161 protein-coding genes, 5 tRNA genes, 3 rRNA genes and 1 riboswitch are annotated in these 178,156 nt (G+C 39.5%); of the genes, 83 read left to right on the top strand and 86 right to left on the bottom strand.

The genetic code is table 11. From position 1 onward, the window contains the following. The first annotated feature begins 81 nt into the window (after positions 1-81). The 10 genes from ACJJVZ_RS19900 to ACJJVZ_RS19855 all read left to right on the top strand — a co-directional run bounded on the left by ACJJVZ_RS19900 (position 82) and on the right by ACJJVZ_RS19855 (position 11,228). Positions 82-1,617 (top strand): 16S ribosomal RNA (locus tag ACJJVZ_RS19900). 299 nt (positions 1,618-1,916) lie between these two features. Further along, positions 1,917-4,806, top strand: a 23S ribosomal RNA gene (locus ACJJVZ_RS19895). The 16S and 23S rRNA genes sit together here, the layout of an rRNA operon. A gap of 398 nt (positions 4,807-5,204) precedes the next feature. Further along, entirely contained in the window at positions 5,205-6,137 is a 933-nt protein-coding gene (locus ACJJVZ_RS19890; protein ID WP_193155045.1) for a CHAD domain-containing protein, read from the top strand. A 26-nt stretch (positions 6,138-6,163) separates the two neighbouring features. Further along, positions 6,164-7,063 (top strand): DUF350 domain-containing protein, encoded by a 900-nt coding sequence (locus ACJJVZ_RS19885; protein ID WP_024589503.1) that lies wholly within the window; start codon positions 6,164-6,166, stop codon positions 7,061-7,063. 3 nt (positions 7,064-7,066) lie between these two features. Further along, a complete protein-coding gene (locus ACJJVZ_RS19880; RefSeq protein WP_405602999.1) occupies positions 7,067-8,788 on the top strand; it encodes a polyamine aminopropyltransferase in 1,722 nt (573 codons plus the stop codon). A gap of 78 nt (positions 8,789-8,866) precedes the next feature. Then, entirely contained in the window at positions 8,867-9,280 is a 414-nt protein-coding gene (locus tag ACJJVZ_RS19875) for a YjfI family protein (protein WP_004335098.1), read from the top strand. Positions 9,281-9,304: 24 nt separating this feature from the next. Then, positions 9,305-9,997 (top strand): PspA/IM30 family protein, encoded by a 693-nt coding sequence (locus ACJJVZ_RS19870; RefSeq protein WP_138586300.1) that lies wholly within the window; start codon positions 9,305-9,307, stop codon positions 9,995-9,997. Between the two features lie 74 nt (positions 9,998-10,071). Next, positions 10,072-10,710, top strand: a complete 639-nt coding sequence (locus tag ACJJVZ_RS19865; RefSeq protein WP_182703211.1) for a DUF4178 domain-containing protein — start codon at positions 10,072-10,074, stop codon at positions 10,708-10,710. After that, the gene (locus tag ACJJVZ_RS19860; protein ID WP_077536557.1) at positions 10,707-11,027 is read left to right on the top strand and encodes a hypothetical protein; all 321 of its coding nucleotides are present in this window, start codon (positions 10,707-10,709) and stop codon (positions 11,025-11,027) included. Before ACJJVZ_RS19865 ends, ACJJVZ_RS19860 begins: the two co-directional genes overlap by 4 nt. Positions 11,028-11,042: 15 nt before the next feature. Continuing rightward, positions 11,043-11,228 (top strand): hypothetical protein, encoded by a 186-nt coding sequence (locus tag ACJJVZ_RS19855; RefSeq protein WP_077536558.1) that lies wholly within the window; start codon positions 11,043-11,045, stop codon positions 11,226-11,228. 27 nt (positions 11,229-11,255) lie between these two features. Here the strand turns inward: ACJJVZ_RS19855 and ACJJVZ_RS19850 are convergent, their stop codons facing one another. The 5 genes from ACJJVZ_RS19850 to ACJJVZ_RS19830 form a co-directional block, all read right to left on the bottom strand. Next, positions 11,256-11,657 (bottom strand): hypothetical protein, encoded by a 402-nt coding sequence (locus ACJJVZ_RS19850; protein ID WP_138586302.1) that lies wholly within the window; start codon positions 11,655-11,657, stop codon positions 11,256-11,258. A 10-nt stretch (positions 11,658-11,667) separates the two neighbouring features. Continuing rightward, on the bottom strand, positions 11,668-12,180 hold the full coding sequence (locus tag ACJJVZ_RS19845; RefSeq protein ID WP_138586303.1) for a hypothetical protein: 513 nt from the start codon (positions 12,178-12,180) through the stop codon (positions 11,668-11,670). A 112-nt stretch (positions 12,181-12,292) separates the two neighbouring features. Beyond that, a complete protein-coding gene (locus tag ACJJVZ_RS19840; protein ID WP_138586304.1) occupies positions 12,293-13,669 on the bottom strand; it encodes a lyase family protein in 1,377 nt (458 codons plus the stop codon). Between the two features lie 11 nt (positions 13,670-13,680). Further along, positions 13,681-14,046, bottom strand: coding sequence for a hypothetical protein (locus ACJJVZ_RS19835; RefSeq protein ID WP_405602992.1), 366 nt, complete (start codon positions 14,044-14,046; stop codon positions 13,681-13,683). 100 nt (positions 14,047-14,146) lie between these two features. Continuing rightward, positions 14,147-14,332, bottom strand: a complete 186-nt coding sequence (locus ACJJVZ_RS19830; protein WP_077536563.1) for a hypothetical protein — start codon at positions 14,330-14,332, stop codon at positions 14,147-14,149. A gap of 395 nt (positions 14,333-14,727) precedes the next feature. Between ACJJVZ_RS19830 and ACJJVZ_RS19825 the strand changes: the two genes are divergently transcribed. Next, positions 14,728-15,318 carry a DUF938 domain-containing protein gene (locus ACJJVZ_RS19825; protein WP_138586677.1) on the top strand — a complete coding sequence of 197 codons (591 nt, stop codon included), beginning with the start codon at positions 14,728-14,730 and terminating at the stop codon, positions 15,316-15,318. Here ACJJVZ_RS19825 and ACJJVZ_RS19820 read toward each other — a convergent pair. The 4 genes from ACJJVZ_RS19820 to ACJJVZ_RS19805 form a co-directional block, all read right to left on the bottom strand. Beyond that, positions 15,295-16,434, bottom strand: coding sequence for a GNAT family N-acetyltransferase (locus ACJJVZ_RS19820; RefSeq protein WP_405602989.1), 1,140 nt, complete (start codon positions 16,432-16,434; stop codon positions 15,295-15,297). The genes ACJJVZ_RS19825 and ACJJVZ_RS19820 overlap by 24 nt on opposite strands. Before the next feature lie 6 nt (positions 16,435-16,440). Continuing rightward, positions 16,441-17,817, bottom strand: coding sequence for an alpha/beta hydrolase (locus ACJJVZ_RS19815; protein WP_405602986.1), 1,377 nt, complete (start codon positions 17,815-17,817; stop codon positions 16,441-16,443). After that, positions 17,807-20,530, bottom strand: coding sequence for an ATP-binding protein (locus ACJJVZ_RS19810; RefSeq protein WP_138586680.1), 2,724 nt, complete (start codon positions 20,528-20,530; stop codon positions 17,807-17,809). The genes ACJJVZ_RS19815 and ACJJVZ_RS19810 overlap by 11 nt, the downstream gene beginning before the upstream one ends. Positions 20,531-20,601: 71 nt before the next feature. Beyond that, positions 20,602-21,057, bottom strand: coding sequence for an Lrp/AsnC family transcriptional regulator (locus ACJJVZ_RS19805; RefSeq protein ID WP_077536568.1), 456 nt, complete (start codon positions 21,055-21,057; stop codon positions 20,602-20,604). A 131-nt stretch (positions 21,058-21,188) separates the two neighbouring features. Here ACJJVZ_RS19805 and ACJJVZ_RS19800 point away from each other — a divergent pair, with 131 nt between their 5' ends. Then, positions 21,189-22,358 carry a monodechloroaminopyrrolnitrin synthase PrnB family protein gene (locus ACJJVZ_RS19800; RefSeq protein WP_138586681.1) on the top strand — a complete coding sequence of 390 codons (1,170 nt, stop codon included), beginning with the start codon at positions 21,189-21,191 and terminating at the stop codon, positions 22,356-22,358. Position 22,359: 1 nt separating this feature from the next. After that, positions 22,360-23,484: an aminotransferase class V-fold PLP-dependent enzyme gene (locus ACJJVZ_RS19795; RefSeq protein WP_405602981.1), complete on the top strand. Its 1,125-nt coding sequence runs from the start codon at positions 22,360-22,362 to the stop codon at positions 23,482-23,484. Here ACJJVZ_RS19795 and ACJJVZ_RS19790 read toward each other — a convergent pair. From ACJJVZ_RS19790 to ACJJVZ_RS19770, 5 genes are all read right to left on the bottom strand, one after another. Then, positions 23,468-23,956 (bottom strand): RNA-binding protein, encoded by a 489-nt coding sequence (locus ACJJVZ_RS19790; RefSeq protein WP_138586683.1) that lies wholly within the window; start codon positions 23,954-23,956, stop codon positions 23,468-23,470. The two genes, ACJJVZ_RS19795 and ACJJVZ_RS19790, sit on opposite strands and share 17 nt — an antisense overlap. Positions 23,957-24,161: 205 nt before the next feature. After that, a tRNA-Ser gene (locus ACJJVZ_RS19785) sits at positions 24,162-24,254 on the bottom strand. A gap of 51 nt (positions 24,255-24,305) precedes the next feature. After that, positions 24,306-24,396, bottom strand: a tRNA-Ser gene (locus ACJJVZ_RS19780). Between the two features lie 221 nt (positions 24,397-24,617). Continuing rightward, a complete protein-coding gene (locus ACJJVZ_RS19775; protein ID WP_167368311.1) occupies positions 24,618-24,758 on the bottom strand; it encodes a hypothetical protein in 141 nt (46 codons plus the stop codon). A gap of 957 nt (positions 24,759-25,715) precedes the next feature. Continuing rightward, the gene (locus tag ACJJVZ_RS19770) at positions 25,716-26,645 is read right to left on the bottom strand and encodes a DMT family transporter (RefSeq protein WP_405602977.1); all 930 of its coding nucleotides are present in this window, start codon (positions 26,643-26,645) and stop codon (positions 25,716-25,718) included. Positions 26,646-26,747: 102 nt separating this feature from the next. Here ACJJVZ_RS19770 and ACJJVZ_RS19765 point away from each other — a divergent pair, with 102 nt between their 5' ends. Further along, positions 26,748-28,190 (top strand): PLP-dependent aminotransferase family protein, encoded by a 1,443-nt coding sequence (locus ACJJVZ_RS19765; RefSeq protein ID WP_405602975.1) that lies wholly within the window; start codon positions 26,748-26,750, stop codon positions 28,188-28,190. 76 nt (positions 28,191-28,266) lie between these two features. Here ACJJVZ_RS19765 and ACJJVZ_RS19760 read toward each other — a convergent pair whose 3' ends face one another. Next, a complete protein-coding gene (locus ACJJVZ_RS19760) occupies positions 28,267-29,058 on the bottom strand; it encodes a YggN family protein (protein ID WP_138584349.1) in 792 nt (263 codons plus the stop codon). A 387-nt stretch (positions 29,059-29,445) separates the two neighbouring features. Between ACJJVZ_RS19760 and ACJJVZ_RS19755 the strand changes: the two genes are divergently transcribed. Next, positions 29,446-29,631 (top strand): PA3496 family putative envelope integrity protein, encoded by a 186-nt coding sequence (locus ACJJVZ_RS19755; protein WP_007579801.1) that lies wholly within the window; start codon positions 29,446-29,448, stop codon positions 29,629-29,631. A gap of 117 nt (positions 29,632-29,748) precedes the next feature. Here the strand turns inward: ACJJVZ_RS19755 and ACJJVZ_RS19750 are convergent, their stop codons facing one another. The 3 genes from ACJJVZ_RS19750 to ACJJVZ_RS19740 form a co-directional block, all read right to left on the bottom strand. After that, entirely contained in the window at positions 29,749-30,246 is a 498-nt protein-coding gene (locus ACJJVZ_RS19750) for a glutathione peroxidase (protein WP_405602971.1), read from the bottom strand. 73 nt (positions 30,247-30,319) lie between these two features. Then, complete coding sequence (locus ACJJVZ_RS19745) at positions 30,320-30,619, bottom strand: AzlD domain-containing protein (RefSeq protein ID WP_405602968.1); 300 nt, start codon at positions 30,617-30,619, stop codon at positions 30,320-30,322. Continuing rightward, positions 30,616-31,320, bottom strand: coding sequence for an AzlC family ABC transporter permease (locus ACJJVZ_RS19740; RefSeq protein ID WP_273049717.1), 705 nt, complete (start codon positions 31,318-31,320; stop codon positions 30,616-30,618). The genes ACJJVZ_RS19745 and ACJJVZ_RS19740 overlap by 4 nt, the downstream gene beginning before the upstream one ends. A gap of 107 nt (positions 31,321-31,427) precedes the next feature. On the opposite strand from ACJJVZ_RS19740, the gene ACJJVZ_RS19735 reads away from it, so the two are divergent. Continuing rightward, positions 31,428-32,084 (top strand): cytochrome b/b6 domain-containing protein, encoded by a 657-nt coding sequence (locus ACJJVZ_RS19735; RefSeq protein WP_405602964.1) that lies wholly within the window; start codon positions 31,428-31,430, stop codon positions 32,082-32,084. Positions 32,085-32,435: 351 nt separating this feature from the next. Here ACJJVZ_RS19735 and ACJJVZ_RS19730 read toward each other — a convergent pair whose 3' ends face one another. Further along, entirely contained in the window at positions 32,436-32,888 is a 453-nt protein-coding gene (locus ACJJVZ_RS19730) for a c-type cytochrome (RefSeq protein WP_405602962.1), read from the bottom strand. A gap of 313 nt (positions 32,889-33,201) precedes the next feature. Continuing rightward, a complete protein-coding gene (locus ACJJVZ_RS19725) occupies positions 33,202-33,672 on the bottom strand; it encodes a DUF2721 domain-containing protein (protein ID WP_077536580.1) in 471 nt (156 codons plus the stop codon). A gap of 225 nt (positions 33,673-33,897) precedes the next feature. Here ACJJVZ_RS19725 and ACJJVZ_RS19720 point away from each other — a divergent pair, with 225 nt between their 5' ends. After that, on the top strand, positions 33,898-37,362 hold the full coding sequence (locus ACJJVZ_RS19720) for a S8 family serine peptidase (protein WP_405602959.1): 3,465 nt from the start codon (positions 33,898-33,900) through the stop codon (positions 37,360-37,362). Positions 37,363-37,499: 137 nt separating this feature from the next. Continuing rightward, positions 37,500-39,674, top strand: a complete 2,175-nt coding sequence (locus ACJJVZ_RS19715; RefSeq protein WP_405602957.1) for a S9 family peptidase — start codon at positions 37,500-37,502, stop codon at positions 39,672-39,674. Between the two features lie 43 nt (positions 39,675-39,717). Here the strand turns inward: ACJJVZ_RS19715 and ACJJVZ_RS19710 are convergent, their stop codons facing one another. From ACJJVZ_RS19710 to ACJJVZ_RS19695, 4 genes are all read right to left on the bottom strand, one after another. Continuing rightward, positions 39,718-41,205: a cell wall metabolism sensor histidine kinase WalK gene (locus ACJJVZ_RS19710; RefSeq protein ID WP_193155065.1), complete on the bottom strand. Its 1,488-nt coding sequence runs from the start codon at positions 41,203-41,205 to the stop codon at positions 39,718-39,720. Positions 41,206-41,215: 10 nt separating this feature from the next. After that, complete coding sequence (locus ACJJVZ_RS19705) at positions 41,216-41,941, bottom strand: response regulator transcription factor (protein ID WP_138584876.1); 726 nt, start codon at positions 41,939-41,941, stop codon at positions 41,216-41,218. A gap of 90 nt (positions 41,942-42,031) precedes the next feature. After that, the gene (locus ACJJVZ_RS19700) at positions 42,032-42,757 is read right to left on the bottom strand and encodes a spondin domain-containing protein (protein ID WP_405602955.1); all 726 of its coding nucleotides are present in this window, start codon (positions 42,755-42,757) and stop codon (positions 42,032-42,034) included. A gap of 10 nt (positions 42,758-42,767) precedes the next feature. Next, positions 42,768-43,469: a spondin domain-containing protein gene (locus ACJJVZ_RS19695; RefSeq protein ID WP_405602953.1), complete on the bottom strand. Its 702-nt coding sequence runs from the start codon at positions 43,467-43,469 to the stop codon at positions 42,768-42,770. 185 nt (positions 43,470-43,654) lie between these two features. Here ACJJVZ_RS19695 and ACJJVZ_RS19690 point away from each other — a divergent pair, with 185 nt between their 5' ends. Next, a complete protein-coding gene (locus ACJJVZ_RS19690; protein WP_182702295.1) occupies positions 43,655-44,020 on the top strand; it encodes a DUF4870 domain-containing protein in 366 nt (121 codons plus the stop codon). A 228-nt stretch (positions 44,021-44,248) separates the two neighbouring features. After that, complete coding sequence (locus ACJJVZ_RS19685; RefSeq protein WP_193155067.1) at positions 44,249-44,683, top strand: YqaA family protein; 435 nt, start codon at positions 44,249-44,251, stop codon at positions 44,681-44,683. 9 nt (positions 44,684-44,692) lie between these two features. Here ACJJVZ_RS19685 and folX read toward each other — a convergent pair whose 3' ends face one another. The 7 genes from folX to ycaO all read right to left on the bottom strand — a co-directional run bounded on the left by folX (position 44,693) and on the right by ycaO (position 53,292). Continuing rightward, complete coding sequence (gene folX / locus ACJJVZ_RS19680) at positions 44,693-45,049, bottom strand: dihydroneopterin triphosphate 2'-epimerase (protein WP_077536589.1); 357 nt, start codon at positions 45,047-45,049, stop codon at positions 44,693-44,695. Positions 45,050-45,052: 3 nt separating this feature from the next. After that, positions 45,053-45,607 (bottom strand): GTP cyclohydrolase I FolE, encoded by a 555-nt coding sequence (folE, locus tag ACJJVZ_RS19675; RefSeq protein ID WP_007377310.1) that lies wholly within the window; start codon positions 45,605-45,607, stop codon positions 45,053-45,055. 25 nt (positions 45,608-45,632) lie between these two features. Beyond that, complete coding sequence (gene folM, locus ACJJVZ_RS19670) at positions 45,633-46,352, bottom strand: dihydromonapterin reductase (RefSeq protein ID WP_405602950.1); 720 nt, start codon at positions 46,350-46,352, stop codon at positions 45,633-45,635. Positions 46,353-46,493: 141 nt separating this feature from the next. After that, the gene (gene nadE / locus ACJJVZ_RS19665; protein ID WP_405602948.1) at positions 46,494-47,324 is read right to left on the bottom strand and encodes an ammonia-dependent NAD(+) synthetase; all 831 of its coding nucleotides are present in this window, start codon (positions 47,322-47,324) and stop codon (positions 46,494-46,496) included. Between the two features lie 67 nt (positions 47,325-47,391). Then, positions 47,392-48,021, bottom strand: a complete 630-nt coding sequence (locus ACJJVZ_RS19660; protein ID WP_077536593.1) for a YceH family protein — start codon at positions 48,019-48,021, stop codon at positions 47,392-47,394. Between the two features lie 43 nt (positions 48,022-48,064). Continuing rightward, positions 48,065-51,424 (bottom strand): ATP-binding protein, encoded by a 3,360-nt coding sequence (locus tag ACJJVZ_RS19655; RefSeq protein ID WP_405602947.1) that lies wholly within the window; start codon positions 51,422-51,424, stop codon positions 48,065-48,067. Between the two features lie 107 nt (positions 51,425-51,531). Beyond that, on the bottom strand, positions 51,532-53,292 hold the full coding sequence (ycaO, locus tag ACJJVZ_RS19650) for a 30S ribosomal protein S12 methylthiotransferase accessory factor YcaO (RefSeq protein WP_182702290.1): 1,761 nt from the start codon (positions 53,290-53,292) through the stop codon (positions 51,532-51,534). A gap of 156 nt (positions 53,293-53,448) precedes the next feature. On the opposite strand from ycaO, the gene ACJJVZ_RS19645 reads away from it, so the two are divergent. The 7 genes from ACJJVZ_RS19645 to ACJJVZ_RS19615 all read left to right on the top strand — a co-directional run bounded on the left by ACJJVZ_RS19645 (position 53,449) and on the right by ACJJVZ_RS19615 (position 62,425). Beyond that, complete coding sequence (locus ACJJVZ_RS19645) at positions 53,449-55,734, top strand: penicillin acylase family protein (protein WP_405602944.1); 2,286 nt, start codon at positions 53,449-53,451, stop codon at positions 55,732-55,734. A gap of 57 nt (positions 55,735-55,791) precedes the next feature. Further along, a complete protein-coding gene (locus tag ACJJVZ_RS19640; protein WP_405602942.1) occupies positions 55,792-56,640 on the top strand; it encodes an MBL fold metallo-hydrolase in 849 nt (282 codons plus the stop codon). A 99-nt stretch (positions 56,641-56,739) separates the two neighbouring features. Then, positions 56,740-58,272: a GNAT family N-acetyltransferase gene (locus ACJJVZ_RS19635; protein ID WP_405602940.1), complete on the top strand. Its 1,533-nt coding sequence runs from the start codon at positions 56,740-56,742 to the stop codon at positions 58,270-58,272. Further along, entirely contained in the window at positions 58,272-58,589 is a 318-nt protein-coding gene (locus ACJJVZ_RS19630; RefSeq protein WP_138584204.1) for a multidrug efflux SMR transporter, read from the top strand. Before ACJJVZ_RS19635 ends, ACJJVZ_RS19630 begins: the two co-directional genes overlap by 1 nt. Positions 58,590-59,225: 636 nt before the next feature. Then, positions 59,226-60,275, top strand: a complete 1,050-nt coding sequence (locus tag ACJJVZ_RS19625; protein WP_405602938.1) for a hypothetical protein — start codon at positions 59,226-59,228, stop codon at positions 60,273-60,275. 93 nt (positions 60,276-60,368) lie between these two features. Next, positions 60,369-61,082, top strand: coding sequence for a winged helix-turn-helix domain-containing protein (locus ACJJVZ_RS19620; RefSeq protein ID WP_405602936.1), 714 nt, complete (start codon positions 60,369-60,371; stop codon positions 61,080-61,082). Between the two features lie 77 nt (positions 61,083-61,159). Continuing rightward, complete coding sequence (locus ACJJVZ_RS19615) at positions 61,160-62,425, top strand: ATP-binding protein (protein ID WP_405602934.1); 1,266 nt, start codon at positions 61,160-61,162, stop codon at positions 62,423-62,425. A gap of 78 nt (positions 62,426-62,503) precedes the next feature. On the opposite strand, the gene ACJJVZ_RS19610 is transcribed toward ACJJVZ_RS19615, so the two are convergent. Together ACJJVZ_RS19610 and ACJJVZ_RS19605 are read right to left on the bottom strand one after the other, a co-directional pair. Further along, positions 62,504-62,668 carry a hypothetical protein gene (locus ACJJVZ_RS19610; RefSeq protein WP_405621706.1) on the bottom strand — a complete coding sequence of 55 codons (165 nt, stop codon included), beginning with the start codon at positions 62,666-62,668 and terminating at the stop codon, positions 62,504-62,506. A 299-nt stretch (positions 62,669-62,967) separates the two neighbouring features. Then, the gene (locus tag ACJJVZ_RS19605) at positions 62,968-63,837 is read right to left on the bottom strand and encodes an EamA family transporter (RefSeq protein ID WP_405602932.1); all 870 of its coding nucleotides are present in this window, start codon (positions 63,835-63,837) and stop codon (positions 62,968-62,970) included. A gap of 238 nt (positions 63,838-64,075) precedes the next feature. On the opposite strand from ACJJVZ_RS19605, the gene ACJJVZ_RS19600 reads away from it, so the two are divergent. Then, positions 64,076-64,459 (top strand): MAPEG family protein, encoded by a 384-nt coding sequence (locus ACJJVZ_RS19600; protein WP_405602930.1) that lies wholly within the window; start codon positions 64,076-64,078, stop codon positions 64,457-64,459. 74 nt (positions 64,460-64,533) lie between these two features. Here ACJJVZ_RS19600 and ACJJVZ_RS19595 read toward each other — a convergent pair whose 3' ends face one another. From ACJJVZ_RS19595 to ACJJVZ_RS19585, 3 genes are all read right to left on the bottom strand, one after another. Further along, positions 64,534-65,742: a TonB family protein gene (locus ACJJVZ_RS19595; protein WP_405602928.1), complete on the bottom strand. Its 1,209-nt coding sequence runs from the start codon at positions 65,740-65,742 to the stop codon at positions 64,534-64,536. Positions 65,743-65,751: 9 nt separating this feature from the next. Beyond that, positions 65,752-66,126, bottom strand: a complete 375-nt coding sequence (locus tag ACJJVZ_RS19590) for a BlaI/MecI/CopY family transcriptional regulator (protein WP_405602926.1) — start codon at positions 66,124-66,126, stop codon at positions 65,752-65,754. Positions 66,127-66,222: 96 nt separating this feature from the next. Beyond that, positions 66,223-66,921, bottom strand: a complete 699-nt coding sequence (locus tag ACJJVZ_RS19585) for a pseudouridine synthase (protein ID WP_405602924.1) — start codon at positions 66,919-66,921, stop codon at positions 66,223-66,225. Positions 66,922-67,011: 90 nt separating this feature from the next. Here ACJJVZ_RS19585 and ACJJVZ_RS19580 point away from each other — a divergent pair, with 90 nt between their 5' ends. Both ACJJVZ_RS19580 and ACJJVZ_RS19575 read left to right on the top strand, forming a co-directional pair. Further along, on the top strand, positions 67,012-67,317 hold the full coding sequence (locus ACJJVZ_RS19580; RefSeq protein WP_024607733.1) for a DUF6482 family protein: 306 nt from the start codon (positions 67,012-67,014) through the stop codon (positions 67,315-67,317). 40 nt (positions 67,318-67,357) lie between these two features. Further along, the gene (locus ACJJVZ_RS19575; protein WP_405602921.1) at positions 67,358-67,765 is read left to right on the top strand and encodes a GNAT family N-acetyltransferase; all 408 of its coding nucleotides are present in this window, start codon (positions 67,358-67,360) and stop codon (positions 67,763-67,765) included. Between the two features lie 11 nt (positions 67,766-67,776). Here the strand turns inward: ACJJVZ_RS19575 and ACJJVZ_RS19570 are convergent, their stop codons facing one another. The 8 genes from ACJJVZ_RS19570 to ACJJVZ_RS19535 all read right to left on the bottom strand — a co-directional run bounded on the left by ACJJVZ_RS19570 (position 67,777) and on the right by ACJJVZ_RS19535 (position 73,873). Next, positions 67,777-68,133 carry a HopJ type III effector protein gene (locus ACJJVZ_RS19570; RefSeq protein WP_405602920.1) on the bottom strand — a complete coding sequence of 119 codons (357 nt, stop codon included), beginning with the start codon at positions 68,131-68,133 and terminating at the stop codon, positions 67,777-67,779. 22 nt (positions 68,134-68,155) lie between these two features. Beyond that, entirely contained in the window at positions 68,156-69,250 is a 1,095-nt protein-coding gene (locus ACJJVZ_RS19565; protein WP_405602917.1) for a retroviral-like aspartic protease family protein, read from the bottom strand. Positions 69,251-69,259: 9 nt separating this feature from the next. Next, entirely contained in the window at positions 69,260-69,970 is a 711-nt protein-coding gene (locus ACJJVZ_RS19560; protein WP_405602915.1) for an HAD-IA family hydrolase, read from the bottom strand. A 10-nt stretch (positions 69,971-69,980) separates the two neighbouring features. Continuing rightward, entirely contained in the window at positions 69,981-70,925 is a 945-nt protein-coding gene (locus tag ACJJVZ_RS19555; protein WP_405602913.1) for a tyrosine recombinase XerC, read from the bottom strand. After that, positions 70,922-71,533 carry a DUF484 family protein gene (locus ACJJVZ_RS19550; protein ID WP_405602911.1) on the bottom strand — a complete coding sequence of 204 codons (612 nt, stop codon included), beginning with the start codon at positions 71,531-71,533 and terminating at the stop codon, positions 70,922-70,924. The genes ACJJVZ_RS19555 and ACJJVZ_RS19550 overlap by 4 nt, the downstream gene beginning before the upstream one ends. Beyond that, positions 71,530-72,360: a diaminopimelate epimerase gene (gene dapF / locus ACJJVZ_RS19545; protein WP_193155082.1), complete on the bottom strand. Its 831-nt coding sequence runs from the start codon at positions 72,358-72,360 to the stop codon at positions 71,530-71,532. Before dapF ends, ACJJVZ_RS19550 begins: the two co-directional genes overlap by 4 nt. 64 nt (positions 72,361-72,424) lie before the next feature. Next, entirely contained in the window at positions 72,425-73,678 is a 1,254-nt protein-coding gene (lysA, locus tag ACJJVZ_RS19540; RefSeq protein ID WP_405602909.1) for a diaminopimelate decarboxylase, read from the bottom strand. After that, the gene (locus tag ACJJVZ_RS19535; RefSeq protein ID WP_405602906.1) at positions 73,679-73,873 is read right to left on the bottom strand and encodes a lipoprotein; all 195 of its coding nucleotides are present in this window, start codon (positions 73,871-73,873) and stop codon (positions 73,679-73,681) included. Positions 73,874-74,041: 168 nt separating this feature from the next. On the opposite strand from ACJJVZ_RS19535, the gene cyaY reads away from it, so the two are divergent. The 7 genes from cyaY (at position 74,042) to add (ending at position 81,266) form a co-directional block, all read left to right on the top strand. Continuing rightward, positions 74,042-74,365 (top strand): iron donor protein CyaY, encoded by a 324-nt coding sequence (gene cyaY / locus ACJJVZ_RS19530; RefSeq protein ID WP_002960979.1) that lies wholly within the window; start codon positions 74,042-74,044, stop codon positions 74,363-74,365. Then, positions 74,362-75,018, top strand: a complete 657-nt coding sequence (locus ACJJVZ_RS19525) for an alpha/beta hydrolase (RefSeq protein ID WP_182702310.1) — start codon at positions 74,362-74,364, stop codon at positions 75,016-75,018. Before cyaY ends, ACJJVZ_RS19525 begins: the two co-directional genes overlap by 4 nt. 22 nt (positions 75,019-75,040) lie before the next feature. Next, positions 75,041-76,015, top strand: coding sequence for a DUF2914 domain-containing protein (locus ACJJVZ_RS19520; RefSeq protein ID WP_405602903.1), 975 nt, complete (start codon positions 75,041-75,043; stop codon positions 76,013-76,015). A 35-nt stretch (positions 76,016-76,050) separates the two neighbouring features. Beyond that, entirely contained in the window at positions 76,051-76,989 is a 939-nt protein-coding gene (gene hemC / locus ACJJVZ_RS19515; protein ID WP_405602901.1) for a hydroxymethylbilane synthase, read from the top strand. Continuing rightward, on the top strand, positions 76,989-78,830 hold the full coding sequence (locus ACJJVZ_RS19510) for a uroporphyrinogen-III C-methyltransferase (RefSeq protein WP_405602899.1): 1,842 nt from the start codon (positions 76,989-76,991) through the stop codon (positions 78,828-78,830). The genes hemC and ACJJVZ_RS19510 overlap by 1 nt, the downstream gene beginning before the upstream one ends. Next, the gene (locus tag ACJJVZ_RS19505) at positions 78,827-79,936 is read left to right on the top strand and encodes a heme biosynthesis HemY N-terminal domain-containing protein (protein WP_405602896.1); all 1,110 of its coding nucleotides are present in this window, start codon (positions 78,827-78,829) and stop codon (positions 79,934-79,936) included. The genes ACJJVZ_RS19510 and ACJJVZ_RS19505 overlap by 4 nt, the downstream gene beginning before the upstream one ends. A gap of 328 nt (positions 79,937-80,264) precedes the next feature. Next, positions 80,265-81,266: an adenosine deaminase gene (gene add / locus ACJJVZ_RS19500; protein ID WP_193155088.1), complete on the top strand. Its 1,002-nt coding sequence runs from the start codon at positions 80,265-80,267 to the stop codon at positions 81,264-81,266. Positions 81,267-81,325: 59 nt separating this feature from the next. Here the strand turns inward: add and ACJJVZ_RS19495 are convergent, their stop codons facing one another. The 5 genes from ACJJVZ_RS19495 to ACJJVZ_RS19475 all read right to left on the bottom strand — a co-directional run bounded on the left by ACJJVZ_RS19495 (position 81,326) and on the right by ACJJVZ_RS19475 (position 86,644). Next, a complete protein-coding gene (locus ACJJVZ_RS19495; protein ID WP_273046439.1) occupies positions 81,326-81,736 on the bottom strand; it encodes a CBS domain-containing protein in 411 nt (136 codons plus the stop codon). A 167-nt stretch (positions 81,737-81,903) separates the two neighbouring features. Continuing rightward, positions 81,904-82,617, bottom strand: coding sequence for an NAD(P)H-flavin reductase (gene fre / locus ACJJVZ_RS19490; protein ID WP_405602892.1), 714 nt, complete (start codon positions 82,615-82,617; stop codon positions 81,904-81,906). A gap of 109 nt (positions 82,618-82,726) precedes the next feature. Beyond that, positions 82,727-84,193, bottom strand: coding sequence for a 4-hydroxy-3-polyprenylbenzoate decarboxylase (gene ubiD / locus ACJJVZ_RS19485; RefSeq protein ID WP_193155092.1), 1,467 nt, complete (start codon positions 84,191-84,193; stop codon positions 82,727-82,729). A gap of 71 nt (positions 84,194-84,264) precedes the next feature. Then, positions 84,265-86,295, bottom strand: a complete 2,031-nt coding sequence (locus ACJJVZ_RS19480) for a methyl-accepting chemotaxis protein (protein ID WP_182703153.1) — start codon at positions 86,293-86,295, stop codon at positions 84,265-84,267. 67 nt (positions 86,296-86,362) lie between these two features. Beyond that, a complete protein-coding gene (locus ACJJVZ_RS19475) occupies positions 86,363-86,644 on the bottom strand; it encodes an MliC family protein (protein ID WP_405602888.1) in 282 nt (93 codons plus the stop codon). Positions 86,645-86,791: 147 nt separating this feature from the next. On the opposite strand from ACJJVZ_RS19475, the gene ACJJVZ_RS19470 reads away from it, so the two are divergent. Continuing rightward, positions 86,792-87,697 carry a DUF808 domain-containing protein gene (locus tag ACJJVZ_RS19470; RefSeq protein WP_193155095.1) on the top strand — a complete coding sequence of 302 codons (906 nt, stop codon included), beginning with the start codon at positions 86,792-86,794 and terminating at the stop codon, positions 87,695-87,697. A 44-nt stretch (positions 87,698-87,741) separates the two neighbouring features. Here ACJJVZ_RS19470 and ACJJVZ_RS19465 read toward each other — a convergent pair whose 3' ends face one another. The 3 genes from ACJJVZ_RS19465 to ACJJVZ_RS19455 form a co-directional block, all read right to left on the bottom strand. After that, positions 87,742-88,683: a tetratricopeptide repeat protein gene (locus ACJJVZ_RS19465; RefSeq protein ID WP_405602886.1), complete on the bottom strand. Its 942-nt coding sequence runs from the start codon at positions 88,681-88,683 to the stop codon at positions 87,742-87,744. 106 nt (positions 88,684-88,789) lie between these two features. After that, positions 88,790-90,190 carry a M20/M25/M40 family metallo-hydrolase gene (locus ACJJVZ_RS19460; protein ID WP_405602883.1) on the bottom strand — a complete coding sequence of 467 codons (1,401 nt, stop codon included), beginning with the start codon at positions 90,188-90,190 and terminating at the stop codon, positions 88,790-88,792. Positions 90,191-90,357: 167 nt separating this feature from the next. Next, positions 90,358-92,424 (bottom strand): TonB-dependent siderophore receptor, encoded by a 2,067-nt coding sequence (locus tag ACJJVZ_RS19455; protein WP_405602880.1) that lies wholly within the window; start codon positions 92,422-92,424, stop codon positions 90,358-90,360. Between the two features lie 192 nt (positions 92,425-92,616). On the opposite strand from ACJJVZ_RS19455, the gene dbpA reads away from it, so the two are divergent. Further along, positions 92,617-94,005 (top strand): ATP-dependent RNA helicase DbpA, encoded by a 1,389-nt coding sequence (dbpA, locus tag ACJJVZ_RS19450; RefSeq protein ID WP_165743273.1) that lies wholly within the window; start codon positions 92,617-92,619, stop codon positions 94,003-94,005. A gap of 19 nt (positions 94,006-94,024) precedes the next feature. Here the strand turns inward: dbpA and ACJJVZ_RS19445 are convergent, their stop codons facing one another. Beyond that, the gene (locus tag ACJJVZ_RS19445) at positions 94,025-94,597 is read right to left on the bottom strand and encodes a DNA-J related domain-containing protein (protein WP_405602876.1); all 573 of its coding nucleotides are present in this window, start codon (positions 94,595-94,597) and stop codon (positions 94,025-94,027) included. Between the two features lie 76 nt (positions 94,598-94,673). Here ACJJVZ_RS19445 and ACJJVZ_RS19440 point away from each other — a divergent pair, with 76 nt between their 5' ends. Continuing rightward, positions 94,674-97,484, top strand: coding sequence for an ATP-binding protein (locus tag ACJJVZ_RS19440; RefSeq protein ID WP_405602873.1), 2,811 nt, complete (start codon positions 94,674-94,676; stop codon positions 97,482-97,484). Between the two features lie 254 nt (positions 97,485-97,738). Here ACJJVZ_RS19440 and rho read toward each other — a convergent pair whose 3' ends face one another. After that, positions 97,739-98,998, bottom strand: coding sequence for a transcription termination factor Rho (gene rho / locus ACJJVZ_RS19435; protein ID WP_011326839.1), 1,260 nt, complete (start codon positions 98,996-98,998; stop codon positions 97,739-97,741). A gap of 187 nt (positions 98,999-99,185) precedes the next feature. Beyond that, positions 99,186-99,512 carry a thioredoxin TrxA gene (gene trxA / locus ACJJVZ_RS19430; protein ID WP_002960942.1) on the bottom strand — a complete coding sequence of 109 codons (327 nt, stop codon included), beginning with the start codon at positions 99,510-99,512 and terminating at the stop codon, positions 99,186-99,188. A 91-nt stretch (positions 99,513-99,603) separates the two neighbouring features. Here trxA and rhlB point away from each other — a divergent pair, with 91 nt between their 5' ends. The 3 genes from rhlB (at position 99,604) to rrf (ending at position 102,982) form a co-directional block, all read left to right on the top strand. Then, complete coding sequence (rhlB, locus tag ACJJVZ_RS19425) at positions 99,604-100,881, top strand: ATP-dependent RNA helicase RhlB (RefSeq protein WP_077536631.1); 1,278 nt, start codon at positions 99,604-99,606, stop codon at positions 100,879-100,881. Positions 100,882-100,924: 43 nt separating this feature from the next. Further along, positions 100,925-102,418 (top strand): guanosine-5'-triphosphate,3'-diphosphate diphosphatase, encoded by a 1,494-nt coding sequence (gene gppA / locus ACJJVZ_RS19420; RefSeq protein ID WP_138584235.1) that lies wholly within the window; start codon positions 100,925-100,927, stop codon positions 102,416-102,418. A 449-nt stretch (positions 102,419-102,867) separates the two neighbouring features. Continuing rightward, positions 102,868-102,982: ribosomal RNA gene (gene rrf / locus ACJJVZ_RS19415) — 5S ribosomal RNA — on the top strand. A gap of 357 nt (positions 102,983-103,339) precedes the next feature. On the opposite strand, the gene ACJJVZ_RS19410 is transcribed toward rrf, so the two are convergent. From ACJJVZ_RS19410 to uvrD, 3 genes are all read right to left on the bottom strand, one after another. After that, complete coding sequence (locus ACJJVZ_RS19410; protein ID WP_193155036.1) at positions 103,340-104,188, bottom strand: chemotaxis protein; 849 nt, start codon at positions 104,186-104,188, stop codon at positions 103,340-103,342. A gap of 100 nt (positions 104,189-104,288) precedes the next feature. Further along, a complete protein-coding gene (locus ACJJVZ_RS19405; protein WP_405602867.1) occupies positions 104,289-106,361 on the bottom strand; it encodes a GNAT family N-acetyltransferase in 2,073 nt (690 codons plus the stop codon). Next, positions 106,339-108,504 carry a DNA helicase II gene (gene uvrD / locus ACJJVZ_RS19400; RefSeq protein WP_405602865.1) on the bottom strand — a complete coding sequence of 722 codons (2,166 nt, stop codon included), beginning with the start codon at positions 108,502-108,504 and terminating at the stop codon, positions 106,339-106,341. The genes ACJJVZ_RS19405 and uvrD overlap by 23 nt, the downstream gene beginning before the upstream one ends. Positions 108,505-108,807: 303 nt before the next feature. Between uvrD and ACJJVZ_RS19395 the strand changes: the two genes are divergently transcribed. The 3 genes from ACJJVZ_RS19395 (at position 108,808) to ACJJVZ_RS19385 (ending at position 110,243) form a co-directional block, all read left to right on the top strand. Further along, positions 108,808-109,032 (top strand): hypothetical protein, encoded by a 225-nt coding sequence (locus tag ACJJVZ_RS19395; protein ID WP_077536662.1) that lies wholly within the window; start codon positions 108,808-108,810, stop codon positions 109,030-109,032. A 116-nt stretch (positions 109,033-109,148) separates the two neighbouring features. Continuing rightward, positions 109,149-109,517, top strand: a complete 369-nt coding sequence (locus tag ACJJVZ_RS19390) for a YacL family protein (protein ID WP_024592461.1) — start codon at positions 109,149-109,151, stop codon at positions 109,515-109,517. Between the two features lie 102 nt (positions 109,518-109,619). Then, positions 109,620-110,243: a dUTP diphosphatase gene (locus tag ACJJVZ_RS19385; protein ID WP_077536663.1), complete on the top strand. Its 624-nt coding sequence runs from the start codon at positions 109,620-109,622 to the stop codon at positions 110,241-110,243. 15 nt (positions 110,244-110,258) lie between these two features. Here ACJJVZ_RS19385 and yrfG read toward each other — a convergent pair whose 3' ends face one another. Further along, complete coding sequence (gene yrfG / locus ACJJVZ_RS19380; RefSeq protein ID WP_138586430.1) at positions 110,259-110,906, bottom strand: GMP/IMP nucleotidase; 648 nt, start codon at positions 110,904-110,906, stop codon at positions 110,259-110,261. Positions 110,907-110,967: 61 nt separating this feature from the next. On the opposite strand from yrfG, the gene nudE reads away from it, so the two are divergent. From nudE to ACJJVZ_RS19345, 7 genes are all read left to right on the top strand, one after another. Continuing rightward, complete coding sequence (gene nudE, locus ACJJVZ_RS19375; protein WP_405602859.1) at positions 110,968-111,540, top strand: ADP compounds hydrolase NudE; 573 nt, start codon at positions 110,968-110,970, stop codon at positions 111,538-111,540. Next, on the top strand, positions 111,533-112,336 hold the full coding sequence (cysQ, locus tag ACJJVZ_RS19370) for a 3'(2'),5'-bisphosphate nucleotidase CysQ (protein WP_138586428.1): 804 nt from the start codon (positions 111,533-111,535) through the stop codon (positions 112,334-112,336). Before nudE ends, cysQ begins: the two co-directional genes overlap by 8 nt. 136 nt (positions 112,337-112,472) lie before the next feature. After that, a tRNA-Met gene (locus ACJJVZ_RS19365) sits at positions 112,473-112,549 on the top strand. Positions 112,550-112,626: 77 nt separating this feature from the next. Beyond that, a tRNA-Met gene (locus ACJJVZ_RS19360) sits at positions 112,627-112,703 on the top strand. A 140-nt stretch (positions 112,704-112,843) separates the two neighbouring features. Continuing rightward, positions 112,844-112,920: transfer RNA gene (locus ACJJVZ_RS19355), tRNA-Met, on the top strand. Positions 112,921-113,851: 931 nt separating this feature from the next. After that, positions 113,852-114,466, top strand: a complete 615-nt coding sequence (locus ACJJVZ_RS19350) for a trimeric intracellular cation channel family protein (RefSeq protein ID WP_405602856.1) — start codon at positions 113,852-113,854, stop codon at positions 114,464-114,466. A 34-nt stretch (positions 114,467-114,500) separates the two neighbouring features. Then, positions 114,501-116,012: a YifB family Mg chelatase-like AAA ATPase gene (locus ACJJVZ_RS19345; protein ID WP_405602853.1), complete on the top strand. Its 1,512-nt coding sequence runs from the start codon at positions 114,501-114,503 to the stop codon at positions 116,010-116,012. Here the strand turns inward: ACJJVZ_RS19345 and ACJJVZ_RS19340 are convergent. Both ACJJVZ_RS19340 and ACJJVZ_RS19335 read right to left on the bottom strand, forming a co-directional pair. Next, positions 116,009-116,713, bottom strand: a complete 705-nt coding sequence (locus ACJJVZ_RS19340; RefSeq protein ID WP_077536669.1) for a response regulator transcription factor — start codon at positions 116,711-116,713, stop codon at positions 116,009-116,011. The genes ACJJVZ_RS19345 and ACJJVZ_RS19340 overlap by 4 nt on opposite strands. Positions 116,714-117,192: 479 nt before the next feature. After that, positions 117,193-119,688, bottom strand: coding sequence for a prolyl oligopeptidase family serine peptidase (locus ACJJVZ_RS19335; RefSeq protein WP_405602851.1), 2,496 nt, complete (start codon positions 119,686-119,688; stop codon positions 117,193-117,195). 81 nt (positions 119,689-119,769) lie between these two features. Here ACJJVZ_RS19335 and ACJJVZ_RS19330 point away from each other — a divergent pair, with 81 nt between their 5' ends. Continuing rightward, positions 119,770-120,846: a hemolysin family protein gene (locus ACJJVZ_RS19330; RefSeq protein WP_405602849.1), complete on the top strand. Its 1,077-nt coding sequence runs from the start codon at positions 119,770-119,772 to the stop codon at positions 120,844-120,846. Between the two features lie 70 nt (positions 120,847-120,916). Here ACJJVZ_RS19330 and ACJJVZ_RS19325 read toward each other — a convergent pair whose 3' ends face one another. Next, positions 120,917-122,134 (bottom strand): EAL domain-containing protein, encoded by a 1,218-nt coding sequence (locus tag ACJJVZ_RS19325; protein ID WP_405602847.1) that lies wholly within the window; start codon positions 122,132-122,134, stop codon positions 120,917-120,919. Positions 122,135-122,298: 164 nt separating this feature from the next. Between ACJJVZ_RS19325 and ACJJVZ_RS19320 the strand changes: the two genes are divergently transcribed. Then, positions 122,299-123,315, top strand: coding sequence for a metalloprotease (locus ACJJVZ_RS19320; RefSeq protein ID WP_405602844.1), 1,017 nt, complete (start codon positions 122,299-122,301; stop codon positions 123,313-123,315). A gap of 162 nt (positions 123,316-123,477) precedes the next feature. After that, a complete protein-coding gene (locus ACJJVZ_RS19315) occupies positions 123,478-123,990 on the top strand; it encodes a hypothetical protein (RefSeq protein ID WP_405602843.1) in 513 nt (170 codons plus the stop codon). A 442-nt stretch (positions 123,991-124,432) separates the two neighbouring features. Here the strand turns inward: ACJJVZ_RS19315 and ACJJVZ_RS19310 are convergent, their stop codons facing one another. Then, positions 124,433-125,386 (bottom strand): chemotaxis protein CheV, encoded by a 954-nt coding sequence (locus tag ACJJVZ_RS19310; protein WP_193155024.1) that lies wholly within the window; start codon positions 125,384-125,386, stop codon positions 124,433-124,435. A 174-nt stretch (positions 125,387-125,560) separates the two neighbouring features. Between ACJJVZ_RS19310 and ACJJVZ_RS19305 the strand changes: the two genes are divergently transcribed. Beyond that, entirely contained in the window at positions 125,561-126,631 is a 1,071-nt protein-coding gene (locus tag ACJJVZ_RS19305; protein WP_405602839.1) for a potassium channel family protein, read from the top strand. Further along, a complete protein-coding gene (locus ACJJVZ_RS19300) occupies positions 126,628-126,825 on the top strand; it encodes a PLDc N-terminal domain-containing protein (protein ID WP_182702895.1) in 198 nt (65 codons plus the stop codon). Before ACJJVZ_RS19305 ends, ACJJVZ_RS19300 begins: the two co-directional genes overlap by 4 nt. Before the next feature lie 108 nt (positions 126,826-126,933). Here the strand turns inward: ACJJVZ_RS19300 and ACJJVZ_RS19295 are convergent, their stop codons facing one another. Beyond that, on the bottom strand, positions 126,934-127,392 hold the full coding sequence (locus ACJJVZ_RS19295; protein ID WP_182702896.1) for an EVE domain-containing protein: 459 nt from the start codon (positions 127,390-127,392) through the stop codon (positions 126,934-126,936). Between the two features lie 77 nt (positions 127,393-127,469). Between ACJJVZ_RS19295 and tesB the strand changes: the two genes are divergently transcribed. Further along, positions 127,470-128,327, top strand: a complete 858-nt coding sequence (tesB, locus tag ACJJVZ_RS19290) for an acyl-CoA thioesterase II (RefSeq protein WP_077536676.1) — start codon at positions 127,470-127,472, stop codon at positions 128,325-128,327. Between the two features lie 340 nt (positions 128,328-128,667). On the opposite strand, the gene plsB is transcribed toward tesB, so the two are convergent. Continuing rightward, positions 128,668-131,106 carry a glycerol-3-phosphate 1-O-acyltransferase PlsB gene (gene plsB / locus ACJJVZ_RS19285; RefSeq protein ID WP_193155023.1) on the bottom strand — a complete coding sequence of 813 codons (2,439 nt, stop codon included), beginning with the start codon at positions 131,104-131,106 and terminating at the stop codon, positions 128,668-128,670. Between the two features lie 402 nt (positions 131,107-131,508). On the opposite strand from plsB, the gene rpsJ reads away from it, so the two are divergent. The 11 genes from rpsJ to rpsQ are packed head-to-tail and all read left to right on the top strand — an operon-like array spanning position 131,509 to position 136,472. Continuing rightward, the gene (gene rpsJ / locus ACJJVZ_RS19280) at positions 131,509-131,820 is read left to right on the top strand and encodes a 30S ribosomal protein S10 (RefSeq protein WP_002957900.1); all 312 of its coding nucleotides are present in this window, start codon (positions 131,509-131,511) and stop codon (positions 131,818-131,820) included. A 27-nt stretch (positions 131,821-131,847) separates the two neighbouring features. Beyond that, positions 131,848-132,483 (top strand): 50S ribosomal protein L3, encoded by a 636-nt coding sequence (rplC, locus tag ACJJVZ_RS19275; protein WP_002957898.1) that lies wholly within the window; start codon positions 131,848-131,850, stop codon positions 132,481-132,483. Positions 132,484-132,500: 17 nt separating this feature from the next. Beyond that, positions 132,501-133,106, top strand: coding sequence for a 50S ribosomal protein L4 (gene rplD / locus ACJJVZ_RS19270; protein ID WP_077536677.1), 606 nt, complete (start codon positions 132,501-132,503; stop codon positions 133,104-133,106). After that, positions 133,103-133,405 carry a 50S ribosomal protein L23 gene (rplW, locus tag ACJJVZ_RS19265; RefSeq protein ID WP_077536678.1) on the top strand — a complete coding sequence of 101 codons (303 nt, stop codon included), beginning with the start codon at positions 133,103-133,105 and terminating at the stop codon, positions 133,403-133,405. The genes rplD and rplW overlap by 4 nt, the downstream gene beginning before the upstream one ends. A gap of 15 nt (positions 133,406-133,420) precedes the next feature. Continuing rightward, entirely contained in the window at positions 133,421-134,245 is an 825-nt protein-coding gene (gene rplB / locus ACJJVZ_RS19260; protein WP_007376192.1) for a 50S ribosomal protein L2, read from the top strand. Between the two features lie 15 nt (positions 134,246-134,260). Continuing rightward, positions 134,261-134,539, top strand: a complete 279-nt coding sequence (gene rpsS / locus ACJJVZ_RS19255) for a 30S ribosomal protein S19 (protein ID WP_004588689.1) — start codon at positions 134,261-134,263, stop codon at positions 134,537-134,539. A gap of 13 nt (positions 134,540-134,552) precedes the next feature. After that, the gene (rplV, locus tag ACJJVZ_RS19250) at positions 134,553-134,885 is read left to right on the top strand and encodes a 50S ribosomal protein L22 (RefSeq protein WP_002957892.1); all 333 of its coding nucleotides are present in this window, start codon (positions 134,553-134,555) and stop codon (positions 134,883-134,885) included. An 11-nt stretch (positions 134,886-134,896) separates the two neighbouring features. Further along, positions 134,897-135,598, top strand: coding sequence for a 30S ribosomal protein S3 (gene rpsC / locus ACJJVZ_RS19245; RefSeq protein WP_006791356.1), 702 nt, complete (start codon positions 134,897-134,899; stop codon positions 135,596-135,598). Positions 135,599-135,610: 12 nt separating this feature from the next. Further along, a complete protein-coding gene (gene rplP / locus ACJJVZ_RS19240; protein ID WP_002957890.1) occupies positions 135,611-136,024 on the top strand; it encodes a 50S ribosomal protein L16 in 414 nt (137 codons plus the stop codon). Then, a complete protein-coding gene (rpmC, locus tag ACJJVZ_RS19235) occupies positions 136,024-136,215 on the top strand; it encodes a 50S ribosomal protein L29 (protein ID WP_002957889.1) in 192 nt (63 codons plus the stop codon). Before rplP ends, rpmC begins: the two co-directional genes overlap by 1 nt. Then, the gene (gene rpsQ, locus ACJJVZ_RS19230; protein WP_002957888.1) at positions 136,215-136,472 is read left to right on the top strand and encodes a 30S ribosomal protein S17; all 258 of its coding nucleotides are present in this window, start codon (positions 136,215-136,217) and stop codon (positions 136,470-136,472) included. Before rpmC ends, rpsQ begins: the two co-directional genes overlap by 1 nt. A 568-nt stretch (positions 136,473-137,040) precedes the next feature. Here rpsQ and ACJJVZ_RS19225 read toward each other — a convergent pair. Further along, positions 137,041-137,577 carry a helix-turn-helix domain-containing protein gene (locus tag ACJJVZ_RS19225; RefSeq protein ID WP_405602829.1) on the bottom strand — a complete coding sequence of 179 codons (537 nt, stop codon included), beginning with the start codon at positions 137,575-137,577 and terminating at the stop codon, positions 137,041-137,043. A 184-nt stretch (positions 137,578-137,761) separates the two neighbouring features. Here ACJJVZ_RS19225 and ACJJVZ_RS19220 point away from each other — a divergent pair, with 184 nt between their 5' ends. Beyond that, complete coding sequence (locus tag ACJJVZ_RS19220) at positions 137,762-138,226, top strand: hypothetical protein (protein ID WP_273049991.1); 465 nt, start codon at positions 137,762-137,764, stop codon at positions 138,224-138,226. 35 nt (positions 138,227-138,261) lie between these two features. Here ACJJVZ_RS19220 and ACJJVZ_RS19215 read toward each other — a convergent pair whose 3' ends face one another. Then, the gene (locus tag ACJJVZ_RS19215) at positions 138,262-139,878 is read right to left on the bottom strand and encodes an endonuclease (protein WP_405602826.1); all 1,617 of its coding nucleotides are present in this window, start codon (positions 139,876-139,878) and stop codon (positions 138,262-138,264) included. Positions 139,879-140,182: 304 nt separating this feature from the next. Between ACJJVZ_RS19215 and ACJJVZ_RS19210 the strand changes: the two genes are divergently transcribed. The 4 genes from ACJJVZ_RS19210 (at position 140,183) to ACJJVZ_RS19195 (ending at position 145,235) form a co-directional block, all read left to right on the top strand. Beyond that, complete coding sequence (locus tag ACJJVZ_RS19210) at positions 140,183-141,997, top strand: assimilatory sulfite reductase (NADPH) flavoprotein subunit (RefSeq protein ID WP_405602823.1); 1,815 nt, start codon at positions 140,183-140,185, stop codon at positions 141,995-141,997. A gap of 61 nt (positions 141,998-142,058) precedes the next feature. After that, entirely contained in the window at positions 142,059-143,756 is a 1,698-nt protein-coding gene (gene cysI, locus ACJJVZ_RS19205; RefSeq protein WP_405602820.1) for an assimilatory sulfite reductase (NADPH) hemoprotein subunit, read from the top strand. A 43-nt stretch (positions 143,757-143,799) separates the two neighbouring features. Further along, complete coding sequence (locus ACJJVZ_RS19200) at positions 143,800-144,540, top strand: phosphoadenylyl-sulfate reductase (protein ID WP_077536684.1); 741 nt, start codon at positions 143,800-143,802, stop codon at positions 144,538-144,540. Positions 144,541-144,686: 146 nt separating this feature from the next. Next, positions 144,687-145,235, top strand: coding sequence for a DUF4124 domain-containing protein (locus ACJJVZ_RS19195; protein WP_138585690.1), 549 nt, complete (start codon positions 144,687-144,689; stop codon positions 145,233-145,235). Here ACJJVZ_RS19195 and ACJJVZ_RS19190 read toward each other — a convergent pair whose 3' ends face one another. The 4 genes from ACJJVZ_RS19190 to ACJJVZ_RS19175 all read right to left on the bottom strand — a co-directional run bounded on the left by ACJJVZ_RS19190 (position 145,236) and on the right by ACJJVZ_RS19175 (position 149,494). Further along, positions 145,236-145,490 carry a hypothetical protein gene (locus tag ACJJVZ_RS19190; protein ID WP_138585689.1) on the bottom strand — a complete coding sequence of 85 codons (255 nt, stop codon included), beginning with the start codon at positions 145,488-145,490 and terminating at the stop codon, positions 145,236-145,238. Between the two features lie 137 nt (positions 145,491-145,627). Further along, positions 145,628-148,372 (bottom strand): aconitate hydratase AcnA, encoded by a 2,745-nt coding sequence (acnA, locus tag ACJJVZ_RS19185; RefSeq protein WP_405602815.1) that lies wholly within the window; start codon positions 148,370-148,372, stop codon positions 145,628-145,630. Between the two features lie 205 nt (positions 148,373-148,577). Beyond that, a complete protein-coding gene (locus tag ACJJVZ_RS19180; RefSeq protein ID WP_405602813.1) occupies positions 148,578-149,012 on the bottom strand; it encodes a hypothetical protein in 435 nt (144 codons plus the stop codon). Positions 149,013-149,110: 98 nt separating this feature from the next. Then, positions 149,111-149,494, bottom strand: a complete 384-nt coding sequence (locus tag ACJJVZ_RS19175; protein WP_193155015.1) for an RNA-binding S4 domain-containing protein — start codon at positions 149,492-149,494, stop codon at positions 149,111-149,113. A gap of 245 nt (positions 149,495-149,739) precedes the next feature. On the opposite strand from ACJJVZ_RS19175, the gene ACJJVZ_RS19170 reads away from it, so the two are divergent. Next, positions 149,740-150,027: a hypothetical protein gene (locus tag ACJJVZ_RS19170; protein WP_077536690.1), complete on the top strand. Its 288-nt coding sequence runs from the start codon at positions 149,740-149,742 to the stop codon at positions 150,025-150,027. Positions 150,028-150,082: 55 nt separating this feature from the next. After that, the gene (locus tag ACJJVZ_RS19165) at positions 150,083-150,748 is read left to right on the top strand and encodes a hypothetical protein (RefSeq protein ID WP_405602810.1); all 666 of its coding nucleotides are present in this window, start codon (positions 150,083-150,085) and stop codon (positions 150,746-150,748) included. Here ACJJVZ_RS19165 and ACJJVZ_RS19160 read toward each other — a convergent pair. From ACJJVZ_RS19160 to glnA, 5 genes are all read right to left on the bottom strand, one after another. Continuing rightward, positions 150,745-151,203, bottom strand: coding sequence for a cyclic nucleotide-binding domain-containing protein (locus ACJJVZ_RS19160; RefSeq protein ID WP_077536692.1), 459 nt, complete (start codon positions 151,201-151,203; stop codon positions 150,745-150,747). The two genes, ACJJVZ_RS19165 and ACJJVZ_RS19160, sit on opposite strands and share 4 nt — an antisense overlap. A 23-nt stretch (positions 151,204-151,226) precedes the next feature. Continuing rightward, positions 151,227-152,612, bottom strand: a complete 1,386-nt coding sequence (glnG, locus tag ACJJVZ_RS19155) for a nitrogen regulation protein NR(I) (protein WP_138585681.1) — start codon at positions 152,610-152,612, stop codon at positions 151,227-151,229. A 14-nt stretch (positions 152,613-152,626) separates the two neighbouring features. After that, positions 152,627-153,697, bottom strand: coding sequence for a nitrogen regulation protein NR(II) (gene glnL, locus ACJJVZ_RS19150; protein ID WP_405602807.1), 1,071 nt, complete (start codon positions 153,695-153,697; stop codon positions 152,627-152,629). 84 nt (positions 153,698-153,781) lie between these two features. After that, a complete protein-coding gene (locus tag ACJJVZ_RS19145; protein ID WP_182703191.1) occupies positions 153,782-154,303 on the bottom strand; it encodes a DUF4124 domain-containing protein in 522 nt (173 codons plus the stop codon). 111 nt (positions 154,304-154,414) lie between these two features. Continuing rightward, positions 154,415-155,821: a glutamate--ammonia ligase gene (glnA, locus tag ACJJVZ_RS19140; protein WP_405602805.1), complete on the bottom strand. Its 1,407-nt coding sequence runs from the start codon at positions 155,819-155,821 to the stop codon at positions 154,415-154,417. Between the two features lie 507 nt (positions 155,822-156,328). Between glnA and typA the strand changes: the two genes are divergently transcribed. The 3 genes from typA to ACJJVZ_RS19125 all read left to right on the top strand — a co-directional run bounded on the left by typA (position 156,329) and on the right by ACJJVZ_RS19125 (position 163,483). Beyond that, on the top strand, positions 156,329-158,152 hold the full coding sequence (gene typA, locus ACJJVZ_RS19135) for a translational GTPase TypA (RefSeq protein ID WP_138585678.1): 1,824 nt from the start codon (positions 156,329-156,331) through the stop codon (positions 158,150-158,152). 403 nt (positions 158,153-158,555) lie between these two features. Further along, positions 158,556-160,709 carry a winged helix-turn-helix domain-containing protein gene (locus ACJJVZ_RS19130; RefSeq protein WP_405602802.1) on the top strand — a complete coding sequence of 718 codons (2,154 nt, stop codon included), beginning with the start codon at positions 158,556-158,558 and terminating at the stop codon, positions 160,707-160,709. A 560-nt stretch (positions 160,710-161,269) separates the two neighbouring features. After that, positions 161,270-163,483: a fibronectin type III domain-containing protein gene (locus ACJJVZ_RS19125; RefSeq protein ID WP_405602800.1), complete on the top strand. Its 2,214-nt coding sequence runs from the start codon at positions 161,270-161,272 to the stop codon at positions 163,481-163,483. 459 nt (positions 163,484-163,942) lie between these two features. Here ACJJVZ_RS19125 and ACJJVZ_RS19120 read toward each other — a convergent pair whose 3' ends face one another. The 3 genes from ACJJVZ_RS19120 to ACJJVZ_RS19110 form a co-directional block, all read right to left on the bottom strand. Next, positions 163,943-164,368: a methylated-DNA--[protein]-cysteine S-methyltransferase gene (locus ACJJVZ_RS19120; protein WP_405602869.1), complete on the bottom strand. Its 426-nt coding sequence runs from the start codon at positions 164,366-164,368 to the stop codon at positions 163,943-163,945. 63 nt (positions 164,369-164,431) lie between these two features. Beyond that, the gene (locus ACJJVZ_RS19115) at positions 164,432-165,523 is read right to left on the bottom strand and encodes an MBL fold metallo-hydrolase (protein WP_405602799.1); all 1,092 of its coding nucleotides are present in this window, start codon (positions 165,521-165,523) and stop codon (positions 164,432-164,434) included. A 139-nt stretch (positions 165,524-165,662) separates the two neighbouring features. Then, the gene (locus ACJJVZ_RS19110; RefSeq protein ID WP_405602796.1) at positions 165,663-166,319 is read right to left on the bottom strand and encodes a DUF2959 domain-containing protein; all 657 of its coding nucleotides are present in this window, start codon (positions 166,317-166,319) and stop codon (positions 165,663-165,665) included. A gap of 87 nt (positions 166,320-166,406) precedes the next feature. Here ACJJVZ_RS19110 and ACJJVZ_RS19105 point away from each other — a divergent pair, with 87 nt between their 5' ends. Continuing rightward, positions 166,407-167,312, top strand: a complete 906-nt coding sequence (locus ACJJVZ_RS19105) for a virulence factor BrkB family protein (protein ID WP_193155007.1) — start codon at positions 166,407-166,409, stop codon at positions 167,310-167,312. Continuing rightward, a complete protein-coding gene (dtd, locus tag ACJJVZ_RS19100; protein ID WP_193155006.1) occupies positions 167,313-167,750 on the top strand; it encodes a D-aminoacyl-tRNA deacylase in 438 nt (145 codons plus the stop codon). Here dtd and ACJJVZ_RS19095 read toward each other — a convergent pair. Beyond that, a complete protein-coding gene (locus ACJJVZ_RS19095; RefSeq protein ID WP_405602793.1) occupies positions 167,747-168,457 on the bottom strand; it encodes a spermidine synthase in 711 nt (236 codons plus the stop codon). The two genes, dtd and ACJJVZ_RS19095, sit on opposite strands and share 4 nt — an antisense overlap. Positions 168,458-168,620: 163 nt before the next feature. Between ACJJVZ_RS19095 and ACJJVZ_RS19090 the strand changes: the two genes are divergently transcribed. Next, positions 168,621-169,514 carry a bifunctional GNAT family N-acetyltransferase/hotdog fold thioesterase gene (locus ACJJVZ_RS19090; protein WP_077536706.1) on the top strand — a complete coding sequence of 298 codons (894 nt, stop codon included), beginning with the start codon at positions 168,621-168,623 and terminating at the stop codon, positions 169,512-169,514. 221 nt (positions 169,515-169,735) lie between these two features. Here ACJJVZ_RS19090 and ACJJVZ_RS19085 read toward each other — a convergent pair whose 3' ends face one another. The 6 genes from ACJJVZ_RS19085 to dapA all read right to left on the bottom strand — a co-directional run bounded on the left by ACJJVZ_RS19085 (position 169,736) and on the right by dapA (position 177,647). Next, positions 169,736-171,982, bottom strand: coding sequence for a hypothetical protein (locus tag ACJJVZ_RS19085; RefSeq protein WP_405602778.1), 2,247 nt, complete (start codon positions 171,980-171,982; stop codon positions 169,736-169,738). Between the two features lie 280 nt (positions 171,983-172,262). Beyond that, positions 172,263-173,297, bottom strand: coding sequence for a phospholipase A (locus tag ACJJVZ_RS19080; RefSeq protein ID WP_405602775.1), 1,035 nt, complete (start codon positions 173,295-173,297; stop codon positions 172,263-172,265). A 377-nt stretch (positions 173,298-173,674) separates the two neighbouring features. Further along, positions 173,675-174,796 carry a succinylglutamate desuccinylase/aspartoacylase family protein gene (locus ACJJVZ_RS19075; RefSeq protein WP_405602772.1) on the bottom strand — a complete coding sequence of 374 codons (1,122 nt, stop codon included), beginning with the start codon at positions 174,794-174,796 and terminating at the stop codon, positions 173,675-173,677. A gap of 5 nt (positions 174,797-174,801) precedes the next feature. Continuing rightward, positions 174,802-176,007 (bottom strand): PLP-dependent decarboxylase, encoded by a 1,206-nt coding sequence (locus tag ACJJVZ_RS19070; protein ID WP_405602770.1) that lies wholly within the window; start codon positions 176,005-176,007, stop codon positions 174,802-174,804. After that, positions 176,007-176,747 carry a 2,3,4,5-tetrahydropyridine-2,6-dicarboxylate N-succinyltransferase gene (locus tag ACJJVZ_RS19065; protein WP_193155001.1) on the bottom strand — a complete coding sequence of 247 codons (741 nt, stop codon included), beginning with the start codon at positions 176,745-176,747 and terminating at the stop codon, positions 176,007-176,009. Before ACJJVZ_RS19065 ends, ACJJVZ_RS19070 begins: the two co-directional genes overlap by 1 nt. A gap of 15 nt (positions 176,748-176,762) precedes the next feature. Further along, positions 176,763-177,647 (bottom strand): 4-hydroxy-tetrahydrodipicolinate synthase, encoded by an 885-nt coding sequence (gene dapA / locus ACJJVZ_RS19060; RefSeq protein WP_405602768.1) that lies wholly within the window; start codon positions 177,645-177,647, stop codon positions 176,763-176,765. Positions 177,648-177,776: 129 nt separating this feature from the next. Next, a riboswitch (Lysine riboswitch) is annotated at positions 177,777-177,977 on the bottom strand. Positions 177,978-178,156: the final 179 nt, after the last annotated feature.

Below are 178,156 nucleotides of genomic sequence, written 5' to 3'. Positions count from 1 at the left end.
CTTCGGCACAGTCAATTCAATATCGAAAGATATTAAAATAAATTCAGAATTCATTGAGCTGTCGAAAGACATAAAACTTTTTAATTGAAGAGTTTGATCATGGCTCAGATTGAACGCTGGCGGCAGGCCTAACACATGCAAGTCGAGCGGTAACAGAGAGTAGCTTGCTACTTTGCTGACGAGCGGCGGACGGGTGAGTAATGCTTGGGAACATGCCTTGAGGTGGGGGACAACAGTTGGAAACGACTGCTAATACCGCATAATGTCTACGGACCAAAGGGGGCTTCGGCTCTCGCCTTTAGATTGGCCCAAGTGGGATTAGCTAGTTGGTGAGGTAATGGCTCACCAAGGCGACGATCCCTAGCTGGTTTGAGAGGATGATCAGCCACACTGGGACTGAGACACGGCCCAGACTCCTACGGGAGGCAGCAGTGGGGAATATTGCACAATGGGCGCAAGCCTGATGCAGCCATGCCGCGTGTGTGAAGAAGGCCTTCGGGTTGTAAAGCACTTTCAGTCAGGAGGAAAGGTTAGTAGTTAATACCTGCTAGCTGTGACGTTACTGACAGAAGAAGCACCGGCTAACTCCGTGCCAGCAGCCGCGGTAATACGGAGGGTGCGAGCGTTAATCGGAATTACTGGGCGTAAAGCGTACGCAGGCGGTTTGTTAAGCGAGATGTGAAAGCCCTGGGCTCAACCTGGGAACTGCATTTCGAACTGGCAAACTAGAGTGTGATAGAGGGTGGTAGAATTTCAGGTGTAGCGGTGAAATGCGTAGAGATCTGAAGGAATACCGATGGCGAAGGCAGCCACCTGGGTCAACACTGACGCTCATGTACGAAAGCGTGGGGAGCAAACGGGATTAGATACCCCGGTAGTCCACGCCGTAAACGATGTCTACTAGAAGCTCGGGTCCTCGGACTTGTTTTTCAAAGCTAACGCATTAAGTAGACCGCCTGGGGAGTACGGCCGCAAGGTTAAAACTCAAATGAATTGACGGGGGCCCGCACAAGCGGTGGAGCATGTGGTTTAATTCGATGCAACGCGAAGAACCTTACCTACACTTGACATACAGAGAACTTACCAGAGATGGTTTGGTGCCTTCGGGAGCTCTGATACAGGTGCTGCATGGCTGTCGTCAGCTCGTGTTGTGAGATGTTGGGTTAAGTCCCGCAACGAGCGCAACCCCTATCCTTAGTTGCTAGCAGGTAATGCTGAGAACTCTAAGGAGACTGCCGGTGATAAACCGGAGGAAGGTGGGGACGACGTCAAGTCATCATGGCCCTTACGTGTAGGGCTACACACGTGCTACAATGGCGCATACAGAGTGCTGCGAACCTGCGAAGGTAAGCGAATCACTTAAAGTGCGTCGTAGTCCGGATTGGAGTCTGCAACTCGACTCCATGAAGTCGGAATCGCTAGTAATCGCGTATCAGAATGACGCGGTGAATACGTTCCCGGGCCTTGTACACACCGCCCGTCACACCATGGGAGTGGGTTGCTCCAGAAGTAGATAGTCTAACCCTCGGGAGGACGTTTACCACGGAGTGATTCATGACTGGGGTGAAGTCGTAACAAGGTAGCCCTAGGGGAACCTGGGGCTGGATCACCTCCTTATACGATTTAGAACTTATTTGTTCGTAGTGTCCACACAGATGATTGTTAATTAGTGCGTGTCCCTTTGGGATAACTAATTAATATGCTCTTTAAAAATTTGGAAAAGCTGATAATAAAATTCTGATGAATACATTGTATTTATCAAGAGTTTTCAAAAGTAAAAAAAGAATGGTAGCAGTACCATTCAGTGCCATTTAGTTAACTCTTATGAGTTGATTGATTGGTATCTACTTTAGTATTCAATATTGACTTCTGGCGAAGTTAAACTGTCACACAACAAAGACCCGTTTGGGTTGTATGGTTAAGTGACTAAGCGTACACGGTGGATGCCTTGGCAGTTGGAGGCGATGAAGGACGTATTAACTTGCGATAAGCCTAGTCAAGCTAGTAAAAAGCACTTGAGACTAGGATTTCCGAATGGGGAAACCCACCTGCTTGCAGGTATCGTTAACTGAATACATAGGTTAACGAGGCGAACGCGGAGAACTGAAACATCTAAGTACCCGTAGGAAAAGAAATCAACCGAGATTCCGAAAGTAGCGGCGAGCGAAATCGGAACAGCCCTTAAGCTTATTATGTGTTAATGGAAGGCTCTGGAAAGTGCCACGATACAGGGTGATAGTCCCGTACATGAAAAGACATTTTAAGTGAAATCGAGTAGGTCGGAGCACGTGAAACTTTGACTGAATATAGGTGGACCATCATCTAAGGCTAAATACTCCCAACTGACCGATAGTGAACCAGTACCGTGAGGGAAAGGCGAAAAGAACCCCTGTGAGGGGAGTGAAATAGAACCTGAAACCGTGTACGTACAAGCAGTAGGAGCCCACTTGTTGGGTGACTGCGTACCTTTTGTATAATGGGTCAGCGACTTATATTTTGTAGCGAGGTTAACCGAATAGGGTAGCCGTAGGGAAACCGAGTCTTAACTGGGCGACTAGTTGCAAGGTATAGACCCGAAACCCGGTGATCTAGCCATGGGCAGGTTGAAGGTTGAGTAACATCAACTGGAGGACCGAACCCACTAACGTTGAAAAGTTAGGGGATGACCTGTGGCTAGGAGTGAAAGGCTAATCAAACCGGGAGATAGCTGGTTCTCCCCGAAATCTATTTAGGTAGAGCCTCGGACGAATACTTACGGGGGTAGAGCACTGTTAAGGCTAGGGGGTCATCCCGACTTACCAACCCTTTGCAAACTCCGAATACCGTAAAGTACTATCCGGGAGACACACGGCGGGTGCTAACGTCCGTCGTGAAGAGGGAAACAACCCAGACCGCCAGCTAAGGTCCCAAAGTCATAGTTAAGTGGGAAACGATGTGGAAAGGCCCAGACAGCCAGGAGGTTGGCTTAGAAGCAGCCATCCTTTAAAGAAAGCGTAATAGCTCACTGGTCGAGTCGGTCTGCGCGGAAGATGTAACGGGGCTAAACTATGCACCGAAGCTGCGGATTCAGAATTTATTCTGAGTGGTAGGGGAGCGTTCTGTAAGCGGTTGAAGGTGTACCGGGAGGTATGCTGGACGTATCAGAAGTGCGAATGCTGACATGAGTAACGATAATGGGAGTGAAAAACTCCCACGCCGGAAGACCAAGGGTTCCTATCCCATGTTAATCAGGGTAGGGTAAGTCGACCCCTAAGGCGAGGCCGAAAGGCGTAGTCGATGGGAAACAGATTAATATTTCTGTACTCGATATAATTGCGATGGGGGGACGGAGCAGGCTAAGCAAGCATAGCGTTGGTAGTCTATGTGAAAGTGAGTAGGGCGTTTGTTTAGGTAAATCCGGACGAACACTAAACCTGAGACACGAGACGAGTCACTACGGTGATGAAGTTGCTGATGCCATACTTCCAGGAAAAGCCTCTAAGCTTCAGATTATATGGAATCGTACCCCAAACCGACACAGGTGGTCAGGTAGAGAATACTAAGGCGCTTGAGAGAACTCGGGTGAAGGAACTAGGCAAAATCGTACCGTAACTTCGGGAGAAGGTACGCTCCTATCTGTGATGAGACTTGCTCTCTAAGCGGACGGGAGCCGCAGTGACCAGGTGGCTGGGACTGTTTATTAAAAACACAGCACTGTGCAAAATCGCAAGATGACGTATACGGTGTGACACCTGCCCGGTGCCGGAAGGTTAATTGATGGGGTTATCCTTAGGGAGAAGCTCTTGATCGAAGCCCCGGTAAACGGCGGCCGTAACTATAACGGTCCTAAGGTAGCGAAATTCCTTGTCGGGTAAGTTCCGACCTGCACGAATGGTGTAACCATGGCCACGCTGTCTCCACCCGAGACTCAGTGAAATTGAAATCGCAGTGAAGATGCTGTGTACCCGCGGCTAGACGGAAAGACCCCGTGAACCTTTACTACAGCTTGGCACTGAACATTGAACCTACATGTGTAGGATAGGTGGGAGACTTAGAAGCAGCGACGCTAGTTGTTGTGGAGTCAACCTTGAAATACCACCCTTGTAGTTTTGATGTTCTAACGTTGGCCCCTGAATCGGGGTTACGGACAGTGCCTGGTGGGTAGTTTGACTGGGGCGGTCTCCTCCTAAAGAGTAACGGAGGAGCACGAAGGTTGGCTAAGTACGGTCGGACATCGTACGGTTAGTGTAATGGTAGAAGCCAGCTTAACTGCGAGACAGACACGTCGAGCAGGTACGAAAGTAGGTCATAGTGATCCGGTGGTTCTGAATGGAAGGGCCATCGCTCAACGGATAAAAGGTACTCCGGGGATAACAGGCTGATACCGCCCAAGAGTTCATATCGACGGCGGTGTTTGGCACCTCGATGTCGGCTCATCACATCCTGGGGCTGAAGTCGGTCCCAAGGGTATGGCTGTTCGCCATTTAAAGTGGTACGCGAGCTGGGTTTAGAACGTCGTGAGACAGTTCGGTCCCTATCTGCCGTGGGCGTTTGAGAATTGAGAGGGGTTGCTCCTAGTACGAGAGGACCGGAGTGAACGAACCGCTGGTGTTCGGGTTGTCATGCCAATGGCATTGCCCGGTAGCTACGTTCGGAACTGATAAGCGCTGAAAGCATCTAAGCGCGAAGCAGGCCTCGAGATGAGTTCTCACTAGACTTTTAAAGTCTCTGAAGGGCCGTTGAAGACTACAACGTTGATAGGCAAGATGTGGAAGTGGTGTGAGCCATTAAGCTAACTTGTACTAATTACCCGTGAGGCTTAACCATACAACGCCAAACGCGTTTTCAAAGATAGTACCCCATTTGCACTGTGGCTCTCCACCGCTGTGGGCACTACGACATTACACAGGCTTCAAATTGTAGAAAGCCCGAATCTGACGATTCGGGTTTTTTTACGTCTGCAGAAAAGTGAAATGCGTGCAATTAACATACACTCACTCAGCGCCGAACACGTAAGTTGAGCGAGGATATTAAAAGCACTCCACGTACCTCTATAAAGCTTTTACTTCGATTCGAACCTCACGATATAGCTCAATATTTTTACTAAATTACACTTTGATTTCATAACCATTCGTTTCTTCTCATTTTGTTGCAATTTCATTGTTGGTTTAATAAGTGACCTGTGTAAAACTACCTGAGTTAATTTAGTAAATCAGGTGACATGAATGTCGAATATTAAAGCTTGGAAACTTATGAGCCTGTTTTGTTTGTTCGCAGTGCTTATGGGTTGTCAATCCAAAGAAGAGCAGCTGCAACAAACAATTCAAGAGTCTATTAAAAAGGTAGATACGGAGCTGTCTCAGCTTGGTACTGCCCTCGATAATGGAAGTGTACGCAATGCTGTGTTACTTAAAGAGTATGGCGAGCTTCTTAAAAAACAACAGCCAGAGCTTACAAAAGTTGTTGATGTAATTACCCTTGATGCAACCCGCCAAGGTGCACTTTATAGTGGCTTAACGCAGCGACTTAAAGATATTAAAGGAACTTACTTAATTCCTCCTTACGAAGATACGTTACATAGCATTGATTTGTTGCGTGATGCATCTAAACCTACGCTATTTTCTGATGCGTTAACCGATCCTATTAATATGCTCGCTGATATGTCGAAAGGCACCTTAGCGCGTGTAGGCGCAATTAGTAAGCAAGCTGAAGGTGAGGGTGTTGGTAACCAAATGGTAGGTAACCCTAACTATGGTAACTGGCAATCAAATAGCAATGGTATTAGCTTTTGGCAATGGTACGGAATGTACCGTATTTTAGGTGATGTATTTGACCGTGTTGAATATGGAAGCTGGAGTAAGCGCCGAAAGTATAGCTATTACAATGACTATGGCCGTTCGCGTTATTCAAGCCCTAAACAAATTAAAACCCAAAGCGCACTAGAAACACGCACGCGCCAAACATACCAACGCCAAGGTAAGCAGTTTACAAGCCCTTATGCGAGTAAAAAAACAGGTGCATCAGGTTTAAGCCGTAGTAGTTATACGCCAGCAAAAAGCCGCAGTAGTTATTCTCGTTCGAGCAGTTATAGCAATAGCTCAGGATCGGTGCGTGATAGCGGTAGCAGAACCTCTCGTGGCGTGAGCCGTGGTAAGTAAAAGAATAAAGTTGGAGTTAGAATAATATGTATGAATTTAATGGAATAACTATGTGGTCGCTACAAGCGCTGGCGATTGATTTTGCAATTATTGTTTTATTGTTTGTAAGCCTTAAATATATAAAAGGCTGGGTTTCAAACTTACATGCAAATGATGAAATAACAGAACGTGATAACTTTGCTTTTGGTATTAGCTTTGCCGCTGGCTTAGTGGCACTGGCGATTGTATTAACAGGTGTAAGTAGTGGTGCTTTTGCTGCAACACTGCAACAAGAAGCACTGCAAATGTTAGCTTACGGCGCATTAGCAATTGTACTTATTAAGTTAGGTCACTTTTTTCAAGATAAAGTAGCACTTCGTAAAGTAAGCCTGCACGACGAAATCGTTAAAGGTAACGTTACAGCTTCAATAATTGATTTTGGTCATGTTGTTAGCGTTGCTATCGTTATTCGCTCAGCTCTTTTATGGGTGGCTACTGACGGCTGGCATGGTCTTCCAATTGTAATTGCCGCCTTTATTATAGGTAGCGTTGTATTACTACTTGTTAGCCAGTATCGAGTACAGTTATTTAAGCGTACAAATAAAAGCGGCGATTGCCTACAACAAGCAATTGTAGATGGTAACTTAGCTGTAGGTATTCGTTACGCTGGATTTTTAGTCGGTAGTGCATTAGCTATTACTGCTGCAACAGGTGTTGCGCCATACGCTGCGGATAACATTAATGCGAGTTTACTATACTGGGCTATTAGCGCTGTTGTGAGCCTTGTCGCATTTATTATTTTGCACTTAGTGACAATTAAAATAATTTTATCTGGTTGCGATATTTCAGATGAAGTTAATCGTCAAAAAAATGTAGGTGTAGCTACTATTTCTGCGGCAGTATCATTTGCTGTAGGTATCACTATGGCAACCTTACTAGGCGCATAATCAGTGTCATCAACCACAACTAGCCCAAGTAAGTCTCGCTTACTTGGGCACGATATATTACTTATTACTGTTATGGCCGTGCTTGCTGGGTGCGGCCTTATTTATGAATACTTACTGTCTCATTATGCTGGCCGTGTACTTGGCTCAGTAGAGAGCGCTATTTACGCCATGATTGGTACTATGATTGTAGCAATGGGCTTAGGCGCTTTTTTAGCGCGTTGGTTTAAAGACGCATTTACTGCTTTTGCTTGGCTAGAAAGCATTATAGCTCTGATTGGCATGGGCTGCATTTTAGCGATAGCGAGTGTAATAGCAGTTAGTTATTCTCTTCCTCATTTGTTTTCGAGTATTTTTAATTTACCCCCTGATGTTGTACTTAATGGTTACGTATTTCAAAAACTTCAAGAGTGGTCGCGCTTTCTACCTTATGTTTTTGGTTTAATACTGGGCTTATTTATTGGTATGGAAATACCGCTTATAGCGCGTATTCGTCAGCATGTTTATGGTCGGTTTTTAGAAAACAACGCGGGGACTATTTATGGTGCCGATTATATTGGCGCTGGTATTGGTGCCGCCATTTGGGTAAGCATCATGCTCTCAATGCCTATAATGCAGGCTGCAGCGTGGACGGCGTTATTTAACATCATAGCAGGGCTCGCATTTTTATGGCGTTACCACACCCATGTACGCTTTGCTAAGGCGCTCTTAGTTTGCCATATAGCATTGTTGGCACTCTTTGGTTTTATTTTGGTATTTGGCAGTGGTTGGATGAACAGTCTAAGCAATGTTTTATATAAAGATAAAGTAATTTACTCACAGGCAACTAAGTATCAGCACGTTGTTTTAACTGAGAGATTAAGTAAAAACCAGCCGCAACCGATCACCGATTTATATTTAAATGGGCGTTTGCAGTTCTCAAGTATTGATGAGCAAATATATCATTCAATGCTGGTTTATCCTGCAATGCTAGCCTCTAACAGACATGACCGTGTATTAATAATTGGTGGTGGCGATGGGCTTGCGCTTAGGGATGTTTTAAAATGGCCAGTGAGTGAAGTAACGCTAATAGATTTAGACGCGCAGCTTCTCAATTTATTTGGTCATAAGGATGGTGACTTTACACCGCCAGAGCACATTAATAAGCGATTGCTACAGCTAAACAATAAATCGATGCATGACTCGCGAGCCAACATAATTGTGGGTGATGCATTTTTAGAAGTTGAAAAGTTACTTGATCAATCTCAGCAATTTGACACTATCTTAATTGATTTACCCGATCCTAATCATCCTGATCTAAATAAAATGTACAGTGACTATTTTTATAATCATGTACGGCAGTTATTGGCACCAGATGGTGCAATGGCGGTTCAATCGACTTCACCTTACCATGCCAAAAAAGCATTTTTAAGTATAGGTAAAACGGTCAAAGCCGCAGGGTTTGGCTATGTTGAACAATACCAGCAAAACATCCCTTCGTTTGGCCAATGGGGCTGGACTATAGCCACTAAAATGGGTCAGTCGGCTAGTGGTCGAATTAATGATGTAGCTGTTATGCCAGTGCCATCAAGGTGGATCAGTAAAGAGTATTTATTAGCAAGTTTTGTATTTCCCAATCATTACTTTGAACAAGTTAAAAGTGTTGAGGTCAATAGGTTAGGCTCTGGTCAATTATATGATTATTACCGAACTGCATGGCAAATAGAAAGCGAATTGTATAAAAATTAAAAAACAGGGTTGACATAATATGTCGGCCGTGAGAATCTTAACTCAGACATAATATGTCAAACGACAAAAGGCAGAGACATGGAATTAAATGAACTTTCAATAAAATTAGCTTCTTTTGAAACTGAAGGTGCTAACTTTGAGTCTTTCTTGATTGCCAACCCTGGCGAGCAAGATGTTTTACAAGTCATTGTTGATGGAAATGATGAACTTCCAATTTTTGTTACACAAACACAAGAGCAGCTTTTATGTATTAGCTACTTGTTTGACGAAGATGAAGTTAAAAGTGAATTACGCAACGAGTTAAACGAAACATTACTACGTTTAAACGTGCCAATTCCACTGAGTGCATTTGCTAAAATCGATAACAAATACGCGATTTTTGGTGCACTGTCGGTAAATTCATCATTAGATGACGTTACCCACGAACTAGTGACATTAGCCGATAACGCTATCGATGCACTAGAAGCCGTGACCTTGTATTTAAACGATTAATAGCTAGTTAGTGGAGTTAAGATTATGAGTATTTTAAAAAAATTATTTACAGCAGTACGTGGCGGCGCTCGTGAAGCAGGCGAAGCAATTGTCGATGCAAATGGCATTCGTATTTTTGAGCAAGAAATTGCAGACGCGCAAAATGCGCTTCACCGTGCTAAAAAAAGCCTTACTGAAGTAATGGCTAAAGAAATGCAAACTAAGCGTAAAATTAGCGCTGTAGATGCATCGATCGCTGAACATGAAGCGTATGCAGGCCAAGCACTTGAAAAGGGCAACGAAGCGTTAGCATTAGAAATTGCAGAAAAAATTGGTGACTTTGAAGCTGAAAAAGCTGAAAACGAGCAAGTGTTATCTGGCTTTAGCAACCATATCGTTGCGCTTAAGCAGCAAGTTAAAGATGCTGAAAAATCGATTAAAGAGAATCAGCGTCAGCTTACAATGGTTAAAACCACTGAAAGCGTACAGCAAGCAACAATGGCTGTTAACAGCACGCTTAATACAAACAGCTCGTCTATGACATCGGCTCGTCAATCGCTTGAACGCATTAAGCAGCGCCAACAAGATCGAAATGACCAGCTTGGTGCTGCAAAGCAACTTGAGTCAGACGTAAATGGCGATGACTTAAAAGCAAAAATGGCTGAAGCAGGCATTGGCGACACAAGTCCAAAAAGTGCTGATATTTTAGCTCGCATCAAAGCTAAGCAAAATAGCTAACCATTACGTTTATATTTTAAAAAGGTAACCGAGTTTTGCTCAGTTACCTTTTTTGCTTAGAGGGCAGCCTTCCTATGTTTAATTTTTTCAAATCTAAAAAAGAGCCAGAACGTCAGCTTAATCATCCGAGCGATCTTAAAAAAGGCGACATGTTTAGCGTTATCGATTCATTTGCTTATCCTGCATGGTTAAAAGGTGAAACGCTACGTGTTACTGGTATTCAGACTTACCAATATCAGCACAGTAGCGATACTGAATTTGTACTTGAGACAAACAGTGGACAAGTAGTATTTTTACAAATTGAGCAAGATGATGGTGAAGAGTGGGCTAACTTTTCTATTAAAATTCAGCGAAACGAAGTTGAAGAAATATTTAGTCTTGATGAGTTTGCGCGTATTTTTGATGAAGAGTCGTTAACCCACATTACAGTGCAAAATACACCAGAGCGCTTTATGCAGTTTTTAGCTAAAAGCTATCAACAAAGCGAGTCGCCTTATGTGTGTTATTTCCATAATAAAGATTACCGCAACCAAGCATTACCTCGCTATGAGCAAGAAGGTGGTGAGCCATGTGAAATGATTTGCTTAGCGTCAGATAACGAAGGTTTTGGTTTAAATATCGAGATTTGGGATGGCGGCGAAACCGAAGTATCGCTAACGCTAACGCGTCCAATGTCAGACATTGTAGACTTGTTTCCCGGAGATGCTAAGTGAGTGATGCTAAAGACAAGTGGTTACGTCAGGAACAAGCTGTGCGTGCCACGCAAATGGCATTTGATCTAAGCAGCGAAGTTCAAAAGCTGATAAAAAAGCAGGCAATTGATCAAGAACTCACGCCGTCAGATATGATCCGTAAAATACTTGGCCTAGATGTAAAGTCTAAAAAAACGCGCCAACGTTTATCGTTTAATCTAAATGATGATGAAATAGCGCAACTGGCGAGCCGCTTTGAAGTACAAAGTGATGATAAGCGAGCCGTAAAGCAACAAGTAGCTGACTTACTAATTGCTCACACTAAAAAAACTAAGTAGCTGCACTAGATTATTATGAATATTATTTTAATTGCCTACTTAATTATTTTTGCGCTGTTTGGTACTGCGGCGAGTTATTTTGTGCGTTACATTTATGCGTACTGGGTGCTAAAAACAATGCCTATGAAGTACATTATAAAAGCGGGTATTTGTGTGGTTATGGTGATTGTAATCTCAGCGTTAATTCCGTATTTAAGTTAACGCTGAGATTAAAATATATGTAGTTTATTATTTTATATCAAACGATTGGCATTGCTGATTAATACACAGCGATTGCACTTCAAGTAAAGGTAAGCAATCAGTTAAACCCTTTTCTTTGTTTTGTGTTTCTTCTTGCTGTGTTATTTGAGCCGCAATATTTTCAGCTTTTTCTTGTAAAGTATTAAGTGTTGAGTAAACAACATATTTACTTGGCCCGCCGCATGCTCTAGCACCCACTTCAAGCACTTTACACTGAAAACTAGCCGTACAACTGTTGTTTATAATACTGTTTAGTTCGCTATTTAAGCCCGCTAGATCTTGCTTTTGAACACTGCTTGATGGTGTAGTACTAACGCAGCCGCTCAGCAATAGCATGCTACTAGCAATACTCAAAATTGATAGATTAGCTGGCGATGGCAAACAACTCATAATGATATCCTTAAAATACACTTACCGCTGAGCCTTCAAGCTTAACACATTTATTTTCAACACACTGCGTACTAGGTGTGGTTAAATGTTGGCAAATGCTCATCATACCTTTTTGTGCATTATAGCTACTCTCAAGCTTAGTAATCTTTTCGCTAAGTGCTGTTACTTGTTTTTCAGATGCCGTTTTTACTGAGTAGACAGCAAAGCTACTAGGTCCACCGCATGCACGACTACCGACTGGGCTGACTCTACACTCCATGCTTGTATCACACTGCTTATCTGTAATTAGTGTATTTAACTCGGCTTTAGCCATTTTTATATCATCGATTGATATGTCTTTTAAATCAGCTGTGGGCAGTTTTTCAGCAACATTACTTTTTGTATTTTCTTGTAATTTTTGCACAGCAGGCATTGATGATTCAGTTTCTGGAGTCACTTTTGTTTGTTCTGTATCAGTAGGGGCTTTATCTAAGCACGCTGTTAAACAAATTGGTAAAAGTATAGCTAACAATGAAGTACGCATTACAAACCTTGATAGTGATGAATTATTCATCACTATCATACACACTGCATTTTTGACGGCAATAAAAACTATATAATCAGATAATTAAAGCCGTATTTTAGATCCAAAAAAACTACAATCCGCCTTGTGTAAGTTTGGTAGGGTTAAGCAGTTTTTCGAGTTCCTCGCGTGGTAAATCGGTTTCTTGTTCGGCTACATCAATAATAGGGCGGGCTTCTTTGTAAGCTTGCTTTGCTATTTTTGCCGCTTTTTCATAACCGATCACCGGATTAAGTGCTGTTACTAAAATTGGATTTTTTGCTAGGGCTTTGTCTATATTTGGCTGATTCACCTTAAAGCTGGCAATGGCTTTATCGCCCAATGCTTGCGCGCTATTGGCAAGTAATTCTATGCTTTGCAAAATATTATACGCAATGACTGGCAGCATTACGTTTAATTCAAAATTACCCGCTTGCCCTGCGACAGTTATAGTGGCGTCGTTACCTATTACTTGTGCGCTTACCATTGCGGCAGCTTCTGGTATCACAGGATTAACTTTACCTGGCATAATAGATGAGCCCGGTTGGAGTGCTTCAAGCTCTATTTCACCTAAACCTGCAAGTGGACCTGAGTTCATCCAACGAAGGTCGTTCGCTATTTTCATTTGTGCTACAGCGAGTACTTTTAATTGCCCCGAAAGCGCTACAATGGCGTCTTGTGAGCCAATATTATAAAAAAAGTTACTGCTAGGCGTAAATCTAATACCTACATTGGCACTCAGATTTTCTGTAAATTTTGCTGCAAATTTAGGGTCCGCGTTTATACCGGTTCCCACTGCTGTGCCGCCTTGTGCTAACTCGCAAACACGCTCTAAACTATGTCGTATTCCTGCCGCAGCATGATTAATTTGTGATTGCCATGCACTTAGTGTTTGATCAAACGTAACAGGCATTGCATCCATTAAATGCGTACGGCCCGTTTTAACTATATGGCCTACTTCAGCTTTTTTCTTTTCTAGGCTTTGCGATAAGTTTTCAAGCGAAGGAAGTAACTCATACACTACATTTATCGCACTACTGAGTGCGATAGCAGTAGGGACTACGTCGTTAGAGCTTTGCCCCATATTTACATCATCGTTAGGGTGAACGCTCTCATTACCTAATCGGCTAGCAAGCGTTGCAATAACTTCGTTGGCGTTCATATTTGAACTTGTACCTGAGCCTGTTTGAAAAATATCAACTGGGAAGTGCTCAACATGATCGCCATCAATAATACTTTGGCATGCTTGCTCAATCGCATGTGCTTTGGCTTTATTTAGGTGTCCAAGTTCGCAGTTACTTTGTGCGGCTGCTTGTTTTATATAAGCCAGTGCGGTTATAAATTGCTTAGGCATAGAAAGGCCACTAATCGCAAAGTTATTAACGGCTCGTTGTGTTTGTGCCTGGTAGAGGGCATTAATAGGTACTTGTAATTCGCCCATGCTGTCTGCTTCTACTCTAAAATTACTCATAAATGCGCTCCTTAAAAAGGGTTAAATTCGAGACTAAGAATACGAGCTTCACGCTCAAGTATTAAAAATTTTGCCGTGTTGTTATGAACTTTATAAAACCGCTTTAATGCCAACAGTGGTTTGTATAACTGATTCAAGCATTGTTTTCGAATAGCATTGTGTATAAGAGGGTCGCACATTTTGTTCATAATTTCATGATGTGTTCGCCTAAGATAAAGCTCTTGGAGCAAAGGGTTATGCTGTCGTTCAAAATTTTTGGCTACGTTAAGGGCGGTTTCTATATAATCGGCAACGAGCATAGGTGCATGTAGGCCAGGTCTCAAGCAATGACAAGAGAGTTCTTGATGGTAACGATATTGCGTATGTTTTAAAGACATAAAAAAACCGACTCAACTTAACGATAATAGTTATCATTACATTTCATCGGTTTCTGTGTAAATAGTTATTCTAAAATTATTTATGGTACTAAGCGGAGCCTTAATTGTAGCCAAGAATAAATATTTGGTCTGTTTCATGTTTTGTCATCGTCTTTTGATTATGTTTGGGGTGCGAAAGCAAATCGATTACGGTAGCTCTCATATCAGCGGATTCACGATGTTCGTTGATGTTTTTTTCTGCTATAGCAACAGCTGCGTCTACAGCTGTATAAGGTGGAGTGTGCATAATAATTATCCTCTTGATTAAACTCTTAATTAACCCTATTTAGTCTGAACTTTGGATAATAAATCTATCTCAAGCAGCTATTTTCAGCGCTAACTACGTTGAATTTACTTGCAATAGGCCAGCTATTGACGCATAAGTTCGCCTTGTTTTAACTGAAAATCTCTGGCTAGAGAAAAATAAATATCATTATGATTCAATGTATTAGTAAATATCTTAACCAGAGTTCAGGTTATTTAGGATTGATATAACTAAAGCATAATGCATACCACCGCCTTTAATTTATTATAGTTCTATGAATTCAATAGCTTTTATAGATATTCTATAAAACTTTAATTACCCAATATTATCAATTTGCGATATTGTTGTGCAATATGCTTCTCATTTGGTGCAAAGTAATGACAAAACCTTTCTCGCAAGCTTGCGAAAATAATAAAACTCCTATTTTGGACGTGCTTACCAAGGTACTTAACAAAACTAAACGATTACTTGAGATAGGTTCCGGTACGGGTCAGCATAGTGTGTTTTTTGCAGAGCAACTCCCCCATTTACACTGGCAAGCTAGTGATAGAGAAGTTAACCACGAAGGTATAAATTTGTGGCATAGCGAGGTTAGCTTAGTTAATTTGCATGCGCCGTTGCCTCTTGATTTAAACTATGACTGGCCGGTTGATAAAGTGGATGCAGTGTATACTGCTAATACCTTTCACATTGTTAGTTGGGAATTAGTTGAACTGTTTTTTAAAGGTGTGGAGCGCCATTTAGAAAGCCAAGGCATGGTATGTATTTATGGTCCATTTAAATACCAAGGTCAGTTTACTAGTTCGAGTAATGAAGAATTTAATCGCTTTTTACTTGAGCGTGATCCATTGAGTGGTATTCGTGATTTCGAAGCGGTCGAAAAATTAGCAAAGCAAGCAGGGCTCGAGCTTATTAGCGATACGGCCATGCCTGCAAATAATCAGTTACTTGTTTTTAAACGGCAGTAATGAGCTACATTGCTCTTTATATATATCAATATGGCGGCGTTCACGTTTTAAATAGTCGCTTATTGCATTACTAAAGTCGCCATCAACAATATGGTGAGCCGAGTAGGTGAGTACGGGTTCAAAGCCGCGTGCTATTTTGTGCTCACCTTGTGCACCTGAATGAAAACAGCTCAGTTTATTTTTTATGGCGAACTCAATACCTTGGTAGTAACATAGCTCAAAGTGCAGCGAATCTACCTCCTCGCTTGCTCCCCAATAGCGTCCGTAAAGCGTATTTTCACCTACTAAACTAAGCGTTGCAGCAATCACGTTATCGTCTTTTTTGGCTAGCATAACAACGAGATTATTAGCCATTAATGCATGTAAAAGCGTAAAAAATTCCATGTTTAAATAGCCCAAATGACCAGAGCGCTTTAAATAGGTACGTTGATAAAACTCACAAAACAGTTGCATTATCTCGGGCGTAATTTGTGTGCCTTGCAGCCATTCAATAGCAATATTCTGTTGCGCTATTTTGGCTCGCTCTTTTTTAAGTGATTTACGTTTTCGTGAGCTAAGAATTTGTAAAAAGTCGTCGAAGGTTTCAAAGTTTTTATTAAACCACTGAAACTGCACACCCACTCTTAGCAGGGCGTGTTGCTCAGTTAATGATGTAGCCTGATCTTGGTCGCAAAAGTTAACATGCCAGCCAGACCAACCTTGTTGAGCACTGTGTATGTTCAGTTGCTCAGTTATATATTGATACACAATACTTGGATTCGCATGCTCGATAGCAATACGCTTTCCTTCAATAGGGCTAAATGGAATACCGCAGAGCCACTTAGGGTAGTATCGTAGACCATGTTGCTCATAGGCTTCTGCCCACGCCCAATCAAACACATACTCGCCATATGAATGGCTTTTTAAGTACCCGGGTGCGAGCGCAATTAGTGTGTCACCTTCAAAAATAGCCAAGTGATGGGGTTGCCAGCCGCTTTGTTGTGTTACGCATTGGCTTTGCTCTAGGGCATATAAAAATGCATGTTGAGTAAATGGCTCATCGCCAAATAAACGTTGCCATTGCGCCTGATCAATCTCATTAATACTGCTAAACCATTGATGCGAAAACGTTCCCATGACTACTTACCTTGTAGTTGTTTTGAGCTGTTCTACGTTTTTAATAAACGTATTAATTTGCATTTTAAGCTCGGTAAAATGAGGATTATAAGTTAAGCGTTGTAAAGCCGGATAGCGTTTTAAGTTAGCGCTAGTACGTTCTCCTAATTGCGGGCTTTTAGTCGTTTTACATGTTTTATACAGCGACTCATCGTTAATAAAACTGCCGCAATTACGATAAGTTGCGTCAATTCCGTAATGTGGATTTTGTGGCGAGTTAACAACAGCAATATGCGACATACCATGAATATTTTTACATTGCGGTGTTGTACATTGTGGATTTTTTACAGTGTAGTCACTAGCAAAGTTGACTGGTAAAATATCGGTATTGCCATAAAGCACTAAAGTATCGAGTGGCTTATATTTTTTTGAATTACCTTTGTGTAGTGCGCTCAGGAGTTTTAGCGTGGCACGCGTATCTATTGTTGTATCAATATCGCTAAGTACACTAAAAATAGGTAATTTAAGTGCAGGGCGCTTGTTTAAGCTACTAACACTTACAAGTGACATTGCATCATATGAGGCCGCTGCTGCATTTAAAGGAAATGACTCATACTTAGCAAAATCTACATCAGCGTCTTTGTCTATCCAATTGACAAAAGGGATTGCATCAATCCATTTTGCAAGCCAACCACGCTTGTTATGCGGCTCAGTTGCCGGAGAATAAAACATAAGTGCTTTGATTTTAGGTGATAAGGATTGCTTGGTTGCGAAATCAATAAGTAAAGCCGCGCCCGTAGAGTAACCAGCGAGTATCACCTCATCAAAGTCTTGTATTGAGCGTTTAATACCGTATTTTATCGCTTGTTGCCATTGGTTAACCTCTATATTTAGTAAAGCGCTTGCGGCACTACCATGTCCGGGTAATAAAATAGTGCGCACAGTATAGCCTTGCTGATAATACACCTGGGCTAAATCGTGGTACGTAAATGGAGAGTCAGTAAGGCCATGAATTAATAATGCAACTTTATTGCTGTGTGGGTGAGTAAGCTCAAAAGGAGCAATGAGGTCTGCAATAGCAGGGCGCGGTTTGCGTTTACCTTGTGTAACTAATTGTTGATAAGTAGCTGTAATAACCGAGCATGGCATAGATGCGCGAGGGTTGGCTTTATTGATATGTTGATGCGCGTAACCCAAGTAATCTTTGAATGGTAAAAGGGCTTTATAGTTAAAGTGCTGGCGGTTGTGCTCATTTTCAAAACGTAATAAACCTTGTTGCTTACTTTTTGTTATAAAATTAAAGTCGCTCGCCTGTGATGTACAGTTCTGAGCGACAACAATATGCGAAAAAACACCTAAGACAAAACTAAATAATACCTTTAAAATTAAAATACTATTGTTCATTTACGACTGCATATTGGGTAAGACACTCACTAAGCTTACTGAGTTCAAGTGGTTTTGCAAGATGTTGATTAAACCCAACTGCTTGTGCATGTGCTTTGTCCTCTGGCATAACATCAGCGGTTAAGGCAATGATAGGGAGTTCTTTATCTGTTTTAAATTGTCTGATCAGCGCAGTGGCTCTATACCCATCCATGACAGGCATTTGGCAATCCATTAGGACTAAATCAAAGTTTTGCTGTTTAATTATATCAACAGCCATTTCTCCATTTTCAACAAGGTGTGGAACTATTCCTAACGAACTGAGCATGGCTTTAATGACCATTTGATTAACAGGGTTGTCTTCAGCAACAAGAATTTTTAAAGAGGCAATATTAATATTGGTGTTTTCAACCACTGGGGGGGCTTGTGGTGCGGTGGTAGCCAGCTCTATAGAGAGCGTAAATGTAGAGCCTTTATTTAACTCGCTTTGTAGTGTTATTTCGGCGTTCATAAGTTGGCTTAGCTCTTTTGCTATTGCTAATCCGAGGCCTGTACCGCCAAACTGTCTTGAAGTAGAGCTATCGGCTTGAGTAAATGCATTAAAGAGGTTTTTATGTTGGCTTTCTTTTATTCCAATGCCGGTATCGATAACCGAAATAGTGAGTTGAGTTTTATTGGATGCACTAAGTTTAGCTTCTATATTGACAGTAACACTCCCCTTACTTGTAAACTTAATCGCATTACTACATAAGTTAAGTAGTATTTGCTCTATTCGCATGGAATCGCCTATAAACCATACGTTCCCTTGCAAGCTAGAGTTAATTTTCCAGTCAATCCCTTTGTTGCTCGCGCTTTGTTCAAACATATTATTTATACGCTGTATCAGTGCATTAAAATCAAATGGTATATATTCAATAACTAAGCGTTGCGACTCTATTTTTGATATATCGAGGATATCGTTAATCAAACCCAATAAGCTTTTGGATGATGAGTTTATTTTATCTAAATAACCAATAAGGGTCGTCGCGCTATCGTCTTTGCGAGCAAGCGAAGAAAAGCCAATCACTGCATTTAATGGAGTACGAATTTCGTGACTCATATTAGCTAAAAACTGACTTTTAGCTTGATTAGCTAAATCGGATTGTTTTTTTGCTTGCGCAAGTGAATGAGTGCGCTCTGTCACTTGGCGAGTAAGTTCAATTTGCTGTTGATTGAATAAAAACAGCACCATTAAAATGAGTGAGCATACTGCCACTTGGAGAACAAGCAACAGTAAAGTAAATTGGTTATTATGCTGTGCTAAAAAACTTTCTTTAAGCGCTAGTTTTACAATCCATTGTTGCCCACCAAAATTAATGTTGAAGGACATGATCCTACTACCTTTAGCTTGGTCTAAGTTTTCAGCATAGTTATTATAAAAAGGAGGCTTGTTTATATCTTCATAGATATCAATTGAAAACATTTCAGACTGTTGTTTGGAAATAGCCTGTTCAATAATACTGTGTATCAAAAATACACCAGTGGCATAGCCTTTGACTGTTTCTCTATTTTCATTTTGAGAATAAACAGGTGCGAATAATAAATAGGTAGGACCTGATACTTTGCTTTGCGTTAGCAGTTGAATTATTTTAGTGCCTACAGGTAAGTGACCTGTGTTTGACTTAAGTAATGGCCCCTTTAAATCTGAATTTGAAAGAATGTTGAAGCCAATAACTTTTTGATTACCACTAAAAGGAGCTATGTATTTTACAATAATAAGGGGATCATCTTTTTCAAGAGGCTCACCAACAATCTCAATACTGGAATGGTAAATACTGGATATTTCTTTGATAAAATCTTGATGCTTATTCTGTGGTATTTTTTCATTCCAAGATAATGTTTTTATAAATGAGTGCTGCTCAAGGAGTTGATCTGCGTATGAATAGAAGTCTTGTTGGCTCAATGTAGAAGATGATTGAACTTGGCTTGCTAAGCTCTGCACTGCAATAATACTTCGGTTTGTGTATCTATAAAGGCTGTTTTCTATGACGTGTACTTCACGCTCGGCAATTTTGATCGTGTTTTTACGATTTTCTTGCTCGTATAATTGCGTTGTTACTGCCACCGATATAAACAACACTGAACACACTGCGATTGTTGGAAGGGCTGAAATACTATGTTGATTTGATTTTAGTGGTAATAGCGAGAGTAAGAAAGGGGTTGCTATCAATACCCCTAAAGTATCTCCAAGCCACCAATAAATAACATTTTGCCAGTGATTATCAACGCTATAAGCCGAATTAAACTGGCTCAATGCGAATACGCCTAAATTGGCTGAAATTAAGCTAACTAAGATGGCGACAACTACAATAAAGTAGACAATATTTTTACGTTTTTTAAAGTGCAGTGGATGCCCAAGCCAGCACTTTAACAATGCTGCACCTACCATCGCCTGTATTACAACACCAAAGGCAATATACATAGCCTCATTAAATGAGCTTCCTATAAGCACCATTTCGTGAAGTGAGCTATCAAAAATATTCAAATTAAACGCCATTGCAGCTATAAATAAAGGTGGAATGAAGCGCCACCACCATATATAACAACCTACTAAAGCAATGCCTGCAGGTAACCAAATAGGAATTGTTTGCGAGTTAAATGCGAGTTTAGTGAGTGTAATGCCTACAAAAAAGTAAGCTAAAACAAAAAGTGTGTAGAAAATGATAGAGTGGTATTTAGAGTTAAAGTTTTTCACATAAGTCCCAAACAATTTTTATTTTTATTTTATAGGTCAGTATAGCTAACAGTAAGTTATTTGGGGAGTTTTTATAAAGGCAGTTGCTTTTTACTAAATGACTGCTTGAGCACCACTGTTGATTCTATATTCGCAATGTAACTTAAACCGCCTAATTGGTGTTTTACAAACTGTTCATAGCTTTCTAGATCGTGTGCAATGATTTTTAATAGATAATCGTAACTACCTGATATTACACAGCACTCTAATACGTGGGGGAGCTTTTCTACGTGTTGTTCAAATTGCTCTGCTGCACTGACTGAGTTTTGGCTTAAGCGTACAAACGCATACACCAATACATTTAGATTAAGGGCCTTTGGGTCAAGAGCTGCATGATAACCAATAATGACTTTTTCTTGTTCAAGCTTTTTTATACGCCTCAGACACGGAGTATCAGAAAGGCTAATCCGACTCGCCAAATCTGAAATTGATATCCGAGCTTGTGATTGCAAGGCGACAAGTAATTGTTGATCTTTTTTATCTAACACAGGTGGATTCTTATTAATTATTTTTATATCAGTAGTGATTATTGCTAAGTTTACTTGGTTTTACTAATTTTTTTGGTGCTTTACCCTAATTGAACTCTGTTAGCATTTAATAAAAATAGCAGAGAATAATAATGAATACACATACAGCTATATTCGATCAATGGATAAGAACAAGTTTTGCAGCTATAAATAGCGAGCTAGAGCAGCTTTATTGGCAACAGAGCGACAAAGCCAATGTGGAAGGTATTGGGGATGCTTTAAAGCAACAATTAAAAAATGAAGGCAATGCATTAATTAGTAACTTACTAGCTGAAGGAAATACCGACCAAGGCTTTGATAGCGCTTTTGACTTACTTGGTAATGTAGGGTTGTTTATGGCAGCGTGTCGGCGTCATGAAATTACTGAACCAAGCAGAGAAATAACGTCACCCTTAATAGAGGCCTCTGCGCTGGCAATGCATATAGGTGCCTCTATTGGTGTAACCCCTCGTTTTGCGACTGCTCATTTAACGACTCATAACAAAGCGCTTAATGGCGTTTATAAACGCTTTACCAATTTACCCGATGAAAAGTTATTTCTTGATTATAATACTCAAGGTATTTTGGCCTATAAGCGAGCAAGCGATGCATTATTGAAAATATTGCCATTAGGGATCTCACACCCCTTGTGTGGTGAATTATTAAAAGTGGCAAAGCATGCACTTAACGCTGTCATTGAATCAAATAATGCACTGTATAATCAGCTCGATACCGAGCGGTTTTTTAATTGTGTACGTCCTTATTATAAGCCATATCGTGTCGGAAAAGAGGTATACAGGGGAGCAAATGCCGGAGATTTTGCCGGAATTAACGTGATTGATATGCTGCTTGGGCTTTGCAGTGCAAATGAACCTAGTTACTCGCAAATGCTGGTGGATAAGTTTTTATATATGATGCCGGAAGATCAGCAAATATTGCGAGAGGCCATGCGCATGCAAAGCTTTATGGATGATTTTTTACAAGCTGAGCAGCATAAAAATTCAGACTGGTTTAAAACGCATGCAAAATTATTTATACAAGTATGCAAATTGCATGGCGACACAGCCATTGGTCATCACAATCAGCTAGTCGAAAAATTTATTGCTCAGCCCTCAAAAAATATGCAACAGCAGCATATGAGCAAGGTAACAGCAAGTGGTCCGCCGCTTCATGTATTACTTGATTCGCTCGAAAAATTAAGAGATAGGCGATCCAGCGCAAAACGTGATGATATAAAAACACGCTTTGATGATCTCAACACACTTAAACAGTGGATTAAATAACATGCTCAAAAATGACTTTTGTATGGCTAATGGCTGCTACTTATTAAGCCATTCTGTAGGGCGTCCGCTTAAAAATACACAACAATATTTAGCACAGCATTATTTTTTACCATGGGAGAGTTCAAATAAAGAGCCTTGGCAGCAATGGTTGCCAGCGGTTGAGCAATTTACTACCGCACTTAGTCAATTATTTAATACGCCTAGCTCACTGTTTTGTCCTCAGGTGAATTTATCTAGCGGCTTAACAAAGTTGCTTATGTCACATTCTCGACTGCAACAAAAAAATTGCAAAGTACTGATGGCGCAAAGTGATTTTCCTAGCATGGGTTTTGTTATGCAAAATGCACTGCCAGCATGCGCGCAAATTATATTTATACCTGAGCATGAAGATTTAAGTGATATTAATGTTTGGTCGCGATATTTAACTGCCGACATCGTTTTAGTTTTTATAAGTTATGTATATTCAAATACTGGTGTGCAAGCGCCTGTGCACGAAGTTGTGGCACAAAGTAAATTAGTGAATAGCTTATCTATTATTGATGTTGCTCAATCTGCAGGTGTTATACCGCTTGATTTAAGTGCACTTGATGCTGACTTTATGATTGGCTCAAGCGTTAAATGGTTATGTGGAGGTCCAGGGGCTGCCTATTTATGGGTTAACAAAAACCAACTCGAGTGTTGCAAGCCTAAAGATGTGGGGTGGTTTTCGCATCAAAATCCATTTGAGTTTGATATACACCATTTTGAGTATAACAGCAGTGCACTCAAATTTTGGGGAGGAACCCCTTCGGTTGCCCCTTATATTATTGCTGCTAATAGCATTAACTACTTTGCAAAATTGGGCGTTGAAAAAATAAGAGCGCATAATTTTGCAATGGTCACACTTATTCACGAACAACTCGGTGAGTTTGTCTTTTCGCCAATATCGATTGAAAAGTGCAGTGGTACTGTGATTTTAGACTTTAAGGGAGATCAAGACATTGTGTTTCAGGCACTAGTTAACAAAGGTATAAGTGTTGATGTGCGTAAATATGGAATTCGGGTGTCACCACACATATATAATACAATAGATGACATGCTCTTATTTATCCTAACTGTAAAACAAGCTATTAAGGGCGTTGATTAAGTTGTAATTTTTGCTGCGTTAGAAACTTAATTTGTTGTTGCGCCTGTTGAATTACAGGCTCGTAAGATTGCTTTAAGGATGTTATTTTAGTGGCAATTGCATCCGCAATAGATGAAGCGCCCAAGCGGTTTGCTTTATCTTGTGTCATATAGTTTATTTGTTGTTTTTTATCATTATATTCTTTTTCATATTGTTTAATAGAGAGTTTAAGATTTGCTATTTTACGATCAATTTTCTGAATTTTTAAATAATCATCTACAGATACACCCACTGTTTTATTATCTGACACTTTCGTGCTATTTGTTTGCGTTATATTAGGCGCTTTAAGTGTAATTGCTTTTGCATTTTTAGCACACGGAGTTTGACTAAATGTAGGTATGCCTTTAATAACACACTTATAAACAATAATGTCTTCAGCAAGGCAGCTAAATGTGATGGTTAAGCAAAGTGATAACAGTATGGCTTTAATCATAGTTAAACCTAAATTGGCTTAAAGTTAGACCAATGATGCACTACGCAATTGATTTTCACAATTTGTTTGAGTAAATGTGAGGGCGAAGGGGTAGAAATCTCAGAGAAGAGGTTTTTGGTTATACACTTTATGGTTAGCCTTCTGAGGGATTTTTATGACAAATTTAGGCATAAAAAAACCACAATTAAGTGGTTTAAATTAAGTATGGTGGAGAGGGAGGGATTCGAACCCTCGATAGAGCTACAAACTCTATACTCCCTTAGCAGGGGAGCTCCTTCGGCCACTCGGACACCTCTCCAACGCATAACCGTTTGTATTGATGGAGATAAAAAAGCCACCAATTAAAATATGGTGGAGAGATAGGGATTTGAACCCTAGATGGGCTATAAACCCATGCCGGTTTTCAAGACCGGTGCATTCGACCACTCTGCCATCTCTCCGTGACGCAGAATAATACTTAGGTGACACCCTCGTGTAAATAGCAAAAACGACTGTTTGCTTAAAATTCGTACTTAAATGGGTTTTTTTTTTTAAATAAGGTGAAATTGAGGTTATTTTTAAAGAAATAAATAGGTTGCAGCAAACGGAGGGAACTAAAGAAGATGTTTCATTTAGTGGTTGGGTGTTTGCTGCACCGTATAAATAATCATGGTTGAGGTGATTATTTATATTGAACTGCACCGCCAAGTGCTAGTTTTTTACCAAAACGGTTAAGTCTAGCTAACATTTTTGCTTTACGGTTAGTTGGTTTAACTGCAATGTGAGTTGCCACTGTTTGGTTTAATGTATTAATTGGGTTCATTATCTTGCTCCGGGTTGTGTCTGTTGAAAACGAGTGCATTTTGCGCGTTTTCTGATTAAAAATACAACGACAAAAATTAGGGTTGAAGCATTAGTTATACTAATGCGATTTTTATTTTGTTGTTATTATTTTTATTTCTATTTTTATTTAAATGAATAAGAATCTATCTTGATAATTGTTTTAATTTATATTTTTCAGTTGTTTAAGTATTTTTGTTTCTCTTTTATGCATTTAAGTAATGGTTTTTTGAATTTTTATTCAGATTAAAATATTTTGCATGAAGTTTGTTTTTGGTACTTTTTTATTATGTGGTTAAATAAAAAATATTTATAGTTATTAATTTAAGTGTAAAAAATATAAAAATAATTAGATTTTATTAGGGTTTACTTATCTTTTGAGGTTGCATTTACAGCAGTGTATTTGGTTTTAGGCAGGCTAGCGTCTATGGGGTGTAATTATACCAGTTTTATTAAAAACATGATCATTCTAGCGTATTAATTCACTAACTAAGATTGAAATTATTAAAATAAAACAAATGCTTACCATTATTTGGCTTTGTAATTGAGCTGTGTTCTTAACGTTATAATAGATCACTAATTTAATACAATTGGTATTATTCTCTATAGAACAGGTGCAAGGGAGAGGTGCTAAATAACCTGAACTCTGGATAATAAATCTACCTCGAGCAGCTATTTTCAGCGCTAACTACGTTGAATTTACTTGCAATAGGCCCGCTATTGACGCGTAAGTTCGCCTTGTTTTCACTGAAAATCTCTGGCTAGAGAAAAATAAATTTAAATATCATTATGATTCAATATATTAGTAAATATCTTAACCAGAGTTCAGGTTAAATACGTTTTAGCTAAATTGATGATTCGAAATACCCACTTTATCAGTTAATAAAAAAGCGCCTACTATAAAGTAGGCGCTTTTGCGTTAGTTGCGTTAATTACGCGTCTAACTGGGGACGGAACCTGCTTTAGCAATGGATCTATTTGCTAAAAAGGTATTAATTCGTTTTGTAGGGGTAAGTACAATGGCATTGCCCAGTAGTACTAAGCTAAATCCTGCAAATGCATTTGCATGCCATTCAAAGCCCTCAAAAAAGCTACTAAGTGTGACAGCAACCAATGGAAATAAAACAATAACGTAGCTGGCTTTTTCAGGACCTATATTTCTTAGTAGGGCAAAGTAACAGCCAAAAGCGATTACGGTGCCAAATACCGATAAATAAAGTAATGACAACCAGTAACTAGTCGGTGCGTTTAAACTAAATTGCACGTCATTTATTAATACATATAAAGCTAATCCAATAGCGCTATATAACATGCCCCATGCATTGCCTTGCAATACACCAATTTGTTTTTGAGAATTGCGCACGCTTACCATATTTCCTAATGAAGCCACAAAGGTGCCACCAAGAGCAAGTAGTAACCCGACCAACGCACCGTTACTCAAGTCGAACTGCTGTAGTTGTGGCCAAAATAAGCATGTAATGCCTAAAACAGCCAATACAGCACCAGTATAAATTCGTTTTGAAATTGGTTTACCAAAAAATAATCGAGTGTTAACTATGTTCATAACGAGTAGCATTGAAAAAGCGATAGAGGTCATTGCTGATGAGAGGTAATTTTGTGCCCAGTACAGTAGTAAGTAATTTAAGCCAAAGTTGCAAATAGCTAATAAAGCGAAAAAACCATGATCCACTAATGAAAAACGCATAATGGGTTTTTTGTACGCGACATATAACCACATTAAAAGTGCTGCAATAGCAAAGCGATAAAATAACGACAACTCTACCGCAATATCACCTAACTGAAACTCAATGGCTAACCAAGTAGAACCCCAAATTAGAACGGTAGTAATGTATAGCGCTGCACTTTTCATGGTTGATCTCCAAAGCTCAATTGAATGGCTATTTTAAGACCTATCTGTATACTTACCATAAACAGAAAAGTATAAATGCAACCTATACAGATTTGGTGCGTGATGATAAGACAAAAAAATAGCCAAGGGCACGAGTTTTTATATCAGCAAGTTATTCAGTTGATTAGAGATATGAGTGCTCAGCAAGTTTTACTCCCAGGCGAAAAACTTCCATCGCTACGTAAAATGGCAGACAACTTAAATATAAGTATCCCTACAGTAAAGCAGGCGTACCAAGTACTTGAAGATCAGGGGCTAATAGCGGCGCGTGAAAAGTCTGGATACTTTTTGAAAGCAGTCACTATGGCGCACAACCTACCTAAACGGGTTAAATTAAGTCGCGAGCCAGTCGTTGTAAATAAACAAGCATTAATAGAACAGGTCTACAGTGCGATTCATCAGGCCAACGTAGTCCCTTTTGGCATTGCTAATCCAATTGCAGCTGCGCCCACTGATAAAGCACTTGCCAGAAATATGCGCAGAGTAATGACTCTTGCTGGAAGTAAGGCCATAAACTATGGGCCAACAGATGGCTTTGTACCGCTGAAAAAACAGCTGGTGTATCGCTATTTAGATTTTGGTATTGGCGTTAATATGGACGAGCTAGTGATCACCAATGGCGCGCAAGAAGCCATGGCTATCGCGCTAAAGTGCGTGACACAGCCAGGTGATATAGTGGCCATAGAAACGCCCTGTTATCATGGGATCATAGAGCTAATCGAAAGCTTAGGCCTTAAAGCGCTCGAAATACCACTGTGCCCAGATAATGGCATTTGGTTAAGCGATTTGGAACGCGCTTTAAATGAGCATAATATTAAAGCGTGTTTATTCTCGACAGCAATTAGTAACCCTGTAGGCAGCTTTATGCCAGATACAAACAGGCAGCAGTTGGTGGAGTTACTAGAAAGCCAAAACGTAGTGCTGATAGAAGATGATGTATATGGTGATTTATATTTCACGGCAAAGCGAGGCACACCTGCATTAGCTTACTCCAAAAAAGGATTAGTGATCAGTTGCTCATCTTTTTCTAAAACGGCAGCGCCAAGCTATCGTGTTGGTTGGCTAATTGCTGGTAAATTTGCAACACAAGCACGGCGATATAAAAGAGCATTAAGCTGCTCTGCTTCATTAATAAATCAATGGACCCTATCAGAATTTGTTACCAGCGGGGAGTACGACCGAAACTTAAAAGTACTTAGGCAACGCCTGCGCGACAACAAAGAGCGTATGCGGTGGTGTTTACAACAAGTCATGCCGCAAAATACGCGTATAAGCAATCCACAGGGAGGCTGCGTTATTTGGCTCGATTTAGGGGGCGAGTACGATAGTCAAAAATTATTTTTACTTGCGTTAGAAGTGGGTATTAGTATTACACCAGGGCTTATTTTTTCGGCCTCGAATAAATATAAAAGCTGCATCAGATTAAGCTATGGTGTGCAATGGGGTGAGCAAATTGAACAAGCGATAGTTACGCTGGGCAAGCTTACCTTACTAGCTAAAAAGTAATATTGTAGAACACAAAAAAGCAGCATTTAAGTAAACTTAAGTGCTGCCAAAGGGATATTAAATAACGTAGGTTGTATTAGTTTTTAAAGCTAAATAACTGGTAACCTTTAAGTTCTGGCACTTGCATTACTAATTTCTCTTCTTGTTTTGCAATATCGGCAAAGTTATCACATAAAGAATTAGCGCGTTTTTCAAGTGCGTTTGCATGTAACTCTACTTTTTCTTCTATTTGTGCGCCCATATTTTCCATGCGTTGCTCAAAAGCATCCATATCGCCGCCCGAACCAAGTAACTCAGAGCCTAAAGCGACTAAAATACTACCCATAGATTGCATTACAGCCGATTCGACTACCGTCTCCATTTGTTCTTCAAACTGTTGCTCAAAATTTTCACCAAATTGGTTAAAGCTTTGTTGCCCCATCACAAATGTACCTTGCTGGTAAAAAGTGTTTTCTACTTCGATTTTAATGTCGTCCATAAGTGCAGACATATTATCAAGGCCGTCAATATTAAATGCATTACCTACTTCTTCTAGCGCAACGCCGGCAATTTTAACGCCTTCAAGCGCGATGTTAGCTACTTCAGGCAACTGGGTGCGTAAACTATCAGAATATTTAGTGAGTGCTTCACGTTGCGAGTCATTAAGTGCCACAAATTGGCCATTTACAGTTAAGTCACCATTGGAGTTAAATTGCATGGTTTTATTGTTGGCGGTAAAAATTTCTAATTCATTTGGTTTAATACGCACGTCGTTTTTAAATTCTACATCGCATTGATCACTGCTAAACGAAATAGTTGAATCGTTGTCGTTATGAGCCATAGCTGCTGGCGTACAAATTAATGCGCTAACTAATAGTAATTTTTTCATGTGCATTCTCTACTTTATTGTTGATGACTATTAACTTATAACAAGTTTGGTGCCACTATTTTTTTATTTTAATAAACAGATAGTTAATGTTTATTTGGGTTTTAAGTTGCTTTACTTTGATTATAAAAAAACTATTTTTTAGTCAAATTCACTAAGTTATATAAAGCTATAAACAATATTTATCGATACGATAAAAAACTCTCACTTTCCACAATCGAAATTTAACGCTATTTATTCACATTACTGACATGAAGAATATTTACGATAGTCACATGGCTTTATTTTGACGCTAATTTGCACCGCGATTTAGTGTTAAACATTTTAATTTTATCAACTATTGCGATAATAAAATCTTTAGTTGGTCTCAAACACTTTATGGAGTGGGTTGTGGGTAAGACATTTAGTTACGATGCGCTAGATGACGATTTTGTTGAAGACGAGTATGAAATGCTCGGACGTAATCAACATGATAAGAACAAGCAAAAGGTTAAGAAAAAGTTGGAAGACTACCTTGAGCAAAAGCGCTTGCGTAAAAATCTAGGCGAAGACGATTTAAGCGATTATACCGACTAAATCACGCTAGTATAAATAAATACCAATTAACATTGGGCGCTTAAATGTTCAGTTATTCGTATGTTCAAGTGCCAATCGTATTGGCAATAAAGAGGCTTAGCGCCTCTTTATTACTTTTTAAAGTGTACTTTTAGCTTGTATTAATGCTCTTTGAATAGTGAGTTCTAGTTTTTCTGGTTTAGTAAAAGGTGCGTAGCGCTTAATAGGTGTACCATCTGCGGCAATTAAGAATTTAGTAAAATTCCATTTAATTTTTCGTGTTAAAAAACTTGGCAAAGCCGACTTTAAATAGCGAAATACAGGGTGTGCGTGCTCACCATTAACATCCGCCTTGGCTGCCATTAAAAAACTGACCCCATAATTAATCAAACATCCTTGCTCTATTTGAGTAGCATCTCCGGGTTCTTGTTGACCAAATTGATTACACGGAAATCCTAAAATAATTAAACCTTGGTCGGCATATTTAGTATGTAAAGCTTGCAATGACTCATACTGGTAGGTAAATCCACATTCACTTGCGGTATTAACGATAAGTACAACTTTACCTAAAAAATCATTAAAATTAATAGTGTTACCTTGTAAGCTTGTTGCGCTTAATTGATGAAATTGGTGCATATTCACATCTTTATTATTGTTGTTGGCAGCATTTTAACCCTAGTGCGGTACTTCATAAAGTATAAAGATCGCACTAACTTAAAATTAGAAATAACCCCATACCGGCAAGTGTTGTGTAATAAATATTATGTGTTTTATAGGCAACAATAATAGTGACAATAGCAGCGCTAAGATAAGGATTTTGCCAGTTCAAGTTTATGCCATCTTCATTTAAAAACACGATCGGCACCCAAATTGCTGTAAGCACAGCAGGTACGCTAAAACTTAAAAATTGCTGCATTTTAGGGCCTACCTTAAATGGTAAAGCGCGATGCAAAAACAAATAACGGGTAAAAAATGTAATGCATGCCATTAGTAAAATAGTCGTCATCATGCGTTAACTTCCTTTTTAGCAATTAATCTTGCTGTGCTGTAACCTGCGGTCATTGCTAATAGTGCAGAGCAAACAAGCCATAACTCAAATCCCGTACTTTTTAAAAGCGTCGCGCTAATACCCGCCACAATGACTGTTACTAATGAGGGGAGGTTTTTAATGCCAGGAATAACTAAAGCAATAAATGTCGCAGCTATCGCAAAGTCGAGCCCTAAATTAGTTAAGTCGGGTAGCATTGTGCCCGCAATAATGCCAATTAATGTCCAGATGTTCCATGCTATATAAAAGCTAAAACCTGCGCTCAGTGCGTATATTAAACGTGTTTTTGTTCTATACGCTTTTCGGTGGTGAGAAAATGCAAAGAGCTCATCGGTTAAAACAAAGCTCACGGGTAAGCGCCATCGCATAGGTTGGTCAATCACTTTATGGCGCACAGCTAAACCGTATAAAAAATGCCGAGAGCTAATGATAAATGTTGTAAATAAAATTGTGAGTAACGGGGTATTCCCTGCCATTAATTCAATGGCAACAAGTTGAGCTGAGCCTGCAAAAACTAACAGTGACATAGCTTGTGTTTCGAGTGCTGTGAAACCATTTTGTATTGCTAGCGAGCCACATAGGATACCCCAAGGGATCACCGCTAAACACAGTGGCAGCATATCTAAAAAACCTTTTAAAATAGCTTTTTTAACTGGTTGCATGGCATTTACTCTCGTGGCTTGTAGAATGGCTCATAAGGGTACCTTAATATTATGATGTTAAAGTAGTTAACGAATTAGATAATACTGTTTTTATGAGGGTAGGCACAATGGCGACGTTAAAAATATGGGATGGATTTATTAGATGCTTTCATTGGTTTTTGGTTGTAAGCATTGCAGTGCTTTATTTTAGTATTGAAGAGGGCATGATTGAACTTCACTTTATAGCTGGTTTTTTTACATTAGCACTAATTGCAACACGTTTAATATGGGGGATTATTGGTAGTAAAACAGCTAAACTAAGTGCTCTTATACATTCTCCAAGAGCTGTTTTTAATAGCTTTAAAAGCTCTAAAAATACAATAGGGCATTCTGCGCCAGGCAGTTATATGGTGCTTGTGTTTCTTGCGCTGATAATAACACAGCTTGTTACTGGATTAATGAGCAGCGATGGTATTTTAACGGATGGGCCACTTGTAGAATACGTGTCGAGTGATACGGTTGATTTTGCAAACTGGCTGCATCACCTTAATTTTGACATATTACTTTATGCAATTGGTTTACACGTTTTAGCGATTATTTTTTATCGAATAAAAGGTAAGCCGTTAGTAAAAGCGATGATCACAGGTTCAAAAAATTTAAAAGAAGATGAACCACACACTATTGTGACTAAATCACCTTGGTTAGCATGGGGTATATTTTTTATATTGCTGTTTATCTTAATGATGACATGGGGAAAGGAGCCTATTAATTATTTATTTAGCTAGGGCCTGTTTATCTTTCGAGGTTGAATTTGCAGCAGTCTGTTTGGTATTTAGGCAAGGCAGCGCCTATGTAGTGTGGTTATTTCCCATAAATAGGCGATAACGCAGCATAAATGCCAAACATACGCTGCCCTTTGGGTTCTTTCTAGGGGTAATTTACTCTTTGTTGCTCGGTTTTTACTTAGCCCACTAGGTTACAAACCTCGCGCCGCGATTAAATCGCCCCTAGATTGAACAAATTTCAATCCACAAAGGCCAACACGCCCTAGGTTGCGTTTATTAATTTGGACCTAAATTTCAATGCGCCTTTGTAAAAACGGCACAAAGTTAGTGCCGTTTTAGTAAGCAAAGTAATTAGTCTTTATATTGTTTGTGGCAATCTTTACAGCCTTTTGCCCATGCGCCAAATGCTTTACCAATAATGGCTTTATCGCCAGATTGTGCTGCTACAGCTAGCTCATCGGCATACTGTTGAAACGCAGTTGCTTTTTTCATAAATGTATCGTTTTCAGACCAAACTGCACCTAGTGCAGATGTTTCGCCTTTATCGGTACCTTTGTAAAAAGCTTCCCATGGCATTTTTGATAATGCAGCTGCATTATTTGCACGCTTTTTAAATTGCTCTGCATCAAAAAGAATCTTTCCTTTTAACATTGCACCCATGTCGCTAATTTGAACCGAAATCATAGAAAACGCGGCTTGGCGGTATTCAATGGCATCGCTTGGTTCTTTGAATGCTGTATTTGCTGATACACTAAATGCACACATTGTGAGTGCGACAGTTGTTAATATTTTTTTAAATTTCATGTTTGCCCCTGTTGAAAATCATAATTAGTGCAATATCTTGTATGTAACGTTATTTTTATTCAAGTAAATGCGACAGCTTAATGAGAAACTAATTTTTTAATCGACTTTATTCAATGTTTAAATGATCATTACATATTGAAAAATAGTGCTATTTACTATCCAATTTCCGGATTAAGTACCAAGCATAACTAATGTTTTACTAAAAGATGAGTAATACATTTTATTCAAAGTGCTATACCTAATACTTACCTGTATTACTCAATAAATTAAACGATATTGCCCAATAACAAAAATTTACTATAGTTGTTTTGTTTTAGTCGTTTATATCGATATCAGCGAATATCATACCTCTGCGCATACTACGTGTTGCTAGAAAAACTTCACCAAGTAACGATATAAAAGCACATATAAGCAATGCCATAGCGGCTACAAAACAGCAAGCAATTGTAACGCCTAAGTTTATAGATTGGATATGGGATAAAAATAATAGCATCACCACAGCGCATACAAGTAAGGCGCTTAATACACTTAAACTAAAAGCGATATGTATAAAACGAGAGCGCTTTAGCAATGCGCGTAGCTCGGTGGCTAGCGATATATTAAACTCTTCATCTGTGCTGACTTTTAACTTTCGCTCCAACTGTCGAGCTCTATCTGTAATGCGTGCTAAACGATTAGACAAAACCCCTAAAGTTGCCGCTATCCCTGTTATTAAAAAGACAGGCGCCACGGCTGTTTGAATAACTTTAGCCATAGTTAAAATGTTTATTACTTCATTATTCATATAATACTCAAAAAAAGTTAGTTTCGTTTACAATGATTCACAAAGTTTGTTTTTTATTAACTTATTTGAAATCAGCTTGTTATGTTTTTTTTGTTGCTATCGCTCGCTCTTTGTAATTTTTTTGTAATGACGGTGTTGATTTGTTTGCAGTTAAAGATTTATATTCGACATACAATTTAATGTATTATTAAACACAATAATACATAACGTATCTGAGGGAAAATAATGTCTAAGAATATAATAAAAAGAACGGCTATAGCGACTGCTGTATCAAGTGCTTTTATGGTAACACTTGCAAGTGCTGCAACATTGCCAAATGCAACAATTGCATCTCAGCCAGCTGAACAAATAAAAGATTTGGCTTCAGCCAAAAAAGAGCCTTCTGCATACATGATAGTACTTCGTGCAACTACGGCTGTAGATGCGCAAGTAGCAGGAACTTACCAACAGTCAAGTCATCGTGAAATTACAGCAAATATTGAACAGCTTCAAGATACGATGACTATAGAGTTAAATAGTTTAGACTTTGATGCAAAAGTAATTGGTAAAACAAAAATATTAGCGCCGACACTTATTGTTCAAGCAACGCCAGAAGCCTTAGCTAAAATAGCGAAAGATTCTCGAGTAGCTAAAGTGCTACCAATGTTTGATTACGATTTACATGTGGCTGCTACTTCAGAATATATTAATGCAAAGCCGCTTATAGTCGATGGCGTTGCAAGTGGTAAAGGCCAACGTGTAGCAGTACTTGATACTGGTATTGATTACACCCACAAAGCATTTGGTGGTCCAGGCACAGTTGAGGCCTATAACGAAGCTCAAGCAGATCCAGCAACTGTTACTTGGCCACAAGGTATAGTACAAGGCGGTTATGACTTTATTCGTAACGATGCTGATCCAATCGAGCATGATCCTGCTGTTGTTATTCCTGATGTAGATGAGCCAACTAGTCACGGCACGTCATCATCAAACTCAGTAAATGGTATAGCACCAGATGTTGAGCTTTATGTTTATTCAGTATGTGGCGGCGGCTGTCCTAGTGCAGCACAAGCAGCAGCATTAGAAGCTGCTATGGATCCTAATGGCGATGGCAATATTTCTGATCGTGTAGATGTTATGAACATGTCACTAGGTGGCGAGTTTGGTGATACATACACAGGTGGTGGCACGCAGTACCTAATTCAACGAGCTGTTGATTTAGGTGTAAATATGGTTATCTCTGCAGGTAATGATGGTGACAACCCATTTCGTATTGGTGGTCCAAGTACAACACCCAATGCACTATCTGTAGGCGCGATGACACACCCTACAGTTCAAGTTAGTATAGCTACTGGTACTGTCGCAGGTGTTGAAGGTAATATCCAAGGCTCAGGATTTGGTTTGCAGGCTGACTACGCTATTTCAGGCGCTGACATTGACCTAGTTTACCCAGATACGAATCAAGATGGTTGTATTGATTTTGCAGCTGATGTTGATTTTACAGGTAAAGCAGTATTAATTGACCGAGGTAGCTGTAATTTCACTAAAAAAGTACTAAACGCACAAAAACGTGGTGCAGAATTCGTAATGATTGCAAACAACGTTGATGATAATACTCCAGCGTCTATGGGTGGCGGTGATGCAGCTGTTACTATCAAAAATGTAGGTATTACTTTTGCTGCAGGTGCTGCTTTAAAAGCGCAATTAACTGCCGGTAATAAAGCAACATTTGACATTGATGTAAAAGTTAAAACGACTTCGGGAGCCGTAGCAACATTCTCTTCTCGTGGTCCTTCGATGGATGGTTTGTTAAAACCAGAAATTACTGCTCCAGGTACAAGTATCAGTGTGGCTGCAACAGGTACGCAAACAGAAAACAATCCTGTATCAGGTACTTCTTTCTCGGGTCCAATCACCGCAGGTGCTGTGGCAATGATTCGTGAAGCACACCCTGAGCGTAATGCATTTGAAATTAAAGCTACAATAATGAATGCGGCTAACCTTGATGTGACAAACAAGCCACTAGCGACTAACCCTGATTCAGAACTTGCACCTATTAGTATGATTGGTGCTGGCTTAGTTGATGTAACTAAAGCGGTGAACTTGCCTGTTGCGGCATGGGTTAACAATACTGAATTTAATACTAAACAAGCCGCTCTTTCGTTTGGTCTTATGAGTATGACTGAAACAAAATCGTTTACAAAAAATGTAACGGTTAAAAACTTTTCATCAGATTCTAAAACGTATGCTCTTCGCACCGAAGCGCGTTACCAAAATGATGAAGACACAGCAGCAATTAGTTGGGACTTCCCTGCATCTGTAACAATCCCTGCTGGCCAAACAACTAGTTTTGATGTTGTGCTGACGGTAGATCCAACCAAGCTTCCGGCATGGGAACTAGAAAATCCTTTCAGTGCTGAAGATATTGCAGCTAGAAGTGCAGCGCTTACTTCAATTGAGTTTGATGGCGCGCTAGTATTTAATGATGCAAGCACAGATACAGATCATGATTTACACATTGTGTACCATGCAATGCCAAAAGCAGCAACGGCATTGAATGTGTCATCTCAAATTGTTAAAAATGAAATGTCGCTTGTAGTAGAGAACAGTGGACAAACAGAAATAAAGCCATTTGCTGAAAACATTGCAGTTATGGGTGTTGAAAAAACGTTTGAAGAAGCGGAATTTAATATTCTAGCAACTACTTTCTCTGTGTTTGCAGATAGCTCTTGTGATTCAGGTCTTTTTGCTACATCGTCAATTCAATTACGTGATCCGTTAACACATGTGTTCCAAGCCGGTTACAGACTTGAAATTGATACTGATAACGACGGTGTATACGACCAAGTAATGCAAAACTATAATGACCGTGGTCGCAGTACAGCATTCCCAGGACGTAGTCGTACAGTCATTGGAACTACAGATGGTGCTGGAACTGACTCTCTAGCATGGGTTACTCCTATGTATCACTCAGCGGGTGAAAATACGGTTACATTTTCTGCATGTACAAACCTATTTAATGCTGACTCGTCGTTAGTTGGTAAGCAAATGAACTTGAAGGTTTCAGTTGGTTACGCTGCTTACCAAACTGGTGTTTTCTCTGAGACAGATAGTGCTGAAGGTTCAACTATTTTTGGTGCGACTCCTAGCGTAGCTTTAAAATCTTTAGCAACAGGCGAGGCGGTTACATCAATCAAGCCAGGTGAAAAAGCGATTGTTGAAGCGAGCAGCCCATTTGTATTATCTCAAACATCAGGTTTAGGAATTGTTAAACTAATGGCTAGCTCTGATTTAGAGCTACCAGCAGTTGTAGCACCAGCCTTAGTTGGTGGTGAATTTACGGTTGTTGAAGATGCAGCTAACGGAACGGTTGTAGGTGCGTTAACAGTTACAGAGTCTGATCTTGATTTAGAAATTTCAGAGTATTATGTACAGTCTAATACGCATCAAGGACTTGGTGTAAATGCTGAAGGGCAAATCGTTGTAACAAATTCGGATTTATTATCAGGTGATTCATCAGCTGAAATTCAAGTGGTTGCAATTGATGTTCGAGGCAATACCTCAGAACCTGCTATGGCTACTGTGAGTATTACTAAGGTAGTGCCTCCAGTGGTAGTAGAGCCTACGAAAAAGAAAAGTTCAGGCTCTTTAGCTTGGTTAACACTATTAGTTGCACCTTTTGCATTTACGCGTCGTCGTAAGCAAAAGTAATTTTATAATCTGATAGTTATATAAAGGGAGCTTCGGCTCCCTTTTTACATTGCTTCACAAACTTAGTAACTACAAAGTCTAATTTTAGGTATATTTAATTACTTAATAAAAAATAAATATAACAAGGACTTTAACTGATGAAGCGCACTCCTTTTGCACTTGCTGCACTATCGCTTGCTATTTTAAGTGGTTGTAATCAAGCCCCTGAAGATACTCAAAAAAATAATACACACGTTAAAGCAACCCAGGTAGCTCAAGTTGTTGCGCCTATTGCTAAAAAAGTACCACATGAAATGACAATTCATGGTGATACGCGTATAGATGATTATTACTGGCTGCGAGATGACGAACGTAAAGCGCCAGATGTCATTAACTATTTAGAGGCTGAGAATACGTATACAGAGGCGATGCTTGCACATACCAAGACGTTACAAGCGACACTATTTGAAGAGCTAAAAGGTCGAATCCAAAAAGATGACGACTCAGTACCAGTTAAAACCGGTGATTATTTTTACTCATCGCAAACCCGTGGTGATAACGAGTATGCGACTTACTTGCGTAGTAGTGATTTTGCCGGCACTGATCAACAGGTGATTTTAGATGTAAACGAATTGGCTAAAGATCACGACTATTATGCTGTGAGTGGGCTAGATGTAAGCCCTAATGGCAATTTAATGGCGTATGGGGAAGACACTGTTAGTCGCCGTGTTTATAGTGTAAAAATAAAAGATTTAACAACCGGTAAATTACTTGAAGACACTCTTGAGGGCACCAATGGTGGCGTTGTGTGGGCAAACGATAATAAAACGATTTACTATATTAAAAAAGACTTACAAACTTTGCTAGGCTACCAAGTCTATCGTCATACGTTAGGCACACCGCAAGCGGATGACGAGCTAATCTACGAAGAGACAGATACCAGTTACTACATGGGTATTAGCAAAAGTAAAGATGGCTCAGAGATTTATATTTGGCACAGCAGTACTGACGCATCTGGTGTATCGGTATTGAGTGCGAATGATACAAAAGCAATGCCTAAGCATTTAATTGAGCGCGAAGCGGGCCTGGAATATGAAATATCGAAATTAGGAAACGCTTATTATATTGTCACTAATTTAAATGCCGTTAACTTTCAGTTGATGAAAGTCGATATTAATAAAGCAGGCGACAAAGCTAACTGGCAAAGTGTGATCCCAGCGCGCGATGATATCAAACTCGAAGGCATTGATTTATTTAATGACTACTTAGTTTACCAAGAGCGTGAAATGGGTCAGTCAAAATTGATTGCGCGTAATTTAAAAACAGGCAAAGAGCTCCCATTAAGCTTTAATGACAGTGCTTATACTATTGGCGCTTATGGTAATAACGATTTAGATAGCGATACGTTACGTGTTTACTACACAAGCATGACGACGCCAGCTTCATCGTACGATGTGAACTTAGCTACAGGCGATAAAACATTACTTAAACAACAAGCTGTATTGGGTGACTTTAATGCTGATAACTATGCCTCAGAGCGTATTTTTGTAACAGCACGCGATGGCATTAAAGTACCAGTAAGTTTAGTTTATCGTAACGACGCGTTTAAAAAAGATGGCACAAACCCATTGTTGCAATATGGTTATGGTTCATATGGCGCAACAATGGATCCAACGTTTTCTAGTTCACGCTTGAGCTTATTAGACCGTGGCTTTGTATTTGCTATTGCTCATGTTCGCGGCTCACAAATGTTAGGCCGTCCTTGGTACGAAGATGGTAAGTTACTAACTAAAAAGAATACGTTTAACGACTTTGTTGACATAACTAAAGCATTAGTTTCTCAAAAGTATGGCGCAAAAGATGAAATATTTGCGTTAGGTGGTAGTGCCGGTGGCTTATTAATGGGCGCAGTAGCAAACCAAGCACCTGAGCTTTATAAGGGCATGGTTGCGGCTGTGCCGTTTGTAGATGTAGTAACAACTATGCTTGATGCGAGCATTCCGCTTACTACTAATGAATATGGAGAATGGGGTAATCCGAACGAAAAAGCATATTACGATTACATGCTGTCTTACTCGCCATATGACCAAGTATCGAAACAAGCGTATCCTAATATGCTGGTAACGACAGGCTTGCACGATTCACAAGTGCAATACTTTGAGCCTGCAAAATGGGTTGCTAAGCTGCGTGACTATAAAACGGATGATAATAAGTTACTGTTTAAAATAGATATGGAAGCAGGGCACGGTGGTGCATCGGGTCGCTTCAAACGCTTAGAAGATACCGCGCTAAATTATGCATTTATGCTTGATTTAGCGGGTATTAAAAAGTAGTTAATCTTTATATTTAAATAGATTTAACTTAATAAGGTGCTTTTTAAGGAAGCACCTTTTTTTGTGGCAGGTTAAAGCTAAACATAGTGCCTTTACCTATTTCACTTTGTACGTTAATTTCGCTATCCATTAATTTTAATAATCCTCTACAAATAGCCAATCCTAAACCACCTTGCTGACGCCCCTCTTTATTTGAGTTACTTGCCTGATAGTGCGGGTCAAAAATAGCATTCAGCTCATCTTCTTTTATGCCTACGCCTGTGTCTGATACATGCACAAATAGCTGATTATCGTCACTGCGTTTTACATGTACTGCAATGCTGCCGCCACGAGGTGTATGCCTAATAGCGTTATCGATTAAATTACTTAATACACGCTCTAGTTTTGCTATGTCTGCTATAACCGGGAAATCACAAATTGCGGGCTCTACCGATAAACTAATACCTTTTTTATCAACGGCTAAACTAAATTTTGCAATACAATCATAAATGAGTTCGCCTAAATTAAAGGTTTCTTTGTTGATATTTATTTCACCATTTTCTAAGTGAGAAAGTTCAAATATTTGCTCTATTAATAGCTTTAATTGTCCACAATTATTAAGCGAGACGTGTAAGTACTCTTGTTGCTCCTTTTGGCTTAATTGGTCGCCTGATTGGTTTAATACTTCTAAAAATCCTTGCAGTGATGCAAGTGGTGTACGTAAGTCGTGTGATAAATGAGTTAATAGCTCTTTGCGTTGTTTATCGCCCTGTTCTAGTGCTTTAAACTGCTCATTAATACGGGTAAGCATGGCTTGGATACTGCGACCTAAGCTGTGTACTTCATTACTTTTCTGCGTTGAGAAGTGACTGAGCTTTGTATCGGTAAGGCTGTAGTTAGCTGCTTCAATATTACTCACATCACGGGCTAAGCGCTGAATTGGATTGGTAAAAAAGCGCAATAAGATTAGCATAGCAATGAGTAAAAATATTAATGCAGATCCAAGCCATAATGCGGCGAGCCATAGTTTGTCATTGTTTTTTATAGTGCTTAAGGAGGTATCGTAAGCTTCGCCACCAATAATTACATATAAGTAACCTTGTAATTTATCGTTATTAAAAACAGGCGCGGCGGAAAATATTTTTTGTTGTTCTTTATTACGTGGATTATCACCATATATTGGCGCTGCTTTAGGGTCTTGGATTAATTTTTTTAGTGGAGCCAAATTTATATGAGTACGCTTAACTTTGCCAGGCTTTGCCGAGTAAGTAAGAATCTTTCCGGTCTCGTCTACAAAATAAAATTCAAACGCAGGGCCTAATAACATTAAAGTATGAAAGAGGTTTTCTAGCGCCTTATAATCGTACACGCCTTCTTTTATTAGTGGATTATCTTGCACTAAATGTTCAGCTAACGCTAAATGCAGGTTTTGTTCAGCGTGATGTTTAGAGGTAAGTTCTAACTGTTTGCTCCAGCTGTAAACGAGTGCGCAAATAAAGCAAAAAATCACCACTAACGAGACCGCTAATTTTTGATACAAAGATAGTTTCATAATAAAGATCTTAATTAAGTTGGCTTGGGTTTAGCTTGTAACCAACACCCCAAACAGTTTCTATAATCGGCGCTTGTTGATGCGCTTCTAATTTGGCGCGTAAGCGGTTTATGTGGGAATTTACAGTGTGCTCGTAACCACTGTGCTGATAACCCCATACTTTATCGAGTAATTGCTGACGACTAAAAACATGATTTGGGTGGTGCGCAAAATAAACCAGTAAATCAAATTCCGTGGCGGTGAGATTAAGTGCTTGTTCGGCTAAATACACTTGGTGTGAGCTAAATTCAATATGCAGAGAACCCACAGTTAGTGTTTGCTCACTATCGACGGGGAAGTTATCATTATTTTGACTAGCGAGTAGTTGCGCTCTGTGGCGTAGCTGAGTTTTAACTCTGGCTTGTAATTCACGGGCAAAAAAGGGTTTGCAAATATAGTCGTCGGCGCCCATTTCAAGGCCAATAACTCTATCCATATCACTGCTAAGCGCGGTAAGTAAAATTACGGAGGTAGTTGGGTAATGTTCTTTTATTTTTCGGCACAAGCTTAAGCCATCCATTTGCGGTAAGTTTATGTCGAGTAAAATAAGTCCGTAGGGATGCTTGGCTATTTTTTTTAAAGCAAGCTCTGCACTAACAACATGATCAACATGTAGGTTCAATGACGTTAGCTGGGTGGTAATTAGTTTTCCTATTTCTCTATCGTCTTCCACAATAAGTAGTTTTTCATGGCGCATAGTTAATCCTCGTAAAAAGGGGGGCATCCATGCTCCCTTACTTCCCCATTACAAGCTGGTAAATTAACGCTTAAATGCCGTTAATATGGATTACTGAGTTCGGGTAATGACAACTTTTGCCAATGGATTATCAAACTTGTGTTCAGGGCTTAGTACTGAACTTGATAGACCGTCTTCATTGGTAACTACACCAGGGTGCCTTGCTACAAAATCAACATCATTGCGCGCTTCGTTAAAGCCTTCGCCATTATCTACAGGACCCGGTAATGTACCAGCTGCTTCTGTATTTGCTTCTGTACCTGCATCATAAGCAACCGTGGTGCGCATAATTGAATCACCAACAGCTAATGCAGATACATCTATAGCACTAAGACCGGTAAACCCATCATTTGTATTCACCATCATTGTGGCAAGCGATAATTTGAGTACTTCTACTGTGTCGGTAGTGATTGTGACTGTCGTGTTTGCGCCAGGCCCAACAGGGCCTTCGCTTGATGCATTGGCAATACCTTTTTCAAATGCTAGAAGTTGGCTGTTATCACCACCTTCAGCCATTGTTTCTAGTGCAACTGATGCAGGACTACCAATTTGCCATAGTGTACCGTCATGATGTGCAACTACAGCAATGGGCGAGAAAGGCTGACCAGCAGTTAAGTTACTTACGGTAACACTAAATGTATAGCTAACAGGAGTCGGGGTTGGTGTTGGTGTAACGATTTGTTCAGGCGTATTGTTATCGTTATCACCACACGCTGAAAGAGTTGATACAAACGCGAGTACTACAGCGCTTTTTTTGATATTTCGAAAAGATGACATAATAGCGCTCCTACTTAACCGTAACGGTTAGTTTTGCTACAGGGTTTAACCATCTATGCACGGTGTTACTTAAATCACTCTTGCCAGCAGCTAGATCGTCATCTCCCAAATTACCAGGGTGAATATGAATGTTAATATTGCTATCAGTACTTGTTAAACCCGCGCCACCAGTGCCTGCATTGCCACCTGGTGCTGCCGGGATACCAGGCGTGCCAGGTGCGCCAGAGCCAACTACTACAAGTTCATTATTTTGTTCTGTGCCTGCGTCATATGCGTTTAGATAAACAGTATATGTGCCAGCTTCAGTTGGTATTTTCCAGCTATCTAGGCCAACGAAGCCATCATTAGTTGGCAGCATCATTGCAGCTAAAGATAAATACTCATTACCATCAGCTGTAGTAAGTGTTGTCATTGCTGACGCGGTTGGGGCAAGTAGGCCTTCAGCTGGATTTGCTGCCATATCGCTTCCCGCAGCTGTTGCTTGTGCAACTAATTGAGCTATGTTTCCGCCTTCTGCCATAGTTTGCAATGCGGTAGAGGCCTCTGTTGCAACTTCAAAAAGCTTATCTTCACTATCGTGAGCGGTTATAAGTACGGGTGTAAAGTGTATACCTTGGGTTAAGTTCGTGACTTTTAAGTCTAACTCTGCGGCCATAGTCGATTGGCTAGCTGCCGCTAAAAGGGTTGCAATTGTTAATGTTGAAGCTTTCATTATTATTTCCTGTAAGTGATGATTCGAGCTAAGTATTGAATAACCGTCTCAAGAAACTCTCACAAACTTATCACTTTTTTATCACAAGATTTCACGCTGTGATTTTTAAAGGTAAATACGTTGGTTGATTAGTAGACATTTGTTTAGTTAAGAGGCAACATACATAAAACAAAAAGGAGCGTGTTGTGGAAGAAAATCAAGAGGTTAAACCAGTTAATAAAGATGACCGTACATGGGCTATGCTATGTCATTTAAGTGCATTAGCAGGGTTTATTGTGCCGTTTGGCTCAATAATTGGGCCATTAATTGTTTGGTTAATTAAAAAAGATGAAATGCCCATTGTTGACGTACATGGCAAAAAAGCACTTAACTTTCAGATAACTATGGCAATTGCCTACCTTGTTTGTTTTGTACTAATATTTGCGGTGATAGGTTTAATATTACTACCTTTAGTGGCAATTTTTGGGTTTGTAATGGTTGTAATGGCAAGTATTAAAGCCAACGAAGGTAAAGAGTTTAACTATCCGTTTAGTTTAAATTTGATAAAATAAACATACAGTTTATTTTTATACCAATTGCATTAAATTAGTGATCTATTATAGCGATAAGAAAATAGCGCAATAACAAGGCTAAAATTATGATACATAGTTGTTCTCTATAAATAATTTTTAACGTAGTTAGTGAGTTATTTAATACGCTAGAATGATCATGTTTTTAATAAAATTGGTATTATAAACCCAGCTATAGGCTGGGTTTTTACGTTTAGCCAGAAGGGCATTATGTTGTATCTCACGTTATTTATTAGCGCATTTATATCTGCCACACTGCTGCCCAGCTCTTCTGAGGTGATCATGGTGGGGATGGTTACTCAAGGTGAAGTTAATTTATGGCTTATGTGGTGCGTAGCAACATTTGGCAATGTACTCGGGAGTTGCGTTAATTATTGGTTGGGTACGCAGGTACTGCGATTTAAAGATAAAAAGTGGTTTCCGGTGTCTGAAAGTGGCCTTGAAAGCGCACAAAAGCAATTTAATAAATACGGTGTCTATAGTTTATTATTTGCTTGGTTACCGATTGTAGGAGACCCGCTAACGGTGATCGGAGGCATATTTAAAGTACGATTTAGTCTTTTTTTATTATTAGTAACACTAGGCAAAGGCGCGCGCTATTTAGCGGTTATCGCCCTTGCCGTTGGATTCGAAAAACTCATTTAGATACAAAAGTTACTTCGCCCAATCAAGCGTAAGCGATACTGAATCAGCAAAACGCAATGCATGTGGTTTATCAACACGGGCTTTTGCGTAGTGAACACTTGGGTGGGTATGGCAAACAGCAAGAATTTCGGCAACTAATTTTTCCAGCAATAAAAAGTGTCCTTGCTCTACTAAACTAATTACTTCTTTTGTGATCACTTTATAATTAAGTGCTTGCTCTACTTCATCGTTTTTACAGGCATCATCTGCAGGGTAGTGGATCTCTAAGTTTATCACTACGTCTTGCTTTTTTTCACGTTCTTCTTGATTAAAGCCGATAAAAGTACGTAGGCGTAAATTAGTAACGTTAATAATTGCATTAGCCATAGGTTAACCCTTTATAAGCTGCAAAAATTCGTTACGCGTTTTAGGATCACTTCTAAAGTTACCTAACATTACTGACGTTCGCATACTTGAATTTTGTTTTTCTACACCACGCATCATCATACACATGTGCTTTGCTTCAACAATTACACCGACACCTTTAGCGCCAGTAACTTCTTCAACTGCTTTAGCGATTTGATGCGTTAGTTGTTCTTGAATTTGAAAACGGCGTGAAAACATATCAACAATACGGGCAAATTTAGATAAACCTAACACTTTACCGTTTGGGATGTAAGCAATATGGCAACGGCCAATAAAAGGCAGCAAATGATGCTCACACATAGAGTACAGCTCTATATCTTGCACTAAAACCATATCGTCAGCATCAGACGTAAACACCGCTTTATTGGTTATCTCATCAAGCGTTTGGCGATATCCTTGGGTTAAATACTCCATTGCTTTTGCTGCGCGCTTTGGCGTATCAAGTAAACCTTCGCGGTTAGCGTCTTCGCCTACTGCGGTGATTATTTTTTGGTAACTTTCTTTTAATTCATTATGCATAAATATCTCATTTTATTTAGCTTATTTACTTTAAGTGACGACCACCATCAATAGGCAAAGAGCGCCCGGTGATGTAATGGCTTTGCAGCAGTAAATCAATGCTATTGATAATTTCTTGGCATCCTGGTTCAATGCCCATTAATGATTTTTTTAGGGTTTTTACACGGTATTGCTCATCGTCATGCTCATTAAAAATAATGAGTGAGGGAGCCACCGAGTTTACTTTTATATTTGGCGCATATTTAGCGCTGAACGATTTAGTTAGGTTTTCAAGGGCTGCTTTACTTGCCGCGTAAGCTAAATGCTTAGGGCTGCCTGTTTCAACTACGTAGTCAGTAAGGTGAATGATATCGGCCGGAGTCCCCGTTACCTTTTGGTGCGTTAAAAGAAGCTCTGTGCACATCATATTAATTAAATACGGTGTTTTAGCGTGTATACGCATCATGTTGTCAAACAGTGCGGCGTAGTCAGGATTATTCGCCTCACAATCCCAGCTTGATGCATTATGCACAATTGCGCGTAATGACCGCGTGCATGTATTAAGCGTCTCTATAAATGTATTAATTCCTGCATCGGTACTAAAGTCAGCATAAATACACACCACACCTTGCTGCTCGAGTTTATCAACCGCATCATGGCGAGTACGGTATGTAATTATAACGTCTTGTCCTTGGGCTATATAATGCTGAGCTAGCGCTAAACCAATACGTTGGCCTGCGCCGGTAATTAAAATGGGCGATGTCATATAATGCAGTGTTCTCTTTGGCGGGTAATTAATAAATATTAGCGTGTTAATTTAATAAAATATACGCAGTCTCTTGATCTGTCGATCAAAAAAGCAATTAATCTCACCGAGCGCTAATTGCTTTATTTTATTAGTTGAACATTAATCGTAAATTGTCGGAATCGGTTGACGTTTATGTTGCGTTCGCTGATAGATGCTAACAAGCTTTTCTTCAACATCTTCAGATATTGATTTACCTTCTAAAAAGTCATCAATTTGCTCATAACTTAAACCAAGAGCCTCTTCATCTGTAAGTCCAGGGCGATCACTTTCTAAATCAGCAGTTGGGGCTTTATTAACCAACAAATCAGGTGCATCCAACGCTGTTGCAAGTGCACGCACCTGACGTTTAGATAAACCAAAAAGCGGCGCTAAATCGCATGCACCGTCACCAAATTTTGTATAAAAACCAGTAATATTTTCAGCACTGTGATCAGTACCTACGACTAAGCCTTGGCAAAAACCTGCAATTTCGTACTGAGCAACCATACGTTGGCGTGCTTTAACATTGCCTTTAATAAAGTCGATTTGCGCTTGATCGGGGAGTGTTTCACCACAGCCAATTACAGCCGCTATAGCTTGCTCATGAAGTGCATCGGCTGCTGGCTGAACATTTACCGTCATACGTTTGCTTGGTTGAATAAAATCAACCGCCATTTGCGCTTCGTCTTCATCGGCTTGTACGCCATAAGGTAGGCGTACTGCTATAAATTGGTACTTGTTAGTGTTTTGTTCTTTATTCAGTTCGTTTACGGCTAATTGGCATAAACGGCCACAGGTTGATGAGTCAACACCGCCGCTAATCCCAAGTACTAACGATCGTGAGTAAGCTGCTACTAAACGTGTTTTAATAAAACCAACTCGACGAGTTATTTCAGCATTTACATCAATCGTTGGCTGAACCTTCATTTCAGCCATAATTTCGGCGCGCATTGCCAGCTCCTTATTGTTAAATCAGTTTATACGCAATAAATTTATTATGTGATTTAGCGTATTTTAGTTAAAGCCCTAAATGATCTTTTATTTGACGAAGCTCTGCTTTTAATTCGTCTATTTCTGCAAGTAGCTCGTCTAATTCATTATTTTTAAGCGTATCAACTTTTCGTATTGTCTCATTAGTTGTTAAGTTCGATGCTTGATCACCAAATAAATGTACGTAACGACTATCACGTTTACCAGGCTCACGGTCTAGTTTATTTACGTAATCATTTTTTATAAGTTCATTTAACGCGTTTTCTACTTCGTTTACGTTACTAAAATCGGCGAGCCTATTACTGCGGGTTCTTAATTCCCCAGGGGTCTGTGCACCACGTAAAAGTAATAAACAAATTATCGCACGCTGCTGCATAGAAAATTGCAGATTACTAAACTCGGTATTACAAAAGCGGTGATCGTATTTATTTACGCGACCAGAAAGCCCTTCATCTATTGTAACCAAACGCATTTCTATTAGTTCATCAAGTGCATTTTGTACATCATTTTCTGTAAGATTTAAAACAGGATCGCGATTAGATTTTTGATTACACGCATTCGTTAGCCCATTTAAAGACAGTGGATAATGCTCTGGTGTTGTACTTTGTTTTTCTAATAAACAACCAATAATACGTTGTTGATTTGCTGATAACTGCATAAATAATCTTAAATGAGTGGGCACATTTTATTAGCTTACACTTTTATTGAGTACCAAGCCATTGCTGAAGTTTGGGTTTCAGAACGGCTAAATCTAGCGGTTTACTTAAATAGTCATCCATTCCCGCAGTTAAGCATTTTTCTTTATCACCCTGCATCGCATTTGCGGTTAAGGCTATTATCGTAATCTTTTTATTATGATTGCCAGCATCGCCTTTTCTAATTGCGTGTGTTGCTTGATAGCCATCCATTTCTGGCATTTGGCAATCCATTAAAATGAGCTTATAAGGTTCGCCTTGCTTTGTCGTCAGTTTTTTTATTGCCTCAACCCCATTTTCGGCAATATCAAAAATTACTCCCATCTGCTTTAATAAAGCAGAGGTAACGACTTGGTTTATTTTATTATCCTCCACTAATAATAGTTGTGGTGCTGATGAATCAGGCATTAGCGCTTTCGTTAATTTGTTCTCTAATTGTGCTTGATGCTGTTGCTGCTCAATATATTTATCGTTGGTGAGTGAATCAAACAAGTCAGAAGGGGTAAGCGGTTTGAAAATCATGCAATCAAAATCCATTTCTAACTTTGAATCTTCTTGGGAATAGCTCATTGGCGCCATAATAATTAGTTTACAACTTTGCATCGTTATAAATTTTTTAAGCGAGGCTATATGTGATTGAGGCGCTTTTTCAAAAAAGTAATAATCAATTAAAATTGCTTCAGGACCATTTATTACCGTGTGTAAATAATCAAAAACTTGCTGGTAATTATTTATGCATTCAACGTTTGCTCCCCAGATAATGAGCTGTTTATTTGCTGTATTAGCATTTAAGTAGCACTCATCAATAATTAAAATATGTTTGTTTTTAATTAAATGACTTGGTAAGTCTTGCTCTTTACTTAATCTAGGTTGTATCTCTATTGTGAAAGAAAATGTACTGCCTTGGCCTTTAACGCTAGTTACACTCACTTCGCCACCCATAAGTTCACAAAGCTGTTTAACTATCGCAAGGCCTAACCCTGTGCCACCAAACTGACGCGTAGTCGATGCGTCTGCTTGTGTAAATGATTCAAATAATGAACTTTGTTTTTTAGAGTCAATGCCAATGCCGGTATCGATTACTGAGCATTGTAAGAATGAACCATTTGTTGCTTCCTCAACTCTTGCGGTTATTATTACTTCGCCATTTAAAGTGAACTTTACCGCATTACCAATCAAGTTATTTAGAATTTGGCGTAATCTGTTTGGATCACTAATTACTTCACTGACTGTAATTTGCGTCGCATCTAAAATAAGTTTGGTATTATTTTGTTCAACTTTTAAAGCAAATGATTCAACGACTTCTCCTAACAATCTCGGGAGATTAAATTGCATATTTTCAATGTTTAGTTTACCGGCTTCAATTTTTGAAAAATCTAAAATATCATTAATTATATTCAGTAATGATTGAGCAGATGATTGCGCAAGCTCAATATGGTGCTCTTGTTGTTGGTCTAATTGAGTTTGTTTTATGATATTGAGCATGCCTAAAACGCCATTCATTGGAGTGCGAATTTCGTGACTCATGCTGGCTAAAAATTCACTTTTTGCGGCAACAGCTTGCTCTGCAGCCTCTTTGGCTGTTACTAGTTTTTGCTCTGTCTCTATTCGTTGTTGGCTTGAATGTAAGCTGCCAATTAAGGCAGCAACAGCAATTAAAAAGCTTTCTTCGTTTTTAGACCAGTAGCGTCTTAATTGGCATTGCTCTGCACAAACCACCCCGATTGCCCCACTGCCTGCGGGAATAATCACACACAACATTGATTTAATTTCTAATGGTATTAAATAGTGATTTTTGATTGGTGCAAGTGTTGGGTGCTCCAAGACGTTAGGGGCATTAAATACCGCAAGGTGATCTATTGCGTTAAAAAAATCGGGAATGTTTTTTCTGAGCCAAATAGGGTCAATGTTATCACTCGGTGCATGTGTACTGTGTATGGCAAAAGGACTTAGTTGAGTTTTATCGTCATTAAAAAACCAAATACTCGCGCGTTTAATATCGAATGCTTGGCAGATTGATTGGGTAATAATGTCTTTTGATTGGCTTAGTTGCCCATTTAAGATTAATTTATTAACGGTAAGAGAGGCTAAAATTTCATTGTGCAGCGCGGTTTTGCTATTTTCTAATTCAATTTTTTTACGGATGTCGATATTTTGTAATGAGCCAAAAATACGCGTACTACGGCCATTTTTTCGCTCAGCTTCGCCATTTACAAGCACCCAAACAGATTCGCCTTCAGCGGTTATGACTTCTAGCTCAACTTCGTAGCTTTCACCATGCTTTATGGCACGTTCAATTAAATGTTTGATTGTTTCTCTGCTTAGGCCTTTTTTAAAGTAACTTAAATCTTTAGGCCATTCAGGTTGGGTTTGCAGAGGATATTTGAATAATTTTTTGGTCATATCGGACCAATACACTTGTTTAGTCTCTAAGTTAAATGACCATGCACCTATTTGAGCTAAGTCGCTCATTGTTTCGAGCATTTTTTCATTTTGTTGTTGGCGATTAAGCATTTTTAAAAAGAACATAAATGCTAAAATTAATAACCCACAAATAATCATCACGGCCAAGCGTAAAGGCCATATAGCTGAGCTTGGAGGGCTCCAACCGGCTTTTGGTGCAACATATAAATGCCAACTCCCGCCTTGAAAGTTTAAAGCAAATTCAAGGGGGGTTTGTTCAACAATGCGTGGATCGCCATAAAAAAACTCCCCTTTTTTACCTAAGCCATTGCGTCCTTGTATTGCAACTAAGTACTCTTTTTCAAGTTCATAAATCCCTGAGTTGCCATAAACCTTGCTAATATCGAGTACCACTGATAACAAGCCCCAAAACTCATGATTAGGTGGCGTATACACAGGTACTCTGGCTATTAATGCTTCGCCGCCTTGTACTAATGTTAATGGCCCCGCCATAATGATCGTGTTCGTATCGCGTGCTCTAATCGCATCTGCACGTTGATTTTTATTAGCTAAAAAATTAAGGCCGATTGCTTTTTCGTTTCCTTTTAAAGGGTAAGTCATCTGGATAATCATATTGGGTGCGCCGCCAATATTACGTAGTTCATTTGATGTATTGAACAAAGGAGCGGCAATTTGTTCAAAGCGTTCTTGTTTTAAATTAGGCTCTGCGGCAACTGCAACGGCTAAACCACGTACTAATTGAATATTAGAAACTAAAGTGGACTCGAGTTGAGCGCGATAGGTACTGACTTCTGACAGGATTTGTAGGCGGTAGGCATCTTTAACACGGTTATAGTTAATATTATCAAGTACAACACCGACTAAGATTGTTAGCGTCAGCGATAACCAAAAGGCAAGCTTAAAGTTATGGACATTTGTTTTACTGTTAGTCGGTGGCGACATTAGCTACATCGTGGTGTTAATTTAGGCAATTCAACTATAGCTAATTTATTACACAAATGAAAATGGCGCCGATCAATATGCGCCATTTTATTTTTATAATTAGTAGTTTAGCTATCGCTAACTTCACGTGCCCAATGATTTTGCTTTGCTACGTGTAACTTGCGGTAACCATCAAGTAATGCCGCATGCTTTTTAAAGCCTTTAAGCGATAAGCCAGGGAAAGTTAAACCGTTAAACTGCTTTTCACCTTCGGCAATTTCAATAGCAAGCGTTACGTTATTAGCGCCAAACATTAAGCCTAGGGCATCTTGGTAATCTGCGTATTCGCGCTCGTCATCGTATTTTATTTCAAGAACTGCTTTTAAGCAGCGGAAGTGGCGCATTGCCTCTTCGTTTACTTGGCCTGTATGAAGTATCCAGTCAACCCAATCAATGGCTTCTTCGCTGCCTGCGGCTAAACATAGGTGCGCTTTAAGTTCACCAATACGCAGTGTGTGCCATGGTGTGTCGGCATCAGTTGCTAAGCCAATAAATTCTGCGGCGCGGATAATATCGCTGTGGCCTGCTTCTTCAAGGCTGTCGTAAATTTCCATCCATTGCTCTGCATCGTACTGATCAAGCGATAGGAATGTTTCACGGAATTTAGCGCCTTCGTTGTTGTTGCGCCAAATAAGCTCATCAACAGGGTAAATGTCTGACATGCCAGGTACTAAAATACGACATGCGTATACGTTTAGGTGCGTGTAATCCATGATGTAGATATCGTGATCCATGCTGTGAATTAGGTCAGTACAGAAGTTATATTCTTGCTCAGTTGTGCCGCTAAAGTCCCAGTGTACAAATTCAAAGTCAGCTTTTGCACGGAAGAAATCATGCGAAATCAAACCGCTTGAATCAATAAAGTGCAGTTCAATGTTTTCAGGCGTTGCTACTTCGTCGTTATCAAAGGTAGCAGGTTGGAATACATCTAGTTGATCAAGACGACGACCTTGTAATAATTCGGTAACGGTACGCTCAAGCGCAACTTCAAATGATGGGTGAGCACCAAAAGAAGCAAATACAGAACCATCTGTTGGGTTAATAAGCGTTACGCTCATTACAGGGTATTTGCCACCAAGTGATGCATCGGCAATGCGCAGATGAAAACCATGACTGCGAAGTTCTTCACACGCTTCGTGAATTTTAGGATATTGCTTAACAACATCTTCAGGCACGATTGGTAAACAAATACCTTCGGCGATGATGCGGTTTTTAATAGCGCGTTCAAATACTTCTGATAAACCTTGTACGCGCGCTTCAAATTTCGTGTTGCCTGCGCTCATACCGTTAGATACAAAAATGTTACCTATAACGTTTACTGGAATGTATACATCTTGGTTATCGCGTTGGCGAGTGTAGGGCAGGGTACAAATGCCACGATCATCATTGCCTGAGTTAAAATCAAAAAGGTGTGATGCGTTCAGCTCACGCTCTGGGTCAAAATAATCCCATAAGCTCTCATCCATAATACCTTGTGGTACTTCATCGCCTTCAACTTCAAACCATTTTTCAGTTGGGTAATGAGTAAACTCACCATTGGCAAACTCTTCACCTAGATAAAAGTCTGCAAAAAAGTAGTTACAGCTTAAGCGTTCAAAGTATTCACCGAGTGCTGAAGCAATAGAGGCTTTGTCGGTTGCGCCTTTACCATTGGTAAACATAACACCGCAGTCGCTGTCTTTTATATGAACCGAATAACAGTTAGCTACAGGGTTAAGCCAAAGCGCTTCTTCAACATTAATGTTTAGGGCTTTAAGCTTGTTTTGCATGGTAGAGATTGACGATTCTAGGTCGCGGTCTTTACCTTTGATAAATGTTTTTTCAGTCATATTGATCTCAACTAGTTCTGCACGATGTGTGGAGCTGACATTATCGTGGATTTTGATGTTTATTTCACCCTTTGCGAGCAAGAACATTATTATTTAATAAAACTGTGGTTATTATATGCTCTCAACGCTTGATGAAAATTATCAAAGGAAAGGTCGATGTTTAAATTAATCAAATGGTTACTGCTATTGACTGTTATTTTAGGGTTGGCGAGTACCGCCGTTGTTTATGGCGTACTTAGCTTAAGTTTACCAGCCCTTGATGGTAACGGGCGTAGTAACGCGGTAGTAGAGCCTGTAAAAATTTCGCGCGATGCATTAGGGCAAGCGGTTATAAACGCAAATAGCCGAAACGACGCTGCCTATGGTTTAGGTTATGCGCATGGGCAAGACCGATTTTTTCAAATGGATTTACTAAGGCGTAATGCCGCAGGTGAGTTAAGTGAGTTATTTGGCGAAGCAGCGCTGGGGCTCGATAAAAAAATGCGTTTTCATCAATTGCGTAAACGCAGCAAAATTATTTTACAAACGCTGCCAGAGGCAGATAAGCAATTACTTAAAATTTATGCGCAAGGTGTAAACGAAGGCTTAGCGCAAGTAGGATATTCAAGCTTTGAATATTTACTAACAGGTGCAACACAAAAGGCATGGCAAAGTGAAGACAGCCTACTCGTGATATTTAGCATGTACCTTGATTTACAAAGCGCCACATTTGAGCGCGACCAAGCACTCATTCAAATTGAGCAAGCGTACACAAAGCAAATGGTTGATTTTTTAACGCAACCAAGTAAGTACCAAGCCGCACTTGATGGCAGCAAATTAACGCCTTATAGCGCCGACATACCTACTTTACCAACTCAAACACAACACGCAGTTAAAAGCATTGGAGCCAACCAAGAACGCGGCAGTAATAACTGGGCGGTTACCGGAGTGTTGACTAAAACAGGTGCTGGAATGGTGTCGGATGATATGCATTTATCGATGGCTGTGCCGGTTATTTGGTACAGGGCACAATTAAATTACATGCAAAATGGAGCGCCTACCCAGGTAACTGGCGTGTCGCTACCCGGAGCACCAGCAATTGTAGTGGGCACAAACAATAATATTGCATGGGGATTTACGAATGGCTATTTAGATACTGCCGATTGGATTGCTTTAAATGACGACAGTAAAACATGGCAAGTTGATGAGTCGATTGCATTACCCGATGGGGAGGTCGAAAACTACTCATTAATACTCAGTGAATATGGCCCTGTAAAATACATTAACGAAAAACCTTATGCGTTGAGCTGGGCTGCACATCAACCTTATGCCGTTAATATGCAGTTATTAAAATTAGAGCAAGCCAAAAATGTAGATGATGCACTTGCTGTTGCTAGCGATGTGGGCATTCCGGTGCAAAATTTAATGGTGGTAGATAGCCTAGGTAGCGCAGCGTGGAAAAACATGGGCGGTATACCGGCTCGTAAAACGCCGAGCGAACTTGGTGTAAATGCCGACGACTACTCAGTACTTTGGCAGCAAAACGAATTACAACGGCCCTTTGTAAAAAACCCACAAAGTGGGCGATTATGGACTGGTAATTCTCGAGTGGTATCGGCTGAGGATAACGCGCGTTTTGGTAATGGTGGCTATGCACTCGGTGCACGTTCGAGTCAAATTCGCGATAGACTATTTGAAAAACAAACATTTGCAGAGAGCGACTTCTACGCACTACAGCTCGATAATCAAGCTCGCTTTTTAATGCCTTGGCATGCATTGCTATTAAAGCAATTAAAAACAGATCAAACCAAAAATCAGCAATATATAACAGCGCTCGAAAATTGGCAGCAATGTGCGTGTTCAACCTCCATAGGGTATACCTTAGTTAAGCGCTATCGCGATGAAGTGATTAATATTTTATTTAGTAATATGGAAGACGAATTAAATAAACAGCAAGGCACGCTTAAATACGTAAAACGAGATTTAGAGCCCGCAGTGTGGCAGCTTATTAATAACAAACCCGATACGTGGATAAACCCGCAATTTAAAAGCTGGGATGCACAATTACACGGTGCATTTAACCAAACTATCACTAAGCTTACTGAGCAGTTTGGCAATAACGTACAAAGCTGGCAGTGGGGCAAGGTAAATAAGCTAGTGATAGAGCATCCGTTTGCAAAGCAAATGCCGTTACTTGCTAAGTTACTCAATATGCCCACAGCAGCGGGTTTTGGTGATAGCTACATGCCCGCCGTACAAGGGCGTAGTTTTGGCGCATCTCAGCGCTTTATTGCTCAACCTGGGCATTTAGAACATGCAATTATGGCTATTCCTGGTGGGCAATCGGGGCATCCCCTTTCTGAATTTTACAGAGCGGGGTTTAGTGATTACGTAGAGGGCAAGCATACGCCTTTATTGCCGCAAGAATTAATACATCAAATAGTAATAGAGCCTACGCAATGAACTAAAGTATAGCTAAACACGTTCTATATTAATTAATTCATACAACAGAGAACTAAAATGAAAAAAATACTACCCGCATTAATAACAGGTTTATTACTAAGCACATCAGCGCAAGCCGATGAGGGTCCAGTAACAGCACAAAAATTAAGTGACCATGTATACGTATTATTTGGGCAAGGCGGTAATATTGCAGCAAGTGTAGGTGATGACGGCATTTATATTATTGATGATCAGTTTGCCAAACTCTCAGATGATATTAAAAAAACGATTAGCGATTTAAAACCAGGCAGCGCAGAGTTTGTTATTAATACCCATCATCATGGCGATCATACCGGTGGCAACGAAAACTTTGCTAAAGCGGGCGCGCATGTTATAGCACACAACAATGTACATAAACGCTTAGAAGAGCAGCACGGGGAAGGGTCAGACTTTTTACCGCGCATTAGTTTTGGTCACGATTTAAAACTACATTTTAATAACGAACACGCGCATGTGGTGCATTATGAACATGCACATACCGATGGTGATTCGGTTATCTTTTTCAGTAACGACAACATTGTACACATGGGCGACATTTATTTTAATTTTGGCAGCTTACCGTTTGTTGACGTAGATAGCGGTGGCAGTGTTGATGGTATTTTAGCGGCAGTAAACGATGTAGTTAAACAAATTGACGACAACACGAAAGTAATACCAGGACACGGTAAGGTAAGTGACCGTTCAGGACTGATAGCGTATGGTAAGCTAGTTCAAAACGCGAAAGACGTAATGCTAAAAGCAATGCAAAATAATGCCAGCTTAGAGCAAGTACTTAAAGCCGATCCATTGGCAGAACTTGGTCTTGAATACGCAGGCTGGTTACCAAAAGAGAAAGTAACCACACTTTTTTATCGCAGCTTAAAGTAGTACATCTAAAGTAAAAAACATGATACAAAGCTGAGTGTATTCTTGATTTAATCGAGCGTGCATTCGGCTTTTATTTTCTTATGCCTAAAGGAGTTGTGTATGTCGGCAGAAAAAACCCATCTTGAAATTTGTAACTTAACCAGAGAGCAATATCCGCAAATTAAAACCTTGATGGATCAAGCGTATCCCGACTTGGGTGGTGCGTGGCCAAGTCATACCATTTTTAGATTAATAGACCAATTTCCTGAAGGGCAAATAGGTATTGTAGATGACGGCGTGCTGGTGGGCTTAGCGCTGAGCGTACAAGTTGATTACACACGTTTTTCAAACCCGCATACCTACGAAGACATTGCAGATGGTCACGACCGTGTATTTAGCGATACCGACGGCGATGCACTATACGGCTTAGATGTTGCCATTAGCGAAACTCACAGGGGCATGCGTTTAGGTCGTCGCCTTTATGATGCCCGTAAAGAACTGTGCCGCCAATATAACCTACGCGCTATTTTAGCGGGTGGGCGTATTCCACGTTATTACAATCACAGCAGTGAAATGACGCCAATGGAATACATTGCAAAAGTAGATCAGAGAGAGCTATACGATCCTATTTTAAGTTTTCAGTTATCTAACGATTTTCAGGTAAAGCGTTTGCTTAAAAAGTACTTACCAGAGGATCAAGAGTCAGTTGGTTACGCCACTTTACTTGAGTGGAATAACATTATGTATGAGCCAACCGACACGGTACTTGAATCAACTAAATCAATCGTGCGCGTAGGTGCTGTGCAGTGGCAAATGCGTTGTGTTGAATCAGTTGAAGAAATGCTAAAGCAGGTTGAATACTTTGTAGATACCGTATCTGACTACAAAAGTGACTTTATACTATTCCCTGAGTTTTTTAACGCGCCATTAATGGGGCTAGGAAATCAAAGTAACCAAACTGAGGCGATTCGCTATTTAGCTGAATACACCGAGACGTTTAAAAACGCGATGTCGCGTATGGCAATAGAATATAACGCCAATATTATTACCGGCTCTATGCCACTGGCCGAAGATGATAAAATTTATAACGTGAGTTATTTATGCCACCGCAGCGGTAAAATAGACGAGCAGCGCAAAATACATATTACCCCGCATGAACAAAACGATTGGGTTATTCAAGGCGGTGACAAAATTGCTGTATTTGAAACCGATGCAGGTCGTGTAGGTATTCAAATTTGTTATGACGTAGAATTTCCTGAGCTTTCACGCATATTGGCCAAACAAGGGTTAGATATTCTGTTTGTACCATTTTGGACTGATACTAAAAACAGCTACCTACGTGTTCGCCATTGTGCACAAGCCCGTGCAATAGAAAACGAATGTTATGTGGTTATTGCAGGCTCGGTAGGTAACTTACCTCAAGTAGAAAGCCTTGATGTGCAATATTCGCAATCAGCTGTATTAACGCCATCAGATTTTTCATTCCCGCACGATGCAACACTAAACGAAGCCACGCCAAACACCGAAATGCTATTATTTAGCGATCTTGATATGGATAAGCTAAAAATTCTTCACAGTGAAGGCACAGTGCGTAACTTAAAAGATCGCCGTGAAGATTTATACGAAGTTATATTGAAAAAGAGAGATGCTTAATGGCATGGATGTACTTAATTATTGCTGGTTTACTTGAAATTGGCTGGCCGATTGGCTTAAAAATATCGCAAAACCCAGAAACCCGATGGCAAGGCATCGCCATAGCTATTGCATTTATGGTTGCTAGTGGCTTTATGTTGTGGCTTGCGCAAAAGCAAATATCAATGGGCACCTCATACGCCGTATGGACAGGTATTGGCGCTGCAGGTACGTTTTTAGTCGGCATATTGTTTTATAACGATGCCGCAACGTTTGGTCGTATTGCGGGAGTATTAATGATTATTAGTGGTGTGATAACCCTAAAAATTAGCTCTTAATTGGTAATTCGAATAAACGCTTAATTATGAATAGCGCAGGTATAGAAGCCTGCGTTTTTTGATACTTTTAACCTAGCAACATAACCAACCTAATCTTAAAATTTAGCCTTATCAACAGGCTAAATCGTTATAAAAGTTAAAAGAAAGTTGAGTCGTTTAACCATCTAAGTTAGTAGCACAGTGCGATCGTATCAAGTGATTAATACTTCATTGTCAAATTTATGGATTCAGAAATCTAGGGCGTGTTGACCTTTGTGGATTGAAATTTGTTCAATCTAGGGGCGATTAAATCGCGGCGTGAGGTTTGTAACCTAGTGGGCTAAGTAAAAACCGAGTAACAGAGAGTTAATCGTCCCTAGAAAGAACCCAAAGGGCAGCCCATGTTTGGTATTTATGCTGCGTTATCGACTATTTATGGGGAATAACCACACGACATAGGCTCTGCCTTGCCTAAAAACCAAACAGTCTGCTGCAAATTCACCCACGAAAGGTCAACACGCCCTAGAGCAATTAATGAATAATTCACCGTACAGAATGTAAGTTTTTTACATACATTTGCAAGACATATAGGTGATATTAGTAATTGTTGGTTTCCAATACACTTACTCCAGCTTAAGAAACTGAACTGGAGATACCATGAACACAATTTTGAAATATACTTGCCCAATTGTACTTGCCATAGCTTTAGTTGCTTGTGGTGGAAGTAACAGTACTAAGAGTGAGCCGATTACAACGGCATCAGATCCTACAGATAGCTCAACAACAATTACTCAACCTGAAGCAGTTTATAACCTTCATCCTGATGACGTTGCGGAATATGTTGAAGAGTTTAAATATAAGTATGATCAATTAGAACTGCAAATTGATGGCGTGCAATATGATATGTCGGTTCATTCTACTGATGTAAAGGGGAAAGTTGTATATGCCAGCTATGAAAAAGGTTTTTTGTCTTTTGGCTTTGACTTTATTGAAGGGGTACCCTTGGCTCACCTCTATGTAATAGAAACAGGGACTGGAGATCTAGGGGCTGCTCAAGAGGAAGTGGACGCATATTTGTTTGGCTATGACATATCGATTGAATTTGATGATGATAATGCCATTTATACTGGTAGACTTAATAATACTGCTCAACAAGATTACAGTGTTCGCCTTGTTATTAATGATTCTGTAGTTTCGAGTGGTAGTACAACATTAGCAATAGAAGGAACTATTGCAACAGTAAAAGGTGAATTAGGCACAAAGACTTACACACAGATTCAAGATCTTGTAAATAATAACCCTGAAGTTACAACGTTACTCTTACAAACTATTACTGGCTCTGTTGATGATGATATTAACTCACATACAGGAAGGTTGATCCGTAATGCTCAGTTAACAACAAAAGTAGAGAAAGGTTCTAGAATATATTCTGGAGGTGTAGATTTATTTGCATCTGGTTATCAACGTGTATATGAAAGCGGTGCTATAGTTGGCGTGCATTCTTGGTGTTGTGAATCTGGCAAAACGGCAGACCAGTTGAGCGAAGATGACCCTGCTCACAAATCACAATTAACTTATTTCCGTGAAATGTTAGGTGATGAATTAGGACCTGAGTTTTATTTCTTTACTATTAATGCTGCTCCTTTTGATAGTATTCATGAAATGTCTGATGAAGAAATGAGTAAATACTTACTCAAAGATGATTAAATAAAGTACTTAGAGGGGATGTTATCCCCTTACTAACTTTTCGGTATTTGTTATACTCAAAGTTTGCTAATCATATACGATACTTTGAGCGCTATGAACTTTTCTTCAAAAATACTCTTAATAGAAGATGATGAGGAGCTTTCTCATTTACTAACAAACTATTTATCAGGGTATGGTTTTAATGTAATAGCTCTTAATTCTGGGGAGAACGCCGTAGAAGTTATTCTTACCCATGATCCTGATATGGTTATATTGGATTTGATGTTACCTAAAGTTGACGGTTTAACCATAGGAGTTCAGTTAAGAAAACAATTTAAGGGTATAATTTTGATGCTCACTGCAAGTGCAGATGATATGGATCAGGTTGCGGCACTTGAAATGGGAATTGATGATTTCATGAAAAAACCTGTTTTACCGCGAGTTCTTTTGGCAAAAATTAAAAACTTACTTTCTCGAAAATCCTCTATTCAAGAAAAAATCCTAATTCAACCTTCTAATAAAGAGCGGACCTATGGGGCGTTATGGCTAAGTAACCAACTCAAACGGTGTAAATTAGATAATCAGTTAATTCATTTAACCCCGTCTGAATTTTCATTGTTATGGCACCTTGTCGAAAACTCAGAGCAAGTAATCAGCCGAGAAGAATTAATTAAATCTTTAAGAAACATAGACTATGATGGACTGGATCGATCGATTGATAATAAAGTCTCTCAAATAAGAAAGAAGCTGAAAGATAATGCTTCTAGACCACAAGGGATAATTACTGTGCGTGGTAAAGGTTATATGTTCGTTCCTGATTTTTGGTAATCACACATCTAATTTATTTAGAAGCTATCTAAGTTCTCTTTGAGAACTATACTTCGCTAACTTGAAAAGTTTTTATCATGGCTAGACTATTTTTACCTTTGTATTTTGGTTTATTGTTTACATTGTATTTATTTTTTATAATGTTACATATATTAAATACCTACTTGTATGTTGATGTATACAATATTATTGATGCTGACAACTTTTCCGCAGAAGTTATCTTACTAAATGAGCTAGAAAAACACATATCAGAAGATAAACAAGAGCATCTCCTGCAATTAATCGCTGAACGTAACAAAGTTATTATTGAACCCATATCGAAATCTGCTATTCCTCCTAACATTCGTAATGAATTAACATCTCAAGATGTCTGGGTTGACGATGAATTTTATGATTACTTTAAAATCTTTTCTGGCGAACAGTATTATAGAATGCATGAAGATGAATCAAATGAATTGATTCAATTAACACATAAGTTAGATAATTATATTGTTCTTACTTTGGTTTTTATGGTTGCACTTTGCTGCTTTATTTGGTTTTTTAATTTACATCGAAAGCTGAGATTAATTGAAGCAACTGTAGTGAATATCAGCGAAGGGGAACTTTTTGCAAGAGTGCCTACGAAAAGCTCTCTGAGAGTGGGAAGACTAAATTCTTCTTTAAACGATATGGCTGAAAGATTAGAGAGACTGTTAAGTAGTCATAGGCGACTAACCCTTTCTCTTGCACATGAAATTCGCTCCCCTCTATTTAAAATGCACTTATATATAGAGCTATTAAGCAAAATAATAGATAAATCGTCACAAGAGCATTTTAGTGGTCTAGAGAAACAGATTTTTGTTATGGAAGAAATGGTAGAAGAGTTACTGCAATATGCTCAAATGGAAAGAGCAGAACTAAAGTTAGAACAGAAATCAATTGAGGTAGGGGACTTTTTAGCATTAAATTGCGAAAAGTTTCAACAGGAGTGCAAGAGTAAAGTCCACCTCAAAATTGAGTCACCCTGTAATCTAATTGCGGATGGCTCTTTATTGTCAAGAGCAATAAGAAACCTAGTGATAAATGCCGACAAATATGGCAAAGATAATATATATATAACCGTCCAAAAACAAAATAAAAATATTAATATCTTTATAGAAGATGATGGGCAGGGAATAAAAAAGGAAAATAGCGAACGGGTTTTTCAACCATATTTTCGACAAGAAGTTCATTCAGACAGGGCAGGATTTGGGCTCGGTTTGTCTATTGTAAAAGAAATAGTTGATCTTCACGGGGCGAATATTTTATTGTCGAATAGTAGTTATGGGGGAGCTAAGTTTACGCTTATATTCGAATTGGAATAATGCTCAGCAGTTGTACAGTAGTATAATGATCAAGGTAGTCAATAAGGTAGCGCTGGCCACCCGGTAATCCCCCCATTTTTAATGGAGGCTATCTGTAGAATTTCCGTTGTTTAACTTTTCCAGTTTTTGTATGGGTGTTATCCCACCTATGCCCATGTTAGGGCGTTCATTATTATAAGTCCATAACTCTGCTTGTTTTAAAATGGCAAGGATCTGACTGTCTGTAAAATGTGCTTTTTTCATAATTTTCTCCTGTGTTTACAATAAGAGAAAATTCTACATTTGGCATCTATTATTTTTAGGGAGGATTACCAGGGAGCTGTCATGATAATGCGGGTGCTGAAAGCTTTTTTGCAACAATTAAAAACGAATAATTAAGCATAAAATATATTCGCCACGCGAATATACGAAAGCTGAAATATTTTATAGAGAAGTTTTACAGTACAAAAAAGTGCTAGCCACGCACAGGCGGCGTTTCACCAGCTAAGTTTGAAGAGGCTACTATCCTGAGTAAAAAGCTGCCTGGTGAAGGCTTTGCAAGTTTACATAACCAATATGGCAGCCACTGCAATCAATAATAGCCCTGCGCTTTCCTGGTGTTTTGGTGGTTGTTTTAGCCAAAGCACAGCAATTAGCATCGTAAAAAACACTTCCACCTGTCCAAGCGTTTTAACATACGCCACGTGCTGCAAGCTCATTGCACTAAACCAGCCAATTGAGCCTACACAGCTAAGAATACTAACGGCTGTTGTAATACCTTTATATTGCCAAAGTTTACTAAGAGTATGTGGCTCTTTTAATAATAAATAGCCAAGTAGTATTAGTGTTTGTAGGCTAATTACAAACAGCAAAACCCAAGCGGCTGAGTGTGGAAATAATAATCCTGAATTTAAGCTCGCTTCTCGTACCCACAACGATGTAAGTGCAAAGCAAGTACCACAAGCAAGTCCTAGTAACGCCGTTTTAGCATTAAAGTGTTTAACGCTTGTTATACCACTGAGCAGTAACACGGCAATAGCGCCAAAAAATACACCAAGCCAACCAAGTAAAGAAAGGGCAGAACCAAAAAACAATACACCTAAAATAGCAGCCACTAACGCCTCGCTTTTGGCAAGACCCGCGCCTACTGCGTAATTGTTCATTTGAAATAGTTTAACCATCAAGCCCGTAGCGAGTATTTGCATAACACTTGCGGCTATAATAAATCCCCAAAAGACATTATTAAACGTAGGCATGGCGGTATCTTGGTATTGATACAAACCATATAAATACACAGCCGCAATAGGGCCTGCAATAATAAAGCGAGAGAGGGTTACGCCAGCAACACTCACATCGTTACTTAATTTACTTTGCAGGGCATTACGCCATGCTTGCATGAAGGCGGCTAAAAAAGTGAAAAAGATCCAAGTCATGGTATTTGTCGATTAAAAATAAGGTCTTTACGTTAACAATCTTTAGTTATTAATGCGATGCATTAACTGTGATGTTGAATATTCATCATCTGCGACATTATGTCGCACGGGTTTAGGGGCGAATTTAGCTATAGTAAGCCTGATGTTATTGTTAGCCGCCTGCGTTTGTTATCAAACGTTTCTGGCGGTTTTTTTGTCCGCTTATGCTAAATTATCCGAAACATCAAAAGGATAATTTATGACAACATTAGTTGTATGTGCATTACTCGCGGTATTAATGCCTTATTTTGCAAAAGTGCCAGTAGCTATAGCAATGGCAAAATTAGGTCGATACGACAATAAACACCCAAGGGCGCAGCAATCAAAATTAACCGGCTTTGGTGCTCGGGCGCTCGCTGCTCATCAAAATTGCTTTGAGTCGCTTGCTGTTTTTGCTGTTGCTATTGCAGTTGTACTGGGCACTGACTCTGTAGGTGCAATGACAGAAACGCTAGCGGTTACGCATATTGTGTCGCGTATTTTGTATTGCGTATTTTACTATATGAACCTAGATATAATTCGCTCATTGGTGTGGTTTATTGGTTTGGGATCAGCCATTGCCATGATTGTGGTGAGCTTATAACTTTATAGCGTAAAACCACAAAGCAAGCAGCCTAAAAGGGCGCTTGCTTTGTAGTCTTGAAAAGTCTAATAAAGTTAGCGCGATACTTTAATTCGCTCTATTAAATCGGTATGAACAACATTCTCGTTAATCGCAAAGTCGAGCTGCACAAGCACGCCTTGATAACCCATTGATGAGGGTTTGTATTGCCACTGTCTTAGCGCCTTTTTAGCTTCACGGTCAAATATGGCTTCAGGCTTTGCACTAACAACAGAAACATTCGCGGTTTCACCATTGGGAGTTATATCGTACTTTAATACCACTGAGCCACTGATGCCTTGTTGAGCTGCTTGTATTGGATAAAGAGGTTCAATACGCATTGTCGGTGAAATGTGATCCTCTTTAGCCATTGCCTCTGGTTGCTTTGCAATCGCCAATCCACTTAGCATACTTGCTGCTACAAGCAATAAGCCACCTTTAGCAAACTTTGAACGTTCTGTGCTGTGTTTTATATTAGTAAGTCGTTGTAACATGGTTTTTTTATCTCCGTAGTGTGAATAAGCCATAAATCCTGCTGGCGCATTTGCCGCACAGCTTATTAAGGCTTTGCTGTATAAAATGTGTTGTTGTATGTTTTTATCGGCTAATACCCGTTCATCACATGTCAGTTCTTGTAGACGGCGCATGCTTGCGTAACAAAACCAAGCAAGTGGGTTAAACCAAAGTAAAATAGTAGGCAGTAATATAAGTGCGTTTGTTAGGTTGTCTTTGCGTTTAATGTGTACGTTTTCGTGCTCTAAAATAAGCGCTAATGTGGCTTTATCGAATTGCGCATTATAGTTACTAGGTAACACCAGCTTGCTGTTTAAAATACCGACCACCATTGGCGTGGCCACATATTGACTGATATAGGTTTTAACACCAGCAGTAAGAGTGCCTTCAAATTGGGTTAATTCAGTTAACTGCAGGCTTTTAACAAAACGGGTATGTGTAATAAAACTTGCTATTAATAACCCTGCGGTAATAAGTGCATACATGAGCGCCCAGCTAATACCTACCTCGTTTGTAAAAGGTTGGTTGGGGGTGATTAAGTAGTGACTAATATCACTGTTTTGCAGTGGTTTAATCGCGTTTGGTAAGTTAGCGATAACCAAGGCCGCAGGTAATAGCCATGCTAATTTATATACAAATCGCGAGCCAAGGGCTTTTAAACCAAATCGCTCGAGTAAAATAAATCCACAAAACAAAATACTTAATAGTAGTTGCTGCTCAATCAACCAATTAAATCCAGTTTGAATAACCATGTTAATCCCTTACTTTTGGTTTTTTTCCCAGTCATCTATAACTTTTTTAAGCTCGTTTATATCTTGCTGAGAAAGCTGCTCCGATTTAGCAAAACCACTAACTAGTGGCGCAATACGTCCGCTAAAAAAGCGCTCAATAAAGTTTTGGCTTTCTTTTAAAGTGTAGTCTGCACGCTCAATACAGGGCGTGTAAATATATTGGCGACCGTCTTTTTCAAATGTTAGTGCGCCTTTTTTTACTAAACGACCAAGTAAGGTTTTAATGGTTTTTTCGTGCCATTGTTTATCGTCGCTTAAGCGCTCAATTATTTGGCTCGCGGCGGCGGGGTAGTTAATCCAAAGTGCCTCGAGCACGTCAAATTCTGCTTTTGATAACTCAATCATGCTATTGCCTACAAGTGTAATCTTTAATTATAGACTACGCCTGTAATCTATAATTGCAAGTTTATTTTTTATAAAGTTTTAGTTTTGTAAAAAGTATTAAGTGCGGGGCTGTAAAATATCATTTTTATTAATTTTTATGTAATTCCCTTCAAGAAGGTTCAAATCCTTAAGTGCAAGCTCGCTAAATTGTGCGCGATATAAGTCAATAACTTTGTAGCCGCAGTAATGCGCCATCTTACGTATTTGCCTGTTTAGCCCTTGCTTTAAAACAATACTAAATTGATTGCTGGCTATTTTATTAACTTCGCAAGGCAGGGTTATGTGTTTATCAACAGGTACGCCTGCTGCCATTTTTGTACAAAAGTCGTCATCTAAAGGCTTATTTACGGTGACTAAATAATGTTTAGGCTGGTGGAAATCAGGATGTATTAGTTGATTACAAAAATCCCCATCGTTGGTCAAAATAAGTAAACCACGGGAGTCTTTATCAAGGCGGCCAATGGGGTAAACACGAGTAAAGGTAGGCAGGTGATGAATGAGGCTTGCAGGGTCGTCAATATTTAATTTGCAATCAATACCTACTGGCTTGTGGTACGCAAAATAAACTAAATCGGCAGCACCTTTAATTTCTTTTTCGTTCACTATTATAGTGTCTTGCTCATCAACGTGATCGATATGATTCGCTGGGCGATTATTTACAGTCACAACACCTTCATCAATTAAACGCGATGCCTGTTTACGAGAACAAATACCCGCATGGGCAATATATTTAGCGAGTCGAATTTTTGTACTCATAATGTGTAATGTCAGCGGCTAATAAAAATTTGATCGCGATTATAGCAAAGATGCGTATCTATGAGGTTACTTTTAAAAAAGGTGGTTGTTATGGGTATGAAATTCTCAGAATTAAAAAAACATGAGCCATTACAAAAGGTGGTTGCGCATTCTCTTGAAATGGCATTATACCAAGTCTCTGTAATTATAAATAATGTCGAATACTACGTGACAGAGGAAAATGGTGAGTTTATAAAAGCACTAAGCCCACTGCATATTCAAAAGCGTTTTGAAAAAATAGCCTATGCACAAATGATGCTGCGCCATACAAGTGCTTACGACGAAATGTGTGGTCAACCCGAAAAAACAGCCAGTAATATGCTTGAAGTCCCATTTGGTAAAAATAACCTGTATTGATTGAGCTAGTTTGCTAGTATCAGCTCTTTAAGGGTGGCACATGTATCAATTAACAGCAGATAATACTGATGCGTTAAACGTAGCGCTTCGCGCGCAAATGGTTGAATTTAACGCCCAGCATTTTGATGCGCAAAGAGTGCCATTAGGTTATAAATTTGCTGATGAGCAAGGCGAGCTTGTTGCCGGTATTAGTGGGTGTGTATTTGGAAATTGGCTGATGATTAGTTGGCTTTGGTGTAGTGATATGGCACGAGGTAAAGGGCTTGCAGATAAACTGCTAACGGCACTTGAACAAGATGCTATTGAACTAGGTGCAACAACTGCTCAGCTTGATACACTTGATTTTCAGGCAAAACCTTTTTACGAAAAGCGGGGTTATAGTGTTAAGTACCAACTTAATAATTACCCGCGCTCAGGGACTCGCTACTTTATGGAAAAGTCGCTCTAATTTTTTGCTGGCTATTTTACTTTTAGTGACTTGCCTTCAAAGGTAATACCTAAAAAAGGTGTTACCTCTGGTGCTAACATAAAGGTGCGAATGTTCATGTGATCATCCCCTTTAGGGTTTTGCAGCACGTCGTCTCGGTAAAATTTACCAAAACAGTTTAAGGTATTTTTTTTGCTCAAATCATTTAATTTAGCGAATGCAAAAATTTTACACGACCCGTTGTTCTCACTTGCAGAGCTAAGCAAACCGTGGTTGTTAAAACCACATGCGGTAAAATGGTAATTCGCTTCAATCACCGCCATTGTATCGGTAAATTGAATGCTATTTGGATTTTCAGCAAGTGTTGCTAAGTAGTCATTTAATGTCATGTTATGTTCTTATATTTTATAATTATTTAGCGCTCAACTCTAGCTCATCTGTTTGCTGATTTATATTGAATTTAAATCTCGATAAAAAGTTCATCCCTAATAAACCTTGTCCACGTACATTTTCAATACCCAGTACTTCAAAGCCATAAATTATTTGTTCGCCCACTTTAAACGATTCAATTTGATAGCGCCTTACAACAATTTGACCGTTAGCTGTGTTTACCGTTACATCGCCTAAATACAAAGGCTGTGGCGAAATTTGATCAATAATATTTGTAGGTAGTGAGGTTACGCTTGCGCCTGTATCGATCATTAGTTCAGTGGATAAATTACTATTTATTTCGGTGGTTATTAAATAGTGCGCGCCGTAAGGGGCCAGGGTTACGTAGTCGCTAGGTGACAGTGATTTATCAATCATGGTATGTAGTGTTTGCACTTGTGTTTTTAAGTTGTGCTGGCTGGGCATTCGATCAAGTGTTGCTTGTGCGCTAATTAAATCGCCTTGCTGATAGTAGGCATACGCAAGTGGATATAAAAATTGTGCGTTATCGCTTTTATAATCGAGCCAAATTTGTGTGTTTTCAATAATAGCTTGCCAGTTTTTTTGCTCTGTTAATGCGTTTAATTCGTTTTGGGTGAGCGTATTTAAGCGTGTATTTGCGTTGTTTTTCTGATCAGCAGATAGCAGCGGGAACAATTCAAATAAAGCAATAATGGCGTTTTGTGTTTGCTCGCTATTAATTAAATACTCCACCTGAAAGTTAAGTAATTCTACGTTATAAGGGCTTTTATTTAATAACGTATTGATAAGTGATTCGCTGAGTAATAAATCGCTATTTAGCCATATTTTAAGTTGTACAAGCCACGATGAATAAAGGTTTTTTGCACTTTCTGGATTGCTGTTTTTGAGTTGTTGATAGCTATTTAGTGCTGCATTAAATTGGTGTTGCTTAAATTGTGATTTGGCGATACTTAGCAGTGAATTTTGTTGCTTTGGTGATGTGTTTTTTACAATTTTTTGGGTTTTAATAGGCGCTTTTTTCGGCCACAGTAAATAAGCGTTAAGGCTAAGTGAGCCAATTAATAGCAAGGTGATTAGCTTGGTATAGTGGCTCATTTTAACCTCTTATTTTTTAATTAAATGCGTTAAAGCGTGAATATCGGCTATTTCTATATCAGCCAGGCCTTTATAAGCATAATTAGCCGTTTGGTTGTTCAACCAAACCGATTGGCAACCTGCATTATTAGCACCTTGTACATCGCTATCAAGGCTATCACCTATGTGTAAAATAGCGTTTTTATTAACAGCTAAGTGCTCCGCTGCTTGGTCAAATAACGTGCTGTGCGGCTTTGCTTTCCCATGTAAACCAGCTTGTAACACGAGGGCAAACTTGTTATTTAAATTAAAACGCTCTACTTCTGCATTACCGTTGGTAATTGCGATTAATGTATATTGCTTACTTAAATTATCGAGCAGGGCAAGTATGTCATCGCTCACTGTAATATTGCTACGTGCATCAGCAAAAGCATTATAAGCGCCTTTTGCATGATGCTCCATGTCGCTTTGGTTAAACCCAAGCTTTGATAGTGCTAAGCGCAGTGTTTGTTTTCGCCATTGTGTTACATCGTCAACAAGGGCTGGTTGTTGTTGCGCAGCAAGTTCTCGGCAATATTGCCAATACTGTGGGCCTTTTTCTTGATAGCCAGCGAGTTTGTTTAGGTAGTCGGCTTGTGCTTTCACTGCGGCTTTAATAATAGGGCGGTTATCGTAAAGGGTATCGTCTAGGTCAAAACTAAGTACAGAAAATGGCTTAATAGCACGATTAAAGCGGATCATATTTATTTTCCTAATCGGTTTGTTTTTTTGCTCGTGGGTGCGTGTTGTCGTACACCTTGGCTAAATGCTGAAAATCTAAATGTGTATACACTTGGGTAGCCGATAGACTACTGTGCCCCAATAATTCTTGCACAGCACGTAAATCCCCCGACGACTCTAGAATATGCGAAGCAAATGAGTGGCGTAATTTGTGCGGATGAACCTGTGAGCTAATGCCTTGTTTTATTCCCCACTCTTGCATGCGTAAGCGAACTTGGCGAACCGAAATACGATTTTTTTGGCTACTTAAAAATACCGCTATTTCGTCAGGTTTTGCATATTGAGGGCGTATAATTAACCATTTTTGCAATGCGTCTAACGCTTTTTTTCCTACTGGAATTAACCGCTCTTTATTGCCTTTACCACAGACCAAAATTTCGCCATTAGCAGTGCTAATATCGCGTATGTTAGCACCAACTAACTCGCTAATGCGCAACCCAGATGAGTACATAAGTTCCATCATTGCTTTATCTCTGATCGCAAGAGGTTCGTCACTGGGGATTTCGAGTAAGCGTGCCATCTGATCTACATCGAGATTTTTAGGTAAAGGCTTTGCAAACTTAGGGCCTTTTATACCTACTGCAGGGTTATGGTAATGGGGTTGCTCTGCAATGTTTTTCGCTTTTAAAAACTTATATAAACTGCGAATACAGCTGAGCTTTAAGCTAATAGTCCGCCCACTTAATTGCTTTGAACGTAGCGCCATACTGTAGCGGCGAATATGCTCGCCCTGAACGCTAAACCAATCGTCGCATAACTTATTAAAATAAAGCGCTGCAAAGCTAAGTTGGCTTACATATTGATTTACGGTGTGTGCTGAATATTGTTTTTCAAATTTTAAATAATCGCTAAATAAAGCAATAGGTGTACGCCAACGGTCACTCAATTCGCTCGTGTTGGGCGCGTCGTCATTCATGCAAGTTCCAGCAGCCGTAATTGTAACGAACGTACAAAGTCGAGTACAAATAAGTTGTCTTGTTCGGGCGCAAAGTGGTTTGCGTTATTGCTACCAAAAGCCAAAATTGCGGTTGGTTTTTTTATATCACCAATTAAATAAATGGCAACGGACTGAGTAGTCTCGCTAAACAGTAAATCACGTTCTTGCTGGTGAATGCGCCCCAAATAATAGTTTGCATTAGACAAACGGTGTTTAACCAGTTCATCATATTTGGCGGCGTATTTTATTAGTCTGCAATCGTCAATATCAGGGTTAGTACAAATAATATTTTGTAAGTTACTGGCGAGCGTATTGAAGTCGTAATTACTCCAAAGTTGACGGTGACATTGAGTAAATAAACGATACACCAGCTCGTTTTGAGTAGCGTGTTTACTCATAGTGTCTATTTGATTTTTTAAACGCGAGTTGTGCTCGCGTAACTGTCGTTGCTGAATATGTACCAGCGACGTTGTTCCTTGAGTTTGCTGTTGTAACTCAAGTTGGGCAAGTAGCTCAGGATGCTGAATTAAAAATTCAGGGTGTTGTTGCAAATAATCAATAACCTGCTTTTTACTTAGCTCGCTCATAGGGCTACTTGTCCGTCGAATACGTGCTCTGCGGGGCCTGTCATACGTACTGGATGGCCTTCGCCACTCCAACGAACTTGTAAACTACCACCAGGTAAATCGACCTGAACGGCACTCGATAGCTTATTCTGCATATGACCAATGACCATTGCTGCACAGGCGCCGGTGCCACAAGCGAGTGTTTCGTTAACACCGCGCTCCCATACTCTTAATTTAATATGTTCTTGCGATACAACTTGCATAAAGCCAATGTTAGCGCGTTGCGGAAAGCGTTCGTGATTTTCCAGCAGCGGACCCAATATATCCACTTGCGCAGTAGTGATATCGTCAACTTCTAGTACACAATGTGGGTTACCCATAGAGACTGCGCCACTAAATACGGTGTGCTCTTGTGCTCTAATAATATAAGTGAGTTCGCGTTTACTGGCTTTGAGCGGTATTTTGCTTGGCTCAAAATTAGGGTGACCCATATTTACGGTTACTTGGCCGTCTTTTTCGATATACAGGGTTAAGTTGCCTGATTTAGTTGAGACACTAATTTTGTGTTTGTTAGTAAGGCCTTTCATACGTACAAAGCGAGCAAAACAGCGTGCGCCGTTACCACATTGCTCAACCTCAGTACCATCGGCATTAAAAATTCGATAATGAAAGTCGAGATCAGGCGAATATGGCGCTTCAACCATCAGCAATTGGTCAAAGCCAATGCCAAAATGGCGATCTGCCAGTTTTTTTATTTGATCTCGCGACAAAAAAACATTTTGTGTAATGTTATCAATCACAACAAAGTCGTTGCCTAAGCCGTGCATTTTGGAAAAATTAACTAACATAGCGCTCTAATTCGGTTTTGCTCTGTGCTAATCATGCCACAGAGCAGCTAGTAGACAAAAACGTTTATGGTAAAATTTTCTCACCTTGATAAAGGCTTTCAATAGTTTCGCGTTCGCGAATAAGATGATGATGCTCGCCATCTACCATTATTTCTGCGGCACGCGGGCGCGAGTTGTAGTTTGAGCTCATGGTAAAGCCATATGCACCTGCACTTCGTTGTGCGAGTAAATCGCCTTGTTTAAGCGCAAGTTCGCGATCTTTTCCTAAAAAGTCGCCCGTTTCGCACACCGGACCCACAATATCAAAATTGTGAGTAGGTGTTTCGTCGTCGCGAACGGATACCGGAATAATTTTTTGCCACGCTTGATAAAGTGCAGGGCGCAGCATGTCGTTCATACCTGCATCGACAATAGCAAAAAATTTGTCTTGGTTTTGTTTAATAAATTCAACTTGAGTCACTAAAATACCAGCGTTCGCAGCAATAGCGCGTCCTGGTTCAAAAATAAGTTCAAGGTGTTTATAGTTTGCTAAGCGCTCGGTAACTTGCGCTGCATATTCACTTGGGTGTGGTGGTTGCTCGTTGTTATATGGCACGCCTAGACCGCCACCAATATCTAAGTGCGTTAGCTCAATACCGTTGGTTTTTAGCTCATCAATAAGCGCCATTAATTTATCAAGGGCTTCTAAAAATGGTCTAACTTCAGTCAATTGCGAACCAATATGGCAATCAACACCAATAATTTTTAAACTAGGTAAAGCCGCTGCTTGTTGATAAACACTTACTGCAGTTTGAATATCAATGCCAAACTTATTTTCTTTTAAACCGGTAGAAATATACGGATGTGTTTTTGCATCGATATCGGGATTGACGCGAATAGAAATAGGCGCTTCTAAATTAAGTTCGCAAGCCACTTCAGAGATACGCTCAAGTTCAGAGACAGATTCTACATTAAAACATTTAATCCCCAACTTTAATGCATACGCTATTTCATCAGATGTTTTAGCAACGCCTGAAAAAACCACTTTAGAAGCGTCTCCACCTGCTTTAATAACTCGCGCAAGTTCGCCTTTAGAAACAATATCGAAACCCGATCCTAAGCGCGCCAATATATTAAGCACGGCAATATTAGAGTTTGCTTTTACTGCATAGCAGACCAAACTTTTATGGTTTTTAGTGGCGTTAGCAAATGCTAAATAATGGCGTTCAAAGGTCGCGCGTGAATACACATAACAGGGCGTACCGTACTGTTGTGCAATGCTTGCAATACTTACCTCTTCAGCAAACAGTTGATTGTTTTTATAGTTAAAAAAATCCATTTACTGCTCCTGTTTTACTTGTGCATTTACCTGCTCTTCGGCAATAGCGGGTTTAGCTATATCTTGGGGTTGATTTTGCTCTGTTTGTTGCTCTGGTAAATATAACGGACCGCTTTGTCCGCAGCCAGCTAAGGCGCTTAACAGTACAGTGCTTATTAATAGTTTTTTTAATTGTAAGGTATGTGTCGCTTTCATTAGATTAATACGGTTGCTGGCTTTATAATCGCAGAGTAACAGAATATCTAAAAAATGCAGCTATTCGCGGATGATTTTATTCCTGTTACACTAGCTGCACATTTTTAAAGCTAATTCAAAGCTAAAACGTACCCAATATTAGGCGGCTCGCCTGCAAAGGAAATAACAATGACTGAACACGAATATCACCAATTAGCCGAAGCTCTTATGTTCACTATTGAAGAGCAGGTTGATGATTGCGAAGCTGATTTGGATTATGAATCGGCACAAGGTATTTTAGAAATTATTTTTCCTGACAAAAGTAAAATAGTGATCAACAAACAAGCACCTCTTCATCAAGTATGGGTTGCAACTAAGTTTAACGGTCATCATTTTGAAATGCGCGATGGGCTATGGATTGATAACCGATCTGGTGCTGAGTTTTGGGCATTTATTAATGAAGCCTCAACGCGCCAAGCTGGCCAAGAAGTTAAATGGCAGTCATCACTATGAGTTTAGAATTTGTAGAATACCCAGCCCAAGGTGAACACAAAGCGACCGTTATTTGGTTACATGGTTTAGGTGATTCAGGTGATGGTTTTGCACCTGTTGCACCGCAGTTAAATTTACCGAGTGAACTAGGTATACGGTTTGTTTTTCCGCATGCGCCAGTGCAACCGGTCACCATAAATGGTGGCATGGAAATGCGTTCTTGGTACGACATTAAATCTATAGAGTTAGATAAACGTGCCGATGAACAGGGCGTGAGAGACTCGGCTGCGAAAGTAGAAGCGTTAATCAATCAAGAAATTGCTAACGGCATACCGGCTAATAAAATTATTTTAGCTGGCTTTTCTCAAGGGGGGGTTGTGTCGCTACATTTAGCGCCGCGTTTTGAGCAAAAGCTTGGCGGTGTTATGGCGCTGTCTACTTATATGTGTGTGCCGCAAAAATTTACTGACGAAGCAAAGCATACTGATTTAAATGTATTTATGGCGCATGGTAGCCAAGATAACGTAGTACCGCATAGTGCGGGCAGAAGTGCGTTTGAAGTATTAACAGCACATAACTTGGATGTAAGCTGGCAAGAATACCCAATGGCTCATCAAGTTTGCGCAGAAGAACTGCAAGCTATCCGCCAATGGTTAATTGCTCGTTTAAGTTAATTTTGCAACCGCTGAGGTCAATATGAGTCAAAAAATAGTTATTAAAGCAAATGTTAAACGCGAACTACAAGAGAGCGTACCAACGGTAAGCTACGAGTGGAATTGGCGTCGTATTGTGAGTATTGCTATGTTGGTATTAATGACCTCTGCAGCTGTTGTGTATGGTTTAACAGCGTCTGTCAGTGCAGAGCAAGGTGAGCATCCAAATGAGCAAGAGCACTTCTTAAGGTTTAGTAATAGCGCTACGAGCCAGACAAGCGATGAAGCAACAGGTGTTGAGCCTAAGCAACTAAAAAATATCCCTGAAGAGTCTGTAGAGATAACACAGATGAGTATTGAACCGTTATTAGCTTTGCAAAATGAAAATCAAAAAAACATTTCAAGTAATACACCTAGCGAAGTCGATTTTGTAAACAATGATACGATTTTATTAGTTAACAACGAAATTGTGACTGATCAAAGCGAAAGCATTAATACAGAGTTAAACTCAAATCTTGATAATGAAGTGCAACAAGAAACCGCAGGAGCTCAAAATACAACAGAGCCTGCTAATCAGAGTAACTTACTCTTAGAGTTAGAAAAAGATGATGGTGCATTGAGTGGCACTGAAGGTTTTTCGCCTACAGCTCAGGTTGCAAGTGTCGCATTGGGCGCACAAATTGATACGGATAAAATTAGCCGCGCGGTATTGACGCGTAAAGTAAGTAAGCGTGAGCCTACCAATGTATTTGCTGCTGATATTCGCTTGAGCCAGTTTGAGGATTCACTGTCATTTTTTAGTGAGTTAAAAGGTTTACAAGGGCAGCAGGTAAGGCATGTATGGACCTTTGAGGGCAGCGTTATGGCAGAAATTTCGCTTAATGTCACATCTACTCGTTATAGAACGTACTCAACAAAAAACATTATGGATACACAAGCAGGTCACTGGCGTGTAGACGTAGTTGACGAACAAGGTAATTTAATTGCCCAAAAAGAATTTAGAATTTTAGCTGACTAAATACAGCTAAACGCAGTAATTAATTGGATACCCTTATGACAGAAAAAACAAAATTAGTACGCATCGCAACTCGTAAAAGCGCTTTAGCACTTTGGCAAGCTGAGTTTGTAAAAGCACAACTAGAGCATTTTCATGCAGATGTGCGTGTTGAATTAGTGCCAATGTCGACACAAGGGGACATTATATTAGATACCCCTCTGGCTAAAATTGGCGGTAAAGGCTTGTTTGTTAAAGAGCTTGAACAAGCCATGTTAGATGGTCGTGCTGATATTGCGGTGCATTCTATGAAAGATGTACCCGTAGAGTTTCCAGAAGGATTAGCACTGCATACTATTTGTGAGCGTGAGGATCCGCGTGATGCGTTTGTATCAAATAATTTTGCTAATTTAAGCGAGTTACCACAGGGCGCTATTGTCGGTACTTCTAGTTTACGCCGTCAGTGCCAAATTAAAGCACTTCGCCCTGATTTAGATATTCGTGATTTGCGCGGTAATGTAAATACGCGTTTAGCTAAATTAGATGACGGCCAATACGATGCCATTATTTTAGCGGCTGCCGGGCTTATTCGTTTAGAAATGAAGGATCGTATTGCTGATTACATTGAGCCAGAAGTGTCGTTACCAGCAAATGGTCAAGGTGCTGTAGGTATTGAATGTCGTATCGATGACGAAGTAACAAAAGCATTACTTGCCCCACTTGAGCATACGCAGACACGTATTCGTGTGAATGCAGAACGTGCGATGAATCGTCACTTAGAAGGTGGTTGTCAAGTACCTATTGGTGCTTATGCATTAGTTGATGGCGAACAGGTACATTTACGCGGTTTAGTTGGCGCAATTGATGGTAGCGAAATTTTACGTGACGAAGTAACCGGTCATATAAATGACGCAGAAATATTAGGCATTGAGCTTGCTAAAAAATTACTTGCGCAAGGTGCAGATAAAATCTTAGCTGAAGTATATCGAGACGCGTAATGCCACATATTCTGATAACTCGGCCCGAAGGAAAAGGCGTATCTCTTTCCCAGCAACTTGAGCAAGCGGGTTATCAGGCGTCTTTATTCCCTGTATTAAAAATAGCTTATTTAACCCCTTCTAACACGCAGCTTAGTCCGTTAATAAATGCAGATAAAATTATTTTTATTTCGCAAGATGCGGTTAATGCTCTTGCACTATTAAAGCCAAATATAAATACAAAAGCGCAGTTTTATGCGGTAGGGCAGCAAACTGCCGACACAATATACGCGTTATTTGGTGTGCGAGCCGCGATACCTAAGCAGTATGATTCTGAAGGTTTGCTGGCGCTAAAGTCACTTGCTGAGGTTGATGGCAGTAATATAGTATTAGTTAAAGGGCAAGGTGGTCGCCCTGATATAGCTAAAGTGCTTAAAGAGCGTGGTGCATTTTTAAATAATTGCGTCGTATACAAACGAGAACCAGTGAGTGGGCTAGTTAATAGCTGGACAGACCACTGGCAAAGCAATAATGTACACGGTATAGTCATAACAAGTAATGCAGCAGTCGATGCCATTTTTACTCCCCTCGCTGCACCACAAAAACAATGGTTACAACAGTGTCAGTTTTATGTTGCCAGCGAGCGCATAGCCGCCTATTTACAACAGCAACAAGTAAGCTTGGCTAATATACATATTGCAGCAGGAGCTAGCGATGACGCTATGTTTGCCTGCATTAATCAGCAAGGTAGCACCATGAGCGAACAGTCAAAGTCGATAACGACAGAAAAAAACACACCAACAACAGCAAGCACGGCTTCAGCCAAGTCAACTAAGCAAGAGCCAGTCACTGCAAAAAATGCCGCAGACAGAAATAAACAAAAAGTGAGTAAGGTGGCAACACTTGCGCTGCTTGTTTCGCTTATTGTCGCTTCTGGTGTTGGATACGATTTTTATCAAAAATTAAATGCTGGTAAAGCGCAAAACCTAGCGGTTAATGACTTGAATGAGCAAAATAAGTTACTGACTCAAGAGCTGCAAGCACTTAAGTCAGCCCAATCTAATTTTCAACAAGCGTTGTTTAATAGCGAGAAAAAAATTGCCGCAGCGCTAAGTGAAAGTGCCGCTCAAAATCAGCAAGAACTAAAAGCAGCTTTGCAAAAAGCGCAGCAACAAAGCTCGTCTTTAAACCCACAAGAAGTAACCAGCTTACAACGTATGGCTGAGTTTAAGTTATGGGCTGAGAAAGATTACCAAGGCACCAGTGCAGTTTTAAAACGCTTAGACGCATTGCTTAGTGAACACCCAGGTACAGTTGAAGTTCGCCAAGCTATTATGCAAGACATACAAACACTTGATAGCCTTAAACCTGTTGCAACAGAGGCTATTTATTTACAGCTAAACAGTGTGCTAACAAGTATTGATGACTTAGTATTTAACGCCGTTAATTTACCTCAAGAAGCCGCTGTAATTGACGAAAATGCTTTAAGTGATAATGTGAGTGATTGGCAGCAAAATTTAAGCAATAGTTGGAATAAGATTGTTGATAGTTTCATCACTGTTCGTCAGCATGAGGGCGTTTCTATTGAGCCACTACTTACCGAACAAGAGCGCCATCTAATTAATCAGCGTATTAAACTTAATCTTACCCAAGCACAAGATGCACTAATGAGTAAGCAGGCAAGTATTTTCTTTAACGCTTTGAGCGAGGCAAAACGCTTAGTGGCTGAATACTTCAAACAAGGCGATGATGCAACTAAGTCAGTACTCAAAGCGTTATCAAATCTTGAAAAAGAGCAGCTTAACTTTAATCCAGAAGTAACACTGCAAAGTACACAAAAGGTTAAGGAGTGGGCGCAATGATAGGGTTAATTATATTAATTGTCGCTATTGTTGCTGTAATAGCGATTACCCCGTTTGCATTAGATGAAAAAGGCTACGTGCTTATTTCATTTAACAATACAACGATAGAGGGAACGATAGTTTCGTTTTGTATTATGGCGATAGTTACAGCTATTGTTTTATATTTAACATACAAGCTAATACGTTATTTGTTATCGATTTATCACAACACTAAACATGGCTTTTTTGCACGTAGCCAAGAGCGCAAACAAGCAGCTATTGAGCAGGCTTTGTGGAGTGCTATTAACGATGATTATGAGCATGTAGAGCAGGCTTTATCGGGCAATAGCGTACCAGATAAGTTTGACGATATTCGCTTAGCATTACTTGCCAAAGCAGCGCTTGCTAATAATCAAACAGATAAAGCACTTGAGCGTTTATTTGAAATAAGCCCAGAGCATCAATTAAAAGTAGCAAAGTTATGGTTGGCAAGTGGTGACAGCAGTGCGATTGAATCGCAAATGCGTGTGAGTGCTGAATCTAAAAAAGCGACTGCACTTGAGTTAAAACTGTATACCGAGGTGTTAGTGCAACAACAGCACTTTAGTGCTTTAGAAGAGTTTTTACCACGATTGCTACGCCAAAAAGTATTTTCAAGTGAGCAATGGACGCGTGTTTTTAGTGCTTACTTTTCGGCTCAGCCAGTTGATAAAATTACGAGTAAATATAAACAACTACCTAAAAAGCTACAAGTCTACGCACACACAGCTTATTTGGCGACAATGGCTTCGGCAGGTCAACTTATTGAGGTTGAGGGCGATTTAATTAAAATGGTTAAACATAATGACCAACACGAACAACTTGCTTTTATATTAAACGGTGCAACTAATGGCAATGCAATTAAGTTGCAAACAAGTATTCAGGAACGCCTTAAAAAAGATGACAATAATAATGCATTATTGTTAGGGCTTGCTTGTCTTGCCAATGCACAAGGTGATTACGATCTTGCTGCCAGAGTGTTTGATAAAGCGCTAAATCCAGAGAATAAAAAGCAATTCTCCCAACAAGCAGCATTAAGCTATAAAAACAGTGCACAAGCAGAAAAGGCGCTCGTTTTGTATCAATAAATAGCTACATAGTGTTTTTGTAGTTTGGAAGCACAAGCAGTGAAAAGCTTTTATTATTAATTTCTAGCTTAGCTTGTGCTTATTTCTTTACTGGATATTTTAGTAACCCTCTTCTTGCTATAAATAGTTATGCTATTTCTGCATGGTCGCCCTCGGTAGGTTTTTAATTTTGGGGCATAGGGCATCACTTGTCTAATCGATAAGTTGCGTTATTTTTGCATAAAAAGCAGACATATGACCGCTTAAGTTTACTGCAAACCATATAAACTTGAAAAATAACACTATCTGCGTATCATGCGCGCAAATTTAACTAAACTGGGTTGCTATTATGATAAATAGAAAATTACCTTTGCTAGATATTCACCGTCATTTAGACGGTAATGTACGTGCGCAAACCATATTAGAACTTGGTCGTCAGTTTAATATAGAGCTACCAGCAGATACCGTTGAGGCACTCATTCCTCATGTTCAAGTTATTGACCCCGAGCCAAACCTTATGGCTTTTTTACAAAAATTAGATTGGGGTGTCACCGTACTTGGCGATTATGATGCATGCAGACGTATTGCAATTGAAAACATTGAGGACGCACAAGCTCAAGGCCTTGATTACGTTGAGCTTCGGTTTAGCCCTTATTATATGGCGCAAAGCCAAGGTTTACATCCTGAAGGGGTTGTAGAGGCGGTTGTTGATGGTATTAAATCAGCAACAAAGGGCGTGAATATAAAAGCTAACTTGATTGGTATTTTGTCACGAACTTATGGCGTGAAAACGTGTCAAAAAGAGCTTGATGCATTACTCGCATTTAAAAATGATTTAGTCGCTGTTGATTTAGCCGGTGACGAAATTGGTTTTCCGGGTGAGCTATTTGTAGAACACTTTAAGCAAGTACGAAATGCGTATTTAGCATCGACTATTCATGCGGGTGAAGCGCTCGGTGCCCCAAGTATTTGGCAAGCAATTAATGAACTTGGTGCGAGCCGAATAGGGCATGGCGTTAAAGCAATTGAAGATCCAAAACTAATGGATTATTTACGCGATAACCGTATTGGTATTGAGTCGTGCTTAACAAGTAATATTCAAACCAGCACAGTAAACGATTTAGCTAAACACCCGCTTAAACAGTTTTTAGATCATGGTATTTTAGCGTGTATTAATACTGATGACCCTGCGGTTGAAGGAATTGAAATTGAATATGAGTATGTCGTTGCAGCGCCTAAGGCTGGCCTATCTCAAGTTGATATGGAAAAAGCGCAAGCAAATGCATTAGAAATAGCATTTTTAAGCGATAGCGACAAAAAAGAGCTTTCAGCACTCGTTAGCGCACGTTAATTTAAGAGTATTAAAAATGCCGCTTTATATAAGCGGCATTTTGTATCTGGAACTTAAATTTAGTGTGTTTGGCAGCTCATGTAGTTATCGTAAAGCGCTTTAAGTACATCAGCTCGGCTGATCATGCCGATTACTTTAATGCCATCTACAACAGGGTAATTTTTTGGTTTACCAGGCTGCATTTGCTCTGCAAGCTCAATAATATTGGTGTCGCCGCTAACAGTAACTACTTCTGTTTGCATCAGCTGTGAAACTTTAACCATACCATCACAAAAATAGCTGCTTTGTGTCAGTGGCTTTAAAAGCTCTTGCTCAGAAATAAACCCTACTAGGCATTTATCTTTATCAAACACTGGTGCACCAAGCAGTTTAAATTTTTGTAGTTCTGCTATGGCTGTGGTCATTTCTGTATCCGGTGTTATGTTTGGCAGCTTACGCTGCATAAAATCTTTTACTTGTGTATTTAGCATTTGGGTCTCTCCCGCTGATGTTCTATACAAAGTATGGTTTATAGATAGGAATTTAGGAAATTGTTTATATTGATGAGGTTGATAGGTTTTAACTATTAAATATTTGTTGTTATAAAAATAAAGGCACCGATCAAGTGCCTTTATTTATAACTGAAAGTTCATTTCAATTATTTGATAAACGCAAATGCATCGGCGTACATATTTTCGCGGATTGCACCATGTGCTAGAAAATCATCACGGACGATACCTATCATATCAAAGCGCCCAGCCATGTATATATCGTATGGTGCAAGGGATACGATATCTTGCATTACTGCTTTATGTACATAGCCAGTATGACCTTGCCAATTAGCAGATGGGTTTTCTACCACAGGAATAAACTCAAAGTTTTTGTGGCTATCGGCCCACGCTTGCATTTCTGCATGTGCGTATAATGCTGATTCTTCTTTTGCACCCCAGTAAAACAGCACAGGGCGGTCGCATTTAATTTCAGCTAAATGATCAGCCATTGATTTGGCGTATGAAAAACCAGTACCGCCAGCAAGCAAAATAATAGGACGCTTACATTGCAGGCGTAATTGCGAAATACCAAGTCCAGCCTCTATATCTACTAGCTGCTCGTTGCTATGCGCATTTCGTAAATGTTCTAGCGATTGCATTGCATAAGAGTCGGCACCAGATGCGCCAATATGCAGTTCTATTTCGTCACATTGCGAAGGGCGGCTAGCAATAGAAAAAGCACGCTTATCTTTTTCACCCAATACCAGTTGCATGTATTGGCCTGCTTCAAAGGTCACAGGTTGTTGTGGCTTTAAAATTACTTTATGAACAAATTCTGTAAGTGGGCTGATAGCTACAACTTCAGCTTTTAATGTTTGCATTTTTTACCTTTTAGCAGCGCTTTTAACAGCAGATACGCAATCGAATGACTCGATTCTAGCATATCTGCAGGGTTATTTTATAGCCTGTTATGTACTTACATATAAACACTTAAACAATATTAAGGCTTTCCCAAATATCATCTACGCGGTCTTTGGTGTCTTTATCCATAACAATAGGCTCGCCCCATTCGCGGGTGGTTTCGCCAGGCCATTTATTGGTAGCATCCATTCCCATTTTTGAACCAAGGCCAGAGACTGGCGATGCAAAATCGAGATAATCAATAGGTGTGTTTTCTATTAATGTTGTATCGCGAGCAGGATCCATTCGGGTTGTTATAGCCCAAATAACATCTTCCCAATCACGGGCATTAATATCGTCATCGCACACAATTACAAACTTGGTATACATAAACTGACGTAAGAACGACCAAACCCCCATCATCACGCGCTTGGCATGGCCAGGATATTGTTTTTTCATTGTTACAATCGCCATACGATATGAGCACCCTTCAGGCGGAAGGTAAAAGTCGACAATTTCAGGGAATTGCTTTTGTAGTATCGGCACAAACACTTCATTAAGTGCCACACCTAAAATAGCAGGCTCATCAGGCGGACGGCCAGTAAATGTGCTGTGATAAATAGGATCTTTACGATGCGTTAAGTGAGTGACCGTCATTACTGGAAAGTCATCTACTTCATTATAGTAACCGGTATGGTCACCATAAGGACCTTCTGGCGCCATTTCACCAGGCATTATGTAACCTTCAAGTACTATTTCAGCACTGGCAGGGACTTGTAGGTCATTTGAAATAGATTTTACAACTTCGGTTCTGCTACCACGTAATAAGCCAGCGAATGCATATTCGCTTAGAGTGTCAGGTACAGGCGTTACGGCACCTAATATAGTGGCCGGATCGGCACCTAGTGCTACCGATACAGGGTAAGGTTGCCCTGGGTTTTCTTTACACCATTCTTGAAAATCAAGCGCGCCACCACGATGTGACAACCAACGCATAATTATTTTATTTTTTCCTAATAATTGCTGGCGATAAATACCCAGATTTTGGCGTTTTTTATAGGGTCCTTTAGTGACCGTAAGGCCCCAAGTAATTAATGGCGCTGCATCACCTGGCCAGCAATGCTGAATAGGCAATTTAGTTAAATCTACATCGTCACCTTCTAAAATAACTTGTTGGCAAGGTGCTTTTTTTACTTCTTTTGCAGGCATATTAAGCACTTGCTTAAATATAGGTATAGCGCCCAGTGCTTCTTTAATACCTTTTGGCGGTTCAGGTTCTTTTAGAAAAGCGAGTAGTTTACCTACTTCACGTAGCTCGCTAACTTCTGTTTGGCCCATTCCCATTGCTACGCGTTTTGGTGTACCAAATAAGTTGGTAAGCACCGGCATATTGTAGCCTTTTGGATTTTCGAATAATAACGCAGGGCCTTTAGCACGTAATGTGCGATCAGATATTTCAGTCATTTCAAGATACGGGTCGATTTCTTGGGTGATGCGTTTAAGTTCGCCTTTTTTTTCAAGCAAATCGATAAAATCACGTAGATCTTTATATTTCATTGTGGGCCGCTATTAAGCAAAAGAGTTAAAGTATTATACCCATTTCATGCAAGGCAAGTCATTACTTGCACTTAAAACTTAAAGCGCTCTACGGCACTTGTTAAGGAGTGTGCAAGTTGATTTACGTCTTCACTTTCGCTTGCTAGGGTTGTTGCGTTGTTGGCATTTAAGGTGGCTTGCTCTGTTACCTTTGCCATTATTTTTTGAATATCGTTACTATTAGTCAATTGTTCATGCGAGGCGTTTGCAATTTGCTCACTCATTTGATTAACCGATAGTAATGTACTCTTGATACGCTCCACGGCCTGGTTTAGTTCAGTACTGTTTTCAACACATTGTTTAGCCTGTTGTTGACCATCGTTAATTTCACTTTGTGTTGTTTTAGTATGTTGTTGTAATGTTTGGATCATGGTATTTATTTCGCTCGTTGAGCTTTGTGTACGCGCAGCTAGTGATCGAACTTCATCAGCGACAACTGCAAATCCTCGTCCGTTTTCACCAGCTCTTGCTGCTTCTATTGCAGCATTGAGCGCAAGTAAGTTTGTTTGCTCAGCAATACTACTAATTGTCTCGACAATGGCACCAATGAGATCGGTAAATTCAGCAAGCTCTTCTGTGCTACTAACTGCTTTATCTAAACGGCTCAATAGTGCCTCAATACTCAGGCTATTTTGATTTGCAATTTGGTTTACGTCATTAGCAAACTGTGAGGCGTTAGTTATTTCACTTGATGTGTTATCGGCTTGTTCATAAACCGCTTGTGAGTTGGTTAACATGTTTTGTGCAAGGGCGGTGGCTTGTGCGCTACGTTCTAATTGTTGCTGTGCAACTATGGTCATTTGTTGGCCTTTTTCACTGGTTTGAATGGCCGATTTATCCAGTTCATGCGCATCGTTACTAATAGCTTTTATTAAATGACTTAAGTCATCACTAAGCTTATTTATATTGTTAAACAAAGTACCAAATTCATCTTTACTACGGGGATGGCTGCGTTTAGAAAAATCTCCTGAGGCAATACGTGTTAAGTCACGATTTACTTTTTTAAGAGGTTTAAGCATCGCGTTGGTTGTAAAAATAGAAATTATAATTAGCAAAGCAATGAGTATTAGGGCTGTGATGATGACTGATTTTGACCCCACACTAATCGCTGACTTAGCATTATCTTGAAGAAGATTAAAGCGTTCATCGGCAAGCTCATTTAGTTTAAGCAGCTGGTTCTCAATATTTATAAACTCCTGCTGAAAACGTTCAAAGCTTTGTTGTGCTGCAGTTTTGTTTTCGAGTGTTTTATTTTGTTCGGTGTAAATACCGCTTGATCCATTTAATAAGGTTCTTAAATCTTTAAACTGAGTGATTAGCTGGGCGACATTTAGATCATTTATAAAAGGTGTGCTCTGTTGCTCTAAATAATTAAAGTTAGGCTCAATATTATCTAGTAAAAAAGAGGTATCTTGCTGGAGGTTGTTTAGCTCGTCAGTGCTGGTTGTTTGTGTAATGTTTTTAATGTTGTTACTTAAGTTAAATAGTAAATCATCAATACGCGTTGCTGTGCCAAACATAGAATTAAGTAGGGGTTGTTGCTTTTCAGGAACGGTTAATAGCTCTATATCAAGTAAGTTATTACTCAAGTTACTTAGTTGCTCGCCAAACTTTTTAATGAGTGTTGCTGTGGTACTTTGTGCTTTAAAGCGTTGCTCTTTGGCAGTAAACATTGCTGCACTTATTGCATTTAACTTATTAAAGTTACCAGTTGTTGTAGCCAGCAGAGTTTGCATGCTTTGCTGCTGCACTAGTTGAGGTTTAAGCGTATTTAGCATTACTAAAAATTGTTTTTGTTCTGCGAGCGCTTGAGTTTTATTTAGTAATAGTAAGTCAGGTTTAGTTTGACTATAAGCGAGAGCATTAAACTTGGTAATTGAAAGGAGCGATAATCTTAAATCTTTACTTACTTGCTGCGTAGGAACTGCGAGGGTTTCTATTCGCAAAGTAGTTGTACTAATTTGATTTAACGACCAGTAAAAAAACAAACTACTGGTTAGCATTAATAGCCCAATGGCGGAAAAGGCTAAGATTATTTTATGTTTTATGGCAATCGAACGCATAACTTCATCAGCAAAATTAAGACTTTATTGAGTGTAGCAGTATTTTTAATAGGTTGTTAGTTCGCCACTAATTAATGCTGCACTGATGCTTTTTCCCTGCAATTATCAACATTGCATTATCTCCTTTACTCCAAAATAATATATTTCCGTTTATGTATTTATTGCCTGAAGCACTTTTTTCATAGTTGAGAGAGTATGTTTGATTATTAAAAGTGAGTTTTGCTTTTTCATCGTTGATAGGCTTGATAATGAGTGTGTTTGCATCGCAAGAATAGAGTGTACTTAGTTGTTTGTCACTGCATGCAATTAAGCTAAGCAAGCTTATTATAAATGCTAAGTGCAGTTTCATTTTCACTTCCTTTGATTTTTAAAATAAACGTCTTTAACTGGCCTCCACTTAAATTCTAATAAGAGAATAACAAAATAAAATTAACCGTTGGTGAAAGCAGCGCTTTACGCTATGTTTACAGCAATATTTTTTGAGCTAGGAAGCTGTATGGCTGGCACTAATCTTTTAACATTACTAGATGATATTACAACCTTACTCGATGACATTGCGACTATGAGTAAAGTGGCAACTAAAAAAACGGCTGGTGTATTGGGCGATGATCTAGCACTTAATGCACAGCAAGTTACAGGTGTTGCCGCTGAGCGTGAGTTACCGGTTGTTTGGGCTGTGGCGAAGGGCTCATTTTTGAATAAAGCGATACTCGTTCCAGCTGCACTACTAATCAGTGTGTGGTTACCGTGGTTAATAACGCCGCTTTTAATCATTGGCGGCTTATTTTTGTGTTTTGAAGGAGCGGAAAAAGTATTTGCTAAGTTTTTACCTGATCATGATGAAGCAGTAGATGAAGATGAAAAATTAGATTTAGTTGAGTATGAAAAACAAAAAGTAAAAGGCGCAATTAGAACTGACTTTATTCTTTCTGCTGAAATTATTGTTATTACACTTGGTACAGTGGCTGGTGCGACATTAATAAATCAAGCATTAGTGCTATGCGTGATTGCGATTGTAATGACTATTGGTGTGTATGGTTTAGTTGCAGGTATTGTTAAATTGGATGATGCAGGGCTTTATTTACTCAACCAATCTAAGGTGAAAGCTAATAAATTTAAAGAGTTACTAGGTAAAGGTTTGCTCGCTGCCGCACCTAGGCTAATGCAGTTTTTAGCGTTTGCTGGCACAATCGCGATGTTTTTAGTGGGTGGCGGTATTTTGGTTCATGGTATTAATGTGTTGCATCATAAACAGTTGGATGTAACAAGCTATGCTCAGTCGGTTGCTGGCGGCACAGGAGAAATATTAGCGCCACTAATATTTGATGGTTTGCTAGGTGTTGCTGCTGGTTTAGTTGTTGTGCTTATGCATGTAGCTTACACAAAGCTATTTAAAAAATAATTTATAGCTGGCGTATTTGCTGCGCCAGCTATATTGAAATTCACTCATTCACAGTTAGCTACTTTACAAAGAGATTCTAATTCAAATTGTGCTTTGGTATTTTTCTGTTCAATTGCTTTCTTATACCAATAAATAGCCTGCTGATAGCTTTGATCAGTTCCTTGTCCATCGCGATACATTTGCGCTAAATTCAATTGTCCCCACTGAGAGCCTGATTCAGCAGCGAGTTTAAAGCTATCAAGTGCTTCGTTAAATAATCCATCTTTAAAATAAATAATGCCTTGTTGATTGTTTTTATCGAGCTTTAAGCCCTTATATAGTGGCTTAGGTTTAGGAGGATGCATCACAAACCCACCATAAAGGATGTTGGCATAAGGGCGCAGCACGTCGTAAATAGCTTCATCTTTATACAAACGCTTTACTTCATCACGAGGCAGGGTGATTGTTTTAGTGGAAAAGTAATTGTCTTGAATTAGTTGGCTAGTTCTCATTGCTAAAGTAATACTATTATTACGTTTATAGCTGTAGTTACTTATCTGAAAGGTAATAAATTGTTCGTCAACGCTTAACACTTGAGCAATTTTTAAGTTGGTTAGGGTCCAGGGCTCGTGTGTAAATTTGTCGGCGTGTACTAAGTAGGTATCATATATTTTAGGCGTATTTAAATAGCTTTTCTTTCGAGTCTCGCTATTAAGGTGCTGCTGATAAAAAAATAAAACAATCCAAAGTAATAAAAATACACCAATAAAGTATTTAGGTAGGCTGAGTTTTTCTATTAACGGTAGTTGCGTTATTTTAACGGGTTCGCTTTTTCCGCATTGATAGCACTCGCGTTTATAACTCAATTTTAAGGTAAGCATAGGTAAAATAATAAAGCGTAGGTAGCGGCTTTTATTCACTAAATGGTAGGTATCGCTTTGACAGTCGGGGCAGCGTATTGGTTGTGTAAAATGTGGAAATGATTCGCTGGTATTGAAAAGCAACATAAAGCACGCTCCTTGTTTAATTACCTAAAGGTAAAACAAGAAGCGTGTTAGTTAAAGCTACAAACTGTAAGTAAGTATGTCTGTTACTATTTAATCAGAGTTCAGGTTATTTATTTTGAGCTTTAGGCTTAATCGTTGTTTTAGCATCGGCAGCCATTAAAGCAAATACAGCGTATGCAGCGGTATTTTGACGAAGCTTAGCGGGTGTTACTTTATCAAGCGTATCGTCGGCTGTGTGATGGTAATCAAAGTAATCTGTTCCATCTTGCGCAAGTTCAAAAATAGGCGCTGACGTTGCTGCTTTAAGTGGAATTAGATCAGGGCCACCATTCGCTTGGTTTCTACCAATATACTCAATATTTAATGGCGCAAGTTCTTTTGCTATAGCGCGCACTACAGGCAGTGACTCTGCGCTTACATTCGATTCAAAAGCATATACAACATCGGCACCAAAATCAGACTCAGCGGCTGCAACTATATTGTTTAGCTCATTATTGTGCTGTGCAAAGTAAGCTTTAGCACCCCAGAGACCGAGTTCTTCAGCGGCAAAAAGCACCACGCGAATACTACGTTTAGTGCGTTTTACATCGCTAATATGTTTTGCTGCTGCCATTGTTAGTGCAACGCCTGCGCCGTCATCTAATGCGCCAGTCCCTAAGTCCCAAGAATCTAAATGCCCGCCTATTAACACATATTGCTCGGGATTTTCGGTACCATTAAATTGGCCAATAACGTTATAACCAGTGCCTTGACCACGATCTTCATTTTGCACATTAATATTTACAGTAACGCTTTTGCCCAGCGCAATGAGGCGAGCAACTTGGTCAGCATCAGGATTGGCAATCGTTACGTTAGGGATTTTTGTTACGCCGTCTTTATAGTGGCTACCACCAGTATGCGCAAAACGGTGATGCGCAGTACTGACTGAACGCATCATATAACCAATTGCACCTTTTTTAGCGGCTTCCACAGAACCAGTTGAACGTGCACGAACGGCAGGGCCATAACCATTACCATCAATGTCGCGGTTCATACGGTAGTTAATATAGGCAATTTTACCTTTCAAGCTATTTGCTGGGGCTGCGATCAACTCATCAAGGGTTTCAAATAATATAACTTCAGCAGTAATACCGTCTTTTGGTGTGCTCACACTATGACCAAGTGCGGTTAAATGTAGTGTTTGTTCACTCGGGGAAAGAATTTTACCGCTTTCACTGAAGCGGCGCCATTCAGGGAAAGTTGCTTCTTCTAGCCATACCTTATCAAAACCCAGTTCATTAAATTTTTCTTGTGCCCATGCAACGGCTTTTTTATCATTTTCTGTACCAGGAAGGCGTGGGCCTACTTCAGTTGTTAACGACTCTAGTAATTTATAACTTAAATCACTATTGAGTGCAGAGGTACGTACTTCGTCTATTTGTTGTAATTGTTTTTGCGTAAATTCCGTGTTGCTTGCGTTTGCAGTCAGACTGCTAGTAAGCAGCAGTGCGGTAATCAATTTTTTCATATTGGAAGGCCTTTTTAATATTTAACACTATTAGAACATGTAATAAACATGATAAAAAATAGATGAGATGAATAGGCTTGGTAATAGATTTAATACTGTTAGGTATAAATGTTTAGATATAAAAAAGCCCGCGTACATGTACGCGGGCTATATTTTAACACTTTAATTTAAAAGCTAAATTGCGCTGCTAAACGAAGATTAGTACCTTCGCCAACAGTTACGTTATTAGTGCCGCCACCTGCAAGATAATTGGTATCAAATAAGTTTTTAACGTTTAAACGTAGGTTGATATCAGTATTGTTTATATTAAATTTGTAAGTTGCACCAATATCAACGCGGGTATACGCGTCCTTAGTAATGGTGTTATTACTATTAGCAAAACGTTCGCCTTCATAAAAAGCACCGGCATTAAATGCAATGGCGTCGTTTAACTCATAGCGAGTCCAAAGAGATGCAGACCATTTTGGTGTATCTGTTGGACGTGCGTTGCCTTGAACATATTCAGCATCAATGTACATTGTTGATGCCATAACAAATAAACGATCTGTGGCTGCGCCTTGTGCACTTAGTTCAAAACCCTTGTGGCGTTGTTCACCGGCCTGTGTTGTGATTGTTTCAATATTACCCACTGGATTATCTAACTGCTCAGTGATCAGGGTGCCTGTTTTACTAATATCGAAGAGCGCGCTACTTAGCATTAAGCGATCATCAAACAGTTGCCACTTTATACCAATTTCTTTTTGTTCAGAAGTAACAGCATCAAGTTTCATGCCGTTATTGGCATCATTTTCATTGATTAAGGTATCACTACTTTGTGGTTCAAAGCCTTCAGAATAACTACCATATATAGTTGCTGAAGCATTCGGGTGGTATAACACGCCAAATTTAGGCACGAATGACTCATTGTCTGCGCCTTCTTTATTTTGTTTGTCAAATCGACCACCGACAGATACTTGCCACTCTGGTGTGAATGTCATCAAATCTTGGAAATAAACGCCATAGAAGTCATATTTAGATTCTCGTTTGGTTGTATCTGTTGTGTAACTCACGTCTGGGCGAGCTGGCTCAATTTGGCCAGCAGAGTAGGTAATAGAGTCACTAGAAGTGCGTAATTGACCATAGTAATAATCAAGCGAATTTGCACCAATCAATAGTTGGTGTTGAACGCCTGCGGTTTCAAATTCACCGATAAAGTCAATAAATGCAGTGGTAAACTGCCAGTCATCAAAACGATCATAAGGGCGAGATTCATAGCTATCACCTTCAGTAAAAGAAGAAGGTTTACGAGGTGCTGATTCAAAACGTTGGCGTTCAAACGTTTGTTCGTTATAGCCAAGCTTTACTTGCCAGTTATCGGTTAAAAATACTTCTAGGTCTACACCTAGGTTTTCTACCGTTATATCGGTAAATGCCCAAGACATATCGCGAATTGTTTTGTCATCGCCAATTACGTTAGCATTTTCATCAATCCAAGCGCCAGTATCTAACCCTGCTTTATCATCTGTGCGGTCATAATGGACACGTACTAATGCGTTGTCGCTAATATCGTAATCTACAACTAAAGCACCTAAAAATCGGTCGCGTTCACGGTTTTCACCATTTTGGTACTCACGCCAGTAGTCAACGTCTTGCTTTACTAAAATACCACGAGCACGTAAATCTTCCGATTCAGTTAATGCGCCTGCAGCATCTACCATAAAGCGAGTAGAACCATGCTGATCTACATCGGCACTGGCATTAAATAATGTTTGTGCAGTTGGTTTTTTGGTTACCATATTTACCAAGCCACCTGGGCCTGATTGACCATATAAAATGCTTGATGGACCCTTAATAACCTCTACTTGCTGCAGGATTTCGATTGGTTGTTGGTAGTGTGACCAATGCTGATGCCCGTCGCGTAAATAACCTGTTGATGAGCTTAACTCAAAGCCACGTAAATTAAATACTTCGCGGTTACGTTGTTGCGAGCCTGCAGTTAAGCTTGCGTCATTGGTAAGCACTTCGCCAAGGGTTGTGGCTAGTTGCTCGTTAACAATAGTATCCGTTATTACAGTGACAGATTGTGCAGTTTCAAGTAATGAGGCTGATGTTCTCATTGCACCATTAGCGTTATCTACTTTGTAGTCATTAAAGTAACTACCTTTTACTTCTATGTGTTCAAGATCGGTAGTGGTTGCAGATACGTTTGTTGTAATGCTTGCCAATAGTGCTATGTAAAGAGGATTCAGTTTCATTTATTGCTTCCAGAGCTGTTATGTAAAAAACAATCGGGATCTTAATGAAAACTACTATCATTTTCAACTACTATTATTAACCTACATTTATAATGTGTTTGTTCATGGTTGCCAATTACGAATTCTGCTATTATTAGCGGCATATTCAGTGGGGTTTTCTCCCATGTTATTTTTATTGCTATGGAATTTATTGTGACTTCAACTGCTTTTTCATCTTTGGCTTTACCAGCTGGACTCGTTGATAACTTATCAACACTTGGTTATGCCCACATGACACCTGTACAAGCGCAAAGTTTACCGCCTGTACTTGCTGGTAAAGACATCATTGCTCAGGCAAAAACCGGCTCAGGTAAAACTGCTGCGTTTAGTTTGGGTGTATTAGCTAAATTAAACGTAAAACGCTTTCGTATTCAATCGTTAGTGTTGTGTCCGACTCGTGAGCTTGCCGAGCAGGTTGCGGTTGAAATGCGCAAATTAGCACGCGGCATTCATAACATTAAAATATTGACGTTATGTGGTGGCGTTTCAATTGGTCCACAAATAGGCTCACTTGAACATGGCGCACATATTATTGTTGGCACCCCTGGGCGTGTTGATGACCATATTCGTAAAGGTACTTTACGTTTGGATGATGTTGAAACGTTGGTACTTGATGAAGCCGATCAAATGCTTGATATGGGTTTTCAAGACACATTAGATGCAATTATTGAGCGTATTCCACAAAATCGTCAAACATTGTTATTCAGTGCAACATTCCCACGCGCTATAGAAGCAATTGCTAAGCGTGTACTTAAAAACCCAGAAATGGTTAAAGTAGAAGAAGAGCAAGCCAAGAGCACAATTAAGCAGTACTTCTACAAAATGGATAATAATAAGCAGCGTTATCCAACGCTTAAATTATTGCTACTTAAATTTACGCCACAAAGCTGTGTTGTATTTTGTAATACCAAAGTAGAAACACAACAAGTATGTGATGATTTAGCCGACGAAGGCTTTAGCGCAGTTGCGCTGCACGGTGATTTAGAACAGCGCGATCGTGAACGTACGTTAATTCACTTTTCAAACAAGAGTGCTTCAATACTTGTTGCCACCGATGTTGCAGCACGTGGTTTAGATATTGATGATATGGATATGGTTATTAACTACCATTTAGCACATGACACGCAAACACATGTACATCGTGTTGGTCGTACTGGTCGCGCTGGTAAAAAGGGCATTGCATGTTCGATTTACGGTGAAGCAGAAGCGTTTAAAATTGCACAAATTGGCGAACATTACGAACGTGATATTACGCCTGAGCAAATGCCGCCGTTTAATTTATTAGACAAGCCGCCTTACCGCCCTGAAATGGTTACTTTAATGATAGATTCAGGTAAAAAGCAGAAAGTCCGCGCTGGGGATATTTTAGGTGCTTTAACAGGTAAAGATGGGGTTGCAGGTCGTCAAGTGGGAAAAATTAACGTACTTGATAATGTAGCGTTTGTTGCTGTTGAACGTAACTCATCAAAGCCGGCACTTCGTAAACTAACCGAAGGCAATATTAAAGGGCGTAAAATACGCGCTCGTCGCCTTACTCGCTAGTACATTCTTAAATAGCACATTAACGGGCAGTATTTTTTAGCTGCTCGTATTCCTCTTTTATTTGCTTAAACTTTATTTCGCAGCCATCGGGCTTATCGGGATGATGTTTCAGTGCCTGTTGTCTCCAGCATTTTTGTAACTCTTTTAATGTATAGTTGTTTGGTAATTGCCACTTGCTTGTAAGTGCGTGATAATCTTCTTGCGTTAAAGTTGGTCTAGTATATTCGCGTTCAAATTTCCCCCAAAAACCATTTAATAGTGCATCAACTTCTTGTGTTGAAGTGTCATAATTTTGCCAATCTAAATAGTAGTCCCTCAAACTTGTTCTGTGTGAAATTGGGTTTTTTACACTTTTTTCTAAGAGTTCTATATGTAAAGTTGAGATTAACAGTATTTGTGGGAGTAGTTGCTCTTGCAACTGATATAAAGCATTCATGATTAAAAAGTTACGCTTAAATAAATCGCGTTGAGGGTTCTCATCCAATGACTTTACTGCACCGCAGCTTATTAGTTCTGATGCTAGAATATGAACTTGCCAGACCTTCTTTGTTAATATTATGTCAAAAATTTTGTCTATCAGTGGGTTAAGCATTGTTTACGCCCTAGTTATTAGTGTATCTTCGATAATAATTACATTGTTATAAGTAACAATTTGAAGGATTGAAACTATGCAAGGCAAGCTTAAATGCCTCTTATTCATTGTATGCAGTTTGCTCTTTATACCAAGTTATGGTCAACAAGTTACTTCAATCTTAGAGGAATTGAAGGAACAAAAGCAATGGGATGCAAAGCTTCAATTAGGAGATACGCTACTCAATGATCAAAAAGTTACTCCACAAGAACGTGTTATAGTATACGCAGAGCTTGCCGATACAGCGCTTTCTATTGGTAAATACGGCGATGCGTTAAATTACTTTCAATTACTTGAGCTACAAACATCCGATTCATTTCTCCCTAATGAACACTTCCGTGCAATAAAAATGCAAGGTGTTACGCTATTTTATCAGGGCTTGTTTCAGCGCGCTATTGCTGAATACGAGCGTGCACTTGATATTGCAAAGCTAAAAAATAAATCATTAGAACAAGCTAACTTATTAAATAATATAGGGTTAGCTTATTTTGAAATGCACAAATTGGTAATGACTCTTGAATACTATTTAAAAGCAAAAGCGCTCTATGAGGCAGGCGGTAGTGAGCAAGATCAGAGTGATATTTTACTCAACATAGCGGGTGTTTATATGCGCTTATCTCGTTATGAAAATGCAATGAATATCTATCAGGATGTTGTAAAAATATTTCGAAAAATAGGGGATGACCTCGGTATTGCCATCGTTCATAACAATATAGGGGTGGCGTATTTTGAGAGTAATCAGCTAGATTTAGCGCTGCATTATTATCAGTTAGCATTGCGTTATTATTTATCTGCTGATGACTTTAATAAGCTAGCTAATCAGTACACTAACCTTGCAAATGTAAATATTGCTTTAAACAAGGTCGATGTAGCGTACGAGCAAGCAAACTTAGCGATAGAGTACGCATTAAAAATTGATAACCATAATTTAGAACTAAGTGCGCTGCATGCCTTAGCAAAAGTTTTGTTTGTAAAAGGGATGTTAGATGATGCAAAAATTAACATTGAGCGCGTTTTTGAGTTACTTAAAGAGCATAGTAATGATCGTATTATGCGAGAAGGGCTTGGTACTTATGCTTTAATAGAGGGGGCGCTTGGAAATTACGAAAATGCTATGCAGCAGCACGAAAGGTATAAGATTGAGCAGCGTAAATTAAGAAGTGAGTCCATTATTCAAGCTTTGGCTGTGTTAGAAAAGCAATTTAAGGCTACGCAATTAAACCAAGAAATTAAAGAATTAAAACAAGACCGCAAAGTGCAAGAGCTAAAAATGAATCAACGTTCGCAGTTGACGATATTCATTTTTGTCTTATTATTTTTGGTAGTCGTGACCGGTGTTGCCTTGTATCGACGCGGTTCAGAAAAACGTGCAAAGCAGTATCTTGCTGAGCAGGTTGAACAGCGGACTTCAGAGCTAAAAGCGGTAGCTCAAGAGTTAAGAGAAGCGAACGATGTTAAAAGTCAATTTTTAGCTAATATTAGCCACGAAATTAGAACGCCATTGACGGCCATCCTAGGCCAAACTGATGACTTGATTAATGGGCTTTATGAGCCTGATCAGCTTCAAGATGAACTAAAGATAATACAACGCCATAGCGATCATCTAAAAAGCTTAATTAATGATGTGCTCGATTTGAGTAAGATTGAAGCCAATAGATTAGAGTTAAGTATTTCTTGTTTTGATATTGTTCAATTAGTTAGTGATGTGCACACTATGTTTAGCATGCAAGCTAAAGCAAAAGATTTGCACTTAGTTTTAGACAATCAAATAGGGGATGAGTTTTATACCAAACTTGATTTAACCCGTGTGAAGCAAATTCTTATTAATTTGTGTGCAAATGCAATTAAATTTACTCACTCAGGACAGGTAATTGTCGCGTTAAATAAAACAGAGCAAGGGTTAGTACTGAGCGTTAAAGATACAGGGATAGGTATGAGCTCATCACAATTAAAGTTCATATTTGAATGCTTCAGCCAAGCAGATAATAGTATAAGTCGTCGTTTTGGTGGAACAGGCTTGGGTCTTAGCTTATCGCAACAACTTGCTTCCATGATGGGCGGATATATTAGTGTGCAAAGCGAATATAAAAAAGGCAGTCAGTTTTCTTTCTTTTTACCTTGTGTGGAAGCAGATAAAAAATCGAATTTTGTCGAAAATAAAGAACCACTGACTATAGATAAAGCATTAAATGGTCGAGTTTTACTTGCTGAGGATCACTCAGATAACCGTAGATTTATAAGTCGTTATTTACGCTCTTTAGGGCTTGATGTTATTGCAGTAGAAAATGGAGAGCAAGCTGTAGAGCAGTGTTTGCAAGAAGATCCAGACCTTGTATTACTTGATATTCAAATGCCAGTAATGGATGGGCGTGCCGCTTTTCAGTTATTAAAAAAATGTGGTTTTCAACGACCCATTTTTGCCTTGACTGCCAATGCGATGAGTCATGAGGTGGATGAATATTTAGCATTAGGGTTTAGTGGCTACTTAGCCAAGCCTGTAGACAAAAAACTATTTTATAAAGCAATTTCTCAACATTTAGCGTTGATAGAGACACAAGATCAAGTTGATATTGATATGAGTGATTTAGTGGTTAGCTTTAAACAAAGTTTTACTTTAGAAAATGAAACCATAACACAGCATTTCATAAATAAAGATTTAGATGCGCTTCAAAAAGACAGCCACCGAATACTCGGTGCGGCACAAATGTTTGGATTAGATGAAATAGCACATGCAGCTAAAAATCTTGATAGAGCGCTTTTAAAAATGCCCAATAGTCGTAATTTATTGGAAGTTGAAGAACTGGTGTATAGCTTACAAACGGTACTTAAAAAATATAATGAAAGTTAGTTTATAAGGAATACCAATTTTATTAAAAACATGATCATTCTAGTGTATTAAATAGCTCACTAACTACGTTAAAAATTATTTATATAGAACAACTATGTATCATAATTTTAGCCTTGTTATTGAGCTATTTCCGTATCGCTATAATAGATCACTAATTTAATGCAATTGGTATAACCTAAGATCAGGTTAAGTATTTATAAAACACCTTAGATAATAAAAAAGCGCCAATTGGCGCTTTTTTTAGATTTGAATGCTTATTGGCGCTTCATCGAATCAAAAAATTCATCGTTAGTCTTACTCATCGATAATTTATCGATTAGGAATTCCATAGCATCGATTTCTGACATATCATGAACAATCTTACGTAAAATCCAAAGCTTCTGTAGCTCATCTGGTTTAGTAAGTAGCTCTTCACGACGAGTACCTGAGCGGTTAAAGTCAATAGCTGGAAATACACGTCTTTCCGCAATTTTACGGTTAAGATGTAATTCCATATTACCAGTACCTTTAAACTCTTCGTAGATAACTTCATCCATTTTAGAGCCAGTATCAATAAGTGCTGTCGCAATAATTGTTAAACTACCACCTTCTTCAACATTACGTGCTGCGCCAAAGAAACGCTTAGGTTTGTGTAATGCATTGGCATCAACACCACCAGTTAGTACTTTTCCTGATGAAGGAATAACGGTGTTATAAGCACGTGCTAAACGAGTGATTGAATCTAATAAGATAACAACATCTTTTTTATGCTCAACTAAACGTTTTGCCTTTTCGATAACCATTTCGGCAACTTGTACGTGACGAGAAGCTGGCTCATCAAACGTTGATGCAATAACTTCACCTTTAACTAGGCGCTGCATTTCTGTTACTTCTTCCGGACGCTCATCAATTAGTAATACCATTAATGTTGCATCTGGGTGGTTGTGTGTAATTGATTGTGCAATATTTTGTAATAGCATTGTTTTACCCGCTTTTGGCGGTGCTACTAACAAACCACGTTGGCCGCGGCCAATTGGTGAGGCTAAATCAAGTACACGGGCTGTAATATCTTCTTTACTGCCGTTACCACGTTCCATACGAAAGCGTTCGTTTGCATGTAGTGGGGTAAGGTTTTCAAAAAGAATTTTAGTTCGAGAGTTTTCAGGTTTATCAAAGTTAACTTCATTTACTTTAAGTAAAGCAAAGTAACGTTCACCGTCTTTAGGTGGACGAATAAGACCTGATATTGAATCGCCAGTACGCATGCTGAAACGGCGAATTTGGCTAGGTGAAACATAAATGTCATCTGGCCCAGCTAAGTAAGAGGCTTCTGATGATCTTAAGAAACCAAAACCATCTTGTAAAATCTCTAATACACCGCCGCCGAAGATATTTTCTCCGCCTTTGGCATGGGATTTAAGAATGGCAAAAATGATATCTTGCTTTCTTAAGCGGGCTACGTTTTCGAGCCCCATGGACTCAGCTAAGTCTACAAGCTCTTTAATGGACTTGTCTTTTAATTCGCGTAAATGCATATTGGTGGGTTCTTTATTACAGTTGTCATACTCAAAATCGCTTTGATAGTTGAGTGAGGTTTGTTGAATATAACTAAGGATTAGTTGGCTTTATAAACTAGCAGTTCACTGGCAAAGCGTCCAGTCTTTATACAAAATAAATTTAAAAAAGGGTAAAAAAACCCTTTTTTATAGTTCTAGCTTACAATTAGATGTTGTTTTCTAAAAACTCGATAAGTTGAGTTTTTGAAAGTGCACCTACTTTTGTTGCAGCTACTTGGCCATCTTTAAAAAGAAGCAAAGTAGGGATGCCACGAATACCAAATTTTGGCGGTGTGCCCGCATTTTGGTCAATGTTCAATTTAGCAACAGTCACACGGCTGTCGTATTCATCAGCAACTTCGTGAAGAATAGGGGCGATCATTTTACAAGGTCCACACCATTCAGCCCAGAAATCTACTAGTACTGGTTTGTCTGATTGTAATACGTCAGCTTCAAAGCTATCGTCAGTAATTTGGATTATTTTCTCGCTCATTGCGCTCTCCGATTTAGTTAGGCGAAATATTTAGTGCGTATTTAAACACTCTTGTTTCTTATTGCAAGTTTAAACGTTATGCTTAAACGCTATGACTAAGACACATTTAACCGATAAAAAGTTTTCAGACTTTGCTATCGCACCGGAAGTGGTTGCCGGTTTAACCGAGAATGGGTTTGAATATTGCACACCTATTCAAGCAAAATGCCTACCTTTTATTTGTGATGGACGCGATATCGCGGGCCAAGCTCAAACTGGTACAGGCAAAACGTTGGCGTTTTTAACTGCCACGTGCCATCGGTTATTACAATCTAGCAAAGCACCTAGTAAACATCCAAGAGCCCTGATCATGGCCCCGACTCGGGAGCTTGCGATTCAGATACACAAAGATGCTAAAATTTTAGCGCCGCACTGTAATCTTAACTTAGGTTTAGTATATGGTGGCGAAGATTACGAAAAACAACGTGCACAACTAGAAAAAGGCGTTGATATTTTAATTGGTACTACAGGTCGCCTAATTGATCTGTATAAGCAAGGCTGTTACACCCTTAATGAAATTGAGGTAGTCGTGCTTGACGAAGCTGATCGTATGTTCGATTTAGGCTTTATTAAAGATATTCGCTATATGTTCGATCGTATGCCAGATACATCGAAGCGTTTAAACTTATTATTTTCTGCCACGCTTTCATATCGTGTGCAAGAACTAGCGTTTGAGCATATGACAAACCCAGAGCACGTTCAAATTGAACCTGACGTTAAAACGGGTAAACGTATTCAAGAAGAGCTATTTCATCCTTCGCAAGAAGATAAAATTAAGTTGTTGTTAACCTTAATTGAAGAAGAATGGCCAGAGAAAGCAATCGTGTTTGCAAATACCAAGCACAGCTGTGAAACAGTATATGCGTGGTTAAAGTCTGATGGCCATCGTGTTGGTATGTTAACTGGTGATGTAAATCAGAAAAAACGTCAAAGTATATTAGCGCAGTTCAGTAAAGGCGAATTAGACTTTTTAGTGGCAACTGACGTTGCAGCACGTGGTTTACATATTCCAGAAGTGAGCCATGTATTTAACTTTGATTTACCTGACGATTGCGAAGATTACGTACACCGTATTGGTCGTACTGGCCGCGCTGGTGCATCTGGGCATGCAATTAGTTTTGCGTGTGAGCAGTATGCATACAATCTTCATGAAATCGAAGAATATATAGAGCACAGCATTCCTTTATCGCATTACGATAAAACAGCATTGTTAGATGATTTAACACAGCCTATTATTCAAAGAAAGCGCAACTATTCAACAGGTCCACGTAACCGCAGTAACAACAGCGGACGTCGTCCAAATAATAGTTACCAAAAAGGACGGTCGTAAGCGACCGTTTGTATAAGTAGTAGTAACTAGAGGTTTTTGAACGGTGGGGCAACTTAAACCGCAAAAAAATGTGTACGCAGTTATTGATTTGGGTTCAAATAGCTTTCATATGCTTATTGCCAAATCAATTGCTGGCGGTCTGCAAACAATTGGCCGTGTAAAACGCAAGGTCAGACTAGCCGCAGGGCTTGATAAAAACAACGTATTAAGTACAGAAGCAATGCAACGAGGGTGGGAATGTCTCACTCTTTTTGCTGAGCGCTTACAAGATATCCCAAATCAAAATATCACTATTGTGGCAACGGCTACTCTGCGCTTAGCGACTAATGCTGATGTATTCAAAACTCAAGCTGAAAAAATCCTCGGTCATAAAGTTAATGTGATCAGCGGCGAATTAGAAGCTAGAACAATTTATAAAGGTGTTGCTCATACATCTTCTTGTACAGGCAAACAGCTTGTTATTGATATTGGTGGTGCAAGTACTGAAGTGGTAATAGGTAAAGCCTTTGACGCCCTACATTACAAAAGCCTTAATATGGGTTGCGTTACTTATCTTGAACGTTACTTTAAAGATTGTCAGTTAAGTAATAGCAACTTTAACGCAGCTATAAAAGCAGCACGCACTATTATTGATGAAATATCCTCAGAATATAAAGCAGCTGGTTGGAAAATTGCCTCTGGAGCTTCAGGTACAGTACAAGCTATTCAAGAAATCATGGTCGCTCAAAATCTTGATGACTTGCTTACACTTAAAAAACTTAACAGCATAAAAGAGCAAGCAATTGAATTTAGCACTATTGCAGCGTTGGATCTCCCTGGATTAAGTGAAGACCGCCGACTGGTCTTTGTATCAGGACTCGCTATCTTAATAGCACTATTTGAATCTCTGGAAATAGACACAATGGGACTCGCAGGTGGCGCGCTCCGTGAAGGTGTTTTATATAGCATGGTTCCGGAATTCCATAATAACGATATTCGTAAACGCACTGTCGATGGATTTATGAGCCGTTATCATGTCGATCAAAAGCAAGCATGTCGAGTTTCAAGCTTAGCTGTTCAATTAGCTGCAAATATTAATAAAGATTGGCCAGTTGAAAGTTTAAATGGCCTACCACTGTTAAAAGCAGTCGCACAGCTTCATGAGATCGGATTGCTAATAGAGTATAAGCAGTATCATAAACACACGGCTTATATTTTAGAAAATACTGATATGCCGGGTTTCTCACAATCAGAGCATAAGCTGATTGCGGTAGTCGCAGGAGCGCACCGTTCTGATTTTCAAAAAGGTTGCTTTAATTCACTTGGTTCAAATAGCCTATTGGCTCAGTATATTGTTAGGTTACTGCGTATTGCAGTTATTTTATCAATGCGTAGACAAGATGATGTATTACCTAGGTTTGAGTTAAGTGCTAAAAATGAAGTGTTAGACCTTAAGTTTGAAAGTAACTGGTTAAAAGAGCATCCATTAATGGCCAGCGAGCTACAACAAGAGTCTAAACAGCAAGGTAAACTTGGGTGGAAGCTCACAGTAAACTAGTTTAAAGGCCCGCGAGGGTCTTTTTAGTGTTTAAAATGACCGTTTCGATGTAAATATCTGCGAACAGCACATTATTTCAAGTTTTCTTCAAAAAAGGGTTGATCTGTTTTCGGATCTCCCTATAATGCGACCCCACTGAGACGGGAAAGGTCAACGCCTAGCGAGACCCAAACTACTCAGGGTGTTAGTGGTGTGAGCCATTAAGCTAACTTGTACTAATTACCCGTGAGGCTTAACCATACAACGCCAAACGCGTTTTATGTGATAGTGAAACAAGCGAAGAAGTTAATATGACTAAAGTAGATATTACTTAAAGACTTAAAAAATATTATCAGATATTTTCCAAATTCAAGAGGTGACTCTTAGCGCGTAGCGTTAACATTGAGGCACCTTGCGCAAAGAAAATGGGAGCACTACGTGCTTGTCATTAATTCTTTGCACCATATTTGCTTGGTGACAATAGCGTTTTGGACCCACCTGATCCCATGCCGAACTCAGTAGTGAAACGAAACAGCGCCGATGATAGTGTAGCATTTGCTATGTGAAAGTAGGACATTACCAGGCTTCAAATTAAAGAAACCCGTTACAGCAATGTGACGGGTTTTTTGCTATCTGGGATTTAGCTAATAGCCAAGAGCCCAAACCGAACTCAGTAGTGAAACAAAACAGCTCGAAGGCGAGCCCGCCCCGACGCAAAGATAGTACCCCATTTGCACTGTGGCTCTCCACCGCTGTGGGCACTACGACATTACACAGGCTTCAAATTGTAGAAAGCCCGAATCTGACGATTCGGGTTTTTTTACGTCTGCAGAAAAGTGAATTTAGACTCAGGACGCTAACTCTGTTCAATTACAGTCTACCCAACACGGTCAATAAGTGCCCTACTTTGGCATTTAAATTATAGAACTAAGTTTAAAGGTTTTAAAATAGTCCGTAGGCTTCAGTTTTTTCGCTTGCGTGCTCTTCTAATTGAGCAGGTTTAAATATGACGCTTGGATCAATTAATACACTGTGTTTTTCGGCGAGTTTGATTAGCCCACGCATCATATTTTTAGTTTGTGGATCTATATCAAAACCAATTTCAGTAAGCTTATCTAGTGGTTTTATGTCCTCTTTTTTATAGTCGATATTATCTTCGACCTTATCTACTAACAATCCAACATGCGGATTTAAACCGTCCTTAGTGGTAAAAATAATTATAGGTTTATAGTCTAGGGTTATCTGTTCTTTGGCTGACTCAAACAAGCGCTCGAGCTGAATGAGACTATTACGTTTAATTTTTTCAAGCAGGGCCGCTACTTGTTGATGATTTTTTTTGCTATGGGCTGTTATGGCTTCTTTTACTATCTCCAACAGTGTTTGAAAGGGCTCATCAAATCGAGACATGGTTAATTTTAAGTCTTCATTGTCGGTGTTAAATTCTTTGTAAAATAGAACAAAATCTTGCAGTTCTGTATCATTTTTTGAAAATGAAATCGAGCTGTTTAATAGGTTACATTCAAGCGTGTTAAACCAGTTTATTTGTTTTTCTTGCCATGCTCTTAGCTGCTTTAGTATTTGTGCATTACTTTGTTCAGTTGAGATATCATTCAAAATAATACCTAGGTCAAACACAGGGGTGGGTATATCCATATAATCTTTAACACCAATAAAGCTTTTATTATTGTTTGGTAAAGTTGTTAGGTTATTGTCAAAGCGCTCTGTTAATAAAATATCGAGTATTTTAAGTGAAATTGTTTTACAGCCCACTTTAAAGTTTATTAATTCCATGCCTTTGTCTTAATTTACCTATTAATACTTTAAGGATAGAACAAATTGTATAAATAGCTTTAGGATGGATAAGATTTAATAGAGATAAGGTGACTAGGGGTTATTTTAAGGCACTAGTGAAGTTTTTTACGGCACGTCTAAATTGATTTTCAAGCTGCTTTTTTCCTAATAAACCTAACTGTTGAATCACTTTTTCATCGTTTTCGTTTTGAAGTACTAACTTTATTAAAAGTTGTTTATCAGGCCCTGTTAATTGAGATATACAAGAAGGAGACTGGCTTACTACCTGCCAAAGAGTCGCAGAGATACTAAATTGAGTATAATTACTTTTAATGAGTAATGCCAATCGTGCGCGAGTTTCGAGATTTATTAACTCATCGCTAAAACCTTCAATTAAAATACTCACAAGTTGCCAGCCTAGCGTTTTGAAGTGTGCTAAAAGTCCATAAAAAAAATCGTTTTTAAACTGCTTTTTTAACGGTTGGATAATTTCGATATTATTACTTAAGCATTTAACGACAAGTGCTGAATGTTCAGCGGTGCTTTTATCACGTTGGTAACCCAGCTTTACAGTATTAAAGCCTTGGTTTTGCCAAAAGTTAAGCAATTGTGCTGTTGTACCAAAGCTTGCACCAAACCAATGGCATTGGTCTTTTAGTTGTGACTCACAATAGCTAAGTAACTTTTTACCGAGTCCAATATTGTGTAAGCTTGGATCAATTGCTATTCGGACAACGCGAGCACTCAGCTGTGTTAAACAGTCACTATTAAAACTAAGTTGTGCGAGTGTTTGCGCCATCAAATGCCCTTGCGGACGGCGCTCTGCATTTATAACCTGTTGAGCAAGCTCTTCACTTAAGCCACCTTCTATTGCAATTAAGCATACACCAACTAATTGACTTTTAATTTGGCTAATAAATAGTCGTTGCGATGGCGCGTCTAGTAGTTGACGCAAATCGTTTACACTACTTTGATAATGGGCCAAGGCGAGTAGAGCAATAATGTTTTGTAGCAAAGGCTCATTATTTACAAGAGATTGTTGAGTAATTTCACGATGGACTAGCGGCCCTGATTGATCACCACCTAACTCTTCATATTGTGCATCGAGTGCAAATAAGGTGCGAGTATGTTGTTCAAGAGGATCGTATTTAGCAAAGCGTAATGGCTCATCAAGTATTATCACTTTAGAGGCTTTATAATGCGTTTTAACATAGTTACTAAAGCGAATAGTATAACCTCTGCCATTGCCTTCATATCCAACCAGAGTGCTAGCAAAGACTATACGAGGGTAATGCGCTAGCATTTTTAGCAATAACGGAACAGGGATTGCTGCAGCCTCATCAACGAGTAATAAATCACATTCAGGTAACATATTTAATAAGGCGTCAGGAGCAACATAGTGCAAATTGCCGAGTTGTTTATCTTCGATGTTGTATTGCAGGTCTAACTCTGCAGCTAAATGTTTAAAGCAGCTGTGCGTAGCTTTAAACTGAGTGCTACAAATAATTACCTTTTTATCAGTTAGTTTTGCCGTTGCTAAACCAAGTGCTGCCGACTTACCTCTGCCTCTATCAGCATTAATAAGTAAAGGTCTGTTGGCACGACCGTTAGCTACTTTTACTATTTGTTCAACGCAGTTTTGCTGTGGTTGATAATCAATTTTATTATGAGCTAAATAGCTGGCGTTATGATTAATACAGCCGCTTTTTTCACTAAAATGAAAAGCGGGTAGTTGTTTAATAATAGTCGCGAAACGTTGATTAAATAAACTACAGTCGATGGTGTGACCATGTGATTGCACTGTGCTTAGAGCTGGGTCTTGCCAAGTAGCTAAGTTATTTAATTCGGGCAGTAATAAATAGAGTATACCGCCTGCTTTAACGGCGCCGGCAAGTGCTGCAAGCTTATCTGGGTGCAAACCACTAAAACCATCGTAAACTGCATGAGCAAATTCTTGCCCTAAAATTTGATGAGTACGGGTAGGCCAATATGAATTTTTAAGCACGCATTGCTTTGATATAACAAGCGTATTGTTATCATCTATTAATGAGTCAAGTAATTCATAACACCAAGCTGAGCTGCCAGTAATTAACACTAGCTGACGATGATGTGCGTCAGCTAGTTGTTGTTCTAGCTCATTTAGATGTGTTTTATACTGCTTGTAAGCGTGCATAGGCCGTTACTAACCATTTACTGCCAAGGTCGTCAAAGTTAACTTGTACGCGAGATTGCGCGCCACTGCCTTCGTAATTAAGCACTGTACCTATGCCAAATTTAGCATGCAGTACGCGTTGCCCTAAGCTAAAGCCACTGTCTTCAAATGCGGCATGGCTAACTGATGCGCTAAAGCGCCCCGCAGCAGGCGGGCGAGAAACCTGTGTTTTAATACGGATTTCTTCAACACAATCTTCAGGTATTTCGCGTAAAAAGCGTGATGGGCTATGGTATTTTTCTTGTCCGTATAAACGGCGACTCTCAGCATGGCTAATATATAACTTATCCATTGCACGAGTCATACCTACATAACAAAGGCGGCGCTCTTCTTCTAAACGACCCGACTCTTCGTTGCTTTGCTGAGAAGGAAACATGCCTTCTTCTACGCCCACCATAAACACGAGTGGGAATTCTAAACCTTTAGCTGAGTGAAGCGTCATCATTTGTACTGCGTCTTCGTGCTCTTCTGCTTGCCCTTCACCTGACTCAAGTGATGTATGGGCTAAAAAGCCTTGTAAAGGTGAGCTATATTCTTCGTCTTCAGGAAGTTCATACTGATCACATGCACTAATTAGCTCTTCTAAGTTTTCTACGCGAGCACGGCCTTTTTCACCTTTTTCTGCTTGGTACATTGCCATCAAGCCTGAGGTTTGAATTGTGTACTTAGCTTGCTCATGTAAAGTTAGATCGCTAATTTTATCTTCTATTTGTTCAACGAGCTCTACAAATTTACTTACTGCACCAGAAGCACGGCCAGATAAATGCTGTTGTTCTACAATTGCTTTTGCGGCATACCAAAGCGGTAACGATTCTGCTCGTGCACAGTCGCGTATATGGCTCAATGTTTTGTCGCCAATACCGCGTGCTGGCGTATTAATTACGCGCTCAAATGCGGCATCGTCTTGACGATTACCTACTAGGCGTAAGTACGACAGCGCATCTTTAATTTCTTGGCGCTCAAAGAATCGCATGCCCCCATAAATACGGTATTTTAAGCCTTCCTGAAGCATAGCTTCTTCGAGTACGCGTGATTGCGCGTTACTTCTGTATAAAATTGCCGCATCTTGAAGGGCATTACCCGCATTTAGCCAACTTCGTAATTTACTGCTTACAAAGCGTGCTTCGTCTAACTCATTAAATGCTGCATAAATAGAGATTGGCTCGCCATCGTTACCGTCGGTCCATAAGCTTTTACCCATACGCTCTGAGTTATTTTGAATTAATGCGTTAGACGCTTTCAAAATAGTCGCGGTTGAACGGTAGTTTTGTTCAAGACGAATGGTTTCTGCGCTAAAGTCAGTTAAAAAACGCTTAATATTTTCGATTTTAGCACCGCGCCAACCGTAAATACTTTGGTCATCGTCGCCTACAATCATGATGCTATTTGTATCGCCAGCAAGTAACTTTAACCATGCATATTGAATGGTATTTGTATCTTGGAATTCGTCTACGAGCATATGTGCAAAGCGCTGCTGGTAATGACGCAGTAACGTTGGGTTATTTTTTAACACTTCGTAGCTACGTAGTAATATTTCAGCAAAATCAACTAAGCCAGCTCTATCACAGGCTTCTTGGTAGGCGGCATAAACACGCAGCATCATTTGCTCGTTAATATCGTATGCTTGAATATCTTTAGGGCGAAGTGCTTCATCTTTTTTGGCGCTTATGTACCAGCCAAATTGTTTAGCAGGCCACTTTTTATCATCAATATTCATCGATTTTAATAAGCGCTTGATCATCCGAAGTTGATCGTCAGAGTCTAAAATTTGAAAGGCTTCAGGTAAATTAGCTTCACGGTGATGAGCACGTAAAATACGATGAGACAAACCATGGAACGTACCAATCCACATACCACCTACAGGGGCTTTTAGTGTTTCTTCAACGCGGCTGCGCATCTCTTTAGCTGCTTTATTAGTAAAGGTAACTGCAAAAATACTGTAAGCAGAGGCTTGCTCAACTTGCATAAGCCACGCAATACGATGAACTAATACTCGTGTTTTACCAGACCCAGCACCTGCTAATACCAGCATGTTTTGTAGTGGGGCTGCAACGGCATCGCGTTGTTTGTCATTTAAGCCATCGAGTAATTGTGAAACGTCCATCGTTACGCCTTTTTAATCAATATTGTGGGCAGTATAGCAGGTGTTTTTGTTAGGCTAAATAAAATACTGTTTTTATAAACAGCTATTTATAAAATAGCCTTAAAAACGAGTAACTTGCTAATTTTTTGAACAAACAAAAAAGCGTAAATGCACAATAAAAACTGCTAATTTGACCTAAAGTTAGCAAAATTTACTAACTCTCTAAATCTAGGGTGATTTAACTATTTGATTTGTAAGCTTTAATAAATTGGCATAGAGTGTGTAAGTAAATAATTATAAAATCAAATAAATACAGAGGTTAGTATGGCAGATCAAGGTTCTGGCGGTAACGTAATCGCAGCATTATGTAATATATTTTTTCCTGGTTTAGGGCAGTTAGTGCAAGGGCGTATTTTAGCGGCTATATTTTTTGCACTTGCTATTGTAATAAGTTACGCACTAATTTATGTACTTATAGGTTTTGTACTTGTTCCTATTATTTACTTATGGTCGATTATTGACGCCGCGCGTTATAGATCGCGAAGTTAACGGTTTTAAAGTTGAGTAAAATAGCGCCCATGTGACGCTATTTTACTTTATATGTCCTGTGGTTTGCGGGCGTTTACGTATATAATTACGCAATTAAAGATTTACAGGCAAACCCTATGGAATATCAATTTATTCGCGACCCTATTAGTGGGCTACGTATTAAAATAAGCAGTGAACACGCTATTATTGGTCGCTGGCTAAACGAAGAAATAGGCAAAGACAAAGTAGCTATGGTGCAAGCACTCATTGCATCGGTGAGTTCAAGCTATGAGCCGCTAACGCTAAAAGGCCAAGAAATCGATTTAATCTTAACGAAAGACGAAGCATTATTTGAAGCCCATGCGCTTCATCAAGACAGCGAAGACCTAATAGCGTATCAAGATGACGATTTAGCGCTTGAAGAAAATGGTTTAAGTAGTGGTTGTGGCTTTGAAGATTTTATTGATTTAATTGACTCATGGCATGAGTTTACTACCTCAAGATAAAAACCCGCACACTAATGAAAATATACACCAATGCACAATCCGCATTTTATCTGTATTATTACACCAACAAAAATTACGCCAACCAAAACGACAGGAATTGATATGTCTGCCAATTTAAACAAGCTAGTAGTGATGCTAGAAATGCAAAACGCCATGAACACTAAAGTACATGAGCAATGGTTTACTCAAGGATTTGAATGGTACCGCGCTATTTGGGTTGAGTGTGCTGAAATGCTAGATCATCATGGTTGGAAATGGTGGAAAAAACAAACACCAGATACTGAGCAAGTTATTTTAGAGTTGGTTGATATTTTCCATTTTGGTTTGTCGCTTAGAATTGACGGCAAAACTAGCTACGAAGACTTAGCAAAGCAACTTGAAGCTGAGCTTAGTAATGCCCAACAAGCTGATGATTTTAAACAAACGCTAGAAATATTAGCGGCGTCTGCTGTTGCAGATAAAACGTTTAATGCCGCTGCATTTGCCGGTTGTATGGCGCAGATGGATATGGATGTTGATGATTTATATCGAGGCTACGTAGGTAAAAATACGTTAAACTTCTTCCGCCAAGATCACGGTTACAAAGACGGTAGCTATATTAAAGAATGGAATGGCCAAGAAGATAACGAACATTTAGTCGAAGTAGTTAAAAGCCTTGATACAGAACATGCTGATTTTGCAAAGTTAGTATATCAAGGACTAGAAGCGCGTTACCCAAAAATCTAACCCACGTAAACTGCGTTAAATAATCTTACGATAGTCGGTAACACTTAAGTAATCGGCTATTTCGTTATGTGGTTGTTGGCTATCAGGGTTAGCAACTGCAAGTAAGTGCTCAATGCCGTATTCTCGTGCGGCATTTAAAACCGGCACACTGTCATCTACAAACAAAGTGCGCTGCTTATTAAACCCTAAGTCTTTTTGTACTTGGTGCCACAAACTTTGTTGCTCTTTACTTACTCCATATTCATGAGTAGAGACTACGCCATCTAGATAGTTATCAATTGCGGTATGCTCAAATTTAAGCATGACACTCTCAGGGTGGGCGTTGGTAAGTAAAATTAACTCTTTGCCTGCTTTTTTAAGCTCAGTTAAAAAATGAGGTACGTCTTCGCGCATTTTAATTAAATGCTGAGACTCTCGTTTAAGCTCCATTATAGGTAAGCTTAATTGCTCTTCCCAGTAATCTAAACAATACCACTGTATTTGACCACTCACAGCTTGATAGCGTTTTAAAATATCAGCTTTAGCTGCATCTAGGCTAATGCCTCTCGCTAATGCGTGCTGCGCAGGGATAACGTTAAGCCAAAAATGACTGTCGTAATGTAAATCGAGTAATGTTCCATCCATATCGAGTAAAACGGTATCGATTTTTGACCAATTTAACATAGGAATTTCAACTTATAAGGTTTATTATTGAACTAACTGCCATGATAGCAAATTAACGCCAATGACACATAAAAAGCACCCAATACCACCACAAATCCTTAGTAATAATGTGGTCGCTAAAAGTCGACTATTTACTGTGGAATCTTTAGAACTCAAATTTTCTAATAACGAAGAGCGCCAGTATGAGCGAATTCGCGGCGGTGGCCGGGGAGCAGTAATGATTGTTCCGTTAAGTGCAGACAACGAATTACTACTTGTACGTGAATACTGTGCGGGCACAAACGATTACCAGTTAGGTTTTCCTAAAGGCTTAATCGATCCGGGCGAAACCCCAGAGCAAGCTGCTAACAGAGAGCTTAAAGAAGAAATTGGCTTTGGTGCTGAGTATTTTAAATCATTAAGAACAGTCACAATGGCGCCGAGTTACTTTAATGCCACTATGCATATTTTATTTGCTAAGCAATTATACCCACAAACCCTTATTGGTGATGAGCCAGAGGCACTTGTTGTTGTTAAGTGGCCATTAACTCAGTGGCAGTTATTATTAGAGCAAGAAGATTTTACCGAAGCACGCAGTGTTGCAGCTTTGCTATTATTAGATAAATATTTAGCGTTTGGAGCTGCCGATGAATAAATTAATCGAACCGTGTATTGAATTAGCTGAGCGCGCTGGCGATGCAATTATGGCCATTTATAAAAAAGGCGATATTGGTCAACAAGAAAAGTCAGATAACACGCCAGTTACTAAAGCTGATTTAGCAGCAAACGATGTTCTAGTTGCTGGATTAAAAGCACTTGCGCCCGATATTCCCATTATGTCGGAGGAAACACCTATACCAGCACTGGCTGACAGACAAGACTGGCAGCGTTATTGGTTGCTCGATCCGATGGATGGAACAGGTGAGTTTATTTTAGAAAGTGGTGATTTTGCGGTAAATATTGCACTGATTGAGAATAATCACCCAGTGTTGGGTGTTATTCATTGGCCTGCCAAAGGGATTACTTATTTTGCGACTGCTAAAAATGGTGCCTTTAAACGTGAAAACTCAGTTGATAAGCAAATATCTGTAGCACCACCAGAGAGTTTAACGCTTGCAGTGAGTCGCCGCCAAAAGATAGAAGCAGTGAGTCAGTATTTAAATAGTCAATTTACAACGATTGCTGTTGGTTCTTGTTCTTTAAAAGCTTGTATCGTTGCAGAAGGTAAGGCTGACTGTTTTTTAAGAATTGGCCCAACGGGTGAGTGGGATACAGGTGCTTCGCAAGTTATTGTTGAAGAGGCGGGTGGTTGCATTACCGATGCAGAATTTAACCCTTTAACATACAACCAACGCGAGAGTACTGAAAACCCTGATTTTATAGTAATGGGTCATCCTGATTGGGAATGGCAAAAAATGATAAATCCACACCAAAGATTGAGCGTAGAATAGCACTTTGATTGCTTTTTGTTCACTTGAACAACATTAAGTAGTTTAGGTCTTGCATTATATGTTTATTCCTATATAGTAGCGCTCTCTTCAAGGCAGGCTCGTAAATATCACGAAAATGTTTTAAAGAAATTACAGGCGCGGGATGGAGCAGTCTGGTAGCTCGTCGGGCTCATAACCCGAAGGTCGTCGGTTCAAATCCGGCTCCCGCAACCAATTTTTAACGTTGGTTACTGTAATAACTCTAACTTAAGAGGTTAAATAAAGTAGTCGATAGACTTAAAATATACAGGCGCGGGATGGAGCAGTCTGGTAGCTCGTCGGGCTCATAACCCGAAGGTCGTCGGTTCAAATCCGGCTCCCGCAACCAATTTTCTATAAAGATTTAGTGCAGTAGGTAGCTTAAAAGGTCGTCAGTTCACTTTCCACCTTCACAGCTCTCGCAATAAATTTTTAATTGGAAGCCAAGTTGTAATGTAGGCAACTTTAAACAAGCATACAAATTTCAGGCGCGGGATGGAGCAGTCTGGTAGCTCGTCGGGCTCATAACCCGAAGGTCGTCGGTTCAAATCCGGCTCCCGCAACCACTGAAATTAAATATCTAAAAAATTAAAACAAAATCGCACTCTATATTGAGTGATTTTTTGCGTCTGGAGTTTAATAAATTCTTATAATGATTAAACTCACCGTTACTGCGTAAAATACTCCGCATAAGCAATCGAAGGTCGTCGGTTCGCTTTTTACAAACTCAGGCTCCCGCAACCACTGAAATTAAAGATCTAAAAAATTAAAACCAAATCGCACTCTTTATTGAGTGATTTTTTGCGTCTGGAGTTTAATAAATTCTTATAAATTTAAACCCACTGTTACTGTGCTAAACATTTTTGCACAAGTAAGAGAAGGTCGTCGGTTCGCTTTTTACAAACTCAGGCTCCCGCAACCACTGAAATTAAATATCTAAAAAATTAAAACAAAATCGCATTCTTTATTGAGTGATTTTTTGCGTCTGGAGTTTAATAAATTCTTATAATGATTAAACTCCCCGTTACTGCGTAAAATACTCTGCATAAGCAATCGAAGTTCGTCGGTTCGCTTTTTGCAAACTCAGGCTCCCGCAACCACTGAAATTAAATATCTAAAAAATTAAAACAAAATCGCACTCTTTATTGAGTGATTTTTTTGCGTCTGGAGTTTAATAAATTCTTATAATGATTAAACTCACCGTTACTGCGTAAAATACTCTGCATAAGCAATCGAAGGTCGTCGGTTCGCTTTTTACAAACTCAGGCTCCCGCAACCACTGAAATTAAATATCCAAATATCCAAATATCTAAAAAGTTAAAACAAAATCGCACTCTATATTGAGTGATTTTTTGCGTCTGGAGTTTGGCTAAATAGGTTATACTCTCCTTTCTTTAATGACTTCCTTCTCATGCCTGTAACATTCAACAAATAACTTATTTTTGAAAAAGAGTGTTTTATGTTAAAACGGTTAAAAGATTTTAAGTAATAATACACATGACAGAACTTTATCACTGGTTTGACTTAATAGGCGTAGCAGTGTTTGCTGTGTCGGGCACTTTATTAGCGTACGAGAAAAAAATGGATGGCTTTGGTGTCGTCGTTTTAGCGACTGTTACCGCAATTGGCGGTGGTACAGTGCGTGATCTGATTTTAGATGTTCCTGTCTTTTGGTTACATGATCAAAGCTATTTTTTTGCCATACTGGCTTCAGTATTTGTCACTACACGTCTTCTAAATAAGCAAAAGCCAATACCTCATTATATTTTGCAAACAGCAGATGCTTTTGGTTTAGCTTTTTTTGCGGTAATGGGGGCTCAAAAAGCGCAACTTGCTGGTATGCCAGATATGACAGCGGTGATTATGGGTATAATTACAGGTTGCTTTGGTGGTTTAATTCGAGATGTACTCGCGCGCGAAATTCCTATGCTATTAAAAGGCGAGCTTTATGCCATTACCTGTATCGCGGGTGGTAGTGTTTATACGCTTTGTATTAGTTTTTCGTTAGTGACTGAGGTAGCGATGATATTAGGCATGTTAATGACCTTATTGCTTCGTTTTGCTGCTATAAAATGGAAAATCACATTACACGTTTTTAAATATCCTGACTAAACTGGTGTAATCACACCATTTACTAGGATAAGGAATGTCGCTAGCTCGTATATTTTCTCGTGCTCAGGTGGGGATCAGTGCTCCAGAAGTTATTGTAGAAGTCCACCTAGGAAATGGTTTACCCGCTTTTCACATCGTAGGCCTGCCCGAAGCCTCTGTTAAAGAGTCAAAAGACAGAGTGCGTAGTGCACTCGAAAATTCGCAATTTGGGTTTCCCGATCAACGCATAACTGTAAATTTAGCGCCCGCCGACTTACCTAAAGATGGCGGGCGGTTTGATCTGGCTATCGCGGTGGGAATATTAGTCGCTTCAGGGCAAATAGTGTGTCCTGACATTCATAAGTATGAGTTTTACGGGGAGCTTGCTCTTAATGGCGAGATACGTGGTGTAAATGCTATTTTGCCTTCGGTACTTGCCGCTAAAGAGCAAGACCGTTGCTGCTTTTTACCTTTTGCAAATGATAGCTTAGCAAGTTTGGTTAACGGCGTTAAACGCAAAGCCGTTAGCTCGATTCAAGAAGTATGGGGAGACTTACTGAATCAACAGCCATTACCACTAAATATAGAGTACCCAGATTGTACGCAAGCGCCAGACTTTTTACTTGATTTAAGCGATGTTAAAGGCCAACCTGGTGCAAAGCGAGTGCTCGAAATAGCCGCAGCTGGTGGGCATAATTTATTGTTTTTAGGTCCGCCAGGAACAGGAAAATCAATGCTCGCTCAACGAATGGCAACCATAATGCCGACAATGTCGGATGATGAAGCTATTTCAACGGCTGCGCTTTACTCTATTATTGGTCAATCAATTGATTTAACTAATTGGCGACAAAGGCCGTTTCGTAACCCACATCATACGTGCTCAGCGGTTGCTTTGGTTGGTGGATCTTCAAACCCCAAGCCTGGTGAGATTTCATTGGCACATAATGGGGTGCTCTTTTTAGACGAATTACCAGAGTTTGAACGTAAGGTGCTTGATTCACTGCGTGAGCCAATGGAAACCGGTACGGTTACTATTTCGCGTGCTGCAAGGAAAATGGAGTTTCCTGCGCAATTTCAGCTTATTACAGCGTTAAACCCAAGCCCAACAGGAAGTCATACTGATAAACGTGCTACGCCCGATCAAGTTATGCGTTATTTATCAAGAGTATCAGGGCCTTTTATTGATCGAATTGATTTACAAATTGAATTGCCTCGATTAACGAGTGTTGAACTACAAAGTACTCAACCGGAGGAAAGTAGTGCACAAGTTAGAGCAAGGGTTGAGGCTGCCTATTATGTGCAGTTGAAACGCCAAGGCAAGGTGAACGCGAGGCTTAACAATAAAGAAATGAGTGTGCATTGTGATCTGGCGTCTGCAGAATTACAGTTTTTAGCCAGAGCGAGTGAAAAGTTGTCGTTATCACCACGCTCTTACCACCGAGTAATTAAAGTGGCGCGTACTATTAGTGATTTAAAAGGCGCTGAGAATATTAGTTTAAATGAACTTAAAGAGGCACTTAACTATCGTGCATTTGAGCGTCTCATTGCACAATTAACCAAGTATTAAATAGAGAGCATGTAACCTTTCCCGCGTACGGTAACAATCCGTTTTTGATCTTTTTCGTCGTTTAACTTTTTACGCAAACGGCCAATAAGTACATCAACAGTACGATCGTTAGGGCTCCAATCGGGTTGACCTATTTCTTCTGATATTTTTTCACGAGACGTCGCTTTACCCGCATTACTAATTAGGCAAATAAGTACTTTATGCTCTGCTTCGGTTAAACGCGACTCAACGCCAGTTACAGTAATTAATGTACGATTATCGGGATGAAGTTTAAAGTCGGCATATTCTATAAACTCTTCGCTCTCGTCATGTTGTTGGTTAACTGCAATGCGCTTATGCAGTGCACGTACACGTAGTTCTAACTCAAGTAAATCTACCGGCTTGCAAATATAGTCATCAGCACCTTGGGCAAGACCTGCAATACGATCAGCTTGAGAATCTCTGCTCGATAATACAATAACGCCAATATCAGTAAGGGTGTTTAATTCTTTTGCGAGCTGTAGTCCGTCGCGCTTAGGTAAGACAATATCAATTATAGCTAATGAGATAGCACTGCGCAGGTTGACTCGCTGCTTTACAACGCGAAGAGCATCAGCGCCAGTTGAGTCTACTTCTATTGTAAACTCGGTATCTGCAAAGTGATTTTGGATGCGTTTAACGAGCAGTTCATCGTCTTCAACCAATAAAACATTAATAGCCATAGTACTTTATTTTGAATGCTTATAGTTCTGTATGGTAGCACCATTAGGTAAATGCTGAGAAGGGGTGGTTGTTAGTTTTAGGTAACTTAATATTTCAAAAAAATATAAGGTGTCATGAATAGGTGGTATTAGGGCGTGTTGACCTTTGTGGATTGAAATTTGTTCAATCTAGGGGCGATTTAATCGCGGCGTGAGGTTTGTAACCTAGTGGGCTAAGTAAAAACCGAGCAACAAAGAGTAAATTGCCCCTAGGCAGAACCCTTCGGGCAGCGCATGTTTGGCATTTATGCTGCGTTATCGCCTATTTATGGGGAATAACCACACTGCATAGGCTCTGCCTTGCCTAAACACCAAACAGTCTGCTGCAAAATCAATCACGAAAGGTCAACACGCCCTAGCACCTTTAAAGTAATTAAAAGGTGCTAAGTAGTTAATGATTGGGTAGTAAACCTATATTAAACGACTATTTCAAAATGCTTTTAGTCATTTGAGTACATTGAATCCCACCATTGTGGTTCGTCTTTTAGCTTTTTATCAAAGTACGCGAGCATGGTATCCCACCAGTTAAATCGTTTATCGCGCGCAAAAATTTGGTGGTCAGCGCCTTTGTATTCTATTAACTCTACGTCTTTATTAAGTAATTTAAGCGCAGTATACATGGTTAAGCTTTCGCCAACGGGCACATTGGTATCGCTATCGCCATGAAGAAGTAACAGAGGGGTAGTTACTTTATCAGCATGAAATACAGGGCTATGTTGGCTATAAAGTTCAGAGTTATTCCACGGAAAGCTATTTTTAGATGCTTCACCTGAATATAAATAGCCCCACCAACCTTCGCCCCAATATGAAGTGAGGTTAGAAATACCTGCATGGGCAATTGAGGCACTAAATATATCGGTTTTAGTGGCTAGTAGCATAGTCATAAAGCCGCCGTATGAAGCCCCTAAGTTACCTACTTTTTTATTATCAACGAAGTCGTACTTTTTCAAAAAGGCCCGAGTGCCTGTTATTATATCGTCAGCAGTGTAGTCGCCCCATGCGTTAACATGTTGCGCCGAAAATTTCTGTCCAAACCCTGTGGCTCCAGTTGGTTGCACTACATAAACAACGTAGCCGTTTTCTGCCCATAAGTTAAACGGGTAACGACCGGTAAAGCCACGAGTTACAGGCGAAGTACCACCATAGTAATAAACTAAAGCTGGATACTTTTTAGTTTTATCTAAGTTGCTAGGAATATAAACACGACCAGTTATTTCAACGCCGTTTTTATTTTTAAAATTAAACTCTTCTAATGTAGGAATGCGCGTATGTGCATAAGCACTCGGCTGTGAGTCCCACATTAACTGTGTTTTATTTTTACTTATATTGAGGCGTTTTAATTGCTGTGGCGCTGAGGCATTAGTGCCGCTTAATAGAACTTCGGTATTACGGTCGTGTGAATAACTAAATTTCTCAACAATATCTAATCCAGTACTTAGCTTTTTAAAGCGCTGTTTACTTAAATCGAATAGGTAAAGTGGTTGTGTGTCTCGCTCAGTCACTTTAACAAGTGCGTCGCCATTTTCTAAAACTTCAAGTTGACCAATAGCGGGGTCAAATTGTTTACTGAGGGCTTTTACGTTTTCACCATTATTGGTTAGTAGATAAAGTTGACCGTCATAGTTATTAGCAAGCATTGTTTTTGGCAATGCTCTGCCTGTACCATTTTTGAAATCGGGGCCTGCCACTACATAAATGTCTTTATTGGCGTACTTAGCTAAGTCAAAAGTTTTAAACTTACCTAGCGATAAAAGCTTACTTGATTTTAAATCCAGCTCGACCAGCTCAGTTTCTGGATGAGTTGATGCCTGCATTGCCACTACAGAGCGGCTCATTAGTATTTTACCGCGACTGCTGTTTAAATCTTCAAGGTTATGGGTAAGAGGGCCTTGGCTAAGCGCTTTTGTTAAGCCACTTTTGGTATCAAATATGTAAATTTGGCTAGTGGTGCGGGCATATGACCAACGGTCTTGCAGACCTTTATAATGCTTAGTTAAGCTATCAGTACTTTCGGGGGATTTAGACCAACTAAAAAGAAGGCTACTGTCGTTGTAAAAGGTAAAACCACTGGCGCCTTCGAAATCGGTAGCTAATGTTTTTATTGATAAATTTTTACGATTAAGTTGTTTTAATTCACCGTTGAGCAAATACACCAAAAACTGGTTGTCAGGGCTCCAGATTATATTACTTGGTTGACCTGCTTCAAATCGATATAGCGTGTGGTCGTCTGCATCTTTAAGTACAGTAACGGTATTCGCTTGGTTTTGTGTAACATCGTTATATGTTCTTGTTGTGGTGACGTATTGCTTAGCATTAGGTGCTAATGATAATTGGTTGATGATAGGGGCATCAAATAGTTGTTTTGCAGATAAACGTTTTGATTGTGAAGTGCTAAGCGTGATTTTATCGATGTCGGCTTTAGGTTCAAAATCGAGTGCCACGTCATGCCAATTAGCAACTTGTTGCGCGACTATAATTACTGTGTGAGTTGTGTTGCTTAAAGCTAGTTTATAGCTGTTCTTATCGCCTTTTTGCAGCTTACCATTGATAAATAGTTGGCCTTGCTGAATCCCTTTTAAGGTGAGCGTGCCTTGTGTGAAACGTGTTGTTTCAATATTGAACTTTAGCGCTTGCAACCCACCAAGTGTAAGCGCATTTATCTTATCAAATGGCTGCCAGCTCTGCTTTTTTCCGAAAATAGATAAACTCTCTGAACTTGCTTGTAATCGTGGTAATAGGTTATTGATAATGGCGGTGCCATGAGGTGTTTGAAAAGGCTTTAATTGCATGTCTTCGGCCAATGGACCGATAAACTGAATTTTTGACTTGTCTAATGGTGCAGCTATTGCTGCAAAGCTTAAGCTGGCGAATGTTAAAAAGGTAGCAGCGTGTTTAAATAGCTTATTTTGAGTGTACCAAGATGCGCTAAACTTCATTATTGAGCCTATTATTAGTAATTTGGCTAAATATAACATGTATTGTTACTATGCTTACATACCTGAAATTAAGGAGAGAAAGTGACTTTACTGATAGTTTATATGGTCGTGGCGATAGTTATTTCGTTTTTATGTTCTGTGATGGAGGCGGTGCTGTTAAGTATTTCGCCTAGCTACGTTGCATCACTTAAAAAAGAACATCCTGAGTTTTCCAAGCAGCTTGAAGCACTCAAAAGTAATATAGATGAGCCTTTAGCGGCTATTTTAACTTTAAATACAGTCGCGCATACCGCCGGTGCCGCTGGGGTAGGCGCGCAAGCCGCAGTGGTCTTTTCAGATGCAGCTGTCGGGATAGCATCAGCTATTATGACTTTATTAGTGCTGGTACTTTCTGAAATCATTCCCAAAACCTTAGGTGCGAATTACTGGCGGGTATTAACGCCAAGTGTCACTTATGCGCTGCGCTTTTTAGTTATTTTGCTTAAACCATTTGTATGGTGTGCACAAAAACTCACTAATTTAATGAGACCTGCACATAATGAAGCGTATTATATTCGTCAAGAAATAGAAGCAATGGCAGATATAGGTACTGAGTCAGGAGCGCTTCATGAAGATGAGTCTGAAATAATTCGTAATTTACTGCATTTTAGGCATGCAAAATTATGTGACTTAATGACACCTCGAACTGTGCTTTTTAAAGTTCATAAAGATTTGACAGTGAATCAATACTTGAACAATTACGGTTCGTCGTCATTTTCTCGAATTTTGGTATTTGATAAAGATAGCGACGATATTGTTGGGTTTGTGCATAAAAACGATATTATGCTGGCGTTTCATCGATTAGGCACTGACTACAAAATAAGTAAATTAGTTAAACCTATTTATACCGTGCCCAGCTCTCATAATGTGTCGTCATTACTGCAAACGCTTTTAACCAAGCGTACCCACATATGTTTAGTCGTTGATGAATACGGAGATGTGCTAGGTATTGTAACGTTAGAGGATTTGATAGAGGCTCTTATGGGCTTAGAAATTGTAGATGAGCGAGATCAATCTACAAATATGCGTGCAGTAGCAAAGCAACGATGGCGTAAGCGCTTAGCTAACAGTGCGCATATAGTAAGCGAAACAGATAAAGCCCCCGAAAAAGACCATTAAGGCCTGTTTATCTTTCGAGGTTAAATGCCAAGTATGCGCAGCCTTGGGGTGTCATTTATTCAGCCGATATTTATTTTTTGATTAAACTATTGGCTGTTTTGATCCAGTTTTTAGCCCAGCGTACAAATTCATTTTTGGGCTTAGGGTGACTGAATAAAAAACCTTGAACGGCTAAGTTTTTTCTATGGTGTTTCAAATAAATGAGCTCTTCTGGTCGCTCGACACCTTCAGCGACTAAATCCAAATGTTCTTCGCTTGTTATATTAATTAAGGAAGTAACGACCACTTGAGAGAATAAGTCGGTATCTATGTGGCTAATAAGTGAGCGGTCTATTTTTATTTCAGTAAAAGGAAGGCTTTTAAGCTGATTCATATTTGTAAAGCCCACACCAAAATCATCCAAGGACAGACCAAAGCCATGCATTCTTAATCTATTTAAAGTTTCTAATTGTGCAAGACTGGAAAGTGCATGTTGTTCAGTTATTTCAATAATAATATCGCTGGGCGTCAGTTTATTATTTGCTAATATTAGTAATAGCTTATTTGGGCAATCTAAGTCATCAAGCTGAATGGATGATAAATTAAATGCGAGCTTAAAACCTTGGCAAAGTTCTACTTTCATACTGTTAAAATCGCTGGTGGCTTTTTCGAAAAGAGAAAATGAAATCTGGTTAATTAAATTATGTTGCTCAGCTACATTAATAAAACGATCTGGTGAAATAACACGACTGTCCTTATTAGAAACAATACGGGCAAGCACCTCTACACTTTCTATTTTATTACTATAAGCATTTACTTTAGGTTGGTAAAAAGGAACTATTTCATCATTATTTAATGCGCCGATAAGCTCCTCTTTTGAAATTGCAGATTCTTTAATTAAAGTGTGGCAATGAAATTGTGCGGCTTTTGTTAATAAAGTGCCCACTTGAGATAGTTGAATAGGTTTGGTTATATTTCCGATAAGGTGAGTATTATGTTGCTTGGCAATATTTGCAGCTAAGTTAATTACTTTATGCGCCATTTCAGAAATAATAATAATAGCGCCGTGGTAATTTAATGCCCCTAAGTGCCGCATCAGCTCCATACCATCCATTTCAGGCATGTTAAGATCAGTAAAAATGACGTCAAAATAATTTATATCAGCTTTGACCCTATCAAGAGCTTCTGTCGCACTTAGGCATGTAGTTATGGTTTCTGACATGCCTAGTTCGTTGAGTATAGCCTCCATGACAATCAAAATAGCCTTTGAGTCGTCAACAACTAGAATATTGGGCACCATTTTGTTCACTGTAATCCCTTTCATTGTGTAACGTATGATTACTATAAAAGTAGTCGTGTTGTTTACTTTTGTCAGTATTAAAACGCTATAATTAAAAATAATGATTAAGTATGCTACTCGTGTTTTATAAGCGAGAAGGTATACTAGGTACATTGTTTTAAACGGTTTTAATTATGATAAGAATAGACCTCACTTTAGCCGAGCAACCATTTTCACTTATGGTAGCAGGGCAAAAAATAGTGCAAGTTTTCCATGCTCAACAAGCCATCACCTTTGACAACCCACGTGAAAATTATTATCAGTTTACTCACGATAATAAAGTAATAGGTATTGATACCGGCACGGTCGAAGAGCACAGTATTTCGCTGTTTGTGGGTGATCAATTTGCTACACAACTAGCATTGCCGGTATCGACAAACGGTGCGCCTAAAAAAGGCTTTTTAGGGTTAGCAGCATTAGGCTTTAAGCTTTTTAAAAGCGCTAAAGTAATTAAAGCCGTGCTTGCGGGGGCTTCGGTTGCAGGCTATGCGTGGTTATTTAGTATTGAATTTGCACTCATGCTTATTGCGTGCCTGGTTGTGCACGAATATGGCCATGTGCGAGCTATGAAATATTTTGGGATAAAAACCAAAGGTATTTATTTAATCCCATTTGTTGGTGGGCTGGCCGTAAGTGACGATAAAATAACGACTCGTTGGCAAGATGTAGTTATATCGCTAATGGGGCCTGCGTTTGGTTTAATTACCTCTGTGCTGGGTGTGGTTTTGTATTACGCCACCGAAATGGAAATATTTGCAGGTGTGGCGGTTCTCAGTGCGTTATTAAATTTGTTTAATTTATTACCCATTTTACCGCTTGATGGCGGGCATGTATTAAAAAGTATTAGTTTTTCAATGCGTTCATGGATTGGTTTAAGTGTATGTTTACTCGGTGTACTATTTGGTTTATGGCTGAGCTACACATTTGGCTTAATGTTACTGGTATTCTTTTTGTTTGTTGGTGCGCTGGAGATTATATTTGAATGGCGAGGTCGTCACTATTCGCATTTAATGCCATTGGATAAATATGGCCAAGTTTTTTCGGCTGCAATGTATGCAGTTGTAGTTGCTGGTCATATCGCTGTAATGATGCATTTTGCGGATTCAGAAAACCCTATATTGAGTCTGCCGATGACTATTTTATCGAGTTGATTGTAACGATTAATAGTAATAATGCTCGTTCATGTTCTATTTAGGGGGCGGCAAACACCACTGCGTTTTAGTGCGACTGTAAATAATGCGTAATAGGCATTGAAAAACATATCCAATAATAACAAGGAGCCCTATATTACAATAGTGATATAGGGGACTTTCATGACACAATTTCATTTTATCCTTAAAAAAACTAAGTACCTCTTTGCTGTTGTTGTTTTGATGGCTTTTACTGTGTGGTTGTGGGGGGACGTCTTAAATCCAGAGGAAGGAGCTAATAGTTTTCGCCAAGGTAGTTTACTTAATGAACCGACCACCTTATTTTGGTTGTCTACAGCCACTTCAATTTTTTTCATTTTTACGTGCTTTTATATGTTGGTGTTAATGGAATCAAAGCTAACATTAGATATAGAAAAATGCAGCGTTTCGGTCAGTTACTATTTACTTCCTCAAAAGACAATTTATTTTGAATCACTTAACAACCTAGCTGTTTTTCAAGAGGAGGAAACCCCAGCTGAGTTTGGTTTATATTGCGCAAAGCAAAGTGAATACTATAAACCAATATATGATAGCCGAGGTTTATTTTGGACGCTTTCGCAGCAGCAAACAGAAGAGTTTATACAGTTAGTTAAAAAGCATCAATTGGATCAAAGGAAATTTCCATGGCACGATTAATACAATCTATGTGACCAGTGCTGTGCGTTTATTTAACTAGGGCGTGTTGACCTTTCGTGATTAATTTTGCAGATGTATGGATTCCCCCTCATTAACGAGAGTAATGTATAAAGGTGAATTGCAAGCAAAACTTCTCCCAAATAAGGAATCTACACATAGCGCGTGTCAAATATAATTACCATCGATTTAATCAGGTGCGACAACAAGATAGAATTGAAAACTGCGGTAATCATTTTTTGTGGGCTGAAGGTGTTACGACAGATGTAATTACAAAGGTGAGTAAAGTAACAAAAATAAATGGGTCAGGCAGATAACGTTTCACCAAGGTAGTGAGTGGCTTGGCAACTTTTTTGAGCAAATGTTGTATTTCTATTATGTGTCTAAAATGCCAATTAATCACAAAAGCGCTAAATTGGCAAATAGACTAAAATCTTCAGTATGGCTATTCGGTGCTGTTATTAAGCACTTCTTTTAGGCGATTTTGTACTTCATTAACAAGCAAATCAGGTTGGAATTTAGATAAAAATGCATTACAACCAACTTTTTCTACCATAGCCTCGTTAAAGCTACCGCTTAAAGATGTGTTAAGAACCACATAAAGATTTTTAAGCCTGCCATCGTTACGTATTTCATGGGTTAAGCGATAGCCGTCCATAGAAGGCATTTCGGCATCTGTAATTACCATTAAGAGCTCTTTTTCGACATCTCGCCCTTCATCAGCCCAGTCTCTAAGCATGTTAAGAGCTTCTAAGCCATTACTTGCAGGAATAATCTCAATGCCCAGTTGTGACAGCGTATCGCTTACTTGTTTACGTGCAGTGGGTGAGTCATCGGCGTGAAGTATTTTACGTCCCGCAAACTCATTGACGATGCCTTGATCGAGTACCCCATCAGAAATATCCACCTCATATTCAACTATTTCTGCTAGTACTTTTTCTACATCAATGATCTCAACGAGATGTTCTTGATCATCACGTTTGATTTTAGTGAGCGCTGTTAAGTAATGATTTTTACCAACAGAGCTAGGCGGTGGCATAATATCTGACCATGTCATATTGACGATTTGATCAACTTTGCCAATCAAAAAGCCTTGTACGCTTCTATTGTATTCTGTAATAACTAAGTTACAGTCTTCGGCGTATTTCACTGCGGACATAGAAATAGCCTGCCGTAAATCGATTACAGGAATAGATTCACCTCTAATATTCGCAACTCCAGTTATTTTGGAGTGAGAATGGGGAATTTTGCTTAAATGTGGCAGCTTCACCACTTCTTTTATTTTAAACACATTGAGTGCAAATAAGTGGCGGCTATGTAAATAAAACAATAACAACTCTAAGCGGTTTTCACCAACCAACTGAGTACGTTGATCAACCGAAGCTAAAACACCAACCATAATGAACTTATCTAATCTAATTATTACATAACTATAGCTTACTATTTTTTAACTACATAGCTTAGGGTTTGTTTATCTTTCGAGGTTAAATTTGCAGCTAGTTGTTGCTATGGTGGTATAATTTACAGTACCGTACTACAAAGTGATTTTACTAATCTATTAGCAATTAAAACTATGCATCATACTTTTAAACGTTTCATCGTGTTATTACGCAGCCATATAGAGCAAGTAAGTTGGCAATCTATAGCTATTGTTATTTCTTTGCATATTATTATTACATGGTGTTTATTGGTGCTAGCAAATGAAGAGACCTTGATACCTCCAAGCACTTTTATTTACTATTACGTAATAACAACATCAACGGTAGGTTATGGTGATTTTAGTCCAACTACTGAGCTTGGTCGTTGGGTGGTCGCGTTAATACAAATTCCATTTGGTTTGGCTTTATTTGGTGTTCTGTTGGGAAAAGCAGGACAAACTGTTACTTACTTAATTAGGCGCGCTATGACTGGTGATAAAAGTTTTGCCCACAGTACTAATCACATAATTATTTTTGGTTGGCACGATACCCGTACAAAAAAAATGATTGATTATATTCTGGCCGATACTAAACGAACCGATCGTCGAATTCTACTTGCGGTCACAGAGCAGATGGATCATCCATTTTTAGCAAATGATAGTGTGGATTTTGTACGTTTAACGAGTTTTACTAATTTATCTGAGTTAGAGCGTGTGGCTATTAATCGTGCCGATAAGGTTATTATTGATGGCCAAGATGACGATCAAACATTTACTACTGCACTGCGTATAAGCCGTTTAGTTAAAGATGATTGCCATATAAGCGCGCACTTTTTAGATGAAACTAAAATAGATATGCTACTAGAGCATTGTCAAAATATAGAATGCTCTAGCGCTAAATCAGCAGAAATACTTGTGCGTTCAATGCAAGATCCTGGCTCTAGTCGAGTACAAGAAGAACTACTGTCTACACTTCACGGTGATACGCAATTTAGCTTAGCAATACCAAAAGACAGCAAAGAAATGGAATTTGGTACTTTGTTTCATCATTTTAAGCTTGAGCATGATGCTATATTATTAGGCGTGGCGCACAACTTGAGTGCACAAAATATGGATTTAAATCCACCGCTTGATTATAAAATAAATGCCGGCGATATTTTGCATTACATAGCTGTCGAACGCGTGCTAAATAACGAAGTAAACTGGGAAAGCTTAGTAAAAGAATGAATGAAGTTGTATTTTTAATTATTGTATTGAGCGCCTACATTTTACCTGTAGTGATAGTGCTTAATAACAAACGAACTCAAGGCCATGAAAAAAACGGCTGGCTATTTGGGATCATTATTTTCTCGTGGTTAGGGTTATTTTTATATTTCTTAATTGTTCCAAAGCATGGGCACAAAAAGAAGAAGAAAAAATAATACAATGGCGCTCTTTTAGAGCGCCATTGTATTTATAGCATTAATTTGTGACCCATAGTAACTTGCTTGGAGTAAGCTGCTGCGCGTCTCAGTAATAACTGCAGAGCGCTACTTCGCCATTTTAATAATTTCATCCCAGTCATTTTCACTAACAGGCATTACAGACAAGCGACCACCTTTTTTAAGTGCTATTTCAGTAATATTATTATTCGCTTTAATGTCTTTGAGACTAACTAATTTTTTTAGGTGGCCTTGGTAAGTAACTTCAACAACAACCCAGCGTGGCTTCTTGCTGGTGGCTTTAGCGTCGTAATAATCACTACTTAAATCAAATTGAGTTGGATCTGGGTAAGCTTCTTTTGTAACTGTAGCAATACCCACTACGCCAACTTGTTTACAGCTTGAATGATAAATCATCGCCAAGTCGCCTATTTTAACGCCATCACGCATAAAGTTTCGCGCTTGGTAATTACGTACGCCTTCCCAAAGAGTGGTTTGTTTTGGTGCGTTTTTTAAATCATCTAATGAAAACGCATCGGGTTCGGTTTTAAAAAGCCAGTAAGCCATAGCAGTACCCCTAACAAATATTTACATAGTTCTAGTCTATAGTATCATTAACTTATCTGGGGATTGAGGAAGAAGTAATGAGCCAAGTATTAGATGATTTATTGTCGCTGTTAACACTTGAAGAAATAGAGCAGGGTTTATACCGCGGACAAAGTCAGGATTTAGGCTTTGGTGCTGTGTTTGGTGGTCAAGTTATGGGGCAAGCCCTCTCTGCAGCCAAAGAAACATTACCTGAAGGGCGTATTGTTCATTCCCTCCACTCTTACTTTTTACGTCCAGGCGATCCAGCTAAACCCATTGTTTATGATGTAGAAACTATTCGCGATGGAAAAAGTTTTAGTACTCGTCGTGTAAAAGCAATTCAATATGGTAAACCGATTTTTTATATGACCGCGTCATTTCAAGGTAAAGAAGATGGTCTATCGCATCAAGCAACTATGCCTGATGTACCTGAACCTGAGGAGCTGCGGTCGTCGTTAGAGTTTTATCAAGAGCATGCGTCACATATTCCAGAAGCGATTCGCAATAAGTTTATTCGTGAAATGCCAATTGAAATGCGACCTGTCACCTTTCATAACCCGTTCAAGCCTGAAGCAATGGAGCCTGTTAAGCATATTTGGTTTAAAGCTAATGGTGATATGCCAGATGACCAACGCATTCATAATTATTTGTTAGCTTATGCGTCCGACTTTGAGTTTTTACCAACAGCATTACAACCTCATGGCGTATCGTTTATGCAACCAAACATGCAAGTAGCGACTATCGATCATGCAATGTGGTTTCATCGTCCATTCAGAATGGATGACTGGATTTTATATTCAATAGATAGTCCAATCGCTAGTTCAGGCAGAGGATTGGTGAGAGGGCAGTTTTTTGACCGCCTGGGCAACTTAATTGCCTCAACAATGCAAGAAGGGGTTATGCGCCAACGCTAGGGCGTGTTGACCTTTGTAGATTGAAATTTGTTCAATCTAGGGGCGATTTAATCGCGGCGCGAGGTTTGTAATTGAGTGGGCTCGGTAACTGCTCCTGCGTTACTCTAATGGCTTACATCCCTGTAAGAATAAGTAAAAATCGATCAACACAGAGTTAATCGTCCCTAGATCGAGCTCAAAGGGCAGCGCATGTTTGGCATTTATGCTGCGTTATCGCCTATTTATGTGGAATGACACTCCATAGGCTCTGCCTTGCCCAAATACCAAACAGTCTGCTGCAAAGTTAATCACGACAGGTCAACACGGCCTAGTGCTAACCCCATCAATAGAGATATAGTCCTCAATTAGACTGACTTTGCACTATATCGCTAATTGACTGCCAGACCCGTGCTGGCAGTAATGCCTTAAGATGTGTATAAGTTTTACACAGCTGTGTACTACCTATTAAACCTTTATCGCATTCAGTGATTAATGATTGCTCGCGTAAATTATCAATAAAGCTAACCAGTACTTTTTTGTCAAAAAATTCAGGTGTTTTAATGCCATGCAGTGTACCTAGGCGCTGTGCTAATACTTGGCTTTCTCGTTCAAGTTCATCTTTGGCAATGGCATCATTTGTTTGAATAAATCCAATTACAATAGCGTAACGCTGCAAAGTAAAGCTTAGTGCTCTTCCTAGCATTTCAAGTTTGGCTAAACAATCGTTGCTATTTGTAATGTGGATATTGTCGCCATCAAACTCAATTAAGTTTTGATCTGCAAAGTTTGCCAAAATACGTGTTACGTAGTTTTCATCAAGTGGTTGCAAATACCACTCTTTAGCAAACAGCGGATAAAACGTTTTTACTAGCTCTTGGCACTGTTGAATAGTTGTTGTGTGCTGCTTGAATAGATGTAGCGCAATTAGGCTTGGTACAGCAAATAAGTGCAAAATATTATTTCGGTAGTAATTAAATAATACTTTTTCTTTATCACTAATTGTAATAATTTCACCAAATTCATCACTTATCACTTCAAACTTATTAAGCTTTAATGCATGTGTTAGTAGTTGCTCAGGTGTTTCATCAGGCGCTGTTACTTTATCGCTGTAGCTAGCGTCGCGTTGTAAGCGCAGGTAAAAATCAAGTTGTGCTAGGAGCTTTGGTTTACTTAATGCCTGTTTATCGTTAACCAGTAATATCATTGCCAGTAAGTTAACAGCATTAAGCGCCGCTGCATTATTAATTTTAACCATTACTTGATCGGCAAGTTTAGTAACTTGCGACCCTAGCCATTGTGGCTTTTGAACATCGGTTGGATGAATTGAATCGCGCCAATCTGGTTGATTATCATTTAAATATTGGTTAATTGAGATTGGATCGCCAAAGTTTAAATTACCACGCCCATAATTTTTAAGATTTTTAATTGCTTTAAAAATACCAAAAATAGACTCGCCTTTTTTATCTTTACCATCAAGCTCTTTAAGGTAGGTGTTAATTTCCATAACGTGTTCGTAGCCAATATACACAGGGACTATCGATATAGGGCGGTCTATTCCACGCAGCATTGCCTGTAAGGTCATTGATAGCATACCCGTTTTAGGTGGAAGTAAACGCCCAGTTCTGCTTCGCCCGCCTTCTGTATAAAACTTAACGGAGTAGCCTTTAATAAATAGCTGACTTAAATACTCTTTAAATATTGCCGAATAGAGCTTATTTCCTGCAAATGAGCGGCGAATAAAAAACGCTCCTGAGCGTCTAAAAATACCGCCGGCAGGGAAAAAGTTGAGATTGATACCCGCAGCTATGTGTGGTGGCACTAAGCCTAAATGATAAATTGAGTAGGTAAGCAGTAAGTAATCCATATGACTGCGGTGACACGGCATATAAATAATTTCATGCCCTTTGTTTGTTAACTCGTGAAGTTGCTCAGTATGTTTTATATCAATACCGTTATACAACTTGTTCCACAACCAAGTTAAAAACCTTTCCGCAACGCGTATCATTGCCTCAGAATAATTAGCAGCTATTTCATCAAGTAACTTGAGCGCATTTTGACGAGCTTGCTCTTGGCTAATGTTTTTTGACTTAGCTTCTTCCTGAATCGCTTTTTTTATTGTAGGTGAAGCAAGCAAAGAATTAAATAGTTGCTCGCGTGATGGCATTTTTGGGCCTGTGGCTGCTAATTTTTGGCGTTTAAAGTGGACCAAGGCGACACGTAATAACTTGTGTGGTAATTCACTCACATCTGCTTTTTCATTTACTAAGAGCGATAAGTCGAGAGGTTGGCTGAAGCGAATAAAATTATCACGGCCTGAAAATAACACCACAAAAAATTTTCTAAACCAACTTGGCGTCAATGAGTGGGTAATTAAGGTACGTACTCCTGGTTTTTCTTTGCCTGGATCGCGCCCCCATAAAATAGTGACAGGCACTACTTGCACGTTTTTCTGACCACTTTTTAATAAGTGGTCGATGATCTGTTTACCTTGAGCCAACGCACTAGTTGATTTAGCTTCATCACCAAAAAGTGGTGGTGGGTTTTTTATACCAATGAAGCGTTCTAAACTTTGATTACCTAACACTTGTTCATCAGTCGGGCTGGGGAGACCATGTTTTTTACAAACATGTGCCAATGCCGCTAGGTCAAATCTTGAATTTAAGCGCACTATATAAAATGTAGGGAACTCAGGGTTTAAATTGTACTGTTCAATAGGGTTCTCTGGTAGCACTTTGCTTTTTACAAATAGACGGCTAAACCCAGCAGATAGAACATTTAAACAATAATTAAAAATACGCATCGACTCACCATATTGAGAGTTTAAAGGCAAAATTAGCGCAATAGGATACCATAACATCCAAAAATCACTTAATTTACGCAATAGAAGTCGCTAACAGCATAGCTATTAGTTTAAGTATAGCTTGTAAGTGGTGATGGTCGTTTATTTGCTTAAATCAAGAATCATTATATTGCTTCTAAATAGTTGTTGCATTTATCACCAATACCTCTATAATACGCAGGCTTTCGAAATTCCCTAGGGAACTAGAGAGGATAAATTAAGCTTGGATTTCAAGCTAATAAACAGGAGTTCCGATTTGGAACTCAACGTAGATATAAATCAACAACCGGCATCTTATGTTTTTAAGATTGTTTCGGTCGTTTTTTTATGCTCTTTTAAATGCTCTTTATATTGAGGTTAAGAATGTCAAATCAACGCATTCGTATTCGCCTAAAAGCTTTTGACCACCGTTTGATTGACCAATCAACGGCAGAAATCGTGGAAACTGCGAAACGCACTGGCGCACAAGTACGTGGACCAATTCCACTACCTACACGCTTTGAACGTTTTACTGTACTAACTTCACCGCACGTTAATAAAGATGCGCGTGATCAGTACGAGATCCGCACCCATAAACGTCTGATTGACATCGTAGAACCAACTGACAAGACTGTTGACGCTCTTATGCGTTTAGATCTTGCTGCTGGTGTTGATGTTCAAATCAGCCTGGGTTAATCGAAAGATTAGAGAGGTTTTAGGAAAATGGCATTAGGTCTAGTCGGTCGTAAAGTGGGTATGACACGAATCTTCACTGAAGATGGTGTATCTATCCCTGTGACAGTTATTGAAGCGACACCTAACCGCATTGCTCAGATCAAATCTGACGCAACAGACGGTTATAACGCGCTTCAAGTAACCGCAGGCACTAAAAAAGCAAGTCGTGTAAACAAAGCTAAAGCGGGTCATTTCGCTAAAGCTGGTGTTGAAGCGGGTCGCGGTCTGTGGGAATTCCGCCTTAACGGTGGTGAAGGCGATTTTGAAGTAGGCGCAGAGCTTACTGTTGAATTATTCAACGAAATCAACAAGGTTGACGTAACCGGTACTTCTAAAGGTAAAGGTTTCCAAGGTGGTGTTAAGCGCTGGAATTTCAGCATGCAAGACGCTACACATGGTAACTCTCTATCTCACCGTGCTCCTGGTTCAATCGGTCAAAACCAATCACCTGGTAAGGTGTTTAAAGGTAAGAAAATGGCCGGTCATATGGGTGCTGAGCGTGTAACGACTCAAAACTTAGAACTAGTTCGCGTTGACGCTGAGCGTAATTTGCTTTTAGTTAAGGGTGCAGTACCTGGAGCTATTGGCGGTGACGTTATCGTTAAACCAGCTGTTAAAGCATAAGTCCTGGAGATTTAGTGATGGAATTAGCAATTAAAGACGCTTCTGGCGCTCTTGAAGTTTCTGAAGCTACTTTTGGACGTGAGTTTAACGAAGCATTAGTACACCAAGTAGTTGTTGCATACGCAGCAGGTGCTCGTCAAGGTACTCGTGCTCAGAAGACACGTTCTGAAGTAAGCGGTGGTGGTAAAAAACCATGGGCTCAAAAAGGTACTGGCCGTGCACGTGCCGGTACAATCCGTAGCCCAATTTGGCGTTCAGGTGGCGTTAGCTTTGCAGCTAAACCACAAGACCACAGCCAAAAAGTAAACCGTAAAATGTACCGTGGTGCGATTAAAAGCATCTTATCTGAATTAGTTCGTCAAGAGCGTTTAATCGTTGTTGAAAGTTTTGCTCTAGCAGCACCAAAAACTAAAGAACTAGTTGCTAAGCTTAAAGAACTTGAGCTTAAAGATGTTCTTATCGTGACTGAAGAAGTAGATGAAAATCTTTTCTTATCGGCACGTAACCTTTATAAGGTTGACACGCGTGATGTAGCTGGTATCGATCCTGTAAGCTTAATTGCTTTCGACAAGGTACTTATTACAGCCGCTGCTGTTAAGCAACTTGAGGAGGCGCTAGCATGATCCGCGAAGAACGTCTTTTAAAAGTGATCGTTGCTCCACATATCTCTGAAAAAAGCACAATTGCTGCTGAAGAAAACAATACTATTGTTTTTAAAGTATCAAATGACGCAACTAAAGCTGAAATTAAAGTAGCAGTTGAGAAGCTTTTTGAAGTAGAAGTAACGGGTGTTCGCACACTTAATGTTAAGGGTAAAACAAAACGTACTGGCGCACGTTTCGGTCGTCGTAACGACTGGAAAAAAGCTTACGTTACTCTTAAAGAAGGTAGTGAACTAGACTTTGTCGGCGGCGCCGAGTAATAAGGGGATAGAATTATGGCACTTCAAAAGTGTAAGCCTACTTCTGCGGGCCGTCGTCACCTAGTTAAAGTGGTTAACCCAGATCTACATAAGGGTAAGCCATACGCACCACTTTTAGAGAAAAACTCTAAATCAGGTGGTCGTAATAACAATGGTCGTATTACGGTTCGTCATATCGGTGGTGGTCATAAGCAACATTACCGTTTAATCGATTTTAAACGTACTAAAGATGGCATTCCAGCCACTGTTGAACGTTTAGAATACGATCCAAATCGTAGCGCAAACATCGCTCTTGTATTATATGCAGACGGTGAGCGTCGTTACATTATCGCACCTAAAGGCTTAAAAGCTGGCGATGCAATCCAGTCTGGTGTTGATGCACCAATCAAACCTGGTAATGCATTACCAATGCGTAATATGCCTGTAGGTTCGACTGTTCACAACGTAGAATTAAAACCAGGTAAAGGTGCTCAAATCGCACGTTCTGCTGGTGCATACGTTCAAATCCTTGCTCGTGATGGTCAGTATGTAACATTACGTCTTCGTTCAGGCGAAGTTCGTAAAGTTGAATCTGATTGTCGTGCGACTCTAGGTGAAGTAGGCAATGCTGAGCATATGCTTCGTTCACTTGGTAAAGCAGGTGCAAATCGCTGGCGTGGTATTCGTCCGACAGTTCGTGGTGTTGCCATGAACCCGGTAGATCACCCACACGGTGGTGGTGAAGGTCGTACATCTGGTGGTCGTCATCCTGTGTCTCCATGGGGTAAACCGACTAAGGGTGCGAAGACGCGTAAGAATAAGCGTACGGATAAATTTATAGTACGTCGTCGTACTAAGTAATATTGAGGAATAGCCATGCCACGCTCTCTCAAGAAGGGTCCTTTTATAGACCTACACTTGCTGAAGAAGGTAGAGAAAGCTTTGGAAAGCGGTGAGAAGAAGCCAATTAAAACTTGGAGCCGTCGTTCAATGATCATACCTAACATGATCGGATTGACCATTGCTGTCCATAATGGTCGCCAGCACGTACCAGTTTTCGTTTCTGACGAAATGATCGGTCACAAACTAGGTGAATTTGCACCAACTCGCACTTACCGTGGCCATGCTGCGGATAAGAAAGCGAAGAAACGTTAAGAGGGGAAGATAAATGCAAGCATTAGCTAAACATAAATTCGCCTCTGGTTCGGCGCAAAAAGCACGTCTAGTTGCAGATCAGATCCGCGGATTACCTGTCGATCGCGCACTAGAAATCCTGGCGTACAGCCCTAAAAAAGCGGCTGTATTAGTTAAGAAAGTACTTGAGTCTGCTATTGCTAACGCAGAGCATAACGAAGGTGCTGACATTGATGAGCTTCGTATAACTACGATCTTTGTGGACGATGGTCCTACAATGAAACGTATTATGCCTCGTGCTAAAGGACGCGCAGACCGCATCCTTAAGCGTACAAGCCATATCACTGTTATGGTTTCAGATAGCTAGGAGTATAAGTAATGGGACAAAAAGTTCATCCTACTGGTATTCGCCTAGGTATATCTAAACCTTGGGTTTCTACCTGGTACGCGAGTTCTAAAGATTTCTCTGATCAGCTTTTTGGCGATCACAAAGTTCGTGCATTCCTTACTAAGGAATTAAAAACGGCTTCTGTGTCTAAAATCGTTATTGAGCGTCCAGCAAAATCAATCCGCGTAACAATTCACACGGCTCGTCCGGGTGTTGTTATCGGTAAAAAAGGCGAAGACGTAGAAAAATTACGTCAAGCGGTAACTAAAATCGCTGGTGTACCTGCTCAGATTAATATCTCTGAAGTACGTAAACCAGAACTAGATGCACAACTAGTAGCAGACGGCATTGCCTCTCAACTAGAACGTCGTGTTATGTTCCGTCGCGCTATGAAGCGTTCGGTACAAAATGCAATGCGCATCGGTTCTAAAGGGATTAAAGTTGAAGTTAGCGGTCGTCTTGGCGGCGCTGAAATCGCACGTTCAGAATGGTATCGTGAAGGTCGTGTACCTCTACATACTCTTCGTGCTGATATCGATTACGCAACTTCTGAAGCCTTAACCACTTATGGTATCATTGGTGTTAAAGTTTGGATTTTCAAAGGCGAAGTTATTGGTGGTTTACCACTAGTACAAGAGCAAGAAAAACCAGCTAAACGCGCACCAAAGAAAGCCAAGAAAAGTGCTAAGTAGAGGTAGCGAGTAATGTTACAGCCAAAACGTACAAAATTCCGTAAAATGCACAAAGGCCGCAACCGCGGTTTAGCGCAAAACGGTAACAAAGTAAGCTTCGGTACTTTCGGATTGAAAGCTACTGGCCGTGGCCGCATGACTGCTCGTCAAATCGAAGCAGCTCGTCGTGCTATGACGCGTCACGTGAAACGTCAAGGTAAAATCTGGATTCGTGTCTTCCCTGACAAACCGATTACAGAAAAACCTCTTGAAGTTCGTATGGGTAAAGGTAAAGGTTCTGTTGAATATTGGGTTGCTGAAATTCAGCCTGGTAAAGTACTTTACGAAATGGAAGGTGTTTCAGAAGAGCTTGCTCGTGAAGCATTCGACCTTGCTGCTCGTAAACTGCCATTCAAAACAACTTTCGTAACTCGGACGGTAATGTGATGAAAGCTAGCGAACTAAAAGACAAAAGCGTAGAAGAGCTTAATGCTGAACTTCTAGGACTACTTCGTGAGCAATTTAATATGCGCATGCAAGCTAGCACTGGTCAGTTAGCTCAGACACACACGCTAAGAACAGTACGCCGCGATATCGCGCGTGTAAAAACAGTTATTAACCAGAAGGCAGGTCAATAATGAGCGATAAAATTCGTACTCTTCAAGGCCGTGTAATCAGCGACAAGATGGAAAAATCTTTCACTATCGCTATCGCACGTTATGTGAAGCACCCAATTTATGGGAAATTCATTAAACGTACGACTAAGTTACACGTACATGACGAAAATAACACAGCAAAAGCGGGTGACGTAGTTACTATCCGTGAATGCGCACCAATTTCTAAGAATAAATCTTGGACTTTAGTAGACGTTATTTCTAGTCCAAAACAAGCTTAATTTTTTAATTAAGTTAGTTTTGTAAAAAAGCCTCAGCATTAGCTGGGGCTTTTTTGTATTAGAAAGTTGAGTTTAATAAATTAATACTTAACCTGAACTCTGGTTAAGATATTTACCAGGGCGTGTTGACCTTTGTGGATTGACCTTTGTGGATTGAAATTTGTTCAATCTAGGGGCGATTTAATCGCGGCGCGAGGTTTGTAACCTAGTGGGCTAAGTAAAAACTGAGCAACAAAGAGTTAATCGTCCCTATAAAGAACCCAAAGGGCAGCGCATGTTTGGCATTTATACTGCGTTATCGCCTATTTATGGGGAATAACCACACTACATAGGCTCTGCCTTGCCTAAATACCAAACAGTCTGCTGCAAAATTAATCACGAAAGGTCAACACGCCCTAATATATTGAGTCATAATGATATTTTAATTTATTTTTCTCTAGCCAGAGACCTTTAGTGAAAACAAGGCTAATTTACGTATCAATAGCGGGCCTATTGTAAGTAAGTGCAACGTTAGTTAGCGCTGAAAATAGCTGCTTGAGATAGGTTTATTATCCAGAGTTCAGGTTACTTACTTTTCTTTTTGATGTAATGGCTTTATTCGTCGTACACTCATTAATATTCCAATAAATATGAAGACGGCTGAAGACACACATAAAATACGATTTTCTATTCGACTAACATCACGCTGCCCTATAATTTCGTAAATTACATCGCCTTCAATATATTTTTCACCTTTATAAATTTCAGTAATATTGATTGCCCAAAAACCTTGGTTTTTAGCTTGGTAAGTGAAGAAGGTTTCAGGGAAAAAAATATTAAGCATCGCGCAAAGGTAGATTAGTATACCGATAATAATAAAAAGAATGCCGCCCCATTTTAATTTTTTAGTAAGGTTTGCTGTTTTTTCTTGATTAGGAACGAAGTGTTCAATCGAAACATGATAGCAAACAATTAACTTTTCAATAACATCGGATGAAGGAATGGATTGTCCGTTTTCGAGTTTAGACAAGTAAGATTGCTGAATGCCAATTTCCTTAGCCGCAAAAGCTTGTGTCCATTTTTTGTTTGCTCTAAGGCGTTTTAATTCCATTCCTAACGATGACATGTTTCCATACCTAAATAATTTACTGACCCGTTTATTATCGCTAAAAATGGCCTATTTAAATAGCCTATAGTGTTATATTCATGGCTATGAATAAAAAGAATATTATGAATATTAGTAAGTTATATGTTAATCGAGGTTTTTTTAGTTATGCTAAGCGGACTAATTAATAAAGGAATGTTACAAAATGAAAATATATTTTTACCAAACTGCCATGTTTATAAGCTTGTTATTTTTATCACACACGAGTTTAGCTGAGCCCGTGTTTGCAATTAAAGCAACTATTTATAAATTACAAAATAACATCACGATAGATAGTAAAATAGATGAAACCTTGAAGCAGCTAAAACCGAGCCATCAACCTCAGCTATTGGCCAGTTTAAATGAAAGTGCATTAATAGAAATAGGCGATGAAGCGCAGTTAACCGCCCTTGAGGTCAAAACCAATGAAGACGGCAGCTACTTTAATGCAACGATGAAGTTAAAAGAAAAAGTGGATGGGCAGTGGGAGTCAATTACCTCGTTTATGCCTCATATTCCTGACGGGCAAACGGTGTATTTTAGCCGTACATTTAAAGACAGTGTTTGGTTGATAAAGTTAACAGGGAAGCGCTATGAGTCTATCGTATTGGGTCAGGAGAGTTTTGAGTAGCCTCAGCAAATGCTGAGGCTTTATTGATTAAACTATTACCAAATCATCTCTACAAATTCAGGGTGATCGATATATGGGTTACGATTGCCTTGAAATTCAAATGCGGCTTGGTTGCGATCTAATTCCATTTGGCTAACAGGGTCACTGTTGTGCCATTTTAGCAGCATAGCAACAACCCAGCTTTCAAATACTTGATTGTTTGAGCCGTTAAGTACTGCATCGCTTGAAGTTGTTTTAGTTTGCCAAGAGCCAATAATATTTGCGTAGCGCGTTGCCATATAAAAATAAGCACGTGCAAAGTCACCTTTAAATTCATCAATAGGCTCAAATACAGTGCCTGAGTAGTTTAATGAACTAGCGGCAGAACCTAATTTACTACCGTTAGTTGATGTAAATGAAGCGCTTGCTACTTCACCAAATGGGAAGTTGCTACGCTTTGAATTTACATAGCCGTCAGTTGCGTAAATATGATGAACATCAGAGTTCATCGGTTCAACTTTTCCACCAAACCAACTTTTAGGGAACGAATGTTCTCGGTTGTAACAATCCGCCTCACTATTATATGCGCCGCACTGATTTGTAACGGCTGCGTAGCTATAGCTGTCAGCACCGTTCGGTTTCTCGCTGTACATATCTAAAATACTATTATCGTTTTCAAAATATTTATCACGTGCTGATGAGTCGTAAAAATTCCAGATAGCTGAATAACCCTGTGCATTATGATCTTTGATAATATTGTAAAGTTCAGTTTTTAAGGCATAGCCAGTTAGGCCTTGTGCAGTTACATAATAGCCTGTCGGTGTTGGTGTTGTGCCACCGCCTGTATCACCTAGCTCAAATGCTGTGCTGTCTGTGTTGCTAAAGCTTGCACCGCTGGCGATAGTTTTCTGAGCGTGTACTAATGCATAGCTACCATTACCTAATGAGCAACACATACCATCGCCATAGCTATCACTAATTACAAGTGTATAAGCACCATCGGCTAAACATATTTTTTCATTGTATTGCGTGTTTGATGCGTAACCACTGCCGTTGGCAATTGCTCTACCTTGGTTATTATTAACAGCCCAGCTTGTTTCGCTGCCGTAATTGTCGGTATTAAGTGTCAGGGTCAGGCTATTGTCAGAGCAGCTTGGTGATGCGCCGCCGTCGCTATTAGGTAAAAAATTATCTATGTATACAGTTTCATTCCCATCGAACCCGCTTACATCATAGAAACGTAAACCCACATTAATCGTTTTGCTACTGCTTGCTGTGTAGCTATGGCTAATTGTTTGCCATTGATTTGTTTGCGCTTCGTTTGAGTAACCTTGGTAGCCATCTATATATAAGCGCGCTTTAACTTTACCTTCTGTATGGTAAACATCAGCCGAAAAATTGTAGGTTTTACCTGTCTCTACAGTAATTTGCTGCAATAAGTCGGTGTTACTTTGTGAGCCCGTTGTTACATTGATAGCGGCAGAGCGATGACCATTTTTAACTGTACTGGTAGAAGGCGATAAGCTAATACCGTTATCTATTGTCGTCCATGATGCAGGTGTATTGCCTGACCATTGCTCAAAACCGCCGTTAGTTACATTGGCCATTACCGGAAGTGAGCCAAGTAATAGTGCCGTGCTCAGTAGTTTATTTTTGTATGTCCCGTGTGACATGGGTATTCCTATTTTTTATTTTGAATGTGGAATATACCTTATATTAGTTTGGTTACAAAATTGTTAATTTAAAATCCGATAAAAGACAATAATGTCTTTTTAATCTGTTTTTGAAGGTATTTTTATAAATTAATAACTAAATGGAATATCAAAGCAGATTCTATTCTTTTTTTATCTATGCTGAGCCCGTTATCCTACAGACTCATAAAACCTCAGCAGATATTCTCTGGATGAGGTAAAACTCATTGTTAACAATGCAAAAAGTGTATTGTGATTAATTTTCAGGGTTATGGGGAATCGATTCATGTTGTTAGGTCAACTAAATGCTGCGGCCAGCCCGCTATCGCAAGAGCAAGTACAAAAGCTGCAAGGTTTAGTGGCTGAACTTAATCCAATTCAACAAGCGTGGGTAAGTGGTTACTTAGCTGCAAATGCTAATTCGGCTGTGTTAGTTGCGCCAACTGCAGGCACATCGGCTGCGAGTGATGCTGCAGCGCTAACCATTTTATATGGTTCGCAAACAGGTAACGCAAAAGGCGTGGCAACCAAGATGAAAGAGCAGGCTGAATCACGAGGCCTAGTAGTTAAATTGGTTAGCATGTCGGATTACAAGCCAACAGCCCTGAAAAAAGAAAAATTCTTAACTGTTGTTGTATCTACTTACGGTGAAGGTGAGCCACCTGAAGACGGCGAAACATTACATGAATTTTTAGCAACTAAAAAAGCGCCAAAGCTAGACGATGTGAAAATAGCCGTTATTGGGTTAGGTGATTCAAGCTATGAATTTTTCTGCCAAACGGCAAAAGACTTTGAAGAGCGCTTAAATAAACTCGGTGCAAAAACTATATATCAACGTGCTGATTTAGATGTAGATTACGAAGATGAAGCCGCAACGTGGATCTCGGGCGCACTTGATGCCTTTGAGCCCGGCCTAAAAGCACAACAAGGCGCAACGGCGGGCCAAGCTGGCATAATGCCTTTTGGTGCATCTACCGCTGCTTCAAGCCAGTACACAAAGCAAAACCCATTTGCAGCAGAGCTTTTAACAGTACAAAAAATTACCGGTCGCGACTCCACTAAAGACGTGCGCCACGTTGAAATTTCGCTTGAAGGCTCAGACATTACGTACACACCAGGTGATTCATTAGGTGTGTACTTTTTAAATGACGACGTATTAGTTGATGAAGTATTAGAGCTTACTCAAGTTGATGGCGCAAGTATTGTAAAGGTCGGTAATGAAGAGCTAAGCGTACGCAGCGCACTTATTGAAAAACTAGAGCTGACCCAGTCATATCCAGGTTTTGTAGAAAAATACGCAACAGCAACAGGTACGCCTGAATTATTAAAGCTTGTGGAAGATAAAGCGGCAATGCGTGCGTATATTGAACCTCGCCAGATATTTGATGTAATTCGCCAAAATCCAGCAAAAATTGATGCGCAAACATTAGTAGATTGCCTACGTAAGCTGCAAGCTCGTTTGTACTCAATTGCATCTAGCCAAGCAGAGGTTGAAGACGAAGTGCATTTAACTCTAGGCTTAGTTGAGTTTGATGCATTTGATAGCGAGCATTTAGGTGGTTGTACTGGTTACTTAACTCGCCGTGCTGAAGAAGGCTGTAAAGTTAAAGTATTTAGTGAACATAACGATAATTTCCGCCTACCTACTAACGATGATACACCGGTGATCATGGTTGGCCCAGGAACGGGTATTGCGCCGTTCCGTGCATTTTTACAAGAACGTGATTCGCGTGAAGCACAAGGCAAAAACTGGTTGTTTTTTGGTAACCCACATTTTACTCAAGATTTTTTATACCAAGTAGAAATACAGGGTTATTTAAAATCCGGCCTACTTAACAAGGTAGATGTTGCATTTAGCCGCGATCAGGCTGAAAAAATATATGTGCAAGATAAGTTACGCAGTAACAGTAAAGACGTGTTTGAATGGCTAGAAGCGGGTGCTCATTTTTATATTTGTGGCGATGCAAATCGCATGGCAAAAGATGTACACAATGCTTTGGTTGATATCATTAAAGAAAATACGGGCAAGAACAACGAAAATGCAGAGCAATATTTAAAAGATTTACGTAGCGCAAACCGCTATCAGAAAGACGTGTATTAATCACGTTTCTTATTTTATTTAACAGCTAACGGCCGTCACTGTAACAAATTTAGGATTTAAAATGAGCGAACAAGATAAAAACGTAAAACTTTCTGATAACGAACGTTTGAAAAGAGAAAGTAACTTTTTACGTGGCACAATAGCCGAAGATTTAAAAGATGAAATTACCGGTGGCTTTACTGCCGATAATTTTCAGTTAATTCGTTTTCATGGCATGTACCAACAAGATGACCGCGATATACGTGGTGAGCGTGCTAAGCAAAAGCTAGAGCCGCTACATAATGTAATGTTACGTGCGCGTATGCCTGGCGGTATTATTAAGCCAGAGCAGTGGCTAGCAATCGATAAGTTTGCAGATGACAAAACAAGCTACGGCAGTATTCGTTTAACAACGCGTCAAACGTTTCAGTTTCATGGTGTGCTAAAGCCTAATATTAAAGGCATGCACCAAATGCTTGATAGCGTAGGTATAGACTCTATTGCTACAGCGGGTGACGTTAACCGTAATGTGCTTTGTACTACTAACCCCGTTGAGTCTGAGTTACATCAAGAAGCTTACGACTGGGCTGCAAAAATTTCTGAGCATTTATTACCAAAAACGAAAGCGTATGCCGAAATTTGGTTAAATGGCGAAAAAGCAGAAACCACAGAAGAGCCAATTTTAGGGTCTAATTACTTACCGCGTAAATTTAAAACAACGGTAACTATTCCACCTAACAACGAAGTTGATGTGCATGCGAATGACTTAAACTTTGTGGCAATTGCTGATAACGGCAAGCTTGTTGGTTTTAACGTATTAGTGGGCGGTGGCCTTGCCATGACGCACGGCGATACAGCAACTTATCCGCGTAAGGCTGATGACTTTGGCTTTATTACGCTAGAAGATACCTTAAAAATTGCAGAGCATGTTGTATCTGTGCAGCGCGATTGGGGTAATCGTTCAAACCGTAAAAATGCAAAAACTAAATACACATTAGACCGTGTTGGCGTTGATGTATTTAAAGCCGAAGTAGAAAAACGCTCAGGCGTTACGTTTGCACCAAGCCGCCCATTTAAGTTTACTCATCGTGGCGATCGTATTGGTTGGGTTGAAGGCATTGATGGTAAGCACCACTTAACGCTATTTATCCAAAGTGGTCGTATTTTAGACTACCCAGGCAAGCCGCTTAAAACTGGTTGTCGTAAAATCGCTGAGGTTCACCAAGGTGATATGCGTATGACGGCAAACCAAAACTTAATTATTGCTGGCGTACCTGCAGATCAAAAAGCCGTGATTGAAGAAATTGCCCGTAGCCATGGCCTAATTGATGACAAAGATTCGCAGCAACGTAAAAACTCTATGGCGTGTGTTTCACTGCCAACGTGCCCACTTGCAATGGCCGAAGCAGAGCGTTACTTACCAAGCCTAGTAGAAAAAACTGAAGCATTACTTGCTAAGCACGGTATACCAGATGACAGCATTATTATGCGCGTTGTAGGTTGCCCGAACGGTTGTGGCCGCGCAATGCTTGCAGAAGCTGGTTTAGTGGGTAAAGGCCCAGGTAAGTACAACGTTTACCTAGGTGGTAATTTAGAAGGCACACGTATTCCTAAGTTGTACCTTGAGAATGTAGGCGAAGATGTTTACCTAGACGCATTCGATAAGCTAATTGGCCAATGGGCAAGCGAGCGCAATGACGGTGAGTGTTTTGGTGACTTTGTGATCCGTAAAGGCATAGTCGCTGAAGTAAAAGTATCAGTAACCGATTTTCACGCTTAATTAAATACCAGCGCTTTGGCGCTGGTGAGGTTTGGAATTTACCATGAGTGAATTTAAAAACATTTTACAGTTAGATAAACAAAGCCAGACGGCTATGTTAGCTGATGCTAATGGTTTACTAGCGAATATGAGCGCAGAACAGCGCGTTGCATGGGCGCTTGATAACTTGCCAGATACGGCTTTTTTATCATCTAGCTTTGGTATTCAAGCGGCAGTTATGCTGCATTTAATGACCTCACAGCGTCCTGATATTCCCGTTGTGTTAACCGATACAGGTTATTTATTTCCTGAAACCTATCAGTTTATTGAACAAATGAGTGAGCGTTTATCACTGAACTTAAAAGTGTATAAAGCGCAGCTTAGCCCTGCATGGCAGGAGGCTAAATTTGGTAAGTTATGGGAGCAAGGCGAAGACGGCATTAAGCAATACAATCAGCTGAATAAAGTGGAGCCGATGACCCGTGCGTTAAAAGAGATTGAGGCAGGTACGTGGTTTAGTGGCCTACGACGCGATCAATCATCTACCCGCGCTGATAAGCAATTTGTAGAAATTAGCCGTGGCACAGTCAAAGTGTACCCGATAATAGAATGGTCTAATCGCGACGTATATCAGTACCTGACTAAGCACGATTTACCTTATCACCCGTTATGGGAGCAAGGTTATGTGTCGATGGGAGATGTACACACTACGCGTAAATTAGAGCCGGGTATGACTGAGGAAGAAACCCGTTTCTTTGGCTTAAATCGTGAGTGTGGGTTACACATTGATGGCGATGGCATTTAACACGGCGCACGTGTAGCTAAATCGTAATTGAAAAACGCAGCATAGGCTGCGTTTTTATTATCTTTAATTAAGGTACAAAAAATTGCCTAATTAGATAATTTTTATTAGACTCATTAGAATAAAGGATTAATTAAAGCAGGAACGCTATGAAATACTTTACCTACTTAGCCATATCAATCATGGTTATTGCTGTCATCTCTTTGTTTTATTTAAAAAAACCTGATGGTCAAACATGGCTTTCTGCATCATTAATTAGCAATGAATCTCAGCAGGTTAAAGAAAAGGTGATTTCGTTATCGAGTAATGCGTTAGATCAGGCTGTGCAAGGCGTAAAGCAAGCCGGGGATCAAATCGTAAATCGCATTTCTGATGAGCCAGCTGCTGCAAATGCAACCTCAAACGGTAAAATTTTTAAATGGCAAGACGAAACAGGCCAATGGCATTTTTCTGATACGCCAAACCCCCACGCAAAAAGCATTGAAGTAACGCTCGACCCTAAAGACGTTACTATTATTGCCGCAGAAGATACCTCTATTTTAAATCGTATACCAAAAACGTTAAATACTTCTAGTGAGCAAGTGATACCCAGTGTTTTTAACCCTGATTCAATTAAAAAGTTATTTCAAGACACTGAAAATGTAAAACAAAAGCTAGAAAAGCGTAATAAAGAAATCAATAATTTAAGCGCGCTTTAATTATTTAGAGCGAGTGCTTTTATGGTTTTTTAAATAATGTTTTTCGGCTTCCATTAACAGTATGGTTAAATATATTTTAGTGGGAAGTGACAGCAGTACGCCTACGGCAATACATGCCGCAGCTATAATTATTCCTTGAATGCCATGATCTACAGTGACATACCTCGACACAATCAAAGTGTGGCCCGTTACAATAAGGCACAAGCCAAGCACAATTGATATTTTAAGCAGCCTAATTATCATTGTTTGCGACATAGTTACCTCACTAAGAGTTGCCTTAGTGTAGGCACGCTTTAAATGCTTAGCATTGATTTAAGACAACAAACAGCACACATAAAAAAGCCCAGCTTATTACTAAGCTGGGCTTTTAAATGTATTAACTACTGTCTTTGTTAGTCGAGCATATTACGCAGTACGTATTGTAAAATACCGCCGTGTTTGTAGTAATCCCACTCTTTAGGGGTATCAATACGTACATCGGCGCTAAAGCTTACTTTTTTATCTTCGGCATTTGTAGCAATAACGGTTACTTCATCGGTTTTATCATATAAGCCTTCAATATCAAATTGCTCTTGGCCCGTTAACCCTAGCGACTCATATCTTTCGCCATCTTTAAATTGCAGAGGTAACACACCCATGCCAATTAAGTTAGAGCGATGAATGCGCTCGTAGCTTTGTGCTACAACCGCTTTAACGCCTAGTAAAAGTGATCCTTTGGCCGCCCAGTCACGAGATGAACCCGTACCGTATTCTTTACCCGCTAAAATAATGAGAGGCGTATTATTTTTTTGGTACTCCATAGCTGCATCGTAAATGCTTGCTAAATCGTTTTCTGGTTGTGTACGTGTTACACCGCCCTCAGTACCCGGGGCAAGTAAGTTTTTAAGGCGAACATTAGCAAACGTACCACGCATCATCACTTCATGATTACCTCGACGCGAACCGTACGAGTTAAACTGCGCTTTATCTACGCCTTTTTCTTGCAAGTATAAGCCTGCTGGCGCATCTGCTTTAATAGCCCCAGCTGGAGAAATATGGTCAGTAGTCACTGAATCCCCAAGTTTAGCCAAACAGCGTGCACCTTGAATAGTTGGAATACCCGGTGGATCAACTTTCATGCCATCAAAAAAAGGCGCCTTTTTAATATAGGTTGAGTCATCGTCCCAATCATAAAGCTTGCCATCCGGTATTTGAATTTGCTGCCAGCGGCTATCGCCTTCGTAAACGTTAGCATAGCTTTTTTCAAACATTTCTCTGGTTACGGTTTCTTTAACTAGGTCGCTGACTTCTTTAACACTTGGCCAAATATTTTTAAGGTAAATATCGTTCCCGTTAGCATCTTGCGCGAGGGGCTCGTTGTATACGTCGATATCGGTTCTACCGGCAATAGCGTAAGCAACTACTAGCGGAGGGGACGCTAAAAAGTTCATTTTAACATCTTGGTGAATACGCCCTTCAAAATTACGATTACCCGATAAAATAGAGCTAACCACTAATTTATGTTTTTGAATCGCATCTGATATTTCGGTTGCAAGCGGTCCTGAGTTACCTATACAGGTTGTACAGCCATAACCGACTAAGTTAAAGCCTAGACTTTCTAGGTCATCCATCAAGTCCGCTTTTTCTAGATAATCAGTAACTACTTTAGAGCCTGGAGCAAGTGATGTTTTAACCCAAGGTTTTACATTAATGCCTAATTGCTTTGCTTTTTTAGCAACAAGGCCAGCAGCTAAAATTACACTTGGATTAGAGGTGTTGGTACAGCTGGTAATCGCGGCAATAACACAAGCGCCATCGTTTAGCTCAAACTCTTGGCCTTTAAATTTAACTTTAGCGGCGCCCATAAACTGCGCCTCATCAATGGGTTCATCGGGGTTTGTTGTTGGGCCTTCACTTTCAATACGAGCTTGTTCTTTATCACTTTTATCTCGACGGGCCATGCGCTCGTTTTGAAAGCTTTTTAAATGTTCGCCAATAATCTCGCCCGCTTTATTGAGAGCGATTCTGTCTTGTGGACGTGTAGGGCCTGCAAGGCTTGGTACAACGTCATCTAATTTAAGCTCAAGTGTGTCGGTATAATTAGCTTCGTCGCCGTCATTACGCCATAAACCTTGATGTTTAGCGTAATCTTCAATTACTTTTAGGTGTTTTTCGTCACGATTTGTTAAGCGTAAATAATTAATGGTTTCATCATCAATCGGGAAAATACCACAAGTAGCACCGTACTCTGGTGCCATATTCGCTATGGTTGCTCTATCGGCAAGCGGTAGGTCGGCAAGGCCATCACCGTAAAACTCTACAAATTTACCCACTACGCCATGATTGCGCAGTATCTCGGTTATAGTTAATACCAAATCGGTTGCAGTCGTGCCTTCAGGTAGTCGGCCGCTAAGCTTCATACCCACAACCTGCGGAATGAGTAAACTTATTGGCTGACCAAGCATAGCGGCTTCGGCTTCAATGCCGCCTACACCCCAACCAAGCACACCTAAGCCATTTATCATGGTGGTGTGCGAGTCTGTGCCTACAAGTGTGTCTGGGTAAGCGTATTTTTTGCCATCGCGATCTTCATTAAAAACAACGCGCGCTAGATACTCTAAATTTACTTGATGAACAATACCCGTAGCTGGTGGCACTACTTTTAAATTATCAAAAGCGGTTTGTCCCCAACGTAAAAATTCGTAACGTTCTTTATTTCGGTCGTATTCAAGTTTTGCATTTAAATCAAATGCACCCTCATTACCGTAACCATCTACTTGTACCGAATGGTCAATCACAAGTTCTGCCGGTGATAACGGATTTATTTTTGCAGGATCCCCACCGAGTTTTTCCATTGCGTCACGCATGGCGGCTAAATCAACAATAGCGGGTACGCCAGTAAAATCTTGCATAACAACGCGGGCGGGCGTAAAGGCAACTTCAGATGCAGGCTTTGCTTGAGGATCCCAATTAAGAAGGGCTTGAATATCTTGTTCTTTAATATTTGCGCCATCTTCGTTACGAAGTAGGTTTTCAAGTAATACTTTTAAAGAAAAGGGCAATCGTTTCGCTTTGTCGCCAAGTCCTTTTAGAGAATGAATATGATATTGCTCACCATTTATTGTGAGCTGATGTTGGGTATCGAAACTATTATTCATTATTTGCCCCTTTATGAATTATAAAAATATTTTGAAGAGTGACCTCTGTAGTACTTGAATTGCAAAGTGCATACCAATGTAAAAAGTCGTCTTTAGAGAACGAATTTTATACCGTTATTATAGTAGAGGTGATGCTGAAAAATTTAATTTCAAGAGATGATTTAAAAGACGAGGTAAGGTCAAAAGTTATTTTGACCTTTATTAATTACTGTAACCAACCTTGTTGCTTAGCTTTAATACTTAAATAAAGTAGAGCAATGGCAATTATGATTACAAAAACAGGCATAAATACAGCACTTGCGCAAAGCAGCTCAATACTGTTTATCACTACAAAGTTATAGTACTGTTGTAGTAAAATAGCACCGAGCGACAGTGCAAAAGTAGGTGTTGCCAGCGCGTTTTTAGTAAGTAGAAACAGACAACCCAAAGTGCTTCCAAGTACAGCTATAGCAAAGGCAATAGTTGACCAAATAGGAACATTAGAGTAGGCAGCTTGTTGATCTAGCGGAAGTCTACCTATCATTTCGGGTGTCATCATCATGTGCATAGCAAATGCAATAACGCCAAGTAAGTTCCATACAAGTGCCGCCCATACAGCGGGTTTAAACCAGGTGGCTGTGGCTGGTGTGTTTTTTGACATATTATTACCTTGTTTTTATTATTAGCTAGGTAATTAAAGAGCAAAAAGGCCAACTATACAAGGTGGCCTTTTTATATAAAAAGAGGTTTTTTAAATACTTAACCAAATGAAATAGGACGACGACCTGTTTTATCGTCAACTTTAGGCTTTTTAGTGCGCTTACGCTTAGCTTTAGCTGGCTGATTTGTTGGTTGTGGTGCAGCTTGCTTTGATTCTGCTTGAGTTTGTGCCGCAGATTTTTCTGCAGGGACAGCGCCTTCACTTAGGGACAGTTTAAAAAACTCACCATCAAATTCTAATACATCACCACTGTATAATTTTTTCCGTTTTATTGTACAAATTTCATGGTTAACACCCACATAGCCTTCGGTAATTAGGTTTTTAGCTTGGCCGCCACCTTCAACTAAGTTTAGTACTTTTAATAATTTGCAGAGCTCAATGGGCTCTTCTTCTAATTCTATTTCTATGTATTCTTCGTTCATATTTGATCTCGGTGGGGGAACGCACAAGCTTTAGTATAAAGGCTCGCAGCGACTTTTGCACCAAAGCAAATAACTTTAGCTCAGTGCTATGAATAAATAGCGATGAAAGTTTTTATGTGTTTTTTCTGTCTTTAAAAAAACTGCAGCAATTGAAGAGTAAGCTTTGCTGCAATTAATTTTACGCGTGGCTCGCTAATTGCTAAAGCTCTGGCGAATTTATTAGTTTTCATCAAATGGAGTAGAAAATGGGCGTAAGGTTAGCAATGAAAAAAGAGCTAATGGGCTTAGATAATTCAGATATGTTAACTGCGGATGATGTTAGAGCGCACCTTGCTAATTCTGTAAATAAGCAAACAGAGCAAGATGAACGCGGTTTTTCTGTCATTTCAAAATTTAATGACACTCACAGCCGCTTAGTCAGTGGAGATGTGATGAGAAAAACACAACTTAAATTTGAACGCCATCGCTTGTTTAATGAAGTTTTATATACTCGACAAAGTGTTGATGCATGGTTAAGTAGCCAAACAAATTAGGTTGCAATTAATGAATACCTTCAATAGACTACAAGTGTAATCAATTGGGGTGACTATGAAAAATGGAATTTTAGTTGGGCTATTGTTAGTGCTTTTAAGTGCCTGCCAACAGCCCACAGTGTATGTTTATACCGAGGCTTTAACGGTCAAGCAAAAACAGCAATTAACAGAAAAGCTGCAAAACCAAACGTTGCCTTTTCAATTTAATGATTTACCAATACCAAAAGAGTTTTTGGCCGCAACACTTGCACTCTCCAAAGATAAATTACGCATTGCTGAAATTGAGCAACTTGCAAATATAATGCAAGCAATGGGTTACCAGCCGCAAATAAATTATGTGTCGGTAGCAAATCATCATTACAGCAATGGTAATATTGGTTTTTACTTACGAGGTGAGCAAACAGAGCGTCACTTTAAAATGCCTAAATTGATGCGGACAACTGCTTGCAGCGAAGATAAATATAATGATTTGCAAGCTATATTCTCTCCAAAAAGGGTCGATTTCACCCTACCAAATGGTACGGGTACTCAGTTAACTTGGGAGTACAGCGAAGGTTATTTAGTTATTTATTATCAAAGCACATCCCAGTCATACACGCATACAACCCCTTTAGTGAGCACGCCATTTGGTGAAAAACCTTCAGATACATTTGCGTATAACGCTCAATTAGAAAAGCCTGAATGGCTCAATTGCTCACTGCAAATTGTGTATATGGATTAACCGTGGTTTTCTATATGCTCACTTAGTTTTGCAATTCGTTCGCTCATGCCCTCGATAATACGGTCTTTAATTTTTTCACGTATAACATTAGGTAATCGAGTCAATGCTTCAGGGGTTATAGCGAGCACAATAGTGTCGCTTTTAGCACGGGCGCTCGTGCTTCTTTCTCTGTTACCAATAAACGCGCCTTCACCTATAAATTCACCCGGTTGTATAGTACCAAGCTCTAATAAATGATTATGCTTAAATACTAACAATGCACCGCTGAGTACAATGTATAAACGTTTGTCGTTATCAAATTGTTTAAATAAAAATTGCTGCTGACTCACTAAATAGAGCATACCGAACGATTCTAATAATATTTGGCGTTCGTTGAGGGTAAACTCTTTAAAAAAATGCAGTCTGTTTATAATTTCCAATTGTTTGAATAAGGGAATATGTTCAATTAACTTCATCAATAACTCAAATTTATTAATAGTTAACTAATGTTGCGCTCTTTTAACTTTCGGGTCAACGTGTTGCGACCCCAGCCAATTTTTATTGCGGCATCTTGTTTATGGCCAGAACAATTAGCGAGTGCGGTTTTTATTAAGCGAGTTTCTAATTGCGCTTGAATATCGGGCCAAATATTTTCTTTACCTTGCTTGAGCTCATTATTGAGCCACTGCTGAAATGCATCGAGCCAATCGCCTTCTTCCTGTGTTGGTGATGCATCAAGGATCTCAGGTGGTAAATCTTGTTCCGTAACCAATTCTCCAGGCGCCATTACAGTAAGCCATCGGCAGGTGTTTTCTAATTGGCGGACATTGCCAGGCCAGTTAAATAAACAAAGCTGCTCGGTCGCTTTCGAGCTAAGAATTTTACTTTCTACCTGTAAGTCTTTTGCGCTTTTGTGCAAAAAATGTTGTGATAAACGTTCAATATCTTCAGTGCGCTCTCGCAGAGCCGGCAAGCGTAAACGGACAACATTTAACCGATGGAATAAGTCATCTCTAAACTTACCTTGCTTGACTAAGTCTTCAAGGTTTTGATGTGTTGCTGCAATAATACGTACATCTACTTTTATACTCTGGTGTCCGCCAACACGATAAAATTCGCCATCTGCTAGTACGCGCAATAATCGTGTTTGCACATCAAGTGGCATATCACCAATTTCATCTAAAAACAGTGTACCGCCATTGGCTTGTTCAAAACGGCCTTTGCGTACACTATCGGCTCCTGTAAATGCGCCCTTTTCGTGGCCAAATAACTCTGACTCAACAAGTTCCTTTGGAATTGCTGCCATGTTGAGTGCAATAAACTGGTTTTCTTTTCGCGGGCTATGATTATGTAGAGCACTGGCGACGAGCTCTTTACCGGTGCCCGATTCACCATTAATTAATACGCTCATGCTAGAAGCTGATAGTTTACCTATCGCTCTAAATACTTCTTGCATGGCGGGTGCTTCACCAATAATGTGCGCACTCTTTGGGGGAAGTTGTTTGCGTTTAGTTTTTTTCGTCGAGTTTGCTCTAAATGCACTTTCGACAAGGGCTACGGCATCATTCAAATCAAATGGCTTGGCTAAGTATTCAAATGCTCCTTTTTGAAAAGCATTAACAGCGGAGTCTAAGTCTGAGTGTGCGGTCATTATAATAACAGGCAATCCAGGGTTTTGCTCTGCGATTAGCTCAAGTAAAGCCATACCGTCCATACCAGGCATTCGCACATCAGATACTAAAACAGTTGGTTGACTAAATTTTAATGCATTTAGCACATCTTGCGCATTAGCAAAACTTTCAACATTAAATCCCGCACGGGTTAGCGCCTTTTCAAGTACAAAGCGAATTGAGGCGTCATCATCTACAAGCCAAACTGTTTTCATGCAAACTCCAAACATTAATCTGCGAAGGGCAGATAGATATTAAATTCAGTATGTCCAGGCCAGCTATCACATTCAATGTAACCACTGTGTTGATCTACAAGTGTTTGAGCAATCGAAAGTCCAAGTCCTGAGCCACCATCTTTGTTGGTGATCATGGGGTAGAACAACGTTTCGCGTACACTGTGGTCAATGCCTGGACCGTTATCAGAAACTTGAATCAACAAGGCTTTTTTAGGTGCTTTACCAGGACGGCGATGCTGGTGGTTTATACGTGTTTTTATTTTTATTTCACCGCCACCAATGAGCGCCTGCTGAGCATTACGGACAATGTTCAGTATTACTTGTTGTATTTTACTTTGATCAATATATACATCCGGAATGCTAGGGTCATAGTCCTTTACCAGCGTGATATTGGCACAGCTATCAAGCGTACTTAGTCTGACTACTGATTCTAGCGTTTGATGTATATTGCCATAAGATTTTTGCGGAAGCTGGTTTGGCCCTAATAGCCTATCTACCAATTCACACAATCGATCTGTTTGCTCAATTATAAGCTCAGCACACTGATCTCTTTCCAGTTGATTAACTTCATATTGCAATAACTGCGCCGCTCCACGAATTCCACCTAAAGGATTTTTAATTTCGTGCGCTAAACCACGAATTAAATTACGTGCAGCTTGGTATTGATGCATTTGATTTGAGGCTTGGTCGTGCTTTATTTCATCATCAGTTTGGCGCCATTCAAACAAAATATAAAGCGTACCGTTAAATTTAATTTGCCGTGTGCTGACCGCTATTTTTGCATGGCGTGAATCGCTAAAAACCACGTCAGCTCTGTGTTGCTGGCAATCTACTCCATCAATAAGAGAGTATTGTTCAATACGTTTTAGATCAATCGAATGATAGTTAAATAGGCTATCAAAGGGTTGTTCTAGCAAACGCTTAGTGCCTAAGCCAAGTAGCTCGCTGGTACTGGTGTTGGCATACACAACGGTAAAATTTTTGTCGAGTAGCATGACTGCTGTTGTTTGGTTTTGCCAAATGGCATCGAGTAGCTCAGGGCTAAAATTTTTATTATCAATCATAGTTGCACCATTTTAGTGCGCAGATGTTTGCAGGCAAGTTATTTTATTAAAATGGACTGCTGCGCCTATGTATTACGGTTAAATTTAGTTACCAAGCGCTAAACCTTTTCTGCGCATAAAGAATATACAAGGCTCGCTTAGAGCAATAATTTTATTTTTATTATTAAAAAGTTTTAATTGTAGTGAGTGCTCGCCGCGTTGAACATTTTTAACAGCAAATGTTGAGTCATTGCTAGCAGGACCATTTGCTTTGCCATCAATAAAAAGCTGTATGGTAAAACCACTTTCAAATCGAGGTGTTATTTGACTAGTTACATAAACTGTTCCGGTATTTTCGTGAATTGTTTGGTTATGCTCAGGCGACGAAATAGTAATGTTGAACACTGTTTTTTGGGGTTGAGTTTGCTCGTTTAAAATATCGGTATTTGTTGCTGGCATAGTAAGATTTTGGCTGGTGAGTTTTACCTCTTTTGCGCCAGAGTGTGGGGTGTCTGAAAACACAAGTACGCCGTTTTTATCTTTCCAAACGTATATTTTTGTTTCACCTGCATAACAATAATCACTTAATCCTAAAGCAATTATTAGCAATAAAATATTGTTGTTCACCCAGCAACCCTGCATTTTCACGATAACTTAACTTTAGTGGAGATTGATTAAATTTACCATTAAAAAAGCCCGCTAAGCGGGCTTGAGAACACACATTTTTTAACAGCTAAATTAACAGCTGTAGTACATTTCGAACTCAACTGGGTGAGTTGTCATGTTAAGTTTTTCTACTTCTTTAGACTTAAGACCAATATAAGCATCAATTAAGTCATCAGTGAATACGCCACCTTGCGTTAAGAATTCACGATCTGCGCTAAGTGCATCAAGTGCTTCTTCAAGTGATGCTGCAACAGTTGGAATTTCTGCGGCTTCTTCAGCTGGTAAGTCGTATAAATCTTTATCCATTGCATCGCCAGGGTGGATCTTGTTTTTGATACCATCAAGGCCAGCCATAAGCATTGCAGAGAAAGCAAGGTATGGGTTAGCAGTTGGATCTGGGAAGCGTACTTCAATACGACGACCTTTTTCAGATGGAACCACTGGGATACGAATTGATGCCGAACGGTTACGTGCAGAGTAAGCAAGCATAACAGGCGCTTCAAAGCCTGGTACTAAACGTTTGTACGAGTTAGTAGAGGCATTTGCAAACGCGTTAATTGCTTTTGCATGCTTGATAATACCGCCGATGTAGTAAAGTGCATCTTCAGAAAGGCCACCGTACTTGTCGCCTGCGAATAAGTTAACACCGTCTTTAGCTAAAGACTGGTGACAATGCATACCAGAACCGTTATCACCAACAACAGGCTTAGGCATAAACGTGGCTGTTTTACCGTATAAGTGAGCCATGTTGTGGATAACATATTTCATTTCTTGAATTTCATCCGCTTTTAATACCATAGTATTAAAGCGAGTAGCGATTTCGTTTTGACCTGCTGTTGCTACTTCGTGGTGATGTGCTTCAACTACTTGGCCCATCTCTTCTAACACTAGACACGTAGCTGAACGCCAATCTTGGAAATCGTCAACAGGTGCAACAGGAAAATAACCACCTTTAACACCAGGGCGGTGACCTGTGTTGCCATCAGCATATTCTTTATTTGAGTTCCAAGCTGCTTGCTTAGAATCAATTTTGTACATTGAACCCGACATATCTGATTTGTATTTAACATCGTCAAATACGAAAAACTCTGGCTCTGGACCAAACAATACCGTGTCGGCAATACCAGTCGAGCGCATATATTCTTCAGCGCGCTTAGCAACAGAGCGCGGGTCGCGCTCATAACCTTGAAGTGTAGAAGGTTCAACTACATCACAACGGACAATTAGTGTTACTTCTTCTGTAAAAGGGTCTAACTTTATAGAATCTGCATCGGGTAATAACACCATGTCTGATTCGTTAATACCCTTCCAACCTGCAATTGAAGAGCCATCAAACATTTTGCCGTCTTCGAAAAAGTCTTCATCAACTTGGTGATGGGGAATAGATACATGTTGTTCTTTACCCTTAGTGTCAGTAAAGCGTAAATCAATGAACTTAACGTCATTTTCTTTAATAAAATCTAAAACCGATTGTGACATGTGTCCTCCAACTATTGGATTTTGTTGTTGCTGCATAATTGCTTTGGCGTTTACTAAGCTGATTTTATGCCATTTTTATAACTATATGTTTATAAATTAAAAAAAATAAGTTGTTATAAAATACAGTGTAGTGATGCACTGTTTTGGTGCGTAAAATATCCATTGTGGTGCAATATTTACACGGTGTGATTTGTTGATAATTTAAACGTTCGAAATTAGCATAACCTAAATGCAAAGGAGTACCAAAAATATCGATAAAATAGCCTAAATAGCTATTTTTCAAAAAATAATCGAAATTTAATTCATATAATTGTCATATATAAAACAGATACTTAGTAAAAGTATTGAGAAAGTTTTCAAATTTATATTGGATAAACTTTCATCCATGTCATTAATGAGGGATAATATGCGCCCTTTTAAATCCTATGCTGGGACATCTCGCGAAAGCGTGGATGAGTGCGTAGATCTTGCAGGATCATTGAGAATTTAATTTCTCTGAGTAAATATATGAGCATCGAAAAGTTAAGAAATATAGCGATTATCGCGCACGTTGACCACGGTAAAACAACTCTGGTTGACAAACTACTTGAGCAATCAGGTACATTAGAAACACGCGGCGGTAACGAAGAGCGCGTGATGGACTCAAACGACATTGAGAAAGAACGTGGTATTACCATTTTGGCTAAAAACACAGCCATTTCTTGGAACGACTACCATATCAATATCGTAGATACCCCAGGACACGCCGATTTCGGTGGTGAAGTTGAACGCGTACTTTCGATGGCTGACTCAGTATTATTACTTGTTGATGCTCAAGAAGGTCCAATGCCACAAACGCGTTTCGTTACGCAAAAAGCATTCGCGCAAGGCTTAAAGCCAATCGTCGTTATCAATAAAATTGATAAGCCAGGCGCTCGTCCAGATTGGGTTATGGATCAAATCTTTGATTTATTCGACAACCTTGGCGCAACTGACGAACAGTTAGACTTTAAAGTAATCTACGCTTCAGCTATTAACGGCTGGGCAACACTAGATTTAGACGAGCCATCAGACAACATGGAACCTATGTTCAAGATGATCGTTGAAGAAGTATCACCGCCGGATGCAGATCCTGAAGGTGACTTCCAAATGCAAATTTCTCAACTAGATTACAACTCTTATGTTGGTGTAGTTGGTATTGGTCGTATCAAACGTGGTTCTGTTGCTCCTAACCAACAAGTTACTATTATCAGTGCTGATGGCACTACACGTAATGGTAAAATTGGCGCAGTACAAAGCTACCTAGGTCTTGAACGTATCGAAACTGATAGAGCTTACGCTGGTAACATCGTAACTGTAACAGGTATTGGTGAGCTTAAGATTTCAGACACAGTTTGTTTCCCAGGAAACGTTGAAGCATTACCACCACTAAGTGTTGATGAGCCAACTGTAACAATGACATTCTCTGTAAATAACTCACCTTTCTGTGGTAAAGAAGGTAAGTTTGTAACGTCACGTAATATCCGTGAGCGTTTAGACAAAGAATTAGTACACAACGTAGCACTTCGCGTTGAAGACACTGCTAGCCCAGATAGCTTCCGTGTTTCTGGTCGTGGTGAATTACACCTAGGTATCTTAATCGAAAACATGCGTCGTGAAGGTTACGAGCTTTCAGTTTCTCGTCCAGAAGTTATCTTGCGTACTGTCGATGGCGTTCTAGAAGAACCGTTTGAAACAGTAACTATTGACTGTCAAGACGAGCATCAGGGTTCTGTTATGGAACAAGTTGGCCTACGTAAAGGTGAACTTACTAACATGACGCCAGATGGCAAAGGCCGTATGCGTTTAGACTTCATGATCCCTAGCCGTGGTTTAATTGGTTTCCAAACTGATTTCATGACGCTTACTTCGGGTTCTGGTCTTATGTACCATACGTTCGATCATTACGGTCCTCACAAAGGTGGCGACATCGGTGTTCGTAAGAACGGCGTAATGATTGCAAACGCAACAGGTAAAGCACTTACTAACGCATTATTCAACTTACAAGAACGCGGCCGTTTATTCATCGGTCACGGTGTTGAAGTATACGAAGGTATGGTTATCGGTATTCATAACCGTGATAACGACCTTACAGTTAACGCCCTTAAAGGCAAGCAGTTAACTAACGTACGTGCATCTGGTACAGATGAAGCGCAAACGCTTTCTCCACACCTTAACTACTCTCTTGAGCAAGCGCTTGAGTTCATCGATGATGACGAGCTAGTTGAAGTTACTCCACTAAACATTCGTATCCGTAAGAAACACCTTACTGAAAACGAACGTAAACGCGCGGGCCGTGCACCTAAAGCATAATCACCTTATTTAAATAAAGTGATTTTAAAAGCCGCTGTATTGAAAAATACAGCGGCTTTTTTGTGTTTTGGAATGGCTATAATTTTTTATTGCTGCTTAATAGCAATCTGCATAAATCTTTGATCAGTTTAACGAATTAAATTGCACTATAACGTCGTTAAAATTTTTTATTTAGAACAACTAGATACAAAAAATTTTGCCTAGTTCTAGCGTAATTTTCTTAACGTTAAATAGACCCCATATATAAGCAGATTGGTATAAGTGGCTCGATAATAGGATGAATTTATAGGTTCCATTTGGATATAACTCTTTGTACTACTATCGAAATAAATCTATATTTTTATAGTCTAGTAAAAAATTAATTAATTGTATATTGTATGCCTTATTTTTCGAAAGACAGACTATGATCGATTTTCAAAAAATATTTCAACTTGCAGAATTTAAAGTCGAACCAACAATAGATACAGTTAGCTTTGGCAACCAGTCTATAGCAATTAAATCGATGGCTATGAAAATATTATGCTACCTCGCGAGTCATGAAGGCCAATTGGTCACCAGAGATGATTTAAGAGAACGTGTATGGAATAACTCTACAGTGAGTGATCATGCAATTAATAATCATATATATGGTTTACGCCGTGCGTTATCTAAGTTGGATCCTAAAGCCAAATATATTCATACGGTAACAGGAACAGGCACGAATGGTTACAGATTAAATGCCCGAATTACTCAAAGCAGGTCTGAGCCTTTTACTCACCCGCTCGACCTACCTCATGAATTCTGTACTGAAAAATTAAAGAGTGGCGCTAAAAAAACAAAATTGGATAGACCAAACTATATATATCTTTTTTTATCGATATTATTAGTGCTTATTATTGTTTATTTTACTTATCGGTATATTGTTGAACCTACAAAGTATAATACTGTTACGGCGATTACCTCCCATGAGGGAAGAGAACAAAGCTCTTCGGTGAGTGAGGATGGTGAGATTCTCATTTACTCAAATCGTGTTGATAGAACTCAAAAGTGGCAGTTATACGCGAGTCGTGTAAATGATTTTGGGAATGCAAAAAAAATTTTTAACGATCCATTTGGCAATGATAACTTTGTTAGTATTTCACCAGATAAAAAGAAAATCGCATTTATAAGATATAAAAGAGGCTCAAGAGGAATTTACTTAGCTGATTTTGATGCACAAAGTCTTCAAGCTAGCAATGCTAAAATATATATAAAGCTTTCAGTCCACAATTTATCTCCCTCAATAAATTGGCTTAATAATAACCAATTTTTTTATAACGCAAAAGAAACACCAACCGCACCGTTGAAGTTTTATTTATACAATATTGCGCTAAATATATCAGAACAAATCACTTCTCCGGCAATGAATACATTCGGAGATCTAATGGCGACTATATCACCTAATAAAAAGTGGTTAGCGCTAATGCGCTCTGATGGTGCTTTTGGTTACCAATTATATTTACTAAATATAAATACTAAAGACTTAGTATCAACGCCAGTTTACAGCAATGAAATGAGGACTGGTTTTAGTTTTAGCGATAATAGTCAGCATCTTTATTTTATAGATGAACAGGGATATTTTTCCAAGTTTGATGTCTATAACAGCAGCATATCTAAAGTATCTGATAAACAATATATAGGCTATTGGCCAATTAAAATTTATGGTAAACCACAGTTCATTATGCAGCAAGACTGGGGATTGTCATCGCTTACAACTCAAATTATTAAACATGCTAACCCTTTAAAAGGAGGTGATGGGGTTGCTGAAGTTATCGTAAAAAATAATATGTCTATTCGTGCAATTGAAGGTGTGGGTAATGGAGGACTAATTTTCGCTTCAGTGGGTGCGAATTATAAAATACAACTATGGAGGTATGAAGAGGGTGTAGCACGTCAATTATCAGCATTTAATGAGAAACCAAAATACAAACCTCCACTTAGTTTAAATTGGCAAAAAGGCAGTAACAAGGCGTTATTATCTTTGAATAAAACATGTCGATTAGTCAATATAGATACTGGAAAAGATACGCCTCTATGTCCATTTGGTGAGAATTTTTATGCCGGTCGATTCTCATTGGATGCTAATTCATTGTACTTAGCAGGGTTTAAGCATGATAAGCCAAATGCTGTAAAATTGGCAGTTACCGGATATCCTTTAACTAAGTTGTCGATCATGGCTAATGCAAACACTATTGTGCAGCATACAGCAGATGATTTTTATTATAGTGAACATGGTAGTTATGATATTTATTACTATAATTCAAGAACATTGAAACACATTAAACTAATCTCGCGTACATATATCAGTAATCCTTACTCGGTCAATGATTTTATAGTTACAAAGCGCGGAATATATTATATGGACAGAGTAAAAATAAGAGAAAATGCTATTTACTATTATGACTTTAATAAAAAAACTACTGAGTTCGTAATTCATAGTAAAGACAATTACCCTAATATAGTTTTGAGTGATGATGAGCAATATATATATCTAATTCAATCATACGATAACAATAGTAATTTGTTACTTGTTCAATAAACCCCACCTATAAGCAGGTTGATATCAGATCATTCTGTAAGTTAGCCTAAGTTCTGATTAAGATATTTATTTAAAACGCTCACTTTTACATGTGGGCTTTTTAATTTTTTGAGAATTAAATTATATTTATAGAATTACTTGTTAACGAATGGTTGTTCATATTGTAATTTGTTAATTGCTTTAATAGCAAAAATCAGAGTCGATATATTTCATATTTATGTTATTCATAATAAATAAGCGCGAACTATTTTTTAAGTATTATTTGTTTTGTTTTTTATTGTTTACCATTTTTTATCATTACTCATCATCTACACGTATATCATTAATAATAACGGTTATTTTATTTTTTAAATTAATGTTTAATAAGGCTTTTTTGTGTTTTTAAAATTGCTTTTAAGAATGCGATCATGTTTTATAAATATATCAATTTTATTTGATTGTATATCATATACACATTACCTTTGTGTTACATTTAAGTTAATTTAATATGCATCGTTTGGTTTTTCGATGTTTTATAAACATAACAATAGCTATCTATACAACATAAAATGGTGAATATAATGATACGACCCTCATCAAGACTAGTAAAAGGACTTATTGGTTCTTTAGCCTTTTTTTCACATCATGTATTTAGTGCAGACTTGCCTGATATGTGTGCAACGCAAGGATCTTCGACTTCAATAAGTGATGGAGTACCTATTTGTATAAGCAATACCAATGTGGCCTATTTAAGCTTAAGTGGTGCCAGCTCGCATGATAGTATTGCAATTAGCACTGCACATGGTTCGGGAGATTTAAATCTATATGTAGATCAAGGGCGCTGGCCTAGTACAGGTCCTAATAGTACAGCCTACAAGTCATTAACGGCAGATTCAAACCAAGAATGCGTTATCATTAACAACCCCAGTCAACATTGGCTCATGATCGCAATATCAGGCGAGCGGGATAACGCGTCTATAGTTGTTGATTTTGGCGCTACTAGTTGTCGAAATGGTGATGAAACGCCTGGTACCGGAGGGAATAGCACGGGTCCTTTAAGGGCTCCCAATAATCTCAAAGGATCCCCAAATGGCACAAGCATTAATTTAACATGGAGTGATAATTCTAATAATGAGGATAGCTTTGAAATTCAACGCTCAAGTGCTGGATCTTCTTGGCAGGCAATTGCAACTATTGGTTCAAATAGTACCAGTTACACTGATACGGGTTTAACAGAAAATACGACTTATTATTACACTATGTTTGGGCAAAACAGTACCAATAAGTCAAGCTGGAGTAATACGGTTACTGTTAAAACAGCTCAATCAGATACGACCAATCCAAACTCGGGTACATTAGATGATATCTGTGCCATACAAGCGCCAACAACAGAAATATCACTATTGGATGGTGTTCCCGTATGTGTGCCGGCTTCTTCACAAAAACATGGTTTCAGTGTTTCGACATTTAATCAAAATGTAACAAGTATTGCTTTTAGTACTGCGCATGGCTTGGGTAACTTAACATTAGCAGCAAGTGCTAATGGTTGGCCAAGAGCTGGAGATGACAGTATTAGATCCTTGCATGTGGGTAATACTGAGTGCGTAGTACTAACACAGCCTAAAAATGGTTGGAATAATGTTAACTTAGAAGGGTTATTTAAAGGCGTAAGTATTGTTGCTGATTTTAATGCAACTACTTGTCGAGTTACACCTGGGCCCGTAGATCCAGGAAATGATGGCTATGATTACAACAGTGTTCATGTACTCGTCTACCCAATCAGATTTCCAGATCAAGATTTAGAGTTTACTACAGCTCAAATTAACGCTGAGATGCAGAAGACCAAGGCGTATTTTACTGAGCAATCTTATGGGAAATTTAATTTCACATGGGAAATAAAGTCAAAGATCACCATGCCTAATAACCATGATTACTACAATTATGATAAAAATAAATGGAATCCAGGATACAAAGAGCAGTTAGTGAATGCGGGTGTTGATCCTAATTTCCCAGGTGAAGGTACGATTATAATGGTGACGTCACCACCAGTTGGGACTGAAGCGAGCTATTTTATTAACTCTCAAGCAGGTCCTCCGCTAATGGAAATCTATACTTATAAAGCAGGTACTATTGCTCATGAAGCTGGTCATGCTTTAGGTTTACATCACTCAATGTCTATTGAAGGTGGTAATAGTATCTTAAATGGAAATAGTAATGACTCGGTTACTAACTATGGCAACGTATTTGGCTTAATGGGTATGGGAGCTCACTCTTTAGAAGAAATGAATTTAATGTATAAGGGGTATTTTAATAATTGGATAACTGAAACAGATGTACCAACTGTTACTACTTCAGGAAGATATCGAATTTATACATTTAATCATGGAACAGCGGCTGGACACAATGCACCTGGCGCTATTGGACTAAAGATTAAATCAGGTGATGGTGATAAAACTTACTGGGTAGAATACCGTACAATGCAGAAAAGTGAGATTAATACAGCGCCAAATAATCAGCTTCGTACACCCCTGCTGCAGAATGGTATTTTAATTAACTTGCAAAATTATATGGATGAAAATGCGGCTCCTTGGTATAACCATAATTCTTTATTACTTGATTCTACACCAAATTCACGTAGTTCAAGTTGGGCATTAGAGGACTTTAATGATGCACCATTGCAAATAAATCAAACTTTTATTGACCCTTGGAACGGGTTTAGTATCTATCCAATAGAAACAGGCGGAACCTTAGGTACTGCAAATGCTTGGATTGATGTACAAATCACAATCAATTAAAAGCGCCCTTTAAGAAACGCACACGGCTAAATTATGCTTGTGTGCGTTTTACATATATTAAAGAAAGTCAGGGCTTATTTATCCAAAAACTTTAATCAATAGCCATGTGGTAATTAACTCCAGCCCAATGCCTCTAAAGAATTCCGTTACTGGTGACTAAGCGCCATTAATTGTATCAAGCCTCTTTAAACATGTGCCCAGCGGTACCTTTTCTTATATGCTAACTAACCTGAACTCTGGATAATAAATCTATCTTCAGCAGCTATCATCAGTGCTAACTGCGTTGAATTTACTTGTAGTAGGTCAACTATCGGTGTGTAAATCTGCTTTTTTACGATTAAAAGCTCTCAATAATAGGGCTCAAAATTAAACTAACAACTCGGTTTCGGCTTGTCGTGAATGGATCACATTTTGAATGTCGAGTTGTTGGCTCTCTTTTGAGAGTTTAACTTTAGCGCCTTAATGAGTGAGTAACCACAATTTACGCTCAATTCCTCCTGCATAGCCAGTGAGCGCTCCATTACTGCCTATCACTCTATTACACGGTAAAATTAAGTTCATAGGGTTACGGCCATTAGCGCCGCCAACAGCTAGTGAACCCTTGGGTTTATTCACCATTTGAGCGATATCTAAATACGTGACGACCTCGTCATATGGAATATTTGATAAGCAGCACCACACTGATTTTTGAAAATCTGTGCCTTTAGGAGCAAGAGGCAGATGAAATACGGTGCGGATTTTTGCAAAGTACTCGTGTAATTGTTTTTTACATTCAGCGGTTATATTGTTGGGTTTTACAGAGGCTTTTACCTCTCTAGAAAATATAACTTGGGTTACCCCTTTCTCTGATGCTTTAAATTCAATAACACCTAGCGGTGTATCAATATAATCAACACGCCCTGGGTATGTATTTTAGTAATATCGACGCATAGCCTAAAATTTTAATGGCTATAATTGTACACTTTCACCTTCATTTAAAATATACAGCGGTACTTTTGAATCCATTTTATTGTACATATGCAATAAGCGCAGCAATGCAGAGTGACTGCTATGGTCGCCCATCTTCCAGCTTGAGTTACCGTATCCCCAAGGTATCATTACTTTGCAGTTAAGCTCTTGCGCTGCGGTTAACGCGTCTTCTGGGGTGGTGTGTACGTAACGATACCAGTTAGGATCGTCTTTACTGTAGTAAGAAGCGATTGGCATTAAGCACACATCGATATCACCATATTTTGTTTGTATATCTCTAAAGTGTTTTGAGTAGCCCGTATCGCCTGCAAAAAATAAGGTGCTGCCGTTTTGTTCGAGCAGCCAGCCATTCCACAGATCTTTATCGTTATCTTCGTAAATAAAAGGCACCAATACACGAGCGCTAAAATGATGAGCTGGCACGGCATTAATAACTAAATCGTTAATACTCGTTTTTGCATACCACGCCATTTCGCTAATATTAAATCCACCTGTTGGGAAGTTATCAGCCATTCCCAGTGGCGTTAAGTAGCGTGGTTTGTTACCTATTTCTTCTATATCGGCTTTGTTAAAGTGGTCATAATGAATATGGGAATACATTACCGCGTCAATATTTTCGAGTTCTTGCTTGTTTGGCCAAGCTCCTGGTTTACGATAAATACCACCTGCGAGTTTAAAGCCAAGTGCGACTGGCGAATCGAACTGCTCTTTTACAGGATCAAATACCACTTGCTGTCCGTTGGGTGTGCTGATCATAAACCCTGCATGGCCAAGCCAGCGAACAGTGTATCCGATGCTTAATTTTGGAATTGCTTGCTCAGCAATATATTGGCAGTTTTCACTTTCTTCTTCGCATTGCAAATGAGTGTTGCTTTGATAGCAGTCATTTTCACAACTAATAGGGTACGTTTTTTTGCCTGGGTATAGATTATGGTAGCGTCCTTCGCGCTCGCCATCTTTATGCAGTGGTACGACGGTATTAGGCCCTGCGATTCTTTCTATGTGATTAGCAATTCCGCAAGCGGTTAGTAAGCTAGAGATAGCTAGAAGAGTTAAGGTACTTATTTTCATTGTAGTTTTTTATTTTAATTCTAATTTATGAAAGTGTACCAAAAACGTTAGATTAATAAGTGGTTAAAAAGTAACAAAAAGTAACAATAAAAAAGCCTGCAAAATTGCAGGCTTATCTATTTTTGTTTGAATGTATTAGTTAGCCTGCGCTATTCATTTGTTTAATAAACTTGTTCGAGTCTTCAATCGATTTATTCATGTCGTTCATTAGTACTTGAATATCTCGCTTAAGATTAGTGAACTCGCCTTTAATAGCCGATACCGCTTGTGCGTTTAAGTTATGCTTTAAGTATAAAACATTATCATGAAGCGATGTTAATACTGGCTCCATTTTACTCTCTGCGCTGCGCATTGAGCGTAATAGCTGTTCAAATTGACGCTGAGTAGCGGCTAGCTTTTTGCTGCTTTCACGTTTAAGTGATGCGCTTTTGTATTGCTCTAGCTCATCGCTCCACTCATCAAAAAGTGCTTCTGCTACGTCTTCTACTTTATTGATGTTAGTTGATACTTCGTTGGCGGCTTTTAAACTCGACTCGTAATCATCGTTTAACTGATTGTAAGTGTCTTGTAGTTCGCCACCATTAAAATCGATTAAAGTAGTTAAGCGTTCAAGTGCTGATTTAAATTCTTCTTGAGACTCTTGTTGCGAATCTTTGGTTTCTTCTACGCGGTCAATAAGGATATCGCGTTTGTGAATACCGACTTTTTCCATCGCAGAGTAATAAGCTGTTTGGCAACCTGACAAAGTAAGTGTTAGTGCAAGAATGGAAACACTAAGTAATGTTTGTTTTTTCATCTTAATTCCTGTTTACGCGTGTTAGTGCTGTAAATTATGGCGCTGATTGTTATTATAATCAAAACCACATAAGCACAAGTCAATTGTATGAATGATAAGCTCTCCCATTATAAACAGCAAGCTAAGTCCTTTATACGCCAGCAGCCAAGCTGGTGGATGCAGTATTTTAATCGCTGTATAGACGACCAAATAACGGTTAATGCCGGCTATTTAGCCTACGTTACATTACTTTCTTTGGTGCCGCTAATCGCTGTGGGTGTTGCTATATTCTCAGCGTTCCCAGGTTTTGAATCTACTCGCATCGAAATAGAGAGCTTTTTGTTTACTAACTTTGTGCCGACCTCTACTGACGTTATTAGAGAGCATATTAGCTCATTTGCCGGTAACGCAAACCAAATGACCGCAGTAGGTATTGGTTTTTTAGCGGCAATAGCCTTGCTGTTAATACGTAATGTGGATGCCACGTTAAATCGTATTTGGAGAATAAAGAAAAAGCGCCCGATGATGATCTCATTTGCAGTATATTGGATGGTTTTGAGCTTAGGGCCTATGTTACTTGGTGCCAGCATTGGTGTTACTTCTTACATCGTGTCGTTGGTATCGTTTGCTGATCAGGGAATTCCGGGATTTAGTGGGTTTTTGTTAAAGCTATTACCGTATGGCATTTCGATGGTGGGCTTTATTATGCTCTACACCTTAGTGCCTAATACGCGCGTGTCGTTTAAAGCCGCGATACCTGGGGCATTATTTGCGGCACTTTTGTTTGAGCTAACTAAAAAAGGGTTTGCACTTTATATCAGCCATTTTCCTTCATACGAAGTTATTTATGGTGCAGTAGCGACGATTCCTATTTTGTTTGTTTGGGTGTATTTATCGTGGGTTGTTGTTTTGCTAGGCGCTGAATTTACAGCGTGTATTAGCCCAGATGAAATACCAGAAACCCCCGATATTGAGTTTGAAGATGACAAGCCAACAGCAAAGGACACAGTTTAAATGCAAGGGTTAATACAGCGCGTAAAGCATGCCAAGGTAGAAATTAATAATCAAGTTGTAGGCGAAATTAGCCAAGGTATATTGTTGTTGCTGGGTGTTGAAAAACATGATGACACGCAAACGGCCGATAAGCTGTTACATAAAGTAAGTAATTACCGTATTTTTACTGACGAAAACGACAAAATGAACTTAAGCCTTAAAGATATTAAAGGCGAGTTATTAGTGGTTTCGCAATTTACGCTAGCGGCTGATACTAAAAAGGGTATGCGCCCTAGTTTTTCGTCTGCGGCAACGCCAAGCCAAGCTAATGAGCTTTATGAGTACTTTGTTGATAAAGCTAAAGAGTTGGGGCTTACAATAGCCACCGGTGAGTTTGGTGCCGATATGCAGGTAAGCTTGTGTAACGATGGACCCGTTACGTTTAACTTATCTGTTTAAGCTTTTTTAGTTACCACGACAATATGATTCACGTAGCCCGTAATTTTTTGCGGGCTGACTGTACAGTCAAACACATCAAATAAGAGTTGCTGAAGTTGCTTTAATTGCGACTCATGCTGGGATAAAAAGTTAATAAATAACACGCCGTTGTTATTTAAAGCCAAATAAATTTTTTTATAAAATGCTTCTTCAAATAAAAACCGAGGCGCGTCTATTTGGCTAAATAAATCTAAAATAATCCAATCTATATTGTGCGCTGTTTTTAAAACCTGTTGTGCGTCAGCGCAAACTAGTTGCTCATTTTTTCTTGATGAAAAAAACTGTGTATAGCAATTAATAATATCAGCATTTTTTTCTACTGACATGACGTTTGCATGTGGATATTGGTGAAATAAGTAATTGCGAATAGCACCACCACCCAAGCCAAGTTCAAGTACGTTATTAGGTGAAGTGAGAGATTGCCATTGATTTGCTAAGTATTGCAAATGTGGAAAAAGTAAAGCGGATGAGTTTGTTGTATCGATAACAGATTGCAGCGTGTCGTTAATTAATAACCATCTTAAATTATCATGCTCACGTACCTGAATATGGTCGCCATTATATTTATGCCAATAAAGTAATAGGCCTTCGTTGTGGCTATTTTCAATAAAGTGGCTATTAATTAGGCCTGTAGATACATTTATATAATCGCTCATGACCTTTAGCATAAACCAGCTTTATCAAAGCGCAATGGCTTGTGTCATTAATTTTTTACGTATTGAGTTGTCATCACTAAAGTCGTATTTGCAGTTTTTTAAAGATGGAGTATGGTATTTGCCATAAATAAGCGCTGTAGTCTATTTTCTTTATGGCCAAACAACAGGAGTATGTATGTTTCAGGTAAGCACTCCCCAAAGTAGCGAAGATTGGCAAGCCTATTACCAGTTGCGTTGGCAGGTTTTACGCGCTCCTTGGGGCGAGCCACGTGGCTCTGAGCAAGATGATTTAGAACAAGATGCAGAGCACCGCTTTATAAAAAATAAAGAGGGTGATGTGCTTGGCGTCGCGCGTCTGCATTTTAATAATCATGAGCAAGCACAAGTACGTTACATGGCAGTTGCCGAAGGAAATCGTAACCAACATATTGGCAGTCGTTTGTTGCATGAGCTCGAAAAAATAGCGTGGACTCAAAACGCAGGTGAATTGGTTTTATTTGCTCGTGAACGTGCGCTAGAATTTTATAAACGCCACGGTTATGAATTAAAAGAGAAAGCGCACTTAGCGTATGGCGATGTGCAGCACTTTAAAATGATAAAACAAAAGCCATGCGAGCCAGGTTGGTTCCGCCATCCTAATTGGACGCAGGTACTACAAAATACATGGCGTGAGTCGATTCCAATTAGTGATGCAATGGGGATTAAAGTAGAAAGCTATACCGATTGGCAGTTCACAACTCGCGCTGATTTAGACGCGAATTTGAATTTACATAATACGATGTTTGCAGGATCTATTTATAGCTTAGCTACACTCACTGGATGGGGGGCTACTTACTTAGCACTTAAAGAAGCAGGGCTTGAAGGTAATATTGTATTAGCCGATGCGAGTATTAAGTATTTAAAACCGCTTAATACAGATCCACGTGGTAGCGTTGATATTCAAACATGCAAAGGTCAACTTAGCGATTTAGAAACTGAAGGAAAGGCAAGCTACTTGGTCCCAGTCACTATTTTTGATGGTAATGACATTGTTGCTGAGTTTGAAGGACAGTTTGTTGTAAAAAAATAGCCATACTGAGATTTTAAATATGTCGAAAAGCCAAGCGTTTACTTGGCTTAAATTGAAATGCTTTATAGCTTAATTAACTTGGGCTATAGCGGCATATTGCTAGTAAATTCAGCCTGGTTAGCAGAATGTGCTGCAATAACGATGGGTTTATCCCCATCGTTATTGCATAGGTTATATCATCATCAAATCGATGTATTATGAACTGTACTCATGCAAATCACTTATGACTCTGAATCAGGGCGACTAACTGATACGCCGCCATTAAGTGATATAATACGAGTTTTACTGATGCGGTGACGATAAATTTCTCTTAAATAATAAATAGCTTGCTTCACACAGTCTACAGATAAACGAATATCGTTAATCGAAGTAAACTTAGATTTATCTGTTATCAACTCTTTGTATTTTTTCTCATACATGGGCTTAATTGCATACCAATTTGTATCGAGGATTTTGGCTGGATTTTCAAATTTCTCGAGCATAGCTTCCAATTTAGCGTCATCGAACTCATCAGCACGAATAAACTCAATAACAGCGTTATCCAGTGTATCGTCGTAACGATAATCGCTTTTAGCAAAACAGCGTTTAATATAAGAAACAATTAGAGTTAAAAAATCGTCGCTTAAACAAGGGCTTTTAGCAATTAATGTCGTCATAGATAGATTTGCAGAGGCACCTATAACGAGTGCGTAACGTTTAAGAGTTGTGTTCGGAAATAAATTATTTAAATGCATTTTAAGCTTATTTAAATCTAAATAAGATAATTTATAATCTTTTGGCAAGGAGACAATAGAAACAACAGAAGAGCAGTGTTTATAAAAATGCAGTTCTTTTAGAGCTTCAGACTTATAACCACTTTCTTGATATTTTTTGAGCAGCTCGCTATAACGGCTCGCTTCAATGGGTAATAAACTAATACCTTCAATTGCTTGCGTTGTTTTATTAAAATGCGGTAAATCGATAGACCGGAAAAATAAATCATCAATATCTAGATCACTTTGTCCTTTGTCAGATACCTTTATTTTTTCAGCATTATCCGCAACAACGGATTCCGCGTAAGCAATTGCCACAGGACCGGCTAAGCTCATAAATAAATCGTTTGCATCTAATCTAATTGTTTCACCAATATCTATACCTGCGCGTCTAAAGTAGTCCTGATCGTAATCGGTAGTAACTGACTGAGCAGTCAATATGTTGAAGATTTGTTGACTAATATATTGATTAGCATGTTTTTCCATCGAGTTAACGTCAATGTACTGCATGCCATTACTAGCATCATTTTGCTCAGCATAGCGCATAATGTCGTTTGAAATTAGCATCATGGCATTCCAAGGCCTAAGTTTGTTGGTGTCTGTACCTGTCCTTTCATTATTGTCCATATTGTAAGAAAAATTCCATTCTTCAGATAAATACTTACATAACAGACGCCCTGCATTAATATGCAACGCTTCAGACATTTCCTGATGATCTGATATATTAGGCAAAATACAGATACCGCTAGTAAATATCGGTTCAAAAACAAAAGATTGATTTTGACTGGTAGCTGAGTTTTCTGGCTTTATATCAAAGGTCTTATTAATGTATGAATATTGCTGTGCAAGCCCAAACTCAGATGCCATACCTGAGCCAGTACCACCGCCAGCACTGAATATGTAAAAATACAATCGAGATTGATTAGCTTTGATCCCGCATGAATCAATTAGATAGGAATGTATGTATTTCCAATCTTGATTATTAAAATGTTCTGTATCTTTATTTAAAATTATTTTTGCTAGATATTGGCCTAATATCGGTGCATTACCTGCACCACCAGCGTGAACTTCCGATAAATCCATTATTTTTAGTTTATTATATTTTTCAATAAACCCGCCATTAGTCCCTTTGGATGAAAATCGGATCCGTCCTTCTATATCTTTATCTAGGTCACCCAACATAACTAAAGGCTCAATTAAGAACACAGGTTTAAATGTTTTACTGCTTTGTAAGTTGATGCTTCTTTGTATCCACTTTAACGGCCTTGTTTCTTGTTCTTTTGCCTTTGTTAAATCATTACGGTATTGCGCTAAATAGTAGTCGCGAGCATCGTGCACAAGTGATGCAACATCTAAAGCAATATTAGAACCACAACGCCCTAAACCAATTAAACAAACAGATGGAAAGTTAGGTTTATCACCACCACTGTCCATATTTTCATAGCTTTCTGGGTATACAGAGGCTCTTAATTTATCTAGATGGCTTAGAATTTTATTGATATCTTTTTCTGTAAAGTATTGGTATTCGCTATCAAATATAGGGGAGGGTTCAGAAGCTTCTGCGGGCTTGTTTTTTACAATAATATCAAATTCATCAGATGGCTGAGGTTTAGTGGGCGCAACTTTAGGTCTAACTGCGGGGTTGTTCAGTGATGGTTTACTGGCAGTTGCTTTAGCCGCTACTGATTTAGTTTGCGTTGTTTTATTAATTGGCATTGCGCACCCTTATAACTTTATATTCCATTCATTCAATTATTTAACTATAGTAGAATGGTGAAAAACTGCGCAATTATCCAGCAATTAAATAAAGAGTTGTTTGAAATAAGAGTTGTGATTAAGAAAGGTTGTTTGGATGTTTTTTGGGTGAATAGAGGCTGGGCTCAATGATTAAAGCATCATAAGTAGCAGTAAGATTGATCTCATTTTTAAAAATATTACCCGTTTATACAAGTGATAAACGGGTAATATTTATTTTTGATTAAGGGCGAATACTTATTTAAAGTAAATCTGTCAGCAAGATACCCACGCCAATACGTTCTATATCAGTGTTATAATCTATTAAGCTCTCGCCATAACCATTAAAGTATTGTGCGTAACCACGTACACGACCCCAGAGTGGGAATGACCAATCTAGTTGAATGGCACCACGATTATCTGAATTTAAGTTGTTACGTGTCATAAAGCTAAATTCATGATCATTAAGTCGATACGCACCGCTAAATTCAAAGTAACCCATGTATCGGTAAATATCTGGGTTATCGTCGCCTTTTGCTTCTAGAGCATTTTCTTTTTCATCCTCAGCTATGCGGTACCAAGGTTTAAAGCTAAAAACAAAGCCTTCATTTTCCCAAATGAAATTAGCATAAATACGATTCCATGAGCGAGAGTTTGGCTGACTGCGGCCATTTGATTGATGCGAAATACCTAAAGCAATTGCCATTTCGTCGCCCCAAGGAACGTTTTCTTGGTCGAGATAATTAACCCAAAATATTTCTGGTTCATAGTTGGTTTCACGAAATGGCGAAGAAATTTCTGAATTATAAAGCTGCCAATATGATTGCAGCGTAAAGCCAAAAAATATTGCTTGATCATCATCAGCAAAATCATCATAAAGCGGCACTTTAATAGATAGCTGATATTTTGCTTCTAAATGGTCAAGAGGTTCGCCATCTTCTTCGTCAGTTAGTTCATCAAAGCGATCAAAAGGACGACTGTTAGGATGTGAGACGTACGAAAGAGGTAAAATATAGTTGCGCTTATGTGGCGTAATTACATTTCTATTCTTTTTGCCGACTTCTTCACGTGCTTGGCGTTTATCAAGTGCGGTAAGTTGTTTTTCTTCTTCAAGAGCCGAACATTTTTTACGGAGGTCGTCCAGAGTTTGCTTTCCATCTCCGCCAATAACTTCGTTTAAAATACACTGTTTTACAAGCTCAATATTGTCGTCTTGCTCGTTTGTAGGGGCTTCTTCTTGTGCGAAGGCCGCGGTACTTATTAAAGCAGAAAGAGTGATCCAGTGGCGCCAGCTCATTGTAATTCCTTTGTGAGTTTGAGGGGGAGTTAGGTTAATTCAATTATAACGTCTTTTTACATATGTAACGGTGAACTTTTCCTGAATTTTTATTTAAATCCAAAAATATACGAATGCAAAGTAAATATAGATCAGAAAAAAAAGCGGCCTAGGCCGCTTTTTAATGCAAATTAACCATTTTAGTTAATTTATACCAATTTTATTAAAAACATGATCGTTCTAGCGTATTAAATAACTCACTAACGACGTTAAAAATTATTTATATAGAACAACCTGTATCATAATTTTAGCCTTGTTATTAAGCTATTTCCTTATCGCTATAATAGATCACTAATTTAATGCAATTGGTATTACTCTCACGCAATGAGAAGGGTGAGCTAAAGCTCAAATATGTTAGTAAAAAACTTATAAAGCTCGGTACCTTGATTAACACTCGCTGAGGCAAAGTGCAAAATGGCAATTGCATCGCAATCTAGAGTAAGTGTCTGCAGTGGTTGCTCGCTTAAGTAGCGTTCCATCCGTAAAATATTAGCAATAGGCTCACCAGCTTTAATGTGCCCGCCAAGTGGTGCTATGTATTCAACCATACCGCCAATAGGGGCGTAATAAACAAAGTAGTCGTCTAAATTACACGCATAACGAGTTATATCGGCTGGAGTATGCATTGCATTTTGTAATACGCCTTTGTGGTTTAAGTAACTTAAAATACTGTTTGCATCGTTTAGTGCTTCTTTTAAATCTATTTTTTCTTGGCTGCCTAGCTCTACCGTAAATGCTTCTACAGGTATTGATAATTCGCGACCTTGCCCGCTAAGTGCATCACTTAAATGCCACCATGGGCAAAAGTTAGCTTCGTCCATAGCGCCGTCAAAATCACTAGGTATAAGCAGTACATGTTCAATATTAAAGTAACGCGCGCTGTCGGTTGCATAGATTGGGCAGTACAAATGCTTGCTTGAAATAGGACCCGTGTGTAAATCGAGTACTATATCAGCCTGATGAGCGAGCTTTTGTAGGTTCAGCGCAATGCGCTTACCCGTATTAAGTAAATAAGCAGGGCCGTTAAGTTTGCTGTCTACTTCGTCAATAAGCGCCTGTTTAAAGTTACTTTTTAATGTAGCGTCGTCATACTGAGTATGATTTTGTGCAAACTGCGTCACTAAATTTTTATTGTAGTGGTACATGCGATTCCAATTAGTACCTGTAATCGGATCGAACCTGCCAAGGGTAAACTCGCCCGACTTTTGATTACAACCAATCGGATTTGCATAAGGCACTAATGTAATGTCGCCATTAAGGTTTAGGTATTTTAATTGCTCAAGTAGTTGAAAAATTACCGCGTTACCTTGCACTTCAGCGCCATGCATATTGGCCTGAATGTAAACACTTGGCCCTGTGCCATCGCCTTTTAAACGATATACAGGAATTGTAAGCGGTAAGCCGTTTGCAACTTCCCCTACTACAATGTTCTCTTGGCTGATGTGGGTTGTATTACTCATACTTATTACCTTAAATAATGACTGGCATTTTCAGCTTGGCGAACACAGGTAAGTTCACCGTTTTGCAGGGTATACTCGGCGGCTAGCTCATGGCATAAAAAATACGGCATACTTTCGCTAAAGCCGTAGGCGCCGCATTGGCTAAACACAAGCCAGTCGTGCTCATTTAAATCGCTTGGCAGGTTATGTTTACCTAAGCAATCAAGCGCTGTACAAAGTGGCCCGTATAAAGTGACCGCTTGAGCTTTAGCACTGGATTCACGTAGTAATGCAGCAGGAAAGTCTTGGCTGGTAACAGCGGGGCGTAATAAATGATTTATACCGCCACTTAAAATAACTTGTTGTTGATTATAGTTTTGTTTGCGCTCTACTACTGGGTTTGCGTAATGACCACATTCGCCAACGGCATAGCGGCCAAGTTCCATCCATAACTCTTCTACACCCGCATCACTTTTAATTTTAGCGAGCGCAGCAATTAAGTCATCCCAATCAAGTATTGTTTCGCTTTGTGTATAGGGAATGCCTAAACCACCACCTAAATCGAGAATTTTAAGGCTAATATTTAAATCGCCGGAAAGTTTGCTAAGTGGTGCAATCATTTGTGACCACAATTCGCTTAGCTTTTGCGTGCTAAGCATATTGCCCCATTGAAAAATATGTAAGCCATCAAATTTAAGTGCAGGGTAGTCGGCTACATTGAGTGCTTGCCACTCATCACAACCCAAACCAAATGGCGTAATGCTATCACCACCCAGTGGGTTCTTTTCACCTTCAGGCCAACGTAATTGCACACGGAGTAATATTTGTAACTGCGTATTTTGCAGTTGCGCTTGTTGGTTTAACCAACGGACTTGATTGAGGCTCTCAGCTACAAATATACGTACGCCGCGCTCAATAAAGTGTTTAATTTGTTTAGGGCTTTTTGCAGGCCCTGTGTTGAGCACGCGCTGTGAGCGAATACCTTGTGCAAGTACTTGCTCAAGCTCACCTTTACTTGCTACGTCAAAATTAAAACCAGCGTTGTCTAAGCTTTGAATAACTTTAGACAGTGGGTTTGCTTTTACGGCGTACCACAGTTTTACATCGGTCTGCGCAACTAAACGCGCAAGATGCGTGTTTAGTCTATCTAAGTCGTAAACAAAAAAAGGTGTATCAAGTTGTTGTGTAATAGTATTTACAGCAGTTTTGATAGGCGTGCTTAAAAAGCTCATTATCGTAAAACCTCTTCAAGTAATAATGATGCATCGCTTTGTTCGTCACGGTATTTAACAATTAACGCACACGACATGCTTAGACCTTGCTCGCGTGCCCATTCGTTTGACGCAGGACGAGAGCCCGGTATTACAATGGCATATTCAGGAATAGGCTCGCCTTTATCTAGTTGGCGCTCGTTTACGCAGTCGTATACCGGAATAGTTGCTGATAAACGCACGCCAGGGGCAAGTACTGCGCCTTTTTTAATGACCACGCCTTCAACAATAATACAGCCAGCGCCAATAAATGCATCGTCTTCGACCACTACTGGGCTTGCACCAATTGGCTCAAGTACACCACCAAGCTGCACTGCAGCACTTAAATGTACGTTTTTACCTACTTGTGCACACGAGCCAACTAATGCATGGCTATCGACCATTGTGCCTTCGTCGATATATGCACCAATGTTTACATACGCTGGTGGCATAATAATGGTGCCTTTAGCCACATAAGCACCACGGCGAACACTCGAGCCACCCGGTACCATACGCACGCCATCGTCAGTACTAAACTCTTGTGGAGCTAAGTTATGTTTATCAACAAAGCCGCCTGCAAACTCAGTATTAGTGCCATTTTTAAAGGCTTCTAAAATGCCTTGCTTTACTTCTACGTTAGCTTGCCATTGGCCGCTTTCGTTTTGTGATGCTGCGCGTACTGCGCCCGATTCTAAATTATTTAATAGTTCTAACCAGCTCATTATAAAAACCTGTATTTAATGCCAAGATAAAATGGTGTTGTTTGCAGTTGTGATGCAATCGGTTTGAGTTAACTCAAGATGTGTTAAAGGTGGACGAAGTTGTGGGCTGCTTAAGCGGCCTTGCAAATGCATCAATACCTTTACGGGAATGGGGTTTGCGACAGCAAATAGGCTATCAATAGCACTAGTCCACTGAGCAAATAAATTAGGATGTTGACCACTTAAACTACGTTTAACAAACTCGTGAGTTTGTGCGGGCCATGCGTTTGCAGCTACCGACACTAAACCTTTTGCGCCAGCTTGGGCAAAATAAGGCATTAGCGCATCGTCGCCACTAAATAAGGCTAAATTAGGCGCGGCTTGGCGATAAGCCTCAAACTGAGCAATATTGCCACTGGCTTCTTTTAACGCCCATAATTTTTTATGATTTTGTAAGTTAGTCACTGTTTGAACAGGAATACTGACACCACTGCGGCCCGGTACGTTATAAAGCATACACGGATGAGCACTTGCATCGAGTAGGCTTTCAAACCAATGAGTTTGACCTACAGCGCCGGGCTTTGCATAAAGCGGTGAGCCAAGTAAAAAGCTATGAATTGGGAGTGTATTACAGTAGTTAACCCACTCAATTTGTTGCTTTAAGTTACTACCGCCCACGGCAACCATAAGTGGTACACTTGGTTTTAGCTGGCATACGTGTTCAACAATGGCTTGTTGCTCGTTAAGCGTTAGTGCCAAACCTTCGCCCGTACTGCCAAGTAGTAAAATACCGTTATGTGCCGCTTCTTGATCGCTAACCAGTTTAGTTAACGTGTTGTAGTCAACATCGCCGTGTTGATCTAATGGCGTAACGAGCGCGGTCCATAATGTGTAGTCGTTTATATTGAAGTTATTGGTCATCTCTCACGAACTTATAAGTTATTCGAAGAGTTAAAAAGCTTTATGGAAGGAGCCGCATTAACCTCGTTCGAACTAATAATTCGAAGAGCGAATGGGCTTAAAATAATAGGGCGCATGGCCTTAATATTTAAGACCAGAAGCTCTCCACCAAACTAATAAGCTGCTTGTTATAAGCAGCTATTGGTGACAGTCGCTAGGGTTCAACCTAGTCGCCCGAAATAAACACCTCGCAAAAGTGATTACTTCTCGGCGTTAATTCCCCTCACGTATGCTCACTGGAGTTTGCGCTCCTAACATACGCTACCTGAATAACGCACCTCTTCTAGCCCTTTGCACCTGTTTGAAGGGTAAAACTTACAAACCTGTGCAATTTAAATAGGGTAATTGCAGCGATTAAAGCATTTTAGCCGTCTGGGTGTCAAGCGGCTAAATATAGATTAATTCATCGATAATGGGAGTGGTTACGTATTGGCTGCTTTTCTCGTACACTAGCAACATAAGTAGTGAGG

It is taken from the genome of Pseudoalteromonas sp. Ld19, from assembly GCF_045064135.1.
Taxonomy (GTDB): Bacteria; Pseudomonadota; Gammaproteobacteria; order Enterobacterales; family Alteromonadaceae; genus Pseudoalteromonas; species Pseudoalteromonas aliena.
The sequence above is the reverse complement of the archived record's forward strand: the minus strand, read 5'-3'. Positions and strand labels throughout refer to the sequence as shown.

What these genes read in the sequence shown, in the direction of transcription:
- ACJJVZ_RS19890 (WP_193155045.1), top strand. Translation starts at nt 5,205, where the DNA reads ATGTCGAATATTAAAGCTTGGAAACTTATGAGCCTGTTTTGTTTGTTC.
- ACJJVZ_RS19885 (WP_024589503.1), top strand. Translation starts at nt 6,164, where the DNA reads ATGTATGAATTTAATGGAATAACTATGTGGTCGCTACAAGCGCTGGCG.
- ACJJVZ_RS19875 (WP_004335098.1), top strand. Translation starts at nt 8,867, where the DNA reads ATGGAATTAAATGAACTTTCAATAAAATTAGCTTCTTTTGAAACTGAA.
- ACJJVZ_RS19870 (WP_138586300.1), top strand. Translation starts at nt 9,305, where the DNA reads ATGAGTATTTTAAAAAAATTATTTACAGCAGTACGTGGCGGCGCTCGT.
- ACJJVZ_RS19865 (WP_182703211.1), top strand. Translation starts at nt 10,072, where the DNA reads ATGTTTAATTTTTTCAAATCTAAAAAAGAGCCAGAACGTCAGCTTAAT.
- ACJJVZ_RS19855 (WP_077536558.1), top strand. Translation starts at nt 11,043, where the DNA reads ATGAATATTATTTTAATTGCCTACTTAATTATTTTTGCGCTGTTTGGT.
- ACJJVZ_RS19850 (WP_138586302.1), bottom strand. Translation starts at nt 11,657, where the DNA reads ATGAGTTGTTTGCCATCGCCAGCTAATCTATCAATTTTGAGTATTGCT.
- ACJJVZ_RS19845 (WP_138586303.1), bottom strand. Translation starts at nt 12,180, where the DNA reads ATGCGTACTTCATTGTTAGCTATACTTTTACCAATTTGTTTAACAGCG.
- ACJJVZ_RS19840 (WP_138586304.1), bottom strand. Translation starts at nt 13,669, where the DNA reads ATGAGTAATTTTAGAGTAGAAGCAGACAGCATGGGCGAATTACAAGTA.
- ACJJVZ_RS19835 (WP_405602992.1), bottom strand. Translation starts at nt 14,046, where the DNA reads ATGTCTTTAAAACATACGCAATATCGTTACCATCAAGAACTCTCTTGT.
- ACJJVZ_RS19830 (WP_077536563.1), bottom strand. Translation starts at nt 14,332, where the DNA reads ATGCACACTCCACCTTATACAGCTGTAGACGCAGCTGTTGCTATAGCA.
- ACJJVZ_RS19825 (WP_138586677.1), top strand. Translation starts at nt 14,728, where the DNA reads ATGACAAAACCTTTCTCGCAAGCTTGCGAAAATAATAAAACTCCTATT.
- ACJJVZ_RS19820 (WP_405602989.1), bottom strand. Translation starts at nt 16,434, where the DNA reads ATGGGAACGTTTTCGCATCAATGGTTTAGCAGTATTAATGAGATTGAT.
- ACJJVZ_RS19815 (WP_405602986.1), bottom strand. Translation starts at nt 17,817, where the DNA reads ATGAACAATAGTATTTTAATTTTAAAGGTATTATTTAGTTTTGTCTTA.
- ACJJVZ_RS19800 (WP_138586681.1), top strand. Translation starts at nt 21,189, where the DNA reads ATGAATACACATACAGCTATATTCGATCAATGGATAAGAACAAGTTTT.
- ACJJVZ_RS19795 (WP_405602981.1), top strand. Translation starts at nt 22,360, where the DNA reads ATGCTCAAAAATGACTTTTGTATGGCTAATGGCTGCTACTTATTAAGC.
- ACJJVZ_RS19790 (WP_138586683.1), bottom strand. Translation starts at nt 23,956, where the DNA reads ATGATTAAAGCCATACTGTTATCACTTTGCTTAACCATCACATTTAGC.
- ACJJVZ_RS19775 (WP_167368311.1), bottom strand. Translation starts at nt 24,758, where the DNA reads ATGAACCCAATTAATACATTAAACCAAACAGTGGCAACTCACATTGCA.
- ACJJVZ_RS19770 (WP_405602977.1), bottom strand. Translation starts at nt 26,645, where the DNA reads ATGAAAAGTGCAGCGCTATACATTACTACCGTTCTAATTTGGGGTTCT.
- ACJJVZ_RS19765 (WP_405602975.1), top strand. Translation starts at nt 26,748, where the DNA reads ATGATAAGACAAAAAAATAGCCAAGGGCACGAGTTTTTATATCAGCAA.
- ACJJVZ_RS19760 (WP_138584349.1), bottom strand. Translation starts at nt 29,058, where the DNA reads ATGAAAAAATTACTATTAGTTAGCGCATTAATTTGTACGCCAGCAGCT.
- ACJJVZ_RS19750 (WP_405602971.1), bottom strand. Translation starts at nt 30,246, where the DNA reads ATGCACCAATTTCATCAATTAAGCGCAACAAGCTTACAAGGTAACACT.
- ACJJVZ_RS19745 (WP_405602968.1), bottom strand. Translation starts at nt 30,619, where the DNA reads ATGATGACGACTATTTTACTAATGGCATGCATTACATTTTTTACCCGT.
- ACJJVZ_RS19740 (WP_273049717.1), bottom strand. Translation starts at nt 31,320, where the DNA reads ATGCAACCAGTTAAAAAAGCTATTTTAAAAGGTTTTTTAGATATGCTG.
- ACJJVZ_RS19735 (WP_405602964.1), top strand. Translation starts at nt 31,428, where the DNA reads ATGGCGACGTTAAAAATATGGGATGGATTTATTAGATGCTTTCATTGG.
- ACJJVZ_RS19730 (WP_405602962.1), bottom strand. Translation starts at nt 32,888, where the DNA reads ATGAAATTTAAAAAAATATTAACAACTGTCGCACTCACAATGTGTGCA.
- ACJJVZ_RS19725 (WP_077536580.1), bottom strand. Translation starts at nt 33,672, where the DNA reads ATGAATAATGAAGTAATAAACATTTTAACTATGGCTAAAGTTATTCAA.
- ACJJVZ_RS19720 (WP_405602959.1), top strand. Translation starts at nt 33,898, where the DNA reads ATGTCTAAGAATATAATAAAAAGAACGGCTATAGCGACTGCTGTATCA.
- ACJJVZ_RS19715 (WP_405602957.1), top strand. Translation starts at nt 37,500, where the DNA reads ATGAAGCGCACTCCTTTTGCACTTGCTGCACTATCGCTTGCTATTTTA.
- ACJJVZ_RS19710 (WP_193155065.1), bottom strand. Translation starts at nt 41,205, where the DNA reads ATGAAACTATCTTTGTATCAAAAATTAGCGGTCTCGTTAGTGGTGATT.
- ACJJVZ_RS19705 (WP_138584876.1), bottom strand. Translation starts at nt 41,941, where the DNA reads ATGCGCCATGAAAAACTACTTATTGTGGAAGACGATAGAGAAATAGGA.
- ACJJVZ_RS19700 (WP_405602955.1), bottom strand. Translation starts at nt 42,757, where the DNA reads ATGTCATCTTTTCGAAATATCAAAAAAAGCGCTGTAGTACTCGCGTTT.
- ACJJVZ_RS19695 (WP_405602953.1), bottom strand. Translation starts at nt 43,469, where the DNA reads ATGAAAGCTTCAACATTAACAATTGCAACCCTTTTAGCGGCAGCTAGC.
- ACJJVZ_RS19685 (WP_193155067.1), top strand. Translation starts at nt 44,249, where the DNA reads ATGTTGTATCTCACGTTATTTATTAGCGCATTTATATCTGCCACACTG.
- folX (WP_077536589.1), bottom strand. Translation starts at nt 45,049, where the DNA reads ATGGCTAATGCAATTATTAACGTTACTAATTTACGCCTACGTACTTTT.
- folE (WP_007377310.1), bottom strand. Translation starts at nt 45,607, where the DNA reads ATGCATAATGAATTAAAAGAAAGTTACCAAAAAATAATCACCGCAGTA.
- folM (WP_405602950.1), bottom strand. Translation starts at nt 46,352, where the DNA reads ATGACATCGCCCATTTTAATTACCGGCGCAGGCCAACGTATTGGTTTA.
- nadE (WP_405602948.1), bottom strand. Translation starts at nt 47,324, where the DNA reads ATGCGCGCCGAAATTATGGCTGAAATGAAGGTTCAGCCAACGATTGAT.
- ACJJVZ_RS19660 (WP_077536593.1), bottom strand. Translation starts at nt 48,021, where the DNA reads ATGCAGTTATCAGCAAATCAACAACGTATTATTGGTTGTTTATTAGAA.
- ACJJVZ_RS19655 (WP_405602947.1), bottom strand. Translation starts at nt 51,424, where the DNA reads ATGTCGCCACCGACTAACAGTAAAACAAATGTCCATAACTTTAAGCTT.
- ycaO (WP_182702290.1), bottom strand. Translation starts at nt 53,292, where the DNA reads ATGACTGAAAAAACATTTATCAAAGGTAAAGACCGCGACCTAGAATCG.
- ACJJVZ_RS19645 (WP_405602944.1), top strand. Translation starts at nt 53,449, where the DNA reads ATGTTTAAATTAATCAAATGGTTACTGCTATTGACTGTTATTTTAGGG.
- ACJJVZ_RS19640 (WP_405602942.1), top strand. Translation starts at nt 55,792, where the DNA reads ATGAAAAAAATACTACCCGCATTAATAACAGGTTTATTACTAAGCACA.
- ACJJVZ_RS19635 (WP_405602940.1), top strand. Translation starts at nt 56,740, where the DNA reads ATGTCGGCAGAAAAAACCCATCTTGAAATTTGTAACTTAACCAGAGAG.
- ACJJVZ_RS19630 (WP_138584204.1), top strand. Translation starts at nt 58,272, where the DNA reads ATGGCATGGATGTACTTAATTATTGCTGGTTTACTTGAAATTGGCTGG.
- ACJJVZ_RS19625 (WP_405602938.1), top strand. Translation starts at nt 59,226, where the DNA reads ATGAACACAATTTTGAAATATACTTGCCCAATTGTACTTGCCATAGCT.
- ACJJVZ_RS19620 (WP_405602936.1), top strand. Translation starts at nt 60,369, where the DNA reads ATGAACTTTTCTTCAAAAATACTCTTAATAGAAGATGATGAGGAGCTT.
- ACJJVZ_RS19615 (WP_405602934.1), top strand. Translation starts at nt 61,160, where the DNA reads ATGGCTAGACTATTTTTACCTTTGTATTTTGGTTTATTGTTTACATTG.
- ACJJVZ_RS19610 (WP_405621706.1), bottom strand. Translation starts at nt 62,668, where the DNA reads ATGAAAAAAGCACATTTTACAGACAGTCAGATCCTTGCCATTTTAAAA.
- ACJJVZ_RS19605 (WP_405602932.1), bottom strand. Translation starts at nt 63,837, where the DNA reads ATGACTTGGATCTTTTTCACTTTTTTAGCCGCCTTCATGCAAGCATGG.
- ACJJVZ_RS19600 (WP_405602930.1), top strand. Translation starts at nt 64,076, where the DNA reads ATGACAACATTAGTTGTATGTGCATTACTCGCGGTATTAATGCCTTAT.
- ACJJVZ_RS19595 (WP_405602928.1), bottom strand. Translation starts at nt 65,742, where the DNA reads ATGGTTATTCAAACTGGATTTAATTGGTTGATTGAGCAGCAACTACTA.
- ACJJVZ_RS19590 (WP_405602926.1), bottom strand. Translation starts at nt 66,126, where the DNA reads ATGATTGAGTTATCAAAAGCAGAATTTGACGTGCTCGAGGCACTTTGG.
- ACJJVZ_RS19585 (WP_405602924.1), bottom strand. Translation starts at nt 66,921, where the DNA reads ATGAGTACAAAAATTCGACTCGCTAAATATATTGCCCATGCGGGTATT.
- ACJJVZ_RS19580 (WP_024607733.1), top strand. Translation starts at nt 67,012, where the DNA reads ATGGGTATGAAATTCTCAGAATTAAAAAAACATGAGCCATTACAAAAG.
- ACJJVZ_RS19575 (WP_405602921.1), top strand. Translation starts at nt 67,358, where the DNA reads ATGTATCAATTAACAGCAGATAATACTGATGCGTTAAACGTAGCGCTT.
- ACJJVZ_RS19570 (WP_405602920.1), bottom strand. Translation starts at nt 68,133, where the DNA reads ATGACATTAAATGACTACTTAGCAACACTTGCTGAAAATCCAAATAGC.
- ACJJVZ_RS19565 (WP_405602917.1), bottom strand. Translation starts at nt 69,250, where the DNA reads ATGAGCCACTATACCAAGCTAATCACCTTGCTATTAATTGGCTCACTT.
- ACJJVZ_RS19560 (WP_405602915.1), bottom strand. Translation starts at nt 69,970, where the DNA reads ATGATCCGCTTTAATCGTGCTATTAAGCCATTTTCTGTACTTAGTTTT.
- ACJJVZ_RS19555 (WP_405602913.1), bottom strand. Translation starts at nt 70,925, where the DNA reads ATGAATGACGACGCGCCCAACACGAGCGAATTGAGTGACCGTTGGCGT.
- ACJJVZ_RS19550 (WP_405602911.1), bottom strand. Translation starts at nt 71,533, where the DNA reads ATGAGCGAGCTAAGTAAAAAGCAGGTTATTGATTATTTGCAACAACAC.
- dapF (WP_193155082.1), bottom strand. Translation starts at nt 72,360, where the DNA reads ATGTTAGTTAATTTTTCCAAAATGCACGGCTTAGGCAACGACTTTGTT.
- lysA (WP_405602909.1), bottom strand. Translation starts at nt 73,678, where the DNA reads ATGGATTTTTTTAACTATAAAAACAATCAACTGTTTGCTGAAGAGGTA.
- ACJJVZ_RS19535 (WP_405602906.1), bottom strand. Translation starts at nt 73,873, where the DNA reads ATGAAAGCGACACATACCTTACAATTAAAAAAACTATTAATAAGCACT.
- cyaY (WP_002960979.1), top strand. Translation starts at nt 74,042, where the DNA reads ATGACTGAACACGAATATCACCAATTAGCCGAAGCTCTTATGTTCACT.
- ACJJVZ_RS19525 (WP_182702310.1), top strand. Translation starts at nt 74,362, where the DNA reads ATGAGTTTAGAATTTGTAGAATACCCAGCCCAAGGTGAACACAAAGCG.
- ACJJVZ_RS19520 (WP_405602903.1), top strand. Translation starts at nt 75,041, where the DNA reads ATGAGTCAAAAAATAGTTATTAAAGCAAATGTTAAACGCGAACTACAA.
- hemC (WP_405602901.1), top strand. Translation starts at nt 76,051, where the DNA reads ATGACAGAAAAAACAAAATTAGTACGCATCGCAACTCGTAAAAGCGCT.
- ACJJVZ_RS19510 (WP_405602899.1), top strand. Translation starts at nt 76,989, where the DNA reads ATGCCACATATTCTGATAACTCGGCCCGAAGGAAAAGGCGTATCTCTT.
- ACJJVZ_RS19505 (WP_405602896.1), top strand. Translation starts at nt 78,827, where the DNA reads ATGATAGGGTTAATTATATTAATTGTCGCTATTGTTGCTGTAATAGCG.
- add (WP_193155088.1), top strand. Translation starts at nt 80,265, where the DNA reads ATGATAAATAGAAAATTACCTTTGCTAGATATTCACCGTCATTTAGAC.
- ACJJVZ_RS19495 (WP_273046439.1), bottom strand. Translation starts at nt 81,736, where the DNA reads ATGCTAAATACACAAGTAAAAGATTTTATGCAGCGTAAGCTGCCAAAC.
- fre (WP_405602892.1), bottom strand. Translation starts at nt 82,617, where the DNA reads ATGCAAACATTAAAAGCTGAAGTTGTAGCTATCAGCCCACTTACAGAA.
- ubiD (WP_193155092.1), bottom strand. Translation starts at nt 84,193, where the DNA reads ATGAAATATAAAGATCTACGTGATTTTATCGATTTGCTTGAAAAAAAA.
- ACJJVZ_RS19480 (WP_182703153.1), bottom strand. Translation starts at nt 86,295, where the DNA reads ATGCGTTCGATTGCCATAAAACATAAAATAATCTTAGCCTTTTCCGCC.
- ACJJVZ_RS19475 (WP_405602888.1), bottom strand. Translation starts at nt 86,644, where the DNA reads ATGAAACTGCACTTAGCATTTATAATAAGCTTGCTTAGCTTAATTGCA.
- ACJJVZ_RS19470 (WP_193155095.1), top strand. Translation starts at nt 86,792, where the DNA reads ATGGCTGGCACTAATCTTTTAACATTACTAGATGATATTACAACCTTA.
- ACJJVZ_RS19465 (WP_405602886.1), bottom strand. Translation starts at nt 88,683, where the DNA reads ATGTTGCTTTTCAATACCAGCGAATCATTTCCACATTTTACACAACCA.
- ACJJVZ_RS19460 (WP_405602883.1), bottom strand. Translation starts at nt 90,190, where the DNA reads ATGAAAAAATTGATTACCGCACTGCTGCTTACTAGCAGTCTGACTGCA.
- ACJJVZ_RS19455 (WP_405602880.1), bottom strand. Translation starts at nt 92,424, where the DNA reads ATGAAACTGAATCCTCTTTACATAGCACTATTGGCAAGCATTACAACA.
- ACJJVZ_RS19445 (WP_405602876.1), bottom strand. Translation starts at nt 94,597, where the DNA reads ATGCTTAACCCACTGATAGACAAAATTTTTGACATAATATTAACAAAG.
- ACJJVZ_RS19440 (WP_405602873.1), top strand. Translation starts at nt 94,674, where the DNA reads ATGCAAGGCAAGCTTAAATGCCTCTTATTCATTGTATGCAGTTTGCTC.
- rho (WP_011326839.1), bottom strand. Translation starts at nt 98,998, where the DNA reads ATGCATTTACGCGAATTAAAAGACAAGTCCATTAAAGAGCTTGTAGAC.
- trxA (WP_002960942.1), bottom strand. Translation starts at nt 99,512, where the DNA reads ATGAGCGAGAAAATAATCCAAATTACTGACGATAGCTTTGAAGCTGAC.
- rhlB (WP_077536631.1), top strand. Translation starts at nt 99,604, where the DNA reads ATGACTAAGACACATTTAACCGATAAAAAGTTTTCAGACTTTGCTATC.
- ACJJVZ_RS19410 (WP_193155036.1), bottom strand. Translation starts at nt 104,188, where the DNA reads ATGGAATTAATAAACTTTAAAGTGGGCTGTAAAACAATTTCACTTAAA.
- ACJJVZ_RS19405 (WP_405602867.1), bottom strand. Translation starts at nt 106,361, where the DNA reads ATGCACGCTTACAAGCAGTATAAAACACATCTAAATGAGCTAGAACAA.
- uvrD (WP_405602865.1), bottom strand. Translation starts at nt 108,504, where the DNA reads ATGGACGTTTCACAATTACTCGATGGCTTAAATGACAAACAACGCGAT.
- ACJJVZ_RS19395 (WP_077536662.1), top strand. Translation starts at nt 108,808, where the DNA reads ATGGCAGATCAAGGTTCTGGCGGTAACGTAATCGCAGCATTATGTAAT.
- ACJJVZ_RS19390 (WP_024592461.1), top strand. Translation starts at nt 109,149, where the DNA reads ATGGAATATCAATTTATTCGCGACCCTATTAGTGGGCTACGTATTAAA.
- ACJJVZ_RS19385 (WP_077536663.1), top strand. Translation starts at nt 109,620, where the DNA reads ATGTCTGCCAATTTAAACAAGCTAGTAGTGATGCTAGAAATGCAAAAC.
- yrfG (WP_138586430.1), bottom strand. Translation starts at nt 110,906, where the DNA reads ATGTTAAATTGGTCAAAAATCGATACCGTTTTACTCGATATGGATGGA.
- nudE (WP_405602859.1), top strand. Translation starts at nt 110,968, where the DNA reads ATGACACATAAAAAGCACCCAATACCACCACAAATCCTTAGTAATAAT.
- cysQ (WP_138586428.1), top strand. Translation starts at nt 111,533, where the DNA reads ATGAATAAATTAATCGAACCGTGTATTGAATTAGCTGAGCGCGCTGGC.
- ACJJVZ_RS19350 (WP_405602856.1), top strand. Translation starts at nt 113,852, where the DNA reads ATGACAGAACTTTATCACTGGTTTGACTTAATAGGCGTAGCAGTGTTT.
- ACJJVZ_RS19345 (WP_405602853.1), top strand. Translation starts at nt 114,501, where the DNA reads ATGTCGCTAGCTCGTATATTTTCTCGTGCTCAGGTGGGGATCAGTGCT.
- ACJJVZ_RS19340 (WP_077536669.1), bottom strand. Translation starts at nt 116,713, where the DNA reads ATGGCTATTAATGTTTTATTGGTTGAAGACGATGAACTGCTCGTTAAA.
- ACJJVZ_RS19335 (WP_405602851.1), bottom strand. Translation starts at nt 119,688, where the DNA reads ATGAAGTTTAGCGCATCTTGGTACACTCAAAATAAGCTATTTAAACAC.
- ACJJVZ_RS19320 (WP_405602844.1), top strand. Translation starts at nt 122,299, where the DNA reads ATGATAAGAATAGACCTCACTTTAGCCGAGCAACCATTTTCACTTATG.
- ACJJVZ_RS19315 (WP_405602843.1), top strand. Translation starts at nt 123,478, where the DNA reads ATGACACAATTTCATTTTATCCTTAAAAAAACTAAGTACCTCTTTGCT.
- ACJJVZ_RS19310 (WP_193155024.1), bottom strand. Translation starts at nt 125,386, where the DNA reads ATGGTTGGTGTTTTAGCTTCGGTTGATCAACGTACTCAGTTGGTTGGT.
- ACJJVZ_RS19305 (WP_405602839.1), top strand. Translation starts at nt 125,561, where the DNA reads ATGCATCATACTTTTAAACGTTTCATCGTGTTATTACGCAGCCATATA.
- ACJJVZ_RS19300 (WP_182702895.1), top strand. Translation starts at nt 126,628, where the DNA reads ATGAATGAAGTTGTATTTTTAATTATTGTATTGAGCGCCTACATTTTA.
- ACJJVZ_RS19295 (WP_182702896.1), bottom strand. Translation starts at nt 127,392, where the DNA reads ATGGCTTACTGGCTTTTTAAAACCGAACCCGATGCGTTTTCATTAGAT.
- tesB (WP_077536676.1), top strand. Translation starts at nt 127,470, where the DNA reads ATGAGCCAAGTATTAGATGATTTATTGTCGCTGTTAACACTTGAAGAA.
- plsB (WP_193155023.1), bottom strand. Translation starts at nt 131,106, where the DNA reads ATGCGTATTTTTAATTATTGTTTAAATGTTCTATCTGCTGGGTTTAGC.
- rpsJ (WP_002957900.1), top strand. Translation starts at nt 131,509, where the DNA reads ATGTCAAATCAACGCATTCGTATTCGCCTAAAAGCTTTTGACCACCGT.
- rplC (WP_002957898.1), top strand. Translation starts at nt 131,848, where the DNA reads ATGGCATTAGGTCTAGTCGGTCGTAAAGTGGGTATGACACGAATCTTC.
- rplD (WP_077536677.1), top strand. Translation starts at nt 132,501, where the DNA reads ATGGAATTAGCAATTAAAGACGCTTCTGGCGCTCTTGAAGTTTCTGAA.
- rplW (WP_077536678.1), top strand. Translation starts at nt 133,103, where the DNA reads ATGATCCGCGAAGAACGTCTTTTAAAAGTGATCGTTGCTCCACATATC.
- rplB (WP_007376192.1), top strand. Translation starts at nt 133,421, where the DNA reads ATGGCACTTCAAAAGTGTAAGCCTACTTCTGCGGGCCGTCGTCACCTA.
- rpsS (WP_004588689.1), top strand. Translation starts at nt 134,261, where the DNA reads ATGCCACGCTCTCTCAAGAAGGGTCCTTTTATAGACCTACACTTGCTG.
- rplV (WP_002957892.1), top strand. Translation starts at nt 134,553, where the DNA reads ATGCAAGCATTAGCTAAACATAAATTCGCCTCTGGTTCGGCGCAAAAA.
- rpsC (WP_006791356.1), top strand. Translation starts at nt 134,897, where the DNA reads ATGGGACAAAAAGTTCATCCTACTGGTATTCGCCTAGGTATATCTAAA.
- rplP (WP_002957890.1), top strand. Translation starts at nt 135,611, where the DNA reads ATGTTACAGCCAAAACGTACAAAATTCCGTAAAATGCACAAAGGCCGC.
- rpmC (WP_002957889.1), top strand. Translation starts at nt 136,024, where the DNA reads ATGAAAGCTAGCGAACTAAAAGACAAAAGCGTAGAAGAGCTTAATGCT.
- rpsQ (WP_002957888.1), top strand. Translation starts at nt 136,215, where the DNA reads ATGAGCGATAAAATTCGTACTCTTCAAGGCCGTGTAATCAGCGACAAG.
- ACJJVZ_RS19225 (WP_405602829.1), bottom strand. Translation starts at nt 137,577, where the DNA reads ATGTCATCGTTAGGAATGGAATTAAAACGCCTTAGAGCAAACAAAAAA.
- ACJJVZ_RS19220 (WP_273049991.1), top strand. Translation starts at nt 137,762, where the DNA reads ATGAAAATATATTTTTACCAAACTGCCATGTTTATAAGCTTGTTATTT.
- ACJJVZ_RS19215 (WP_405602826.1), bottom strand. Translation starts at nt 139,878, where the DNA reads ATGTCACACGGGACATACAAAAATAAACTACTGAGCACGGCACTATTA.
- ACJJVZ_RS19210 (WP_405602823.1), top strand. Translation starts at nt 140,183, where the DNA reads ATGTTGTTAGGTCAACTAAATGCTGCGGCCAGCCCGCTATCGCAAGAG.
- cysI (WP_405602820.1), top strand. Translation starts at nt 142,059, where the DNA reads ATGAGCGAACAAGATAAAAACGTAAAACTTTCTGATAACGAACGTTTG.
- ACJJVZ_RS19200 (WP_077536684.1), top strand. Translation starts at nt 143,800, where the DNA reads ATGAGTGAATTTAAAAACATTTTACAGTTAGATAAACAAAGCCAGACG.
- ACJJVZ_RS19195 (WP_138585690.1), top strand. Translation starts at nt 144,687, where the DNA reads ATGAAATACTTTACCTACTTAGCCATATCAATCATGGTTATTGCTGTC.
- ACJJVZ_RS19190 (WP_138585689.1), bottom strand. Translation starts at nt 145,490, where the DNA reads ATGTCGCAAACAATGATAATTAGGCTGCTTAAAATATCAATTGTGCTT.
- acnA (WP_405602815.1), bottom strand. Translation starts at nt 148,372, where the DNA reads ATGAATAATAGTTTCGATACCCAACATCAGCTCACAATAAATGGTGAG.
- ACJJVZ_RS19180 (WP_405602813.1), bottom strand. Translation starts at nt 149,012, where the DNA reads ATGTCAAAAAACACACCAGCCACAGCCACCTGGTTTAAACCCGCTGTA.
- ACJJVZ_RS19175 (WP_193155015.1), bottom strand. Translation starts at nt 149,494, where the DNA reads ATGAACGAAGAATACATAGAAATAGAATTAGAAGAAGAGCCCATTGAG.
- ACJJVZ_RS19170 (WP_077536690.1), top strand. Translation starts at nt 149,740, where the DNA reads ATGGGCGTAAGGTTAGCAATGAAAAAAGAGCTAATGGGCTTAGATAAT.
- ACJJVZ_RS19165 (WP_405602810.1), top strand. Translation starts at nt 150,083, where the DNA reads ATGAAAAATGGAATTTTAGTTGGGCTATTGTTAGTGCTTTTAAGTGCC.
- ACJJVZ_RS19160 (WP_077536692.1), bottom strand. Translation starts at nt 151,203, where the DNA reads ATGAAGTTAATTGAACATATTCCCTTATTCAAACAATTGGAAATTATA.
- glnG (WP_138585681.1), bottom strand. Translation starts at nt 152,612, where the DNA reads ATGAAAACAGTTTGGCTTGTAGATGATGACGCCTCAATTCGCTTTGTA.
- glnL (WP_405602807.1), bottom strand. Translation starts at nt 153,697, where the DNA reads ATGATTGATAATAAAAATTTTAGCCCTGAGCTACTCGATGCCATTTGG.
- glnA (WP_405602805.1), bottom strand. Translation starts at nt 155,821, where the DNA reads ATGTCACAATCGGTTTTAGATTTTATTAAAGAAAATGACGTTAAGTTC.
- typA (WP_138585678.1), top strand. Translation starts at nt 156,329, where the DNA reads ATGAGCATCGAAAAGTTAAGAAATATAGCGATTATCGCGCACGTTGAC.
- ACJJVZ_RS19130 (WP_405602802.1), top strand. Translation starts at nt 158,556, where the DNA reads ATGATCGATTTTCAAAAAATATTTCAACTTGCAGAATTTAAAGTCGAA.
- ACJJVZ_RS19125 (WP_405602800.1), top strand. Translation starts at nt 161,270, where the DNA reads ATGATACGACCCTCATCAAGACTAGTAAAAGGACTTATTGGTTCTTTA.
- ACJJVZ_RS19115 (WP_405602799.1), bottom strand. Translation starts at nt 165,523, where the DNA reads ATGAAAATAAGTACCTTAACTCTTCTAGCTATCTCTAGCTTACTAACC.
- ACJJVZ_RS19110 (WP_405602796.1), bottom strand. Translation starts at nt 166,319, where the DNA reads ATGAAAAAACAAACATTACTTAGTGTTTCCATTCTTGCACTAACACTT.
- ACJJVZ_RS19105 (WP_193155007.1), top strand. Translation starts at nt 166,407, where the DNA reads ATGAATGATAAGCTCTCCCATTATAAACAGCAAGCTAAGTCCTTTATA.
- dtd (WP_193155006.1), top strand. Translation starts at nt 167,313, where the DNA reads ATGCAAGGGTTAATACAGCGCGTAAAGCATGCCAAGGTAGAAATTAAT.
- ACJJVZ_RS19095 (WP_405602793.1), bottom strand. Translation starts at nt 168,457, where the DNA reads ATGCTAAAGGTCATGAGCGATTATATAAATGTATCTACAGGCCTAATT.
- ACJJVZ_RS19090 (WP_077536706.1), top strand. Translation starts at nt 168,621, where the DNA reads ATGTTTCAGGTAAGCACTCCCCAAAGTAGCGAAGATTGGCAAGCCTAT.
- ACJJVZ_RS19085 (WP_405602778.1), bottom strand. Translation starts at nt 171,982, where the DNA reads ATGCCAATTAATAAAACAACGCAAACTAAATCAGTAGCGGCTAAAGCA.
- ACJJVZ_RS19080 (WP_405602775.1), bottom strand. Translation starts at nt 173,297, where the DNA reads ATGAGCTGGCGCCACTGGATCACTCTTTCTGCTTTAATAAGTACCGCG.
- ACJJVZ_RS19075 (WP_405602772.1), bottom strand. Translation starts at nt 174,796, where the DNA reads ATGAGTAATACAACCCACATCAGCCAAGAGAACATTGTAGTAGGGGAA.
- ACJJVZ_RS19070 (WP_405602770.1), bottom strand. Translation starts at nt 176,007, where the DNA reads ATGAGCTTTTTAAGCACGCCTATCAAAACTGCTGTAAATACTATTACA.
- ACJJVZ_RS19065 (WP_193155001.1), bottom strand. Translation starts at nt 176,747, where the DNA reads ATGAGCTGGTTAGAACTATTAAATAATTTAGAATCGGGCGCAGTACGC.
- dapA (WP_405602768.1), bottom strand. Translation starts at nt 177,647, where the DNA reads ATGACCAATAACTTCAATATAAACGACTACACATTATGGACCGCGCTC.